General features: G+C 59.1%; 213 protein-coding genes and 1 pseudogene. 101 read left to right on the top strand and 113 right to left on the bottom strand.

Translation table 11 applies throughout. The features are described from left to right. Positions 1 to 392: 392 nt before the first annotated feature. Positions 393 to 2,543, bottom strand: coding sequence for a molybdopterin oxidoreductase family protein (locus tag B2A78_RS04655; protein ID WP_077728730.1), 2,151 nt, complete (start codon positions 2,541 to 2,543; stop codon positions 393 to 395). 39 nt (positions 2,544 to 2,582) lie between these two features. Then, the gene (locus B2A78_RS04650; RefSeq protein ID WP_077728729.1) at positions 2,583 to 3,260 is read right to left on the bottom strand and encodes a DJ-1/PfpI family protein; all 678 of its coding nucleotides are present in this window, start codon (positions 3,258 to 3,260) and stop codon (positions 2,583 to 2,585) included. Positions 3,261 to 3,374: 114 nt separating this feature from the next. Between B2A78_RS04650 and B2A78_RS04645 the strand changes: the two genes are divergently transcribed. Further along, complete coding sequence (locus tag B2A78_RS04645; RefSeq protein ID WP_077728728.1) at positions 3,375 to 3,971, top strand: TetR/AcrR family transcriptional regulator; 597 nt, start codon at positions 3,375 to 3,377, stop codon at positions 3,969 to 3,971. 291 nt (positions 3,972 to 4,262) lie between these two features. Here B2A78_RS04645 and B2A78_RS04640 read toward each other — a convergent pair whose 3' ends face one another. Continuing rightward, positions 4,263 to 6,113, bottom strand: coding sequence for an FG-GAP-like repeat-containing protein (locus B2A78_RS04640; RefSeq protein WP_077728727.1), 1,851 nt, complete (start codon positions 6,111 to 6,113; stop codon positions 4,263 to 4,265). 525 nt (positions 6,114 to 6,638) lie between these two features. Beyond that, a complete protein-coding gene (locus B2A78_RS04635; protein WP_077728726.1) occupies positions 6,639 to 8,501 on the bottom strand; it encodes an FG-GAP-like repeat-containing protein in 1,863 nt (620 codons plus the stop codon). 632 nt (positions 8,502 to 9,133) lie between these two features. Between B2A78_RS04635 and leuA the strand changes: the two genes are divergently transcribed. Beyond that, a complete protein-coding gene (gene leuA, locus B2A78_RS04630) occupies positions 9,134 to 10,849 on the top strand; it encodes a 2-isopropylmalate synthase (protein ID WP_205780671.1) in 1,716 nt (571 codons plus the stop codon). A 112-nt stretch (positions 10,850 to 10,961) separates the two neighbouring features. On the opposite strand, the gene B2A78_RS25540 is transcribed toward leuA, so the two are convergent. The 4 genes from B2A78_RS25540 to B2A78_RS04615 form a co-directional block, all read right to left on the bottom strand. Further along, a complete protein-coding gene (locus tag B2A78_RS25540; RefSeq protein WP_139841056.1) occupies positions 10,962 to 11,309 on the bottom strand; it encodes a hypothetical protein in 348 nt (115 codons plus the stop codon). A gap of 112 nt (positions 11,310 to 11,421) precedes the next feature. Next, the gene (locus B2A78_RS04625; RefSeq protein WP_077728724.1) at positions 11,422 to 11,733 is read right to left on the bottom strand and encodes a hypothetical protein; all 312 of its coding nucleotides are present in this window, start codon (positions 11,731 to 11,733) and stop codon (positions 11,422 to 11,424) included. A gap of 580 nt (positions 11,734 to 12,313) precedes the next feature. Further along, complete coding sequence (locus B2A78_RS26490) at positions 12,314 to 12,568, bottom strand: hypothetical protein (protein WP_077728723.1); 255 nt, start codon at positions 12,566 to 12,568, stop codon at positions 12,314 to 12,316. Between the two features lie 162 nt (positions 12,569 to 12,730). Then, positions 12,731 to 14,158, bottom strand: coding sequence for a hypothetical protein (locus tag B2A78_RS04615; protein ID WP_077728722.1), 1,428 nt, complete (start codon positions 14,156 to 14,158; stop codon positions 12,731 to 12,733). Positions 14,159 to 14,387: 229 nt separating this feature from the next. Here B2A78_RS04615 and B2A78_RS04610 point away from each other — a divergent pair, with 229 nt between their 5' ends. The 4 genes from B2A78_RS04610 (at position 14,388) to B2A78_RS04595 (ending at position 17,104) form a co-directional block, all read left to right on the top strand. Next, positions 14,388 to 15,188 carry a haloacid dehalogenase type II gene (locus tag B2A78_RS04610; protein ID WP_168175342.1) on the top strand — a complete coding sequence of 267 codons (801 nt, stop codon included), beginning with the start codon at positions 14,388 to 14,390 and terminating at the stop codon, positions 15,186 to 15,188. A gap of 71 nt (positions 15,189 to 15,259) precedes the next feature. After that, positions 15,260 to 15,667, top strand: a complete 408-nt coding sequence (locus B2A78_RS04605) for a GFA family protein (RefSeq protein WP_077728720.1) — start codon at positions 15,260 to 15,262, stop codon at positions 15,665 to 15,667. An 85-nt stretch (positions 15,668 to 15,752) separates the two neighbouring features. After that, complete coding sequence (locus B2A78_RS04600; RefSeq protein WP_077728719.1) at positions 15,753 to 16,148, top strand: MAPEG family protein; 396 nt, start codon at positions 15,753 to 15,755, stop codon at positions 16,146 to 16,148. A gap of 5 nt (positions 16,149 to 16,153) precedes the next feature. Further along, on the top strand, positions 16,154 to 17,104 hold the full coding sequence (locus B2A78_RS04595) for a 2-dehydropantoate 2-reductase (protein WP_077728718.1): 951 nt from the start codon (positions 16,154 to 16,156) through the stop codon (positions 17,102 to 17,104). A gap of 287 nt (positions 17,105 to 17,391) precedes the next feature. Here the strand turns inward: B2A78_RS04595 and B2A78_RS04590 are convergent, their stop codons facing one another. The 9 genes from B2A78_RS04590 to B2A78_RS04545 form a co-directional block, all read right to left on the bottom strand. After that, positions 17,392 to 18,273: an AraC family transcriptional regulator gene (locus B2A78_RS04590; protein ID WP_077728717.1), complete on the bottom strand. Its 882-nt coding sequence runs from the start codon at positions 18,271 to 18,273 to the stop codon at positions 17,392 to 17,394. 454 nt (positions 18,274 to 18,727) lie between these two features. Then, the gene (locus B2A78_RS04580; protein WP_276205327.1) at positions 18,728 to 18,973 is read right to left on the bottom strand and encodes an ATP-binding protein; all 246 of its coding nucleotides are present in this window, start codon (positions 18,971 to 18,973) and stop codon (positions 18,728 to 18,730) included. Between the two features lie 180 nt (positions 18,974 to 19,153). Beyond that, positions 19,154 to 22,852: an HsdR family type I site-specific deoxyribonuclease gene (locus B2A78_RS04575; RefSeq protein WP_077728715.1), complete on the bottom strand. Its 3,699-nt coding sequence runs from the start codon at positions 22,850 to 22,852 to the stop codon at positions 19,154 to 19,156. After that, complete coding sequence (locus B2A78_RS04570; protein WP_077728714.1) at positions 22,845 to 23,195, bottom strand: HepT-like ribonuclease domain-containing protein; 351 nt, start codon at positions 23,193 to 23,195, stop codon at positions 22,845 to 22,847. Before B2A78_RS04570 ends, B2A78_RS04575 begins: the two co-directional genes overlap by 8 nt. Continuing rightward, positions 23,192 to 23,482, bottom strand: a complete 291-nt coding sequence (locus B2A78_RS04565) for a nucleotidyltransferase domain-containing protein (protein WP_077728713.1) — start codon at positions 23,480 to 23,482, stop codon at positions 23,192 to 23,194. Before B2A78_RS04565 ends, B2A78_RS04570 begins: the two co-directional genes overlap by 4 nt. A 90-nt stretch (positions 23,483 to 23,572) precedes the next feature. Continuing rightward, the gene (locus B2A78_RS04560; protein ID WP_077728712.1) at positions 23,573 to 24,115 is read right to left on the bottom strand and encodes a transposase; all 543 of its coding nucleotides are present in this window, start codon (positions 24,113 to 24,115) and stop codon (positions 23,573 to 23,575) included. A 1-nt stretch (position 24,116) separates the two neighbouring features. Continuing rightward, entirely contained in the window at positions 24,117 to 25,310 is a 1,194-nt protein-coding gene (locus tag B2A78_RS04555) for a restriction endonuclease subunit S (RefSeq protein WP_077728711.1), read from the bottom strand. Further along, positions 25,303 to 27,000 carry a class I SAM-dependent DNA methyltransferase gene (locus tag B2A78_RS04550; protein WP_077728710.1) on the bottom strand — a complete coding sequence of 566 codons (1,698 nt, stop codon included), beginning with the start codon at positions 26,998 to 27,000 and terminating at the stop codon, positions 25,303 to 25,305. The genes B2A78_RS04555 and B2A78_RS04550 overlap by 8 nt, the downstream gene beginning before the upstream one ends. Positions 27,001 to 27,142: 142 nt before the next feature. Next, positions 27,143 to 27,550 (bottom strand): SRPBCC domain-containing protein, encoded by a 408-nt coding sequence (locus B2A78_RS04545; protein ID WP_077728709.1) that lies wholly within the window; start codon positions 27,548 to 27,550, stop codon positions 27,143 to 27,145. Positions 27,551 to 27,930: 380 nt separating this feature from the next. On the opposite strand from B2A78_RS04545, the gene B2A78_RS04540 reads away from it, so the two are divergent. After that, positions 27,931 to 28,467 (top strand): GNAT family N-acetyltransferase, encoded by a 537-nt coding sequence (locus B2A78_RS04540; RefSeq protein WP_205780667.1) that lies wholly within the window; start codon positions 27,931 to 27,933, stop codon positions 28,465 to 28,467. 393 nt (positions 28,468 to 28,860) lie between these two features. On the opposite strand, the gene B2A78_RS04535 is transcribed toward B2A78_RS04540, so the two are convergent. Both B2A78_RS04535 and B2A78_RS04530 read right to left on the bottom strand, forming a co-directional pair. Next, complete coding sequence (locus B2A78_RS04535) at positions 28,861 to 30,225, bottom strand: ATP-binding protein (RefSeq protein ID WP_205780666.1); 1,365 nt, start codon at positions 30,223 to 30,225, stop codon at positions 28,861 to 28,863. Between the two features lie 6 nt (positions 30,226 to 30,231). Next, positions 30,232 to 30,969: a response regulator gene (locus tag B2A78_RS04530; protein WP_205780665.1), complete on the bottom strand. Its 738-nt coding sequence runs from the start codon at positions 30,967 to 30,969 to the stop codon at positions 30,232 to 30,234. A 149-nt stretch (positions 30,970 to 31,118) separates the two neighbouring features. On the opposite strand from B2A78_RS04530, the gene B2A78_RS04525 reads away from it, so the two are divergent. The 5 genes from B2A78_RS04525 to B2A78_RS04505 all read left to right on the top strand — a co-directional run bounded on the left by B2A78_RS04525 (position 31,119) and on the right by B2A78_RS04505 (position 34,045). After that, positions 31,119 to 32,246, top strand: coding sequence for an isoprenylcysteine carboxylmethyltransferase family protein (locus B2A78_RS04525; RefSeq protein WP_166642692.1), 1,128 nt, complete (start codon positions 31,119 to 31,121; stop codon positions 32,244 to 32,246). A gap of 15 nt (positions 32,247 to 32,261) precedes the next feature. Beyond that, positions 32,262 to 32,675: a hypothetical protein gene (locus B2A78_RS04520; protein ID WP_077728706.1), complete on the top strand. Its 414-nt coding sequence runs from the start codon at positions 32,262 to 32,264 to the stop codon at positions 32,673 to 32,675. 103 nt (positions 32,676 to 32,778) lie between these two features. After that, complete coding sequence (locus tag B2A78_RS04515; RefSeq protein ID WP_077728705.1) at positions 32,779 to 33,216, top strand: VOC family protein; 438 nt, start codon at positions 32,779 to 32,781, stop codon at positions 33,214 to 33,216. Between the two features lie 4 nt (positions 33,217 to 33,220). Continuing rightward, on the top strand, positions 33,221 to 33,568 hold the full coding sequence (locus B2A78_RS04510; RefSeq protein ID WP_077728704.1) for a GFA family protein: 348 nt from the start codon (positions 33,221 to 33,223) through the stop codon (positions 33,566 to 33,568). 63 nt (positions 33,569 to 33,631) lie between these two features. Beyond that, positions 33,632 to 34,045 carry an SgcJ/EcaC family oxidoreductase gene (locus B2A78_RS04505; RefSeq protein WP_077728703.1) on the top strand — a complete coding sequence of 138 codons (414 nt, stop codon included), beginning with the start codon at positions 33,632 to 33,634 and terminating at the stop codon, positions 34,043 to 34,045. A 101-nt stretch (positions 34,046 to 34,146) separates the two neighbouring features. Here the strand turns inward: B2A78_RS04505 and B2A78_RS04500 are convergent, their stop codons facing one another. Both B2A78_RS04500 and B2A78_RS04495 read right to left on the bottom strand, forming a co-directional pair. Next, positions 34,147 to 34,740: an MAPEG family protein gene (locus B2A78_RS04500; RefSeq protein ID WP_077728702.1), complete on the bottom strand. Its 594-nt coding sequence runs from the start codon at positions 34,738 to 34,740 to the stop codon at positions 34,147 to 34,149. Positions 34,741 to 34,892: 152 nt separating this feature from the next. Next, on the bottom strand, positions 34,893 to 35,330 hold the full coding sequence (locus B2A78_RS04495) for a helix-turn-helix domain-containing protein (RefSeq protein ID WP_168175341.1): 438 nt from the start codon (positions 35,328 to 35,330) through the stop codon (positions 34,893 to 34,895). A gap of 97 nt (positions 35,331 to 35,427) precedes the next feature. Between B2A78_RS04495 and B2A78_RS04490 the strand changes: the two genes are divergently transcribed. The 22 genes from B2A78_RS04490 to B2A78_RS04385 all read left to right on the top strand — a co-directional run bounded on the left by B2A78_RS04490 (position 35,428) and on the right by B2A78_RS04385 (position 49,535). Then, positions 35,428 to 35,883 carry a hypothetical protein gene (locus tag B2A78_RS04490; RefSeq protein ID WP_205780664.1) on the top strand — a complete coding sequence of 152 codons (456 nt, stop codon included), beginning with the start codon at positions 35,428 to 35,430 and terminating at the stop codon, positions 35,881 to 35,883. Between the two features lie 30 nt (positions 35,884 to 35,913). Beyond that, positions 35,914 to 36,249 (top strand): TfoX/Sxy family protein, encoded by a 336-nt coding sequence (locus B2A78_RS04485; RefSeq protein WP_143735060.1) that lies wholly within the window; start codon positions 35,914 to 35,916, stop codon positions 36,247 to 36,249. 43 nt (positions 36,250 to 36,292) lie between these two features. Beyond that, positions 36,293 to 37,471 carry a methylated-DNA--[protein]-cysteine S-methyltransferase gene (locus B2A78_RS04480; protein ID WP_077728699.1) on the top strand — a complete coding sequence of 393 codons (1,179 nt, stop codon included), beginning with the start codon at positions 36,293 to 36,295 and terminating at the stop codon, positions 37,469 to 37,471. Between the two features lie 14 nt (positions 37,472 to 37,485). Then, positions 37,486 to 38,118, top strand: a complete 633-nt coding sequence (locus B2A78_RS04475; protein ID WP_205780663.1) for a glutathione S-transferase N-terminal domain-containing protein — start codon at positions 37,486 to 37,488, stop codon at positions 38,116 to 38,118. Positions 38,119 to 38,154: 36 nt separating this feature from the next. Further along, positions 38,155 to 38,718 (top strand): hypothetical protein, encoded by a 564-nt coding sequence (locus B2A78_RS04470; RefSeq protein WP_077728698.1) that lies wholly within the window; start codon positions 38,155 to 38,157, stop codon positions 38,716 to 38,718. A 281-nt stretch (positions 38,719 to 38,999) separates the two neighbouring features. Continuing rightward, on the top strand, positions 39,000 to 39,344 hold the full coding sequence (locus tag B2A78_RS04465; RefSeq protein WP_077728697.1) for a YciI family protein: 345 nt from the start codon (positions 39,000 to 39,002) through the stop codon (positions 39,342 to 39,344). A gap of 48 nt (positions 39,345 to 39,392) precedes the next feature. Beyond that, positions 39,393 to 39,773: a YciI family protein gene (locus tag B2A78_RS04460; protein ID WP_077728696.1), complete on the top strand. Its 381-nt coding sequence runs from the start codon at positions 39,393 to 39,395 to the stop codon at positions 39,771 to 39,773. A 44-nt stretch (positions 39,774 to 39,817) separates the two neighbouring features. Continuing rightward, the gene (locus tag B2A78_RS04455) at positions 39,818 to 40,498 is read left to right on the top strand and encodes a DUF899 domain-containing protein (protein ID WP_077728749.1); all 681 of its coding nucleotides are present in this window, start codon (positions 39,818 to 39,820) and stop codon (positions 40,496 to 40,498) included. Positions 40,499 to 40,566: 68 nt separating this feature from the next. Next, the gene (locus B2A78_RS04450) at positions 40,567 to 41,001 is read left to right on the top strand and encodes a nuclear transport factor 2 family protein (protein ID WP_077728695.1); all 435 of its coding nucleotides are present in this window, start codon (positions 40,567 to 40,569) and stop codon (positions 40,999 to 41,001) included. Positions 41,002 to 41,200: 199 nt separating this feature from the next. Further along, entirely contained in the window at positions 41,201 to 41,647 is a 447-nt protein-coding gene (locus B2A78_RS04445) for a nuclear transport factor 2 family protein (RefSeq protein WP_077728694.1), read from the top strand. A gap of 85 nt (positions 41,648 to 41,732) precedes the next feature. After that, positions 41,733 to 42,191: an SRPBCC family protein gene (locus tag B2A78_RS04440; protein WP_077728693.1), complete on the top strand. Its 459-nt coding sequence runs from the start codon at positions 41,733 to 41,735 to the stop codon at positions 42,189 to 42,191. A gap of 35 nt (positions 42,192 to 42,226) precedes the next feature. Then, a complete protein-coding gene (locus B2A78_RS04435; protein WP_077728692.1) occupies positions 42,227 to 42,643 on the top strand; it encodes a VOC family protein in 417 nt (138 codons plus the stop codon). An 84-nt stretch (positions 42,644 to 42,727) separates the two neighbouring features. After that, the gene (locus B2A78_RS04430) at positions 42,728 to 43,144 is read left to right on the top strand and encodes a YciI family protein (protein WP_077728691.1); all 417 of its coding nucleotides are present in this window, start codon (positions 42,728 to 42,730) and stop codon (positions 43,142 to 43,144) included. 68 nt (positions 43,145 to 43,212) lie between these two features. Next, complete coding sequence (locus tag B2A78_RS04425; protein ID WP_077728690.1) at positions 43,213 to 43,740, top strand: SRPBCC family protein; 528 nt, start codon at positions 43,213 to 43,215, stop codon at positions 43,738 to 43,740. A 70-nt stretch (positions 43,741 to 43,810) separates the two neighbouring features. Then, positions 43,811 to 44,212 (top strand): YciI family protein, encoded by a 402-nt coding sequence (locus B2A78_RS04420; protein ID WP_077728689.1) that lies wholly within the window; start codon positions 43,811 to 43,813, stop codon positions 44,210 to 44,212. A gap of 87 nt (positions 44,213 to 44,299) precedes the next feature. Then, the gene (locus B2A78_RS04415) at positions 44,300 to 44,593 is read left to right on the top strand and encodes an antibiotic biosynthesis monooxygenase (protein ID WP_077728688.1); all 294 of its coding nucleotides are present in this window, start codon (positions 44,300 to 44,302) and stop codon (positions 44,591 to 44,593) included. Positions 44,594 to 44,746: 153 nt separating this feature from the next. Continuing rightward, positions 44,747 to 45,382: a DUF2239 family protein gene (locus B2A78_RS04410; protein WP_077728687.1), complete on the top strand. Its 636-nt coding sequence runs from the start codon at positions 44,747 to 44,749 to the stop codon at positions 45,380 to 45,382. Between the two features lie 147 nt (positions 45,383 to 45,529). Then, on the top strand, positions 45,530 to 46,000 hold the full coding sequence (locus B2A78_RS04405; RefSeq protein WP_077728686.1) for a VOC family protein: 471 nt from the start codon (positions 45,530 to 45,532) through the stop codon (positions 45,998 to 46,000). A gap of 8 nt (positions 46,001 to 46,008) precedes the next feature. Next, positions 46,009 to 47,352 (top strand): RNA polymerase sigma factor, encoded by a 1,344-nt coding sequence (locus tag B2A78_RS04400; RefSeq protein ID WP_077728685.1) that lies wholly within the window; start codon positions 46,009 to 46,011, stop codon positions 47,350 to 47,352. A 308-nt stretch (positions 47,353 to 47,660) separates the two neighbouring features. Continuing rightward, a complete protein-coding gene (locus B2A78_RS04395; protein WP_240502398.1) occupies positions 47,661 to 48,089 on the top strand; it encodes a GFA family protein in 429 nt (142 codons plus the stop codon). 59 nt (positions 48,090 to 48,148) lie between these two features. Next, entirely contained in the window at positions 48,149 to 48,580 is a 432-nt protein-coding gene (locus B2A78_RS04390; RefSeq protein WP_077728684.1) for a GNAT family N-acetyltransferase, read from the top strand. Positions 48,581 to 48,839: 259 nt separating this feature from the next. Then, the gene (locus B2A78_RS04385; RefSeq protein WP_077728683.1) at positions 48,840 to 49,535 is read left to right on the top strand and encodes a hypothetical protein; all 696 of its coding nucleotides are present in this window, start codon (positions 48,840 to 48,842) and stop codon (positions 49,533 to 49,535) included. A 172-nt stretch (positions 49,536 to 49,707) separates the two neighbouring features. Here the strand turns inward: B2A78_RS04385 and B2A78_RS04380 are convergent, their stop codons facing one another. From B2A78_RS04380 to B2A78_RS04365, 4 genes are all read right to left on the bottom strand, one after another. Continuing rightward, positions 49,708 to 50,940, bottom strand: coding sequence for an HlyD family efflux transporter periplasmic adaptor subunit (locus B2A78_RS04380; RefSeq protein ID WP_077728682.1), 1,233 nt, complete (start codon positions 50,938 to 50,940; stop codon positions 49,708 to 49,710). Positions 50,941 to 51,048: 108 nt separating this feature from the next. Next, on the bottom strand, positions 51,049 to 52,548 hold the full coding sequence (locus tag B2A78_RS04375; RefSeq protein ID WP_077728681.1) for an efflux transporter outer membrane subunit: 1,500 nt from the start codon (positions 52,546 to 52,548) through the stop codon (positions 51,049 to 51,051). Then, complete coding sequence (locus B2A78_RS04370; protein ID WP_077728680.1) at positions 52,545 to 54,140, bottom strand: DHA2 family efflux MFS transporter permease subunit; 1,596 nt, start codon at positions 54,138 to 54,140, stop codon at positions 52,545 to 52,547. Before B2A78_RS04370 ends, B2A78_RS04375 begins: the two co-directional genes overlap by 4 nt. A 104-nt stretch (positions 54,141 to 54,244) precedes the next feature. Next, positions 54,245 to 55,138, bottom strand: coding sequence for a hypothetical protein (locus B2A78_RS04365; RefSeq protein WP_077728679.1), 894 nt, complete (start codon positions 55,136 to 55,138; stop codon positions 54,245 to 54,247). 538 nt (positions 55,139 to 55,676) lie between these two features. On the opposite strand from B2A78_RS04365, the gene norR reads away from it, so the two are divergent. After that, on the top strand, positions 55,677 to 57,248 hold the full coding sequence (norR, locus tag B2A78_RS04360; RefSeq protein ID WP_077728678.1) for a nitric oxide reductase transcriptional regulator NorR: 1,572 nt from the start codon (positions 55,677 to 55,679) through the stop codon (positions 57,246 to 57,248). Positions 57,249 to 57,620: 372 nt separating this feature from the next. Here norR and B2A78_RS04355 read toward each other — a convergent pair whose 3' ends face one another. Then, positions 57,621 to 58,457: a HAMP domain-containing sensor histidine kinase gene (locus B2A78_RS04355; protein WP_077728677.1), complete on the bottom strand. Its 837-nt coding sequence runs from the start codon at positions 58,455 to 58,457 to the stop codon at positions 57,621 to 57,623. Positions 58,458 to 58,693: 236 nt separating this feature from the next. Then, on the bottom strand, positions 58,694 to 58,966 hold the full coding sequence (locus B2A78_RS04350; RefSeq protein ID WP_166642682.1) for a TraR/DksA C4-type zinc finger protein: 273 nt from the start codon (positions 58,964 to 58,966) through the stop codon (positions 58,694 to 58,696). 292 nt (positions 58,967 to 59,258) lie between these two features. Between B2A78_RS04350 and B2A78_RS04345 the strand changes: the two genes are divergently transcribed. Continuing rightward, a complete protein-coding gene (locus tag B2A78_RS04345; protein WP_077728675.1) occupies positions 59,259 to 59,900 on the top strand; it encodes a hypothetical protein in 642 nt (213 codons plus the stop codon). 187 nt (positions 59,901 to 60,087) lie between these two features. Here B2A78_RS04345 and B2A78_RS04340 read toward each other — a convergent pair whose 3' ends face one another. Both B2A78_RS04340 and B2A78_RS04335 read right to left on the bottom strand, forming a co-directional pair. Continuing rightward, positions 60,088 to 60,486, bottom strand: a complete 399-nt coding sequence (locus tag B2A78_RS04340; RefSeq protein WP_077728674.1) for a hypothetical protein — start codon at positions 60,484 to 60,486, stop codon at positions 60,088 to 60,090. Positions 60,487 to 60,756: 270 nt separating this feature from the next. Beyond that, on the bottom strand, positions 60,757 to 62,352 hold the full coding sequence (locus B2A78_RS04335; protein ID WP_168175340.1) for a GGDEF domain-containing protein: 1,596 nt from the start codon (positions 62,350 to 62,352) through the stop codon (positions 60,757 to 60,759). Positions 62,353 to 62,497: 145 nt separating this feature from the next. On the opposite strand from B2A78_RS04335, the gene B2A78_RS04330 reads away from it, so the two are divergent. The 3 genes from B2A78_RS04330 to B2A78_RS04320 all read left to right on the top strand — a co-directional run bounded on the left by B2A78_RS04330 (position 62,498) and on the right by B2A78_RS04320 (position 65,343). Continuing rightward, positions 62,498 to 62,731 (top strand): hypothetical protein, encoded by a 234-nt coding sequence (locus B2A78_RS04330; RefSeq protein WP_077728672.1) that lies wholly within the window; start codon positions 62,498 to 62,500, stop codon positions 62,729 to 62,731. Positions 62,732 to 62,963: 232 nt separating this feature from the next. Then, on the top strand, positions 62,964 to 63,413 hold the full coding sequence (locus B2A78_RS04325) for an RDD family protein (protein ID WP_240502397.1): 450 nt from the start codon (positions 62,964 to 62,966) through the stop codon (positions 63,411 to 63,413). A 109-nt stretch (positions 63,414 to 63,522) separates the two neighbouring features. Next, the gene (locus B2A78_RS04320) at positions 63,523 to 65,343 is read left to right on the top strand and encodes an adenosylcobalamin-dependent ribonucleoside-diphosphate reductase (protein WP_077728671.1); all 1,821 of its coding nucleotides are present in this window, start codon (positions 63,523 to 63,525) and stop codon (positions 65,341 to 65,343) included. A 156-nt stretch (positions 65,344 to 65,499) separates the two neighbouring features. On the opposite strand, the gene B2A78_RS04315 is transcribed toward B2A78_RS04320, so the two are convergent. The 3 genes from B2A78_RS04315 to B2A78_RS04305 all read right to left on the bottom strand — a co-directional run bounded on the left by B2A78_RS04315 (position 65,500) and on the right by B2A78_RS04305 (position 68,525). Then, complete coding sequence (locus tag B2A78_RS04315) at positions 65,500 to 65,862, bottom strand: HPF/RaiA family ribosome-associated protein (RefSeq protein ID WP_077728670.1); 363 nt, start codon at positions 65,860 to 65,862, stop codon at positions 65,500 to 65,502. A 335-nt stretch (positions 65,863 to 66,197) separates the two neighbouring features. Next, positions 66,198 to 67,436, bottom strand: a complete 1,239-nt coding sequence (locus tag B2A78_RS04310; RefSeq protein WP_077728669.1) for an aminotransferase class I/II-fold pyridoxal phosphate-dependent enzyme — start codon at positions 67,434 to 67,436, stop codon at positions 66,198 to 66,200. Positions 67,437 to 67,553: 117 nt separating this feature from the next. Next, positions 67,554 to 68,525, bottom strand: a complete 972-nt coding sequence (locus B2A78_RS04305; RefSeq protein WP_077728668.1) for an L-threonine 3-dehydrogenase — start codon at positions 68,523 to 68,525, stop codon at positions 67,554 to 67,556. A gap of 217 nt (positions 68,526 to 68,742) precedes the next feature. Here B2A78_RS04305 and B2A78_RS04300 point away from each other — a divergent pair, with 217 nt between their 5' ends. Further along, complete coding sequence (locus B2A78_RS04300; protein ID WP_077728667.1) at positions 68,743 to 69,120, top strand: 4a-hydroxytetrahydrobiopterin dehydratase; 378 nt, start codon at positions 68,743 to 68,745, stop codon at positions 69,118 to 69,120. On the opposite strand, the gene hflD is transcribed toward B2A78_RS04300, so the two are convergent. Together hflD and B2A78_RS04290 are read right to left on the bottom strand one after the other, a co-directional pair. Continuing rightward, a complete protein-coding gene (hflD, locus tag B2A78_RS04295) occupies positions 69,107 to 69,736 on the bottom strand; it encodes a high frequency lysogenization protein HflD (RefSeq protein WP_077728746.1) in 630 nt (209 codons plus the stop codon). The two genes, B2A78_RS04300 and hflD, sit on opposite strands and share 14 nt — an antisense overlap. Before the next feature lie 51 nt (positions 69,737 to 69,787). Next, positions 69,788 to 70,144, bottom strand: a complete 357-nt coding sequence (locus tag B2A78_RS04290) for a nucleotide pyrophosphohydrolase (RefSeq protein ID WP_077728666.1) — start codon at positions 70,142 to 70,144, stop codon at positions 69,788 to 69,790. A gap of 153 nt (positions 70,145 to 70,297) precedes the next feature. Between B2A78_RS04290 and B2A78_RS04285 the strand changes: the two genes are divergently transcribed. Continuing rightward, positions 70,298 to 70,606 (top strand): hypothetical protein, encoded by a 309-nt coding sequence (locus tag B2A78_RS04285; RefSeq protein ID WP_077728665.1) that lies wholly within the window; start codon positions 70,298 to 70,300, stop codon positions 70,604 to 70,606. A gap of 5 nt (positions 70,607 to 70,611) precedes the next feature. Beyond that, positions 70,612 to 71,664, top strand: a complete 1,053-nt coding sequence (locus B2A78_RS04280; protein ID WP_133718759.1) for a metallophosphoesterase — start codon at positions 70,612 to 70,614, stop codon at positions 71,662 to 71,664. Here B2A78_RS04280 and B2A78_RS04275 read toward each other — a convergent pair. Genes B2A78_RS04275 through B2A78_RS25530 form a run of 4 tightly spaced genes read right to left on the bottom strand, consistent with a single transcriptional unit; the run spans position 71,661 to position 73,714 of the window. Next, a complete protein-coding gene (locus tag B2A78_RS04275; RefSeq protein ID WP_240502396.1) occupies positions 71,661 to 72,140 on the bottom strand; it encodes a CDP-archaeol synthase in 480 nt (159 codons plus the stop codon). The two genes, B2A78_RS04280 and B2A78_RS04275, sit on opposite strands and share 4 nt — an antisense overlap. A gap of 55 nt (positions 72,141 to 72,195) precedes the next feature. Beyond that, positions 72,196 to 72,861, bottom strand: coding sequence for a DUF1614 domain-containing protein (locus B2A78_RS04270; RefSeq protein WP_077728663.1), 666 nt, complete (start codon positions 72,859 to 72,861; stop codon positions 72,196 to 72,198). Positions 72,862 to 72,919: 58 nt separating this feature from the next. After that, the gene (locus B2A78_RS04265) at positions 72,920 to 73,426 is read right to left on the bottom strand and encodes an Hsp20/alpha crystallin family protein (RefSeq protein WP_077728662.1); all 507 of its coding nucleotides are present in this window, start codon (positions 73,424 to 73,426) and stop codon (positions 72,920 to 72,922) included. 33 nt (positions 73,427 to 73,459) lie between these two features. Next, the gene (locus B2A78_RS25530) at positions 73,460 to 73,714 is read right to left on the bottom strand and encodes a hypothetical protein (protein WP_139841055.1); all 255 of its coding nucleotides are present in this window, start codon (positions 73,712 to 73,714) and stop codon (positions 73,460 to 73,462) included. Positions 73,715 to 73,768: 54 nt separating this feature from the next. On the opposite strand from B2A78_RS25530, the gene B2A78_RS04260 reads away from it, so the two are divergent. Next, positions 73,769 to 75,058 (top strand): hemolysin family protein, encoded by a 1,290-nt coding sequence (locus B2A78_RS04260; RefSeq protein WP_240502395.1) that lies wholly within the window; start codon positions 73,769 to 73,771, stop codon positions 75,056 to 75,058. A gap of 50 nt (positions 75,059 to 75,108) precedes the next feature. On the opposite strand, the gene B2A78_RS04255 is transcribed toward B2A78_RS04260, so the two are convergent. Genes B2A78_RS04255 through B2A78_RS04245 form a run of 3 tightly spaced genes read right to left on the bottom strand, consistent with a single transcriptional unit; the run spans position 75,109 to position 77,279 of the window. Continuing rightward, positions 75,109 to 75,294, bottom strand: coding sequence for a hypothetical protein (locus B2A78_RS04255; protein WP_077728661.1), 186 nt, complete (start codon positions 75,292 to 75,294; stop codon positions 75,109 to 75,111). A gap of 17 nt (positions 75,295 to 75,311) precedes the next feature. Further along, on the bottom strand, positions 75,312 to 75,923 hold the full coding sequence (locus B2A78_RS04250) for an alpha-ketoglutarate-dependent dioxygenase AlkB (protein ID WP_077728744.1): 612 nt from the start codon (positions 75,921 to 75,923) through the stop codon (positions 75,312 to 75,314). A gap of 15 nt (positions 75,924 to 75,938) precedes the next feature. Beyond that, positions 75,939 to 77,279, bottom strand: a complete 1,341-nt coding sequence (locus B2A78_RS04245) for a nicotinate phosphoribosyltransferase (protein WP_077728660.1) — start codon at positions 77,277 to 77,279, stop codon at positions 75,939 to 75,941. 113 nt (positions 77,280 to 77,392) lie between these two features. Here B2A78_RS04245 and B2A78_RS25525 point away from each other — a divergent pair, with 113 nt between their 5' ends. The 3 genes from B2A78_RS25525 to B2A78_RS04235 all read left to right on the top strand — a co-directional run bounded on the left by B2A78_RS25525 (position 77,393) and on the right by B2A78_RS04235 (position 79,163). Beyond that, a complete protein-coding gene (locus tag B2A78_RS25525; protein WP_143735059.1) occupies positions 77,393 to 77,686 on the top strand; it encodes a hypothetical protein in 294 nt (97 codons plus the stop codon). Positions 77,687 to 77,695: 9 nt separating this feature from the next. Then, positions 77,696 to 77,902, top strand: coding sequence for a heavy-metal-associated domain-containing protein (locus tag B2A78_RS04240; RefSeq protein WP_077728659.1), 207 nt, complete (start codon positions 77,696 to 77,698; stop codon positions 77,900 to 77,902). A 280-nt stretch (positions 77,903 to 78,182) separates the two neighbouring features. Beyond that, positions 78,183 to 79,163: a malate dehydrogenase gene (locus tag B2A78_RS04235; RefSeq protein ID WP_077728743.1), complete on the top strand. Its 981-nt coding sequence runs from the start codon at positions 78,183 to 78,185 to the stop codon at positions 79,161 to 79,163. A 46-nt stretch (positions 79,164 to 79,209) separates the two neighbouring features. Here B2A78_RS04235 and argF read toward each other — a convergent pair whose 3' ends face one another. Beyond that, positions 79,210 to 80,109: an ornithine carbamoyltransferase gene (argF, locus tag B2A78_RS04230; RefSeq protein ID WP_077728658.1), complete on the bottom strand. Its 900-nt coding sequence runs from the start codon at positions 80,107 to 80,109 to the stop codon at positions 79,210 to 79,212. Further along, positions 80,106 to 81,293: an acetylornithine transaminase gene (locus B2A78_RS04225; RefSeq protein ID WP_077728657.1), complete on the bottom strand. Its 1,188-nt coding sequence runs from the start codon at positions 81,291 to 81,293 to the stop codon at positions 80,106 to 80,108. The genes argF and B2A78_RS04225 overlap by 4 nt, the downstream gene beginning before the upstream one ends. 307 nt (positions 81,294 to 81,600) lie before the next feature. Here B2A78_RS04225 and B2A78_RS04220 point away from each other — a divergent pair, with 307 nt between their 5' ends. After that, the gene (locus tag B2A78_RS04220; protein WP_077728656.1) at positions 81,601 to 82,140 is read left to right on the top strand and encodes a ferritin-like domain-containing protein; all 540 of its coding nucleotides are present in this window, start codon (positions 81,601 to 81,603) and stop codon (positions 82,138 to 82,140) included. Positions 82,141 to 82,206: 66 nt separating this feature from the next. On the opposite strand, the gene parE is transcribed toward B2A78_RS04220, so the two are convergent. The 9 genes from parE to alaC form a co-directional block, all read right to left on the bottom strand. Beyond that, complete coding sequence (parE, locus tag B2A78_RS04215; RefSeq protein ID WP_077728655.1) at positions 82,207 to 84,093, bottom strand: DNA topoisomerase IV subunit B; 1,887 nt, start codon at positions 84,091 to 84,093, stop codon at positions 82,207 to 82,209. A 129-nt stretch (positions 84,094 to 84,222) separates the two neighbouring features. Next, entirely contained in the window at positions 84,223 to 84,912 is a 690-nt protein-coding gene (locus B2A78_RS04210; RefSeq protein ID WP_077728654.1) for an MT-A70 family methyltransferase, read from the bottom strand. A 19-nt stretch (positions 84,913 to 84,931) separates the two neighbouring features. Beyond that, entirely contained in the window at positions 84,932 to 85,660 is a 729-nt protein-coding gene (locus tag B2A78_RS04205) for a BglII/BstYI family type II restriction endonuclease (protein WP_077728653.1), read from the bottom strand. A 111-nt stretch (positions 85,661 to 85,771) separates the two neighbouring features. Beyond that, positions 85,772 to 86,863: a threonine synthase gene (gene thrC / locus B2A78_RS04200; protein WP_077728652.1), complete on the bottom strand. Its 1,092-nt coding sequence runs from the start codon at positions 86,861 to 86,863 to the stop codon at positions 85,772 to 85,774. A gap of 34 nt (positions 86,864 to 86,897) precedes the next feature. Next, the gene (locus B2A78_RS04195) at positions 86,898 to 87,191 is read right to left on the bottom strand and encodes a type II toxin-antitoxin system RelE/ParE family toxin (protein WP_077728651.1); all 294 of its coding nucleotides are present in this window, start codon (positions 87,189 to 87,191) and stop codon (positions 86,898 to 86,900) included. Next, a complete protein-coding gene (locus tag B2A78_RS04190) occupies positions 87,188 to 87,406 on the bottom strand; it encodes an addiction module protein (protein WP_077728650.1) in 219 nt (72 codons plus the stop codon). Before B2A78_RS04190 ends, B2A78_RS04195 begins: the two co-directional genes overlap by 4 nt. Before the next feature lie 156 nt (positions 87,407 to 87,562). After that, on the bottom strand, positions 87,563 to 87,802 hold the full coding sequence (locus tag B2A78_RS25520; protein WP_139841054.1) for a hypothetical protein: 240 nt from the start codon (positions 87,800 to 87,802) through the stop codon (positions 87,563 to 87,565). 99 nt (positions 87,803 to 87,901) lie between these two features. Further along, the gene (locus B2A78_RS04185; RefSeq protein ID WP_077728649.1) at positions 87,902 to 89,212 is read right to left on the bottom strand and encodes a homoserine dehydrogenase; all 1,311 of its coding nucleotides are present in this window, start codon (positions 89,210 to 89,212) and stop codon (positions 87,902 to 87,904) included. Between the two features lie 34 nt (positions 89,213 to 89,246). After that, on the bottom strand, positions 89,247 to 90,431 hold the full coding sequence (gene alaC / locus B2A78_RS04180) for an alanine transaminase (protein WP_077728648.1): 1,185 nt from the start codon (positions 90,429 to 90,431) through the stop codon (positions 89,247 to 89,249). A gap of 178 nt (positions 90,432 to 90,609) precedes the next feature. On the opposite strand from alaC, the gene thiD reads away from it, so the two are divergent. Continuing rightward, positions 90,610 to 91,389, top strand: a complete 780-nt coding sequence (thiD, locus tag B2A78_RS04175) for a bifunctional hydroxymethylpyrimidine kinase/phosphomethylpyrimidine kinase (RefSeq protein WP_077728647.1) — start codon at positions 90,610 to 90,612, stop codon at positions 91,387 to 91,389. Between the two features lie 99 nt (positions 91,390 to 91,488). Here the strand turns inward: thiD and B2A78_RS04170 are convergent, their stop codons facing one another. The 3 genes from B2A78_RS04170 to B2A78_RS04160 all read right to left on the bottom strand — a co-directional run bounded on the left by B2A78_RS04170 (position 91,489) and on the right by B2A78_RS04160 (position 93,526). Continuing rightward, on the bottom strand, positions 91,489 to 92,247 hold the full coding sequence (locus B2A78_RS04170; RefSeq protein ID WP_077728646.1) for a BON domain-containing protein: 759 nt from the start codon (positions 92,245 to 92,247) through the stop codon (positions 91,489 to 91,491). A 59-nt stretch (positions 92,248 to 92,306) separates the two neighbouring features. Continuing rightward, the gene (locus tag B2A78_RS04165; protein ID WP_077728645.1) at positions 92,307 to 92,873 is read right to left on the bottom strand and encodes an HPF/RaiA family ribosome-associated protein; all 567 of its coding nucleotides are present in this window, start codon (positions 92,871 to 92,873) and stop codon (positions 92,307 to 92,309) included. 158 nt (positions 92,874 to 93,031) lie between these two features. Further along, positions 93,032 to 93,526, bottom strand: a complete 495-nt coding sequence (locus B2A78_RS04160; RefSeq protein WP_077728644.1) for a BCAM0308 family protein — start codon at positions 93,524 to 93,526, stop codon at positions 93,032 to 93,034. Positions 93,527 to 93,813: 287 nt separating this feature from the next. On the opposite strand from B2A78_RS04160, the gene B2A78_RS04155 reads away from it, so the two are divergent. After that, a complete protein-coding gene (locus tag B2A78_RS04155; protein WP_077728643.1) occupies positions 93,814 to 95,430 on the top strand; it encodes an NAD+ synthase in 1,617 nt (538 codons plus the stop codon). 884 nt (positions 95,431 to 96,314) lie between these two features. On the opposite strand, the gene B2A78_RS04140 is transcribed toward B2A78_RS04155, so the two are convergent. From B2A78_RS04140 to B2A78_RS04100, 8 genes are all read right to left on the bottom strand, one after another. Continuing rightward, on the bottom strand, positions 96,315 to 97,109 hold the full coding sequence (locus tag B2A78_RS04140; RefSeq protein ID WP_077728640.1) for a VPLPA-CTERM sorting domain-containing protein: 795 nt from the start codon (positions 97,107 to 97,109) through the stop codon (positions 96,315 to 96,317). A gap of 646 nt (positions 97,110 to 97,755) precedes the next feature. After that, positions 97,756 to 100,278, bottom strand: a complete 2,523-nt coding sequence (locus tag B2A78_RS04130) for a PAS domain S-box protein (protein ID WP_168175339.1) — start codon at positions 100,276 to 100,278, stop codon at positions 97,756 to 97,758. Positions 100,279 to 100,448: 170 nt separating this feature from the next. Then, positions 100,449 to 101,240 carry an iron export ABC transporter permease subunit FetB gene (fetB, locus tag B2A78_RS04125; protein ID WP_077728637.1) on the bottom strand — a complete coding sequence of 264 codons (792 nt, stop codon included), beginning with the start codon at positions 101,238 to 101,240 and terminating at the stop codon, positions 100,449 to 100,451. Further along, a complete protein-coding gene (locus B2A78_RS04120; RefSeq protein ID WP_077728636.1) occupies positions 101,227 to 101,937 on the bottom strand; it encodes an ABC transporter ATP-binding protein in 711 nt (236 codons plus the stop codon). Before B2A78_RS04120 ends, fetB begins: the two co-directional genes overlap by 14 nt. Continuing rightward, entirely contained in the window at positions 101,924 to 102,565 is a 642-nt protein-coding gene (locus B2A78_RS04115; protein ID WP_077728635.1) for an MBL fold metallo-hydrolase, read from the bottom strand. Before B2A78_RS04115 ends, B2A78_RS04120 begins: the two co-directional genes overlap by 14 nt. A 242-nt stretch (positions 102,566 to 102,807) precedes the next feature. Next, a complete protein-coding gene (oadA, locus tag B2A78_RS04110; protein ID WP_077728634.1) occupies positions 102,808 to 104,610 on the bottom strand; it encodes a sodium-extruding oxaloacetate decarboxylase subunit alpha in 1,803 nt (600 codons plus the stop codon). A gap of 7 nt (positions 104,611 to 104,617) precedes the next feature. After that, on the bottom strand, positions 104,618 to 106,036 hold the full coding sequence (locus B2A78_RS04105) for an acetyl-CoA carboxylase biotin carboxylase subunit (protein WP_077728633.1): 1,419 nt from the start codon (positions 106,034 to 106,036) through the stop codon (positions 104,618 to 104,620). 268 nt (positions 106,037 to 106,304) lie between these two features. Continuing rightward, entirely contained in the window at positions 106,305 to 107,042 is a 738-nt protein-coding gene (locus B2A78_RS04100; protein ID WP_077728632.1) for a hypothetical protein, read from the bottom strand. A gap of 743 nt (positions 107,043 to 107,785) precedes the next feature. On the opposite strand from B2A78_RS04100, the gene B2A78_RS04095 reads away from it, so the two are divergent. After that, positions 107,786 to 109,975 carry a TonB-dependent receptor gene (locus tag B2A78_RS04095; RefSeq protein WP_205780662.1) on the top strand — a complete coding sequence of 730 codons (2,190 nt, stop codon included), beginning with the start codon at positions 107,786 to 107,788 and terminating at the stop codon, positions 109,973 to 109,975. Positions 109,976 to 110,193: 218 nt separating this feature from the next. On the opposite strand, the gene B2A78_RS04090 is transcribed toward B2A78_RS04095, so the two are convergent. The 4 genes from B2A78_RS04090 to B2A78_RS04070 form a co-directional block, all read right to left on the bottom strand. Further along, on the bottom strand, positions 110,194 to 111,885 hold the full coding sequence (locus B2A78_RS04090) for an autotransporter domain-containing protein (RefSeq protein WP_168175338.1): 1,692 nt from the start codon (positions 111,883 to 111,885) through the stop codon (positions 110,194 to 110,196). Between the two features lie 275 nt (positions 111,886 to 112,160). Next, the gene (locus B2A78_RS04085; protein ID WP_077728629.1) at positions 112,161 to 112,880 is read right to left on the bottom strand and encodes a response regulator transcription factor; all 720 of its coding nucleotides are present in this window, start codon (positions 112,878 to 112,880) and stop codon (positions 112,161 to 112,163) included. Positions 112,881 to 113,119: 239 nt separating this feature from the next. Beyond that, a complete protein-coding gene (locus tag B2A78_RS04080) occupies positions 113,120 to 114,763 on the bottom strand; it encodes an ATP-binding protein (protein WP_077728628.1) in 1,644 nt (547 codons plus the stop codon). 309 nt (positions 114,764 to 115,072) lie between these two features. Continuing rightward, positions 115,073 to 115,279, bottom strand: a complete 207-nt coding sequence (locus B2A78_RS04070; RefSeq protein WP_077728626.1) for a hypothetical protein — start codon at positions 115,277 to 115,279, stop codon at positions 115,073 to 115,075. 376 nt (positions 115,280 to 115,655) lie between these two features. Between B2A78_RS04070 and B2A78_RS04065 the strand changes: the two genes are divergently transcribed. Both B2A78_RS04065 and B2A78_RS04060 read left to right on the top strand, forming a co-directional pair. Continuing rightward, positions 115,656 to 117,170 carry a CAP domain-containing protein gene (locus B2A78_RS04065; RefSeq protein ID WP_168175337.1) on the top strand — a complete coding sequence of 505 codons (1,515 nt, stop codon included), beginning with the start codon at positions 115,656 to 115,658 and terminating at the stop codon, positions 117,168 to 117,170. 521 nt (positions 117,171 to 117,691) lie between these two features. Then, on the top strand, positions 117,692 to 118,228 hold the full coding sequence (locus B2A78_RS04060) for a hypothetical protein (protein WP_143735058.1): 537 nt from the start codon (positions 117,692 to 117,694) through the stop codon (positions 118,226 to 118,228). A gap of 509 nt (positions 118,229 to 118,737) precedes the next feature. Here the strand turns inward: B2A78_RS04060 and B2A78_RS04055 are convergent. From B2A78_RS04055 to B2A78_RS04000, 10 genes are all read right to left on the bottom strand, one after another. Further along, a complete protein-coding gene (locus B2A78_RS04055; RefSeq protein ID WP_276205326.1) occupies positions 118,738 to 120,015 on the bottom strand; it encodes an RICIN domain-containing protein in 1,278 nt (425 codons plus the stop codon). A 981-nt stretch (positions 120,016 to 120,996) separates the two neighbouring features. Continuing rightward, positions 120,997 to 121,173 carry a hypothetical protein gene (locus B2A78_RS26260; protein ID WP_205780661.1) on the bottom strand — a complete coding sequence of 59 codons (177 nt, stop codon included), beginning with the start codon at positions 121,171 to 121,173 and terminating at the stop codon, positions 120,997 to 120,999. Next, positions 121,167 to 121,865, bottom strand: coding sequence for an SDR family NAD(P)-dependent oxidoreductase (locus tag B2A78_RS04040; protein ID WP_205780660.1), 699 nt, complete (start codon positions 121,863 to 121,865; stop codon positions 121,167 to 121,169). Before B2A78_RS04040 ends, B2A78_RS26260 begins: the two co-directional genes overlap by 7 nt. Positions 121,866 to 122,005: 140 nt before the next feature. Beyond that, positions 122,006 to 123,160 (bottom strand): hybrid sensor histidine kinase/response regulator, encoded by a 1,155-nt coding sequence (locus tag B2A78_RS04035; RefSeq protein ID WP_077728620.1) that lies wholly within the window; start codon positions 123,158 to 123,160, stop codon positions 122,006 to 122,008. After that, complete coding sequence (locus B2A78_RS04030) at positions 123,150 to 123,773, bottom strand: chemotaxis protein CheB (RefSeq protein ID WP_143735057.1); 624 nt, start codon at positions 123,771 to 123,773, stop codon at positions 123,150 to 123,152. The genes B2A78_RS04035 and B2A78_RS04030 overlap by 11 nt, the downstream gene beginning before the upstream one ends. An 8-nt stretch (positions 123,774 to 123,781) precedes the next feature. Beyond that, positions 123,782 to 124,600, bottom strand: coding sequence for a protein-glutamate O-methyltransferase CheR (locus B2A78_RS04025; protein WP_205780659.1), 819 nt, complete (start codon positions 124,598 to 124,600; stop codon positions 123,782 to 123,784). An 8-nt stretch (positions 124,601 to 124,608) separates the two neighbouring features. Beyond that, on the bottom strand, positions 124,609 to 127,719 hold the full coding sequence (locus tag B2A78_RS04020; protein ID WP_077728617.1) for a response regulator: 3,111 nt from the start codon (positions 127,717 to 127,719) through the stop codon (positions 124,609 to 124,611). A 237-nt stretch (positions 127,720 to 127,956) separates the two neighbouring features. Then, positions 127,957 to 128,682 (bottom strand): protein-methionine-sulfoxide reductase heme-binding subunit MsrQ, encoded by a 726-nt coding sequence (locus B2A78_RS04015; RefSeq protein ID WP_077728742.1) that lies wholly within the window; start codon positions 128,680 to 128,682, stop codon positions 127,957 to 127,959. Positions 128,683 to 129,166: 484 nt separating this feature from the next. Next, complete coding sequence (msrP, locus tag B2A78_RS04005; protein WP_077728741.1) at positions 129,167 to 130,093, bottom strand: protein-methionine-sulfoxide reductase catalytic subunit MsrP; 927 nt, start codon at positions 130,091 to 130,093, stop codon at positions 129,167 to 129,169. A 295-nt stretch (positions 130,094 to 130,388) separates the two neighbouring features. After that, the gene (locus tag B2A78_RS04000; RefSeq protein ID WP_077728615.1) at positions 130,389 to 131,213 is read right to left on the bottom strand and encodes an SDR family oxidoreductase; all 825 of its coding nucleotides are present in this window, start codon (positions 131,211 to 131,213) and stop codon (positions 130,389 to 130,391) included. Positions 131,214 to 131,849: 636 nt separating this feature from the next. Here B2A78_RS04000 and B2A78_RS03995 point away from each other — a divergent pair. Continuing rightward, the gene (locus B2A78_RS03995; RefSeq protein ID WP_077728614.1) at positions 131,850 to 132,377 is read left to right on the top strand and encodes a transposase; all 528 of its coding nucleotides are present in this window, start codon (positions 131,850 to 131,852) and stop codon (positions 132,375 to 132,377) included. Positions 132,378 to 132,505: 128 nt separating this feature from the next. Here the strand turns inward: B2A78_RS03995 and B2A78_RS03990 are convergent, their stop codons facing one another. Next, the gene (locus tag B2A78_RS03990) at positions 132,506 to 134,404 is read right to left on the bottom strand and encodes a sigma 54-interacting transcriptional regulator (RefSeq protein WP_077728740.1); all 1,899 of its coding nucleotides are present in this window, start codon (positions 134,402 to 134,404) and stop codon (positions 132,506 to 132,508) included. Positions 134,405 to 134,799: 395 nt separating this feature from the next. Here B2A78_RS03990 and B2A78_RS03985 point away from each other — a divergent pair, with 395 nt between their 5' ends. Both B2A78_RS03985 and B2A78_RS03980 read left to right on the top strand, forming a co-directional pair. After that, positions 134,800 to 135,780, top strand: coding sequence for a phage tail protein (locus B2A78_RS03985; protein ID WP_168175336.1), 981 nt, complete (start codon positions 134,800 to 134,802; stop codon positions 135,778 to 135,780). 44 nt (positions 135,781 to 135,824) lie between these two features. Further along, positions 135,825 to 137,009, top strand: coding sequence for a GGDEF domain-containing protein (locus B2A78_RS03980; protein ID WP_077728612.1), 1,185 nt, complete (start codon positions 135,825 to 135,827; stop codon positions 137,007 to 137,009). A 258-nt stretch (positions 137,010 to 137,267) separates the two neighbouring features. Here the strand turns inward: B2A78_RS03980 and B2A78_RS03975 are convergent, their stop codons facing one another. The 15 genes from B2A78_RS03975 to B2A78_RS03905 form a co-directional block, all read right to left on the bottom strand. Then, entirely contained in the window at positions 137,268 to 139,052 is a 1,785-nt protein-coding gene (locus B2A78_RS03975) for a sigma-54-dependent Fis family transcriptional regulator (RefSeq protein ID WP_077728611.1), read from the bottom strand. A 49-nt stretch (positions 139,053 to 139,101) separates the two neighbouring features. Beyond that, positions 139,102 to 141,762 (bottom strand): response regulator, encoded by a 2,661-nt coding sequence (locus B2A78_RS03970; RefSeq protein ID WP_077728610.1) that lies wholly within the window; start codon positions 141,760 to 141,762, stop codon positions 139,102 to 139,104. Continuing rightward, complete coding sequence (locus B2A78_RS03965; RefSeq protein WP_077728609.1) at positions 141,759 to 142,214, bottom strand: hypothetical protein; 456 nt, start codon at positions 142,212 to 142,214, stop codon at positions 141,759 to 141,761. Before B2A78_RS03965 ends, B2A78_RS03970 begins: the two co-directional genes overlap by 4 nt. Positions 142,215 to 142,216: 2 nt before the next feature. Then, positions 142,217 to 143,230: a hypothetical protein gene (locus tag B2A78_RS03960; protein WP_143735056.1), complete on the bottom strand. Its 1,014-nt coding sequence runs from the start codon at positions 143,228 to 143,230 to the stop codon at positions 142,217 to 142,219. A gap of 590 nt (positions 143,231 to 143,820) precedes the next feature. Beyond that, the gene (locus B2A78_RS03955) at positions 143,821 to 144,471 is read right to left on the bottom strand and encodes a hypothetical protein (RefSeq protein WP_143735055.1); all 651 of its coding nucleotides are present in this window, start codon (positions 144,469 to 144,471) and stop codon (positions 143,821 to 143,823) included. 34 nt (positions 144,472 to 144,505) lie between these two features. Continuing rightward, positions 144,506 to 145,432: a UbiA family prenyltransferase gene (locus tag B2A78_RS03950; protein WP_077728606.1), complete on the bottom strand. Its 927-nt coding sequence runs from the start codon at positions 145,430 to 145,432 to the stop codon at positions 144,506 to 144,508. A 540-nt stretch (positions 145,433 to 145,972) separates the two neighbouring features. Next, positions 145,973 to 146,812 carry a carbohydrate ABC transporter permease gene (locus B2A78_RS03945; protein WP_205780658.1) on the bottom strand — a complete coding sequence of 280 codons (840 nt, stop codon included), beginning with the start codon at positions 146,810 to 146,812 and terminating at the stop codon, positions 145,973 to 145,975. Then, positions 146,809 to 147,714, bottom strand: a complete 906-nt coding sequence (locus B2A78_RS03940; RefSeq protein ID WP_168175335.1) for a sugar ABC transporter permease — start codon at positions 147,712 to 147,714, stop codon at positions 146,809 to 146,811. Before B2A78_RS03940 ends, B2A78_RS03945 begins: the two co-directional genes overlap by 4 nt. After that, complete coding sequence (locus tag B2A78_RS03935; protein ID WP_168175334.1) at positions 147,680 to 148,954, bottom strand: ABC transporter substrate-binding protein; 1,275 nt, start codon at positions 148,952 to 148,954, stop codon at positions 147,680 to 147,682. Before B2A78_RS03935 ends, B2A78_RS03940 begins: the two co-directional genes overlap by 35 nt. Positions 148,955 to 149,094: 140 nt before the next feature. Beyond that, positions 149,095 to 149,484: a hypothetical protein gene (locus B2A78_RS03930; protein ID WP_077728604.1), complete on the bottom strand. Its 390-nt coding sequence runs from the start codon at positions 149,482 to 149,484 to the stop codon at positions 149,095 to 149,097. Between the two features lie 83 nt (positions 149,485 to 149,567). After that, the gene (locus B2A78_RS03925; RefSeq protein ID WP_077728603.1) at positions 149,568 to 151,124 is read right to left on the bottom strand and encodes an ATP-binding protein; all 1,557 of its coding nucleotides are present in this window, start codon (positions 151,122 to 151,124) and stop codon (positions 149,568 to 149,570) included. A gap of 205 nt (positions 151,125 to 151,329) precedes the next feature. Beyond that, complete coding sequence (locus tag B2A78_RS03920) at positions 151,330 to 151,608, bottom strand: c-type cytochrome (RefSeq protein ID WP_166642648.1); 279 nt, start codon at positions 151,606 to 151,608, stop codon at positions 151,330 to 151,332. 271 nt (positions 151,609 to 151,879) lie between these two features. After that, the gene (locus tag B2A78_RS03915) at positions 151,880 to 154,513 is read right to left on the bottom strand and encodes a PAS domain S-box protein (protein ID WP_077728737.1); all 2,634 of its coding nucleotides are present in this window, start codon (positions 154,511 to 154,513) and stop codon (positions 151,880 to 151,882) included. Positions 154,514 to 154,953: 440 nt separating this feature from the next. Continuing rightward, a complete protein-coding gene (locus B2A78_RS03910; protein ID WP_077728601.1) occupies positions 154,954 to 155,325 on the bottom strand; it encodes an exosortase system-associated protein, TIGR04073 family in 372 nt (123 codons plus the stop codon). Positions 155,326 to 155,474: 149 nt separating this feature from the next. Beyond that, positions 155,475 to 156,170: an SDR family oxidoreductase gene (locus B2A78_RS03905; RefSeq protein ID WP_077728600.1), complete on the bottom strand. Its 696-nt coding sequence runs from the start codon at positions 156,168 to 156,170 to the stop codon at positions 155,475 to 155,477. A 134-nt stretch (positions 156,171 to 156,304) separates the two neighbouring features. On the opposite strand from B2A78_RS03905, the gene B2A78_RS03900 reads away from it, so the two are divergent. Genes B2A78_RS03900 through B2A78_RS03885 form a run of 4 tightly spaced genes read left to right on the top strand, consistent with a single transcriptional unit; the run spans position 156,305 to position 159,403 of the window. Beyond that, positions 156,305 to 156,925, top strand: coding sequence for a DUF2076 domain-containing protein (locus B2A78_RS03900; RefSeq protein ID WP_077728599.1), 621 nt, complete (start codon positions 156,305 to 156,307; stop codon positions 156,923 to 156,925). A gap of 44 nt (positions 156,926 to 156,969) precedes the next feature. Next, the gene (locus B2A78_RS03895) at positions 156,970 to 157,323 is read left to right on the top strand and encodes a hypothetical protein (RefSeq protein ID WP_077728598.1); all 354 of its coding nucleotides are present in this window, start codon (positions 156,970 to 156,972) and stop codon (positions 157,321 to 157,323) included. After that, on the top strand, positions 157,320 to 157,925 hold the full coding sequence (locus B2A78_RS03890) for a cytochrome c (RefSeq protein ID WP_240502393.1): 606 nt from the start codon (positions 157,320 to 157,322) through the stop codon (positions 157,923 to 157,925). Before B2A78_RS03895 ends, B2A78_RS03890 begins: the two co-directional genes overlap by 4 nt. Continuing rightward, positions 157,925 to 159,403, top strand: coding sequence for a cbb3-type cytochrome c oxidase subunit I (locus B2A78_RS03885; RefSeq protein ID WP_077728596.1), 1,479 nt, complete (start codon positions 157,925 to 157,927; stop codon positions 159,401 to 159,403). Before B2A78_RS03890 ends, B2A78_RS03885 begins: the two co-directional genes overlap by 1 nt. A gap of 130 nt (positions 159,404 to 159,533) precedes the next feature. Here the strand turns inward: B2A78_RS03885 and B2A78_RS03880 are convergent, their stop codons facing one another. After that, a complete protein-coding gene (locus tag B2A78_RS03880; RefSeq protein ID WP_077728595.1) occupies positions 159,534 to 160,415 on the bottom strand; it encodes a hypothetical protein in 882 nt (293 codons plus the stop codon). A gap of 10 nt (positions 160,416 to 160,425) precedes the next feature. Between B2A78_RS03880 and B2A78_RS26830 the strand changes: the two genes are divergently transcribed. Next, positions 160,426 to 160,998, top strand: coding sequence for a hypothetical protein (locus tag B2A78_RS26830; protein ID WP_276205325.1), 573 nt, complete (start codon positions 160,426 to 160,428; stop codon positions 160,996 to 160,998). A 202-nt stretch (positions 160,999 to 161,200) separates the two neighbouring features. Here B2A78_RS26830 and mltB read toward each other — a convergent pair whose 3' ends face one another. The 3 genes from mltB to B2A78_RS03860 form a co-directional block, all read right to left on the bottom strand. Then, on the bottom strand, positions 161,201 to 162,391 hold the full coding sequence (gene mltB, locus B2A78_RS03870) for a lytic murein transglycosylase B (protein ID WP_077728593.1): 1,191 nt from the start codon (positions 162,389 to 162,391) through the stop codon (positions 161,201 to 161,203). A gap of 561 nt (positions 162,392 to 162,952) precedes the next feature. Then, a complete protein-coding gene (gene sodB, locus B2A78_RS03865) occupies positions 162,953 to 163,534 on the bottom strand; it encodes a superoxide dismutase [Fe] (protein ID WP_077728592.1) in 582 nt (193 codons plus the stop codon). A gap of 271 nt (positions 163,535 to 163,805) precedes the next feature. After that, entirely contained in the window at positions 163,806 to 164,267 is a 462-nt protein-coding gene (locus tag B2A78_RS03860) for an SgcJ/EcaC family oxidoreductase (RefSeq protein ID WP_077728591.1), read from the bottom strand. Positions 164,268 to 164,394: 127 nt separating this feature from the next. Between B2A78_RS03860 and B2A78_RS03855 the strand changes: the two genes are divergently transcribed. The 7 genes from B2A78_RS03855 (at position 164,395) to B2A78_RS03825 (ending at position 169,953) form a co-directional block, all read left to right on the top strand. Continuing rightward, a complete protein-coding gene (locus tag B2A78_RS03855; RefSeq protein ID WP_077728590.1) occupies positions 164,395 to 165,318 on the top strand; it encodes a LysR family transcriptional regulator in 924 nt (307 codons plus the stop codon). A gap of 66 nt (positions 165,319 to 165,384) precedes the next feature. Continuing rightward, complete coding sequence (locus tag B2A78_RS03850) at positions 165,385 to 165,858, top strand: CYTH domain-containing protein (RefSeq protein ID WP_077728589.1); 474 nt, start codon at positions 165,385 to 165,387, stop codon at positions 165,856 to 165,858. Between the two features lie 80 nt (positions 165,859 to 165,938). Then, entirely contained in the window at positions 165,939 to 166,496 is a 558-nt protein-coding gene (locus tag B2A78_RS03845; RefSeq protein WP_077728588.1) for an SRPBCC family protein, read from the top strand. Between the two features lie 363 nt (positions 166,497 to 166,859). Next, a complete protein-coding gene (locus B2A78_RS03840) occupies positions 166,860 to 167,039 on the top strand; it encodes a hypothetical protein (protein ID WP_077728587.1) in 180 nt (59 codons plus the stop codon). Positions 167,040 to 167,082: 43 nt separating this feature from the next. After that, on the top strand, positions 167,083 to 167,466 hold the full coding sequence (locus B2A78_RS03835) for a hypothetical protein (protein WP_240502392.1): 384 nt from the start codon (positions 167,083 to 167,085) through the stop codon (positions 167,464 to 167,466). Positions 167,467 to 167,943: 477 nt separating this feature from the next. Further along, entirely contained in the window at positions 167,944 to 169,338 is a 1,395-nt protein-coding gene (locus B2A78_RS03830; protein ID WP_205780657.1) for a sodium:solute symporter family protein, read from the top strand. Between the two features lie 9 nt (positions 169,339 to 169,347). Next, entirely contained in the window at positions 169,348 to 169,953 is a 606-nt protein-coding gene (locus B2A78_RS03825; protein WP_077728585.1) for a CPBP family intramembrane glutamic endopeptidase, read from the top strand. 91 nt (positions 169,954 to 170,044) lie between these two features. Here B2A78_RS03825 and B2A78_RS03820 read toward each other — a convergent pair whose 3' ends face one another. The 3 genes from B2A78_RS03820 to B2A78_RS03810 are packed head-to-tail and all read right to left on the bottom strand — an operon-like array spanning position 170,045 to position 173,819. Beyond that, positions 170,045 to 171,175: an XdhC/CoxI family protein gene (locus tag B2A78_RS03820; protein ID WP_077728584.1), complete on the bottom strand. Its 1,131-nt coding sequence runs from the start codon at positions 171,173 to 171,175 to the stop codon at positions 170,045 to 170,047. Between the two features lie 11 nt (positions 171,176 to 171,186). Then, positions 171,187 to 173,355, bottom strand: coding sequence for a xanthine dehydrogenase family protein molybdopterin-binding subunit (locus B2A78_RS03815; RefSeq protein WP_077728583.1), 2,169 nt, complete (start codon positions 173,353 to 173,355; stop codon positions 171,187 to 171,189). 2 nt (positions 173,356 to 173,357) lie between these two features. After that, complete coding sequence (locus B2A78_RS03810; protein WP_077728582.1) at positions 173,358 to 173,819, bottom strand: (2Fe-2S)-binding protein; 462 nt, start codon at positions 173,817 to 173,819, stop codon at positions 173,358 to 173,360. 86 nt (positions 173,820 to 173,905) lie between these two features. Here B2A78_RS03810 and B2A78_RS03805 point away from each other — a divergent pair, with 86 nt between their 5' ends. Next, on the top strand, positions 173,906 to 174,526 hold the full coding sequence (locus B2A78_RS03805; RefSeq protein WP_077728581.1) for a nucleotidyltransferase family protein: 621 nt from the start codon (positions 173,906 to 173,908) through the stop codon (positions 174,524 to 174,526). 69 nt (positions 174,527 to 174,595) lie between these two features. Here the strand turns inward: B2A78_RS03805 and greB are convergent, their stop codons facing one another. The 4 genes from greB to smrA form a co-directional block, all read right to left on the bottom strand. Further along, complete coding sequence (gene greB, locus B2A78_RS03800; RefSeq protein WP_077728580.1) at positions 174,596 to 175,102, bottom strand: transcription elongation factor GreB; 507 nt, start codon at positions 175,100 to 175,102, stop codon at positions 174,596 to 174,598. A 42-nt stretch (positions 175,103 to 175,144) separates the two neighbouring features. After that, positions 175,145 to 176,236 (bottom strand): aminoglycoside phosphotransferase family protein, encoded by a 1,092-nt coding sequence (locus B2A78_RS03795; RefSeq protein ID WP_077728579.1) that lies wholly within the window; start codon positions 176,234 to 176,236, stop codon positions 175,145 to 175,147. 176 nt (positions 176,237 to 176,412) lie between these two features. After that, positions 176,413 to 176,712 carry a GIY-YIG nuclease family protein gene (locus tag B2A78_RS03790; RefSeq protein WP_077728578.1) on the bottom strand — a complete coding sequence of 100 codons (300 nt, stop codon included), beginning with the start codon at positions 176,710 to 176,712 and terminating at the stop codon, positions 176,413 to 176,415. Between the two features lie 335 nt (positions 176,713 to 177,047). Further along, positions 177,048 to 177,644 carry a DNA endonuclease SmrA gene (smrA, locus tag B2A78_RS03785; protein ID WP_077728577.1) on the bottom strand — a complete coding sequence of 199 codons (597 nt, stop codon included), beginning with the start codon at positions 177,642 to 177,644 and terminating at the stop codon, positions 177,048 to 177,050. A 221-nt stretch (positions 177,645 to 177,865) separates the two neighbouring features. Here smrA and B2A78_RS03780 point away from each other — a divergent pair, with 221 nt between their 5' ends. The 3 genes from B2A78_RS03780 to B2A78_RS03770 all read left to right on the top strand — a co-directional run bounded on the left by B2A78_RS03780 (position 177,866) and on the right by B2A78_RS03770 (position 182,194). Further along, the gene (locus tag B2A78_RS03780; RefSeq protein WP_077728576.1) at positions 177,866 to 179,095 is read left to right on the top strand and encodes a CapA family protein; all 1,230 of its coding nucleotides are present in this window, start codon (positions 177,866 to 177,868) and stop codon (positions 179,093 to 179,095) included. A gap of 239 nt (positions 179,096 to 179,334) precedes the next feature. After that, positions 179,335 to 180,888, top strand: a complete 1,554-nt coding sequence (locus tag B2A78_RS03775) for an MBOAT family O-acyltransferase (protein ID WP_077728575.1) — start codon at positions 179,335 to 179,337, stop codon at positions 180,886 to 180,888. A gap of 16 nt (positions 180,889 to 180,904) precedes the next feature. After that, on the top strand, positions 180,905 to 182,194 hold the full coding sequence (locus tag B2A78_RS03770; RefSeq protein WP_077728574.1) for a hypothetical protein: 1,290 nt from the start codon (positions 180,905 to 180,907) through the stop codon (positions 182,192 to 182,194). A 106-nt stretch (positions 182,195 to 182,300) separates the two neighbouring features. Here B2A78_RS03770 and B2A78_RS03765 read toward each other — a convergent pair whose 3' ends face one another. Together B2A78_RS03765 and B2A78_RS03760 are read right to left on the bottom strand one after the other, a co-directional pair. Beyond that, complete coding sequence (locus B2A78_RS03765) at positions 182,301 to 183,335, bottom strand: OmpA family protein (protein ID WP_077728573.1); 1,035 nt, start codon at positions 183,333 to 183,335, stop codon at positions 182,301 to 182,303. A 15-nt stretch (positions 183,336 to 183,350) separates the two neighbouring features. After that, entirely contained in the window at positions 183,351 to 184,151 is an 801-nt protein-coding gene (locus tag B2A78_RS03760) for a MotA/TolQ/ExbB proton channel family protein (protein ID WP_077728572.1), read from the bottom strand. Between the two features lie 260 nt (positions 184,152 to 184,411). Between B2A78_RS03760 and B2A78_RS03755 the strand changes: the two genes are divergently transcribed. After that, positions 184,412 to 184,657, top strand: coding sequence for a hypothetical protein (locus B2A78_RS03755; protein WP_077728571.1), 246 nt, complete (start codon positions 184,412 to 184,414; stop codon positions 184,655 to 184,657). 8 nt (positions 184,658 to 184,665) lie between these two features. Here the strand turns inward: B2A78_RS03755 and B2A78_RS03750 are convergent, their stop codons facing one another. The 3 genes from B2A78_RS03750 to B2A78_RS03740 form a co-directional block, all read right to left on the bottom strand. Continuing rightward, positions 184,666 to 185,490, bottom strand: coding sequence for an NYN domain-containing protein (locus B2A78_RS03750; RefSeq protein ID WP_077728570.1), 825 nt, complete (start codon positions 185,488 to 185,490; stop codon positions 184,666 to 184,668). After that, complete coding sequence (truC, locus tag B2A78_RS03745) at positions 185,474 to 186,247, bottom strand: tRNA pseudouridine(65) synthase TruC (protein ID WP_077728569.1); 774 nt, start codon at positions 186,245 to 186,247, stop codon at positions 185,474 to 185,476. Before truC ends, B2A78_RS03750 begins: the two co-directional genes overlap by 17 nt. A 64-nt stretch (positions 186,248 to 186,311) precedes the next feature. Continuing rightward, positions 186,312 to 187,226 carry a D-hexose-6-phosphate mutarotase gene (locus B2A78_RS03740; RefSeq protein WP_077728568.1) on the bottom strand — a complete coding sequence of 305 codons (915 nt, stop codon included), beginning with the start codon at positions 187,224 to 187,226 and terminating at the stop codon, positions 186,312 to 186,314. 244 nt (positions 187,227 to 187,470) lie between these two features. Here B2A78_RS03740 and B2A78_RS03735 point away from each other — a divergent pair, with 244 nt between their 5' ends. From B2A78_RS03735 to B2A78_RS03720, 4 genes are all read left to right on the top strand, one after another. Beyond that, on the top strand, positions 187,471 to 187,902 hold the full coding sequence (locus tag B2A78_RS03735) for a YcgN family cysteine cluster protein (protein WP_077728567.1): 432 nt from the start codon (positions 187,471 to 187,473) through the stop codon (positions 187,900 to 187,902). Positions 187,903 to 187,930: 28 nt separating this feature from the next. Continuing rightward, entirely contained in the window at positions 187,931 to 189,142 is a 1,212-nt protein-coding gene (gene glp, locus B2A78_RS03730) for a gephyrin-like molybdotransferase Glp (RefSeq protein WP_077728566.1), read from the top strand. After that, on the top strand, positions 189,132 to 191,078 hold the full coding sequence (locus B2A78_RS03725; RefSeq protein WP_077728565.1) for a molybdopterin biosynthesis protein: 1,947 nt from the start codon (positions 189,132 to 189,134) through the stop codon (positions 191,076 to 191,078). Before glp ends, B2A78_RS03725 begins: the two co-directional genes overlap by 11 nt. Before the next feature lie 84 nt (positions 191,079 to 191,162). After that, complete coding sequence (locus tag B2A78_RS03720; protein WP_240502391.1) at positions 191,163 to 192,074, top strand: helix-turn-helix transcriptional regulator; 912 nt, start codon at positions 191,163 to 191,165, stop codon at positions 192,072 to 192,074. 326 nt (positions 192,075 to 192,400) lie between these two features. On the opposite strand, the gene B2A78_RS03715 is transcribed toward B2A78_RS03720, so the two are convergent. Continuing rightward, a complete protein-coding gene (locus B2A78_RS03715) occupies positions 192,401 to 193,030 on the bottom strand; it encodes a hypothetical protein (RefSeq protein ID WP_077728564.1) in 630 nt (209 codons plus the stop codon). Between the two features lie 563 nt (positions 193,031 to 193,593). Here B2A78_RS03715 and B2A78_RS03710 point away from each other — a divergent pair. From B2A78_RS03710 to B2A78_RS03635, 16 genes are all read left to right on the top strand, one after another. Beyond that, entirely contained in the window at positions 193,594 to 195,138 is a 1,545-nt protein-coding gene (locus B2A78_RS03710) for a porin (protein WP_077728563.1), read from the top strand. Between the two features lie 65 nt (positions 195,139 to 195,203). Next, positions 195,204 to 195,986: a molybdate ABC transporter substrate-binding protein gene (gene modA / locus B2A78_RS03705; protein WP_077728562.1), complete on the top strand. Its 783-nt coding sequence runs from the start codon at positions 195,204 to 195,206 to the stop codon at positions 195,984 to 195,986. Then, the gene (locus B2A78_RS03700; protein WP_240502390.1) at positions 195,983 to 196,219 is read left to right on the top strand and encodes a hypothetical protein; all 237 of its coding nucleotides are present in this window, start codon (positions 195,983 to 195,985) and stop codon (positions 196,217 to 196,219) included. Before modA (B2A78_RS03705) ends, B2A78_RS03700 begins: the two co-directional genes overlap by 4 nt. A gap of 100 nt (positions 196,220 to 196,319) precedes the next feature. After that, positions 196,320 to 197,084, top strand: coding sequence for a molybdate ABC transporter substrate-binding protein (modA, locus tag B2A78_RS03695; RefSeq protein WP_205780656.1), 765 nt, complete (start codon positions 196,320 to 196,322; stop codon positions 197,082 to 197,084). Next, positions 197,081 to 197,494, top strand: a complete 414-nt coding sequence (locus B2A78_RS03690) for a TOBE domain-containing protein (protein ID WP_205780655.1) — start codon at positions 197,081 to 197,083, stop codon at positions 197,492 to 197,494. Before modA (B2A78_RS03695) ends, B2A78_RS03690 begins: the two co-directional genes overlap by 4 nt. Beyond that, positions 197,484 to 198,155 (top strand): molybdate ABC transporter permease subunit, encoded by a 672-nt coding sequence (modB, locus tag B2A78_RS03685; RefSeq protein WP_077728561.1) that lies wholly within the window; start codon positions 197,484 to 197,486, stop codon positions 198,153 to 198,155. The genes B2A78_RS03690 and modB overlap by 11 nt, the downstream gene beginning before the upstream one ends. Continuing rightward, a complete protein-coding gene (locus B2A78_RS03680; RefSeq protein WP_077728560.1) occupies positions 198,155 to 199,063 on the top strand; it encodes an ATP-binding cassette domain-containing protein in 909 nt (302 codons plus the stop codon). Before modB ends, B2A78_RS03680 begins: the two co-directional genes overlap by 1 nt. 14 nt (positions 199,064 to 199,077) lie before the next feature. Beyond that, positions 199,078 to 199,890 (top strand): TOBE domain-containing protein, encoded by an 813-nt coding sequence (locus B2A78_RS03675; protein WP_168175332.1) that lies wholly within the window; start codon positions 199,078 to 199,080, stop codon positions 199,888 to 199,890. A gap of 231 nt (positions 199,891 to 200,121) precedes the next feature. After that, positions 200,122 to 200,463: a metalloregulator ArsR/SmtB family transcription factor gene (locus tag B2A78_RS03670; protein WP_077728558.1), complete on the top strand. Its 342-nt coding sequence runs from the start codon at positions 200,122 to 200,124 to the stop codon at positions 200,461 to 200,463. After that, positions 200,460 to 200,975 carry an arsenate reductase ArsC gene (locus B2A78_RS03665; protein WP_077728557.1) on the top strand — a complete coding sequence of 172 codons (516 nt, stop codon included), beginning with the start codon at positions 200,460 to 200,462 and terminating at the stop codon, positions 200,973 to 200,975. Before B2A78_RS03670 ends, B2A78_RS03665 begins: the two co-directional genes overlap by 4 nt. Positions 200,976 to 201,018: 43 nt before the next feature. Then, positions 201,019 to 201,591, top strand: coding sequence for an arsenite efflux transporter metallochaperone ArsD (gene arsD / locus B2A78_RS26970; RefSeq protein ID WP_077728556.1), 573 nt, complete (start codon positions 201,019 to 201,021; stop codon positions 201,589 to 201,591). Between the two features lie 204 nt (positions 201,592 to 201,795). Beyond that, a complete protein-coding gene (locus B2A78_RS03655; RefSeq protein WP_077728555.1) occupies positions 201,796 to 202,224 on the top strand; it encodes an ArsI/CadI family heavy metal resistance metalloenzyme in 429 nt (142 codons plus the stop codon). An 11-nt stretch (positions 202,225 to 202,235) separates the two neighbouring features. After that, entirely contained in the window at positions 202,236 to 202,727 is a 492-nt protein-coding gene (locus tag B2A78_RS03650; RefSeq protein ID WP_077728554.1) for an arsenate reductase ArsC, read from the top strand. 100 nt (positions 202,728 to 202,827) lie between these two features. After that, a complete protein-coding gene (gene arsB, locus B2A78_RS03645; protein ID WP_077728732.1) occupies positions 202,828 to 203,907 on the top strand; it encodes an ACR3 family arsenite efflux transporter in 1,080 nt (359 codons plus the stop codon). 22 nt (positions 203,908 to 203,929) lie between these two features. Then, complete coding sequence (locus tag B2A78_RS03640; RefSeq protein ID WP_077728553.1) at positions 203,930 to 204,466, top strand: aspartate carbamoyltransferase; 537 nt, start codon at positions 203,930 to 203,932, stop codon at positions 204,464 to 204,466. Between the two features lie 507 nt (positions 204,467 to 204,973). Next, on the top strand, positions 204,974 to 206,665 hold the full coding sequence (locus B2A78_RS03635; RefSeq protein WP_077728552.1) for an FAD-dependent oxidoreductase: 1,692 nt from the start codon (positions 204,974 to 204,976) through the stop codon (positions 206,663 to 206,665). Between the two features lie 327 nt (positions 206,666 to 206,992). Here the strand turns inward: B2A78_RS03635 and merR are convergent, their stop codons facing one another. Further along, positions 206,993 to 207,394 (bottom strand): Hg(II)-responsive transcriptional regulator, encoded by a 402-nt coding sequence (gene merR, locus B2A78_RS03630; protein ID WP_026611649.1) that lies wholly within the window; start codon positions 207,392 to 207,394, stop codon positions 206,993 to 206,995. Next, the gene (locus B2A78_RS03625; RefSeq protein WP_026611648.1) at positions 207,391 to 207,714 is read right to left on the bottom strand and encodes a YnfA family protein; all 324 of its coding nucleotides are present in this window, start codon (positions 207,712 to 207,714) and stop codon (positions 207,391 to 207,393) included. The genes merR and B2A78_RS03625 overlap by 4 nt, the downstream gene beginning before the upstream one ends. A 79-nt stretch (positions 207,715 to 207,793) precedes the next feature. Here B2A78_RS03625 and merP point away from each other — a divergent pair. The 4 genes and pseudogenes from merP to B2A78_RS03600 all read left to right on the top strand — a co-directional run bounded on the left by merP (position 207,794) and on the right by B2A78_RS03600 (position 210,177). Then, positions 207,794 to 208,437: pseudogene (merP, locus tag B2A78_RS26965) on the top strand (mercury resistance system periplasmic binding protein MerP). A gap of 7 nt (positions 208,438 to 208,444) precedes the next feature. Then, positions 208,445 to 208,666: a GDCCVxC domain-containing (seleno)protein gene (locus B2A78_RS03610; protein ID WP_077728551.1), complete on the top strand. Its 222-nt coding sequence runs from the start codon at positions 208,445 to 208,447 to the stop codon at positions 208,664 to 208,666. Between the two features lie 311 nt (positions 208,667 to 208,977). Next, a complete protein-coding gene (locus B2A78_RS03605) occupies positions 208,978 to 209,535 on the top strand; it encodes a hypothetical protein (protein ID WP_077728550.1) in 558 nt (185 codons plus the stop codon). Between the two features lie 201 nt (positions 209,536 to 209,736). Beyond that, positions 209,737 to 210,177 (top strand): hypothetical protein, encoded by a 441-nt coding sequence (locus B2A78_RS03600; protein ID WP_077728549.1) that lies wholly within the window; start codon positions 209,737 to 209,739, stop codon positions 210,175 to 210,177. Between the two features lie 83 nt (positions 210,178 to 210,260). On the opposite strand, the gene B2A78_RS03595 is transcribed toward B2A78_RS03600, so the two are convergent. After that, positions 210,261 to 210,776, bottom strand: coding sequence for a V4R domain-containing protein (locus tag B2A78_RS03595; protein WP_077728548.1), 516 nt, complete (start codon positions 210,774 to 210,776; stop codon positions 210,261 to 210,263). A gap of 446 nt (positions 210,777 to 211,222) precedes the next feature. Here B2A78_RS03595 and B2A78_RS03590 point away from each other — a divergent pair, with 446 nt between their 5' ends. The 5 genes from B2A78_RS03590 to B2A78_RS03570 all read left to right on the top strand — a co-directional run bounded on the left by B2A78_RS03590 (position 211,223) and on the right by B2A78_RS03570 (position 214,637). Continuing rightward, positions 211,223 to 211,585 (top strand): YceK/YidQ family lipoprotein, encoded by a 363-nt coding sequence (locus B2A78_RS03590; RefSeq protein WP_077728547.1) that lies wholly within the window; start codon positions 211,223 to 211,225, stop codon positions 211,583 to 211,585. A gap of 30 nt (positions 211,586 to 211,615) precedes the next feature. Next, the gene (locus B2A78_RS03585) at positions 211,616 to 212,593 is read left to right on the top strand and encodes a formyltransferase family protein (RefSeq protein ID WP_077728546.1); all 978 of its coding nucleotides are present in this window, start codon (positions 211,616 to 211,618) and stop codon (positions 212,591 to 212,593) included. A 312-nt stretch (positions 212,594 to 212,905) separates the two neighbouring features. Then, positions 212,906 to 213,634: a TSUP family transporter gene (locus B2A78_RS03580; protein ID WP_077728545.1), complete on the top strand. Its 729-nt coding sequence runs from the start codon at positions 212,906 to 212,908 to the stop codon at positions 213,632 to 213,634. Between the two features lie 2 nt (positions 213,635 to 213,636). Continuing rightward, positions 213,637 to 214,347, top strand: a complete 711-nt coding sequence (gene crcB / locus B2A78_RS03575) for a fluoride efflux transporter CrcB (protein ID WP_205780654.1) — start codon at positions 213,637 to 213,639, stop codon at positions 214,345 to 214,347. Next, on the top strand, positions 214,323 to 214,637 hold the full coding sequence (locus B2A78_RS03570; RefSeq protein WP_077728544.1) for a DUF190 domain-containing protein: 315 nt from the start codon (positions 214,323 to 214,325) through the stop codon (positions 214,635 to 214,637). The genes crcB and B2A78_RS03570 overlap by 25 nt, the downstream gene beginning before the upstream one ends. Positions 214,638 to 214,679 lie beyond the last annotated feature (42 nt).

Here is a 214,679-nt window from a genome sequence, read left to right as displayed (position 1 = left end):
GTCTCCGGGAACACCAAGGCGACGATTTCCGACACAAAGCCCGTCGGCAAAGGGTTACCGACCTACGACTGTAGCACCCTGTAGGTCGGGAATCCTTTCCCGACGCCACGTCCCGGCCGAGCGTCTTCGTCGGCAAAGGATTGCCGACCTACGCTCTCCCCTCCTGGAACGAATCCGTACACCGGGATGGAAAACGCTCTAAGTACATTCAGGGAAGTCTTGCGGCATAGGCAACCTGCAGGACAACCCCGCCAATCAAGCCAATCTGTCGAGATTCCGCAAATATTTGCGGAATGTACTTAGCAACAGGTCGACCATGCTCGGTCAACGACCTGCCCCGGCGGCCGTTAACGAGAATGAGCGCGTGATGATCCGGACGTGGATCCTGCTCGCTATTGGAGCCGGACATCCGCCCGCCACACCTCGACCAGATTGTCCGAGAACGTCGGCGCATGACCGAAGTTGCAGTAGGCGGCCGAACTGATCACATTGACCGAGCCGTCGCTGCGATTGCGGCTCCGCCAGTATCCGAGAGTCGCGACCACCACGCCCGGCGGAGTATCCTCGGTAACCCGCGCGTCGGCTTCGAATTCGCCGCGGTCGTTGAATACCTTCACATTATCCCCTTCGCGAATGCCGCGCGGTTCGGCGTCGGCCGGGTTGATGAGCACGAATTGCTCGCCCTGGGCGCGAATCTTGTGCTCTTCGTTCGCGTAACAGGAGTTCAAAAAGCCGTGGCTTTTGGGCGAAAGGATATTCAGCGGAAACCGTTTCGCCCGCTCGGGATCGCTCTCCGGCCGCTCGCGGCAGAGCACGTAATCGGGCAAGTCGTCGATCGGTTCCGCGCCTTGGCCGCTTTCGTACATCTGTCGGAAAACGGCGCCGACGAAATTGCCCTGCGCGGCGCCCGAGGCCTTGAACTCGCACTTTCCCGAGGGCGTCGGGAAGTTGCCCTCGGCGTGCGGCGCCGAGGTTTCCGGTTTGCCGCCTCGGATATGGGCGTAACCGCGCCGCTCCAGATAAGCCAGGTCGATGTCCCGAAGCTGCGGCGCATTCCAGTCGACGTAGTGTTCGATCATCTCGCGATCGCTGCGCGTGAACTGTTCGTCGTCGAATCCCATGACTTTTGCCAGGCGCCGGAACAGCTCGGTGTTGGGCACGGCTTCGCCCGAGGCCGGGACGGCTTTCTGGTTGAGGGTCAAATAGAGGTGGCCCCAGGACCACATGATGTCGTCCATTTCCCCCGCCATCGCGGCGGGCAGAACGATATCGGCGTAGGCGGCGGTGTCGGTGATGAAGTGCTCGCTGACCACCGTGAACAAATCCTCGCGCTTCAGGCCCTCGACGATCCTGTTGGTTTCCGGCGCCTGCGACACCGGGTTGGCGTTGTAGACCATCAGGGACTTGACCGGCGGCGCGAGCGGCATGCGCCCTGTCAGCGCGTCGCCCAGCTTCAGGATGTTGATCACGCGGGTCCCCGGCTTGATCCATTCCGGCCGGCACACCCGATCCCAGTGAATCGGAAATTCCCAGACCGGCATTTGTAGCAAGCCGCCGCCCACGTGTCGCCAGGCCCCGGTCAAGGCCGGCAGACAGCACACCGCGCGGATGGTCTGCCCGCCTCCGTGATGACGCTCCAGCGCGACGCCTATGCGAATCGCCGCGGGCTGGGTCGTGGCATATTCGCGGCTCAACTTCCGGATGTCGTCGGCGGGAATGCCGGTGATTTCGGCTGCGTACTCGGGCGTGTAGCGCGCCGCCCTCTCCTTCAGATCCTCGAATCCGATCGTGTATTGGGCGATATAGTCGCGATCCAGCAAATCTTCGGCAATGATCTGATGAATCATCGCCATGGCCAGGGCGCCGTCGGTGCCGGGCTTCGGGGCCAGATGCCAGTCGGCCTGCTTGGCGGTGCGGGATTTGTAGGCGTCGATCACCACCACCTTGGCGCCGTTTTTCTGCGCCTCGTGGACGATATGCCAGTGATGCAGGTTGGTGCTGACCGAATTGCAGGCCCAGATGATGATGTATTTCGACTGGGCGAAGCTTTCCGGATCGACGCCTCCGGTGGGGCCGACCGTGAGCAGCCAGGCGGTGGACGAACCGCTCGCGCAGAAGGTTTTTTCCAGCACGCTCGCGCCCAGCTTGTTGAAAAACGCATCGCCGACGGTCAGGCCCTGAAGAGTGCCCTGGTTGCCCAGGTAGTTGTAGGGAAGAATCGCTTCCGCGCCGTACTCGTCGATGATGGCGGTCCAGCGGGTCTTGATCTCGTCCAGCGCCTCGTCCCAGGAAATCCGCTCGAACCGGCGCGAGCCTTTCGGCCCCACGCGGCGCAAGGGATACAGCACGCGCTCCGGATTGTAGTGATGGTCGTGGAAATCCTTGAGCTTGGTGCAAAGGCCGCCCCGCGTTAGCGGATGATCGGGATTGCCGCGCACATTGACCAGCCGGTCGTTTTCGACTTCGTAGAGCATCGCGCAGGTGTCCGGGCAATCGTGCGGACACGCGCCGAATACGGTTTTCTTCTCGCTGGCAGCTGCCATTTCTTCTCCTCCGGTCAATCGTTTTTATACAAATTTCAATCAAGATGACGCATGGGAATCGTCATACTCGATGTCCGTCGCGTACACATCGTAAGCCTTGCTGTATTCCATGACCCGAGCCACCTCCGCGATGAAATCTTCGCCGTACCCGGCCCGGCACAGCAGGTGAAATCCGACTTCCATGCCCGAACTGATGCCGCCGCCGGTAACGATCCGTCCGGCGTCGACCACCCGCGCCCGGCTGATGCGGCAGGCCGGGGCCAGCTCGGCCAGGCGGTCGATGGGCACTTTGCCCGACGGGGATTGTTCCACGCGATCGGGCTCCTTGCGGTTGGTCGCCGCTTTTCCGTCCAACAGCCCCATCTTGGCGTAAATCCAGGAACCGGTGCAGACCGAAACCAGCAGGGTTCTCTCGGGCAAGCCGCGGATGAACTCGTGCAGATGCCCGTTGTTGATTTCCTGCCGCGTGCCGAAACCGCCCGGGATCAGGAAGGCGTCCATGTCGGGCCGGTCCGCAAAGGAATAGTTGGGCAGCACCGTAAAGCCGGCCTGCGCCTGCACCGGACGCAAGGACTCGGCGATAAAGAAAGCCTCCAGCTCGGGATCGAATCGCCGGGCGACCGAGAATACGCCATAGGGCGCTGCGAAGTCGACGATTTCCAGATCCTTGCAGATGTAAATGCCTAATCGGAAACCGGGTTTAAACGTGTAACTCATGGTCGTTTCCTTGTGCTGGTCGAGGAGCAATCCGCCATGTAGACAGATCTGTCTACAGCATTGATGAGACAGACCATTCTGTCAATAATCCCGTAAACGCTTTCAAAACCTCTTATGACTCAAGACGCCACGCCTCTTACGCCCTCGGCACGCGACCGCATCCTGGAAACCGCGCAACGGCTGTTCTACCAATACGGCATCCGCGCCGTGGGCGTCGATCGCATCATCGCCGAATCGGGCGTCGCCAAGATGTCGTTCTACCGCCACTTCCCGTCCAAAAAAGACCTGGTGATCGCGTTTCTCGAACGGCGCCATCGATTCTGGATGGATTGGTTTACCCGGCGCGTGCGGGAATTGGCCGAATCCCAAACTTCGCCCGGCCTCGGCATCATCGCGGATGCCCTGAAGGAATGGTTCTCGGATCCCGACTTCCGAGGCTGCGCGTTCATCAATACGGTCGCGGAACTGAGCGAGGATTCGCCGGAACAACGCCGGATCGCGGCGGATCACAAGCGGGAACTGCGGGATTTCGTCCGAACGATGATCCCGGAGCGGCCGGGACGCTCGGCAAACGACGCGGCGGAACTGGCTCTGCTGATCATCGACGGCGCCATCGTGCGCGCCCAAATGACGGGCAATGCTGAAGTGGCTGAGGAAGCGCGCACCTTGCTCGAATTTTTGGATGGGGAACCGTTCGGATCAACCGCTTAGAACCTACTCGAGCGCCCGAATCGAAGAGGCGACGGCTAGGGAGGAGACACCGCGGAAAACCAAGCGGCGACCGAGGCGTCCAAAGAGACCATTGGTCAGCCCTCCGAGTGCTGGCTTCAAGAGAAGCGCGACGATTGGCGGTATCCTGGTTCAGGCGTCCGAATGCCGTCCACCGCTATGCCGGACCGGAGGATGCAAAGTCCCTCCCTCGGTGGAAAAGGGTTAGTAGGTGCGGGATCCGTTTCCGACATAATCGATCTATCGGCCACGGCTTGTCGACCTATGGCGACATTACAGGTTACAGTTTTGCACGGTATCCCGGTTATCGGCGGCGCAACGATCGCCGTTGACATGAGAGCCGCCGTCGGCGATGTCGTTGCCACCGGCACCGTCCACGACATTCAGCATATCGTCCCCCTCTCCGCCCCGAAGGATATCGTTGCCTGAACCGCCGCTGGCCCGGTCTCGACCGGGGCCGCCCTCGAGCAGGTCATCGCCCGCGCCGCCCCAGAGGATATCGTTGTCCTCGCCGCCACTGAGCTTATCGTTACCCGTGCCCCCACGGAGCGTGTCGTTGCCGTCGCCGCCGCAGATCAGGTCATCGCCGCCGCGGCCGTCGATCACGTCGTGGCCGGCCAAGCCGACGATGACGTCGTTGCCCGGCGTTCCCCGCAAGACATCGTTGCCCGGAGTGCCGATGATCGTGGCCGGAACGCCGAAGCACGCGGGCGAAGCGGGCGCGCTGACGAAAAGCACGGCCTGGCCCTGGAAAGCATTGCCGGCCACCGTTTGGCCCAACGCCCCCACCAGGAAGTCGGGTGCGCCATCGCCGTTCACGTCACCCGTCCCGGCTACCGCAGAACCAAACTCCGCGTTCGTTTGGGGCGTCGTATGATCGAAGGTGTGAAGGAGGGTCCCATCGGCCCCGCTGAAGACAAAGGCCTGGCCTTGTTGGCTGTTGCCGGCCACGTTCTGTCCGGGCGCGCCTACCAGGAAGTCGGATTTGCCGTCGCCGTTGACATCCCCCGCGCTGGCCACGGCGTTGCCAAAGTAGGCGTCGTCCTGAGGTGTCGGGTTATCGAGGGTGTGCAGCAGAGTCCCATCCGCCCCGCTGAAGATATAGGCTTGGCCCTGGTCAGCGTGGCTGCCCACATCCTGGAAGGGCGCCCCCACCAGGAGGTCGGAAATCCCGTCGCGGTTGACATCCCCTGCCCCGGCCACGGCAAAGCCAAACCGGGCATCGCCTTGAGGCGTCGGGTCGTCAAGAGTATGGAGCAGACTCCCGTCGGCCCCGCTGAAGACGAAGACGTGGCCGTGAATCACGTTGCAGCACGTGACGCCTCCGGGCGCGCCTACCAGAAGGTCGGGTTTGCCATCGCCGTTCACATCGCCCACTCCGGCCACCGCAGAGCCAAACTCGGCGAAGGATTGGGGCATCGGGTCATCGAGGGTCAGAAGCAGACTCCCGTCGGCTCCGCTGAAGGCGAAAGCCTGGCCTTGGTTAGTACGTCCCCCCACGTATTGCCCAGGCGCTCCCACCAGGAAGTCGGGGGTATCATCGCCGTTGATATCGCTCACCCCGGTCACGGCAAAGCCGAAATAAGCGAGTTCATAGGGTATGGGCTGGTTGACGGTATGCAGCAGTCTCCCGTCCGCTCCGTTGAATATAAAGGCCTGGCCCCGATAAAGGTTTTGCGATGGCGCCCCCACCAGAAGATCGGAGCTGCCGTCGCCGTTCACATCCCCCACCCCGGCCACGGCCTGGCCGAACTCGGCATGCATTTGAGGCACGGGATCATCGAGGGTCAGGAGCACACTGCCATCGGCTCCGCTCAGAACAAACGCCTGACCTTGGTCAACATTGCCGGCCACCGGCTGTCCCCATGCCCCCACCAAGAGGTCGGGGATGCCATCGCCGTTCACGTCCCCCGCTGCGGCCACGGCCTCGCCGAACAGACCGCCTCCCGTCATGGGATTGTCGAGAGTCAGTGGTGTATACGGGGCCTCGGCGCGGGCCGAGACCAGCCAAACCCCGGCCAGCAGGCCGAGACCGTAATTCAATACCGTGGGCCGGACTCCGGCCCTGAAGGCTGCATGGAGAACCGCCGACGAGCCGGTCCTTTTTCCGTCATCGCTTTTCATACGAGTTCCCCCCTAATCGAATTGGTATAACCGAACGAAAGCCTCGGCTTTTTGGAATTCTTGCCGGGGCTCGGTGATATTGCGAAATTGATGCCACCGAGTGACAGCAGGTCGGGTCGGATGGAATCCGGATTTGGCCGTCGAGCAAAAGACGCAGGCACTTAAAGCAAGCAACTCATTGATTAACAATTAATTTTTACCGGATTCACGCACGATATGGGGCCGTGCAAGCATCGTTCTTAAAAGACTCGCTAAACGTATGGGGAAGTTTGTGGATCATCGGGTTAGCTCACACCCAGGCTCGGAATCGAGGGAAGGATGGGCCGGGAAAAGACCTTGGGTCGCCCGCCCGGTTGCCGGTTTCAAGAGAAGGGCGACGATCTGCCTGGCGTCCGAATGCCGTCCACCGCTATGCCGGACCGGAGGATGCAAAGTCCCTCCCTCGGTGGAAAAGGGTTAGTAGGTGCGGGATCCGTTTCCGACATAATCGATCTATCGGCCACGGCTTGTCGACCTATGGCGACATTACAGGTTACAGTTTTGCACGGTATCCCGGTTATCGGCGGCGCAACGATCGCCGTTGACATGAGAGCCGCCGTCGGCGATGTCGTTGCCACCGGCACCGTCCACGACATTCAGCATATCGTCCCCCTCTCCGCCCCGAAGGATATCGTTGCCTGAACCGCCGCTGGCCCGGTCTCGACCGGGGCCGCCCTCGAGCAGGTCATCGCCCGCGCCGCCCCAGAGGATATCGTTGTCCTCGCCGCCACTGAGCTTATCGTTACCCGTGCCCCCACGGAGCGTGTCGTTGCCGTCGCCGCCGCAGATCAGGTCATCGCCGCCGCGGCCGTCGATCACGTCGTGGCCGGCCAGGCCGACGATGACGTCGTTGCCCGGCGTTCCCCGCAAGACATCATTGCCCGCAGTGCCGACAATCGTCGCCGGCATGCCGAAGCACACGGGCGTCGTCGGCCGGCTGACAAAGAGCACGGCCTGACCCTGACCAGGATTGCCGTCCACGCTTTGGTTCCAGGCACCTATCAGGAGGTCGGTTTTGCCGTCGCCGTTGACATCCCCCGCGCTCGCCAGTACCTGACCGAAGTGGGCGTCATCCTTGGGCGTCGGATGGTCGAGGGTGTGCAGCAAGATGCCATCGGCCCCGCTGAAGATGAAGGCCTGCCCCTGATGTGCATTGCCGCCCACGGTTTGCCTGGGCGCTCCAACCAGGAGGTCGGATTTGCTATCGCCGTTCACATCGCCCGCGCCGGCCACGGCCGAACCGAAGTGAGCACCTTCCTGAGGCAGGGGAGTATCGAGGGTCTGAAGGAGGGTCCCATCGGCCCCGCTGAAGACAAAGGCCCGTCCCTGGTACTCGTTGCCACCCACGTCTTGCAGGTAAGCTCCCACCAGAAAGTCGGGGGTGCCATCGCCGTTCACATCGCCCGCGCCGGCCACAGCATCACCGAAGTGCGCACTTTCCTGGACTATCGGGTCATCGAGGGTGTGCAGCAGGGTGCCATCGATCCCACTCAGGACAAAGGCCCGGCCTTGGCCGCGATTGCCGGCTACAGTTTGCCCGGACGCTCCCACCAGGAGGTCGGGAACCCCGTCGCCGTTTACATCGCCCGCGCCGGCCACGGCCGAACCGAAGTGAGCACCTTCCTGAGGCAGGGGAGTATCGAGGGTCTGAAGGAGGGTCCCATCGGCCCCGCTGAAGACAAAGGCCTGGCCCTGGCCGAAATTGCCCCCCAAATCTTGCGAGGATGCCCCCACCAGGAGGTCGGGAATCCCGTCGCGGTTGACATCCCCCGCGCTGGCCACGGCATCGCCAAAGTAGGCGTCGTCCTGAGGCGTCGGGTTATCGAGGGTGTACACCAAGGCCCCATCGGCACCGCTGAAAATATAGGCTTGGCCCTGGTCAGCGTGGCTGCCCACATCCTGGAAGGGCGCCCCCACCAGGAGGTCGGGAATCCCGTCGCGGTTGACATCCCCAGCCCTAGCCATGGCTCGACCAAAATAGGCGACAGCCTGGGGTGTCGGGTTATTGAGAATGTGCAACAGACTGCCGTCGGCCCCGCTGAAGACAAAGGCCCGGCCTTGGGCATAGTTGCCATCCGCGTTTTGCCAGGACGCCCCCACCAGGAGATCGGGAATCCCATCGCGGTTGACATCCCCCGCACCGGCCACGGCGTCGCCAAAGTAGGCGTCGTTCTGGGGCGTCGGGTTATCGAAAATAAGGGGCACATAGGGAGACTCGGCGTTAGCCGACGCCAGCCAAAATCCGACCAGGACTCCGAGACCGCGCTTCAGGACCATAAGCTGGATTCGGGCACTCAAGGCCTCCCTTGAGAGCCGCCAACGGGTCGGTCCGTTTTCCACGCTTTTCATACGAGTTACTCCCTATCTCTATGGGTATCATCGAACGAAGGCCGCGGTTTTTTTTGCGTTTTTACCGGGCATCGGTGAGTGTGCGAAATTAATGCCATCCGTGGGCGGTTGGGTCGGATCAATGGAATCCGGATTTGGCCGTCAGGCGAGGAATGCGGAGTTGGATCAATGTCACATTCGGAATGAACTTCTCTGTTCGCCGGATAGTCGCACCGCACTTGTCCTTGCAACTGCTGCCTTCAAGAAGCTTGCTTCGTCACATGCAACGACTTGCGGTTCGCGGAATTCGTATTGACACCATGGCGACCGAGCTGTTAGCGTGAAGCCATGAATCGACGGCAGCCATCCATCCCTCCTCTTCTGGCTCTTACCCCGAGCCTCGGTCTGCTGCTGCCCCGCGCGGGCAAATAACTCACCTCATTTTTTCCTTCGATCGACTGAACACCCTTCACGGGATAACTGCGTCCGTACGACGCCTTTTCCTGGAGTACGACCATGAACCACCTGACGCCCGCCCTACCCCTGCTTCGACTTCAACCCGGTTGCCGGGCCTTGCGTTCGCGGCAGCCCGGCAGCCTTTCCGTCGCCGCAATGGACACTCATCGCATCCGACGAAAACCCAGGAGTCACCGATCATGTTGAAGCAGCCGAACACCAAATACCGTTCCTTTCCCAAGGTCCGACTCGCGGACCGCACCTGGCCCGACCGGGTCGTCACCCAAGCTCCCATCTGGATGAGCACCGATCTTCGCGACGGCAATCAGGCGCTGTTCGAGCCCATGAACGCCGAGCGCAAGATGCGCCTGTTCAAGAGGCTGGTGGATATAGGCTTCAAGGAAATCGAGGTCGCCTTCCCTTCCGCCTCGCAGACCGAATTCGACTTCGTCAGGACTCTGATCGAAGGCGGACACGTCCCCGCCGACGTCACCATAGAGGTGCTCACTCAGGCCCGCGAACACCTGATCCGTCGCACCATGGAATCGCTCTACGGCGCCCGCCGGGCCATCGTCCACGTCTACAACGCGACCGCCCGGCCGTTCCGGGAAGTCGTTTTCGGCATGAGCCCCGACGAAGTCATCGCGATGGCGGTTTCCAGCGTGAAGCTGGTTCGGGAACTCGCGCAGGCGCATCCGGGCACCGAATGGGTGCTCGAATACAGCCCGGAAGCCTTTACCGGCACCGAACTCGAGTTCGCCCGCGACATCTGCGACGCGGTAGTGGAGGCCTGGGGCGCGACTCCGGAGCGCAAGGTCATCATCAACCTGCCGGCGACGGTGGAGATGGCGACACCCAATGTCTACGCCGACCAGATCGAATGGATGCACCGGAATCTGGCGCGGCGCGAATGCGTCGTTCTGAGCGTCCATCCCCACAACGACCGGGGCACCGCGGTCGCCGCAGCGGAACTTGCGGTCATGGCCGGGGCCGATCGTGTCGAGGGTTGTCTGTTCGGCAACGGCGAGCGGACCGGCAACGTGGACTTGGTGACTTTGGCACTCAATCTGTACACCCAGGGCATCGATCCGGGCCTCGATTTTTCGAACATCAACGAGATCGCGCGGACCGTGGAAGACTGCATCCGCTTGCCGATCCATCCGCGCCACCCTTACGTGGGCGATCTGGTATTCACGGCCTTTTCCGGCTCGCATCAGGATGCGATCAAAAAGGGCCTGGCCCATCAGCGGCCCGATACATTCTGGGAAGTGCCTTACCTCCCCATAGACCCGGCCGATTTGGGCCGTTCCTACGACGCCATCATCCGCGTCAACAGCCAGTCGGGGAAAGGCGGCATCGCCTACCTGCTCGAGTCGGCCTATGGACTGGTGCTGCCTCGCCGGCTACAGGTCGAATTCAGCGGCATGGTGCAACGGCATGCCGACGCCACCGGCGCCGAAGTCATGCCGGACGAGCTTTGGCGAATGTTCTCCGAAGAATATCTGGGACCGGCGACGACCATCCGCTATCTCGAGCATCATCTGTTCGAGCATGGAACGGTTCAGGGAATTCGCCTGATGCTGGAAACGAACGGCCGGCGGATCACGCTGACCGGCGAAGGCAACGGTCCCATCGATGCCGTGGCTCACGCCTTCGGGGGAATGGTGCGGGTTCAATCCTATGAAGAACGTTCCATGGGACAAGGAGCCGACGCCAGAGCCGCCGCCTTCGTCGAAGTCGCGATCGACGGCATTCCCGGCATCCGCTATGGCGCCGGCATAAACGCCAACATCGTCACGGCGTCGGTGCTGGCGATCGTCAGCGCCCTGAACCGCGGCCTCAACGGCATCGAACCCGAGGCGCGGGAAGAGGTTGTCGCCATTTTGGAAAAGTCCGTGCGACAGGTCGCTTGATTCGCCGGGAAGCGGAACGAGACGAACGGCGTTTGTCGCGAGAGCGAAGTCCAGGGAGGGACTTCGTCAAAAAAAGGAAACCGGCAAACCAATCAGGACGCTGAGAAGCTCATCATATTCTGCGTGCCCGTGTTTCCGTCCATTGGAAGACTTCCATGACGGGACTGCGCTCGGCACGCCAAATTGAAAATCGGTGTACGGACCGATGCGCCATCACTGTTCTTTCAAGCACCGCCGCTTGCATCGCGGCTTGTTGCGATGCCGGATCAACCGAGCCGGACGTAATATCCAGATCTCCTTCCACTCGATCGAGCGCGCTGTCGTCCAGCCTTGACGATGCAATACCCGTTTCTTGCCGGGACGGCTTATCCAAGGCACGAAACTCGGATTGACCATAGGCACTGGTTATGGATGAGAGCACAAGCGATAACAGACCACCCCGTGTGAATGATTTTTTCATCCGGCTCTTCATGATTTTCTGATCGAGGTAAAAAAGCGGGGGAGCGCATGACCGCTCCCCCGCCTGGTTCTCCGGCCCTCATCAGCATTCGATATGAGCCCGAGGCTTCTCGTTATTTACCGCCAATGCTCTGTTGCGTGACCGACACGATAGTCTGATCGGCGCCGCCCTTACTAAAAAGGGCTAGATTGACCGCAGTTATCGTGGTTACGGCTATGTTCTGGTTAACGTTACCAGCGTTGACCTTACCACCGTTATCTTTCTTAAACGGTATCAAAGTCCCGCCTTCGACGGCAGAGAGTTGCCCTTCGGTCATCGGTTTTAAGCTGGACACCTTGCCCAACGCACGGAAGTCGTTATCGGCCATTGCAGGCCCGGCAACCATAACCGATGACAATACAGCCGCTAATGCATAAGACTTCATAATGGAACTCCTTCTCTCATGATCCAATAATTATGATGACGACGATTTGATCCCAGAGAAATCAAAGTATGCCGATTTTTCACGGAACCCTATCCAACCGGGCTCCGTAACCGAGCTGGCCCGGATTTTACGGACACTAATTCGAACTCCTTTTGCTCATCGTCCAAGTTTTCGATGGCAGCTTGATACGAGAGTTCAACGAAATTCTACGTACGCCGCTTGACGCAGCCGTTGCCCATCCGACACTCGCGGCCGTCAGCTTACTGCACGCTTTCAGCCACCTGAGGAAGCTCTGAACAGTGGATTCCGTTCATGCCCCTTCGACAGGCTCAGGAGAGCGTTCGACAAGCCTGTCCTGAGCCGAGTCGAAGGGCCTGTCCTGAGCCTGTCGAAGGACTTAGAGCGTCTTTCATCCCGGTGTACGGCTTCGTGTCGGGCGGGGAGCACGTAGGTCGGCAATCCCTTGCCGACCTACCTATCGGGCGCTCTGACACCGAATCGGAAAATGCTCTAATCAGAGCTTCCCTGACAGGCGTGACTGTAATCCGGCCGCCCCGATCGGAATAAGGCGGCCTTGGCTTTAATAGCGGAACACTGCGGGCTGGAACCGGATGCCGTCATCCGAAGCACCGACGACCGCTCGTCGCAGCGGCGCGTGCTGAAAGGCGTTGTTCGCGGCCAACGGGAAGGATTGTTCGGAGTGCCCTTCTTCGTCTACGGTCCGCACCGCTACTGGGGCAATGACCGTCTCGAGTGGTTGTGGCAGTGGCGTATCGCCGATCTTGAACCGTTTGCGCAGCTGAACGCCGATCCGCGGGTGGCGGAAACGTTTCAACGCCCGGCCATCCGCTCCGTAAGCACTGTTTGTATCGCCTGCCCAAAGCGCGATGGGAATGCCCTCCCCGATTTGGAGGAGGGCGCAAAGTGCGCCGGTCTTGCCGATAAAAGCCCGACCTTTTACGGCATGCGGCGGTTTTCACTTGGGGCCCCGGCAAATTTACGGATTGCAGTTTTGGAAGGAATTCTTCGAATTGCCCGCGCATAAGTCCCGACCGGCGCCACCGTCGATTCGATCATTGCCCGGACCGCCTAAAATGGCGTCGTTGCCCGCGTCGCCCCGAAGCGTATCGTTGCCGCCGGCACCCGAAATCGCGTCGTTTCCACCACCGCCGCCGACGATATCGTCACCCGCACCGCCACGAAGCCGGTCGTTACCCTCGCCACCACAAATCAGATCATCCCCGCCACGGCCGTCGATCGTGTCGTTGCCGCCCAAGCCGGAAATGACATCGTCGCCCGACGTGCCGCGCAACGCATCGGGGCCATCCGTTCCCTCGATCGCTCCGGCGGGTGGGGAGCCAGCGCACGGGTCCGTTGCCGAGGCTACGGCTATCCCTGACGGCTGGACAATGTGGGGATCGGTAATCGAAGTCAGCAAGACGCCGGTGCGCGCGTCATACACCTTGACATCATTGGCATAGTATTCCGAGACGTACAATTTCCCCTTGTAGGGATGCAGCGCGATCTGATCCCATCCGATCGATGCGAACGTACTGGAAACCGGAATTGAAAACAGATGCTCGGCGCCGAGTACCGCGGTAACTGCGTTATACGCAAAGACGTCGACGAGACCCTCGAAGCCGCTTCTGGCAAAGACCCGGCGTCCTGCGAAATCCACCAGGCCGGAAACGCCCTGTATACCGGATAACGGTCGTGTGTCGACCTGTTTTAGCCCGGGGATCGTGAACGACTTAATTTCAGCAGGAAAGCCATTAAGGACAAGGCCCGACGTGCCACCCGGAGCGCAAAAGACATTGTTGGGTTCATCGGAACCGAGAGACAGGCCCTCACCCGTATCCCTCAACAGGCCCGCGCCATCGATGGTGAGGCGGCGCACCCTCCTGTCCGTATACGATACGGCCAGCACCGAGCCATCGCTGCAGACTTCGATCGAACTGGTATCAGAGCCCACGAACAAGGTATGGATCTCGGTCTGGCTGGCGATGTCGACGACCGAGATCGGTTGAGGATCAATGGAATCGCACACCAGCAGGAACTTGCCGTCCGGGCTGATCGCGAGCTCCTCGCCATGATTGGAAATGGGAATCGGGTTTGGGCCTTCGGCAAGTCGGGGTGGCAACGCGGTCAAATCGATGACGAAGACCTCGCTGTTGAAATTGGTCACAAAGCCCCGAGTCTGATCCGGCGTAATAACAACGTCACCGATACTGAAACCTGGGATTGTCGTTACCGAGCCCAACACCGTATCGGTGTCGGCATCGAATACCGTAACTGATCGTGTAGCATCATCCGCTACCATGCCGAGAGTCCTCGCGAAGAGCGAGGGGGCCTGTAAGGCCAGGACAAGAATAACGCCATTGAGCACCGCCGCCGGGCCAATCCTTGTCCCGTAATCGCTATCCATACGACTTCATCCCTGCAGGTGTGATTGAAAGGCGGTCTGCAAAATCCATTGAAGAAAAGGTGCATAATCTTGGACACACTCAGGATCGGACCATTCGTATCGGATCCAAGAATTAACGTGAAGCGCCGTATGCGCATCAGTCGGTCGACACGGACCGGACCCATCCAATTTCCACCCTTCGTTCGAGGTACCAAGAACTATGAGTTCGTCCATCACCCGGAGAAAGTTTATGCTTGCCGCGTCGTCACTCGGGCCTCTCATCCTGACCAACCCACTTTACGTCTTCGCCAAGACCGGCCGTGGTGACTCGGAAGTATCTCGCCCACGCAATGAGGCAGAGCGACGACCGCGATCGGGTGACGAGCGGAAGCCTCGCATCCTGGTCTTCGACGTCAATCAGACGATGCTGGATCTGAATGCGCTTCGGCCGCAATTCGAGCATGCGTTCGGCAACGGCGCCGCGCTGGACGAGTGGTTTTCGCTTCTTTTGCAATACTCGATGGTTGTGTCCCTGACCGACGCGTACTCCGACTTCGGATCGATCGGCAAAGCGACGCTGGACATGCTGGCTGACACCAAGGGAATCAAGCTCTCCGCCGAGGACAAGAAGCGTATTCTGCAAGGCATACTGACGCTCCCGCCCCACCCGGACATGGTCGACAGTTTGGAACGCTTGCGCGCCGCGGGCTTCCGAATGGTCACGCTGACCAATTCGAGCCCAGCGGCCGTCAAGGCACAGCTGGAAAACGCCCGGCTCACCGAGTATTTCGAGGAGTCCATCTCGGTGGACTCCATACACCGTTTCAAGCCCGATTTGCAGGTCTATCGGAGCGCAGCCGAGCATCTCAGTGCCAAGCCGAACAAACTACGGCTCATCGCCGCGCATGCCTGGGACGTGTTCGGCGCGATGCAGGCGGGATGGCACGCCGCGTTTGTCGCGCGACAGGGAATCCCCCTGTTCCCGCTGGCTCAGAAACCGGATATCGTAGCCTCCGACATGAAAGGCGTGACCGACGCGCTCCTGCGGTAAGGTCTTGCTCTACGAGCAGCTGGCACCATCACCGTTGCTCCCCTACCGAACAACCCTATCGAGGACACAGAATGATTACCGGCGGCTGCCTGTGCGGCACGATCAGATATGAAATGGATAACCCGCTTCAGTTCGCGCGTAACTGCCACTGCGCCATGTGCCGAAAATCTACCGGCGCAGCCTTCGCGACCTGGGGCTATGTCGAAGTCCAAAATTTTCGGTGGGTCCAGGGGGAGGAGTTCTTGGGACACTACCCGTCGTCTCCCGAGATCACGCGAACTTTCTGCGAGGTGTGCGGTTCGAACCTGCAGTTTCTTGCCATGCGGGCTTCGGCGGCAGCTTTCGGTTTGGCATTGGGCACGGTCGACAGCGATCCCGGCTGCAAACCCATGCGTCATGTGATGGTCGGTTCCAAGGCGCCATGGTTTGACATCACCGATCATTTGCCGCAATCCATGCTGGCTGCGCCGGATGACTAATTAGCCGGCATTCCGTGCTCCGACCTAAAAAGGACATACCACAGTACGTCCGTTCTAAACCAGGCAGTTCGACGCCCTCAGGAGAATCCAGCTTCATGAACACCTATCTGGTCTTCTCGTCGTCTTATACTTTCTGCTGAGTGTTCATGTCTCCGGGCGTCAGGGGGCTAGCAAAACGCTCATCGGCATGGATGCCGATCCGTCGAGCCCCCTCAACAAGGCCATTCGCGCGCATGGCAATGCCGCGGAGTACGTGCCCCTGTTGATCGTTCTTTTTCTTTACTTCAATACCGTTGGCGCCGGCGCATGGGTCGAGTGGACGGTAGTCGCCCTCACCCTCTGCCGAGTGCTTCATGCGGCGGGCATGCTGATGTCCGCCGATCTCAACCGGCCCCATCCGCTTCGCATCATCGGAGCCTTGGGTACTTACCTCGGCGGTTTCGCCCTCGGAATCGCTCTCTTGCTTAGCACAGCATCGTGAAAGAAATGAAAATAGCCATCATCGGAATCGGCGGGGTGGGCGGGTATTACGGCGGCAAGCTGGCCCGGTTTTACGCGGCTGGAAATGATCCCGAGATCGTGTTCGTCGCCAGGGGCGAGAACTTGAGGGCGATCCAGGCTCACGGCCTTCGTCTGACTACCGAAAACGAAAGCTTTACCTCGCGGCCTCACGTGGCCACCGACGATCCGTCCGAGCTTGGGGTCTTCGATTTAGTCCTGTTTTGCGTCAAGTCCTACGATCTCGAATCCAGCGCGCATTCCCTCAAAGGCAATGTCGACGAACGGACCACGATCATCACGCTGCTCAACGGCGTCGACAACGCCGAACGCTTGAAAGCGATTCTCCCCGAAGCGCGCATTTGCAACGGTTGCGTCTACATCGGCGCCCGCCTCGCTGCCCCAGGCGTAGTCCACCAGGCCGGAGGATCGTGCAAACTGTTTTTCGGCCCGGAGAGCGCAACAGCCGGAGATTTCGAAGCGATCGAAGCGCTCCTGCGGAAAGCGGACATCAAGGCCGAGTACCGGCGGGACATCGACGCCGTGGTCTGGGAAAAATATCTGTTCGTTTCGCCTTTCGCGAGCGCGACGGCCTATTTCGACAAGACCTTCGGCGAACTCATGGACGACGACGAAAGCAAGGCGGTCCTGATCAGACTATACGAAGAACTCGAATGCGTCGCCCGGGCGAAAAACGTTCGTCTGCCGCCCGACATCCGGGAGCTCTCGCTGGGCAAAGCCGCATCGTTTCCCCATGGTGCGAAATCGTCCATGCACATGGACTTCGAAAAAGGCGGGCGGACCGAATTGGAAACGATGACGGGAGCCGTGGTCGGAATGGCGCGCCAGTACGGAATTCCCGCGCCGCTCCACGAACAGGTCTATCGCGCCTTGTCGGCGCGTGCGGAACGGTTCGTCCAGAAAAGCGAACCGGCGTGAATGCGCTTCAGCTCATAGGATGCGCTGAGGTACGACAAATCGGCAGGGCGAGGCGCAACGCGACGAGCGGGCAGGCCAGGGACGGGCTGCCCCGGACTCGCGAGCGAAGCGGGACAGCGTAGCGTGGCGAGGCCAATTTGCACGGCGGAGCCGCCCACAGGGTGCCGGATAGGGAGGTCCGGCATGAACCGCATCGATCGCGAACAATGCCTGTCCTGAGCCCAGTCGAAGGGCCTATCCTGAGCCCGGTCGAAGGGGGCTTCCCTTCGTTCAGCGCATCCTGTGAGCTAATAAATGGGCAGAAATACGTCAGTAACAGCCTCGCCTTCCGACACATCCGGAAAGAACCGGATTCGTTGCAAGAACATCGGAAAATCTCTCGGTTCTTCTCCGCTTTGCGGCAACCATTCGGAATAAAGGTATCGGATGGTATCTCGAAGGGTGTCATCGGAGCCGATGTGCCGCAACACCGCGCATCTGCCTCCGGGAATGGTTTTGCTCACTATTCGGACTTCGTTGTTGGCGAGGTCGTGAACGGTTGCTGCACATATGTCGATACGATAATCCTCAGGGGCGATTTCTGCCGGGTCGTTGTAGAGAATGTTGAATGTGGCACTAACCTTTGGCGAGAGATGATTCTGCTTTCGCCATTCGATGAATTTCCGTATTGAGTTACCGATCAGTTGTGGGTCGCCACGATGTTCAAGCGCGGCGACCTTGGTTTCATTGAAGGTGACGATTTTGACCTGCTCGCCGTTCGTTATCGATTTCATGTGATTGCTCCTTAGTTCGCTCAATCGTTGATAGGTCGCGTACCAAGGATTCCACTGAGGCTGACGCCTGAATTCGGAAGGTGACTGCCCGATGCTCTTTTTGAATGCGCGAGAGAACGACCCTGGCCCTTTGTAGCCACTGGCCAAAGCTATGTCGATGACTTGGCGGTGGCTGCGAAATGCTAGCTGATAAGAGGCTCGTTTCAAGCGACAAAGTTGAACATACTCGTATACACCGATCCCGAAGAGTTCAGAGAACTGCCGGTGGAAATGATATTTCGAGAAGGCCGCAACACCGCTGAGTATTTCCACGGAAAGGTCGTCCTCCAGGTGGTTATCAATGTATTCAAGCACCTTCTGGAACCGAGCGTGGACCTTCGCTGTGTTAGTGTTCAAAGAAACGTCTCCTTGGCGTTCAGGAGACTATCGTTCCAAGAACGAAGGGGCATAACAGATCTTGCGGAGCTAACGTTTTTGTTGACACATAATCGGGATAGGGCGATGCCTTACGGCACCGCTCCTCCCACACCACCGGGCATACGGGTCAGGTACCACGGCGGTTCGATGAATAACGGCCATCTCATGCTGCCAGCTCCGGCAGCCCCAGGTTAAGGAAGGTACGGCGCGGTAAGGCCAGCGTCAAAGTGGGCGTCTTGCTAAGCCGCCAGGGGCCATGCGCCGATTTACTGGTGTTCCAGGCTTCCCGGACGCTGACCCCGCATCTTCTCAGTTCGCGGTAACCCGCTCTTCCCCATTGCTTCCACTGATAGTAGCCGTAGGCGAACCCGGTTATCGAGCCGTTGTCGGCAAAGGATTGCCGACCTACAACATCTGTAATCGCCGATGTCAGTCAGGGGCCGGCAAAAACCGGGGACGACACCTTGGGCAAAGTCACCTTCACCAGCAAGCCGCCGCCCGGTCGGTCGGCCAGGGCAATTTCGCCGCCGTGGCGGCGCACGACCATGCGGGCGATGGCGAGCCCCAGCCCGGTGCCGCCGGTTTTGCGGCTGCGCGAGGCTTCCAGGCGGAAGAACGGGACGAAAACCCGATCCCTCATCGCGTCGGGAATTCCGGGTCCGCGGTCGCCGCTATCGATCAGTCGTAGGTCGGCAATCCTTTGCCGACAAACCCGTTGGCCCGACGGAAGTGTCGGGAAGGGATTCCCGACCTACTCGCAAGTGCCCGTTCAGCAGGTATAAAAATGCGCCAGCGGAAACCCAGCATTCCGCGGCGCCGATAAGATGGGATTCCGCGAAGTTCCGTCCCAGCCTACGGGCTAAACGCCCACGCCACCGGCGGCAATCTCATTCGCCAGCATTTCCGCCTGCTTCAGCACCGTCTCGGTTGCCAGCTTCTGCATATCCGGCGGATATCCGTACTGCCGCAATGTTCGCTTCACAATGACTTTCAGCTTCGCCTTGACGCTCTCCTTGATTGTCCAATCGATAGACGCGTTGGCTTTTACTCTTTCGAACAACACGACGGCCAGTTCGCGCAGCTTGTCTTGTTGCATCAGCTCTCTGGCGCTCTTGTTGTTGGCCACGGCGGTATAGAAAGCGTACTCATAATCGCTCATGCCCAGCGCTTCGGCCTGTTTGTCCGATTCGACGATTTCCTTGCTAACGTTAATCAGCTCCTCGATCACTTCGGCTGCCGTCAGTACCTTGGCGTGGTAGCGTTTGATGGCGTCTTCGAGCATTTCCAACAAACGCTTGCTTTCGACCAGATTCTTTTTTGCGCGCGCCCTAATTTCGTCATTGAGCAGTTTCTTCAATACTTCCAGCGCGATGTTTTTGTGCTCCTTGTTTTTTAACTCCAGCAGAAATTCTTCGGAGAGAATCGAGATATCGGGCTTTTTGATCCCCGCCGCGTCGAATACATCGATGACCTGCTCCGACACCAGCGCCTTGTCGATGACCTGCCGAACGGTGGTTTCAATCTCCCCGTCAGCACGCCCGAACCCGGTGCTGTCGAACTTCACCAAGCGTGCCTTCACCGCCTGGAAGAAGGCGACCTCATCCTTCACATCCAAGGCTTGATCGTGGGGAATGGCGATGGCGAACGCCTGAGATAAAGCCGTAACCTCATCAATGTAGCGTTTCTTTCCATCCTCCAGCCCGAGGATATATTCCTCCGCCGCCAGGATCATGGATAGCTTCCCGGATGTATCGGCCTCGAAGTAGTCTTCGTAGGCGAAACCGTCGAACATCTGAGAAACCACTTCCAATTTTTCCAGCAGGAGCTGCACCGCCTGTTCCTGGGCCAGCATGGGGTCGCCCTTGCCGCCGGCATCGGCATAAAACGACAAGGCCTGTTTAAGATCCGACGCTATGCCCAAGTAATCCACCACCAGCCCTGCCGGTTTGTCGCCGTACACGCGGTTGACCCGCGCGATGGCCTGCATCAGGTTGTGGCCCTTCATGGGCTTGTCGATATACAAGGTGTGCATGCACGGCGCGTCGAATCCCGTAAGCCACATGTCCCGCACAATGACCAGCTTTAACCCGTCATACGGATCCTTCATACGCTCGGCCAGGGCCTTGCGTTGCTGCTTGGTGGTGTGATGCTTGGCCAACTTCGGGCCGTCCGACGACGAGGCCGTCATCACCACCTTGATGACGCCCTCGGTAAGCTCATCCGAGTGCCACCGCGGCCTTAGCTTGATGATTTCGTCATAAAGCTCGACCGCAATGCGCCGCGACATGGCCACGATCATGCCCTTGCCGACGAATACTTCCTGGCGCTTTTCAAAGTGCGCCACGATATCCTGAGCCACATTCCTGATGCGCTGCGCCGCGCCGACCAAGGACTCCATCTGGGTCCACTTGGTCTTGGCCTTCTGGGTCTCGGTCAGTTCGTCCTGCTCCAGCTCTTCGTCCAGTTCAGCGATTAACTTCTTGCCTTCTTCACTGAGCGACACCTTGGCCAAACGGCTTTCGTAATAAATCTTCTTGGTGGCGCCGTCTTCCACCGCCTGGGCAATGTCGTAGACATCGATGTAATTGCCGAACACCGCCGGCGTGTTCACATCGGTCTTTTCGATGGGCGTGCCGGTAAAGCCGAGGTAAGTCGCATTGGGCAGGGCGTCGCGCAGGTACTTGGCAAAGCCATAGACGATCTTCTTGCCCGTGACGTTGCCTTGCGCGTCCTTCTCGTCCACGGTCTTGGCCTTGAAGCCGTACTGGGTGCGGTGCGCTTCGTCGGCAATCACCACCACATTGCGGCGGTCGGTCAATTGCTCGTAGACATTGCCTGCATCCGGCTGGAATTTCTGAATGGTGGTGAAGATCACCCCGCCGGAAGCGACCTTGAGCAAGTCTTTCAGTTGCTGGCGGTCTTCGACCTGTTTGGGTTCCTGCCGCAACACCTGGGTACAGGCCGCGAAGGTATCGAACAGTTGGTCATCCAGATCGTTGCGGTCGGTGATCACCACAATGGTGGGATTGTCCAGCGCCAGCACGATCTTGCCGGTGTAAAACACCATCGACAGCGACTTGCCGCTGCCCTGGGTGTGCCACACCACCCCGGCCTTACGGTCGCCCGGCGGTTGCGTCTTTACGCTCGCCATGCCGTAGCTCTCCGGCGTTTCCGCCGCTCCGGGCGTCGCTTCACTCGCCGCGCGCAAGGTGGAGGCGACGGCGGCGTTGACGGCATAGTACTGGTGGTACGCGGCCAGCTTCTTGATGGTAGTCACTGTCGTGATACCACCCTCTCTTCCGTCTCTCCCAGAGGGAGAGAGACTTTTGCTGATCTGCTCAAACACCGACTCTGGGTCGTCGAGCAGGTCTTCATTTTTGAACCGTAAAACCTTATTTCCAAGGCTCTGCAAATATTTGTCGCGCTTCTCGTCTTTTTTCTTCTGCTCAGGCTGCTCGTGAATTTCTCCGTCAAATTCAATGACGAGATTTTCGGAGTGGCAGTAGAAATCAACAGCGTAATGACCGAATTGGTGCTGTCTTCTGAATTTCAAACCCAGGAATTGCCTGTTTCGTACAAGCTCCCAGAATACATCCTCGGCTTTCGTTTGATGCTTGCGCAACTCACGAACCTGCTTTTTCAATCCGACAAAATCCATCCCACCGCGATAATGGCCGCCCTCCCCTTGGGAGAGACTGAGGGAGGGCTGTCCTTGAACGGTAGTCCGTTCGCGATAATGGCTTCCCTCCCCTTGGGAGGGATTGAGGGAGGGTTGTTTTTGAACGGTAGTCCGTTCAAAAACAATGAAATGCCGCAGCAAATCCAGCAGCGTGGCCCTGTTCAGCATGCCGTTAACCAAGGTCTCCAACTGGCTGATAAGCGGAGAGGCTTCCAGCTTGCCGTCCGCCGTTTTCCACGCCATGAAGCGGGAGAATCCCGCCGATAGCGACCCCACCTTGGCTTCCAATCCATCGGAAATCACCAGCATCCCGTTGTAGGCAAACAGGCTGGGAATCTCCGCCTTGTAGGTCTGCAACTGCTTGTACGCGGCGCCGATGGTGGCGTTTTCATCGGCGGCGTTCTTAAGTTCCATCACCACCAGCGGCAGGCCGTTGACGAACAACACCACGTCCGGACGCTTGTTCTGGTGGTTCTCGATCACCGTAAACTGATTGGCGACGATAAATTCGTTGTTGTCCGGCCTGGCGAAATCCACCAGCCACACCAGATCGCCGCGCTCATGTCCTTTGTCCTGATAGATCACCTTGATGCCTTCGGTGAGCATCCGGTGGAAAGCCTCGTTGTTGGTGATGAGTTCCGGCGAATTGAGCCGCTGGATCTGTTTGATGGCCTCTTCGCGCGCGTCGGCGGGAATGCTCGGGTTGATGCGCGCCACCGCCGTGCGCAAGCGTTCCAGCAGCAACACCTCCTCGAAGCGGTCCCGTTCCGGTGTTTCGCTGTCCGGCGCGATATCGGGGGCGTAGATATATTGATAGCCGAGCCGTTCCAGCAACTCGATGGCGAAGGTTTCGATTTCGGACTCCGAAATCCTACTCATCACGACCGCCCGATTCCTGCGCCAGCATAGCCCTGATGCAATCCTCAAGCGGTTGCAGGTGTCTTTCGATCACATTACTGATGGTCAGAGGGTCGATGGAGCCGAGGTAATTGTGTACGAGAATGTTGCGAAAGCCGCTGATCTCTCTCCACGGAATGGATGGGAAGGCGGCTTTCCGGTCGTCGGGCAGTAATTGGGTGGCTTCGGAAAGGGTCTGCAGATTTCGCAATGCGGCATCGTACAGCACCTCGTCCCGAGCAAGGTCGCCGCGCGCCTGAATACGCCGGATTTTGGCGATGGCGTCCAGGATATGCAGCGCATAAGGCTGCCACGGTTTATTCATAACTCCACAGCCTCGTTCATCACTTGCTCGCGAATGTGCCGATTGAGTTCGTGCTCCGGCACCACTTCCACCTTGCGATGCAGCAACTCCTCCAGTTCTTGTGCCAGCGGGATGCGTTGACTAAAGAGATCGTAACCGCGGGGAAGATCAACCAGAAAATCAACATCGCTGTCGGGCCGCTCCTCGCGCCGCGCCACGGAGCCAAACACCCGGATATGCCGCGCGCCATACTGCCGCGCCAGCGCCTCGATCCGATGTCTATTCCGCCGCAATTCATCCAGTAACATTCTTGTCTCCTATGCTCATGGCAATATTGGCGTGACTATACTTTTCCCATGCATGACTGCCTATGCAGCTCAATGGCGGGTTCGGTCGGGCTAAACATAGTACACATCCTCGCGCCATCTCTGCGGGTTGGATTGAATGTATTCCGCAATCTTCAAATAGGTGGAGTCATCGCGGATGATGTGTTCGTAATAATTGCGTTGCCATACCGGTGAAGAGGGCGAATTGCGCAATTGATTGATTCGTTTCGTCACCGCGGATTTATACCCGCGCACCACATCCCCGATCGTAGGGGCGCGTTGCACGCGCCCTGGCTCGTGTCCGGCATCGCAATCAGGGCGCGTGCAACGAGGGCGCGTGCAACGTGCCCCTACAACGATGATTCCGTGCATGTGATTTGGCATAACGATATATTCATCGAATAAAACATTGTGGCGCATTTTTGCCGTCGCCAATATTTCATCCGCGGCTATGACGCCCGCTTCGGACAGGTTCATTTCGCCATTGATCACCTCCCCAAACAGGGGAGTGCGGTCATGTGTGCATAGGGTGACGAAATACATTCCAGCCCGGGAATAATCGTAGCCGCGCAGGCGTATGGAACGGCGACGGTGAATGTCGGGGTTAAAGGTCATTTCATGCCTGCGCCACGCGGACTTCGCCGCTCATGAGTTTGGGCAGCAGGGTGTCGCGGAGTTTTTCGAGTTTTCGTATCTGCTTCTGATTGACCTTGATCTTGTCGAAAATTGGAGAGACAGATTCGTTAAATACCGCCAGTTTTTCTGTAGGTGGCTTGCTCGCCTGTAGTGCCTTGAAATTCGACTTAGATATTTCCTCGAACGTGGAGCCGTTCCCTGCATTCTTGATTTCATCCATGTTCACCTTGCACCAGAGATACATGAAATAGTTAGAGAGCGCCTTATCACAGACGATTGCGATATAGCCCTGGTTAATGGCAACTGGAATATCTGCAATAGCCAAATATCCAATTGGCGCACGAGACGAAAGCAGCACCGTTCCGATTGGCATCAGTCCAGAGCCGATTTGCGCCAAACCAAGCTCAGTTATTTTTCTCTCTGTGTCGAATAGAAAAACAGAATCGTGGCTCGACAAATCGCGTGGCGAAGTCCAGTGAATATCGCCATCCCAATAAGCAGGCTCTTTGGTGCTCGGCGTTGTACCACCCTTTACGGAAACAACATCGCCAAGCTCAACACCATCCCAATCCTCCTGCGCCTCTTCCACAAACCACTGGCGGAAAAGGGTTTCGGCCATGGCTTCAAGGGTTTTGTTTTGGCGGTGGAGCAGGTCGATTTTGTCGTCGAGGCTGGAGAGGACCGAGGCGATGGCTTTTTGTTCATATGGCGGTGGGAGCAACAATGGAACTCGCTGCAAAATTGCAGAATTCAAGTTTGGCATGGTCGTTCCAACTGCATGACCGCTGATCCACCCTTTGATTTCGTCCGTTGACAGATAATATGCACAAAATCTCGGATAGACCTTTTTGGATGTAAATCTAACCCTTAGACATCCCGTACCACAAAGCCAACCCGCCTGCTCATGCGTAACATAAGCACATTTCTCAACGTCGCCCCGACGACTGTAAACAATATCGTTTTCTTGTACCAAATATCTTTCAAGACGCTGCGCATCGGCTTCCTTGATGCATGCTATCCCCTCTGTTCGTATCTCAAGCCGATTGCCGATGTTTGTCGGCATAATGGACGGGATGCCGATTTCAACATAGTCTGCGGCGTGAAGCTGACTACCAAAAGGACCAGTCTGTATATCGGCTATATCGCCTAGCGTGCAATCCTCCCACTTAGCCATCAATCTTCACCTTCGCCAAATTTTCCGCAATCAATGCATTCAAGCGCGCCTCTTCTTTCAACTGCGCTTCAAACTCCGCCTTGAGCTTGGTGAAGCGTTCCTTGAAGTCGAAGTCGTCCTCCTCATCCGGAAGGCCGACGTAACGGCCCGGCGTGAGTACATAGTCCAGTTCGCGCACGCGCTCGATGGGGGCGGAGGCGCAGAAGCCCTTGATGTCTTGATAGACACCCTCACCCTGCCCTCTCCCGGAGGGAGAGGGTTCTGGATTGTGCCCTCTTTCAGAGAGCGAGGGTTCTGGGTTGTGCCGTCGCCCGGAGAGCGAGGGGTCTTTGTTGCGCCACTTGTGGTAGGTGTCGGCGATCTTCTTGATGTCTTCGCGGGAAAACTCGCGGGTGCGGCGGTTGATGAGGTGGCCGAGGTTGCGGGCGTCGATGAACAGTATCTCGTCCCTCCGGTCTCGATATCCCTCTCCCCCTCTCCCATTGGGAGAGGGGTGGCCACTAGGCCGGGGTGAGGGTTCGCCGCGCCCGCGGCGAATGAACCACAGGCAGGCTGGGATTTGGGTATTCAGGAACAGCTTGGCGGGCAGGTTGACGATGCAGTCCACCAGCCGCGCCTCCACCAGCGCCTTGCGGATCTCGCCCTCGCCGGAGGTCTTGGAGGTGAGCGAGCCCTTGGCGAGGACGAAGCCGGCCTGGCCGTTGGGGTTGAGGTGGTAGAGGAAATGCTGGATCCAGGCGTAGTTGGCGCTGCCGACCGGCGGCGCGCCGTACTGCCAGCGGCCGTCCTTGCGCAGCAGCTCGCCGCTCCAGTCGCTGTCGTTGAAGGGCGGGTTGGCGATGACGTAATCGGCCTTCAGGTCCTTGTGGGCGTCGTTGAGGAACGAGCCCTCGTTGTTCCATTTCACCTGCGAGCTGTCGATGTGGCGGATGGCGAGGTTCATCTTCGCCAGGCGCCAGGTGGTGTGGTTGCTCTCCTGGCCGAAGATGGAGATGTCGTTCACCTTGCCCTGGTGGTCTTCGACGAACTTTTCCGACTGCACGAACATGCCGCCGGAACCGCAGCAGGGGTCGAGCACCCGGCCCTTGTAGGGCTCCAGCATTTCCACCAGCAGTTCGACCACGCTGCGCGGCGTGTAGAACTGGCCGCCCTTCTTGCCTTCGGCCAGGGCGAATTCGCCGAGGAAATATTCGAACACGTGGCCGAGGATATCCGCGCTGCGCGCCTTGGCTTCGCCCAAGGCGATATTGCCGACCAGGTCGATCAACCCGCCAAGGTTGGTGGGGTCGAGGTTGCCGCGGGCGTAGACCTTGGGCAGCACGTCGCGCAGCGAGGGGTTTTCCTTTTCGATGGCGTCCATGGCGGCGTCCACCGTCTTGCCGATGTCCGGCTGCTTGGCCTTGGTGAGCAGATACGACCAGCGCGCGGTCTCCGGCACGAAGAAAACATTCTCCGCCTTGTATTCGTCCTTGTCCTCCGGGTCGGCCCCGGCGTACTCGCCCTCGCCTGCCTTGAGTTTTTCGTACAGTTCGTCGAAGGCGTCGGAGATGTACTTGAGGAAGATCAGCCCCAGCACGATGTGCTTGTACTCCGCCGCGTCGATGTTCTTGCGCAGCTTGTCCGCCGCTTTCCAGAGCTGCTTTTCGATGGGTTCTTCCTGTTTGGGTATTTGGGCGTTCTTTCTGGCCATGTTTTTTGAGTGCAAGGTCCACTTCTTGGATGGATCGGGAGGTTAACGCTCGCGTTGCCCCGCGAGCAAAAAGGGCGGGAGGCGGCCCGTTTTGCGAGTCGGTGTCGAACGGGTTGTCGGCGGCGATTGGCGCCGCGAGAAGTTACCGGCGTGCCTCGACGTGGCGAGCGAAGCTGTTCAGAATGGCCTGCCACCCGTCGCGCTGTTGTTCGACGGGATGAGTGGACTCACTATCGAACGTTACGCGTACTTTAACGCCTTTCGGGCCATCGGCGAACTCGACCTGCGCCGCGCGATCACCGAACGAGTACTCGATCAGCTTGTGTTTCACGACATTTGTATAAATTCCGGCAAAATCAAATCCCTTGCTGCCGTCCTTTGCCTCCATCCACGACGAGAAGGCGCCGCCCACGCGCAAATCCACTGTGGCAGCGGTTGTGTGCCAGTCATCGGACGCGGTATTCCACTGCTTGATCTCCTCGGGTGTCGTATAGGCACGCCAGACTTCTTCGATGGGCACGGCGACGGTGGTTTCGACGGTAATTTTCATGGCGAGTCTCCTGGTGTTGATTGCGGCTGACTAGAAATAGGCACCCCGAAATGTCGCAAAACTTTACGCTCCGGGGGTGCATAAATGGAAAAAATGCTAGCCATGCATCTGAATTGACACAAGAAACTTTTTGAAAGGCGCCCCAAAACCGAGATAAATCGCACCGGCGACTACGTCGACGAGAGGGCCGGATGTGCCTTACACGGTGGAGGCGTTGCCAATCGAGTGCGCTCGGTCGAGCTTTGGGCTTCGAGCCTCGGCCCATCCCGTGTCATGGGATTTCCGGATATCCCTTTGTTTGCGAAAGCGCCGGGCAGTGATAGCTTTTATGGGCCGCTGTCATTTCAACCCGCGGATTAATAGTTCAAAGAAGAAGCGACATGACGCCGCCGTTGCTCGGCTCAGGCCTTTGCATCCGTCCGTTCCGGGAAGACGACGGTCCAGCTTTCGTCGATGCGGCGCACGAATCCGTGCATTCCGTGGGCCGGTGGATGCCCCGGTGCCACCAGGGGTTCGACCTCGATGCGGCGCGGTCGTGGTTCGGCGAGTGCGCGGGAAATATACGTTCCGGTTCCGCCTATGATTTGGGCGTCTTCTCCACGGAAGACGGGGAATTCTACGGCGGTATCGCGATCAATCAGATCAACCGGGAGCACGGCTTCGGCAACATCGGCTATTCGATCAGGCAATCCCGGCAGGGGCAAGGCATCGCCACGCGGGCGGTTCGTCTCATCGCGGGGTTTGGGTTTTCCGAAATCCGGCTGACACGCCTCGAGATCGTGGCCATCGAAGGCAATTATCCGAACCGGCGGGGCGCCGAAAAGAGCGGCGCGACGTTCGAATGCATCGCGCGCAACCGATTGATGCTGCACGGACGGCCCCGCCGCGGTCTATTCGCTGATTCCCGGGCAGGCTGATTTGTAGACATCGTTGTCGGCAAAGGGTTGCCGACCTACTTTATCGGTTTTAGTAGGTCGGGAATCCCTTCCAATCGCAAACGGCCGTCCTGGGAAGGGTCTGGCCGGCGCTCCCGGCCAGACCGTTTGCGATTGGAGCGCCAGGACGCCCCTTCCAATCGCAAACGGGAACTTTGGGAGCACCAAAGTCCCCCTTCCAATCGCAAACGGTCGCTTTAGTCGCGACCCTTCCCGACGCTTCCGTCGGGCCAACGGGTTTGTCGGCAAAGGATTGCCGACCTACGACCGTAGCACCCTGTAGGTCGGGAATCCCTTCCCGACGCCACGTCCCGGCCGAGCGTCTTCGTCGGCAAAGGGTTGCCGACCTACAACATCTGTAATCGCCGATGTCAGTCAGAGGCCGGCAAAAACCGGGGACGACACCTTGGGCAAAGTCACCTTCACCAGCAAGCCGCCGCCCGGTCGGTCGGCCAGGGCAATTTCGCCGCCGTGGCGGCGCACGACCATGCGGGCGATGGTGAGCCCCAGCCCGGTGCCGCCGGTTTTGCGGCTGCGCGAGGCTTCCAGGCGGAAGAACGGGACGAAAACCCGATCCCTCATCGCGTCGGGAATTCCGGGTCCGCGGTCGCCGATGGTGATCTCGATGCAGTCGCCGCTATCGATCAGCACCACGTCCGCTGCTCGCCCGTAGGTCAGGGCATTGTCGATGAGGTTGGCGAAGGCGCGGCGCAGCGACACCGGGCGGCCCGAATATTTCAGATGCAAGGGGCCTTCGCAGGAAACAGGCTTTCCGGCGTCGGCGAAATCGTCGCATAGGCTTTGCAGCAGTACCGACAGATCGAGAACGGTCGGAGGTTCCGCCGCCGAATCGTCGCGGGCGAAGGACAAGCTCGCTGTCAGCATCGATTCCATCTCGTCCAGGTCGGCGGCCGCTTTCCGGCGTTGAGCGGGGTCTACTATCAATTCCGTGCGGAATCTCAGCCGGGTCAGTGCGGTTCTCACATCGTGGGAAATGGCGCCCAGCATTAAAGTACGGTCTTCGATCAGGCGGCGGATGCGGTTTTGCATGTCGTTGAAAGCCGCCGCGGCCTGGCGGATTTCGCTGGGGCCGGTCTCGCTCATGGGCGGGACATCCACATTGGCGCCGAGCCGTTGCGCGGCAAGGGCGAACCGGGCCAGTGGAGCGGTCACCTTGCGCGCGGCCCATAGCCCCAACGCCATGATGCCGAATAATGACACGCCGATTGCCAGCACCAGCCGCAAGGTCGAAAGCGCGCCGACACGCTCGGTTGCCATCGAGAACTGCACCCAGGTGCCATCCGACAGCGCCACCCAAACGTGCAGAGGGCCCGGTGCCGGCATCATCCAGTCCAATGCCGGCCGCTGCGCGCCGGCCGGATACCCGGCCTCGACCCGCTCTAGCCCGTAAGACTCCGAAAGAACGCGGACATCGCGCGCCAGATGGTGGGTCATCGCGTCTTGAGCCATGGCGGGCGGCGTTTCTCCGGGCCGCCAGGCAACCGACAGGCCCGGTTCGCTCAAGGCGGGAATCAAGGCCAGCCGGGAATCGGGGGACACCCGATTCAGCACCGAGGCGACGACGGCGGTACGGTGCAGGTTTCGGAAAGTCTCGTCCCATCCCTTGCCGTGGAACAGATCCAGCATGAAGATCGACAGGCTTGCCAACATGGTGAGAGCAAGCCCAGCGACGAGCAGCCCAACGATCCTGCCGGCGATGCTGTCGGGCCAGAGTCTCATTGGGTCTCACTTCTCGCGAAGGACACGGGGCACGAACAAATAACCGCCGCCGCGCACGGTCTTGATCAGCGTCGGGTCGTTGGGATCGGCCTCGATCTTGCGGCGCAGCCGGCTCAGCTGTACGTCGATGCTGCGGTCGTACGGGCCGGCAATGCGTCCTTTGGTCAAGTCCAGCAACTGGTCGCGGCTCAAGACGCGTTGCGGATGTTCCGCGAAGGCCGCCAAGAGATCGAACTCGCCGCTCGTCAGCGGCATCAGCACGCCCTCCGGTGAATGCAGTTCCCGCTTGGCGAGGTCGAGCCGCCAGCCGTCGAAGACCAATGTCTTGGCTCCGTCGGACGCATGGCTCGGCGCTCCACCGGTACGCCGCAGCACCGCCTTGATGCGGGCCAGGAGTTCGCGCGGGCTGAACGGCTTCACCACGTAGTCGTCGGCGCCCATTTCCAGCCCGACGATGCGGTCGGTCTCCTCGGCGAGCGCGGTGAGCATGATCACCGGCAGATTCGACGTCGCCCGCAGCCGGCGGCAGAGCGCGAGGCCGTCGTCGCCCGGCAACATCAAATCCAGCACCACCAGATCGAAGCGCGCGACATCCATGGCTCTCGCCATGGCGTGTCCATCCGCCGCCGCATCCACTCGATAACCATGCCGTGCGAGAAACCCGGACAACAATTGGCGGAGTTCGCGGTCGTCGTCTACGATCAGAATACGCGGAGACTTCGACATGGGCGGATTGTCAGACATCCTTCACAACATTCCAGAAAAACTTTGTAACTTTCGGTAACAGATGGCGCAAATGAAATCGGCCGTTACAAATCTGCCACTCGGCGAAACCGTTCCGTAACCGATCGGGATTATCGTGTTATCCAACCCGAATGGAGAGGTCCCAAGCAATGAACGCCCCGTCTCGACCCGAGAATTCCACTACCCCAAAACGGCTGCTGAAGCCGACCGCATGGATCGTTTACCTGGTCATCGGTTTCGAAATCCTGTTCATGATCAGTCCGGCCGCCCTCTATTTTTACTCCTTGTACGGGCCGGCCTTGAATGTTCTCAACCGTTGGGAAGCCACGGCCTGGCTGACCCAGTTCTTTCTGCCCCATATTTCGACGACCCGGAGTCCGGTTCTCAACGCGCTGCCCTGGATCGGCGGGGTCTTCGCAGTGATCGGAGCGGCATGGTTCCTGGCCTCGGCGGGCCAGCTCTATTGGAACAAGTTCCGCCAAAAAGGACTGGTCACGACGGGCCTGTATGCCTTCAGCCGTCACCCGCAATATACCGCGCTGGCGCTGCTTGGACTGGGCACCCTGCTGATGTGGCCGCGCTTTCTCGTCTTGATCGCATACGTGGCGATGCTGTTCATGTATCGCTATCTCGCCGCCCTGGAAGAGCGGCGCTGCGAAGCGGAGTTCGGCCAAGCCTACCGGGATTACCAAGCCCGCACCCCGCCGATTCTGCCTTTCATTCCGCATTCCGCGGATCGCGGCGGACATCCCCGGATCGGACTCGGTGCATTGGGCGCCGTCGCGAGCATCATCGCTGCCTTGCTCATCGGATTCGGTTTGCGGGAATATACGCTATCGGAAATCACGGCGGTTTACCCAAACCGCGCCGCCGTGTTGTCGCCTGCTCCGCTCAGCGAGGAGGAACTGCTCGCGGCCTATCGTACCGCACTCAAGAACTCAGAGGTTCCGCAGCTGCTGGCGCGCTTTGGCGCGGATCCGCTGGTGGTCCATGTGGTACCTCGGGATTGGCACCTGGCCGACTTGCCGATCGACCTCGAGCCGGGGCGAGGAGGCCACCACACGCCGGCGAACTTCGACAGACGTTACTACAAGATCCTGTTCAGCCAAGCGCGCATCCATGAGAAGCGCGCGGCCGGGACGGACATCGTTCGATCGGCCTATGGTGTCGATCCGTTGCTGTTGGTCGAAGTCGACATCGCCGCCGGCAAGGTTACCGCCATCGAAACGCCCCCTGCCCACGTCGTGTGGGGCGATATTCCGACCCCTTTGTTTTAATCACGGAGATTCGTTATGAGGTTGCATCGTCTTGCAAGGTTCGTTGTCACGGCTGCGCTTGCGGCTATCGCGTCCGCTTGCGCCGACAAATCCTTGGTCGGCACGGCAGGAAACGGCGACATTGCGACAGTCAAGGTGTCCGGAGCAAGACAAGACATATCGGCCTCACATCCAAGCCTGTTCGACCTCTACGTCTCGGGAGACGGCAATACCGTTCGGGTGCCTTCCGGGAGCGCCATCAGGACATTGTGGGTTAGCGGAGTCAATCACAGGATTACCGTTTTATCCGGTGCGACCGTGCAATCCATCCAGATATCCGGAGTCGGAACGTCCATACGTCTGCCCGAGAACATCCATGTCGCCGTGAGCAGCAGCGGGGTGGCTGGCCGGGTTGTCGATGACACTGATGGTACGGGGCTCGACGATTAGCCTCCGCGCATTTGGAAAGAGGGAGGGGACCGGCAAACATCACGCACGCACTGAAAAAGAACCATTTTGGACAATCTGAACCCATTTCGCGAAGGAGATAGAGATGACCGTTAAACCGATTCCCGACGGCTTTCATACCGTGACGCCTTTTGTAGTCGTGGAAGGCGTCCCCCGGCTGATCGAATTCCTCAAGACCGCATTCGGAGCCATCGAGTGCATCAGAATTCATGACGCCGAGGGGCGCGTCATGCATGCCGAGGTCAAAATCGGAGATTCGATCGTGATGATGGGCGAGGCGATGGAACGACGTCCTTGTATACCGGCACTGCTTCATCTCTATGTACCCGACACGGATGCGACCTATCGCGCGGCACTGGATGCCGGTGCGACGTCGTTCATGGCACCGGGCGATCAGTTCTGGGGCGACCGTATGGCAGGCGTCCAAGACCCGGCCGGCAACCACTGGCTGATAGCGACCCATGTGGAGGATGTCGAGCCATCCGAGATCGCCCGGCGGGCGCTGGCTTTCAAGAAGGAATGAAACGATGGTCTACCAAGGTAGCTGCCACTGTGGGCAAATCGGTTTCGAGGTCGAAGGCGATATCGAACACGTCATCGAGTGCAATTGTTCCATCTGCAGCAAACGCGGCTCGCTGCTCTGGTTCGTGCCGCGGCAGCAACTTCGCCTGTTGACACCGGAACAAAATCTCTCCACGTACACGTTCCATACCGGCCGGATCAAACACCGATTCTGCGCCCGCTGCGGAATTCATACCTTTGGCGAAGGCACCGACCCCTCGGGCCGCGCCATGGCGGCCATCAATGCCCGCTGTCTCGAAGGCATCGATTGGTCACGAGTTTCGACCAAGCACTTCGACGGGCGCAGCCTCTGACCGTGTCGTCCGGCGAGGAGCGACAGCGATCAGGCAGACCGCTTTTAAAGCAAGGAACCATTCATGACACGCGACGAGCAATCCATACGCGAACTGATAACGACCTGGCATCGCGCTACCGCATCCGGCCAGGTGTCCGAGATTCTGCCCCTCATGTCGGAAGACGTCGTTTTCCTGGTCGCAGGGCAAGCTCCGATGTGCGGCCGGCAGGCATTCGAACAAGGCTTTCGCAACGTGCTGCAAACCCACCGCCTGCATGTCGAGGGCGAGATTCGGGAGATCGAGATCTCGGAAAATTGGGCTTATTGCTGGAGCTGCCTATCGGTTACCGTGACGCCCCGAAACGGGGGGGTTCCGGTACAGCGGACCGGCGACACGCTAACCATTCTCCGCAAGGGAGCTGATGGGGCTTGGAGGGTTTTTCGCGACGCCAACCTGCTGGCCGTCGCGGCGTCCGAGAAGACCGATGATGCTTAACCCGGCGTGGCTCGGAAAACATGAACGTAAAAGAGCGGCCTTGTCCTTGTGGCGGCGCTCACTCCGGTTCGGCGCGTATTTCTACATCGTGCCCAGTTGGTTCATATGCTCTGTGCCGCAAATCGAGTCCAGATGACCGTAAGCGTGATGAACCCGGCAAAAAATGCGGCAAACCGGACCGGCACGTAATTAAAGCCGATATGGATAACCGCATGGGCATAGCGCGTTGCCACGAAAATCCAGGCCAAAGCAACCTGCACATTGTCGAACTTGCCGGTCGTCAACATGAACAAACAGACAACATAGAAAAGGACGGGGAGTTCCAGGAGGTTCATATACGCTCTGGCAGGACGTTCAATCCATTCGGCGGGCACTGGCGCAGTCGACGCATAAGTCCGGAAGTAACGCTCCGATGCCGTGCCACGGATGAATGCAAGGTTTCTGTATACGACCATCAGTACCGTCACCATGGCTGTAAGGCCGGCAAGCGCAACAACTGGCTTAATCAACATGCCGGGATTCAGGTGGACATCCGCAGTAGCGGGCGTCATCCGAATAGCCGCCACCAGCATCGCAACGAATAGTGCGACGATAATGCCGACCATAATGTATGTTCTAACCAGTGTATCCGTGGGGATTTTCTCAACTGTCCAATCAGTCTGAAGGTGTCCGTGCCGTTTGGAAGGGCTGGTCATAGTGTCTCTCCTTGCTGCGGGTCGGGATAGTTTCGGGGCGCATCGCTGCACGCTTCGAGGCGCCCCAAGCTTAAATACTTGTATTATGCAAGCGCTGTACTTTCGCACATGGCATTGCCTTTGCCAAGTGCCGGCTTGGCTCGGGAGACGGTTCAGGCCAAGTGCTCGGCTTCCCAGCGTTCCAGCTTCTCCAGAACTTTCCTGACAAATTCGTCGCGGTTCCCCTCCAACTGACCGGCGACGTCGGGCGGAATCTTGGCAGTGCCCACATGCTCATCGGACCATTTGACGATTTCGATCATGACATGGATCAGCGACTTGCCGGATGGCGTCAGGTAGTACAGCTTGCGGGTCTTGCTTTCCGGGTGCGCGACGGATTTGACCAGGCCGGCCTGAACCAGGCGGCGAAGCCGGTCGGCCAGGATATTGGTGGAAATTCCTTCGAAGGAATTGAGGAGATCTTTGTATTCGTGCAGGTTGCGGAACATCAGGTCGCGGACGATCAAGAGCGTCCATCGATCACCGATAAGGTCCAGGGCATGGGCCAGCGGACAGGGCGAGCTGTCGCTATGGCATAACAGTTTGGGCAAGACAAATCTCCAGAACAACGCTTGCGTTACGCAAGCGTTTGCAGTAGTTTCTAAAATGCTTTTGATAAACAAGTATTTTAAGCTTTGGAGGAATTCCATGACGAAAAAGTTTCTGTTGGCCGTGCTGGCTTATGTCGCCCTCTCGTTCGCCATCGGCGCCCCCTGGCACTTCATTCTGTTCAAGGATGTGTACCACGAGTTGGGCATATACAACCGTGCCGAACCGATCATCCCCCTCGGTCTACTTTCGATGTTCGTCCAGGGCGCGATCATCGCCCTGCTGTACCCGTACTTCGGCTGCGAAAAGACGCCGATTCGCTCAGGGCTGGCTTTCGGCGGCCTCATGGGCTTGTTCCTGTTCAGCGTGTCGACCTTGGCGAACGCGGCGAAAATTCAGGTCTCTTCCATCGAACTCTGGCTGACGGTTCAGAGCACCTTTCACCTGATCCAATTCGCCGCCGCGGGGGCAGCTATCGGCTGGATATACGGCAGCGACTTCAAACATGCCGGTCGATCCCAAGCTCCGGTGCGAGCCGCCGGTACCGTCCGATAATGCTGAACCGGACTTTTGGAGGAACTGATCATGGCTTGCGATCCGGGCTTGTCGCAGCGCTTGGAGGAAATGCTCGCCGAGCGTGCCGGCTTCGAGGCCAAGAACATGTTCGGCGGCATCGGCTGGCTGCTGCACGGCAACATGTGTGTCGGCATTTATCGATCATGGCTGATCGTCCGGGTGGGCGAACATACGGCCCGCCGGCTTTTCGAGGAAACCCATGTCAAACCGATGGATATCACCGGAAAGCCCATGAAAGGCTGGGCCATGATCTCCGACGAAGGGCTGGCGGAAGATCGTCAACTTCAGCATTATGTCGACTTGGCTATCGAATTCGTTACCAGCCTGCCCCCAAAAAATCCGTGATGGTGATATGAACCGTCCGCATCGATCCGGAGGACCAATCCCCATGAAGCCGTCCGACTACTGCATCTTCGACACCCCGCTCGGTCCTTGCGGAATCGCCTGGCGCAACGGCTGGACCAAAGGCGCCCCGCCGGCAGTGACTTCGTTTCAGCTTCCCGACCACACGGCGCAAGCGACGGAAGCGAGGCTCGCACGGGAATCCGGCGCGCGCCCGGCTAGCGCTCCGCCGCCCGCGATCGCGGCCATTATCGAGCGAATTCGCAGGCACTTCGAAGGAGAGGCCGAGGATTTTCGGGACATCGATGTCGACCTCGACGGCGTGGGACCCTTTGCACGGGAAGTGTATGAAGCCGCTCGTGCCATTCCGGCCGGGCGAACCATGACATACGGCGAGATCGCGGAAGCCCTGGCGCGCCCCGGTGCGGCGAGGGCCGTCGGCCAGGCTCTGGGGAAAAACCCGATCCCCCTGATCATCCCCTGCCACCGGGTACTGGCGGCCGGCGGCAAGCCCGGCGGATTTTCGGCGCCGGGCGGACTGGCGACCAAATCCCGGATGCTGGCCGCCGAAGGAGTCGCTTGGGCTCTGCCGCCGACACTCAAGTCGGCACAAGATCTCCGGCGTGCGGCGGCGCGCCTTAAAGCCCTCGATCCCCGCCTGGTCGATTGCTTGTCCCGGCCCATCGCATTCAAGCCGAATGCCGAACACTCTCCCTATGCGGCGCTGCTAAGCGCGATCGTTTACCAACAACTGACGCCCAAGGCGGCAGCCACCATCCTGAACCGGGTGAAGGGACTTTATCCGGGGACGACGATTCCGGAACCCGGCGAACTCCTGAACACCCCCGACGAGGCTTTGCGGGAGGCGGGCCTGTCGAAAGCGAAAACCGCCGCGCTGAAGGATCTGGCGGCCAAGACTCTGGACGGTACCGTACCGACGGCAAGGGCCATCGTTGCGCTGCACGACGACGAGATCGTGCAACGGCTGATCTCGATTCGAGGCGTGGGGCGGTGGACGGTGGAGATGCTGCTCATCTTCAATCTTGGCCGGACGGACGTCTTTCCGGTCGACGACTACGCGCTCCGAAAAGGTATCGCGAGAGTCTACGGGATGCCGGAAGTCCCCTCCCCCAGCCAGCTCATTTCTCTGGGGGAGCGCTGGCGGCCCTATCGCACGGTGGCCTCGCTTTACCTCTGGAATGTCGTCAATGCCGAAGTCTTTTGAACGAGAGTAAACCTATGATGGATGGCAACCGCCAAGTCACCCTGTTTCATGCCCCCAATACCCGTTCTCTCGGCACCCTAACCCTGCTCGAGGAACTCGGCGCCGATTACCGGCTGCACGTGTTTAACCTGAAAACGGGCGAGCAGCGCAAGCCCGACTATCTCGCCATCAATCCCATGGGCAAGGTACCCGCCCTGCTGCATGGCGATGCCCTGGTCACCGAGCAGGGGGCAATCTTCATCTATCTCGCCGACCTCTATCCGGAGGCGGGACTCGCGCCCGCCGTCGGCGATCCCCTGCGAGGACCTTATCTACGCTGGCTGGTGTTCTACGGTTCCTGTTTCGAACCGGCCATGGTGGACAAAGACTTGGAGCGTGAGGCCGCTCCGCGGTCGACCTCCCCGTACGGCGATTACGACACTATGTTAAAAACGCTGACCGATCAGCTCGCAAAGGGGCCTTACATTCTGGGCGAGAGGTTCACCGCCGCGGATGTGCTTTGGGGCATCGCCTTCGCCTGGAGTACAGCGTTCAAGCTCGTGCCGGAATCGCCGACGATCAAGACCTACATCGACCGCATCAATACCCGCCCAGCGGTGGCGCGAGCCAGAGCCAAGGATGCCGAGCTCGCCGCGGCTCAGGGTTAGGGCCTCTTTTCGCTTTTGTATCAAAGGGATCCATAAATGATTCGGCTTTCGTTGCAGAGGCGTGGCTTGATGCTTCTGTCGGCTGCCACCGTTCTTTTTTCTTCCGCTGCCCCTGCTCAGGAGAAAAATGAGAGCCCCAAGGAACCGGAGCTCAGTTATGAGACCTTCGACCAGCGCCCTGGCAGCGGCTGGCGCAAAATCGCCGATCAGGGAAAGTATCTGGAAGCCGCCAAGCTGATCGACCGGTACGAAAAAGAAGCCAAGGTCCTTGAGGAGTGGCAGCGCGTGAACCTGCGGTTCCATGCGGGTCAGCTCTATGCAGCGGCCGAAGAGAAAGACGAGGCGCTCGCCCGCTTTAGGGCCGCTTTGTACGAAAATGAACCGGCCGAGTCACCGATCCGGTGGAACGCTTATGTCCGGGCGACAATCGCCTTTCTGGAGCGGGACCGCGAGAAACTGGCCGAACTCCGGGAAGAGATCGCCAAAGGGCCAAGACTTCAAGATGCCGTACCGAACCTCGACGTCGTCGATCGCTTGATCACATGCTTCGACGAGCCTTATTCGGTTGCATATGGCGGAAAAACAAAAGCGTGCAAGTGACCCATCCGCGAAAGCCGACGAAAGGATTCAGCGGGCACACGCTCGCTCATGCCCAACCTTGACCTCACGAAGCGAGTATCTGTACTCGGCTTACTCGTACGTTTGATATAGGGCGGTCCGGCGGCATCGCAGCGCTCTGCGCTGAAGCCACGGTCGCTTCTCTGCGTTTTCGGAAAGCGCCGGAAAAATTTTTCCCGATTTCACGATCAAGTGTCGAATCGGCGCCTCCCCAAACGACTATCCAGCGCCTACAGCCTTTTCATCACGATATGGAGGAAGCCATGAAATACCTGTGCCTGGTTTACAGCGAGGAAGAAAAGCTGCACAGCCTCCCCGAAAGTCCGAAAGATGCCGAATGCCTGGCCTACGCCAATTCGCTCCGCGAGAGCGGGCATCTGCTTGGCGGAGAACCCCTGGAATCGGTTCAGACCGCCACGACCGTACGGGTCCGCGGCGGCAAGGTGTCGGTCACCGATGGCCCATTTGCCGAAACGAAAGAACAACTGGCCGGGTTCTACCTGATCGACGCACGGGATCTCAACGAGGCTATCCAGATCGCCGCGAAGATCCCGCCGGCGCGCGTGGGCAGCATCGAGGTGCGTCCGATCCGGGAGTTGAAGCCGTAGGACGAATACGGTCCATCCCGCCCGTGACATTCAACAAAAGAGAAAGCCATGAAATATCTGTGTCTGGCGTACGAAGCGGAAGAAAAACTTAACGCTTTGTCCGCAAGCGAGTGGGATGCCCTGCGGCGCGAGACGCTCGCCTATGTCGAGGAGCTTCGCGAAAGCGGCCACCTGATCGTCACTCACGCCCTCAAGAGCGTTCGAACCGCCGCGACGGTACGGGTTCGGAGCGGCGGACTATCGGTGACGGACGGTCCTTTCGCCGAAACCAAGGAGCAACTGGGCGGTTTCTTTCTGATCGAAGCCGCCGATCTGAACGAGGCGGTCCGGATCGCATCGAGGTGGCCGTCGGCGCGCCTTGGCAGCATCGAGGTCCGCCCCATCGAGCCAGTGCTGAACGTGGAAAGCCGCTACGGCGGAGCCCCGTGACGCTGCCCGACGCGAATACCATGCGATCGCAGAGAGAGGTCACCATGAATCACCCTATTTATCTACCGAAAATCGTATCCAAGGCCGAGTGGCTCGCCGCACGCGAGGAACTGCTCATCAAGGAAAAAGAACTCACCCGGGCGCGTGACGCGCTGAATGCCGAACGCCGCCGGCTGCCGATGGTGAAGATCGACAAGGCTTATGTCTTCGAAGGTCCGGACGGCCAGTTGAATCTGCCCGATTTGTTCGAGGGCCGCCGCCAGCTCATCGTCTACCATTTCATGTTCGACCCAAATCGGGACGAGGGTTGCGTCGGCTGTTCATGGGTGGTCGACAGCATGGGCCACCCCGCCCATCTTCACGCCCGCGACACCTCGAGGGTCCTCGTCTCCCGCGCGCCGCTGGCCAAGATCGAGCCGTTCAGGAAACGCATGGGCTGGGACGTGCCCTGGTATTCCTCTTTCGGAAGCGACTTCAACCGGGACTTCGGCGTCACCACCGAGCAGGGCGAAACGTTCGGCGTGAGCGTCTTCCTCCGCGAGGGAGGAAACATCTTTCAAACCTACTTCACGGCCGGACGTGGCGCCGAGTACCTCGGCAGTCATTGGAGCTACCTCGACTTGACACCCTTCGGCCGGCAGGAGGATTGGGAAGACTCTCCGGACGGATGGCCGCAAACTCCACCGTATGGATGGTGGCGCCACCATGACAAATACGCTGGGTGAAAGGGAGCTCATGTACCCCCCACTTCGGTGAAGCCCGACTCAACCCATCCATCTACGGGAGAAAAGCCATGAAAACTGAAACGACCGAAACCGAGATCCGAAACCTGGTGAACAGCTGGCTGAAAGCCGTGCTGGACGGAAACATGGACGCAATCGTTTCCCACTACGCCCCGGACATCCTCGCATTCGATGCCGTATCGCAATTGCAATTCAGGGGCGTGGACGCGTACCGAAAGCACTGGGAAGCCTGCCTTGCCCTGTGTCCCGGCCCGATGGTTTTCGAGATTCACGACCCGGAAATCTCGGCAGGCGATGACGCGGCCTTCTGCCACGCCCTCATCCGGTGCGGGGGAGCCGGAGACAACGGCGAGGAAAAAGCCGGATGGATGCGCATGACCGCCTGCTACCGCAGGCTGAACGGACAATGGAAGATCGTGCACGAGCATTTTTCGGCGCCCTTCGATATCGAGAGCGGCCGCGCCTTGCTCGACCTCACGCCGTAACACAGCCATGAGAAAACTGCTCCGGTCGACGGTAACGTCCCTGGACCGCTCCATGGCCGGGCCTAACGGGTGCTGGACTGGCATGCCGAGGGAGAGGACTTCGGTGATGTCGATTTCGAGGTTCTTCATTCGACCACCTAGCGGCAGTTGGGCGTTTTCCATCTGTTCGCCGAAAACCAACCGATAAGGATCCACCACCATGGCAACCGAAACCATCCAAGCCTACGACGAAGCCCAGATTAGACAACTCATCGCCGATCAGATGGATGCCGTCTGCGCCAAGGACGTGGGCCGAATCATGTCCCGCTACGCGCCTGATGTCGTTTTCTACGATTGCAAACCGCCGTTCCAAACCAAAGGCGCAGAGGACTACCGCCGTATTTGGGAAGAGTGCTTGCCGTGCTTCCCGGACTCTTTCGCCATGGAAACGCGGGACCTCGACATCTTCGTAAGCGGAGACCTGGCGCTCGCCCACTGGCTGTTCCGCTTCACCGGGGAAGAAACGGACCATCCGGCAATGCAAACCTGGATGCGGCTCACGGCCGGCTATGAGCGGAAAAAGGGCAGCTGGCGGATCGTGCACGAGCATTGCTCCCTCCCCTTCGATCCGCCTACCGGCAAAGCCGTATTCACGCTCGACCTTTAGCCCGATCCCATGACGACAGCCGCCCCGTTCGATCTTGGATGACGACTGTTTTTTTCATCAATCGATAAGAGGAGAAAAAATCCATATGACCGATTCCACCCCGACAAGCGCTGCCGACCGTGAAATTGTCAGCTCGCGAGTGTTCGATGTACCGCGCGAGCGCTTGTTGAAGGCGTGGCGCGATCCCGCCCAATTGGCCGCGTGGTGGGGGCCGAAGGGTTTTACCAACACTTTTCACGAATTCGACCTGCGGCCGGGCGGCGTCTGGCGTTTTGTCATGCACGGTCCCGACGGGGTCGATTATCCGAACGAGAGCGTCTTTCTCGAGGTCGTCGAGCCCGAGCGCATTGTGTTCCAGCATGTGTCAGGTCCGCGATTTCAGATGACGGTCACCTTCACGGAGGAGGCCGGAGGAACCCGGCTCGAATGGCGGATGCTCTTCGAAAGCGCCGCGGAATGCGACAAGGTCCGGGCGGTGTGCGTCGAAGCGAACGAACAGAATTTCGACCGCCTTCAGGCACAACTGGCGAAGCTGACCCCGTAGGCGTCTTAATACCTCAACCGAGAAAAGGAGATACCATGCATATCCAACCCTATTTGTTCTTCGAAGGCCGCTGCGAGGAGGCGCTCGATTTCTACCGCCGCGCGCTCGGCGCCGAAGTAATGATGCTGATGCGTTTCAAGGAAAGCCCTGAGCCCCATCAGTGCCCGCTCCCGCCCGGAGCCGAGGAAAAAGTCATGCATTCGAGCTTCCGTATCGGCGAGAGTACGGTGCATGCTTCCGACGGTTTCTGCCAGGGGCAGCCGAACTTCCAGGGCATTTCGCTATCGCTCTCGGCGCCGAACGAAGCGGAGGCCGATCGCCTGTTCGCCGCGCTGGCCGAAGGCGGACAGGTGCAGATGCCGTTGGGCAAAACCTTCTTTTCGCCGTGCTTCGGCATGGTCATCGACCGCTTCGGCGTGGCGTGGATGATCATCGTAGAGAGTGCGGAATAGAGCCAACCCAGGAGCTCGGCTTCCGCCGGTCCAGGCCGTCCGGAAGCCGAGCTCCTTAATCGAAACTGAACAGGACAAACGCCCATGCGATTCATGATCATCGTCAAAGCCACCAAAGACTCCGAGGCGGGCGTCATGCCGACCGAGGACCTCATTGCCGAGATGGCGGCATACCACGAGGAACTGGCAAAAGCCGGCACACTGATCGATGGCTCCGGGCTCCAGCCGAGCGCGAAGGGTTGGCGCATCGAGTACTCCGGCGAGAAGCGTTCGGTGGTGGACGGACCCTTTGCCGAAACCAAGGAGTTGATCGCCGGCTACACCATTATCCGGGTGAAATCCAAGGAAGAGGCGTTTGAATGGACCAAGCGCTTCCCTAATCCAGCCGGTGACGGCAGGGAAGGCGAGATTGAGGTCCGCCAGTTGTTCGAGCTGGACGACTTCGAACCGGGTGAGGCGATCGAACGCTGTCGCAAACTCGGGATCGGTACGGAGAACTAGCCGCGTATCGTCTCCCGCCGGGTCCCTGACAGTCCCTTCTTGCGTCCGACACCGCACTGGAAAAATCTATGTTCAAGAACATTGCCGTCGTAGCTACCCTTCTGATCGCCGCGGTCCTCATCTATGCCGCGACCAGACCCAACACTTTCCGCGTCCAGCGCTCGACCAGCATCAACGCGCCGCCGGAAAAAATCTTCATGCTTATTAATAACTTGCGCAAGATGAACGAGTGGTCGCCGTTCGAAAAAAAGGACCCGGCGATGAAACGGACTTATACCGGCGCGGCCGACGGCAAGGGCGCGGCGTACGAATGGGACGGCAACACGGATATCGGCCAGGGACGCCTCGAGATCACGGAGTCGTTTCCCCCCTCCAAGATCACCATGAAACTCGACTTCATCAAGCCTTTCGAAGCCCACAACATCGTCGAGTTCACGCTAGAACCGCAGGGCGACGTCACCCGGACCACCTGGTCCATGCAAGGCCCCAGCCCTTACATTTCAAAACTCATAGGACTCTTCATCAGCATGGACAAGATGATCGGCAAGGACTTCGAGGCCGGCCTCGCCAGCTTGAAAGCCATCGCGGAAAAGTAAATGTTGCGCAGAGCCGCCGTCCCGGTCGGCTCGTCGACGCGGCGGAGTAAGTCTTGAATAGGAAAACGTGATGAAGTACCTGTGTTTGATTTGTGCCGAAACGGTGATGGAGCAAATGCCCGAAGCCGATGCGGAGAAGCACCTGGAAGAGTACCGCGAGTTTACCGACGGTATCCGGAAAAGCGGCCACTTCGTCGGGTGCAATCGGCTGCTTCCGCCCGCTGCCGCGACCACGATCCGGGTGCGGAACGGCAAAGTCTCGGCGACCGATGGACCCTACGCGGAAACCAAGGAGCAGCTCGGCGGTTACTACGTCATCGAAGCCAAGGATATTGATGAGGCGATCGAGGTCGCCTCGAGGATTCCCGCGGCCAAGATCGGATGCGTCGAGATACGGCCCATCGCGGAGGATTCCAAGACGCTGAGCGCGCTTGGCTTTGTCGGGCTGACCACAGGAGACGGTACGGCGTGACGGACTCCCGCCAAGTTCGGCGCCGGTACCACGCCCCTAACGTCGATGCGCGGTGTGCGAGTTTCGTTGTATAGACAACATCAGAGGATGATCACGGTCATTTGGGATACTTGGCTGAAACCCGGTACGGAACGAGAAGGGCTCCGGCTGACGCGCCAAGTGTGGTCGGACATGCGAAGCTTCGACGGTTACATCTCGCATCAGATTTTCATCGATCAGGATGATCCGGGACATATCATCGCTCTCGCCAACTGGCGAAATCGGGCGGATGCGGACGCCGTCCGGGAAAAATACAAGGACTCCGAGATGATCCGCCAGTTCACCCCGCTCCTCGCCCGCCCCCGGGAACGATGGACGACTTGCGAAGATCACGCGTCGTGAACAAAGCCGCCCCTGTACCAGACCGGCAACCGAGCTTGGATTGTCGGGCGGTCCAAGGCGAACACCCGTAAGCACGACTTTTACCCGTGTAATATTGACATTAGTTTTTACCCGGATAAAATTGACTTCGTTATTTTCAAACGAGGTCGCCTTATGAACACTAATCCACAACCGACATGGATCGCGTTTGCAGGAGCCAAACGCATCGCGCTGGGTCCGCCCCGTGACGTGGCCGCGAAGGTGAAGTCTTTCGTCGATACGGATAGCCAAGACATCGTCTTGATCTTCGACGCCGTCACCAGCGCGCCCGTAGAGCTGGACCTCCGCGGCTCCGTGTCCGCGGTTCTCGATCGGCTGTCGCACGCGCAGGGCAACCAGACCGAGCCGGTCGCGGACACCTCGGCGAGCGCACCGCGAACCGCCGGACGACCGAAGCTCGGTGTCACGGCCCGCGAAGTCACCTTGCTGCCCAGGCATTGGGAGTGGCTGACCTCCCAGCCCGGAGGCGCCTCCGTGGCGTTGCGAAAGCTCGTCGAACAGGCCATGCGCGCGAACAGACAGGACGATCAAGTCCGTCAGGCGCGAGAAGCCGCGTATCGATTCATGAATGCGATGGCCGGAAACGAGCCCGGCTTCGAAGAAGCCATACGGGCCTTGTTTGCCGGCGATCAAGACCGATTACATCAGGCTGTCGCGAAGTGGCCCGCCGACGTACGACAACATACGCTCACCTTGACGGAAACGGCTGCCGTTACGCGTCCCAAGCCTGAGACGGCGCCGGCGGATTGAGTTCGCCCGGCGTCGGCTCGCCACTTTCTAGGCGCGAGATATCCATCAAGCGATATAACAGGCGCTTGGAAACCGATGCCAGCGGTTCGCACGGAGCGCTGGGTCGCCCATGTCGTGAGTGATCTTTTACTTGGAAGGAGCAAGGAGATGACGGTTAAAGCGATCCCCGACGGATACCACAGCGTGACACCGTACCTGGGCATCAAGGGTGCGGCCGAGGCCATCGAATTTTACAAACGGGCATTCGGCGCTGTGGAGCTTTTTCGTCTGGTGGCGCCCGGCGGCGAAATCGGACACGCCGAGATCAGAATCGGCGACTCGACCGTCATGCTGGCCGATTCGTGCGAAGCGAGTCCGTTACGCAGCCCGCAAGCGCTGGGCGGCTCGTCGGTCGGTCTTCATGTGTACGTGGAAGACGTGGATACTCTGTTCGCCCGCGCCGTCGACGCCGGAGCGAAAGCCGTCAGGCCGGTGCAAGACCAATTTTACGGCGACCGCACCGGCACGCTGGAAGATCCTTTCGGGCACGTCTGGTTTCTCGCGACCCGCAAGGAAGAGCTTACCCCAGAGGAAATCAATAGGCGTGCCGAGGCAATGTTCAAGCAAAGCGACGCCTAGAGCGACAGATGTCGTCGTCAAACGAGAACGCTGCTGAACGGGTGCGCGTGACGGTAGACGCCATCTACCGTTCCGATTCGCGCCGCGTGTTCGCTACCCTGGTGCGTTTGCTCGGCGACTTCGATCTCGCCGAAGAAGCGCTGCACGATGCCTTTCGGGCGGCGCTGGAGCAATGGCCGCAGGAAGGCATGCCAGCCAATCCGCGGGCTTGGCTGGTATCCACCGGCCGCTTCAAGGCCATCGACAACCTGCGCCGGCGTGCACGGTTCGTCGACTTGCCGCCGGATGCCGCCGAACGGCTCGGCACCGATGATTCGGAGGGACGGGACCCCGCGGATATCGGGAACGGCGGGGCATCGCTGATGGCGCTCGCCGAACGGGTAGCGGACGGGCTCGGCGATCCGGCGGCATGGGACGACGAGAGCGTCGAAGACGACCGGCTGCGGCTGATTTTCACCTGCTGCCATCCTGCCTTGTCGCCGGACGCGCAGGTCGCGCTCACGCTGCGCGAGGTGTGCGGCCTCACCACCGAAGAAATTGCTCGCGCTTTCCTCACCGCCCCGTCCACACTGGCTCAACGTATCGTGCGCGCCAAGGCGAAAATCCGCGACGCCCGCATTCCCTATCAGGTGCCGACACGCGAAGATCTGCCGGAGCGCTTGGACGCCGTGCTGCGTGTTGTTTATCTGGTGTTCAACGAGGGCTACTCCGCCTCGCTGGGCGGCTCGCTGACAAGACACGATCTCTCGGAGGAAGCGATCCGTCTCGGGCGGTTGCTGATCGAACTGCTGCCCGAACCCGAAGCGCAGGGGCTCCTGGCGCTGATGCTGCTGCACGAATCGCGCCGTGCCGCGCGCACCTCGCCCGGCGGCGAACTGATACTGCTGGACGAGCAGGACCGCGCGCTTTGGAACCGGGACCAGATTGCGCAAGGGCTGGCGCTGGTGGAACGGGCGCTGTCGTCGCGACGGTTCGGCCCGTACACGCTGCAGGCGGCGATCGCGGCCGTGCATGCCGAAGCGCCGAGCGCCGGCGAGACCGACTGGGCGCAGATCGTCGGGCTATATAACGTGCTGTTGCGAATCGAGCCGTCGCCGGTGGTGGAACTGAACCGCGCCGTGGCGGTGGCGATGTACGACGGGCCCGAGGCAGGCCTCACGCTCGTGGACGGCATTCTCGCCCGAGGCGATTTAGAGGACTACCACCTGGCGCATGCGGCTCGCGCCGACCTGTGCCGCCGGCTGGAACGAACGGCGGAAGCCCGCGCCGCTTACGAGCGGGCGCTTAGCCTGACACGGCAGGAACCGGAGCGGCGGTTTCTCGAACGGCGGCTGAACGAGCTTTTGGATTGAAACGGCCGGTACTTATGGAAGAACATCGCGAGTTGCGTAGGAATCGGAAAGAGCCCCTGGCCGTGCCATCATTCGCGTCCTCGATAGCCTCGCTAGGCTTCAATCGCCCCGAGCATTATCATGTTCCTCCGGATCGTTATTAATCAGGCCCGTAAATACCCTCCTGGTATTTCGGGCCGCCGCCCAGGCCGGTACACGCCCGGCCTGGGCTCACGCGGCTTGTCGCCGCGCCGGGGCATCCCTGCCCCGGATTAACCCGGCCTATATTTATAGGCTGGGTTAATAACACATGCCGCTTACAGTCGGTCATGACGGTCCGCAATATCGGCATTCTTTTTCATGAGACGGAAACCATGCTCTACCGCGGTAGTTGCCATTGCGAAGCGGTCCAATTCGAGGTCGAGGCCCCCGAGCGCGTTGTCTGCCAGGACTGCAATTGCTCGATTTGCTCCAAGTCCGGCTTCCTGCACCTCATCGTCCCCAAATCGCAATTCAGGCTGATAAAGGGTGAGGAGAACCTCGTTGTCTACACCTTCAACACTGGCGTCGCCAAGCACCTGTTCTGCAAGACCTGCGGCATAAAGCCCTTCTATATCCCTAGATCGAACCCGGACGGCTACGACGTGAACGTCCGCTGCCTGAGTCCGAAGCCCAAGGAACTGGTCATCGAGCCCTTCGACGGCCAAAACTGGGAATCCCATGCGCACGCGCTGGCGCATCTCAGCCGGGAAGCTTGATCGTCCGCGCCGGTAATGCCGAACGAAGCCGGAGCCGATTCTCCTCTGGGAGGCTGCTCATGAAGGTGCGCCCCGCGGCATCCTCGGATTGTGAACGGCTGATCCGCCTTTTCCGGCAACTGGGCTACGTTATCGACGTCGGCGAACTTCGGGCGAGACTCCTCGCCTATGACGGATCGGATTCTGATCTGGCGCTGGTGGGCGAAATCGGCGCGGAGGTGGTCGGAACGATCGTTCTGCACGTCGTTAGTCCGCTCCACGAAATCGAAAAATGGGGACGCATTTCCGCTCTCGTGGTCGACCAAAGCATGCGACGACGAGGCATAGGCGCCGAATTGCTGCGCGCAGCGGACGACTTCTTCATCGGGCGGGGATGCACCCGGGTCGAGTTGACCAGCAGCGACCTGCGCACAGACGCCCACCGCTTCTACATGGCGAACGGGTACGAAAACCGGTCGAAACACTTCGTAAAACATTATCCGAACGCCTGACCGGCGAGCCGCCCTAACGGGCATGAGCGTTTTTCGGCTCACGACGATGCTTCCGTTGGCGGACTCCATGTCTCTCGATCCCGCAAAAGCTCCGTCCCGCGCGGCAATATTCGGGATCAAGTCGGGCCGAGCGAGCCGATTCCGCCGCCTTCTACATTGTTAAATGACATTGAAGGCATCAGAGGCCGAATGCAGACTTCCGCAGTTACCGATGATCTCGGGATTGTGCACGACTCATGTCGAACAAGGAGGAAAGGGCATGCCAGCTTTCATCTTCAGCTCAACGCTTTGCCAATATCTACGGGTCTTACTGCCGCTAGCTTCCGCCTTGGCGGCCGAATCTGCCGAGGCGACGGTTTTTACCGTAGGCGGAAGCGGCGATAAAAGCACGGCTTGCACTCTGGCCGATGCCATTACGGCGGCGATATTCAATACCCGGACCGGCGGCTGTCCCGCGGGCTCCGAAGACGACACCATCGAACTCACCGGCGACGTCGTCCTGACGGAAGCATTGCCCGTGGTGGCGAGCGACTGCCGTTACTACCCGGATCCCTGTGTTCAAACGCGCATAACGATAGACGGCAACGGCCATTCGATTACACTCTCGGACGCCCCGAATACGCCCGTCTTCGATCTGCTATCGCTCCGTGTGGCATGCGGCGATGGCTTTTATTCGGTACCGCCCAGCGTCATGCTGTACAACGTAACGCTTCAACAGGGCAAAACCGGAATTTCTCCGATAAGCGATACCACGGGCTTGGAGTGTCCGCCAATGCTGGTTCTCACGAATACTCGCGTTTTCGGTAATCGCGGAGACGGCATTTCGGCGCGTTTTGCATCGATGCAGATCGCGAACAGCCCGATCGCCGACGATGGCGGCCGGGGCATCAAGGGCCATGGCGGCGGCATTGACCCCACCCGCCTTCGCGCCACCCTCGGTGAGCGGCACCGTTGAAACGGCCTGGAACACCATGAGTTACCGCTCCGATTATCCTGGAAACGGCAGTTGGGCGTGCTCGAGTGCACGTAGCGGCTTCACCCAAGCGGTGAAATCGGTAGGAGGGACGACGGTCAGAATCCATGAGGCGTTTCTACTCCATCCAAGCGGTCAACTGCCGTTTCTAGGATTATCTCCGCCGAGGCGGGGTTTGCGTGGCATGAAGCGGTGCGCCGGACCGGCTGCAGGAAGACTCCAAGGAATCGTCTTGCGGCACCACGTTGGCCGTGATGATTTCCTGCGCCCTGAGTTCCGCGGAGGCAAGCTCGTCTCTGAAAATATCGGTTTCATACGCCGGAGCGGTAACTTCCGCTAGCGAGGTGTCCAGCGGCCGGCCGGGTTCATCGATGTGGATGGACGTCACCGTGGACAATCCGGGGCGGATGGGCCGTTTCAGGATCTCGTCCTTGCGCAGGGCGATGCGCACCGGCACCCGCTGGACGATGTGGATGAAATTGCCGGTCGCATTGTCCGGCGGCAACAGGGCGAACACGCTGCCGGTGCCGGGCACCAGGCCTTCGACCGTGCCGTGATAGACACGGCGCCGTCCGTACAGATCGACGATCACCTCGGCCGACTGGCCGGGCCGCACTTTGCGCAGCTCGGTCTCCCGGAGGTTCGCCTCCACCCAGAGATGGTCCAGCGGCACCACCATGAGCAGCGGATCTCCGGGATGGACCCGATCCCCGACCTGAGCTTTGCGTTTCGCCACATAACCCGAAACGGGCGCCCGGATGCGCTGTCGGACGAAATCGAGGTAAGCGTTGACGAAGCGGTGCTTGGCGGCCTCCACTTCGGGGTGTTCGGTGCGACTGGTTCCCCCGACCCGCGCCTCGATGGACTGGAGTTCCGCGCCGACCTCCCGCAGTTCCGCTTCGAGGGCCGTCATCTGATCCTCGGCGTTTTGCAGGACTTGCTCCGAAACCGAACCGCTGGGAAACGCCTGACGGAAGCGAATGACGTCGTGGCGCACCCGTGCGAGCTGGGCCGAGCGCGCGTCCAGTTTCTGGCAGAGTTGCTGGCGCGTCGCGAACAGCGCGCCGATCCCGCGCACGGTCCGCCCCAGGTCACCCTCGCTTTGTCCCAGGGCGGCATGGGCGCGGTGTTCGTCGAGCCGGACCAGCAGGTCGCCCTTGTTCACGAACTGGGTTTCCTCGGCCAGGACCTGGGTGACGATGCCGGTCGCATCCGCTTCGACCGGAATCAGATTGCCGGCGACGAAGGCATTGTCGGTCTCGACCCGGAAACGGCCATGCACCCACCAGTAGATGGCCGCGGCCAGAGCGCACGCGAGCACGGCCAGCGCCACCAGCAAAAGACGACGGTTGCGCCGCGCGCGGATCGCCTTCGGATGAATCTTCATAGATGCCTGTTCGAGTTTTTGGAATTATTTTGAATCGAGTGGAAGAGACTGTCTTTGGGCTCGACAGAATAGCGCCTAGGCTTGGTCCATGTTTCGGCAGGAGCCCTCTCAATCTGAAATCGGTCGGAGGCGGGTGTCGTCGAGACCGTTGGCGTATCCGCCGCCCAATGCCTCGATAAGATCGGTCATGGCAACGAGCTGATCGGTTTCCAGGGTCTTGAGAGTGAATTCCTGATCCAGAACGGAATGCCGGCGCGCCAGCATCGTCCGGCGATCGTCCAGGCCGCTGCGAAGCCGCTCTTGAGCCAGATCGAGGGCTTCCCGCTGCGAAGCCAGCAGGCGGTTGTGCGCTTCGACGATGGCCCGGGTGTCGCGCCAACTGCTGAGACTGTCGGCGACTTCCTGCACCGCTTGCAGCAGGGTCTTGTTGTAGAGCTCCACGGCTTCGTCGTATTCCGCCCTTTGCACCGACAGCTGGCCGCGCAGCCGCCCGCCTTCGAAGATGGGGAGCCTGAGGCCAGGCGCGACGCCATAGGCGAAGCTGTTACCCGAAAAAAGGATATTGGCGAGGGAGCTCGCACCCTTGGTCATGCGAAGGGCGTTCAAGCCGACGAACGCGGTCAAATCGACCGTCGGGTAAAAACTGGCTCTGGCTACCTTGATCCGTTGCGCCGCCGCCTCGGCCCGGTGCAGTGCGGCAGCGAGGTCCGGACGGTGGGCGAGCAGTTCCAGCGGAAGCTTTGTGGGCAGCGGAATTTTTTCGGGCAGCGTCACGCTGCGATTAAACAGGTGCTGTGTCGCATCAGGACCGCGGCCGATCAAGCGGGCAAGCAAGTTCCGCTGCAAGTCCAGGTAGTCGCGGGTAATGGCTCGGCGCTTGCCGGTCGCTTCCAGCTCGGATTCGGCCTGTTTGACCGGATCCGCGGAGTCCAGCCCCAGCTCGTAACGCGTTTCGGCCAGTTGGAGCAAATTACGCCGCAATTCCACCATGTCATCAGCGAGATCGAGCTGCTGCCGCAGCGCGACCCCTCGGAAGTAACACCTCGCTATCGCGGCGGTCAATTGCAGCCTGACTTCGGCCTGTTCCGCGTCTTCGGCTGCCGCTTCGCCCAGAGCCGCCTCCAATGCCGCCCGATTTTTTCCCCAGAAATCGAATTCGTAGCGGAGGCTCAAGGGATTGATCAACGCCGAGACGGTATGCGCTCCCCTAAGGGCGACATTGAAGCTGTACTCGGAAAACCGCGCCGTTGCGACCTCCGCCTCCGCATCCAGGAACGGCAGCAGTCTCGCCCCCTCCACGCGGGCAAAGCCTTCCGCCTCGCGCAGCCGGGCGGCAGCCACCTTGAGACCTGGGTTATCCTTGAGCGCCATGTCCATCAGGTGGTTCAGCTCGGAGCTGCCGAACTGCCGCCACCAGCTCTCCTGTGGCCACGAATTCCGTACCCCCAGAAGCTCACCGTCGCGGGCTTCGGACAGTTTCTGGGTAATGCCCGGGGCGTCGGCAAATTCGGCACGCTGCCCGCCGGACGGAATCCAGGCGCAGCCTGCGATCAGAAACAGGACGCTAAGACCAGCAATCAGGCGACGATAGGCAGATCGGCGATTCATGGTTGCTCCATCAGTTCCTCGGCCTTGGTTTCCCTCAGGTCCTCCGCCGGACTCGGACGCAGCGGCCTGTGAGTGGGATGGGCCAGCCACACCAGCCCGGCCAGCCCGAGAAAGAGATATCCCGCCATCAAGAAGGCATCGTTGACCGCCAGAATGGCGGCCTGCTGTCTGATGAGGGCCAGAAGCTTGCCCTGTACGATGCCGGGATCGAGGCCGGCAGTCTCCAGACGCGACGAGAGCCGCGGCAGCAAGTCCAGCGACGGAAACCGGCGCCCCCCGAATTGATCGGCCAGATGAAGCTGATGAAAGGGGCTGCGCCGAAACAGCATGACGCCCTGCAAGGTAATGCCGAGCGCACCCGCGGCGATTCTCAGCGCTGCTGCCTCTTCCGCGGCGCGCATCATTTGGCTCGGCGTCAGCCCGTGAAGGGCGATGGCGGTCAGCGGCGTGAAGAACGAACCCAGAAAAAAGCCGAGGAGCAGCATGGGCCAAACGATCTGATCGAACGATCCCGGATCGTCGAAGAGCCCGATCCAGGACAGGGTGAACGCCAAGCCCAGCAGGTTGAGGCAGGCGAACACCCGCGCATCGACGCCCTTGATAAGCTCGTGCATGACGGCGATCGCCGGCGCCGCCAAAAAGATCATCACCAGGAACAAGAGGCCGGCAAGAAATGACGAGTATCCCAGCAGCAATTGGAGCTGGACGATGAACAGCGACAGCAGTCCCTGGATCGCCAAGAAACCTAGGACAAGGCAAATGATGCCAATCGTGAAGTTGCGATGGGTAAACAGCCGGATGTCCATCGCAGGGTGCCGCTCTCCCAGTTCCCAGATGACGAAACAAGGCAGCGCTACGACAACGGCGATCAGTACGCCGCGCAGAAAGGGCGAATCGAACCAGTCGAAATCGTTGCCCATATTCAGAATGGTTTGCACGCCGCCGAAGATCAGAGCCAACAGGATAAAGCCGGCGAAATCGAAACGGGTGTAGCGCCGCTGGAATCCCCGCCCATAAAGTAATGAACCGGTTACGCCGGCAATGGCCAGGGCGACGGGGATGTTGAGATAAAACAGATAACGCCACCCGATTTCGTCGGCCAGCCAGCCGCCGATGGGAAATCCGATCGTAAACGGCATCAGGGTGAACAACCCCCATATCCCAAGCCCCACCGATTTGAGCCGAGCGGGATACTCTTTCAGCAACAGGGCTTGTCCGATTGGCAGCGTAACGCCGCCGGCAAAGCCGAGAACGATGCGCGCCGGCAGGAACAGCCGCAAAGTTTCGCTGATGGCGCAGAAATAAGAGGCCGCTGCATAGATCACAAAGGCCGTAGCGAACAAGCGGTAATCGCCGAAACGCCCGGACAGCCAGCGGGCGATGGGAAACGCCAAGGCCAGGGCGATCATGAAATCGGTCTGGGCCCAGGTGCCGAGGCTCGGCGATACTCCTCCCAGGTCGCCCGCGACATGCGGCATCAGCGCGATATAAGAGCCGGCGTTGAAAAGCACGACCATGTGCCCCAAGCCGAGCGCGATGTTGAACAGAGTGAAGCGCCAGCCGCGAAGGCGTCTGGGGAAGAAAACGGTCACCTAATCGACGCCTTGACCGCAGTCAGCCGGGCGGCGCAGCGGCCATCCGCCGGCGCCGCCTTTTCCAGAGGGCAGGCGATGAGCATGAAGCGCAGCCGCCCTTGTCATTCGGAGCGGCTGCTCGCCATAGCCGCCGAAGCGGCTTCGATGCTCTGCTGATCGGACCGGGCTTGCCGCGGCGCCGGCAGCCCCAAGTCGGCCAAGCCGCGGCGAACGAGCTTCGCGCCGACATCGGTCACGAGCTGCTTGAACTTTTCCGCTTCGTGGTCGAGAAGATTGGGTGCCGCTCCGGCCACCGGATACGCATCGGCATCGGCTCTTCCGATGACTTGCCCGGTGGCGGGGTCAATCAGCTTGACCAGCACCTGCAAGGGCGTCTGCGACTCGAAAATCCTGTAGGTCCCGATTCCCACCTCCAGCACGGCATCCACCCGCTCTTTGGCGTGGGACCGATAATCGACGGACGAGGTGTCGCCGTTGTACCACTGCCGGATGGCGTTATGCCAGTAGGCGAGATTTGCGGTGCGGTTGCCGGGGGCGATCGGCAACGGGTAGTACTGCTCGGCGGAAACGGCTTTGAATCCCCCGGCGGTCAACATCTCGGCCGCTTCCCGCGCCAACACCAGCGTGGGGGCCCAGTTCTCCGCCAGCGAGGCGACCGGAGCCAGCTCAGGATTGTCTGCCACGGACGCGATTCGCGGGAGAGACGGTTCCGGCACGATATCATTGTGGCTTACCAGTCCGGCGATCAGTACTCCGCCGGGATTCCGGTAAATCTTCCTTTCCAGAAACAGATCGTAAGGAACGGTATCGTTTTGCCGATAAATGGGCAGCCGGGATTCGATGAGGTCCGGCATCACTTCGAGGGGCGGCGGTTCCACCGGAATCACGAGGATCGACTGCAAGCTGCCCGACCGGTCGGCAGGCGGCTTGATCGGAGGAGCGAGACAAGCGTTCAGTGCAACCAGCAAAAACAGCAACAAGCTATAACGTTTCATATTTGGGAGGTACCCCAGTCCCATGGAATCCAGTGCGAGATAAAGAACCCGGACATCGCTTCGAACAAGCTATTCGTCGCTTTCCGACGTAGACATGTCCGATGCGCCGGGCACCCGTGCCCCATCCTTAGCAACCCTAATGCCACAACGCAGGTGATTGAATTCAAAAAACATTTCAAAGAAACACCGGCCAATGTCGTCATAATGACATCGACTCGACAACAAACAACAACCCGGCCTGACCTTCAACCCTCCAACAAAGCTTCGAATCCATTAATCAGGCCCGTAAATACCCTTCTGGTATTTCGGGCCGCCGCCCAGGCCCGGCACACGCCCGGCCTGGGCTTACGCGGCTTGTCGCCGCGCCTGGGCATCCCTGCCCCGGATTAACCCGGCCTAATTTAGAGGCAGGGTTAATAACCGTGCATTCGGAAATAACGCGCCAATTGCCACAAGAACTCATTGCTGTCACTATGACAGCACTGTGGTTAATTCGACTACGCCTCTATGGGAATGTTCGACTACGAACCTTTGAAATATGAACGAACGCTCGAAGATAAGAACGACCGAGAGCGCGATTCGCGAAGCGGTCTTGAGCCTGACGGCGAATCTTTCGATGAAAGAGCGCCTCGAGGGATTTCTCGAAATTTTCGCCAAAGTCACGGGAAATCACGCTTGCGCCCTGTTGCGCTTCCAAGACGGGGTACTCGTGCCCGTGGCGACGCGGGGCCTTTCGCCCGAGGTCATGGGACGCCAATTCGCCCCGGAGCAACATCCCCGGCTGGCGGCGATCCTCGGTTCGAGAACACCGATCCGATTCGAGGCCGACGACCCTAGGCCCGATCCTTACGATTCGCTATTGCTGAATGATGCCGGAGGCCGATTGCCCGTCCATTCCTGTATCGGCTGTAGCCTTTATAACGAGAACACCCTGCTCGGAGTGCTCTCGGCGGATGCGTTAAAACCCGGCGTATTCGACGGCATAGACGACCACATATTCCAGACCTTTGCCGCCATCGCGACGGTGGCGCTGCGTCACGAATCCTTTATCAGTGCGCTCGAAAGATTGGCTAGACACCGCGAACTGGTGACCAGCGAACTGGTCAACGAGGCCCTACAGCGCCGCGGGCAGATACTCGGCGACAGCCCCGCGCTGCAGGAACTGAGGCGCAACATCGGTATCGTTGCCCGATCCGATCTGACGGTCCTGGTGATGGGAGAAACGGGGGTCGGCAAGGAGGTGGTCGCTCGCGTCATACACGCGCAATCGCTGCGGGCCGACCAACCCCTGGTGTACGTGAACTGTGCCGCGCTGCCGGAGTCCTTGGCCGAAAGCGAACTGTTCGGACATGTCCGCGGCGCGTTCACCGGCGCCCACACCGATCGGGCCGGCAAATTCGAGTTGGCGGAGGGAGGCACTTTGTTTCTGGACGAAGTCGGCGAACTGCCCCTGGCTATCCAAGCGAAGCTGCTGCGTGCCCTGCAATTCGGCGAGATCCAGCGGCTCGGCTCGGACAAGAGCCACCGGGCCGACGTCCGCATCATCGCCGCAACCAATCGTCAGCTCGACGAAGAGGTGAAGGCGGGGCGGTTCCGAGCCGACCTCTATCATCGGCTCAGCGTGTACCCTTTGAACGTACCGCCGCTGCGGGAACGGCTCACGGATATTGCGCCGCTGGCCGGATATTTCCTGGATCAGGCGCGGACGCGCCTTGGTCTGGACCGTGCCAACCTGGCGCCCGCGACCATCGAAGCCCTGAGGGCCTATTCATGGCCCGGCAACGTACGGGAACTCGAGCACGTCGTTCTCCGCGCCGCTCTGCGCGCCTCGGCGGACCGCGGGCGTTCATTGACCTTGCAACCCGAAGATTTGGACATCGGCTCTGAAATCCACTGGAGCGTGGATGCCAAGACCGGCTTGGCGTTCGGAACGAACCCGATATCGCTTGCACGCGCGGTGGACGATTTTCAGCGACAGTTGATCCTCAAGACGCTGGACGAATGTCGTTTCAATTGGTCGGAAACGGCTCGCCGCCTGGGACTGGACCGGGGCAATCTGCATCGCCTTGCCAGGCGCCTCGGACTAAAGCCGATCAGCCGCATGGCTTGACGCCGCGGCATTTCTTACAGCCGTTTCCGTTGGCGCGTATGGATTGATTGCAGGCGCCTTATTCCAAATCGCTTTCCGAGGAATTCATTCTTGTAGGATGGGTAGAGCGAAGCGAAACCCATCGAGCGACCTTGAATCGATGGGTTACGCGGAGCCTGTCCTGAGCTTGTCGAAGGGCCTGTCCCGAGCGGAGCCGAGGGGCCCGTCCTGAGCCTGTCGAAGGGCTAACCCACCCTACGATGAGTGTTCACTCGAATGCCGAATGGAATTATGAGTGGGAGCGGGCTTTAACCCGCGATCGAACGACGAAAAAAGCCGGACAACGTCCGGCTTGAGCTTAGGAAAGCAACCATAGCCTCAGGCGGTTGATCACTACGTTGCCAAAAAGTTTAGCCGGGACCAGGTCGCCGGAGAATCGTGAGGATCGCGACCGGAAATAAGGCCTTGTTCGCCTCGGAGCGGCAGCCACACGACGAACTCGGTGCCGCGTCCTTCGCCCTCGCTGGAAACCTCCACTTTCCCGCCATGCATTTCGATCAAGCGTCGCACCACGGAAAGCCCTATCCCCAGGCCGCCTTGCGTGCGGTCCAATGTCCTCGGCCCTTGAGTAAACAGATCGAAAATGTGGGACAAAAGCTCGGGAGGTATGCCGATTCCCTCGTCCTTGACGTGCACGGCCGCTTGGCCCGATTCGATCTCCACCGAGAGCCAAATCCGCCCCTCCTCGTTACTGTATTTTGCGGCATTGTTGAGAATATTGGCCAAGGCTTGGGTAAGGCGCACCTCATCACCGTCCAGATCGAGATCGAGCGGCCCCGATTCGACGATGAGCTTGAGCCGACGGGCCTTGATCAGCGGCAAATTGACTTCGATGGCCCGAACGATTATCGCAGCGAGATTGAGCGGGGCCGGGCGAAGCGTAATCGTCCCTCGGGTAATCCTGGATACGTCGAGCAAGTCGTCGATCATTCGGGACAACTGAGCCGCCTGGCGGTCCACCACCTCCCGTGCCCACTCCGCCCTTGGCTCTTGCAAGTCCAAGCGGCGCAACACTTCGACCGCGTTACGGATGGATGCCAACGGATTGCGCAATTCATGAGCCAGCATCGCGAGAAATTCGTCTTTTCGCGACTGAACCGAAATGGCGTCTTCGGCGGATATCGAATCGTCAATGTCCATGAGCTGGACGCTACAATCGGATGGCAACATAACACTCGGTCCATTTTGGTCCTTGAAAACATCTTTGCCGTATCGCGTGGATACCAAGCGACCCGGCAAATTACATTGCTGCTCTGGATGCGCGAGAGCCTTGCAGAGCAGCACGAATAAATCGGCGAAACCAACCGTATCGCGAGCAAACGGTAGACTCGATCAGGTCTCGTACCGGTTTTCGCAAAAGCGGCGGGCAATTACGCCGAACAGATGCTGGACCAAAGTGCGAGACCTCACTTATCCCGGTCATCGAAATTCGGATATAACCGAGCCTCGTTCTGCTGCTCGCGGTCGTACTCCAGTTGGCAATCGATGCAGCGTACCGCGCGGGGATTGGCCGCAAGGCGCTCCAAAGGAATAGGAGCCTCGCAATCGAGACAAACCACCAGCCCCCGTTCGGGGTCGGTAATTTGTTGTTCGTTCTCGGCCAATGACGCCTTCAGGCGTTGCAACGCTTCGGCTCGCGTACATTCTTCAACGATCTGAGCAATATCGATATAGTCCATGTCGGCAGCCTCCTTAGCATGAGGGAAATTTCCGCCTGGAACCGTATCAGCAAGGCACATCAGGCGACCTAACCCCTTCGAGAAAGTCGCCGCTTATTCAGTTCCCGCTACCGTATTGGTACTTAATGGTGTCGAGTAAGTCGAGCCGACGGTATAGGTTTGTACACCTATGGAAGCATACTTATGTTATGCCGCGAATTGATGCGGGTATCTTCTTGTACGCACAATTTGGTAGCTGATCGGGACTCCGAACGAGACACGAGCGACGGAAACCATCTCAAGGAAGAACCCTATGAAAACCCTCAGCATTGCCGCTGCCGCCGCAGCGGTTTCGATTTTGTCGGGCGTCGTCGCCGCTAAGCCGGCCGTTCCGTCGAGCATCTCGTTCGGTGCAAAGTATCCGACATCCTTTGACGTTGACTCGCATTTTTCCTTCACGGAAACCGACCGCTGCATCGTCAGACAAAGGACATTCGAACAGGGGGAGCCGGTGATAAAGGCCGTTTCGGAATGTGAAAAGCCGATCATTATGGTCTTCTGCATTCTTACGGTGGAGGACGGCTGGTCTTGCTGTTCAAATGCCGAATATCCCGGTCAACCGCTGATGGGCCGCGGTGACTATCATGCCCTCGGCAGCCGCGATCTGGTTGAATCGGAACCTCGTAACAGTTTTGCTGTCGGTTGCGTACCGACCAAGGTCGGCCCTGCCCTACGAACCTTGAATCCGCTAAGCCTGGGGTCCGTCCCGGACGATCCATGCTATTTAGCGATACACGGACTCGATCAAGCCTTGCTTCAAACTCCACAAGGCGACCCGCATGAAATCTTGAAGACGCTCGGCTTTACCGCAATGGCCCGGCCGCTTCGGTCATTCACGCAATCGGCAAAACCGTTCGCCTATCTCCGTAAGACCATGCTTGGCAAGACGGGATAGCCAATGCTCCGCTTGAAATGAGGGTGCCGCCGAAAGCGACACCCGATGCGACCCGAGGAAAGATCACCTTCTGAGCGGCCGTGAGCCGTTGAAAGCGGCAGGGATAGTTGCGGCGCCCCCGAAGGAATCGGCAATAGCGTCTTCGAGGTGGAAATGACAATGCGCCAGTCCGCATTTACGCAGCCGGCTATTCGGCTGGTTCGTTCTGCTCGAACTTCGAAAACTCATCCGGATCCAATTGGCCATCCTGATTCCTGTCCATTTCGCGCCAACGTTCCATTAACTTGCTGTCGGAGCGACCTTCGCTTTCGGAAATCAGGCCGTCGCGGTTCTCGTCCAGCTTTTTGAAACGCTCGCTCTTGATTTCCCGTTCGACCTCGACCTGATGCTTGGTCGCCGGTATGTCCTTTTCGATCTGCTGGCCGGACGGGCGCTGGGCCGGCGGCTCGGCCGGCTGGTTGGTAATGTCCAGGGATCTTTCAGTCGCTTCATCCGGGTTGGGAGTTCCCGGAACTCGCTGTTGCTCAGCCGCTGCCCAGGATGAACCCAGCAATGCGAGCACGGTGATGATGATTGATGTTTTCATGACAGACCTCCGTATCCACAATGAATATTCAATGCTTTAAAGCAGTAATCGGAGGATTTCCGCTCCTAATGATTAGGACCCGCTTGTCCCTGCGCGGTTCTGAAACGAAGTCGCCGGTATAAATCGCGATAGCTGAATGGACCCCAAAAAACGCCGGAGCCGGACGCAAACGAGCTCAATGCGCCGCGCCGGGGACGCGGCGATCAGTCTTTCGTTCTGACGCCGCTCCGGAAGTACTTGTGACGGGATGCGTTGGAAAAGCAGTGATCGTCACCACGACGCCGGATGACAATCCAGAGATTTGAGTACAAGGGTGGGACTCTGTTGGCTCTTGCCGACGGCCTTGTCCCGATACATGGCTTGATCGGCTGCCCTCAGCAATTCGGCGGTGGTCGAGCCGTCTTCAGGATAGACGGCGATGCCCACGCTAGCGCCTAAGACCGGCATCAACTTATTGGTTCCATTGACGTCCACGGACGGTTGGAAAAACGCTTTCTTGATTTTCCTGGCCACGGATTCCGCACCGGAACGGTCTCCGATATTCTGCAGAAGCACTACGAATTCGTCTCCTCCCAATCGGCCTACGGTATCCGTTTCCCGAACGGAATGCTGAAAAATGCGGGCGGCGCGTTGCAAGACCTTGTCCCCGGTCTGATGCCCGTAATAGTCGTTGACCTGTTTAAATCCGTCCAAATCGAGGTAAAGCACGGCCACCTTCCGCCTCGACCGGTGAGCTTCGGCCAGCGATTGATCCAACCGATCCATGAATAACTGACGATTGGGCAGTCCGGTCAACGGATCGAAATTGGCCAACAAAAATAGCCTGTTGCCCTCCTCGAGTTTACGTTTTTCATAGCGGTCATAGATTCTGGCAACACTGAAAAACATGAGGAGACATGCCAAGGATCCCACAAAAATCAGGTTCAGCCGGTTCCAATCAAGATTCGCCCACCCCAATTGTTGTTCGATTTCGAGAGATAAGTGTTTCTCCGGCTCTCCGAAAGAGCTGCGAAAAAGCAGCTTGGGAAACAAGCTGGATTCGAGGGGCGTTGCCGGCGAAGCCTGCTTATGAATCAACTTGTCACCCGGATTTGCTCCAGCGTGCACCGACTCGAACAGGGTGAGCGCCAACGCAACGGAATCGGAAGGGAGATGGAAAAGAGCCTTCACCCTGCATATCACTACGGCGAAACTTACGCCGCCTGTTAAACTTACCGGCTCCACGAGCGCATAACCCCAATCGCCGTTATTGAGCAGGAACGAGCGACTGGCGGCAATTTCTCCGGACCTCAGAGCGCGCTGAAAGGCGTTTCCGAGTACCGATACCAAATCGACATCGGTCTCCGACAAGGGTCGCGTCTCATCGGCGTCCGGCGCAATGGAATTCGGAGCATACAAGAACGGTTTGCCCACAGCCGCGACTCGAATCAGGCGATTCCTACGATCGGAAAAAAGATGTACCGAAGAAGCGACACCCTCATGAAGCCTTAAGGCAACGAATTCTTCCAAAGTCTCCTTGTCGAACTTCGGAACGGTGCCCATGAAGTAGATGCCGGCATCCTGGTCCGAGATCAGGCGCGCGTAGGTAGTGATCTTCTCCTGATTTATGGGCTCCTCGGTCTTGAGGAATGCCGCCAGTCCATGTGTCGCATCAACATAGCGACGCGTCTGCGAAACCAATTGCGTTTGAATCAGGGCGGACGTCTCGGAAAACCGCTGGGTTTCCCGCTGAATGTCGAGAAAAACGGCGAACGCCAATCCCGCAGCGGCGATCAATATCCAGCATATCGTCAACAAGGCGTAGAAGGAAAACCGCTTGACGATCAGTTCGATTATCCCCTTTTGCAACAACGCCGCGGCCTGCATAGCCTTTATGCTACTATTCGCTGCCGGCTGCCCGACTTCAAGGATTCCCGGATTGCCACCGGAATGGCGATCCAGCTCGAAGGGGATGTACGATTCTGCATCTCTACGAATCCATGATTGCAAAAGATTTTGGAAGAGGAGATACATGTTTAAACCCAGACTCGACGTATTCCTTGCTTGCCCGATTCATACCAGCGCTCTCATCGCGAACTTTTTGGTTCTGCTGTTCTTGCCCCTGGTACGCCCACCGATCACCCTGTCCATGCTGCTAGTCGCGCTACTGGTCTACCTCTCGATGTTCTTTGGCGCCAAATCGGCGGCTAACGAAACCCAGAGACTCTTGTCGTTGAGTAACGACGATAAACCAAGCGTTCACTGAACGGTCATCCTGCTATCTCGCCGGTCGAAACTGTTCGACGTTCAGCTTACATGCGGACGGCGCGAGATAATGTGATTTAGTACCAACTTCCGGAAAAACCGCTCGTTAATGATTAATGCAAAAACCATGCACAAGCCAAATGTTTCGAGCGCCGCAGTTGATGTTTCATCCGCTGCGACGAACTCCGCATAAGGCGGGGACGCGCGTCGAAGACTCCGATTGAGTCGCCTTTGTGACTCCGAAGCACAACTCACCCGGCTTGCTGCGCCGCCTGGCGGCGCTCGTTTACGACATGGTCGTGCTGGTTGCGGTACTCTTCGCCGCAACGGTCCTCCTGCTGCCGCTTCATCACGGAGAAGCCTTTCAACCGAACCACGGGCTGTATAGCGCATATCTATTGACGGTCAGCTTCGCGTTTGTCGGGTGGTTCTGGACCCATGGCGGACAAACTCTCGGAATGCGTTCCTGGAAAATTCGCCTGTGCACGACAGCCGACACTTCCATCTCCTGGGGCCAGGCTTCGATTCGCTTCTTCTGCGGCTTGATATCCTTCGGCTGCCTAGGCCTCGGCTATCTCTGGGTTTTGTTCGATTCGCAAGGCCGTAGCTGGCACGATCTCGCGTCCCGGAGCAAAATCGTTTGGCAAGATTTAGAGCCTTCAGAGAAAACAGGGATGAATTAAGCGTCTAAGGCAAGAACAATGTCGGATGTCGCGGCGAAATCGGGCATCCAGCTTGCCCCCGCCGCTCATCCCGGCACAACGATCTCGCAAAACGCAGCGGAGATGTCTCATGCAGGACCGCGCCGATGTATTCGAAAACCCCGTGTCACGGGAGGTCTGGAATTGGAAATACCGTCTCACGGACGAAGCGAGCCGCGACTTTGGCGTAAGGGATACCTGGCGGCGTGTAGCGCGAGCCCTGGCCAGCGCGGAGCCCGAAAATTCCGCCCATTGGGAACGCGTTTTTTTTGAAGCCTTGGAAGACTTCCGGTTCTTGCCGGGCGGGCGAATTCTGGCCGGAGCCGGCAGCCGACACGATGTCACGCTGTTCAACTGTTTCGTAATGGGCACTATTGAAGATTCCATGGAAGGCATCTTCTCGGCGCTCAAGGAAGCGGCGCTCACCATGCAGCAAGGAGGCGGCATCGGTTACGACTTTTCCACCCTGCGCCCGTCCGGCATCCCCGCCCACCGATGCGGTGGCGTCGCCTCCGGCCCGGTATCTTTTATGCGCATTTGGGACAGCATGTGCGCCACGATTCTTTCGACCGGTGCCCGACGTGGTGCCATGATGGGTACATTGCGCTGCGATCATCCGGACATCGAAACCTTTGTCGGTGCCAAACGAACCCTCGGCGAGCTACGGAACTTCAATCTTTCCGTACTGATCACGGATGATTTCATGGACGCGCTGAAGCATGATCGGGATTGGCCGCTGGTATTTCCCGTCAATCCCGAGGGAACCCCTGCCGGTACAGGACAGATCGTTCTGAGACGCTGGTCCCATACCGACACCCCTGTTCCCTGCCGTATCGTTCGAGTGATCAGAGCCCGCGACCTGTGGAATGCCATCATGCGGTCCACCTATGAACATGCCGAACCGGGCGTTCTGTTCATCGACCGCATCAATCGGGAAAACAATCTTTGGTATTGCGAACACATATCGGCCACCAATCCTTGCGGCGAAATCCCCTTGCCCCCTTACGGCGCTTGTGATTTGGGCTCCATCAATCTCACCCGCTTCGTATCGCGGCCGTTCGAGGATCACGCCGCTCTGGATTTCGCGGGCATCGAACGGATTACCGCCGTGGCTGTGCGCATGCTGGACAACGTCATCAATGTCAGCCGGTTTCCCTTGCCGCAACAGCGGAATGAAGCGCTCGATAAACGGCGTATCGGTCTGGGAATTACCGGGCTGGCGGACGCCCTGATAATGTTGGGTGTGCGCTACGACGACGAACAGGCGTGTCAGCTTGCCGACAAAATCATGCGAACCGTGTGTCTCGCGGCATATCGGACGTCGATCGAACTGGCGAGCGAAAAGGGTTCTTTCCCCTGTTTGGATCGCGACAAATACCTACAGAGTCCATTTGTTCGGGCCTTGCCGCGCACCATCAGAAAAGGCATTTCCGGACACGGCATTCGGAACAGCCATCTGCTGGCGGTCGCGCCCACCGGCTCCATTAGTCTGCTCGCGAACAACGTGTCCAACGGGCTCGAACCGGCATTTGCCGAGCGCTATCAACGACGCGTCCTAACTCCCGAAGGTCTTCAGAACTACGACATCGAAAACTATGCGGTCCGGTTGTGGAAGCTCGAATGTTCGAAGCACACGCTGCCGCCGGCTTTTGTCACCACCTTCGAATTGTCGCCGCTCGCACATTTACGTATGCAGGTCGCAATCCAACGTTCGGTGGACAACGCCATTTCGAAAACGGTCTACCTGCCCGAGAACTTTCCTTTCTCCGATATGGAGTCACTGTACCGCCAGGCCTACGACATGGGACTAAAGGGTTGTACCACTTATCGGCCCAATCCCATTACCGGAGTCGTAATCAGCCCGACGGAGCCCATGACGGATTCCGCTATCTGCTGCGAACAGAACGATTAGCCCGTGACGCCGCCGGCACATGTCGCTCTGTCACGACACTCGGATATAAAACAGGCGCGGAACTGAGAAAAGGGTTTTGGCGGGAACCGGGACACCGGCGGGGCGTAAGAAGCAATTAAATCTCGTTACGCCCCGGACCGTCGTGTGGTTAAACGATTAGAGGGCGGTGGACGAAATTTTATGGTTCTTGATTTCGCCACGCTGCATGCGGACGTGCTCCTCGAGCTGACGCTTTGCGGCATCGAACGCGTCGCGTAACGCGACGTACACATCCTCATGTGCCTGCTTGTCGTGATGGTCGCGGCTGACCACGATCTGCTTCTGAGGAACGCTCAAATCGATTCTGACTTTATAGAGATTACCCTGGTGCTGATGATGATGCTCCGCCTCGACGGCGACTCTACAGCTGATGATGTGATCACAGAATTGCTCCAGTTTTGCGGCTTTCTCCCGAATGCGGGTTTCAACGGCGTCGGAATGAGGAATGCCTCGAAACGTAATCTCTAGTGGTACTTGCATAGGTCTTTCCCATTAAGTGTCAAGTCTGTAAGTAGTCCAAAAAGTCTCCACCGAAGCCCTGGTCCAGCGCATGCTGTCCGGCTCGTCCAAATTTCCGGCTTCTGCTTGGTGGTTCGGTCCATTGGTTGTTGTGTTGTGACCCTGTAAGGCTTGGGTCGATGGGGCCGAATATGCGCTCAGCCCCTTATTTCCGTGCCGCTCCGGGCACATGATATACAACCCGAAGTCGCCCTGTCGACTTGCGCCCCGCCGCATATTCACGCGAAAGCTTATTCATAAGACTCGTGCGCTCGAAAACGGTTGCCGGCCGATTTGCCACGGGAACCGGTGTTCGATTACGAGGCGTTCGTTCGCCTGAACTCGCGCAGCGCCGTCAAGACCTCGTCTAGGTCCGCTTCGGTATGATCCGCGGAAACCTGAAACCGGATTTCTTCGTCGCCGCGGGGCACTACCGGATAAACGATCCCGGTCGCCAGAATGCCCCGCTCGCGCAGATGAAGGACCATGCTTCGGGTCCTTTCGGTATCCCTGAGCATCAAAGGGACGACCGGATGCGCGCCGGGAAGCGTCTCGAATCCCGAATCCGTTTGACCTTGCCGGAACTTGGCCGTCAAGTCTCGCAGCCGCGCGAGCCGCTGCTGCCCCTCGGAACCGCTCACGATTTCCACGGCTCTCGCGCCGGCGGCCGCTTCGCCCGGCGTGATCGGGTTCGAATAGATGTAGAGCGGAGCTTTTTCGCGCAAAAAATCGACCAGCAGCGAACTGCCGACGACATACCCCCCGTTGACGCCGAAAGCCTTTCCCAAGGTACCGATCAAAATATCCGCCGGCCCGCACTCCGCATACTCCTCGGTGCCTCGGCCGGTTTGCCCGAAAGCGCCGACGCCATGGGAGTCGTCGACTACGACGAACACCCCTTCGGCAAATTTTTCATCATAGGTCTCGGCCAGCGCCATCAGTTCCCTTAGTGGAGCATGATCGCCCCGCATGCTGAAGATGCCGTCGGTCACGATGATTCCCCGCCGGCACGACTCGGCCGCCTGCCGTAAAAACGTCTCGGCCTGATCGAGGTTCAAATGCTCGTAAACGAACTTCTCCTTCGGCCGGGCCAGGCGGATCGCATTGATGATGCAGTTGTGGTTCAACTCGTCGCTGATGACCGCGGTTTCGGGGCTGATCAGACTCGGCAAAACGCCCATCACCGCCGCGTAAGCCGAGCTGAACAGCATTGCCGCCTGGCGGCCGTGGAACTCGGCCAGACGCTGTTCCAGCCGCACATGCGGCTCGTAGGTGCCGCTGATGAAGCGCACGGCTCCGGGACCCGCACCGTAATTCCGGACGCCTTCCTCCTCCGCCCTCATCACGTCCGCGTGATGCGCGAGCCCAAGATAGCCGTTGGAGTTCATGCGGAGAAACGGACGGTCTCCCTCTCCTTTCAGCAGATAACGGATGCCGTGCCCGTCCCGCGGCGGCAGAACGCCGGTAATGATCGTTTCCCGGCTCTTGCGCACGCCGGACCGGTCCAGCTGCGCCAGCTCTTGCTTCAACAAAGCCTCCATTCGGTCCATGGCCATAGTTCACCTCGTCGCTCAAGAATTGATTCCGGAAACGGCAATCGGACGCGAATCAAAGCCGGGATAGCCGGGCTCCATGGAGCTTTTCCAATCCGTTCAGGCAGTCCGCTGCCGTCCCTATGCAGATACACCCTGCAATTTGGCGCGAATCTTTTCGAGCATGTCGTTCGTCATACGCGTTATGTCGTAATGTGGCGTCCAGCCCCACTCCGTCCGTGCCGCGCTGTCGTCCAGGGATTGGGGCCAGGAGTCGGCAATCGCCTGACGCACCGGGTCCACCTCATAGTCGATCACAAATTCCGGAATATGTTTCCGAATCTCGGCAGCCAATTCGCCAGGGGTAAAACTCATGGCGGTCACATTGAATGCATTGCGGTGCTTCAGCCCGGCAGCGTCGGCTTCCATCAGCGTCATCATGGCTCGGACGGCATCGGGCATGTACATCATGTCGAGACGCGTGTCGGCCCGGAGAAAACAGGTGTAATGACGATAGCGGATCGCTTGGTAGAAGATTTCCACCGCGTAATCGGTGGTTCCGCCGCCGGGCGGAGTCCGATAGGAAATGATCCCCGGCAGGCGCAGGCCTCGGGTATCGACGCCGAACCGGCGAAAATAGTAGTCGCAGAGCAATTCGCCGGTAAGCTTGGTGATGCCGTAGATCGTCGTCGGACGCTGGATGGTGTCTTGAGGCGTGTCTTCGCGCGGCGTGGTCGGTCCGAAAGCGCCGATCGAACTCGGAAAGAATACGGCGCATCGGTACTGGCGGGCGACTTCCAGCATGCGATACAAACCGCCCATATTGACGTTCCAGGCCACCTGAGGCCGATCTTCGGCTACGGCGGAAAGAAGTGCCGCCAGATGATAAATGGTCTCGATCCGGTAATGGCGCACCACGTCCTGAATCTGGCGCAACTGGGTACAGTCGAGATGCTCGAACAGGCTATCGCTTTCGCCCGCGCCGGCGGGGGGCATGCGAATATCGGCCGCCACCACGAGGCCGTCTCCGTATCGGGTCCGCAACGCCGGAATCAGCTCCGAACCGATTTGGCCGAGCGCGCCGGTCACCAAAATTCGACCTTGTGTACCCATCGTATTCTCCTTCCCCTCGCGGAGCTCCGGATCAGCAGAAAGCCAGCGGTTTCCGAGAGATCGATAGGCCAAGGTTAAATCTCGCCGATGACCGGGTCAATGCAACGGGGATGACGGCGCTGATGCTACTGTTCAGAACCCGTATGAGCCTTGACAATAGGTTTCGGGAACCACAAGCTGGGTCACTGGTCAGCACTCGTGCCCGGAGGTATTCACCATGACCAAAAAAGAAGAAAAGGCCTATTCCCAGGAAGAAATCGAAGAGCGCCTGAAGCAGGAGCTTCCGTATTGGTATTACGAGAACGGCTGGATACGCCGAAAATTCCGAACCCACAGCTGGAAAGCCACCCTGATGGTGGTGAATACGGTCGGACATCTCGCGGAGGCCGCCTGGCATCATCCCGATCTGACCGTGTCTTATGCGTTCGTCATCGTCAAGCTGATGACTCACACGGCAAAAGGCGTAACGGACAAGGATTTCGCTCTGGCGAAAAAGATCGAGGAGGTCGTGCAATGGCAGCCTGGCGCGGAAACCGGCGGCATCCTGGAAGGCACACCGGACGATCCGCGCTTCAGGTATCTCAAGTACGACTGAGCGACTCGAGCAACTGCTGCGCTTCCTTTTGCAGCTTCGGACGAAGGAACAGCAGTTTCCATCGGCTGCCGCCGCACTTTCGCCACAGCACCACCGAGCGGATACCGGCCAGCAAGAGCGCACGGATTCTGTTGCCATTCTCCGGATCGGACAGATACATCTGCTCGCCCGCCACCATCACCCGCGGCTTCAGTTGGCTGACGGTCTGATGATAGGTTTCGGCAAGCGTTGCGACCACCTCCTCGTCCAGAACACCCCGCTCTTCGGCAATGGCGGCGGCTTTTTCCATGCCTGTACGAATGGCTTCGAGCATGCGGGGCTGCTTCATCAGCTTGCGTTCGAGAAAAATAAGCGTCGAAGCGTAGCGCGCCTGCTCCGGATCCACGACATCGGGACCACCCAACTGTTTTTCGATCTGCCTGAGCCCCGTCATAACGCAGTGGAGACCGCCGTAAACATCCACCACGTCCCCCGAGTCGATCTTGAGCACGCTGCCGATGCTGGCCGCCATGTCCTCGCGATCGGCCGTTCCCCGCTTGGCGATGTGCTGCACGAGGTAAACCGCCTGGGACAGGCCGGCCAAAGCGATCACTTGATTGCGTAAAGTTTTTGTCATCACAGACTGCAACGAATGGCGAAAAATGACAGACCCATTCTCCGCGAGGGATTATTGGTCGCGCCGATTGTATTTCACCGCGTTTCCCTTGGCCAATTCGACAGGATACTTTTCAGCGTTCTTCAGCATCTTTTCCTGCACGGCCTCCTCCAAATCGATACTCATGAGGTCGGCCAGCCGCAGCAGATAAATCAGAACGTCGGCGATCTCCTCCCGCACTGCGCGATAATCTTCGGGATTTTCGGCCAGACGATGCGATTCATCATCCTTAAGCCATTGAAAACGCTCCAGCAGTTCCGCCGCCTCCACGGAAAGCGCAATCGCGAGATTTTTCGGACTGTGGAATTGGTCCCAGTCTCTGTCACGGGCAAACTCTCGTAGAGCCTGTTGTATCGCTGCAATGTTCATGGAAAGCTCTGTTAGCGTATTTTTTTATTGAGGCGGATTAAGCGAAAATAGTTAACACGAATATGGCAAGAGAATGAATACAACAAGCTCTGGACGAACTCCGTGTGATTTCGTTCAATGTTTGTAAACAATCGCTCGTGAAGGTGTAAAAAAATGGAAAGTCTTATTCAGAACCTGCAACGCACGATTCGCGCCTTGGAAACCCTGAGCGAAAAAAAGCTGCCCGAAGCCGATCAGGTGGACGAACTGCTTGATCAACTGTTTCAGCAGAAAATCGACCTTGTCAATATCACCATCAGCAGCTCGTCACCGGTCTACCAGCAGGCGGTTCAGGCCATGAACCAAGCGGCGGCTCGGGTCGAAAGAGCCGTCAAGGAGCCGTCCCGCATAGGCGATGCCGTTCCGGTCGTGTACGATGCGGTGGGCAAGCTGGCCAAGCTTTTGAATCATGTGATGCCTTGACGCGAATGCAGCCCACGCCACCGGGCCAGCGCTTTCCCTTTCCGCCGCTGAAGGCGGCCGGAGACGCGGCGCTCGCGTCAGAATCCATTCCCCTCGGCCACCTCCGTTGTCCGCCCATCGATTCAGAGACCTATCGAAGGTTGGAAAGGCGGGTAGGGCGCTGCCACCTCAACCAAAGACTGGGCATAGAGCATGATTTCGAGGCTCGCGTGTTCGGCCAGGGACGCACTTTATTCCATATCGAAAATTGGTATTCCGTTCATGGCTTGATGCGCCATATCCTGCGACTCTTGTGGCTGCACAACCGAGGCCGCGAAAATGCCCGAACCATCCAAATCCGTCATAACGAGATCAAGCTCGAACGGCTCCCGCGGGCGTTCGACGGTTTTACTCTGCTGCACATTACCGATCTTCATCTGGACATCTCGGAGGATATTCCCGACACGCTCATCGACGCCGTAAACCGGGTCGATGGCTACGACATCTGCGTTCTGACCGGCGATTTTCGTGCACAAACCTATGGTCCGTACGAACCGACGCTGACGGCCATGCAAAAGGTTCGTCCGTTTCTGAAGGGGCCGGTCTACGGCGTCCTGGGCAATCATGACACCATCCGCATGTCGCCTGGGCTGGAAAACCTGGGAATCCACATGCTGTTGAACGAGTCTATCGCCCTAACTCGCGGCGATGCGACCATCTATCTCGCCGGCATCGACGACCCTCACTACTACCGCGCCGACAACATCGAGAAAGCCACCGATCAAATTCCACAGGAGTCGGTTTCCATTCTGCTTTCGCACTCGCCGGAGATGTATCGGCACGCGGCCTATGCCAATTTCGACGTGATGCTGAGCGGCCACACGCACGGCGGCCAGATTTGCCTGCCCGGAGGCATTCCCATCATTCTCAACGCAAACGCCCCTAGAGCGTTCTGCAACGGACCATGGCGTTACCACTCCTTGCAGGGTTACACATCAGCCGGCAGCGGTGTCAGCATCGTGGATGTGCGTTTGAACTGCCCGCCCGAGATAACCCTGCATCAGTTGCGCTCGACCTAGTAGGGCTGCTCGCGTATCCGGAGCTGGAAAAGGATACGCGAGACCACGAGTTCCAGGAATGTAAAGCCGGCGACGAGACCGGCCACATGGATAAGCTCCAAACCCAGCTCGACACGCACGGCAAGTAAAGGGAACAAAGACTCCGGAATTTGATCCAGTCCTAATGCCATGCCACTGGCCGGAACACCAAGACGCCTCTTGATGAAGCTGGAAAAGAGATCGCCCAGCATCGCCGTGGCGCCGATGCAAAGACCCAGCTCGAAGGGAAATCCTACCCCCGCGGCGGCCAGTCCGGTAGCCGGAATCGCAGCAATGAACCCTCTCCAGGTCTTGGACGAGCCAAACAGCGGCCGCCGGTCGACGAAATGCGCGCCGCCGTCTATAGGCCATGCCAAACGCTCGCCCAGTCCCTTGTTGATCAGTATGGGAACGCCGTTAGCGGCCATTAGCAGGAATAGAAGTTTAAGAGTCAGCATTGTCACCGTAATCGGCCGCCCAAAACCGGTACCGCAATTCGAGAATGTCGCCGCTTCAGCTCAAGAGCACTGCCACCAGGCCGGTTATGAAAATGCCGTCGAAAGTGCCGGCGCCTCCGATGGATGCAATCGGAGCCGCCATTCGGCGAATATCCTTCAGGCGCAAGAGATCGGCACCGATCAAGACCCCCAACGATCCCGAGATATAGGCGAGAGGAGCCCGATATTCCTCTCCCAGGAAAATGGCGGCCAGAGCCGCCGCGAGCGGAGCGACCAAGACCGGCATGCCGATGCCGACGCCCGGAATGGGCCGGCTCATGAAGTAGCTGACCGAAGCGACAAAAGCCGTAGCCGCAATAATTTGCAAAGGCGGAACACTGTAGCTGTTGACCAGGTACAGCGAGAACAGCACCGGCACCAAACAGCCGCCCACGTTTACCGCGACTTGAGTGCGGCCGGTAAAAGGCACCGGCGGCCGGCGCAGCAAGCCGTATCCTATTCTTTCAATCGGCGGTGGCGCGGCGGATACCCGCAGCGTAAACAAAGGCAGATTGATGGCGCTGCCGAGCAAGGAGGTAATCAACAGCGTCAGCGCCGATTCCGGATTCAAACCGAGTTTCTGGAAAGTTAGGGTAATCAGCCCCAGCTTGATACTGAAGATAATCCACAGCAGCAAGCCCAAAAAGAACAAAAAGTAGAGAGGTGAAAACGGTGATCGCATCAGCGCTGGTCCAGCCCATAAAAAAGGCCGTGGGGCATGTCCCACGGCCCCTCATGGGTTATTCGACTTTAATGCTTTTACGCTTGGAGGTGGCCACCTTGGGAATGGTCAACTCGAGCACGCCATCTTTGAAATTCGCCTTGACCTTATCCCCTTCCACCGGGCAAGGCAGGCGGATGGTCCGCTGAAATTCGCCCCGACTCAGCTCGCGCCGGTAGAACTGGCCTTTTTCCTCCTCTTCCTCGCGTCGGGTCGTGGCTCGAATGCTGAGTGTATTGTCCTGCAGCGAGACATCGAGGTTTTCCTTGCTGACCCCCGGCAACTCCGCACGGACCAGCAACTCCGGTTCGCGGTCGATCACATCCACTCTAGGCACGCGCCCGCCGAAGACGGACTCTCTTTCCGGCCAGCCCCGCCCCCAAAAGAACGGTTGCATCCAGTTGCGCCGCACCTCGTCGAACCATTGCTCGATCTCGTCCAAGGGGCTTAGGAATTGCCCCGCTTGCGGCTGCGTCACTTCTTTGCCGGTGGACTTTTTGGTCTGACTCTCTTGCTTGTCGGTCATGGCATTTCCTCCTTTATAAACGCAAACTTGGATTCACATATCAGGCACGCTGGAGAGAACAAAGCCGGACATGCCTGTTTCTGAAATAAGACCGTTAACGACATTTTTCAACGGCTTTGCGACGAGCTGCTGCCTTCCATAGGTCGTGCAACATTCGACAACAACCCATGTCAAAGTGTTGCAAGAGAAAGCCGTATCGGCAACATGGCGTGGGGTTCGCAAGATGTCTCCTTCGGTTTTCTTTTCCCCTTCTTCAACTGTCGGCGCTTCAAAACACCATTTTTGCATCGCCCTTTCTTATTCGCTACTCTAGCTTACCGGATAAACAACCGCTATCTTTTGATGGAAATTCTCATATTGGTCTTTCTTTTTCTGTTGAATGGCGTATTCGCCATGTCGGAAATGGCCATAGTCTCCGCCCGGAAAATCCGCCTGCAACAGTCCGCCCAAGAAGGCCATTTCGGCGCTAAAGCCGCCCTCCAGTTAGCCAACGAACCTTCTCATTTCCTTTCCACGATTCAGGTCGGCATCACCTTGATCGGGATTCTCATGGGCGCTTTCGGTGAAGCCGCCATTTCCGGCGAACTAGCCGAATATCTCGAACAGTTTCCGGAAATTGCGCCTTACAGCCGCGGTCTATCGCTGGCCGTGGTGGTCATCGGGATTACTTACTTTTCTCTGATCATCGGCGAGCTGGTTCCGAAGCGGCTAGCGCTGCAAAAGCCGGAGAAAATCGCCATGGTTATCGCCCGGCCGATGAATTTCATTTCGCTGGTGGCGTATCCTCTGGTCAAGATTCTGAGCCTATCGACCGACTTCATTCTGCGGCTGTTTAGAGCGCGACAGCCCGAGGAGCCGCTGATCACCGAAAAGGAAATCAGGATCATGATCGATCAGGGCACCGCAGCCGGCGTGTTCGATAAATCCGAACAGGAGATGGTTTCGAACGTCCTGCGCCTGGATGTGCTTCGCGTCGGGGCGATCATGACGCCTCGGATGGATATCTATTACCTGGACATCAAGGATTCATTCGAGGAAAACCGCCGAAAGATCATCGACAGCCCCTATTCGAGAATCCCCGTCTGCAAAGACGGGCTCGACAACGTCATAGGATTCGTCCAGGCCAAGGATCTGCTGACCAAAGCCCTCCTCGGCGATTCCATCGACCTGGGCCGACTGATCAAAACGCCACGCTACGTGCCGAAATCCCTCAATCCCATGCAACTGTTGGAGGAGTTCAAGCGCTCGAAAACGCCCATGGCTTTAGTCGTGGACGAATACGGCGAAGTCGCCGGACTGGTCACGCTCAAGGATGTGATGGAAGCCATCGTGGGCGACATTCCTATGGCTGAAGGGGAAGAAGAACCGGAAGCCATTCAGCGAAACGACGGTTCCTGGCTTTTGGACGGAATGCTGAGCACCGCGAAATTCAAGCAGATCTTCGACTTGGAGGAACTACCCGACGAGGCTACGGGCAATTTCCATACGATAGGCGGCTTCGTCATGCTGCAGCTCGGTCACGTTCCGCGCGCGGCCGATCATTTCGAATGGAATCACCTTCGTTTCGAAGTGGTCGACATGGACAAGAATCGAGTGGACAAGCTGTTGGTTTCGCCGATCGATTTCGGCTAATAAGGCTTGAGACGACGGAGAAACTCGACGTAGCCCTAAACTTGGCTTGATCAGCGTGACTCGTTCTTCGTGATGCCGCAGCGTTCGCACCGATAAACGGTAATCAGCTTGCCCTGCTTGACGTCAAAGGGCTTTTCCCGCACCACTATCCATTTGTGAAAACCGCTCCGGCACAATGTCTTGCCGGCGTGCTTTTCCGAGGCCTTCGGCCGCCGGAAATTAACGACATCGCCCATGGATCGAACTCCTCAACTCAGGAAAAAATGGTTCTGAAAGTCAAATTAATGCGTTCGGTCTTAGGCTCCCGCGCTTTCGGCACGGAATGCCGCCACCCATGCTGCAAACGCCCGCCCATGAGCAGCAGACTGCCGTGGGTCAAGACGATTTCCAAGGTTTCTCCGGTCTTGTTGTGGCGAAGCCTGAACAGCCGTTCGGCGCCAAAACTCAAAGAGGCGATGAACGGGTTCGATCCGAGCTCTTTCTCCTTGTCGGCATGCCAGCCCATCGAGTCCCGGCCGTCTCGATAGAGATTGCCGAGCACGCTGTTGAACCGCCGCCCGCAAAACCTTTCAACGCGGTCCTTCAGCATCGACAAGGTTTCGTTCCAAGGCAGCGGTTCATGGCTCACGCCGGAGTAGCGGTAAGCCGCGCCCGCGTCCCCGTACCAGCACACCAACCGCGGTACCCTCACCCGCCTGCCGAAAACCGTGATGTCTTCTTCCTGCCAAGCCAAATCCCGCCGCAAAAGGATATGAAGCGCATCCGCTTCCGGGCGAGAAACGAAATCTTCGACGAAATACAATTCGCCGTCCCGAGGCGCGAGATTAACCGTGGGCCATTGGGCCGGTGAGCCTGGCTGACGCAAACCGAACAACCCCGTTCAAAGACCAGCGCTATCCATCCGTTCCACCAAACGCTGCAGACCACCGGAAATCAGAACGGTGTACACGGCGCTCTCTTCGATGGCTTTCAGGGCGGGCGGCAATTGCTGCAATTGTCCCCGTAGCCGCTCCCGCATGACAGCGAGCGTCTCCTGTGCACCGACGCGCTTGCCTTTGGTCATTACCTGGCGAAGCAGCGGTTCGCCTTCGATCTGAGACTCGCTTTCCTCGGCCATCACATCGTGCAGCATGTGGCCTTCATCGTCGTAACGGCGGTACACCTGCTTGCGCCCAGGCCAATTCTCCTTGCCTTTCGATCGCTTGCGTCTGGGACGCCCCGCATATTCCTGCAACTTGTAAGCGCAGTTCAAGTACGGCATATCCTGGGATGTCGTCAAACGCGTTCCGACTCCGAATCCATCGATAGGAGCGCCTGCCTCGAGCATCCTCAGGAGTTCGTGCTCGTCCAGATCGCCGCTGGCGAAAATGCTGCACTCCGTGAGCCCGCCCTCATCCAGAATCGACCGTACCCCCTTAGCCAGTTCCGCCATATCGCCGCTGTCTAAACGCACCCCTTTTATGGGGATGTTTCTTTCGGCCAGCCTGGGAGCCAAAGCAACCACTTTTCGGGCGGCTTCCAGCGTGTCGTAGGTATCGATCAGAAGCAGCACGTTGCCCGGCAAGCTTTCCGCAAACCGCTCGAATGCTTCGACCTCGTCGTCATGCGCCATGATGTAGGAATGGGCCATGGTGCCGTAAACCGGAATGTCGAATAATTTTCCGGCCAGAACATTCGACGTGCCGTCGAAACCGGCCAGATAAGCGGCGCGGGCGGCCATCAGACCGGCCTCGGCGCCGTGGGCGCGGCGCAGTCCGAAATCCACCAAAAGCTTTCCCGGCGCGGCGAGCGCCGATCTAGCCGCTTTCGAAGCGATCATGGTCTGGAGCTGAACGATATTGATCAAACGGGTCTCGATGATCTGGGCCTCGGCAATCGGCGCCGTTACCCGAACGATCGGCTCGTTCTGAAAAAAGACCGTTCCTTCCGGGATGGCATAAACATCCCCGGTGAAGCGAAGCTTGGACAAATGGTCGATAAACTCGGGCGTAAAGTAATCCAAAGTACCGAGCCACTCGCACTCCTCGTCGGAAAACTCGAAGTCTTCCAGGAATTCGACAAGCTGTTCCAGCCCGGCGGCAATCAGAAAATTTCGGTTCGGCGGAATCTTCCGTACGAACAGTTCGAAGGTCGCGGTGCCGGACATGCCCTCCCGATGATAGGCCTGCAGCATGGTAAGCTGATAAAGATCGGTAAGGAGCGCGGCGTGTTGTGTTTTCATGCTGTAATCCGGTCCTGCGATATCAGACGGGCGTTCGAGACAAAGTCGGCGATTATTAACGGCCCTTAAAAACTACGCGGAATTTTTTGGCTGTTCGGAGTCACAAATAAATAATGTCTAGCGATATCGAATCATCGGGCGATCGGACATCGGCTGTCAAACGGACTATTGCTTCAAATGCCGTTCGAGCCGGTATTGAATGTCTGGTTCGCTCCAACGCCAAGACTTATAATTCTTGGGCGTCCGGACATGGCATCAAGTTCAAAGCCTGCTTCAGAAGCGGCATTGCCCTGTTTGAACTTCGGCGCAATCCACCGGCTTTTAGTTCAGACGATGTCGCACTGGCGAGATCACAATCGCGGCTGGCCCGCGAGTCCGTGTCGAAAATCACAGATTTCACAGATTGAGTATGACCAATGGCTAAAATTGTCTTGAAGGTAACGGGCATGAAGTGCGGCGGCTGCGAAAATCAGGTCCAGGACGCCGTTAAATCCTGTGTCGGCGTTTCATCAGCCAAGGCTTCCCACACGGCCAGCACGGTCGAAATCGATTACGACGAAACAAGAACCGACCTGGCCTCGGTTAAGCAGGCAATCACCGAAAAAGGCTTCACGGTCGGCTGAAAGTTCCGTCACGCGAGCTTTTGCGCCAGGCGGTACTTTCCTCCGTTAGGATGAGCAATCCGTTCGGCTTTGCAGGGACCGTAGCCGCGTCCACAAATCCAGCACACGATAGGAAAAATGTTTGCCGACTCATAATGGTATTCGGAGCAGTGCCGATGGATAGAATGGAATGGCGAATCGCGCCGTATCCCTGTCTAATGTCTGAGAGGTTTTCAAGCAGGGAGATGCTTATCGGCCTTCGTGCCGCGGCTCGATGCTCAACTATAAAAAGGGTATTCACATGAAAACGCCTGCGCATATCGCCGTTACGGGAGCGGCGGGGCAAATTAGTTATGCATTGCTGTTTCGGCTGATTGCAGGGGACTTGCTGGGCGACGATCAACCCATCGTATTGCATTTGCTCGAGATTCCGGAGGCCATCGTCGGATTGGACGGCGTAAGGATGGAACTCATCGATTGCGCCCCGCCCTTACTCCACGATGTGATCGTATCCGATGATCCTTATGTGGCGTTCGAAAATGCCGATCTCGCCTTCTTGATCGGCGCGAAACCGCGGGGGCCCGGCATGGAGCGCAAGGATCTCTTGAGGGTGAATGCGGACATCTTCGCCATCCAGGGCCGGGCGCTCAATGCCGCCGCCAAACGCAGCGTCAAAACGCTGGTGGTCGGCAATCCCGCCAACACCAATGCCTTGATCACCCAGCACAATGCCCCCGATCTTCCGCCGGAAAATTTTTCCGCCATGACCCGGCTCGACCACAATCGGGCGGTAAGCCAGTTAGCCCTGCATTGCGGTTGCTCGGTGAGCGATATTCGGAAAGTGATCATCTGGGGCAATCATTCGACCACGCAGTACCCGGACTTGCATCATGCACTGGTTCAGGGAAAGCCGGCGCTCGACAGGGTCGAATGGGATTGGTACGAAAAGGAGTTCATTCCGACCGTACAGAACCGCGGCGCGGTGGTGATTCAAACACGCGGAAAATCGAGTGCCGCTTCCGCCGCCAACGCAGCGCTAGACCATATGCGGAATTGGCTGTTCGGCACGCCGACTGGGGACTGGACCAGTATGACTATCCTCAGCGACGGCAGTTACGGTATCGCACCGGGCCTCATGTTTTCCTACCCGGTCGAAATTGGGGACGCACAGTACCGGATCGTACAAAATTTGGAAACCGGCGAGTTCAGCCGGGAGAAACTCAAGATAACCGAAGCCGAGCTGTTGGCCGAACGCGAAGCGGTGCGGCATCTCCTCCGTTGAACGCGGGCGGCGGCGCAGTGTCGGCCGCCGCGTCCCGGATAAAAAGTCAGTTTTTTACCAGCAGCAATTCCAGCAACGCCTTTTGCGAATGCAAGCGGTTCTCGGCCTCGTCCCAGACCACGCTTTGCGGGCCTTCCAGCACTTCGGCGCTGACCTCCTCGCCGCGATGGGCCGGGAGACAATGCATGAATAGCGCCTCCGAAGCCGCCAGTTCCATCAGAGTCGAATCGACTTGGTAGCCTTGGAAGGCATTCCTGCGCTGCGCCTGTTCGGATTCCTGCCCCATGCTTGCCCAAACATCCGTCACCACCAAATCCGCTCCGCGCGCTGCGTCCGACGGATCGCTCAGCAGTTCCACGCGATCGCCGGCCCATTCGATCAATGCCGATTCCGGCTCGTAACCTGCGGGGCAAGCAATCCGGAGCTTGAAATCGAGCAATCCTGCCGCGTGAATATAGGTCTGGCACATATTGTTGCCGTCGCCGATCCAGGCCACCGTCTTGCCGGCAATGTCGCCGCGGTGCTCGAAATAGGTCTGCATGTCGGCGAGCAGCTGACACGGATGGAATCTATCCGTGAGACCGTTGATGACCGGCACCCGCGAATAGGCCGCGAAAGTTTCCACCGTTTCGTGGGCATGGGTACGCAGCATGACCCCATCGACCATGCGCGAAACGACGCGGGCGGAGTCTTCGATGGGTTCGCCCCGTCCCAACTGGGTATCCCGCGGCGACAGAAAGATCGCGGCACCGCCGAACTGCACCATGCCGACCTCGAACGACAATCGGGTGCGGGTGGAGGACTTCTCGAACATCATCCCGAGCACTTTGTTTCTCAGCGGCTCGTATGGGCTCTTCATGTGCTTGAGCTCGATGGCCCGTCGGATGAGCGCGCGGAACTCCTCGCTGCTCAAATCCAAAAGAGTAATCAAATGACGTGGTTTCATACGCGTTCTCCGACCCCATGGGCCGTGTAGTCGGCGACCAGAGCAGAGATCCCTTCGATTAACAGCTTCTCTTCATCGTCGTTCAAAACGAACGGCGGCAACAAGCGTATCGTTCGGTCCGCCGTAACATTGATCAAAAACCCGCGGCTCAGCGCCTGAGCGACCAGATCGATGCAAGGGGTATCGAGCTCGATGCCGATCATCAGCCCTTTCCCGCGGATATCCACGACACGAGGATTGCCGGCCAGCTTGTCGCGAATCCCGATCAACAAACGCTCGCCGAGTTCTCCCGCACGCTCCACCAAGCGGTTTTCGGAGATCGTCCGCAATACGGCCAGTGCGGCGCTACATGCCAGGGGATTGCCGCCGAAGGTGGACGCGTGCTTGCCGGCGGTCAACATGTCCGCCGCAATTCCTCTGGCGAGGCAGGCACCGATCGGTACGCCGTTGCCCAAGGCTTTGGCCAGGGTCATGACATCGGGCATGATGCCGTGGTGCTGGAAGGCGAACCATTTGCCGGTCCGGCCGATACCGGTCTGGACCTCGTCCAGCATCAAGAGCCAACCGCGCTGATCGCAGATGCGGCGAAGGCCGGGCAGGAAATCGTCAGCCGGAACGCGTACGCCGCCCTCGCCCTGCACCGGTTCCACCAGGACCGCCACGACATTGGGGTTGGCCACGGCCTCGACAGCCGCGACGCTGCCGTACGGCACTCGCACGAAGCCTTCGACCAGGGGTTCGAAACCCTCCTGCACCTTGGGATTGCCGGTGGCGCTCAAGGTCGCGAGCGTGCGGCCGTGAAAGCTGCCCTCCATGACGATCACGGCGGGCCGATCGATGCCGCGATGATGCCCGTAACGGCGGGCGATCTTGATGGCCGCCTCGTTCGCCTCGGCGCCGGAATTGCAGAAAAAGGCGTTATCCAGTCCGCTCAGGCGGCACAGTTCGCCGGCGAGCTCTTCTTGCAGCTCGATGCGGTAAATGTTCGAAGTGTGCAGCAATTTGCCCGCCTGTTCGCAGATCGCACGGGAAACGGCTGGATGGGCATGACCCAGGCTGCATACTGCCACCCCTGAAATGGCGTCCAGATAGCGCTTGCCCTCCGTGTCCCAAAGCCATGCACCCTCGCCCCGGTCGAACGTTACCGGCAACCGGGCATAAGTCGGCATTACCTGACTGGTCATCACTCGTCTTCCCCAAAATAAAAAGGCAGTCGCAAGACTGCCCCAAAAAGAAGGGAAACATTATAGTGAAAAAATACTTAGGTACAAGCACTTGGAGGCTTGAAGGCCGGATACCGGCAACGACTCGGCAGCTTGGCGCCGGTTACCCGAAGTTCTCGGCTTTTTGCAGGATGATCCCTCAATTCCGGCGTCATCTCTTCGATACTGGCTCGACTTTTTTGCAGGATCAGCTGTCTTAACGAATAGCGGGTCAAGACCTGCCAAGCGTCGACAGCAAGATGTCCATCACCAGTAAGGAGATTCGGCTATGGGAGATCGACCGTTTTTGACCGACGTCAAAACGTTAAGAGAACGCGCAAGGCAGCACATCGAGCAGGGCGCGGTGACTCCGGGATACAAGGCCGACCGAGAGGTTGTGATCCGACTGCTCAACGAAGCACTGGCCACGGAAATCGTATGCGTGCTCCGTTACAAGCGCCACTATTTCATGGCGACCGGCATCAATGCGCAAAGCGTCGCCCAAGAGTTCCTGGAGCACGCCAACGAGGAACAGATGCACGCGGACAGCATTGCCCAACGCATCGTGCAGTTGGGTGGAGAGCCCGATTTGGCGCCGGAAGGATTGCAATCGAAAAGCCATTCCGAATACGTGGAGGGCGAGTCGCTGATCGATATGATCAAGGAGGATCTGATAGCCGAGCGTATCGCGATCGACAGCTACCGAGAGATCATCGAGTATCTCGGGAATAACGATCCCACCACCCGCAACCTTATGGAAGGCGTCCTGGCCAAAGAAGAGGAACATGCCGAGGATCTGGTCAGCCTCTTACAGGAGCTCGGACAGTAAACCGATGAGTGTCGGCAGGAATTAACGCGCGGCGGATCATCAAACCCTGACTGTTCGAAAATAGGCTCAGACTTCCGCCAGATTGCCCTTTTCCTCGAGCCAAACCTTGCGATCGGCGGCGCGCTTCTTGGCCAGGAGCATATCCAGGCGCTCGTCGGTCGCTTGCTGCTCTTCCAGGGTCAGCTGAACCAGCCGCCGGGTGTCGGGATTCATCGTGGTTTCGCGGAGCTGCGACGGATTCATCTCGCCCAAGCCTTTGAAGCGCTGGACGTTAATCTTGCCCCTGATCTTTTCCGCCTCGATCCGGTCGAGCACGCCCTTTTTTTCCGCTTCGTCCAGGGCGTAATAAACGTTCTTGCCCACGTCGATCCGGTACAAGGGCGGCATGGCGACGAAGACGTGGCCAGCCGAAACTAAAGGTCGGAAATGACGGACGAACAGCGCGCACAGCAAGGTTGCGATGTGGTTGCCGTCGGAATCGGCGTCCGCCAGCACGCAGATCTTGCCGTAACGCAGCCCGCTCAGATCGGCGGAACCCGGCTCTACGCCGATCGCCACGCTGATGTCGTGCACCTCCTGAGACGCGAGCACGCCGCCGGAATCCACTTCCCAGGTATTGAGAATCTTGCCGCGCAAGGGCATCACCGCCTGGTATTCCTTGTCCCGCGCCTGTTTCGCGGAACCGCCGGCGGAATCGCCCTCCACCAGGAACAACTCGGTCAGCTGCATGTCCTGGGAACTGCAATCGGCGAGTTTGCCAGGAAGAGCAGGCCCCGCCGTGATTTTCTTGCGGGTCACTTGGCGGCTGGCCTTGAGCCGCTTTTGGGCGCTCTCGATCACCAGTTCGGCAATGCGCTCGCCGATGGCGGGATGCTGGTTGAGCCACAGGCTGAACGCATCCTTAACCACCCCGGACACGAACGCCGCGCATTCGCGGGAACTGAGCCGTTCCTTGGTCTGGCCGGAAAACTGAGGCTCCTGCATCTTGACCGAAAGCACGTAATGGCAGCGCTCCCAGACGTCTTCCGGCGCGATCTTGATGCCGCGCGGCAGAAGATTACGGAATTCGCAGAATTCCCGCACCGCCTCGGTCAGTCCGGTGCGGAGTCCGTTGACGTGGGTACCGCCCTGGGGCGTCGGCACCAGATTAACGTAGCTCTCCGTGACCGGTTCGCCTGCCTCGGGCGTCCAGAGCACCGCCCAGTCGGCGGCCTCCTGATGGCCTTCGAGATTGCCGACGAAGGGTTCTTCCGGGACGCACTCGTTCGATCCGATGCGGTCCAGCAGATACTGTGGAAGTCCGTTCTCGTAGTGCCATACTTCCTCTTCGTTGGCCTGTTCGTCCTTGAGAGTGATTTTGAGCCCCGGACACAGCACCGCCTTGGCGCGAAGCAAGGCTTTCAGGCGCGGAACGGCGATGCGCGGCGTATCGAAATAGCGGGCTTCGGGCCAGAACCGGACCGTGCTGCCGGAATCGCGCTTGGCGGTAGTTCCGATTTCGCGCAGCTCGGAGGTTTTTTCACCTTGGGCGAAACTCATCGCATAGATTTTCCCGCCCCGGCGCACTTCGACTTCGAGCCGGTCGGACAATGCATTCACGACCGAAACGCCGACCCCGTGCAGTCCCCCGGAGAAGCGGTAATTCTTGTTCGAAAACTTTCCGCCCGCGTGCAGCTTGGTCAGGATCACCTCCACCCCGGATACGCCGAGTTCCGGGTGAATATCCACCGGCATGCCGCGGCCGTCGTCCCGGACCTCCACCCCGCCGTCAGCCAGCAGCCGCACTTCGATGGATTTCGCATAACCCGCCAAGGCTTCGTCGACGCTGTTGTCGACCACTTCCTGGACCAGGTGATTCGGGCGCGCGGTATCGGTGTACATGCCCGGCCGCTTGCGCACCGGGTCTAGTCCCGAGAGAACTTCAATGGATGAGGCGTCGTAGATTTCGTTCATGGGGAATGGAGTGATCGGCGAAGCCGGAGAATATAATCGACGATGGAAGGCTCAGTGTTCGTTCAAAAACGTTCCAATTACTTACTGTTTGCCTCTTGAAATTGACCAGATCGCGGGAATTCCAGCCCATCAATTCCTGTTGCCGTAACCCTTGGGAGTTTCGAATAGGCGCAGTTGAGGGTCGTCGTGGCCTTTCCGCCGGGCGACACCGTAAAACGAGTTCTCCTCGACGTCTTCGTTACCCCACTGCGTCCATCCACTGCGTGGGAACCGAGCGAAAAGCTCCAGATAGGGGCCGGGAGAACAAGACTCGATCAAATCGTAGATTTCGTCGGGCTTTCGCGAGTGCTCACGTTTTCGCGTGGCAAATAAGTTGACTTGCGTCCGCCCCGGCGGCAGCGTTCGCATACTCCCCCGGACGCCGAACAAAACCAATTCCGTGACGTTTCGGAAGTAAAAGCCGACGCCACGTCCATCCGGCCCCCCATCCTTACGGATTTTGTACCACACCAGGTTCGACTTATAGGTAAAGCCCCAAGACTCCATTACTCTTAAGCCTTCCTGGAGTAATGCGTTTGGCACCCAGAGATAAAGATGAGATTTTGCGGCGGCCAGCTTCGAAACAGGAAGTTCAAGTATTTCCTTAAGCTCCATAGTAGGGTATCGAAGTAAGCGTTTATGCTCCGGCGCCATCTTTCCGGTTCGGTTTTGAAACTGCCAAGGCGGATCAGCGAGTATGGTCGAATATTGTCCGCCGATCTTGGTCATCAAATCTTCGGATGGATTCGGTTCCGCGATGTTATAGATTTTTGCGACCATAGGTGTTTCCCATCTTAATTCAAATCACCAAAACTTCTTTCGGAATTCCGATCAGCAACAAGGGGCAGGGATTACCCACGCCACGCCGAACGCGATCCTCCAGCTTGCGCCAATGAGTTGTTGCTTCTCCGAACTTATCAGACACAAATGCATGTGCCCAACCCTCTTCAAACGAACCTTTCTTCTTTGTCATATGGTTAATGATTCTAAGCTGGCGCGGTGTCGGTGTGTAATACGGCGTCAACTCGGCTAGCCCCTGGATGGCATGTTTCCGCGCAAATTCCGTGACGACCTCTCGGAGGGATTCTTGGAGCGTGGAGCCACGGGTAATGATGGCACCAACCGAGATAACGCCATCGGCATGTAGCCGCTTGAAGTTTTCCAAGTCCCGATCAAAAAACGGATCCTTGTTGTTCCATTCGATTTCTAGCGCGAACGTACCGTTTGAGAAACGTTTAACGTGGTCAATCTCGTGGGAAACCGATTCTTTTTCCTCGCCGTCCACAATCTTTTTGATTTCAAAGTTATGTTTCCGCCAGCCGTAGTCGTTAGCCAGCGCCCGCCGCATCCTCTGAGTGAGTTCACCTTCTCCTCCGCCGCCGCGAATCAATTCCACAACAGGTATTTCAACGTCCAGAAGGACCTTTTCGAGCTCGGTGACTCCATCAGCCATATCGTGCATCAGAATAGCTTCCGCGTGATGCAGCGTGAGGACTTGGAAACCCTTCGCCCGCAGCTTTTCGAACATTTCGAATCCCCCCAATCGCTCTCCCGTAGCAAACCCGCGGACATCGCCGGTCCTGAAAAGATAATGGCCGACATTATTCGAATAGCGGTGACCGGAGCCACCATCGACTCGTTAAATCACCTCCAAAATCGCCCGCTTCACCGAATCCAAAGTTGCATCTACCGTCACCGGCTTGGCCGTGCACTGGGAGATGGCCGTGTCGGGGTCCTTGAGGCCGTTGCCGGTGAGGGTGCAGACGATGGTGCTGCCCTCGGGAATGCGGCCGGACTTGATGTCGTGCAGCGCGCCTGCCAGGGAAGTGGCCGAGGCCGGTTCGCAGAAGATGCCTTCCTTTTCCGCCAAAAGTCTCTGCGCCGCCAGGATTTCCTCGTCGGTAAAAGGCGCGAACCAGCCGTCCGATTCCTTCTGCGCTCGCCAGGCGCCGTCCCACGACTGCGGATGACCGATGCGAATGGCGGTAGCAACGGTTTCGGGATGGTCCACGAACTCGCCGCTGACGAAGGGCGCGGCGCCCGCGGCCTGATAGCCGCACATGATTGGCCGTTTGTCGGTGACCGGCGTATGGGTTTCGGTCCCGAGGGCGTATTCGCTGTAACCCTTCCAATAAGCCGTAATGTTCCCCGCATTGCCCACCGGCAGACAGTGATAATCCGGAGCGCGGCCGAGGACGTCGACGATTTCGAAAGCGGCCGTCTTTTGCCCTTCGATACGGTACGGATTGATCGAGTTGACGATGGTCACCGGCGCATGGTCCGCGATCTCCTTGACCAACTGCATTCCGGCATCGAAATTGCCGTTAATCTGGATGATCTTCGCACCATAGATCATGGCTTGGGCCAGCTTGCCCATGGCGATCTTGCCCTCCGGGATCAGCACGAAAGCGGTGATGCCGGCACGCGCGGCATAGGCGGCGGCCGCTGCCGAGGTGTTGCCGGTGGACGCGCAGATGATGGCGTGGCTGCCCTCATGCACGGCCTGGGTCACGGCCATGGTCATGCCGCGGTCCTTGAACGAGCCGGTAGGATTCAAGCCTTCGAACTTGACGTAAATATCCACATCCTTGCCGATCAGCGTCGGGATGTTGACCAACTGGATCAGCGGCGTGTTGCCCTCGCACAGGCTGATGGGCCGGGTGTCCGGGGTTACCGGCAGGCGGTCGCGGTATTTTTCGATAAGACCGGTATAGCGGGTCGAATATGCCATGATGAGTCTCTAAGCGATTTGTTTAAAAACTTGATTATTTTGCTCGATCGCACCAGTAACCGGGCTCGCGATGCAGGTGGGCAATAGCCACAATCAGGATTTCGTGGTCCAAGAGCTGATAAATTATGCCGTAGGGAAAACGCTTCGTCCGATAACGCCGGGTGTTTTCGCTGAAGCAGTGCCAAGCATGAGGAAACCGTTTGACATTCTCGATGGCTTCGCGAATTTCCGACAAAAACTGAATACCTAAGCCGGGCAGTTGCGATTCATAGTATTCCACGGCTTCGTCCAATTCCTTCTGTGCCGGAGCGAGAAACCGGACATTCATTTAACGGAATACTTCGCCATCACATCTTCCATCGAGACGGATTCCATTTTTCCGGAGCGATAGTCTTCCAGACGCCTTTCTGCCTCTTCGGCCCACAATTTATCGATGGCCTCATCCGGCTGGTCAAGACTATTTAAGACTTGTTCGATCAACTCGATTCGTTCGCCGGGGGGCAGAGCCAATGCCTGCTTGATTAAATCGTTTGTCGCTGACATATCATTTTCCTCTGGCGCCGTTGCGATATCGCCTGTCATAGATAGAGAAGCATCACGAAGTTCATAGTTCGTCGATCTGAGGCGAGCAAGAGTATCTTCCGCAATGTTCAGTTTCCCTCGCCTAAATTAGGCTGACATATGCTGCACCACCCCCTCCTACGAGATTTCGGAAAGAAACAGTTCCTTCAATTCTTTAGTCAAAGATGACTGAACGTTATTTGGTGGCCCGTAAAAATGCTGCTTCTCGGCATCTAAATCAAAATTAGCTGGCGGTTTGCCACCGCGTCGCTCATCCCAACGCTGCCCATAATCATCCCACCCGTACAAATACGCCCATCCTCTTTCATCGTGCGGACATGGATTACCTTCATGTGGCTTCTCGAAAATCTCAAACATCTTGTGTTTCCGTCCGAGGAGATATGCCTCTCGAATTTCCCATTGGGTCGGGTTGCGTTTATATCGGAGTGCCATTGGGTAATACCTCGAATTGGAATGTTACCCCAGTGTTTCCAACCGAATCCGCTTCACCGGTCCGCTGATGGCGGACAGCGCTTCGATCTCCCGGACGGCGTCGTTCAGCTTCCGCTCCTGGACTTTCTGCGTCAGCATGATGACGGGCAGATGGCGTTCGCCTTCCGGCGGTTCCTTCTGGATAACGGCCTCAATGCTGATATTGTGATTGGCCAGAATGCGCGTCACGTCGGCCAGAACGCCCGGCTTGTCCTCGGCGCTGAGGCGGAGATAGTAGGCCGTTTCGATATCCTCGATCGGCAAAATGGGAATGTCGGAAATCGCCTCGGGCTGAAAGGCCAGATGCGGCACCCGGTTCTCGGGATCGGAGGTCAATGTGCGCACCACGTCGATGATGTCCGCCACGACCGACGAGGCCGTGGGCTCGGCCCCGGCGCCCGCGCCGTAGAACAGGGTCGGGCCCACGGCGTCACCCTTGACCAGAACGGCGTTCATGACGCCGTTGACGTTGGCGATCAAGCGCCGCTCGGGAATCAAGGTGGGATGCACCCGCAGCTCGATGCCTTTTTCGGCGCGACGGGCGATACCGAGCAGTTTGATGCGATATCCCAAGGCTTCCGCATAGGCCACATCGAGGGCCGTGATGCTGCTGATGCCTTCGGTCCAGACCTTCTCGAACTGGAGAGGAATGCCGAAGGCGATGGAGGCCAGGATCGTCAGCTTGTGAGCGGCATCGATGCCTTCCACGTCGAAGGTCGGATCGGACTCGGCATAGCCCAGCGCTTGGGCTTCCTTAAGCACATCCTGAAAATCCCGCCCCTTTTCGCGCATCTCGGTCAGGATGAAATTGCAGGTGCCGTTGATGATCCCGGCCAGCCACTCCACCTTGTTGCCCGAAAGCCCTTCCCGCACCGCCTTGATGATGGGAATGCCGCCGGCCACGGCCGCTTCGAAAGCCACCATCAGCCCTTTTTCGCTGGCCTTGGCGAAGATCTCGTTGCCGTGGAGGGCGATGAGCATCTTGTTGGCGGTGACCACGTGCTTGCCGGCGTCCAGCGCCCGCATTACCAGATCTTTCGCTGGGTCGAGACCGCCGATCAGTTCCACGACGATGTCCACCTCGGGATCGGTAACGACTTCGTACGGGTCCGTGGTCAATCGGATGCCGGCAGTGTCGCAAATCCGGGAACGGTTGAGGTCTCGAGCCGCCACGACGCTAATGTGGATTTCCCGGCCGGCTCGGCGCGTAATTTCGCCGGCGTTCCGCTTGAGGACCTTGACCGTGCCGCCCCCGACCGTGCCCAAACCGAGCAAACCGATATTTACGGGTTTCAAGACGCTCTCCTGTGTAGCAACAAAAATGCCGAAATTATACCGAGTTATCCTTGCGCATCATATGTCGTATTCCTCGGATCGCCTGGCGGGTGCGGTGTTCGTTCTCGATCAGGCTGAAACGGACATGATCGTCCCCGTACTCGCCGAAACCGACGCCGGGAGACACCGCCACCTGGGCTTCCAGCAGCAGTTTCTTGGCGAACTCGAGGGAACCCAGATGCCGGTACTGCTCCGGAATGGGCACCCAAACGAACATGGTGCCTTTGGGCTTTTGGACCGTCCAGCCGATGTTGTCCAGGCCTGCGCACAACACGTCGCGGCGTACGCGGTAGGTTTCCCGGATCTCGGCGACGCAGTCCTGAGGACCCTCCAGGGCGGCGATCGCGGCCACCTGGATCGGCGTGAACGTGCCGTAGTCGAGATAGGACTTGATGCGCCCCAAAGCCGCGACCAGTTCGCGGTTGCCGCACATGAAGCCCACCCGCCAGCCGGGCATGTTGTAGCTCTTGGAGAGCGTGAAGAACTCGACGGCGATGTCGGTGGCTCCGGGCACCTGCAGGATGGAAGGCGCGGCATATCCGTCGAACACCAGGTCCGCGTAGGCGATGTCGTGCACGACCCAGATTTTGTATTCCCGAGCCAGTTCGACGACCTTTTCGAAGAACTCCAGTTCCACGCATTGGGTGGTCGGATTGCCGGGGAAGTTCAGAATCAGCATCTTGGGCTTGGGCCACGAGGTCTTGATGGCTTTTTCCAATTCATCGAAGAAATCCACGCCCGGCACCAGCGGCACGTGGCGCACATCAGCCCCCGCCAAAACGCAGCCGTAAGGATGGATGGGATAAGCCGGATTCGGCACCAGCACTGCATCGCCCGGCCCCAGGGTGGCGAACATCAGATGGGCCAGGCCCTCTTTAGAACCGATGGTGACGATCGCCTGGGAGTCGGGATCGAGATCCACGCCGAAACGGCGCCGATACCATCCGCAGATGGCTTTGCGAAGACGGGGAATGCCTTTGGAAACGGAATACCGGTGGGCGGTTCCTTTCTGCGCCACCTCTACCAGTTTGTCGACGATATGCTGTGGCGTGGGCCGGTCGGGATTACCCATGCCGAAGTCGATGATATCGACACCCTGGGCGCGCTCCTTGGCCTTGAGTTCGTTAACGATATTGAAAACGTAGGGGGGCAGGCGCTTGATACGTTGAAATTCTTCCATCCAGGACTCTTTGCGTAGGGGGTATTTTTTTAAGCGGAATGCGTAGGCGCGTGGCCAAACAACTTAAAGTACCGATGCGCTTTTAGACTGTCAACGGCGCTTTGGGCCTGACAGGCTAGCCGAATGCGGCCAGCCGTGGGAAACTGCGCCTGCATCGCGATCTAACTTTACGCCATCCATGAAACCCCAGCTCCCCGTTGTCTTGTGCTTGTCGGGACACGACCCCACCGGCGGCGCCGGCATTCAGGCCGATATCGAGACCGTTTCCCGATTCGGCTGTTATCCCTGTTCGGTGGTGACTGCTTTAACCGTTCAAGACACGCATAACGTCCGCAAGATCTTGCCGCAAAGGTCCGGGGAACTTCTGGAGCAAGCGCGCACGGTGCTTCTGGATCTGCCCGTCGACGCCGTCAAAATCGGTCTTCTGGGAAGCGTCGACATCGTTTATGCAGTAGACGAGCTACTCAAGATCGCTGGCAGCATTCCGGTCGTTTTGGACCCGATTCTGGCGGCGGGAGGCGGAACAAACCTGGCAAACGAGGCGCTGATCGAAGCGCTAATAGAGACGCTGATTCCACGAGCGACGGTGCTGACGCCGAATTCGCCCGAGGCCAGAAAATTGACGGGAATGGAGGATCTGGACGATTGCGCCGACGCGCTGCTAGCACTCGGTTGCCCGAATGTCTTGCTGACGGGGACCCATGAAGGGGATGACGAAGTCATCAATCGCCTTTACCGCAGCTCCGGCAAGACAACTTACCGTTGGCCGCGCTTGCCGGGAAGCTATCACGGCTCGGGCTGCACCCTGGCATCCGCCGTCGCCGCCTTGCTAGCCCGAGGCCGGGACATCGAGTCCGCTGCGTCGGAGGCTCAGGATTTTACTTGGCAAGCTTTGAATAACGGATTTCGGCTGGGCGGCGGACAACTGCTCCCCAATCGGCGTTATTCCGCGCCGTGAGGAGAGTCGTTTCGCACTGCGTTACTCAGTAGGTCGGGAATCCTTTCCCGACGTTAACAGCACGCTTGTCGGCAAGGGATTGCCGACTTACGACTTTAATCACCCCGCGACTTGAATGCGGTCTACCACATCGTGCACGCCGGGGACGTACCACGCGTCGAGCACCGCCAGGCGCCTCTCTTCATCGCTGGCGAGATATCCTTCCAGCGTTACCGTTCCCTGCTCGGCCGTGATATGGATCTGCGGCTGATGAACCAGAGGGTCTTTTTCGAGCACCATGAGCACGGCATCTGCCAGCTCGCCGTCGGTTTCCTGCTCGGGAGGGACGACGTGCAGCAAGTTGACGACCGATTCGCAGCCGGCCGCCCACCACGCGAGCACCTCTGCGAAGCGGCGATGAGACAGGCTGAGCACGGTGCCCGACAACGTGACGGTTCCATCCTGCACCTCGATCTCGATGCGCTGCTCGCCCCAATCGCCTTCGCTGCGATCGGGCCACTCGCTGCGACCGACACGAATCGTGTCGAGCCGGTCGCTTTCGCGCACATAGAGGCCGCATTCCCGGAAAACCGGCTCCTGCTGCAATAGGTTAATGATCTCGTCGCGCAACCCGCCCTCCCTCTCGGAGGGAGGCACGGCGACACGCAATCGATCCACGACCGGTGAATTGTCCGCATGGCGATACGCAGCGGCGTGCGCAATCCGTTTTGCCGCGATGTCGCCGACCATACCCTCCAAGACTATGGCACCGTCCTCGACATCGACACGGATTGGATAGTCGTGCAGATTGACCCGGGTGTCATGTTCCAGGTCGGCCAATATGGCCTTGATTCGATCAGCATGCGGATTGGTCGGCATATCGCCCTCCTTAACTCCGAATTGCGCGGGCGCTGTTCGATGAAACAGACGAATCTTTCCTAACCCACAACATGGTGTTTTCCCTCCACGGCCACCGAACTCGCCTGAGGCCCCTGCTCGCCCATTTCTTCAACGAAACGGACGGTATCGCCGATGCCCAATTTGTCGAAATCGCCTTGCACCACGCTGTTCCGATGGAAATAAATCAGGCGCCCGTCCGGTGTCTCGATCATCCCATAATCGCCCTCCGGGTTGATTTGGGCAATGCTTCCATGCGGCATAACCTCGTGGGCCTTGATGTCCTGCCGAACGCGCCGGGCGTAATCCTCCAATTGCCGGCGGGCGGCGTCGAAGGCATCGCGGATCGCCACGTAAGCATCCTCGTGCGCATGATCTTTGCCGGGATCGCGGCTGACCACCAGTTCATCGCCCGGCACGGTGATATCGATTCTGACATGGTAGGTATTGCCTTGCCGGTGGTGGCGATGAAGTGCTTCGACCATCACCCGGCAGGACATGATATGCTCGAAAAACTGATCCAGTTTCTCGGCGCGGTCGTGAACGGCTTTTTCCATCGCCTCGGATGGCTCCATATTTCGAAAAGAAATTTGTAACGGCAGTTGCATGCTCTCGCTCCTCAATCCGATCCAGAACTGTAGTTATCCACAGATTCGGCGGAAAAGCATGACGTAAAAGCCCGTACCCCTTGCGCCTCCATGAGGCAGCCCGGAAACCGCCGGTCGGCGATACTTCGCCACACCGACAATCGCGGATCGCGGGGACCTCAACGTGACCAATTCACCCGAAGGAGATACTCCTCCTCCTGATAGGAAAAATCGAGATCGCCCTTGTAGGCGTGCTGGACGGCTTGCCCGGCCGCCCTGGCGAGTTGGGGATTGGTGAATGTCACCAGCATGCCGCCGTTCTGTTCCTCGACGGCCATGATGCGTTTCAGCGGGTGTTCGGCCTTCTCCCTTTCCTCCACATTACGGATGAGATGCAGAATCTCATCTTTGTGTTGAGCCAAAAACTCGCCCGCCAAAGTCAGAAATCCGGCCGGACATTTATCGTGGATACGATGACAGGCGGGACAAAGCGACTCGTTCGCGCCAGCAGGCGCGTCCGACCATTGCCACCGGCCGTCGTGATAAACCGCTCGGCATTCCGGACAAACCGTAGGTTCCGGCAATTTTTGCCGTATTTTATAGGTGTCGTGCTCATGCTCACGGATCAGACGATCTTGGCGATCTCCGTGGTATAGGTTGGGTGGTTGAGTCATGACAGAATCTCCCTGCTTGGGTATGTCGCCCGCAAACCTGATGCGAAGTATTTCTTCCCACGCTTGAAATCGACGGCGAATCATCGGGCCATTCGGCTTAGATTACAGATTGAAGAATATGCCTCTCGAACGGGCGCAGCAATACTCGATCGGACACGAGTGCGGCATTTAAATTCACAGATCCTATATTTCACGGGCGAAGGCCACGGACATCGTTTTTGCTCGTTCCCGCCGCGATTTCAGGCGAAAATAGCCGCACTACCTTAGACATTTGAATCGCTACAATCGTGAACCTTCGTATCGCTATCGCTCAACTCGACTTTCTGGTCGGCGACCTTCGAGGCAATGCAAGCCGCGTGCTGCACACCGCCAGCGAGGCCCGCGACCGGCTCCGCGCTCATGCCGTGGTTTTCCCCGAACTGGCCCTGGCGGGCTATCCGCCCGAAGACCTGATCCTGCGCCGCGATTTCATGGCGCAGGCCGAGCGCATCCTCGAAGAAATAGCGGGGCAAGTGCACGGCATCGACGTCATCGTGGGTTTTCCGGAGAACCGAACCGGGATGCCTTACAACAGCGCCGCCGTGCTGCGGGACGGCAAGATTCACGCGATCTACCGCAAGCATGCCCTGCCCAATTACGGTGTGTTCGACGAGAAACGTTATTTTCTGCCCGGATCCGAACCCTGCGTGTTCGACTTACAGGGTGTGCCGGTGGGGATTACCATTTGCGAGGATCTTTGGTTGCCCGGTGCGGTGGAGCAAGCCGCGCAAGCCGGCGCCAAGCTGATCCTGAACATCAATGCTTCGCCCTATCACGCCAATAAAATCAAGGAACGAGAGGCAGTCGCCCGCGAGCGCATCGCAGTGACCGATGTCCCTCTGGTTTATGTCAACTTGATCGGCGGGCAGGACGAACTGGTCTTCGACGGCGCGTCATTCGTGATGAACCGGGAAGGAACCGTGACCTTCCGCGCGCCGGAGTTTGAGGAAGCGCTGTTACCCGTCGACTTTGCCTGCGGAGACACGGTGGAGCCGATTGCCGACGGCGTTACCGAACCGTTGACCGAGATCGAAAGCATCTACAAGGCTCTCGTTACCGGCATCCGCGATTATGTCGGCAAAAACCGTTTCCAAGGCGCGGTGCTCGGATTGTCCGGCGGCATCGACTCGGCCTTGACCTTGGCTCTCGCCACGGACGCTTTGGGAGCCAATAAAGTCGAAAGCGTTTTGATGCCGTCGCGTTACACCGCGGCGATGAGCATCGAGGATGCCCGCTTGGAAGCCGAGGCCCTGGGCTGCCGCTATCACATCATTCCCATCGAACCGGCCTTCGATGCCTTTCTCGGTATGCTCGAGGAGAGCTTTGCCGGCTTGCCGCCCGACACTACCGAGGAAAACATCCAGGCGCGTTGCCGGGGCGTCATTCTCATGGCGTTTTCCAACAAGAAAAGGAAAATCCTCCTCACGACCGGCAACAAAAGCGAAATGAGCGTGGGCTACGCCACGCTGTACGGCGATATGGCCGGCGGATTCGCGCCGTTGAAGGATGTCCCCAAGCTTTTGGTGTACCGCTTGGCGGAATACCGCAACAGCCTCTCGCCGGTCATTCCGCAACGGGTAATCGAGCGTCCGCCCTCCGCCGAACTCAAGCCCGACCAAAGGGACGAGGACTCGCTGCCGCCCTATTCGATTTTGGATCCGATCCTCGAAATGTACGTGGAGCACGACAAATCGGTGGACGAAATCATCGCCGCCGGATTTCCCGAGCACGAAGTCAAGCGGGTGGCGAAGATGGTGGACAGCAACGAATACAAGCGTCGCCAGGCCCCGCCCGGCGTCAAGATCACGCGCCGCGCCTTCGGCCGGGATCGGCGGTATCCGATCACATGCGGATATGGGCGATAGGGAAACAATCGGACGAACGACAGTTACGACCCGAACGACATTTTCGATTGTGCTAAGGCAAAAAAAGAAGGCAGAACAAAGTGCTTGGGGGGGGATGGGGGTGTTCTGCCTTCTGGGGAAGTCTTACAGCGGTCCGGCTTACGGCCCGCTTACCACTTACGGTCGGAGGAAAACTCTCGAACGCTTGCTATCGGCTGACATCGCTGATGTTTTCTTCGGTCCGGAACATTTCCTTGCGCCTATGCCCGGCACGAAGATCCGCCTTGCGTCCTTATAAGTCACCTCCGCGAAAATCACTTAGTCAACACGTCTCAATCGGTGCCGTCGTCTCATTCGCGAACCTGGGCTTCTCCCGCCTTCGTCGTTCGCAATCACTCCTCGACAGGCGAAAAAAAAGAAACATCCCTATTTCAACTCGCATCCCATCGATCGACTCCTTTCCACTAGGGCGGATATCACCGTTCCATGACCGCCATTCCAATCAGATTCGGAACATTCCGACTCCGTTCAGAAGGTTCCGAATCACTCACGTCGGACGGAACATCCAATTCCGTCGGGACCACCCTGTCCCTGGCGACATCCTCACTCCTTTCGCCACATCCTAACTTCCTAGCGGAAACTCCTGTCTCCGGCTCGATGCCGTGTCGTGGTTTTCACCTCCGACGACGGTTGCTCTCGAGTGGTTGCTATTAAACCGTGGTTAACTTTCACCGAGAATACGGATGAATTCGTACGTGATTTCGCACAAAGAGGAAGTTCACTTTCGAAAAGCCACGGCACAACCGATTCGGAAGCCGGTGGATTCCGGCAAAGTGCGCTGCCGCCAGAAAGGCGTCCGCCGCGATATGGCGGCAGCGCGGTTCAAGTGGGCGAATCACTTTGGGTTACGCCGAAGCGGTTCCTAAATGACGTCGACCAATCATGATCAGGCCGGACAAAGCAGACCCCAGTAGCCAGACCGAGGCTGGCACCGGAATCGGCGCGACAGCGCCGCCTGGACTTACGTCAATCCTCAAGCTGCCGAAGTCTTTCTCGATCCAGGCAAAACCGTCCGCAGGCGCATAAGCCGCAAGAATGTCTTTTATCGTCAGCTCGATTTCGACAGCGTCAGCGGCCACAGAGTTACTGGCAGTCAAGTCCCAAGGGCCTCCGTTGGTGCCGTCGTCAGCTCCGAACGCGGAGAATGTCTCGGCCTGTGTATCGCCGATGGATTGATGGGTTTCCGGATCTACAATCCGCAGAGATGAGAAAGCCGATACCCAGGAGCCGTCTCCGGTTACTTGATAAACGCCATTCTGACTCCAGCTCACGTCGGTAATCGTCTGATCAGGTATAACCGGTTTAACCGTGGCTCTGATTGTGAATCCGGCAATTTCGGTATCGACCTGACCAATACCATTGCCATTGCCATTGCCATTGCCATTGCCATTGCCATTGCCGTTGTCGGCCTGACCAGCACCGACAGATAGCGCGTCGAATGTCAACGGGCCAGGATTGAAGTTAAGACTGACGCCGGTGTCGTCCCGAACGACTTCCGGGTCTCCAAGTGCGCCTAGATCACCCTCCACCAGCGTGAAGTCGATGATATCGCTCGTCCACGTCTGTGCATGGGCAGGCGCCCACGCCAATCCCAGCGACAGCACGGCAGCTGGCGGGATGAATGTCTTTAGCTTAAACATAGTGCCTCCAACACTTTTTTCCCTAAACGCCACCCGATTTGTAAAGCGGACCGCAACGTTTCCGTTACGCCGCCAAACCGGATAACAGCCACTTTCCCTTGGCAACTCTGGACGCCTCGTGTCCGGTAGGAGGGTGACTACCCACCATGACGGCACCGTGGCTTGCCACTCAAGCTCCGAAGGCTATCGACATCATCGCTCAATCCTTTCTCGGCCGAGAGCGAGGAGAGTCGCGCCCGCGGCTATGCGTCACAGAGCAGCTAGGTTGTTGACACAAATCGGCAGGAACCGACTGTGATCCACAAAAAAACGGGCCCTCTTGCCCATAGCGAAGAGAACCCGCTTTCTCAGGATAACGCCCCACCAGAGGTGGGTTTCGCAATCGAAACGACCGGCTGGACCGAATCGATTGCCAACGAAAATCATGATCGCCGAGCTCCGCTTGTTGGCATGCATTTCCGGAATTACCCCTTTTCGGAACTGTCCCACTAACGTTCATGAACGGACCGGTAAGCAGCCAAATAAGCGAATCCAAGAAATTACATTTAAACGCCTATACCCCCTCTCCGAAAATACGCGCAAACTCGTAAGTATCTTGTCACGAGACCGTCACATTATCGAAAAACAAGCAGCCGTCCGCCGAGCCTCAGTCGGGCCTCAGCGTCGCCAGCAACGCGCTCAAAATTTCAGGGTCGACCGGTTTCACCAAGTGATGATCGAAACCCGCGGCCTTCGAACGGGCGCGATCGTCTGCCTGGCCGTAGCCCGTAACGGCGATCATCAGCGCCTTTTGCAATCCCGGTAACCCTCGCATTTGCTTCGCGACTTCATAACCGTCCATTCCCGGCAATCCGATATCGAGCAGCACTGCCTCCGGCTGGAACTCCGCGGCGACCGCGAGAGCGCCAGGGCCATCGAAGGCGGTACGCACGTCGTGTCCGTCCAGGCTAAGCAGCAATGCCATGCTTTCCGCGGAATCGACGTTATCGTCGACCACCAGAACCCGAACGCCAGCCAAACTCGATGCGGATTCGCCGCCTGCCGACCCCGAACCTTCATGAGTCGGCGCAGCCGCCATCCGCGGCAAATGCACAATGAACTCGGCACCGCTGCCGGACCCCGCGCTTTGTGCTAACACTCTCCCCCCGTGCATTTCTATCAGCCGCCGCACCAGTGCCAGCCCGAGCCCAAGCCCGCCCTGGGAACGATCGAGCGAACGGCTACCCTGGGTAAACAACTCGAATATATTCGGCAAAAGTTCGACGGGAATTCCCATGCCATTGTCGCGCACCCGTATCAACACTTCGTCCGCAGAGCTTTCGATGATCAGATCGATACACCCGCCGGCATCCGTGTACTTGGCCGCGTTATTCAGAAGATTGGCGATCACCTGCACAAGCCGCGTCAGATCGCCCTCGACTTGCACCGGCTCCTGCGGCAAGTCAACAGTCAGCTTGTGCCGGCGGGACTTGATCAACGGCAGGCTGGTTTCGACCGCCCGATCGATTACGGTCGAGATTTCGACCGCCGTCTTTTTCAACACGATGGTACCGCGGGTAATGCGGGAAATATCCAGCAGATCGTCGAGCAAACGGCTCATCTGGACCACCTGCCGGCCGATCACTTCACGCGTCCATTTCAGCTCGGGGTCGGTCAGCCCCAATTGGCGCAACACCTGCACGGCATTCCGGATCGGCGCCAGCGGATTCCGTAGTTCATGGGCCAGCATGGCGACGAACTCGTCCTTCAAGCGGTCGGCCTCGCGCAAGGCCTGTTCCGCCTTTCGGTGATCGGTCACGTCGATTGCCATGGAGGCAAGGAATGGCCTTCGATCGGGCAAACGCATGGGAGCCGACCCATAAAACAGCCAGCGCCGCGGCTCGCCTTTCTTGGTCCACACCGTAATCTCCTCGGGCTCCGCAATCGAGCCTTCGGTAAACCGCCGCTGTGTTTCCGCCAGAATGCTGTCCACCGCTTCCTCGGGAATCCGTCGCCCCTTCAGAAACCAGGCTCGCGCATCGGGAATGTCCTCATGGGTCCACCCCGTCAATTCGGTGACCGCACAACTGATTTCGAGGATCTGGCCGTCCATGGCGTGGACGAAAATCGGGATCGGCGCCTGTTCGACCACCCGGCGGAAACGCTCTTCGCTCTCGCGAAGAGCTTCTTCGGCCTGCATGCGTTCGGTTATATCGCGCACGATACCCAGTATTGCCGGACGCCGATTGAAATGTATGCGGCGCGCGCAAAGTTCGACGCAGATGCGTCGTCCGTCCCGGTGCAGGAACGCCGCCTCGCGACGCCAGGGAGACTCAAGTCCCTCGGAGCCGCTCTGTATGAATAGTTCGCTCCACGATTCGAAATCTTCGGACGCGATCACCGATCGAAACGACAAGCCGATACAGTCCTCGCCCGTATAACCCAGCAAGGCCGACAACGCGGGATTCGCGAAGACGAAACGGCCGTCGTGAGCCACGAATACGCCGTCATCGAGAGAATCGAGCAGCGTCTTGTATTTCGCCTCGCTTTCCGATAGCGCCTGGGCGGCCTCCCGGCGCACGTTTCTGAGCTCGATATGGGTCGCTACACAGGCCAGTAGCTGGCGCGCGGAGAGGGGCTTGATCAGATAATCGTCCACGCCGGCGTTCAATTCTTCGCTACAGGTTTTTTCCTCCGAGCGCGCCGCGGTCAGAATCACCGGGATGTGGTGAATCTTGGCGTTGCCCTTCAATGCGTGCAAAAGCACGGGACCGTCACGCTGCAGGGTCCTGAGGTCGGCCAACACCAGGTCGGGAGGATCACTCAGAACGGCATCAAGCGCTGCCGTGCCGTTGGTTACGACCAGGACCTCGTAGCGATCGCCCAAAAATCGCTGGAAATAACTGCGCATCTCGGCGCTGCCCTCGACGATGAGCAGACGGGCATGCCGCTTGTGCCGTCCGCCCCTCCGGACAACTGTGGGCACCGAAACGCTGTCCGTGCTTTGCTGGCGAAAACTAGACTTCGGGACTATGGCAGCAGCGCTATTGTTGGATAAGCGCCGCGAAGTGCTGAATGAATCGCGGGAGGGCGGGGTAGGATTGTTCTTACGAAACACCCGGAGGTGGTCGCTGAAGCCCTTGCCCGCAGCGGCCGATCTTCCTGCGGCAATTTGGTCATCCTTCTCCATGCTGGTCATCCTGTCGTGTTTATGAGCTGGCGAACCATACTCGAAACCATAAATTCTACCCGAAACGGTGTCCATTCCAAGGGTTCCGAGCATGCATAATCCTCTTATTCGATTGCTTTTACCGCAATTCGGCTGAGCGAATCAAGCCTCCCCAAAAATCGAGCCGCTTGTTAGCCATCCTCGGCGATATCCGACTTCAACACGTCGAATTCATCGAACGCGATATTCAGACTAAGTGCCAAGTTGAGAATGCTGGCAAGGGTGGTGCTGGCAAAGATGCACAGCATGATGGCAATCTGATATTTCACCGCCAGCCACGGTTCGCTGCCGCCCAGGATCTGGCCGGTCATCATGCCGGGCAGCGATACCAGCCCCAAAGTCGCCATGCTGGCCAGGGTCGGGTTGATCGCCGCTTTGACGGCTTCGCGAAAATAGGGCCGTACCGCCTCCCAGCGGGTGGCGCCGAGCAGCAGATAAGTCTGGTACTCGTTTTCGTTTTTCTTGAGTGCGGTATAGAAGCGCTCCAGTCCGATGACATTTCCCTGCAGGCAATTGCCGAGAATCATGCCTGCGAGGGGAACCAGATAGCGCGCGTCGTAATAGAGCGGCGGCCGTATCACCAAAAACAACAAATACGCCGTGGAAAACAGGACGCTGGCGGTCACCGCCGCGAAAGTGGCGGCGAAGAAGTAACGCCGCTTCAAGCCGGCGCGCTTCAGAATCGACCAATCGGCTACTACCAGCATCACCAGAACCCAAAGGCCGTTCAGCCAGGGATTATTGAGCGTGAACAATGTCTTCAGATAAACGCCCACCAAGGCCAATTGAAGGCTCATGCGGAGGATGCCGGTCGCGATCGCCCCGCTCAAGCCCAGTCCGATCAGTCCGAGCAGCAGCCACGGCAACAGCACGACGCCGTAAAGCACCGTCATTTGCGGCAGGGCGATATCAAGCGTTTCCATCGCGACGCGTACGGATCAGGCGCCCGCCGTCCAGTTCCAAAACCACATCGCAGCGCGTGTCCCAGTCGGGATCATGGGCCACGGAGAGCACGGTGAAACCGGGATCGCCGAATACGTCCAGCACCGTCCGCTTGCTTTCGGCATCCAGGGCGCTGGTCACCTCGTCCAGGAGATAGAGATTTTTCCCCAGCAACAAGGCACGCGCGATGGCGATGCGCTGCTTTTCGCCGCCTGAAACGCGGCGGCATTCCTGCTCCAGAATATCCGGGGACAGGTGAAGACGCGCCAGCGCATCGATCAACCGACGCTCGGACGGTTTATTTTCCCGATGCGTCTCGAATTGAAACGGCAACATCAAGGCTTCGCGTACCGTTTCGGCGCCGAGGATCGGCTCTTGCCCGATATAGGCTGCGCGGCGCCGGATGATTCGCACGGCCGACGGATCGAGCGGCTCATCGTCGAACAGAATTCTTCCCCCGGCCAGCGGATAAAGTCCCAACAAGGTCTTGAGCACCGTGCTCTTGCCCGAGCCCGATCTGCCGCGGAGCACGGCCTTTTCACCCGCGCCCAGCGTGAAGCTGAGATCGGTCAGGATCGGCTTGCCGCGTACCGATACCGAGACCCGGTCGAAGCGGATCAGCGTTGCGTTCGCCGTCCGGCCATCGACCGGTTCATGTACCCGGTTACCGGGCGGCATCGCCCACGAACGGATTGGTGCCGCGCTCGTCGCCGAAGGTGGACGCGGGACCGTGGCCCGGAATGAAAACGATATCGTCGCCCAAGGGAAAAAGCCGCTCGCGGATGGACCGCACCAGCGTGCCGTAATCGCCCCCGGGAAAGTCTGTCCGCCCGATGGAGCCTTTGAACAGCACATCCCCGACAATGGCGAGACGTTCGCCGGAGTGGAAAAAGACCACGTGGCCGGGCGTATGACCGGGGCAATGTATCACTTCGAGGGTTTGATGCCCGAACTCCACCGTATCGCCGTCCTCCAGCCAGCGGTCGGGGGTGAAGGTGGCTGCCGGCGGAAAACCGAACATCTCGCATTGCTTCGGCAAAAGATCGATCCAGAACCGGTCTTCCTTCTGCGGGCCTTCGATCGGAATTCCGAGCTGCCCGGCCAAAGCCGCCGTGCCGCCCACATGGTCCACATGGGCGTGAGTGAGCAAAATCTTGACCAGCGTCACGCCGGCATCTTCGACCGTCTTGAGGATTCGATCGAGATCGCCGCCCGGATCGACCACGGCGCCTTCCATGGTTTCCTCGCACCAGAGGAGCGAGCAGTTTTGCTGAAATGCCGTGACGGGGATGACAGTTGCTTTCATGTCGAAGTCGGGAATTTGAGTTCAAGGGAAGATGATACCGGAAGAAAGCAAACGTACGGACCTGTCATCAGGCGAGAACGGTCGCCGTCCTTCGCCCAGGTTCAGAGTCGTAGGTCGGCGATCCTTTGCCGACGTGCCGGATTTGCCGGGAAAGGGTCGCCGATCTCCAAACTTCGGCCGGGTTCGGCCCCCTGTGTCGGCAAAGGATTGCCGACCTACAAGTTGTCGACGAATCCGTAAGGCTAAGGCTCGATCTCCATCAAGACCTCGTTGGGATTCACCCGGTCGCCTTTCTTGACGTGAATCGCGGCGACCGTGCCGCCGACGGGGGCCTGGATTTCCGCTTCCATCTTCATCGCCTCGGTGACCAGAACGCCCTGCCCCGCGCTCACCTTGTCCCCCGGCTGCACCAGGATATCGACGATATTGCCCGGCATCGCGGTCACCACATCGCCCGGTTTGCCCGGCACGGGACGCCCGCTTGGCGTGACGCTCCGCCGGTAGCCGCTCAGCACCTCGAGATCCACTTCCTGAGGCACGCCGTCCAAGGTGATGTAGAACCTCCGGTGGTGCGGATCGTTGAAATTGGCGCCGGTGATGTGGACATCGTATGCCTCGCCGTGAACGAACACCTTGAACTCGGTGGGCACGTCGCCGCGCTCCGCCGGCTGGGACGGCGCCTCCGGCGGAGCCAAAGGCTCCGGCTGGAGCCGGCCTTCGCGCCGCTCCTGAAGGAATTTCCGGGCGACCTCCGGAAACATCGCATAGATCATCAGATCGGTTTCGCTCTCCGCCAGATCGCCGATCTCCGCGCGCAAGTTGTCCAGTTCCGGCGGCAGAAGGTCCGCGGGGCGGCATTCGACCGGTTGCTCGCGGCCGATGGCGCGGCGCTGGAGGTCCGGATCGACCGGTGCCGGCGGGCGGCCGTAACCGCCCTGGAGATAACGTTTGACCTCGTTGGTAATGGACTTGTAGCGCTCGCCGGTGACCACGTTCAGCACCGCCTGAGTGCCGACGATTTGCGAGGTCGGTGTCACCAGGGGCGGATAGCCGAGGTCGCGGCGCACCCGCGGGATTTCGTCGAAAACGTCGAGGATGCGGTCGAGCGCGCCCTGCTCCTCCAACTGCTTGGCGAGGTTCGACATCATCCCGCCCGGCACCTGGTTGATCTGAACGCGGGTATCGACGCCGGTGAATTCGCTCTCGAACCGGCGGTATTTTTTTCGGATCTCGGCGAAATAGGCGGCGATGTCCTGCAACAGTTCCAGATCCAGGCCGGTGTCGTGGCGGGTGCCGCGCAAGGCGACCACCATACTCTCTGTCGGAGGATGGCTGGTGCCGCCGGCGAAGGACGAAATGGCCGTGTCGATGTGGGTGCAGCCGTGCTCAACCGCCTTGAGTTCGCACATTTCGGCCAGCCCTGAGGTGGCGTGGGAATGGAGATGCAGCGGCACGCTCAGGCTGGCCGAGAGCGCCGAAACCAGCTCCGCCGTGGCCATGGGCGTCAGGAGTCCCGCCATGTCCTTGATGGCGATGCTGTCGGCGCCCATCCGGACCAGGGCCTGGGCCTGCTCCACATAAAGGTCGACGGTGTGGACCGGGCTCAGGGTATAACAGATGGCGGCCTGGGCGTGCTTGCCCGCCTCCTTCACCGCCCGGATGGCGGTCTCCAGATTGCGGAGGTCGTTGAGCGCGTCGAAGATGCGGAATACGTCGATGCCTTCCTTCGCCGCAAGCCGGACGAACTCCCGCACCACGTCGTCGGAATAATGCCGGTAGCCCAAAAGATTCTGACCGCGCAGCAGCATCTGCAAGCGGGTATGGGGCAAGGCGCGGCGGAGCTTCTTCAGCCGTTCCCACGGATCTTCCTTCAAAAACCGCATGCAGGCGTCGAAGGTGGCGCCGCCCCAGACTTCCAGCGACCAATAGCCGACCCGGTCCAGCTTGTCGCAGATGGGCAGCATGTCCTCGGTGCGAAGGCGCGTCGCGATCAAGGACTGATGGGCGTCGCGCAATACGGTGTCGGTGATGTAGACCTTGCTCATGATGGTTTCAAAGCCCCACGTGGGCGGCGATGGCGGCCGCGACGGCCAAAGCCGCGTCGTCGTGGCTGCGTTTCAGTGAATAATTCAGGAGTTCGGGATGATCCTGCAGAAATCCGGTGTCGAAGCGCCCGGCGATGAAATCGGGATGATCGAGGATTTCCCGGTAGAACGGCATCGTAGTCCTCACCCCGCTGATGGCCATATCGCCGAGCACCCGACGGCCGCGGGCCAGCACTTCAGTCCAGGTGCGGCCGCGCACGATGACCTTGGCGCACAGCGAATCGTAATAGGGTGGGATTTCGTAACCGGTATAAATGGCGGTGTCGATGCGGACGCCGGGACCGCCGGGCGCGTAATAACGCGTGATGCGGCCGTAGCTCGGCAGAAAATCGTTTTTCGGGTCTTCGGCGTTGACTCGGAATTGCATGGCATAGCCGGCGACCTTCACGTCTTCCTGGCGGAAAGGCAAAGGTTCGCCGCTGGCGATGCGGATTTGCTTCTGCACGATATCGAAACCGGTGATTTCCTCGGTAATGGTGTGCTCCACCTGCACTCGCGTGTTCATCTCCATGAAATAAAATTCGCCCTGCTCTGTGAGCAAAAATTCCACCGTCCCGGCGTTCCGGTAATTCGCGGCGCGGGCGGCGCGCACCCCGAGCTGGCCCACGTACTCCCGCTGTTCCGGCGTGAGCTGGGGCGAGGGCGCGATTTCGATGAGCTTCTGATTGCGGCGCTGAATCGAGCAGTCGCGCTCGTACAGATGGACCACGTTGCCGTGGTGATCGCCCAGCACCTGCACCTCGATATGGCGGGGCCGCTCGATGCACTTTTCCAGAAACACTTCGGCGTTGCCGAACGCCTTGGTGGCCTCGGAAATGACCCTTTCGTAATTCTGGCGGAGCTCTTGGGGCGTATCGCAGCGCCGGATGCCGCGCCCGCCGCCGCCCGAAGTCGCCTTGAGCATGACCGGATAACCGATGCGTTCGGCTTCCTTCAGCGCCCGATCGAGACTGTCGACGTTGCCCTCGCTGCCCGACGTTACCGGCACGCCGGCGCGGATCATGGTCTCGCGGGCCACGGTTTTGTCGCCCATGCGCCGGATGGTGTCGGCGTCCGGACCGATGAAAACAATGCCGCGCGCCGCGCAGGCGGCGGCCAGTTCCGGGTTTTCCGACAGAAAGCCGTAGCCCGGATGCACGGCGTCGCAGCCGGTTTCCACGGCCAGGTTGACGATGCGGTGGGGATTCAGATAGCCGGCCAGTTCTTCCGAACCGATGCAGTAGGCTTCGTCCGCTTTTTTCACGTGGAGCGCGAAACGGTCGGCCTCGGAAAAAATGGCCACCGAGCGAATATCCATTTCGGCGCAGGCGCGAATGATGCGCACCGCGATTTCGCCGCGGTTGGCGATGAGAATTTTCCGAATCATGTGGTTTCTCGTAGATCGGAACCGATTTATCCGAATGGAGAAATCCTATTCTACAGAAACCGAATGCCAAGACCAGCTGGGCAATGCCTTGTTTTTATTATGGAAATCATAAGAATTTCGAATGCACGAGCGGGGAAGAAGATTTCCGAGACTCGTTCGAGCGGATACGGAAAACCATCGCCCCGCACCGCAAGCCGACCACCGCCGTCGATTCAGCCAACATTCCTTAAAGTGCCATCCGGCCGTATCGGGAGAGAATCGGCCGGCATCATTTGCATGGTCGGTTGCCGCCGCCCGGATCGCCCATGAGCAGGTACAGCACCCGGTCGTCGCCGCGGCGGCCGGCGCTGTAGTCCGCCAGAGCGGTCTCCAATTCCCCGTTGGGTCCCGCCGAAACGAGCCGTGCATTGCCCGGCAGCCACACATCACCGCTGTCGCCGCAGACGCCGTTGCGGTTCAGATCGTCGCAGGGGATCTGGAGCAGGATCGGATTTCTGCAATAGCGCTCGGCGTCCGAATTCGTGCATTCGGGCGCATGGCGTCCGAATCCGTCGAGAACGCCCGTGTCGCCGTTGGCCAAACCGTTGATGAAACGGCCGCTGTCGCAGCTCGCGTCGGAGAAGCTGCAATGGGCCTTGCGGACGTCGATCCGTACGCCATCGGTCAGGTACGGGCCGCGCCAGCCGCGCCCGCTCGCAGGATCGAAGGTCCGAAGATGCGGCGGCAATGACGCCGGGTCGAACAGGTCGCGGATCGAGCGCGGGATCTCGCCGACGTCGGCACGGTATCCCCCAAGGCCGGCCCGTCCGCCCAGAATCGCCGTGCGGATGGCGCCCAGGCTGGCGTCGGTGACAGCGCATTCGGCCGCGAAATCGTCGCCGCGCACGAGCGACATCACCACGCCTATCGATACCGAGACGATGACCAGTACGGCCGCGCGCTCGGCCAGAGTCATCCGGCGGCGCGCCTTGAAAAAGCGGTGTAGCGGTTGGTTCGACGCGATCATGTGCGGTTTACTTGGTTGGTCGGATCAGCACCGGCGAGACTTTGATAACAGAAAGCGTGCCATTGGTTTAAACGATTGATTTGCCGCACTCGGTTTGATGAGCACGGCGAGTTCGGTTCGTGCGCCCTGGACAAAACGCCCGGTGGCACACGGGAAATAGCACAGAGCACCGGGGCGAATGGCGCACATCTCGCGCGCAGGGTACGAAAGTAGATCGGAAATCGCTTTCAAACGCAAACGGCTGCCGCCGTCGCAACGCTTCCGGGTACTACGGTTTCGTCGGCAAATGATACCAATCTGCGACAGCTGACTCGCGTCTATATTTTTTCGGCGCAGGAACCCGCCATGAAGGCTGCTTTCCAACCCATGCAGAACACCCCTGCTGCGACAAACGCTTCAGCGCTTCGTCAACGCTCTGGCGAATCGCCGACCGACCGCGGTATTTGCCACATCCGCCCCCGTGCCGGCCGCAAGATTTGGTTCTGGGCTGCATCGCCTTAGCCGTAACTCGTGGCGGAAATTCAAGCATCTACCAAATCTTGCCTTCCTTAAGTCGCCAAAAGTGAGCGATATCCCTCACAAAAGCGAGGCATTTACCACACACTACAGCGCCAAAATTGGGGAAATAATCCTTAAACATTTGATAATACGATAATGTTTTAATGTGGTGCAGTCTTTGCCATAACGCTCCGCGTCGGCGCCCGCCGTCCGATTCTCTTGTGTGTACTTAGATGAGGTTATGCGTGAAAAAGACTGTGTTTAACGAACGATTGACGAAGGCGCTGACCGGCGCCCTGTCATTTTCCTGCGCGATCTCGGCATTCGCCGCCGACAAGACGGAAAGCCAAAGCGGCGATGCCGTGCGACTCGAAAAAATTCTCGTGACCGAATCGTGGACACCGAATTTCAAGTCGCTGAACACCAGCGAACTGACCGGCAAGACCATAGCCAGGAAGCAGTCTTACACCAGCGATACCGCTGCGCTTTTCGACGACGTGCCGGGATTCAGCCGCTATGGTTCGGGCGGATTATCCAGTCTCCCGGTGATTCACGGCCTCAACGACGACCGGGTCAAGGTACAGATCAACGGCATGTCAATCACCTCCGCCTGTGCCAACCACATGAATCCGCCCCTGTCCTATATCGATTTGCGCAACGTGGAACAGGCGACGGTCGTGGCGGGCATCACGCCGGTCAGTCTCGGCGGCGACAGCCTCGGCGGAACCATCATCCTCGATTCCATCACTCCCCGTTTCGCCACGGCCGAGGAAGGGGCGATATTCGGGGGCAGTATTTCCTCGTTCTATCGCACCAACGGCGAAGCCTTCGGCGGCAGCGTGACGCTCAACGCGGCGGGCGAGCACATGGCCTTGTCCTATACCGGTTCCCACACCGAGAGCGACAACTACAAGGCGGGCGGCGGCTTCGAGGTCAAATCCAGCCAGTACGAGGCCCAGAACCACTCGATGACCCTGGCGCTCGGCAACGACGATCATCTGCTCGTCGTCAACGCCGGGCAGCAGAACATTCCGCGCCAGGGCTTTCCCAATGCCCGCATGGACATGGTCGACAACGACAGCACCTTCGGCAATGTCCGGTACAAGGGGAAATTCGGCTGGGGCGATCTGGAAACCCGGTTTTACTACGAGCACACCGAGCACGAGATGAACTTCCTGGAGGACAAACGACCCGGCGACATGCCCATGAAGACGAAAGGCAACAATCTCGGCTACCAGATCAAGGCGGAAATACCGCTATCGGATCGGGATACCCTGCGCATCGGCAACGAATATCATCGCAACGAACTGGACGACTGGTGGCCGCCGGTCGCCGGCAGCATGATGATGGAACCCGACATCTTCTGGAACGTCCGCAACGGCGAACGCGACCGCATCGGCACATTTGCCGAATGGGACGCGCGCTGGAGCGAGGAATGGAGTTCGCTGCTCGGACTGCGCCACGATCACGTGAGCATGAATGCCGACACCGTGCAGCCTTACTCCTCGACGTCGATGATGCAGCGCGCCGACCAGCGGGCGGCCGGCACCTTCAACGCCAGAAGCCGCGACCGTACCGACGACAACTTCGACGTGACCGCCCTGGTGCGCTACACGCCGAACGACACCAGCCATTTCGAAGCGGGCTACGCGCGCAAGAATCGCTCCCCTAACCTTTATGAACGTTATGCCTGGGGTTTGGGCAGCATGGCCATGTACATGAACGGCTGGTTCGGCGACGGCAACGGCTATGTCGGCGACCCGGATCTGGAGCCGGAAGTAGCGCATACCATAAGCGCCACGTTCGGTTGGCATGACGCGCAGCAACAGGAATGGGACGTCAGGATCACGCCTTATTACACCTATGTCGAAGATTACATCGACGCGGACCGCTGTCCGGTGACCGCCGGCACGCCGTGCACGGCGGCCAATCTGGCGGCGACCGACGGCTTCGTGTTCCTCAAGTTCGCCAACCATGACGCTCAACTCTACGGCGTCGATTTCTCCGGCAAGGCGCTCCTGGGCGACACCCGATTCGGGCGCTTTACCGGCCGGGGCGTGCTGGGTTATGTCCGCGGCGAAAATCTGGATACCGGCGACAACCTCTATCACATGATGCCGGTCAACGGCAAACTGACCGTCGACCACCAATGGGGCGGCTGGAACAACGCCGTCGAACTCCAATTGGTGGCGTCCAAAACCGATGTGGCGGACGTCAGGAACGAACTCAAGACGGGCGGCTACGCTTTGGTCAACCTGCGCACCGGCTACGAATGGAAGCATGTCCGCATCGACGCCGGCCTCGACAACCTGCTCGACAAGAACTACGACTTGCCTCTGGGCGGCGCCTATCTCGGTGCGCGCCCGTTTGTCTATGGCACCGCCCTGCCCGGCATGGGGCGCTCGGCTTACGTGGGGGTGACCCTGACGTTCTGACGAGCGCGTCCCGGAGCGGCTTCCAAGGCCGGCGGAATTTCGTGCGATGCCTTGAGCGTTTTTCACCACAGTATAGCGGGGTGAAACGGGAACTCGGCACGCACACCCCCGGAATGCAGGCCAAAATAAGCTGGTAGGTCGGCCATCCTTTGCCGACAATGATGTCGGGAAGGGATTCCCGACCTACTGGGCGGCGCTACGCCAGACCGAACAATGTCCTAAAACGAAATTCTGACGCCGGCCTCGACGATATGACTGGACACGGCCTGCTGGCCTAACCGGGTTTCATAGCGCAGAAAAGCGGCGTTGCCGCCGGGCAAGGTGGCGGCCAATGATCCGCCCAGATTGAAATAATCGCGGTCCGGAGCCGAGTTGGAGATGGAGAAGCTGCCGGTGCCGGCGGCCGCGTCCGCGAAACGGACGCGGAGGTCGCGCGAACCGTTCTGGTACTGGTGTTCCCACTCGAAGCGAATCGACGGCGTCAGCACCGCCCAAGGCAGGCTGAACGACCGGCCGATCTGCGCGCCCAGATCCGTGGTCAGGGAATGATCGTCCTGGCTGCCGAAGGCCAGGCCCAGGCCACCGCCGCCTTTTTCCTGGTAGGCGTCGATCTGGAGCTTGGCATACTCCATGCGGAGGTACGGGTTCAGGTTCCATTCGCTGATCGCGAAATCCTTGCCGAGACTGACGGCGAAGCCGTACTGATTGCCTTCCGGATTGCTGCGCGCCCGCGACGAGAATCCGGTATAGCGGATATTGCGCTTCATGTCGTAATCGTGGCGAGTGAAATTTCCTATCCAGTCCACGTAGAAATCCGCCGGCAGGTAATAGCTGCCGTAGAAGGAGCCGTGGTAGGAATCGGTGTCCATCGCGCCGGAATCCTGGCTGAAGACGGCGGAGGTACCGTCATAGCCGAACGCGAGGCCCAGGATCAGCTGATCGGTCAGCCGGTAATCGGCACCCAGGGTAAGGCCGCCGGTCGTGAACCGGTAGCCCCGCTCCTCGCCGGTAGAGTCCCTGTCGCCGCCGTTGAACCGGCCCTGCACGAAAAACCCGAAGGGACTGTCCCGCAACGGATCGTCCGGTCCGTCGCCTGCCGCACCGCCCGACTCCTTCCCGAGCGCACGCGCGAGCTGGGCGTAAGAAATGTTTCGGCCGTCGATATTCATGGCCAGGTCGAGACCGCCGCCGCCGTGCCGCAGCATGGTCAAACGCTGCTTCAGGTTGGCCATGCGCCCGGTGCCTATGCGCAGCGGCATGCTGGTTTGGGAAGCCACCTGCTCGGGGGTGATCTGGCTCAAGGCGGCGATCTTCTCGGCGTCGGTCAATCCGGAGCCCAACAGATCCGAACAGCGCAGCGCCAGTTCGCCGGTGGCTCCGTCACAGGCCCCTACCAGGGCATTGGCCACGGAGCGCTGGTTTTCGGTGAGTCCGGGAAGCTCGCTGAGCGGCGTTGGGGTCGGTGCCGGAGTGGGCGTGGTTGGCACAGGCGTGATGGTGATGGTGACGGAACTGGTCGGAAACTGGGCTGCGGCGCAGGGGCCTTCCGACGAACTGTCGTTACAAGTCAAGCTGAGTGTGAATGTCCGCTCGGAAGCCAGACTCGGGTTGTTCGCGATGGGAATCGTGATGGTCTGGGTTTGCGTCAATGGTCCTTGTTCGCGATCGAAGCTCGTCTGCCCGCTCACCCCGGTATAGTCCGCCGGAGCCGTCGCGGTACCGTCGATCGTTATCCAGGTTACATCAAGAGTACCGAATACGTCAGTCTCACTCGGACCTCGCGAATAGGTGAGCGTGATGTCCACCGACCCGGCGTCCGCGGGCACCGAAGGCGCCGTTGGACTGACCGTGACGGTATCGGCCAGTGCCAGGTGTTGGTATCCGCCCAGGGCAATCGCGAGCGCCGCCATCGGCCATCGTAAAGGGGTGATGAAAAAAAGAAGGAACCGTGTAAAACATGATTCTTCCCCACGGGAGCCCCCACCCCGATATTCGCCTGCGGACAGGCCATGGATAACCCTATTCATGAGATGCACCTGGTGATGAGTTCGAACAATCGATTTGCCCGAATTATTTATTGTTCGTAATCCGCCGCCCCCGGAAGCCCACTTCGGGCATGCAGATAATACCGCAACGGATCGGCGTGGGCGCACATGAGTGTGCTTCAGCGTCCCCTGCGCTTTACTCAGGCCTCTGCGCCCCCCTGGGCGATCGCGTCCGATTCCTGCGAGGCGTCCAGCTTGTAGCCGTAACCCCGAACCGTCTTGAGAAGCTTATGGTCGTAATTCTCATCGATCTTGCGCCGCAACTGGCGGACGTACACGTCGACCACATTGGTCATGGGATCGGCGCTGTAACCCCAAACCTGCTCCAGAATCCGCGTTCGGCTCAAAACCTTACCGGGAGCCTTCATGAAACTCTCGAGCAGCGCGAACTCCTTGGGCGTCAGATCGATCACCTGATTGCCGCGCCGAACCTCATGGGTCTCCTGGTTCAGCACCAGATCGGCGATGCGGAGTTCCCTGGCCTCGCTCTTGATCCCTACTCCGCGCCGCCGCATCAGCGCTTCGATGCGTGCGAGCAATTCTTCGAACGAGAAGGGCTTGGTCATATAGTCGTCCGCTCCGGAGCGGAGACCGGTCACCTTGTCCTGCACCGTATCCATGGCCGTCAGCATGAGTATGGGCGTGTCGACGTGATCGGCGCGCAGGCGCTCGCACACTTCGAGACCGGTAAGATCGGGCAGCTTTCGATCCAGGATGATCAACCGATAGGCCGCCGTGTTTCCCAGCGCGATGCCGTCCCGTCCGGTACGGGCGACATCCACCGCATACCCCTCGGCCTTCAACCCTCGTCTGACGAATTCGACGATACGCTCGTCGTCTTCCACCAGCAGAATATCCAAGGTCTTGTTACCTCTCCCAAAAAAAGCGTTTTATTAGACATTTTGCGCATTCCGTTGGAGCAGGCTCTAGCCCGCGATCCCGAACGGCTGCCCATCGCGGGCTAGGTAGGATGGGCAAAGCGTAGCGTGCCCATCGAAACGTCTTCGTCGGCAAAGGATTGCCGACCTACTAGCCTCGGGCGCTACATCGCGACGAAATCAGCTCTAAAGCCCGTTCCCACAAAACGCCGGCCTTCGAGCTATGCGGCCGATTCTCGGACGTAGTCGAAATCGTCGGCGCTCGCATCGACAGCGCTGTCTTTCAAATCAACTTGCGGCAATGTTACTGCAAATGTCGTTCCCGCTTCTTCGCTGCTGTCCGCCGAAATCTCCCCGCCATGCGCGGCCACGATGGCTTTTGCGACCGGAAGCCCGAGGCCGGTGCCGTCGTCGCTGGAACGGCGGGCATTCGTGCTGCGGTAGTAACGGTCGAAGATCATCTTGAGGTCCTGGGCGGGAATGCCTATGCCGTGATCGATGACGCGCAAGAGCGCTTCCGTTCCGTCGCCCTCCAGATCGATGATGATCCGGCCGCCGGCATGCGAATATCGGCAGGCATTGTCCCCGAGAACGAAAATGATCTGTCGAAGCCGCTGTTTGTCGCCGCGGACCCACACCGGCGTATCCGTTACGTTCAGCGTCACCTCGATCGATTTCTCCTGCGCCAGCACACGTATATCCTCGGCCGCATTGACGACCAGTTCGACGAGATCGAGGGTTTCCCACTCGAACTGTAGGTTCGCGGTTTCGGCCCTGGCGAGGAACAACAGATCGTTGACCAGCTTACCCAATTGCAGCGACAGTTCGAGAATGCGCTGCAAGGATTCCTTGTACTCCTCGGCATCCTTGTTCCTCCCCCGAAGCGTCACTTCGGCCTCGCCGCGGATCACCGTAATCGGGGTGCGCAGTTCGTGACTGATATCGGCGAAGAACTGCCTCCGCGCATGATCCATGCGTTGCAGCTCGCCGTTGAGGTGGTTCAGCTCGAGCGTCCGCTCCGCCACCTTTTGTTCCAGCACAGTGCGCGCCTCGCCGAGCTTCCGCTGCTGGACTTCCAGCTCTTGCGCCATTTGATTGAAGTGCTTGGCGAGATAACCGAATTCGTCCCGGCTATCTATGGGAATGCGATAAGGGAGATTGCCGGCCGCGATTTCGTCGGTGCCTCGCATCAGGGCCTCGATCGGCCTTCGGATGCTTCTGAAAAGCATGGCGCCCGCGGCGATGCTGAAAACCACCGAGACGATGGCCGTGCTGATGGAAATCCAGCTGGAAAGCCCGATCAGCCCCATCAATCGCTCTCTCGCCACCAGGGCCCGCTCACGCTCGCGATTGATCGCATCATCGATCAGCGGGTCGAATTTGCGGTCGATGTCTTCCTCCAGAACTTCCGACAGCAGCAATAACGCCGCTTCGCGCCGACCCTCCTGCCGCAGGCGGTCGACCTGGTCGAACCGATTCATGCCGGCTTCGAGCGAGGCGCTCAGACGGGCGATGCTGTCCAGTTCGCTCTGACGGGTCTGCCAGACCTCGATATCGCTGGCGGCGTCCAGGTCGGTTGCCGCGGCTTTCCGCAGGCGTTCGACCGCATCGTGCAGACGCTGGCGGGACATCTCGACATCAGCCGCCGTGCCTTGCTGATCGACCAGGAGCAGATCCATGCGTTGCTTAAAATAGCGATAAGCTTCCCGGTAGAGCTGCTGATAGCGGTCGAACGCCTCGTAAGCCGACTGGCTGCGGGACGAATACAGGGCGATTTTGTGAGACCCCCAGTACAGCGTAAAGCCGAGCACGAAGACAAAACACAGAGAGATGGCGACAACCATCGCCAATCTGATACGCAACATGAGCTATCCCACCGAAGGATGAGGCCGATCGAATCCGGATTTCGTTTCGCCCGTTTTCATCAGCCAATAAGCGACAACAGCCGTTTTATTTGTCGGGGGATAGTAATACGAAAAGCGCCGAATGCCGAATTCGGGCGCATTTGTCGGAAAAGAATTGCCGACCAGCGAATGGATTCCTTTCCACAATACAAGTGCAGAATTCCGCCTCGTGTTCGAGGCTTATTCCTGTGGCAGTTCCTTGAATTTGTCGAGGGGCTTGTAATCCGGGGTCGCCACCAGCCCGGAGCTGGTGGCCGATGATGCTGTCCTTCACAGCCTCGAGATTGCCGCCGGCGACACCGGAATTCCGGGCCAGGTCGCGCAAACGAGGGTGAGGAGATCGAATTCCGGCAGGAGGTCCGCGTCGGCGGAACCGGGCGAGGGAATCCAGTAGGCCAGCCGGGCGTCGGCGCCATGGGCGCTGTCCGCCATTTCGACCGATGGCCCGACCACCTTGTCGATCAGCGCCAGCAGCAATAGGATGGGCTGAGCTTGCGAAGCCCATCGATCGCGAACGATGCCTGTCCTGAGCCCGGTCGAAGGGCCTGTCCTGAGCGAGTCGAAGGGCGCTTCCCGATGGTCAGCGCATCCTATGGACCTGCGCCCTGCCGGGGTCGTTCAGTGAAACGAAAAGAGCCGAAGCCGAACAATAAACCTTGACCCGGAAACGTGATTGACATTTCGCTCGACCCAGCGATATCGTCTTTTTGAAGAAAAACGACGTTTCAAGTTTCTATTCGCCTCTACTGACGGGATGCCGCGGCGATATACTGCGGCCAACCGGCACCCCATGCCTGGGGCGATAGCTGTTCTAAGTCTCGCGGGCTTCCGCACTCCCAAGGAAGGGAAAACCATGAAAATACTGTCTCCGACTGGCACGATGGCGCTCATCCTCCTTTGCGCAACCGTTATGAGTGCCGTAGTAACTCCCGCCAGAGCGCAACCACTGGCAGGTAAGGATACATGTGGCGCCGATGTGAATACCCCTCCATCCACCATCGACCTTGCAACTCAAGGTCACCGAATACGTAATGCCATCCTTTGCCTTATTAATGCCGAACGCACCAGCCGCGGGCTGGCGGCGTTGTCCGCGAACTCAAAATTGGCGAGCGCCGCCGATGGACACGTGCAACGGGCCGTGACCCTGAAATGGTGGGGTGAGAGCGATCCGCACGTCGACCCGCAGGTTGATGTCGTACCGGGGACCAATCCTCCAATTCCACTGGGACGCAACGAAGCGATCGCGGCACGCATAAACCGCGCGGGATACTGTCCGGAAGGCGCTACCTTCGTGAGCGAGATCGCCAAAGATGGCGCGGGCACCAACGTGACCGAATGTCCGCCTGGCGCCTGCTCGACGCCACTCTTTGCCGTCCACTGGTGGATGAATATAAGCACGGCCGGTCACAGGGAGGCAATTCTAAATCCGGCGATCAAGGAGATTGGCGTCGGCGTCCGTGGGGACGTGGCGAATAAGGATCCGGCGCAGAACGCGCAGAGTGAAAAAGGGGCCTATGTCGTGAATTTCGGAGCGTGTCCCTACATAGTGCAGCCTCCACCTCCACCCCCGCCTGACGGGCAAACGAGAGTTGAAGTTACCTTTACAAAAATGCACGTCAATGACTGCCCGGAAGCTGGCATATGCGATTGGAAACTTACCTGTCGACTTGGTAACCAGCAGGAAACAGAATTCTTTACCATGGTGGAGATCAATACCGGTAAAGATAGAGACATTAAACGCATGCTAGCTCAGGATGGAGTTCTGCCGGTTTCTGTTACATGTACAGTTAAGGAGCGCGATGGTCCGTTCCTTTTCTTCGATGACCCCGTATGGGAACACGTCGGCACTAGCACTGCTTCTATTCAGGTATCTGGAAAACATGACATTCGGATAAATCAAAATAGCGATGAAGGCGATGTCACGGTGCATTTGGATGTGAAACAGCTCGGCTCGACAGCGGGTGGTTTGACACAGCAACCCTCCCCGCCGCCAGTTCCAATAGGCTGTCATATCCCAGAGGGTAGCGCTCCGACCTGTGGCTATATGAGCATTGTATGCAATGCCCCATTACCCATGGCCGATGAGATGGTTGTTATGGCAGGTAGCGGTTTTACAACAGAGGTGTATCGAGTCGTCTCTGACATTGGCCTCATCAACGCCGAGTATGGGGGCGAAGGAAATGCCGTGCTGGCAGTATGTGCGAAAAACAGCAGAGGGATGAGTTGCGGTGAGGGTTTCTTTGCCACGCTGGGACCTACAATCTGTCCCTATTCGCCGCCACCCCCAACCTGTCCGCACGGACAGTTTATATGCCCTGCCCACGGCGGAGTCTGCAAACCGATCACCGACTGCCCCCCTCTTTTATAACATTCACAGGGGGTACACACGACGGGCAACGCTTTTCGCTCTTTTCGGTTACACAGGAGCGGAACCGGCTGAGCTCGGACGAAGATCGGCGGCGCGAAAGCACCGGAGGCCTTGAAGAGAAGATTGACCGAGGAAACCGATCCTGACGTCAAGGCGACCATTTCCAAGGCACTTCCCTGAAGCCACAAAACCAGCCATCGAGAGCATAGGGAAAGGGGCCAAGCTCGATTAATGGCAGTGATGCCTAAACTCGGCGCTGGAGAGGGACGCCGCAAAAAACGCGCGTCCCACAGCTTGAGTCGTCAGCCATAACGAGCAAAACGGGTCAGCCCGCGTAGGGCGCATTAGCATTAGCGTAATGCGCCGAATACAATACCTCCTGCGGCGGAATACGCGAGTACGCTATTCCGCTCTACAGTCCTTAGGCTGGCCGCCTCGCGCGGCATCCGGTTACTTACATCGTTAGCCATCATTGACTCGTGATCGAACCTGTCCAGTCCTGCGTTTACTGTGGTGTCGCCGTGAGCGTCACAGCCGATCACGTCCCACCCAAGGCCTTCTTCCCACGGCCGCGGCCCAGCAACCTGAAAACAGTGCCCGCTTGCTTTGCCTGCAACAACGCAGCGGGCCGCGACGAAGAGTACTTCTTGGCAGCACTTATGTTCTCGGACGCGGGCGTAACGGAACCGGGAAAGAAACTTTGGAACCAGAAGCTCCAGCGCATGTACGCAAAGAACTTGGGCCTTCGTAGACATATCGGTAGCGCCCTTCAAGCTGTACAACTCACAACGCCTGCGGGCATTCATTTGGGTCGTCGGATGGCGCTCAGCATTCAAGAACCACGCCTCGAAGCTGTAGCCACCAAGATTGTGCGAGGACTGCACTTCCTCGAAACAGGCTCAGCCGCCCCAGCCGACTGGGACGTCATGTGCCTCTTCGTCCGAGAACGTCGTCATGTGGAGGCGGTCGCCCAGTACAACCATATGCTGATCCCGGCGCGCATTCGTGGCCACAGATCTTTCAGTATCGTCGCGGAGCTGTCCCTGGTCAGCCGTTGAAGTCGATGTGGCTTCTGTGGTTCTGGCGCACCCATATCTTCTGGATCACAACCCAGCCAGGTTCTTCGGATGCATCGAATGACGGCTAACCCTCCCGTCGAGCGGATGGCTTCTGGCAAACTGGCGCTCATGTCGAAAGTTGGACGTCATAATGAGGACCGTAGGCTGAGTTGTAGCGATAGCGAAAACCCAGCGAATCCACGTGTCAAAGAGCTGGGTTTCGTTCCTCAACCCAGCCTACGGCACTCCCCGCCGAGGAGCGGGCAAGCTGCACGGCATGTCCGACCTGTTTGCTACCTGCTGAGCCTCAAGGCCTGCACCGCATCCATAGCTTTAGAAGACTGCAATCAACGCAATTTCAGGATCAGATTAGTTGCCACTATCCGGCGGATTGGGCTGGACCGATAGAGCCGGACGTTACCATGGGGGAGCGAGATTAAACTTACAGGGCAACACGGCTACCCGCTGTACGAGGGCTAATTGTCCCGTCATTAGCCCTCTGTTACGCCTTATTGAAGCAGGTTCTGAAGATCCCTGACAGCCTCACCATAGCGCGTATTGTGACCTTTAACTATCGCCTTCGCCAGCAGGTCTAAGTCAACGTCTGCCATTCTACGTGGCGAGGAAGCGCCCGGCGCATGCTCATAGTTAAAGACAATCACGTCTATAAACACCGGTCGCCGGAGCTGCTTGCCTCCAAGCATCTTAATCAGCGCTCCGGTAATTGCGGGATAAGGTGTAAAGCTGGGGTTGCTAAGCCAATCCCTTAGATCCGCTTCCGGGACGCTGAAATCGACCCCAGCCAAGCGCAATGCATGCATAGCGTCGATTTTTATGGGTACTGCCTGCAGCTGCTCTGCAGATAATGGTTGTTGGATAACGCCCAGCGGTTCGATAGTGAAGTTTATTGTGACCTTGCCTTCAGAATTATCCATTTGCATTGTTCCTGGCCCCGCCGCGCCAAAAGTCCTGGTCACGGTACCTACAACTTCCCAAACATCGGGATCAAAAATGCCGCGATCGAACTCGCGGACCTGGCAAGTGACAGTCACGGGCAGTCCGCTCTCGTGGATAAGTGTGCGGTTTACGTCGATAGTCCCACCTGTATCCTTCTCCACCATTCCCACTAACTCTGTATCCGCCTCATTGCCAATGCCACAGTGAAGCTTCCAATCACAGGCGCCGCCTTCGCGACAGTCATCGATCTTCATATTGTTGACGGTGACGTGGACCTTGCGCGTGACTATGCCTTCGGATGGGAAGGGCATACCTTCTTGCCGCAGACTCCACTGCTGCACATTTAGACCCTCACACTTCGAGAGCATCATCTCAAAGAAGAATTCGAAAGTAGGTAAACAAAATCCGCCGCCTCCCACTTCTGGAAATTCGCAGCCGGGGTCAACGACTGCAACGTCTAAACCCCAGCCCGTCGGCGGCTTGCCAACGCGCGTAGCGTGGGTCAGGCATTTATTGGGGTCCACTCCGACAGGCCGTAAGCGGCTATCAAACGGGAAAGCCCATTTCTGTGCTGCGTTGTCATTGCAGACGCTTACAGAGACGCCCATGCCGGTTCGAACAGGGCCATTCAAATCGAAACACAACTGCGGAGCCGAGCGGTGCATCACAAGACGCGACGTGCCGGGGTCGAACCGAAAATCCTGCGCAGCAGAGCTGTTGCAATCCATCAACGATAACAATCCTCCCTGAATCGATCCCTCAACGCACTTACCCGGAAAGGCCGGGGAGGTGATCGGCTCAGCCCAGGCAACCCGCGCGCCGACCGTCATTATCGCGCTGAGTAGCGACATCGCTATGGATCGACTCAACATCGGCAAATTGTGTCGCGATAGATTGATTTCGACTGCGAGACACCGAGTCGTGCTTGTCCTAGATACTTTGTGCACCATAACAACCTCCCCTGTCCACTGTTGAGTTCCCATGATGGGCGTGAGCGGTATTAGGTGTCAACGGCGCCGCACGCCCGCCTGCCAGGCACTTCTCCCCGCCTGGAAGGAAAAACGGGTCAGGCTTTGGCTTTTTGATATTTAGCGTGGCGGATACGGTCACTTACGGAAAGCGTAGCGCTCCCGATTGGGGGAATCGAAACTGGGCGATCCGCAGGGGCGAGTTAAAAGAAGGCTTTGAGGACCAGCGAGAGGACCCCGGCCAGCAGTACGCCCATCATCCACTTGAGCACGGCCAAATCAGTGCGAATGGGGGCCAGGGCGGTTTCCAGATCGGTCTTGGTAACCGATTGGGTGTGGGTGTCGGCGGTTATAGTGGTCCTTCAACTCAAGAGATGTCTGACCTGAGAAATATTCCTGCCGGACTTGCGGCGGCTGCGCGAGAGTAGCCTCGGAACCGAAATGGCGTCAATGCCGCGCTTTACTTTCCCACGATGGCATATACCGCCGACCGGCTCAGGCCGTACCGGGCCATCAGCTCTTTCACATTCCGCCCGTTCCATTCGGTCAGGATGCGGGCGTTTCCTTCCTCCCGCGTGAGCGGTGCCTCGGCCGGCTTGTGGGTCAGGCTCGATTCGAGGGCTGCGGCGATGATCTCGGTGCGCGATGTTCCTTGGACGACAGTATGGGCTACTCCGGGATGTAGCAGTTTCCGGCCGGCGGCGGTTCTTCCGGGCTCCCCTCTCCTTCTTCGAGCGCTTCGAACACGGGTCGACGGCCAGCCGGTGCCGGAATGCGACTGACCGGCGCTACCGAACTCCGCCCTCAAAGGGGTGAGGAGCTAAAACACGAGCGGGCATCGCGCTACTTCGGTTCCATCGGCACCATCCGCGAAACCGCCGCATCCCAGATCCGGTCCGGCATCAAGCCGTGCAGCAGGGACATCAGCTTGGAAGGCGCGCCGACGTGATAGCGGGTGTCCGGCTTCGGGCTTGTCGCCGCCTCGACGATGACCTCGGCAACCTCCCGGGCCGTCAGCACCCCCGTCCTGCCGAACCTGAGCATTTCCCGCGTGGTCTCGGCAAGGTTCTGTTTGAACACTCGGTAGGGACTGTCCGCTCCCGTGTCGGGAATGGTGCTGATCGCCGCTTCGGCGAACCGGGTCGCGACGGGTCCTGGCTGGACGTCCACCACATCGATGCCGAAGGTGCTCGCTCCATGCGCAGGGTTTCGTTGATCGCCTCCACCGCGTGTTTTGTCGCATGGTAGAAACCGGCACCCGGCTGGGTGATTTCGCCGGCGACGGAGCTGACATTGATGATGCGGCCCCTGCCCGCGCGGCGCATTCCCGGCAGTACCAGCTGGCACATACGGACGAGGCCGAAAACATTGACCTCGAATTGCCGCCGCACGGCATCCATGGGCACCTCTTCGACAGGCCCGTACTGCCCGTATCCCGCATTGTTCACCAGTACATCGAGGCGTCCGTGAGCGCTCTCGACGGTTTTTACGGCATTTTGCATCGAAGCTTCGTCGGTCACGTCGAGCTGAACCGTGTCGCAGCCCTTCGCTTTCAACTCCTCTATATCGGCGACCCGGCGCGCGGTCGCGACGGTCATGAATCCGGCCGCCTTAAGAGCCAGGGCGGCCGCCCGCCCGATGCCCGAGGACGTGCCGGTTATCAAGGCGACGGATTGATTTTCCGAGGCGGGATCGATTGGTGTATCGGCCATGACGCGTTCCTCCTGGCTAACCCGAAACAACAAAAGGTTTCGAGATTAGACAGAATTGATCTTCGGGCTTCTCTCGGATTTCGTCGAAACCTTCGCCGCGATGGTCGGACGGTCGTCGTCGTGAACCGCTCCACAGCGCCTCAAGCCAGCACCGGCAGCCACACCGAGAACTCGCTCCCCTTCCCCGGTCCTTCGCTGTAGGCCTCGATTCGCCCCTGGTGCAACTCCACCAGATTCTTGACGATGGCCAGACCTAGCCCCAGCCCGCCCTGAGCGCGATCGAGGGTTCTCTCGGACTGAGTGAAGATATCGAAAACATGGGATAACAGCGATTCCGCCATGCCTTCCCCGTTATCCTTTACTCGGATTAGAGCTTCTTCGCGCTCCCGAGTCACAGTCAGCCAAATGGTCCCTCCCGTGGGCGTGTATTTGGCGGCGTTGTTCAGCAGATTGGAGATCAGTTGCGCCAGACGCGCTCCGTCCCCCATGAGCCGAATGGGAACATTCGGGACCGAAACGATCAATTCGTGCTGACGCGACTGAATCAAGGGCCGGGTGCTTTCCAAGGCCTGATCGACTACCGCTGCGAGCTCGATCGGTTCCTTCCGGATGGTGATCTTGCCCTGCTCGATCCGAGAGATATCGAGGAGATCCTCTACCAGGCGAGCCAAATGCCCGGTCTGACGGTCGATAACCTGCTGAACCGTTTGAAGCTTCGGATCCGATACGTTCATTTTTTTCATGATTTGCGCGGCATTCTTGATCGGCGCCAGCGGATTCCGAAGTTCATGGCCGAGCATGGCCAGGAATTCGTTCTTGCGCCTGTCGGCTGCCTTCAGCGCATTCTCGATCCGCTGCCGTTCGGCGAGCGCAACTTCCAGCTCGCGCACGCGTTTCGCCAGTTCCTGCTTCTGCCGGTAGAGCTGCATGAAGACGGCGACTTTGCTCGACAGGATGTGCGGGTCCAGCGGCTTGAACAGGAAGTCCACGGCCCCCGAGTCGTAACCCTTGAATACGCGGGCATGGTCGTGAATGCCGGCGGTGACGAAAATGATGGGGACCTCGCGGGTGCGCTCGGTTCCTCGCATCAATTCGGCCAGCTCGAACCCGTCCATTCCCGGCATCTGCACGTCGACGAGCGCCAGCGCCACCTCGTGCACGAGCAGAAGATCCAATGCCTCCTCGCCGGAACGCGCGCATAGCAGATCGGCCTCATGCCCGCTTAAAAGGCCCGCCAGCGCCACGAGATTCTCCTCGCGATCATCGACCAACAGGATTTTCGGTTTAGCGGTCATGATTTTCCTTACGCTCGGTTGCTTCACCGCACCCCGCCGACCGGAGCAGATATGCGCGAATGCCCGCGGCCGGCAGCACGCGGGCATGCTTGCACAGGGCAATGGCGGCGTTCGGCATGACCGGAATCGAGGCGTCTTCCGGAGCCTGGACGATGGCGAGCCCGCCTGCGTCCTCGATGGCCTTGAGACCGCTCGCACCGTCGGCATTGGCGCCGGAGAGCAGGACTCCGATCAGCCGCGCGCCGAAGACATCGGCCGCGGATTCGAACAGAACATCGATGGAGGGTAAACTGAAATTTACCGGCTCGTCTACCGAGAAGGCGAAGACCACTCCCTGATCGATCAGCAGGTGGTAGTCGGCCGGAGCAACATAGATCATCGAACCTGAGACCGGTTCCTTGTCCAGTGGTTCCCGTACCGGGCGGCCGGCCTTGGCCGCGACAACTTCGGGCAGCACGCTGGGCTTGTGCCGCGGCAAATGCAGAACGATAACGATGGGTACGGTGAAGTCGTCGGGCAAATCGGCGAGCAGAGTCGAGAGCGCTTCCAGCGCCCCGGCGGAACCGCCCACCACGATCGCCTCCGCTGTGGCCGGCATCGTCCATGATTCCATATTGTGTTTCATTCCTTCTGATAGATTCTTTCGGCGCCCGCGAACTCGCTGAATTCCGCAGCGTGATCCGAGAACCGCAGCGTCTCCTTGGCCCCCAGGGCCAAAAATCCCTTCCGGGACAACGAATCCCGAAACAGCCCTATCGCCCGGTCCTGCAACGCGCGGTCGAAGTAGATGAGGACGTTGCGGCAGGTGACGAGCTGAACCTCGGCGAAAACATTGTCGGTCGCGAGGCTGTGGTCGGAAAACAAGATGTTCTTGCGCAGAGCTTTGTCGAACACGGCCGAACCGTAGGCCGCGGTGTAATAATCGGAGAGCGACGTACGTCCGCCCGCAGCCTGGTAGGCTTCGCTGAACCCCGCAATCCGATCCAGATCGTAGATGCCCGCCTTGGCCTTCCGCAGCGCTTCCGGATTGATGTCCGTCGCATAAATCAGGCTTCGGTCGAGCAGTTCCTCCTCTTTCAGCAAGATGGCGAGGGAATAAACCTCTTCGCCGGTGCTGCAACCCGCGACCCAAATCTTCAGGGACGGATAAGTTTGCAGAAAAGGGACCACTTTTTCGCGCAGCGCCAGATAAAACGCGGGATCGCGAAACATCTCGCTCACTATGATGGTGAGAAACGACAAAAGCTCCGGAAAGACGCCGGGCTCATGCAGGATTCGCTCCTGGAGCCCCGACAGCGATCGACAGCCGAACCGCTGCATCGCCTGGGAAAGCCGGCGCTTCAGCGATGCCGGCGAATAATGGCGAAAGTCATAGTGAAACCTGAGGTAAATCGCCTCGAGGATTAACTTGAGCTCCGTGTCGAAAGTGTCGTCGTGCAAAGCATCCTCTACTTGGGGATCCAGACCTTGATGAGCGAAATCAGCTTATCGATATCGATGGGCTTCGCGATGTAATCGTTGGCGCCCGCTTGAAGGCATATCGCGCGGTCGTCGGGCATCGCCTTTGCGGTGAGCGCGATGATCGGGAGATTCTTCCATTCCGGGCGCTTGCGGATCTCCCGCGTTGCGGTGAGGCCGTCCATCTCGGGCATCATGATGTCCATGAGAACCAGATCGACCGCGGCATCGGGCTCCTGCGCGGAACGCTCGAGGACCTCGAGCGCTTCCCTGCCGTTGCGGGCGATGCGCACCTTGGCGCCTTTCGGCTCGAGCACGCTGGAAATCGCGAAGATATTGCGCACGTCGTCCTCGACCACCAGGATGTTGCGGCCTTCGAGCGCTTCCTCGCGGTTGCGCAGCTCGCGCAGAATCTCCTGATGCTCTCGGGGAAGCTGGGCCTCCACCTGGTGGAGAAAGAGCGTCACCTCGTCCAGCAAGCGCTCGGGCGATCGCGCGCCCTTGACGATGATGGTGCTGGCATAGCGGCGCAGCCGGCTCTCCTCCTCCCGCGTCAGCGTCCGTCCGGTGTAAACGATGACGGGCGGGAACGAGAAGGCCTCGCCGGAAGCCATTTTGTCGAGCAGTTCGTAACCCGAGATGTCCGGCAGGCTGAGGTCGAGCACCACGCAGTCGAAGGTCGAGTCCTTCAGCTGGCTCAGCGCCTCGCTGCCGGTCCCGACCGAAACGACCTCGACCCCCTCGGTGCGGAGGAGCCTCTCTATGCTCTCGCGCTGAACCACGACGTCCTCGACCACCAAAACGCGGCGGACGTTCTGTTCCAGCTTCCGCTCCAGCTTGCGGAAAGCGCTCACCAGCTGCTCGCGCATGACCGGCTTGAGCGCGTACCCGACCGCGCCCATTTCGAGGGCTTGCTGGGTATAGTCGGAAATCGAGATGACGTGCACCGGGATATGGCGGGTCGCGGCATGGCCCTTGAGGCTCTCGAGCACGCTGAGCCCCGAATGGTCCGGAAGGTGGATATCGAGAATGATCGCGCTGGGCAGGAATTGCTCCGCGAGCGCGAGGCCCTCGCCGGCACTCGCCGCGATCAGGCACTGGAAACGCATTTCGTGCGCGAGATCGCGCAAGATGCCGGCAAACGCCCGGTCGTCCTCGATGATCAGAATGCTCCGATCGCCCGGCGCGAGACGCTCGCGGTCGTCCTGCGCCGGCTCTCCGGTCGGGTCCGCGGAGACTCTTTCCACGCTCGGGGCGGAACGCTCGGCCGCCGGACGGGCCTTATTCAGGAAAATCACCTCCGCTTCGGGAGGCCGCTCCTCGCCGGTTTGCTGTGCGAACTCGGTAGGCAGAACGAGCGTAAAGGTGCTTCCTTTACCGGGAACGCTCTCCACCGAGATTTCGCCGCCCAATCGGTGTGCGAGTTCCCTTGAAATCGTCAAACCCAACCCGGTGCCCCCGTGCCGTCGCTGGGTACTCCCGTCGGCTTGGCGGAATGCCTCGAATATGGCGTCCTGGTGCTCGGGCGGAATGCCGATACCGGTGTCGCGGACGGCAAAGCCGATCCGGTCCGGTCCGACTTGCTCCACGCGCAGGCCGACCTCGCCCGCCTCGGTGAACTTGCAGGCGTTCGAGAGCAGGTTTCTCAGAATCTGCTGGAGACGGAGCGGATCGCTAGTGATCACCCTTGCCGTCCCGGGCTCTATGCGAGCTTCGAATGCGAGCTTCTTCTGCGAAGCCACCGGTTGAAAGCTTCGCTGGAGCGTCTCTACCAAGGTCTCGAGTTGAACCGGCTCCGGCCGTATCTCCATGCGGCCCGCCTCGATCCTGGAGAGATCGAGAATATCGTTGATCAGGTCGAGCAGGTCGTTGCCCGACGTGTAGATGATCGATGCGTACTTGACCTGCTCCGGGGTCAGATTGCGGTCCCTGTTGTCGGCGAGGAGCTTGGCCAGAATGAGCGCGCTGTTGAGCGGGGTGCGCAGCTCATGGCTCATGTTCGCCAGGAATTCCGACTTGTATTGGTTGGCTCGGGCGAGATCCTCCGAGCGCTTCATCAGTTCCGCCTGAGCTCGCGACAGCTCGTCGCGCTGTTCCTCGAGCCGGACGTTGATCTCGGTCAGCTCCTCGTTCTGCGCTTCCAGGCGCGCCTCCGACTCGGACAGCGCCTTGCTCTGGCTCTCGAGTTCCTCGTTGGCCACCTTCAGCTCCTCCTTTTGCCTCTGCAGTTCGTCGGCCTGCCGCTGCGTTTTCCGGAGGAGGTCCTCGAGCCGGGTGCGGTACAGGGTTGAGCGAATCGCGCTGGCCACCGACTCGGCCATCGTGCCGAGGATATCCATGTCCGAGATGCCCACCGGCTGGATGAAACCGAGCTCGACCACCGCCTTGACCTTGCCGTCGATGATCGCCGGCATCACCACGAGGTGCCTGGGACCGGCTCCCCCGAGCGCCGACGAAACCCGGAGATACCCGTCGGGCAGTTTATCGAAGCGCAAGACCCGCTGGTCCTTGACCGCCTGGCCGGCCAGCCCTTCACCCGGCGCGATGCGTTCGGGACAGGCCGAATCCGCTCCGACGGCGTACGTCGCCATGCGACGAAACTCGCCGCCGTCCCGCTCGGCCGCGTAGAGAACGCCGACCGGCACATCGAGGTACTCGCAGAGAAAGCGCAGAATATTGTCGCAGAGGACCGGCAGTGTCTGCTCTCCCTGCATGCGGATGCCCAAGTCCCGCTGACCGGAACGAATCCAATCATCCTCCCTGAGCCTGAGTTTTATAAAGATACTCTGTCGGGCGATCACCGCCACCACCCAGATCGCCAGCGTGCCGAGGGTTCTGTTCAACCACGGTATGGTCGGCAAGGGATCTATGGAAGGCGGGGAGAGAAATCGGCCGGCGACGATCAAGACCGTTGCGACGACGGCTATGACGATCGGCATCCGCGGACGCCAAACATAGAGGCTGAAAGCGAGCGGGAGAAAGTAGACGGCCCATGCAGCGATGCCGAGCGGAGTCATGATATCGGTCACGAAGCCGAACGCGACGCCGAGCACGATGGCGGCATCGGCCACCGGGGTGCGCTGCTTCTCGAACCGTATCATCGCGCGGCTCGCGGCTTTCGAGAAACGACGCGCTGAATCTTGCCGATGGCGAACATGGAAATTTCGAGCGACACGGTAGTGTTTCCGGAGAAGAATGGGAAATTTGATCGGTGTGACACCTTTCTGCCGAAAGGGTGCGTTTCAGCTAAGACGCTGTCAAGCGAAGAAAAATCCAAAATTCGGATGAAGAAGCCGAAAACGAAGGGATTCGGCTATCCGAACGGACGAGAGGCAGGTCTACGGCGTAGTCTCGGAATGGGCTTTTCCGTCCAAGACCGATAGGCCCGGCGGATGCCGACTCGAACTCGGTCCGTCGATATTCGATGACTTCCGCTTCTCCTCCGATCGAGCCCCGGAAACTTGTTTCCGGACCGCGTCCATCATCCGAAAACCGAGCAACAAGGCCAAGATCGCGGCATCGATCGCGGGCCTCGAGATATCTTTCTTGACCAGCCACCAGAAATGAACGACTCCGAGAATGGCGATCAGATAAACCAATCGGTGCAGCACTCGCCAGCGCTTCCCGCCGAGACGGCGGATCATCCCGTCGGTCGAGGTGACGGCGAGGGGAACGAGCAGAAGCAAGGCGGTGAATCCCACGGTGATGTACGGCCGCTTGGCGATGTCCTTGACGATGCCGGCCCAATCGAAGAACTGGTCCAGAACCAGGTAGGTGAGGAAATGAAGGCATCCGTAGAAAAAAGCGAACAGCCCCAGCATCCGCCGGAAACGCCCCGGCCAGGACCACCCGAAAAACCGCCGGAGCGGCGTCACCGCCAAGGTGACCAGCAGCAGGGTCAAGGTCCAGTACCCCGTGGTCCGGGTGATTTTCTCGATCGGATTCGCCCCCAACTGATCGAGCACGCCGTCGGCGATCAGCTTGAACAGGGGGATCGATAAGATCAGGAAGAGTCCTCGCTTGAGGGCGGCTATCGTCTTGGGATGGGGATTTCGAATATTCATGACCATAAATTTGATAAGCCTTTGTCGGCGGGGGATAAGACGAAGCGCAATCCCAAACCGCCTTTATCTTGTCCGTCATTCCAATCGCAAACGGCGTCTTCGGGAAGGGCGTGGCCGGCGCTCCCGGGCAGGCCGTTTGCGATTGGAAGGGTCATCCCAGCGCTCCTGGGATGACCGTTTGCGATTGGAGCGCCGAAGCCCCCCTTCCCGACACCACGTCCCAGCCGAGCGTCTTCGTCGGCAAAGGATTGCCGACCTACGAATGCTTGAATCAATTCACCCGAGCCGAAGGCGCCAACGACGTCCGCCAAGCCTGTTTTGCCGTACGAGCGAGATAAAAACGCTCTAGTTCTTCCAACAGCAAACGGTCGCTTTAGTCGCACCTCATCCCTGGACACTGGACCCCGGCAATCCCTGCCGGGGTGACGACTTGTGTCATATCCATGCCCTTTGGGAGAAAGTCGCCCAGAGCGATCAAGCTGCCCTAAAAAAACTTACGCAAATCCATCCCCGCATATAACTGCGCCACCTGATCGCCATAACCGTTGAAAGGCAAGGTGGGACGCTTGAAGAATTCGCCGATGCGGCGTTCCTTGGCCTGGCTCCAGCGGGGGTGGTCGACCTCCGGATTCACGTTGGCGTAAAAGCCGTATTCCCTCGCGCCCGCCTTCATCCAGGTGGAGACCGGCTGCTTTTCCACGAAGCGGATGCGCACGATGGACTTGGCACTCTTGAAGCCATACTTCCAGGGCACCACCAGCCGTATCGGCGCGCCGTTCTGGTTGGGCAGGACCTCACCGTAAAGCCCCACCGCAAGGAGGGTCAAGGGGTGCATGGCCTCGTCCATGCGCAGCCCCTCGACATACGGCCAGTCCAGCACTGCCGAGCGCTGGCCGGGCATCTGCGCGGGGTCCAGCAAGGTCGTGAACTCCACGAATTTGGCGTTGCCGGTGGGTTCCACGCGCCTGATCAGTTCCGCCAGGGGAAAGCCCACCCAGGGCACCACCATGGACCAGGCTTCGACGCAGCGCAGCCGGTAGACGCGCTCTTCCAGCGGGGCCAGTTTCAGCAGCTCGTCGATATCGTAAGTCTTGGGCTTGCGGACTTCGCCCTCCACCGCCACCGTCCAGGGACGGGTTTTCAGGCTCCCGGCCAGTTTCGCGGGGGACTCCTTGTCGGTGCCGAATTCGTAGAAATTGTTGTAGCGGGTGATGTCCTCGTAAGGCGTTGTCTTGTCCGGGAGCACGTAATCGCTCTTTCGGACGTCGGGCAGCTTCTCACCGGCGGCGAGACCCGGCGGCAGTAGAGCCAGGGCCGAGGCTCCGGCCGCGAGTTGCAGGAACCGCCGCCGGCCGTAAAACAGCTCGCGCGGGGTGATTTCCGAGGGCCTGATATCGGAGGGTTTCTTGATCAGCATCGCGATTGACCTCTTGAACGGAATGGGCCTGAAAAAGCGCGTCCAAGCGTTTTTCGAGCTCCGGGATTATTTGATGAGAGCGGACGTTGACCTCGTAATCCAGCTCGCGCGTAACGGTTCATGTTTCCCCTCCCGATTCGGTCCGCGATTTCGTAGGGCGGGTTAGGCGCACACCGGAACCGGCTGACCACCGATCACTACGCTTCGCGTGCGCCGTAACCCGCCAAAGCAGAGCTACGTTCGGGGGCTTTCCAGGGAAAGCCGCATCAAAAGTCATCATATGTAACTGTCAGCCTCCGTCCTCGAAACCGGGGTACAGCGTCATGCCGCCGTCCACGTACAGGGTGGCGCCGGTAATATAGTCCGACTCGTCGGACGCCAGCCAGACCGCCGCCTTGGCGATGTCGCGGGTGTGTCCGACCCGTCCGTAGGGAATCAGCTCCAGCAGCCTGGCTTCCCGTTCCGGAGTCATCCAGGAGTCGTAGTTGATGCAGGTCTTGATGGCGCCCGGCGAAATACCGTTGACCCGGATCTTGTGGACCGCCAGTTCCTGAGCCAGGGTTTTCATCAGCATCGCGACGCCCCCTTTGGAGGCCGCGTAGTTGACGTGGCCGGCCCAGGGAATCACATCATGCACCGAGGACATGCAGATGATCTTGCCGGCCGAAACCGAGAGCTCCGGATTCACGCCCCGGCGGATAAACTCTCGCGCCGCCTCCCTCGCGCACAGAAACTGCCCGGTCAGGTTGACGCGGATCACCGTTTCCCAGTCGTCCAGGCTCATTTCTGTCAAGGGCGCGTCCCTCTGCAAGCCGGCGTTGTTCACCAGGATGTCCACGCCCCCGAAAGCTTCCAGAGCGGCGCCGAACATCGCCCGCACCTGTTCCTCGCGGCTCACGTCGGCCTCGACCGCGACGGCTTCGCCGCCGTTATCTCGGATGCGTTGCACCAGTGCCTCGGCCTTGTCCGGTTCGGTCACATAATCCACCACCACCCTGGCTCCGGCTTCGGCCAAACCCTCGACTATGGCCGCTCCGATGCCCGTGTTGCCGCCGGTGACGATGGCGCGCTGGCCTTCCAGCAGGCGCTTTTTCGTGTTCGCAGTCGAATTCATGGTTTTTCTCCCTATCAACGAACGTCTAGCTATTCGACAGCGTTACGGAGCATCAGTCGCGGCGCGGCTCAGCGGAATAACGGCACCTAAAGTGGAAGAAACGACAGATGCGGAATTTTTCATGATCCTTAATAAAGGGTTTAAAAGTGCTTTCCGCGCGACATCGACTCGCGACATGTTTTTATAGCAACCCTCGCGCCATCGATAGCTCAGGACAAAAAAGGGTTAAATAACAAACTGTTATCGATGCCATGCGAGCAATGGCGAGAAACTGGCGAGCATTGGGGCCACTAATAGTTGCGGGCGGCCGCGGGTATTTGTGGGAGGGAGGTTGTAAGGCAATGCCATTTAGTGAAGATGGCTGACGTCACCCCGGCAAGGAAGGGTGGCTTCGGTGCTCCAATCGCAAACGGCCTGGCCGGGAGCGCCGGCCACGCCCTTCCCGAAGACACCGTTTGCGATTGGAATGCCGGGGTCCAGAAGCCATGGACGGCAGAAGCCTGTCACATCCGTGTGCTCTGGATTCAATGCTGGCTTGGCCTGTCCTGCCCGGCACCCTTCGGCCAGTTTCGTAGGGCGGGTTAGCGCAGCGTAACCCGCCTTTCGCGAAACCGAGACATCGGCCACGCTTTCCCTATGCCCAACTACATCCGCGCCCATGTCCCCGGCGGTTCATACTTCTTTACCGTAGCGTTGCTGGAACGTCGCCGTCGCTTGCTGACCGACAACATCGACGCGTTACGCGAAGCCTTTCGCACCGTGCGAACTCAACGCCCGTTCCGGATCGAGGCCATCGTCATACTCCCCGATCATTTACATTGCCTTTGGACCTTGCCGCCGGACGATGTGGATTTTTCGACTCGCTGGCGCTTGATCAAATCGGCTTTCGCGCGCGCCATAGCGCCGGGGGAACGGCTATCGACCCGAAGGGAGATGAAACGCGAACGCGGCGTCTGGCAGCGGCGGTTTTGGGAACATGCCATTCGGGATCAAAGCGATTTCGACGCCCATCTCGACTACATCCATTACAACCCGGTCAAGCACGGCTGGGTACCGCGCGCCGCCGATTGGCCGCATTCGAGCTTTCACCGATTCGTTCGGTTGGGGCAGTATTCCTTGGAATGGGCGGCGCCGGTCGACATTCGGGCTTGGGATTTGGAATAAGGATCGAGTCTCGGAAGGCGGGTTACGCGAGTACGCTAACCCGCCCTACAAAACTTTATGTTTACTTATGTTCAGGAAAGCCACAAGGACGGGTTAGCGCAGCGTAACCCGCCTTCCGTACCCCCCGCTCAAACCTGCTTCGGCCGCCTTATCCCCAGCTTTTGCATCCGATAACGGAGCGTGCTGGGCGTAAGGCCCAATTTCGCGGCGGCGCCGATCCTGCCTTCGATGATCCAGCGTGACTCCTCCAGGATCTTCAGCAGATGGCCGCGCTCGACGGCCTCCAGCAGCAGTTCCGAAGCTTCCGTCTGCGGCGGGTCTGGAGAGGAATCGTCCAGCTTGAGGTCGATGTCGACCAGCGGCGTTTTCGCGAGCACGGCTGCCCGCTCGATGATGTTTTGCAGTTCCCGGACGTTGCCGGGCCAGGTATAGCGTTCCAGCGTCCGCAACGATTCCGGTGCGACGCCGACAAGAGGCTTGCCGAGCTTGCGGGCGAATTGGCGGAGGAAATGATCGGCGAGGATGGCGATGTCCTCGCGCCGCTCCCGGAGCGGCGGTACCCGCAGGGGAAACACGTCCAGCCGGTAGTAAAGGTCGACGCGGAATTCGCCGGCTTTGACCGCGTCCGCCAGATTGCGGTTGGTGGCGGCGATGACCCGGACGTCGACCCGGATCGTCTGTCCGCCGCCGACCCGCTCGAACTCCCGTTCCTGAAGCACCCGAAGCAATTTGGCCTGGGCCGGCAGACTCAGCTCGCCAACCTCGTCCAGGAACAGCGTGCCCCGGTCGGCCATTTCGAACCGCCCCTTGCGCTGCGCGGTCGCGCCGGTGAACGCGCCTTTCTCGTGGCCGAACAGCTCGCTTTCGATCAATTCGGCGGGCAAGGCGGCGCAATTGAGCTTGACCAGAAGCCGATCCTTGCGCGGGCTGAGATTGTGGATGGCATGGGCGATCCGCTCCTTGCCGGTGCCGGTTTCGCCTATGATGAGCACCGTAGAATCGGTGCCGGCCACCTGTTCGACATCGGAAAACAGGCTGCGCATCGCCGGCGATCCGCCGATCATTTCCTCGAAGCGGTACGGCGCGCTGATTTCTTCTTGCAGAAAAACGTTTTCGGTTTGCAGGCGATGGAGTTCCGCTTCGATCTTCCGGCGCTCGTCGACGTCCCGAAGTATGAAGGTGTAGTACCGCTTGCCGCCCAGTTCCAGGGGGGACAGGGTGGCCTCGATGGGAAACTCCTCCCGATTGGCGCGCAACGCGGTCAATCCCTCCGGCGCCCACACCGGTTGCGGCTTCGCGCTCTTTCCCGTGCTCTCCCGAAGATGGCGTTCCAGGAGGTTCCGGAAACCCTTGGACAGGAAACGGTCGAACGGCTGGCCCTGCGCCCAGCTCTTCGAGCATCCGAAAATCCGCTCGGCGGCGTTGTTGAACAAAGTGATGCGGCGGCTCTCATCGATGGTGACGATGGCGTCCATGGCCGAGGCCAGGATGGAACCCAGCCGCTCCTCGCTGCGCCTGAGCAGTTCTTCCGCCCGCATGCGCTCCAGCTCCGCCCCGGCCCGTGCGGCGAAGATTCTTAACACGGAAAGCTCGGACGGGTCTCCGCTCATGGGTTTGACGTCGATCAGGGCCAGATGGCCCATCACCTCGCCCGCCCTGTCCGCGAGCGGAATCGCGAGATAACTCTCGGCGCCGATGGCGGCCAGTTCCTCCCGGTGAGACGGAAAAAGATCCTGGACGCCCGCCTTGTAAAGGCGCATTTCTCCGGCCAAGACCGCTTCGCAGGGCGTGCCCGGCAGATCGTATTCGAAGTTTTCGAGAAACTCGCCGTCGGCCCAGAAAGCGAGCGTCCCGACGCGGGTTTTCACCTCCGTAAACTCGGCCACGAACGCGTACTTGACGTCCAGGGCCTCGGCCAGATGGCGCACCAGCGAGCGCATGAAATCGTCGCCGGTGACCGCGGCGGTACCTTCCGCGATGATCCTGAGGAGTTGATCGATATGCAGGTCGGTAGAGGTTCTGGACATGGATGGGAGCTGTTCGGCCTCCAGCCCGGTTTGGTTGAAATCACGTTTTCCAGAATACGCGGAATCTTCGTCCGAGCAAAAGCCTTCCAAGCCTGACCGTACATACCGGATCGAGAAGGCCCGGACGAACTTACGAGATAGCGTGCATTGACGACATTTCGTAAAACACGTCGACGAACTCCTGCCGGACCCGAACTGAAACGTCATCCATTTCAATTACTTGCACACGCAGACCTTATTGGCATCGCTCTTGCGCCTAGTCTGCCGACCGCGCATCGACACGCCAGTTCGAGGGGCAGACCAAAACGTCAGAACGTGGAGACGGTCGTCCCACCGAGAGGTGTCTGTCGTTAAGCGGACTAGCAGTTCATAAACACCGAAAAGGGACAATGACAATGAACATTCAAACGCAACGCGCATTCTTTATGCACGCCCTTAGCCTACTGGGCATGCTGGCGGCACTGTTCTCTCCGCTGCGGGCCACGGCGGCGGCATCTTACTCGCCAGGCATCTATGTCTTCGAATTGAACGGCAAGCCAGTCGCTTATCTCTCTTCGTTCGAAGGGAGCGAAGCCAGCGGACAGGTCATCTCGCAACCCGCCGGGCCGGCTCAGTTTCCGAACAAAGTCCTGGGAGAAACCCGGTACAAGGATTGGACGGTAAAGCTGGACGTGGCTCCGGAAGGCGAGTTGCTCAACTGGGTCCAGGCCAGTCTGCATTCGAACTTCTATGCCGCTCATGCGGGGATCGTCATCCTCGATCTCCACGGAAACGAAATGCGGCGAGCCACCTTATTCAATGCCGTGATTTCGGAGATAAGCATTCCGGCGCTGGACAAGACCTCGCGGGAGAAGCTGCAACTCACGCTCAAGCTACGACCCTCGTATGTCAAATGGCAAAAAGGCGGAGCGCGCTATGCGGGACTGGAGCGCGCCGTCAATCAGTCAAGAATGCTGAAGTCCAACTTCCGGTTGGAAATCGATGGGCTGGATATGTCCAGAGCCATCGGCGTCGGTGCTTTGACCGTCAAGAGAAAGCTCCAGGAGAGAGGCGAGTTTCGCGAGTATGAGTACGATTTTGCCGGCCGGGAAGTGTCGAACCTGAGCGTTGCCATGCCGGAAGCGGCTTCGGGCGGACTGATCGAGTGGCACCAGGACTTCGTCCTGAGCGGCAACTCGTCCGATGCGAAGGAACGCAAAGGAAGCATCACCTTGCTCGCTCCGGACCTGAGAACTCCCCTTCTGACCATCGGTCTCGACCATCTCGGCATCTATTCCCTCGATTACGGTCTTGGCGGGTCGGGCGGCGACTCGCGCCCGACGTTCAAGGCCGGGCTTTATGTCGAGGGGATTTCGTTCGACGGCGCAAAGCCCTGATCAACCGACGCCGCTCCGCCCTACCGAGCAGAAAGGAAAAAGAAATGATCGAATGTCGATATCTTGGCGATCCGGCGGTGGTCGAGGCCTTCGGGTTCATCGCAAGCAAACCGGCCCAACCCGCTTTCGCTTCCCGTTCCGAACCGGTCTTGGGGATCGAGGAACCGTTGCGGAGACCTGCCGGATCTATGGAGCACGAGCCGACTCGCGGAGTTCCCGATGGACCATCCCGGAATCCGGCCGGAACGGCGGACGAGCTTGAAACGCGTGCTCGCCTCCGGAAGACCGCGGGATTCGCGCACGCACATTGCAGGAACGAGTACGAAAGCTTCTTCGAATTCGGCTTGCCCGGAATGGTGATTCTCAGTCCTGCCCAAGGATGGGTGAAGGTCAATCGGGCGTTTCGCGAAATGCTCGGCTACTCCGAGGAAATGCTGAACGGCACGAGCTGGGTGGAAATCACCCATATCGACGACTTGGCCGAGGACTTCGCCCATTTCGAACGTCTCTGGAACGGGGAAATCGATGCCGTCCGCTTCAAGAAACGGTTCGTCCACAGCAACGGACAGCTCATTTATACCGACACCTCGGTGCGAGCCTTGCGGAACCCGCAGGGCGGCCTGCAGCGCTTCCTGGTTACGGTCTCGGACATCACGCAAGAGGTGGAACGCCGGCAGAGCCTGGAACGCCTGGCTTATTACGATTATCTGACCCAATTGCCCAATCGCGCCCTGTTCGCGGACAGGCTTCGCATGAGCAGAACCCAGCGCTCCAAGCGCCAGTTCGCTGTTTGCTATCTCGATCTCGACGACTTCAAGCTCATCAACGACACCTTCGGGCACGAAACCGGCGATCGACTGCTGGTGGAAGTCGCAAGGCGGCTCCGCGAGGAACTGCGCGAAGGCGATACCGTGGCCCGGCTGGGCGGCGATGAATTCGCCCTGCTGCTGAACGACATCGGCGGCCCGGCGGATTGCCGCGAAACCGTGGCCCGCATCTTCGCCGCGCTGGCGAAGCCTTTCCCCGTTGTCGACGATGTCGTTCCAATTTCCGCGAGCATCGGGGTGACCCTGTTCGCCGGAGCGGGGGATGACGACGACGGTCTGCTGCGGCAGGCCGATCAAGCGCTTTACCTCGCCAAGCGGGCGGGCCGGAATCAATGCTGGCTGTTCGACGGCGATTCGGCGGAGCCGCTCCATGCTTCCGGCGAAAGGATGAGGAGGGAGTGAGTGAGGCAATGCTCTTAGAGCTGCTGCCGGATTGGTTTACGGCCCGCTCCCACACTAAGCGAGTAGGTCGGGAATCCCTTCCCGACAAAGGCCCTTACCAAGCCAACGTGTCGGCAAAACATTGCCGACCTACGACCACAATGATTTTGGCCTGCATCAGTGTTGTAGGTCGGGAATCCCTTCCCGACAAAGGTTCTTACCAAGCCAACGTGTCGGCAAAGGATTGCCGACCTACGACCACAATGATTTTGGCCTGCATCAGGCCGTGGTCGAGTGCCGCGTGATGCCGAGCCGTTCCATCCGGGAACGGAGCGTGGTCGAAGGCATGCCCAGGATCACGGCCGCGCCCTTTTCGCCGCTGATCCGCCAGCTTGTGGCCTCCAGCACCTTGAGGATATGCGCCCGTTCCACTTCTTCCAGGGTGGCGAAGCCACCGTTCCGCGTTTCCGCGGCGGGACGCTGAATACAGTCGATGGGCGCCAGTTCGCCGCCTTCGGACAGAATCACGGCTCTTTCGATCACGTGCTGCAGCTCGCGGATGTTGCCGGGCCAGGGATAGGCGCAAAGCGCCGACAGTATCGGCTGCGGCACGGTCTCGATCCGCTTGCCGAGCAGGGTGGCGTACTTTTGGACGAAATGCCGGACCAGCAAGGGAATATCGTCCGCCCTTTCCCGAAGCGGGGGCAGATGGATGGGAAACACGTTGAGCCGGTAATAAAGATCCGCCCGAAACTGGTTCTCGCGGGACATCCGGCCGAGATCGCGGTTGGTGGCCGCGATGACGCGGACGTTGACCTTGATCGTCTGGGTGCCGCCCACCCGCTCGAATTCGCCCTCCTGCAATACCCGCAGCAGCTTGGCCTGAAGATCCAGGGGCAATTCCCCGATTTCGTCCAGGAACAGGGTGCCCCCGTCGGCCAGTTCGAAGCGCCCCTGCTTGCGCGACAGGGCTCCTGTAAAGGCCCCTTTCTCATGGCCGAACAACTCGCTCTCCGCAAGATTGGCCGGAATGGCCGCACAGTTCAGTTTGACCAGCACATTGGCTTTGCGGCTGCTGAGATTGTGGATCGCACGGGCGATGAGCTCCTTGCCGGTGCCGGTTTCGCCGGTGACCAGCACCGTGGAATCGGTCTCGGCCACCTGGTTGATGAGCGTCACAACCTGCTTCAGCGCCGCCGACCCGCCGATCAGTTCGTCCAGATTGTGGGCGGCCTTGATTTCTTCTTCCAGGTAAAGCTTGATGCCCTTGAGCTGCCGGCATTCCGCCTCCGCTTGCATGCGCCGCTGCCGCTCGCCGGAGTCGCGCAGAATCACGGTGAAAAGCTTTTCGTCGCCGGCTTCCACCCGCGATATCGAACCTTCGATCGGCACCTCCGCGCCGTCGCCCCGCAGAATGCCGACGCCTTCCGGCAGCCAGATCGCCTGGTCCGACGAGTGGTCCATGCAGTGGCCAAGATGCTCCTTGAGCGCGGGCGTCAGGAATCGCTCCAGGACTCCCCCCACCGCTTCGCTCTCCCGGCATTTCAACAGTTTTTCGGCCGCAGCATTGAAAAGGACGATCCGGCCTTCCGCATCCACCGTGATGATGGCGTCGAGCGCATAGGTCACGATCCGGGAAAGCCGTTCCCGGCTGGCCTGCAGCTCGCTTCGGAGCCGCGCCAGCGTCAAATGGGTATTGACCCGCGCCAGGACCTCCTCGTGCTGAAAGGGCTTGGTGATGTAATCGACGGCTCCGAGCCGCAAGCCTTGCAGCTTGTCGGCGGTATCGTCGAGGGCGGTCATGAAGAGTACCGGGATGGATTCCGTCTTCGGAGATTCCTTGAGCTTGGCACAGACGGCGAATCCGCTCATGCCCGGCATGAGCACATCGAGCAGGATGAGATCGGGAACCACGCGCTCGGCCTGGAGGATGGCGCCGGCCCCGCTTTCCGCGATCGATACCTCGTATTGCGCCTCCGTCAGCAAATCGTACAACTCGGCGAGGTTCACCGGATTGTCGTCCACCATGAGAACCAGGGGTTTTCGTTCCGTGTTGCGGGTCATATCCGACAATTCCAACAGTTAAACGACAGGGCTGTAAGCATTTCGAGCCTCAGGCCGGCGGGTCCGGCTCGTCCAGGAACCGCTTCAAGGCGGGGAGCAGCCGGCCCATTTCGGATTTCAATACCTGAAAATCCGCCTTCGCATTCCCGAACTCGGCGGTGCGGCCGGCATTCTCGAGCCGTTGGGCGATCTCCGACACGGTGGCTGCGCAAAAACTCGCCGCCGAGCTCTTGAGCGTATGAGCGGCCCTCTCCAGGGTGGGTCCGTCGGCGCTTTCGATGGCCGCCTCGCATTGGTCCAGCAGATCATCGGATTGTCCGATGAAGATTTCGGCCATACTGCGCAGCAGAGGCCGCCGGTTGCGGACCCGGGCCAAGGCTTCGGAGAGATCGAACGGGGGTTGGTCGGACGACATGGCGGATGCCCTTTGAGTGTCGGAAGATGCCGGCTCCTCGTTCCAGCGTTCGACGGCCGCCAGCAATTCCGCCTCGCGTATGGGTTTGGATACATAAGCGTCCATGCCGGCCGCGAGGCAACGTTCCTTGTCGCCTTTGAGCGCGTGAGCCGTCATCGCCACGATGTAGGCATGGCGGCGGGTGTCCCGTTCCCGCTCCCGAATCGCGGCCGTAGCCTGCAAGCCGTCCATCACCGGCATTTGCACGTCCATCAGCACCGCGTCGAAGGATTCCCGCTCGAGCAAGCGCAAGGCTTCCTCGCCGTTGCCCGCCATCAGCACGGAATGCCCGCGGTCTTCCAGCAAGGCCTGCACCAGCCTCTGGTTGACCGGATTGTCCTCGGCCACCAGGATGCGCAGCCCGCGCTGCACGGCACGGAACGGCGATGCCGGCAACACTTCGGGCGTAACGGGCGTGGCTTCCGACTCGTCCAGGGCAGCCTGGATCGCCTCCATCAGCTCCGAATACTTGACCGGCTTTCGAAGGAAACGCGAAATGCCCAAGCGGCGGGAAAGTTCGAAGTCGCCGCCGCGGTCCGCCGAGGACAGCAGCATGATGGTGGTCAGGGCCGTGCTGGGCGTCGCCTTGATGTGGGCGGCCACCTCGAAACCGTCCATCTCGGGCATCATGGCGTCCAGCAGGATCAACCGGAACGGCGCCCCTTGCTCGGTGGCCCGCTGGATCTCGTGCAGCGCGGCCTTGCCGGAATCGGCCTGCACCGGGCTCATGCCCCACTGCGTCAGCATCTCCATGAAAATGTAGCGGTTGACCGGATGATCATCCACCACCAGGACTTTGACCCCGTGCAGATCGAAGGACCTTTGCCGGGGGCCCGGCGCCGTTTCCGACGGTACTTTTAACGGAACCGTGAAATAAAAGGTGCTGCCGCGGCCTACTTCGCTTTCGAGGCCCATGTCCCCCCGCATCAGATTCACCAGGCGCGAGGAAATCGCCAATCCCAGCCCGGTTCCGCCGAACATGCGCGTGGAAGAGGCATCCGCCTGGGTAAACGCGTCGAAGATCACCGTTTGCTTGTCCGCTGGGATTCCGACGCCGGTATCGCTCACCGAGAAGCGGGGACAGATGCTGTCGGCACAGCGGTCGCATCCGGACTCGACCCGCACCACGATCTCGCCCTGCGGCGTGAACTTGATGGCATTGCTCACCAGATTGATGAGAATCTGCCGCAAACGGCCGACGTCTCCGGAAACGATGTCGGGTATCTGGGGATCGATGAGATAAGTCAGCTCCAGGCCTTTGGCATGGGCCTGAGGCGCCAGCAGCTTCAGTGTGTCGCCCACGGCGTCGCGCAAATCGAACTGGATGCACTCGAGCTCCAGCTTTCGTGCCTCGATCTTCGAAAAATCGAGTATGTCGTTCAGCAGGCGCAGCAGGGATTCGGCGGATGAACTGGCCATGGTGAGATAGTCTTTCTGCTGCGGCGTGAGTTCGGTGCGCAAGGCCAGTTCCAGCATGCCGATGACGCCGTTCATGGGCGTGCGGATTTCATGGCTCATGTTGGCCAGGAATTCGCTTTTCGTCAGCGCCGCCTGAAGGGCCGCGTCGCGCGCATGAATGAGGCCCTGCCGCATCCGTTCGAGATTCTCCGCCAAGGCGGCCACTTCGGCGATTCCGGAACGGGTGCCGAACTCGGTGCCGTGGTCGCCGGCCGTGATCTGATCCGCCTCCCGCCGAAGAATTTCCAGCGGCCGAACCAGGCGCCTTCCCAACAAGGCCACGACGATCAGGGTCAGGCCCAGATAGGACGCCACCAGATAAATGCCGCGGCGGTAAAGGGACATGAGTTCCTGCCGGACCGGGATTTCGTCGTAACCCAGACGCAAGACCGGCTGTCCGCCGGCATCGCCTTCGGTCAAAGGCACCGCGATGAAATAAATGCCGTCCTCATGCTGTCCGAAGAAGAAATCCTCGTTGAAAGGTTCTTGTGTGGCCAGCGGGATATTGGGCGGTATTATCCGGTCGCCCATCTGCACCTCGGCAAAAATCAGCCGGCCGTTCAACAGAAACTCGCCCATGAGCGCCGCGATTTCCGCCGTATCCCCCGTCGTCAGCCGAGAACCGATCAAATTGCCGAAAAGCAATGCATCCGAGCGCACCTGATTGACGAATTGCCGCTCGACACCAGGCTTTGCGATCAAATAAACCCCGAACAGCAAAAGGGGCACCAGCATGATATGAACGCCTACGATGGACAGCAGCAGGCGCCCGTTGAAGCTATGGAAGAAACGTTTCAATCGGCAGACCCCGCCCAAAGAGTGTTGATAGGTTTCAGCCCTCTGTACTGATCCAAATCCTTGGCCCACATGAACGTCACCGAATCCGGATGTTCCAGCAAGGCGGCGTTCAGCGTCTGTCTATCGTGAAAAGCCTGGGGCCTCTGGCCGCCGAGGCGGAATACGATCGCCAGGACCTGTTTCTCGTAGGCGTCGGAGGACATGAAGGTAACCTTCTGCAAAAATACTTCGAACAGCAGGGACTCGCTGACATTCAGCAGAGGTTTGATGGTCTTGCCGTTCTTCTCGACCGGTACGCCTAGATAAAGCTTCCGGGTCTCCTGCAGCGAAAGCTTGGGAATGTTCGACTGGGAACTTGCGGCGAGAACGAGTTCGCGCAAGCCGTCGGCCTCAATGGCCAGCGCGCTGGACGCGAGCGATAACAACAGGATCAGGAACGACAGCTTGGACATGGCTAGGGAAACACCGCGCTCCATTGGAGCCCCACCTGCCCGAAGGCGTCATCCCTCGTGTGCTCGCGCGAAAGCTCGAGTTTCAGAGCCATCTTGTAGGGCAGTTCGTAGCGTACGCCGCCCATGTATCGATCACGCACGAAGTTTCGAAAATGATCGAAGTACAAGTCGCCGTTATCGTTGAACGTGCCTTCAATCCGGCTGTACAAGGTCAGATCGTCGGCCACCCGCCATTCCGCCTGCCCGTAGAGGTTCAGCACGTCGGATTCGGGTTCCGAAGCGCCGCCCGTGAAATCGTTATGGATGTAAAAGGCCTCGCCCAGGAAACCGAGATTCTCCGATCGCCAATTGGCAAAGACGCCCGCCACGATCTGATTGATTCGGTCCACGCCGATCTGGCGGCCGGATATTTCGGTATAGCTGAAGGAAAAACCGATCTCGTCGGAACCGAAGCTGACCGGCTGATATCCGAGGCGCAAAGTCACGGCCGGGAGCCGCGTACCTTCCGGGTCCAGAACGTCGAACGCGTCCAGCCGCTTCTTCTCGAGGTCCGGACCCACTCCGGCATTCAGAACGTAATAGAGACTGGAATCCCCGAGTTCCCGAACCCCTTCGACGTAAAGCCCGGTGACATGCATCGGCAGCGGGCCGCCGGACGTTTCGTAAGTCATCACACCGGGACGGGTGATGCTGGTCATCATGTAAGCCCCGTGATGAAAATGGATGTTCCAGTAGCCGATGGGATTGTGAAAGCGGCCCACCCAAAACGTGGTGTCCTGCCAGCGCCAGCCGAGCTGCAACCTCTGAACCTCCTGCGCGGAGCGGTCCACCAGCCACTCCAGCAGGAAGCGGAACCGGCCTTGATCCAAGCCGTAGAAGAGATTCAGCCCCGGATTGATCCAATAGTTCTTCAGGCTGGAACCGTCTTGAAGATCGAAGCGATGGAGACTGGTGAGCTCGGGAAAGAGCAGCAGATCGCCGGGAAAGGCATCGGCAGAGACTATCTGCGGAGCCAAAACGCCGGATAGCACCCCGGCAAGAATCACTCGCCGAGAGCAAGCGTTGCCGTCAAAAGCTGAAAGAAAAGCTTTCCGAAAGAGTGTTCTGGTCCGACTCCGGATGCTGTGACGAACTGCCATCAGTGCCGTATTGCCTTTTAATTGTTCTTTTCCGACTGCGCGCCCGTGAAGGCAAGCCATGGACCTGCTACTCCGGACGTTTTCCCCCTAACAGTCTAAGAAGCCGTCTTCAAACTACTGCGGGCCAGGCTAACGGCCGTTTCGTCCGCGGGTCCCGCGGCTTCGGGTCGCCCTTTCGCGCCTTGTCCTGACATCGCTCGTGACGTTTGAAGACCGCTTCTTGCAGCAACCGGCCGTCACATGGACAAACACGGAAACGGGCGGTTGACCCGCCCGATTTTTGACCGCTCGACTTGGACCACTTGACAGTGGCAAAAGCGATAACTTTTCTTATCAACTGTATATGGTCGTATACACGGACACCCAAGGTCAATGATCGGCGGAATCCATATCCAAACAACTGCTTCCTGAAAGCTGCGCCGGAAAAACCGGGTCGATAAGACCTAACCCGTTCCACTCTACGAAGCTTAAACCCGCGCCCAGGGATTAATCCCCTCCGAACGGCACTGCCTAACCAACAAGAAAAGGTATATCGCGTCGAACACGATGAATCCCGCATACAAAAACGGCAGGAGAATCGACTCGGGGGTTTGGACATACTGCGCGGGAATCAGAACAATCGAACCGAACATCCGCGTCAGGACGATATAGACCGATTGGCCGCGCGTGCTTCCGCGGCGGGCCAACAGATACAGGTAGGTTATGGAAATCAGCAGCTGATCTCCCCATCCCGTGTAGTTCCCATGAAAGTCCTTGAATTCCAGGGTAATGGCGATAACCCCGAAAAACGCCGTCACCAGCCCCAGGGCGAAAGCCGGGACAAACGAATGCTTTGGAAACACAGCAGGAAATTCTTCCCGCCCGAACCGCAGATATTGATAGACGATGGCCAGATCGATGAAAAACCAAGCGATATTCGCGTAATTCACCGGCGGGATATCCGGATAAACGAAGCCGAAAATGAATTCGTAGGAGACGTTCACGCACATCGGCGCGAACGGCATGCCATACGTTCGATCCTTGAAGCCGCGGCGGATGATGAGGATATAGGCGGCAATCCATAGGGTCATCGATGCCGTGGCTGAAATCTGGAAAGTGAGTTCTTGTTGTGGCGTCATGGCTGGGTACCTTTGGAAGTGTCGGAGCCGTCGTTCACAGGCCTAGGGCCAATCCGCCCAAGACCAGGGGCAGCCACAGGAGGAATTCGGCATCCATCGCCGCATCGCCGGGATTGCCGTCGGCGGCTACCAGCTTTTGGCCATGATCGACGATTGCCCGGACATAGAGGTGAACCGGCGCCAATGCCAACATCCAGGCCGGAATCCACTGCAGATGGACGGACACTGCCAATACCATGAGCGCAATGCCGTTCACCGCTTGAATAAGCTTGCTCGTCCTCGCCACGCCCAGCAGCAGGGGCAGGGTCTTGACGCCTTCCACCCGATCACGCGCCAGATCTTTGAAGTCGCAAAAGACGGTATTCACGAAGTCGGAAAGCATCATGTAAACGAAGAAAAACACGGTTTGGCGCAAATCCTGAGCATCGACGAAGCGGGAAGCATAGAGCATCAAAAAGCCCCAGAAGAATGCCGTGTAAAAGGCCTTGATGCCTGGAATGTCTTTCAGTCGCCGATAGGGTGGAAGTTCGCCGGCCAGTGTCCCGAACAGTGAGGTTCCGTACAGAGCCACCGCCAAAGGAAAGCAGAGGAGCAATAAAAACGCCTCCAGGCCGGAGAAAACCAAGGCTATGCCCGCGGCGGCTACGAATGCGGCCAAGCCGAAGGCGGTAAACAGCGATTTTCTCGAAAGGGTCTTGGTGCGCGTCGACTCCAGGTCTCCATCCAGCCTGCCGACATCGGCGAGATGATCGATCAAATAACTGGAATACACACAGAGAAATGCGGACGAGACGAGAGGCAGCGAAATCTCGCCGGTATGGGCCAGGGACACCACCGACGTGACGCTGGCCGCGCCGAACGGCAGAACGAGGCCGAGATTGGCGGTATTTTCAAGAAACCTTCGGAAGCTGAACAACGGCTCCGGGTTCTCGGCAAATTTGGAGACTTGGTAAATCGACATAAATCCTCCCGAGTATTTTCATTTTTCGAAACGCCTGGCGTGTTGGGCTCGATGTGATCCGCGTGACCGCGAGCCCGGTGCCGAATACAAGGGAGGAATCATGCCAGCACGAATATTGTTCTATTTTTCAGTTATTTATCTGACATATACGGCTCTGGAAAGAAACCGGCACCGTTTGCCCAGCCGAACGGCATTTCCGGAAAAATGCCGTATCTCATTAAAAATCAAGGATTGTTAATGTGTTGGCCTCGACCAACACCCTGTTGGGGTTATTGCACGGTAAAAGTCGGAGGACCGTCTTTCCGGGTCTCGGCATTCCAGATTCCGATGACATGCGGATCGATTTGTTCGCCTGCCCGCCTACCGCGCATCCGAATCTCTAGCGCGTTTTTCACCGCAGTTTAGCGGTGAGAATCGGGAACTTGGTAGGTCGGCAATCCTTTGCCGACAAAGCCCCTCACCGCCCCAATGTGTCGGCAACGGATTGCCGACCTACTGCACCTTCGGGGCGCTACGCCAAACCAGAAAACGCTCTAGTGTTCACCCTTTCAATCCACTCGTGGCGATGCCCTGAATGAAAAGGCGCTGGAAGACCAGGAATATCAGCAGTGTCGGAAAGGCGATGAGCACGGCGCCCGCCATCAGCATGGTCCATTCGACCCTGAATTCGTAGCGGAACATGGCGAGGCCGACCGGGAGGGTGAACCGGTCGCTGGTGGTGGTCACGACCAGCGGCCACAGGAATTCGTTCCAATTGCTCTGGAAGGTATAGATGCCCAGCGCCGCCAGCGCGGGCCGGGACGCCGGCAGTACCACCCGCCAAAACACTTGGAATCGGTTGCAGCCGTCGATGCGGGCCGCCTCTTCCAACTGCCGCGGAATGGACTCGAAAAACTGCTTCATCAGGAAAATGCCGACCACCTGAACCATGGCCGGCGCGACCAGCGCGGTATAGGTATTGACCAGACCCAGGGCATTCAAGAGCATGAATTTGGGCACCAGGGTTACATGAGCGGGCACCATCAGCGTCGCCAGCAACAGGGCGAATAGGACGTTCCGCCCCGGAAAGCTCAAACGGGCGAAGGCGTAGCCCGCGAGGGCGTCGAAGAAAAGGTTCGCCAGCGTCACCGCCAGCGCGACGCCGCCGCTGTTGAGCAGCCACCGGGCGAACGGAATTTCGGTCCAGAGCCGCCGATAATTCTGCAAGGTGAACTCGTCAGGAATGAGCTCGATCGGCCAACTGAAAACATCTCCCGGCGGTTGAAACGAGATGGACAGGGACCAAATAAAGGGGAGCGTGAAAATGCCGGTGGCCGCAAGCAAGAGCGCAAGGACGGCCGACCTCCGGATTGCGTTTCGAATGGTCCGAGATCTGTTCACGGCGCTTCCGGACGGACGATCTTCCGCTGTACGCGGGTGACGAACAGAATGATCGCGAACAGTATCACGGCCGCCGCCGCCGCATAGCCGAAACGGAAATACCGAAACGCGCTGTTATAAATGAAATAGCTGAGCGTGGTGGTGGCGTTGACCGGCCCGCCCGCGCTCATCATGTAGATTTGATCGAACACCTGAAAGCTGCCGATGATCCCGAGGGTCACCACGAAAAACAGCGTGGGCTTGAGGCCCGGCACCGTGATGTGCCGGAAGCGCGCCCAGGGACTCGCGCCGTCGATCCGGGCGGCTTCATAGAGCGAAGCCGGGATACTCTGTAGCCCGGCCAGAAACGCCACCATGAAATACCCCGAGGTCGACCATACGTTGAGCGCCATGATTGCGCCGAGCGCATATTTGGGCGATCCGATCCAGTCCGGCCCGACGATTCCGAACTGCGACAGGACGTAATTGAGCAAACCCGGCTTCGAGTAGATCCACAGAAAGATGATGGACGTCACTACCGAGGAAGTGATGGCCGGGATGTAAAACGCCGCGCGAAAAAATCCACGGGCCGGAATGTTCTGGTTGACGGCGAGCGCCAGCAACAAGGCCAAGAGAGTCTGGGCCGGCACCACGCCCAGAACATAGACCGTGGTGTTGCGCAGAGCGGCGAAAAACAGCTCGTCGCCCGTCAATTCGACGAAATTCGCGACACCGAGGAAATGCTGTTCGGGCCGAAAAAGATTCCAGTCGAAAAATGCGACGACGAAGATGAAAATCAGGGGGCCGAACACGAACAGCGAAAGAACGACGAGTCCCGGCGACAGAAAGAAAAATGCGGCCCAAGCCTCGCGATGCCGCTCGGGCATGTCAGCGGGGCGGCCCGGACCGGTTTTGCGCCTCATGGCCTCGGACATCGGCGTGAAACCGCCCTCCCCGTTCCACCCGGCGCTTCAAATCGTCCAGCGTCGGTTGAACGGCTGCGCCGGTGAGAAAGATGGCTTGCAGCGCGCTCTGAGTTTCGTCCAGGACTCGCTGATTCACCCGGAATTGCCAGATCCTCGCATGGTCTAGGCTTTGCAGAAAAACCCGCTTCAAGGGATCGCGCTCGATCTTCGATTCCAGCGCAATCGAGCGCCGGGCCGGCAGGCCGACATCGGATTTGACCCAGATGCGCCCGCCTTCGCGGCCGGTGAGATAACGAAGCAGCTGCCATGCTCGATCCGGGTTTCGGGTCCGCTTGGGGACGGCATAACCGGCCACGAACGCGACCGAAGCCGCCTTCTTTCCGGCGGGCAGCAAAGCCGTCCGATATGGGGTGCCTGCATGGGTCTCGTTCAGGAAATTCGCCGCCCAGAGTCCCGAGATCGCCATGGCGACGCGGCGGCGGCCGAAAGCGTCCATGTTCCAGGCCGCTCCGACATCGGAAGGCATGACGGCGATGCCGTCGGTCTTCATCCGCTGAAGGAAACCCAGCGCTTCCGCGAAGGCGGGTTCGCCGAAAGCGGCGCGGCCTTGCGCGTCGAGATATTCGCCCCGGTTCTGCCAGACGAAGGGCAGCGAATATTCGAGGTCCTCGGCATGGCTGTATCCGTACTGGTCGACGCTGCCGTCGCCGTCGGTATCGCGGGTGAGCCGCCGGGCGTACTCGGCGAATTCTTCCCAAGTCCTCGGAGGTTCCGCGAGCCCGGCTTCGTCGAACATCGCCGGGTTGAAATAAAGCGCCAGGGTCGAATAATCCTTGGGCAATCCGTACAACGCGCCGTTGGAACGAAACGCATCGAGCAGCATCGGCTCGAAGTCGTCCGGAAAAAAGCCGGGGTCACGGACAAGGAAACCGTCGAGCGGCAGCAAAACGTCATACTCGACCAGCAGCGGAATCCAGAAAGCCTCGATCATCACCACATCCGGCGCGGTCCCGGTGGCTAGCATGAGCAGCAGCTTGTCCATGTAATTGGCCGTGATCGGCTCGTACCGGACCGGAAGGCCGGGATGCCGTTGCTCGAAAGTGTCGATGAACGTCCGCGTCAGATTTTCTTCGATCGGCGATGCGATCCAGCCGGTCAGACGGATCGAATCGGAATCCGGCCGCCCGCAGCCGAAGAGAAATGCCGCGATGAATACAAGAGTCGCTCGTAAAGGCATGATGCGGCTCATCGACTCGACCCACCTCCCTTGCGAGTTGCAACATGGCCAGCACCCACATAGCTCTCTGACACAAGAATTCCGACAGCCGATAAATTTACGACCGCCGCCTGAATGTGAAGTTTTTGCCCGGAGAAAAACTAATCGGCCCGGTCGGCCTGGGTAATCACCATGATCGGCCAATAGGTGTCGGTCGGATAACAATGCCAGAGCTGGGATTCTTCCACGAATTTGGCGAAGAGATTTCTTTCCGCATAAAGCGCCCCGTCGGCGACCCAAAAGCGAACAAACGGCCCGAACGATTCCGACGGATCGCCGGCAATATCCTCGAAATGGATCGATGCGCTATCCAGACAATCGTAGCGCGTGAAGTGCCGCTCCTGAACTTCCCAGAAATGGTTCCGGTATCTCGCCACGACGGATTTTTCCGGTCCTTGCCGGATGAAATTACCACCGACCCGGAATAAAGGCGCTGGGCCAAGCGTTATGGCGTATCCCGGGTCACTGCTTTCGAATACGAGTCGAATCATGCTCCTGCTCCCGAATGGACTTTACTTATAGGCATCCGAGGCTGGACAAAGTTGTCGCCGTACTTGCCGGCCCGCCGTGACAGTCAACCCGAAAGGCTTTCGGATTTGTTCACGGCTTCCCTAAACAGCGAATCGGTCTCGAGAGCCGGCGCTAAAGCCGGTAGATATACGATAAATTCGCTTCCCCTGCCGGGACCTTCGCTTTTGGCTTCGACCCAGCCGCCATGCAATTCGACGATTTTCTGCACGATGGTCAGGCCCAGCCCCAGGCCTCCTTGCGCGCGGTCCAAGGTGCGTTCGGCTTGCGTGAAAAGCTTGAAGAGCTTGGGCAACAAGTTTTTCGGAATACCTTCGCCGGTGTCGCGCACCGAAATAATCGCTTCGCCGTTTTTCCGAGCGGCCGTCACCCAGATCGTCCCGCCATCCGGCGTATACTTCGCGGCGTTGTTGAGCAGATTGCCCACGACTTGCGCCAGGCGTATGGCATCCCCGTCCAGCCGCAGAGGGGCCTCGGGCAGCGTGAGCTTGAGTTCGTGATGGCGGGCCTCGATCAGCGGGCGGGCGGTTTCGAGCGCCAGCTCGATCACTTTATCCACTTCGACCGTAGTCTTATGCAAGGTGATTTTGCCCTGGACGATGCGGGAAACATCGAGAAGATCGTCCACCAAGTGCGCCAGTTGGTTGACTTGCCGGTCGATGACGTCGCTCGCCCAGGCTAGCTTGGGATGGGGCAGACCGACCTTCTTCATCACCTTTACGGCGTTTCGAATCGGCGCCAAGGGATTCCGGAGCTCGTGCCCCAACATGGCCAGAAATTCGTCCTTGCGGCGGTCCGACTCGCGCAGCGCTTCTTCCGCTTGCTTGCGCTCCGTGATGTCCAGGAAGGCCCCGATACATTGGCGGACCGTCCCATCGGCATCCCGCGAAAAAACCGCATCGCGCGACAAGCACCATATCCAACGGCCGTCCGCGGTCTTGAAGCGGTATTCGATTTCCGAAACGTCGCCATCCGCGATGCGCGTAAGATTCTCCAGATGGGCGACGACTCGCGCCTGGTCGTCCGGGTGAAACAAGGCGAAAAACGCCGGCCCGGGCAGGGCCTTGAGATCATCGAGCGTATAGCCGGTGAGCCTCGTATACTGGGCGTTGATGAAGGTATCGGTACCGGTCTTTATGTCGTAGATGTAAAGACCGTTCAGGGAAGACATCAGCACCTTGCGGGCAAAGGTTTCGCCATCCTTCAGCTTTTGCTCGGTCTCCCAATGGTCGACGATTTCTCTCTTCAGCTCCTTCTCGCGATCGATCACCGCTTCGCGCGCCCGGGCCTCCGATTTTTTCAAGCGATCGAGCACCAGGCTGAGCAGCATTCCGACGCTGAACAGCAGGAGCAAACGCAGTCTTTCGGCGGTTTCAGCGATATCCAGCGAATAACTGGGCTCGACCAAGAAGTACATGCCGACAAAAGTACTCAGGGCAGTGGCAAGAAGCCCCGGACCGAGCCCCCCGCGCCAAGCCGCCGGCAGTACCGCAACCAAAAACAGCAGCAGCGGCGGAGATCCGGCGAAAACCGGATTGAAAAACGCCAGAATGAGCGATACGGCCAAGGTGCCGAGTACCGCTATGACGTAGCTGTTCAACAAAAACCGTTTGATTTGAGTGCGCTCCCTGTTGAAAGCACTCCTTGCCGGTAAGTAGAGTTACCTAAATTGACGAACCTCGATAAGACCCCAAAGTTAAAGTAGAAGTTTCATCACTCGGGCCGATTTGCCCCCTTCTGACCGAAGTAATTGCACCGTTCCCGAAAATCCCGGCGGCGAGGTCGGCATTGCGCCACCCATTCGGCAGCTAATCGCCGCTCGCAATCTGCCTGATCATGTAATGGACCGCATCTCGAACGGCGTCGTCGCTTAAATCGGAATGGGCGCCTTTTTCCGGCATGCCCAAAAAACCTTTGGTCGCATGATCCGTCAGCAGCGACGGCAATTCCAGGGTCCGCGATTCCCAGGCTTCGGAATCGTCCAGCATGGGGGCCCCGTCTCGGCCGGAATCATGGCACTCGGCACAGAAGGCGCTATACACATACTTGCCGCGGGCGTAATCCGAGGGGCGGGATGCCGTCTGCATAGACGTTTTCGTCTCGGATTCCGCGCAGCTTGCCAAGATCAGGGCGAAAAAGACGACAGTAATCGGGCGTTTTAATACCATGCGCATAAGAAATCAACCAAGGTAAGGCTAAGTTAAGAAAGCTCTGAACAAATCCGCGCGCCGAGCATAACGCGCCTGTCGGGGAACGGCTCCGCCTGATCGCGACCTACGAGAGCCACATCGCTACAACGAAAAGGCCAGCATCCCTTGGAGCCGGGCGAACCGGACGCACCAAGCGAAGTTTGCCCGCTCAGCGAACCTGTAAATTCACCATGGTGATGTCGTCCGCGAACTCGTTCTCCCCGCTGAAGGTCCGCAGCTCGCTCATCAGTTTTCGAATGGTCGCTTCCGGCGATTCCGAGCGGTCGGCGGCGAAGATGTTGCACAATCGCGAAATGCCGAAGAATTCTCCCTGTTCGTTCTGCGCCTCGATCACGCCGTCGGTGTAGAGCAGCAATCGGTCGCCCGCCTCCAGAATGAGGCTTTTTTCCTCGAAAAACACGTCCCGCTTGACGCCGAGGATCAGTCCTTCCGCGTCCAGTTCGCTAACGGTCCAATCCCGCTGCCTCCGCAACAAGGCGCGGTTGTGTCCGGCGTTGGCATAGCGCAGCAGGCGTTCTCCGAGATCGTATTTCAGATAGAACATCGTGATGAAAAGCTCGGCCGCACTCAAATCCTCGTAAAGGAGATGGTTGAGTGCCCGCAACACCTCGGCGGCGCTCTGCGGAGCCGGATTGTCCGGCGTCCTTCGGGTCTCGGCTTTCAAGGTGCTGCGCATTTCGGTCATGATGAGAGCGGCACCGACGCTATGGCCCGATACGTCGGCCACGACGATATCGGCATTTCCATCGTAATGGAAGTAATCGAAATAATCGCCGCCGACGTGGCTCGCCGGGACGCAGACCCCGGCGATCTCGGCCATCGGAAGCCGCAGCGGTCTTTTCGGCAGCAGCGAGAGCTGAATGTGCTTGGCGATTTCGAGTTCGTGCCGTTCCTCTTCCGCCCGCCGGCGCTCGGTCACATCGGTCTGAATGCCGATGTAGTGGGTGACGACACCCTGTCCATCCCGCACCGGCGACAGCAGCAGCTCATTCCAGAAGGGAGTTCCGTTCTTCCGGTAATTTCGCAACACGACCTCGCAACTGGTTCCTTGCCTCAATGCTTGGCGAATCGTCTCTTTAGCGGCTTCTTCGGTTTCCGGACCCTGCAATATCTTGAGGTTTCGTCCCAGCAACTCCTCGCGCGAATAGCCGGTAATCCGGCTCAACGCCGGGTTGACGTAAATATTCGGGTAATGCGGCTGCCGGGCGTCGGCGATCACGATACCGACACTCGCCGCTTCGATGGCTCGCTCGCGCAAGCGCAGGGTATCCTCGGCTCGCTTGCGCGCCGTAATATCCAGATCCATGCCGCGCCATTTGACGACCTGGCCCTCGTCGTCGAATATCGGGGCGCCGGTGGATTCGGTGAAAACCTCGTGTCCGTCCCGGTGGCGGTAATGATTGATGAGCCTGTAAAAACCCTCGTGAACGCGCTCGGTCGGCGGCAAGGTCTCGGCCCAGTGTTGCCGATCCTCGGGAGTCAGGAGATCCAGGTAGCGCTTGCCGATGATTTCTTCGGGCTTCAAGCCGAGGATGGTATAGACCGAGCCGCTGCTGTAAACGTAACGGCCTTCCGGGTCCTGCTCCCACAACCACTCGCCGACCATCTCCGCGACTTGCCGAAAGCGCTCTTCGCTCTCCTGCAACGCTTCCTTGGCGCGCTTCTGCTCGGTGATGTCCCGCTGGGTCGCGAGATAACGGGTGACCTTGCCGGAAGCATCGCGGATCGGGGTGATCGTTTCGAGCGCCCAATACAGTTCGCCCGATTTTTTCCGGTCTTGAATCTCTCCCTGCCACTCTTTGCCGGCCCGAATCGTTTCCCACAGCCGCCGGTAAACCCCCTGCGGCGTCTGGCCCGACTGCAACAGCCGCGGGTTCAGACCGATGACTTCGTCGGCGCTGTATCCGGTCAGGCGGCAAAAGGCCCGGTTCACAAAGGTGATGCGACCTTCGAGATCGGCAATCATGATCGCGTTCGGGCTTTGCTCCACCGCACCGGACAGAATCGACAGGTATTCCTCGTTCTTTTTTCGCCGAGTCAAATCGTGGGTGATGCCGACGAATAAGCGGCGATTCCCTTGCCGAAGCTCGCCGATGGAGAGATACATCGGGAAAACGCTGCCGTCCTTGCGCTGACCGGCGACTTCGCGGCCGGTACCGATAATCTTCTTGATGCCGGTCTTGCGGTAATTGGCGAGATAGCCGTCGTGCTCTTCGTGATAAGGCGACGGCATGAGCCGGTTGACGTTCTCCCCGATCAGTTCCTCCCGTTTGTATCCGAACAATCGCTCGGCGGCCGGGTTGAGCAATTGAATAATCCCGACATCGTTAATGACGATGACGCCGTCGCTGATGGTGTCGAGTATCGCCCTGAGATTGGACTCCGTATCGAATACGCCGTCGCGCTTCTCGCACGGACCGATGCAGGTCAGGTGAAGAAGGTTCAGACGAACGCCGTCTTCCTTTAGAGGCGTGAGTCTATACCGGGCACCAAATACCGTTCCGTCCTTGCGGCGGAACCGAGTCTCATTGGTATTGAAGAAACGTTCCTGCGCAACCGTCGTAGGCTTGCGATCCCAGCGGAGCGGCGTTGATTCCGCCGGCACTTCCAGTTCCGAAAACACGGATCGTCCCCGAAGCTCTTCTTCGGAATAGCCGAACAACTCCACCGCTGCCCGATTCATGAAAACAACGTTGCCTGCCTCGTCGAGCATGCACACCGCGTCGTCGAAGCCGTCCAGCAAGGTTCGGGTAAACCGGTCTATCGACTTGAATCCGGACATCCCATCCGGAAACATCGATGCTGGATTGCTCTTTTTTTCCTTTGGCATATACCAACCTATTCAGACAAAACCATCTGTCCGTCCTGGATCTGAAATATAGCTAGCGATCAAATGACGCCAATCAGTGAATTCCCGCGTTCCATGTTGTCGGCGGCGATTTCGATGATTCAGAAAACCGCTCGAATTCCAGGCTGATAAGATAATTAGACCGGTCAACGCGGCTGATTGTGCTTTACCTACTTGGACCTATTATGACCGGTATGATTTCGAATCGAGAATTATCAATGACGGGATCGACTCCGCCTTAAATCGGCCGGAGACAACGCTGGGGACGGACATGAGGGCTGGGGTGAGTCGGCGCTCCATGCCGGGAGAACCTCGGTCACCCCTTCTTGCTTCGAGAAAGGCGGACCTTGACCAACGGTCCGCCGCGCTCCGACTTAATCTTTCAACTGAAAGACGGGACCATACTGCGTTTCGACGCCGAAGTCTTGCCACACGAAGGTAGGTTTCGTGATCGGTTGCGTAGGCAAGGGAAAGGTAATGACATCGACGAGGCCGGACGCGATACGGCCTAGAGTGTGCAACCCGCCTTTCAGAAACCCGCCGGAGAGTCCAAAAATGACGTTGGTTTCGTTCGTGGTATTGATCATGTTCTTGGGGAACTCGACCCATCCCATGGCCAGATTGCTCAGCCCCGAACCCAATTTCATGCCCACGTCATGACCGTAATTGTCCGAAGCCATCGACGCGGACGACATGACCAGCGCCGCCGTCGCCGAAAGGAAAATGGTTCTTATTGATCTCGACATGAGTGGCCCCTTGCTGGCAAACAGTGATTTTCACGACCATAGCAACGAGAAAGTTCTTTCACCTCGAAGCTTCGCTTCGATCTTCCCGTGTTCCATGAAGCGTAGGCAAAGGTCCGTGTTTTTTCAAATGACACGCTTGCCGTCTTTCTTCACCAGGGAAGTTCGCGTCCGCGAAAATCCAGGAACCGCCCCGAGTCGCGGAGAGCGAAACCTTCGATCGTCCGCCGCATGCCTGCGACGCTTTCGGCCGGCGACGTCGGCGCGTTTGAACCGCCCATGTCGGTCTTCACCCAGCCGGGATGCAAAATCATCACACCTACCCCGCGGGGCTTGAGATCGATCGCAAGGCTCTTCATGGCGGCATTCAGCGCGGCCTTACTGGTGCGGTACATGATTGCGCCGCCGCTCGAGTTATCGGCCATGCTGCCCATGAGGCTGGTTATGGCGACCACCAACTTGCGCTCACTGCGCGAAACATGGGGAAGAAACGCCTCGGTCATCTTGACCGGCGCCTCCGCATTGATCTTCAGAACCCGCGCCCAAAGCTCGTAATCGAGCGCCCCAAGGACATTCCGGCCGGAGTCGCCGTAGATTCCGGCGTTATTGATCAACACGTCGATCGTTTCGGACGCCTGGGCGTGCGCCAGCGCATCGATCTGATCGAAATTTCCGAGGTCCAACTGATGGATGGAAACCGACGGATGATGGATGGCCAAACCCTGCAAATCCGACGCTTGCTCGGGACGGCGGCAACACGCCAGAACTTTCCAGCCCGCATCAGCGTATTGCCTGCAAAATTCGAGACCGATGCCACGATTGGAACCGGTTACCAGTGCAGTAGCCATGCTGATTTCTCCTTTAGAACCATTTCATTGATTGCCCTGGCGCACGACAGCGGCGCCGTCCGTCAGACCTTGTAAAATGTTTGACAAATCCTTAACTTCAGCATCATTCAACATATTCCGACGCGGAGACCCTGATGCACACCGAAGAACGACGTCTGCTGACCAATTTCCTCGACCAGCTCAAGCAAATTAAAGTATCCAGCAAAGATCCGGAAGCCGACACTCTCATCAATCAGGCCACGGCACAACAACCCGATGCCGTTTATCTGCTCGTACAGAAAGCGCTGTTGCAGGAAAGAGCGCTGAATGCCGCCAAGGCCCAAATCGAGCAACTGCAAAATCAGATCAATCAATTGCAGGTTAAAAGCTCCCAAGCGAGCGGTTTTCTGGGTGCGGACCCTTGGGGCACATCCCCCAACCGGCCAGCGTCCATGCCGCCTGCCGGTGGACCGCCGGCATCGCCCCATGCTACGAATATGGCCGGACAAAGCTCCGCCATGAGTTTCTTAGGTACGGCGGCAGCGACTGCGGCCGGAATCGCGGGCGGCGCGTTTCTGTTCCACGGCATCGAAAACCTTTTGCACCACGGTTCCGGCGGCGGATTCCTCGATTCGGCATCGACTTCTCCTGAAAACGTCGAAAACATCACCATCAACGAGTACTACAACGCTGACGAACCGGCTTCCGATTCCGGCTTCGACGACTCCGGCGATGGATTCGACGAATATGACGACGATGAATCGTTGGACGTGTAGCGCTCCCGGTTGAACGCACACAAGCGGACATCCTTGCACCGCCGATGATCGAACCGGTCGCGCTCGACGATTTCTTCGTTAACGTCTTCTCGGCCGCTACGATCATCCTCGCTGGCGCCTCTTATGCCGCGCTTTTAGCCTGGGGCAAGCTGACGCGCCGTCCCGGATTCTTGATTTTGGCCTATGTCAGCTACGGCGTTCTGGCCGTCTCGGTTTGGCTGTTGGCGGAAACATCCCATTTCGAAGGCTTTTGGCGCATCATCGCCGGCCTCATGCTGATCGGCTACTTCGCCGCGCCTCAGGCGATCTGGCGGCTATGCACGGTCACTCATGCCGGCGAACACTCCGAACACGATCGTCCGATCATCAACCAACAACAAGAGGGGGAACAATCGTGAACACCACGCCTCTATGGGCATCCGAAACGTTTTGGAAGAAAACCGCCATCTGGGTGACGGCGGTTTCGTTTCTGCTGCTGATCGTCCTGACCTTCGACTCGATGGCCAAGGTGTCGGCCGGCAGCACCGCGCGCGTACCCGCCTACAGCGTCATCAACAAGAAGATCGATTACCGTCTCAACGCCAAGCTGAACCGCTACGTACCGGTTGTCGAAAGCGATGCGCCTCTGTTCGGCAAGACCTTGAGCGACGAAGAGGCGGAAAAGCTCGTGACCCTCGGCAAGAAGACCTTTCAGGCGAAGAACTGCATCAACTGCCATACGATTCTGGGGAACGGCGCCTACTACGCGCCCGACCTGACCAAGTCCTGGCTGGATCCGAATTGGGTGGACGAAACCAACCGCGAGACGCTGATGCTGGCTTTCCTCCAGGACCCGGCCGGCAACGCCAGGTCGTACGGCACCGGGCGCAGGATGCCCGACCTCGGCATCACCGAAGACGAGGCCAGGGGACTGATCGCTTTTCTCAAATGGACCGCGGCCATCGACACCAACGGCTTTCCTCATAACTTCAAGACCCTATACGCACAGGAGAACCAATAATGAGCGTCGGAGTCCTTGACAGTCGAAATCTCAATGGCGGACAAAAGCTCGCGGTGAAATATTTTATTGTCGCGATGGTTCTTTTCGTGGCGCAAATCCTGTTCGGCCTGCTCGCCGCCGTTCAGTTCCTCGCTCCCGGCTTTCTGTTCGAAACCCTGGATTTCAGCGTGAACCGCATGCTCCACATCAACGCGATGATCGTGTGGATGCTGTACGGGTTCATCGGGGCCGTCTACTGGTTTCTCGAAGAAGAGAGCGGAGTCGAGATCGTCGGGCTCAAGCTCGGGGAGATCGCCTTCTGGGTGCTGACGGCCGCGGTCGGCGTCGTCGTGCTGGTGTATCTGTTCCTGCAAATCGGCGCGGGCGACGATACCACCCGGTGGCTGATCAACGAAGGGCGCGAATACATCGAGGCACCTCGGTGGGCGGATATCGGCATCGTCGCCGTCATGCTGGTGTTCTTCTACAACGTCGCGGGCACCTTTTCCAAGGGCCGCTGGTCCGGCGTCTCCGGCGTGCTCACACTCGATCTGGTCGCCCTGGTCGGTCTCTATCTGGCGGGGATGTTCTACACCACCAACGTGACCGTGGATCACTATTGGTGGTGGTGGGTGGTCCATCTCTGGGTGGAAGCGACCTGGGAGGTGCTGGTCGGCTGCATCATGGCCTGGAGCCTGATGAAGCTCCTGGGCGCCCGGCGCAAGATCGTCCAGACCTGGCTGTACATCGAGGTGGCGCTGATGTTCGGTTCGGGCATCCTGGGGCTGGGCCATCACTATTTCTGGATCGGCACCCCCGAGTACTGGTTCCCCATCGGCGGCTTCTTCTCCGCCCTGGAGCCGATTCCGCTGGTCGCCATGGTGGTGCACTCCATCTATGACGCCGGCGTCCACAAGTTCAAGAGCACCAATCATCCCGCGCTGGGCTGGGTGATCGCGCACACTTTCGGCAACTTCTTCGGCGCCGGCGTCTGGGGCTTCATGCACACCCTGCCGCAAATCAATCTCTACACCCACGGCACTCAATGGACGGCTTCCCACGGCCATTTGTCGTTCTTCGGGGCTTACGCCACGATCAATATCGCCTTCTTCTATCTCGCGGTACAACAGTGGCGCGGCAATGTGTGGATGGGCGCCAATCTCGCCGACAACGGCTGGAAGTGGAAATGGTCGATGGTCCTCTTGAATCTCGGCGTGGTCGGCATGACCGTGGCCCTGCTCATCGCCGGCTACGAGCAATCGTTCATCGAACGTGCTATCGAAGGCTCGACCTGGAGCGGTTATTTCGCCGCCCAGACCCACCCCTGGTTCACGCAGGCCATGTTTTGGCGGCTGATTTTCGGAATCGTCACCGCCGTCGGCCTGGTTCTGCTGATCTGGGATCTGGCGACCATCGGCGCTCGCGAAACCCGGCCCGCGCTGGTCATCGAACGGCCCGAAGAGCCGGGAATCAAGGCGGCTGTTGTGGAAACGGCGTAATTCCCGAGGGCATTCAAATGAACGTTCGCTGTAGGGCGGGTTAGCCCTTCGACGAAGCTCAGGACAGGCTCCGCGTAACCCGCCGGTGTGGGGTTCTTCGGTGGGTTACGGCCTTCCGGCCTAACCCGCCCTACGAGGCCCGCGAGACCGCCCGCTCGATCAAAGCCGCATCGGCCTCGCCGAACCCGCCGTCGATGAGACGCAGCATCGCTTTCTCGGCGGCCGGCGAAAACGCCCAGCAACGGCTCAGGGTTTGCAGCAGTTCGGCTAACTCGTCCCCGGCTGCGGACGACAGCGTTTCATGCGGCGCCTTCCCTTCCCGGCGCAAGATGCACTCGATCAGAATCGCGCCCAGGAAGCGCAGGCTGTGAATCACGTGGGTATTCATGTCGCTGATCAGGTAATCGAACTTCTCCGCAAAAACCTTATCGCCCAGATAGGGACTGAATAAACCCTGCCGAACCGTCTCCCGAAGCAACCCGAAAAATTTCCTCTGTCCGTCGTGGACATTGGGGTCGTGGAAGAACTTGAAGGCATGTTCGAGGTCGTGCACGAAAAAAGCGAAACCGTTCGGCTTCTTGAGAACCGGCCGCAAGAGCCGCGGATAATCGGCCACGACCGTGACCGGCCGCCGGCCCGTCGCCTGCATCTCAAGGACTTCTCCGGGCGGCGGAATCCGCTCGGTCAGCAGTAGGGGCCATTCGCCGCGCAACCACGCCGAGAGCGCCACCGAAGCATTCGGGATAAGACCGAAAAAGTGATAACGCTCGATCCGATCGACCAGCACCCGCTCCAATTCGCTTCCGGCCGATCGGTCGAAATCCGCCAGCCAGCTTGATGCGTCCGGTCTCGGATCGCTCTTGACCCTGCGCGAAGCAAAACGCGGTCCGTGCAATGCAATCAGCCAGGTAAAGAAATACAGCGCCGCATAGGCGGCATCGCTCAAGTTCCCGGAACGCCAACGTGCGGTCAGTTCGGGAATTCGGGCCAATCGGTCGGAGAAATTCTGCACTCGCGGTCTCGTGATATGCCAATTTGATCTTATTGTCGGCCAGACGCCTTTTTCGGCAAAGGATTGTCAACCCACGCTTCTTGGATCAGCTCAGGGGAGAGCCGTAGCGAGGCGAAAAACATATCGAAATGTCCGTGCTGAGTTTTCTGCCAAAAAGAGTAAGAAACATGGAAAAACGAAAACAACTAAAACTAAGACATATCATGCCCTGGTGCCTGGTAGCCCTGTTCGGCCGGGCCGAAGCGGCAAGGAAGGAAAAACCGCTTCCTCGCCCGCGATATCGCTCGCCGCCGCGACATCGAAGAAAGTCGCGCTGCGGCTCGTGGGGCTGCACTCCACCAACGGCACCTTCGCCATCAAGGACAGCGCCGGAAACCTCAAGTCTTTCACGATCTATGTCCAGGACGGCCGCGCCCTGCCGACCCCGAAAACCGTCACCAGCGTAGACATCTCTCCCGGTCAGCGCTTCGACGTGTTGACGACACTCCCCACCACCAGCGGAACCTGGTATCCGCAAGTCACTTACAAACGGCTGCGGGACAATTCTCCCTATGCCACCGTCTACGGGAAGATAACGTTTTAACAAATCTTCCTTCTCCGATTTATTCCAAATCGCTTTCAATAAGGAGCTCATTTTTGTAGGGTGGGTTAGGCCGTGAGGCCGTAACCCACCGAGCGACCTCGAATCGGTGGGTTACGCTGCGCTAACCCACCCTACGATTAAAGTTCTGGGGGAAACCGAGAGCCAATCGTCCGGGTCGTTGAGCCGAGAAACGCGCTATCCGTTACTGCAATAAAGCCACACTCTCGAAATAACGGCGCTTGATCGCCTGGGCGAGCTGATGCACGGCCATGGCGTAGTGGGTGCTGTGGTTGTAGCGGGTGATCACGTAGAAGTTTTGGTGACCAAGCCAGTATTCGTCGCCGGAGTCGGCGCTGAGGCGGAGCAAGCGCACCGTGGAATCGCGGCCTAAGGCGGCGACGGGTTGAATGCCGTAGCTCGTCAAAGCGGCCAGGGAATAGCGGGTATCGAACCCCGATTCGAGATTTCTGGCCATGGCGCTGCCCCGGGCGGCGGTCACCACCGGTTCGCCCGGCCGCCAGCCGTGGGCTGCGAAATAATTGGCGATGCTGCCGATTGCATCTACCGGATTCCACAAATCGCGGTGACCATCACCGTCGAAATCCACCGCCCATTGCAGAAAACTGCTGGGCATGAATTGGCCCAGACCCATCGCGCCGGCATAAGAGCCTACCGGATAGAACGGATCGACCCGTTCGTCCCGTGCCATCAACAGGAACTTTTCCAGTTCGGTCTTGAAATAGTCTCCCCGGCGCGGGTAATCGAACGATAACGTGGTCAGCGCATCGATCACCCGATGGTTGCCCACATTGGCGCCGTAAATCGTCTCCACTCCCATGATCCCGAGAATGTACTCGGGCGGCACGCCGTACAGCGCGCCGGCACGCTCCAACGCCGAAGCATGACGGCGCCAGAAGGCGGCCCCGCTGGAGATGTGCTTCTCGGTAAGAAACTTGGAGCGGTAGCGCGACCAGGCTCCGGGGCGCGGCTGTCCAACCGCATCGGCCTGTTTACCCAGGTAATCGAGCGTCCACTGTTTACGCTTGGCTTGCGAAAACACGCCGCTCAGATACTCGCGGGAAAATCCGTGCCGGCTGACCATGTATTCGATGAACTGTTGAAGCGCCGGGTAGCCGGCGTAATCCCCGGTGATCCGGAATGCCCGGTAATGACTGCCTCCGGATGAACTGCGGATCGAAGGGTAGGATGATTCGGGCCTACGCCGCGCAGCCGCGGAGGCTTGTGCGGACGAGTTCCGGGATAGCCGGGTCGGAGGAGAGACATTGGCCTTACCGATTTTTTTCGGCGACTTCGCGGGCGGCCGGCTAGCACAGCCGGCTACCAGAAGTGCCGCCAATAGCAATAGGACCAAGGGTTTCAGCTTTACGGTCATGGGCGTTTCGGAACGGGGAGGAGCACGGGTTGGAGGCTACATATCACACGTAGGATTACCTATTTGTCAACGGCCATGCACAAACAGTCTCTCGGCTTATTCTTGGCCGTGCTCCTCCCCGGCCGCCGAAGCGCAGCTTTCGCCGCTCGGAAACAAGGAAGCTCTGATTAAGTTTTTCGATGGGCTCAGGACAGGCTTGTCGAATGCTCTCGTGAGCCTGTCGAAGGGACATGAACGGAATTCACTTATTCAGAGCTTCCTTAACTGTAGACGTTTGCGCTCTTCCCTCCGGGTGGATTGCGCTGGCCACTGCGCTCCCTGATTAGGCGACAAAAAAGCCGTTAATCGAAAACGATTAACGGCCTCGTAAAATGATTTGGATCGACGAACTGCCGATCCGTTATTTATTATTAACCCGGCCTATAAATATAGGCCGGGTTAATCCGGGGCAGGGATGCCCCGGCGCGGCGACAAGCCGCGTGAGCCCAGGCCGGGCGTGTACCGGGCCTGGGCGGCGGCCCGAAATACCAGGAGGGTATTTACGGGCCTGATTAATAATACCTAAACGCCGAAATTCTTCTCGACGAAATCCCAGTTGACCAGGTTCCAGAATGACTCGACGTATTTCGGACGGGCGTTGCGATAGTCGATGTAGTAGGCATGCTCCCAAACGTCGCAGGTGAGCAGCGGCGTTTGATTGCTCGTCATTGGGTTGCCGGCGTTGCTGGTGCTGACGATCGCGAGACTGCCGTCTGCGTTCTTCACCAGCCAAGCCCAGCCCGAACCGAATGTGCCGATGGCGCACTTGGTGAATTCTTCTTTGAACTTTTCGAACGAGCCGAACGATTGATTGATCGCGCCGGCCAATGCTCCGGCGGGTTCTCCGCCGCCGTTAGGTTTCAGGCAATTCCAATAGAACGTGTGATTCCAGACTTGAGCGGCGTTGTTGAAAATACCGCCCGAGGATTTCTTGATGATGTCTTCCAGGGACAGATTCTCGAATTCGGTCCCGCCGATCAGGTTATTGAGGTTGGTGACATACGTCTGATGATGTTTACCGTAATGGTATTCGAGAGTTTCTGCAGAGATATGCGGCTCCAACGCATTCTTGGCATAAGGTAACGGGGGAAGTTCATGAGTCATCAGATTCTCCTTTTGTCTATTGATAAAATCAGCACACCCAATCGTGTCGACGGGTGAAATTCCAACTTAAATAGTAGGGAATATAGTCTAACATCCGAAAGGCAACGCAAAAAGCATGTGAAGCATCGATCGACATGTCCGTCCTCTTTTCCTTTGACAAAAAAAAGAGCTTCCCATGAAGCTCTTTTTCGGAATACCTGATTCTCAGGTCGATTTCGGACCATCGCTGTTTTTACCTCTCAACAGGTGGATTGGCCATTCTCTTTAGACTTTAAATCTTGTGGTTACCGGTCCATTGCTGGACTTGCGCCTTCCAGCTTCCGTCCGCTTGACGTTTCAATACACTGTAAAGTACCCCGTCGTAGCGATACTTCATCACTTGCGACGGACCTTGCAGCGTCTTGATGTCGGACAACTTCGTCGTTGCGACGATGGTATCGTCCTTCTCGCCGCGCACATCGACGACATCCATCGCATAAACGCCTTTCTGAATCAGTGTTTGCCAAAACGCGCGGATTTCGCCGACACTTTTCGATACTGAACCGTTAGGCTGTACCAGCATTGCATTATCGGCATACAAAGACAGAATCTCGTCGACTTTGCCTTTGGCGAAAGCCGCATTCCACTTTGCAATACTGGACTCCGCAATTTGTCTAACATCTTCGGCTGCCTGGGACGCTCCCGTTCCCGAGGCGGCGATTAATGCGACTATCAGTCCTAAGCTACGTCTCATGTGACCACCTCCTGAGGCTAAAACTTTTTGCCCACGACTGTAGACTATAGAGCAACAAAGTTGGTTTACAATATCTAATAACCTTTACGAATTGTTTCCATAATTAAAACTATTAACTCGGATCACCATGGATAAATTGACTAGCATGTTGGTATTCACCAAGGTCGCGAAAGCCGGGAGTTTCGCTTCGGCTGCCAAAGAACTCGGACTGTCCCGAGCCATGGCGACCAAGCACGTGATGCAACTGGAAAACGGCCTCGGAATCAGGCTGTTGAACCGCACGACCCGAAATCTCAGCCTCACCGAGGTTGGAATGGTTTATCTGGAACGCTGCCTGCAGATTCTCGACGAAATGGAAGAAATGGAAATCGCCGTCACCCGGTTGCAAACGGAACCCCGCGGAACTCTCAAGGTGAATGCGACGCCGTTCTTCGGCGCGTACCATTTGGCACCGGCGATAGCCGCCTACATGGAGGCGTTTCCGGAGGTGAACGTCGAGCTGGTGCTGCAGGCGGGCTATATCGATTTGATCGAGGAAGGATTCGACCTTGCGATTCATCTCGACGAAATGCGCGATTCCAGTCTGATCGCCCGCAAGCTGGGCAGCTCTCAGCGTATCGTTTGCGGCTCGCCCCAGTACTTCAATAAGCACGGAATACCCAAGACGCCGGACGATCTCCGTAAGCACAACTGCTTGACCAACTCCAGCTTGCCGCCGCGCGACCAATGGCAGTTCAGCATACCCGGCGGCGAAACCACCGTGGTCAAGGTCACCGGCAACATGGAAGCAAATGTCGCAGATGCCTTGCGCATGGCCGCGATCAACGGTCTGGGCTTGGTGTTGCTGCCGACTTATATGGTCGGCCAGGACATCCGCAAAGGCAGACTGAACCCGGTGCTCACCGATTACGTACCGGCGCCCTTGGAGATTCATGCGGTTTACCCGCATCGCAAGCACTTGTCGGCCAAAGTTAGAACCTTCGTCGATTTCTTGAGCGAACGGTTTCATCCGAAACCCTACTGGGAAGACTGGGCGGATGCACAGGAATAAGCGCTGCATTCGGATCGCGGCTCTCGACCGAGACCGCATCACCTTCTTCCACGGCAGATATCGACGATGGCGCTTGAAATCGAACGTAAATTTTTGGTCCTAAACGACAGTTGGCGCAATTCGGTCAGGGATTCCGCCTATTTTCGTCAGGGGTATCTCAATAACGAAATCCATTGCTCGGTCCGGGTGAGGGTTTGCGGCGACCGGGCCTGGCTCAACATCAAGAGCGTTACCATAGGTACCCAGCGGCAGGAGTTCGAATACGAAATTCCGGCAAACGACGCTCACACCATGTTGAGCACCTTGAGCCGCAGGCCCCTAATCGAAAAAACCCGGTACTTCGTCGACGTGGGGCCCCATACATGGGAAATCGACGTTTTCGAGGGCGACAACACCGGCCTCGTGGTCGCGGAAATCGAACTGGGAAATCCGGACGAAACGTTCGAGAAACCCGGCTGGTTGGGTGAAGAAGTGACTTACGATCCGCGTTATTACAACACGAGTTTGTCGACGAACCCCTATAATAGCTGGCAAGATTAAGTCCAGCGGAGGAGCGTTCCTCCGTCGTTCTTCCGGACTCTCAACGGAAATTTGGCTTCCTGGCCGCCGGGGTCGGCAATATGACGACTTTTTTCTTCATCGTGCTGCTATTCGCCGTCTTGATCTTGGCGGCGACGTTCGTCGGGAGAAAATTGCCGAAAACCCATGTGGCCGCCAGCCGGATCCGCCTTAGCGCCCCGCCGAATAAGGTTTGGGACATCATCAATGATTTCGAATCTTACGCGACGTGGCGGCCGGGATTGCACCGTACCGAGCGCGGTCCCGATATCGACGGGCTGCCCAGCTGGTACGAAATCTGTTCCCAGCATAGCCGAGTACATTTTCGAGTAGTCGAACGTAAACTGCCTTCACGCCTCGTCACCAAAATCGTCGGCGACGACCTTCCCTTGAGCGGTACTTGGATTTACGAACTCGAAGAAGACGGCGACGGTACCGTTTTGACCATCACCGAGCAGGAAAACATCCATAATCCGCTGCTTCGATTCTTCGACCGTTTTGTAATCTGTTATTACGGCGTCATGGATGTCTATCTGATTGCCCTGGCGATTAAGCTAGGCGACTCGGCCAGACCGCAACACCTCAGCCTCAAAATCGACGATTCGAGCATGACCGCCTGATCCGTCGGCGTAAAGACGCGCCACGTGATTCGGAGACGGCTGTCGTGAGCGGATATCGATCACGCCGGCGACCTCATCGCTCGCCCAAAATAATCGAAGCGCCCTAGTTGACAGGACTTACAAGCCGGGCATAAAGTATTGACCCGATACCAAAAGCAGCGGCCGGGCGTTCCCGCATGCCCTGCTGCAGCCTGAAAAGTATCGATAGGGCCCCGTTTCCCGGGTTCCAAAACGGGCTTCTTCGTATTCTAAACGCAGAAACCGCAATGACCTTATACCTTTTATCGGCATCTGCGGCAACTCTGGCTCCTAACAACCCCTGGCCATTGAAGGCCAGCTTATAACCGGATTAGGGTGAAAAAAATGAATGTCGAGAACCAAGCAGTAAAGAAAGATTATTTCTGGATTTATGTCGCTCTCGCAACGATCGCGCTGGTCGGCGTCATCGCGATGGTGAAGTTGAGTGAAAACGACAAATACGACCCGATTCGCCAGCAACTGTCCGAAGAGGCGGCCCAAATGAATATCCGAGTTTTGAACTAATCGTCGCCTCGTATTACGAGACCACCATCAAGAGGTCACCTTCATGAGAACAAGAGCGTTAAGTTCCAAATTACTTTGCGTGTTGGCCGCCGTCTTCTTTTCCTGCGGCACGGCGTTTGCGGCCGAATATATAGAGCGAACCCTCATGGGAAATACGATACCGGCGCAAAAATGTGCCGCAAAGGACGAAGCCTCGCAAAAAGCTACCGATAAGTACACCATCGACAAATTCACAAGACGGTTCTGCGAAACGCAAGGCTACGGATGGTATGTTTCCGAAGCTAAAGACCAAGGGAAGCTGGTTTGCGAGGAATGCAGCGGCGATGCCTCCGGAGCAGGTAAATACAGATGCCACGTGGAGGATATCGTCGTAGCCTGTAAGCGCCTCAAACCGGGCTCGGTAGGGCTGTTTCCCGGAGAAGGTTAAAAAAGGTTAAAACCGATCGCCCCCGCTGAACTCGGCAGTCAGGCGAAAGCTGCCATCGGTTCAGCGGTTTCCGGCGATATGCCGCAATAATATCGCCAATATCGCCTGACGTTTGCCTTTACCCCCTCGTCGACGGCGATGACAAACACCTAGAATACTCGGGCAAAGGCTTCAAGCCGAGTTCCCAAGCCCATGCCCAAGCCCCTGGTCTGCCAGACAAAGCAAACTCTCCTTCTAACAAAAGCGAGACGAGAATGGCGCCAGGCGCGATCAACCGACCTGTTCGACGAACGTCCGACAACGGTTCGGCGCGTATCAGCCTAGAATTGACCGCTTTCCAGGGCGGATATTCTTCCATCACATCAACCCTTTACGCGTATTCGACGCATCACAGCGCAAGTTTTAATCTGTGGTGCCATTTTCCGTTAGAATTACGCGCCCATCGCCTCACCAATTTGCCTTAGTGTGCTGCCGCCCATGAATATCGTGCTGCTCGGCATCGTCGCCTACATCCTGGTCCAGCTGCTGATCGGCATGCTGGTGTCCAGACATATATCCAGCGAGGACGATTATCTTTTAGCCGGCCGTAGGCTTGGGCTTAAGCTAGGCACTTTCACGGTTTTCGCCACCTGGTTCGGGGCGGAAACCTGCATCGGGGCCGCCGGATCGATCTACCAGTCAGGACTTTCCGGCGGGTCTGCCGATCCTTTCGGCTATGCCGCTTGTCTCCTTCTGATGGGACTCTTTTTCGCGGTGCCCCTTTGGCGCAGAAAACTCACGACTTTGGCGGATTTGTTCCGAATCCGTTATTCCCCCAAAGTCGAGCGGCTGGCGGTGCTCATGCTCGCCCCGACGTCCATCATGTGGGCCGCGGCACAGATTCGTGCGTTCGGACAAGTCATTTCGGCCTCTTCCGATTTCGAGGTCGAAATCGCCATCACGATAGCGGCGACGGTGGTCATTATTTATACGGTTTACGGCGGTTTGTTCGCCGATGTCATCACCGACCTGATCCAGGGCATCGCGCTCATCGTCGGCCTTGCCGTTCTTTTTTACGCCGTAACCAAGGCCAACGGCGGCTTAGCAGAAAGTTTCGGTGCGATCGAGCCATCTCGACTCAGGCTGTTCGGCGGCGGCGAGAAACCACTGCTGGAAGTGATTGAAACTTGGGCGATACCGATCACCGGCTCATTGTTCGCTCAGGAGCTGTGCGCACGCATCCTGGCGAGCCGCTCCCATCATGTCGCCCGAGCGAGCTGTCTGGCGGGAGGCGGACTGTATCTGCTGGCCGGATCGATTCCGGTCTTTATCGGACTGCTCGGCGTTCACCTGCTGCCGGAACTCGAAAATCCGGAGCAGATCCTGCCGAGACTCGCGCAAGAGCACCTCTCCACTTTTGCCTACGTGCTGTTCGCCGGAGCCCTGATTTCCGCGATTCTCTCGACCGTGGACAGCGCCCTCCTCGCCGCCTCGGCTCTGGTTTCCCATAACCTCGTGATCCCTTTGGCGGGAAACGTATCCGAATCCGGCAAGGTCCGCATTGCCCGCACCGGCGTGTTGATCTTCGGTATCGTGGCCTATGTGTTGGCGCTCTACGCCGAAGGCGTGTATGCGCTTGTGGAAGAGGCGTCAGCCTTCGGCGGCGCACCGATTTTCGTCGTCATCCTGCTCGGCTTGTTCACTCGCATCGGCCAAGCCAAAAGCGCTGCCGCAGCGCTGGTCGTCGGCATGACCGTGTGGCTGATCGGCAGTTATGCGCTGGAGCTGGCGACCCCTTATCTGGCATCTCTGGCGGCCAGCTTAATAGCCTATCTTTCCGTGGCCGTTTGGGAAAATCGTACCTTGAATACGGCTGCTGAAGCCTCCACATGATGTGAAACCATGTTAGACCAACAACCCCCCACTCGATATAACCAATTCCTGAAGATCGCCACCTGGTTCGAAGGCGGCCTGATTCTCCTTGCCTACGTGATAGGCTGGGCGGTTTCGATCAATCCGTTGGCGCATATCGGATTCAGCCCGATGGCCTTGGTTTGGGGCATCGTGGGCACATTGCCCCTCTATTTGCTGTTTGCCCTGTCCTATAACCTGCCTTGGAGCGGCATGCGTGCGGTAAAGAACTTCTTGGTAGAAAAACTAGGGCCTTTTCTGAGCCGCTATCGCTGGCAAGAATTGCTGTACCTGGGCTTTTTGGCCGGCATTTCCGAAGAAATCCTGTTTCGCGGCCTGCTTCAGCCCTGGTTCGAACAAAACTGGGGATGGATAGGCGGCATCGCCTTCAGCAACTTGGTATTTGCCCTGGTGCATTGGGTCACGCCTCTTTATGCACTGCTTGCCGGACTTACCGGCGTTTATCTCGGGATCGCGCTCGATTTCGGCGGCGAACGCAATCTGGTCATCCCCATTCTCATCCATGCCATCTACGACTTCCTGGCTTTCATCGCCGTGGCACAGACCTACCGTCGGGAAAAAAGCCGGTCGTTCTGATCCGCTGGTTACTCGGGCCTATGTGTCGGCAAAGAATTGCCGACCTACGTCTGGCCGAGAATTCCCGCGCCGGCGTATCGCGGAAAGCGCACTAGGCCCGGCTATCGTGTATCGGCGCTTCGCGGTACTTGAGGGGTGCCCCCGAACGGTCGGACGAGACGGCCAGGATTTCGGCGATGATGGACAAGGCTACCTGTTCCGGCGTTTCCGCGCCGATGTCCAGGCCGACGGGACCGTGGAGGCGACCTAGTCGAGCTTCATCTAAGCTCAAACCGTCTTGGGCCAATTCTTCGAGCATCTTTTGAGTGCGCTTACGCGGACCGAGCATGCCGATATAAGACACTGGCGAATGCAACAAATGGGCGAGAATGGCCCGGTCGTGATGATAATTGTGATTCATTACCACCGCCGCGCCGGCTCCTTCGAGCGAAATCTCGTTCGCCACGGCGTCGGCCCGGCACAAACGCACCTCGTCCGCCATCGGAAAGCGCTCCCGTGCGGCATACGCGGGGCGGCCATCGACTACCGTGACATCCCAGCCTAGCCGTTTGGCCAGATCCGCCAAGGGAATCGCGTCATGGCCGGCACCGAAGATGATCAAAGCCAACGGCGGCCGGATCGCTTCGACGAAAATCTCGAGCTCGCCCGAACCGCTGCCGTAAGTTTTTAGTTCCGATCGGCCGCTGCTCAACACCATCCGTGCATCGTCGACGATTCGCTCGGCATACGGGCTTTGTCCAAGTTCTCCGCCGATGGCGTTATCCGCGCCGATCCATAGACGCTCACCCGATCGGTGACGAAGATCGCCTCCGCAGCCGACGACCACGGCCACCGCTAGCGATCGGCGTGATCCGAGACTATTTTCGACGGCCTGAAGATAGGCAGGAATCTCCCCTTGCAACAGCGGCTCGACCAGGACGCGGATCACGCCGTTGCAACCCAGCGCCAGCCCAAACACCAAATCCGCATCGGAGGTATGGTCGTAAGTAACAATGGCCGGCCGACCGGCCGCGGCAATGTCTTCGGAGCGGGCGCAGATATCGGCTTCCAGGCAGCCGCCGCTGATGCCGCCGACCATCGAGCCGTCTTCCAGAATCAGCAGGCGCGCGCCGGCACGCCGATAGGTGGAGCCTCTAGCTTCGATCACCGTTGCGAGGGCGCGCGGCTTCGTGCCGTCCTTGAGTGCGGACAGGATGTCCTGCAATTCCTTGCTTTGCGACATGGTGATTTCCCTTAAGCGGTTTTGAGATCGTGCTTGGACAAAGGCAGCGAGCGGACGCGTTTGCCCGTCGCGGCGAACAGTGCATTGGCAACGGCCGGCGCCAGCGGCGGCACCCCGGGTTCGCCCACGCCGGACGGCGGCTCCCGGCTAGGTACGATGTGCACCTCGACCGCCGGCATCTCGTCGATCCGCAAGATCGGATAGTCGGTGAAATTGCTCTGCTCCACTTCGCCCTTGTTCAGAGTGATTTCCCCGTAGAGCGCCGCGGAAAGCGCCCAGACGATGCCGCTTTCCATTTGCGCCGCGATGGTGTCCGGGTTGACCACTTGGCCGCAATCGATGACACAGACGACCCGATGCACTCTGGGTTGTCCGCCCTCCACCGAAACCTCGGCGACTTGCGCCACATAGCTGCCGAACGAGGAATGCACGGCGATGCCGCGCCCGCGGCCTTTCGCGAGGGCCGAGCCCCAGCCGGCTTTCTTCGCCGCCAGTTCGAGGACGCCCCGATGCCGGGGATGCTTCGTCAGCAGTTCATACCGCAACCGGTACGGGTCCTTGCCGACGGCATGCGCGACTTCGTCGATGAAGCTTTCGACCACGAATGCGGTATGCGAATGACCCACCGAACGCCACCACAGCACCGGAATGTCGAGCTTGGGACTGTGCAGATCGACGCGGATGTTCGGAATCGCATAGGGCAGATCGGCCGCTCCTTCGACGGATGACACATCGACTCCGTCCCGCACCATTGCACCTTCGAACGGCGTCCCGATGGCGATGGATTGGCCGACGATGGTATGGGTCCAGGCGACCAGCCTGCCTTTCGCATCGAGGCCTGCGGTCAGCCGGTCGTGGAAGGCCGGGCGATAGTAGCCGCCCTTGATGTCGTCCTCGCGGGTCCAAACCACCTTGACCGGTTTCTTCACCGCCTTCGCGACGTGTACGGCCTCGCTGACGAAATCGGACTGCGGGTTTCCCCGCCGACCGAAACCGCCCCCGAGGAAAGTGGTGTGAAGCTCGACCTGTTCCGGCTTGAGCCCTGCGATGGTAGCCGCCCGGTTGCGGTCGGCTGTCTGGAACTGGGTGCCGGTCCAAATCTCGCAGCGGTCCTCGCGAAGATCCACCGTGCAGTTCAAGGGCTCCATGGGAGCGTGGGCCAGATAAGGCACTTCGTACTCGGCGCTGAACGGTTTGGCGATTTTGGCGAGAATGCCGGTTGCATCGCCTCTTTCCTTGGCCGGAAGCCCCGACATCCTGGCCAATCGGGCGAAATCCTCGCGAAGCTTCGCGGAAGAGAGATCGGCATTCGCCCCGCGATCCCACACGATCTCCAGAGCATCGCGTCCCTTCTTGGCCGACCAGAAATCCTTAGCCACCACGGCGATACCGGACGGAACCTGAACCACGTCCACCACGCCGGCAACGGCTTTGGACTTGGCGGCATCGAAGCTCTTCACTTCGGCGCCGAACACCGGCGGCCGCGCAATCAGGGCGGTCAACAGCCCCGGCAACTGCACGTCCATCCCGAATTGGGCCGTGCCGTTGGTCTTGGCCGGCGTATCGAGACGGCGGGTCGGCTTGCCGATCAGCTTGAACTGCTTGGGATCTTTAAGTTTAACTTGGGCCGGCATCGGCAGCTCGGCGGCCTTGGCGCTCAATGCACCGTAGGACAGGCGCCGCCGGGTCGGCGTATGGATGACATAGCCGTTCTCGGCACGACAGGAGTCCGGCTTGACCTTCCAGGTATCGGCGGCGGCCTGAATCAAAAGCGTCCGCCCGGCCGCACCCACCTTGCGGAGCTGCTCCCAGGAGGTCGCGACGCTCGTGCTGCCGCCCGTAGCCTGTATGTTCCAGACGGTATGGTTGTAAACCGGCGCAACCGGAGCGGCTTCGACCCTGACCTTGCTCCAGTAGGCCTCCAGCTCGTCGGCCACCAGCATCGCGAGGGAGGTGTAAACGCCCTGTCCCATTTCGGACTTGTTGATCAGGATCGTGACGGTTTCATCCTCGCCGATGCGGATGAAGGCATTGGGCGGATAAGTTTTGGCCGGATCTTCCGCCGCCATGGCGAACTTCATGGTGCGCGGCAGATAAAAGGCAATGACCAGGCTGCCTCCGAGCGCCGCGGACGATTTGAGGAATTGCCGGCGTCCCGGATTGGCGGGTTCGATGCTCATGGCTAAGCTCCTTTTGCCATATCCGCGGCCCGGCGTATCGCCTTGCGGATGCGTTGATAGGTTCCGCAGCGGCACAACATGCCGGACATCGCAGTGTCGATATCGGCATCGCCGGGATTGGGATTTTTTGCGAGCAGCGCAGCGGCCGCCATGATCTGGCCCGACTGGCAGTAGCCGCATTGCGGCACGTCCACTTCGATCCAGGCTTTCTGTACCGGATGATCGCCCTGTGCGGACAAGCCTTCGATGGTCGTCACCTGTTTGCCGCCCACGCTGGACACCGGGGTGATGCAGGCGCGAGCCTGTTCGCCGTCGACATGTACGGTACACGCGCCGCACACGGCCACGCCGCAGCCGTACTTGGTGCCGGTGAGCCCGAGATGATCCCGCAGAACCCAGAGCAAGGGGGTGTCTCCGGAAACGTCCACTTGATAACTTTTGCCGTTGACGTTCAGCGCGATCATGTGTTCCCTCCTCTGGCTATAATGGAAACCGCACTGGACATGCGGTTTAAGATGTCTATTCGGCAAAATGCCCGAGGCGCCCAACGATGTCAACCAACCCGAACCAGCCGGAAATCGGCCTGGTGCTGCTTGCCGCAGGAGGCTCCCGGCGTCTCGGCAAGCCCAAACAGCTGCTGCACCATCGCGGAGAAAGCCTCCTGCGCCGGGCGGCGAAGTCGGCCCTGGCCTCACGATGCTCGAAAATCGCAGTCATTCTTGGCGCTGACGCCGAGGCATGCGCCCACGAACTCGAAGAGCTTCAGCTGCTGACCGTTATCAATCCGGAATGGGAAGAAGGCATCGGCAGCTCGATCCGGATGGGAGTGACGGCGCTCAACAGCGCGGCGCCGGAGCTGGACGCGGTGCTTCTGGCTTTGTGCGATCAGGCTTTGATCGATTACCGCCATTTGAACGGCCTGGTCGAGGCTTTCTGCACATCCCGCCCGACTGTGGTCGCCTCCCGGTATGGCGATGCCTTCGGCGCACCGGCGGTGTTTCACCGTTCGCTTTTCGGCGATTTGGCTGGTCTTGCGGGCGATGAAGGCGCAAAGAAAATCATCGTGCGGCATCTTCGATCCACCCTATTCGTCGACTTGCCGGAAGCCGGCATTGATGTCGATACGGTCGAGGATTACGCACGCCTGACAGGTTCGCCGAGAAGCGGCTGAACGTTGCGCGCGCCTTGAACAGCGGACGGCGGCGAGTTGGAACGCCGGCGCAATCGGGCCCGAACGACTTCAGGACCTCTCCGGCTTGTAACCGATGTCCACGATCACGCATCGCAGCGGTCCCGTGGGCGCATTGACGATCACTTCGTCGTCGATGGCTTTCTTGAGCAGGGCTCTAGCCATGGGCGAATCGACGCTGATCCAGCCTTTCTGCGGATCGAATTCGTCGGGACCCACGATACGATACGTGGATTCCTCGCCATCGGCGTTCTCGAGTGTGACCCAGGCACCGAAAAAGACGCGCTCCCGGTCCGAGGGCAATTGGGCGACGACTTTAAGCTCCGGCAGCCGTTTCTGCAGGTAGCGGATGCGCCGGTCGATCTCTCTTAGTTCTTTTTTCCGGTAGATGTATTCGGCATTCTCCGACCGGTCACCTTCGGCGGCAGCGGCCGAAAGATGCTTGGTCACATCGGCGCGGCGCTCCCAAAGCCCCTTGAGTTCGGCCCGAAGCTTCTCCGCGCCTTCCGCAGTGATGTAAGGTGAGGATTTGGAGGATGGAGGCCGCCAGCGCGCCATGTCGATATACAGTGACTCTTTTTGTTTTGGCGGAGAAGTATATCAAGGCCGCTCGTCGATCACGTTCCGGATGAATTTTTCCTGTGCCTCGACGCTTTCCGCCAAACGGAACTGGACCAGAGCCCGCTGCAAGTTCTGCCCCGGCTGCTCGACCTTGAAATAGCGGTCGCCTTCCAAGTGGTCGGTCAGGAAACGTAAACCGAGCTCCAAGGGAAGCAGCCGAATCGCGTCGTACAAATAGTAGCGCTCGATGTCCGTCAAAAAAGCCCCGGTTTCGGCGAAATAAGTCCGGAGAATGGCACGGCAGACGTCGAGATCGAACGTCACTTTCGCGGAATCGTCCGCCGCTTCGCCCGATCGATTGCAGCAGGAGCGGAGGCAATCCCCCAAGTCGTAATGAACGAGTCCCGGCTTCACCGTGTCGAGATCGATCAGACTGGCGGCGCGTCCGCTCTGCGCGTCGAACAGCACGTTATTGAGCTTGGGATCGCCGTGGATGACTCTGAGGGGTAGCTTGGCCTCTTCCAGAACGGCAAAAACAGAGCGGCGGGCGTTCACGAAATCCAGGGCGAAACGAAGCTCCGCATTTTCCGAGGCCCCTACGCCATTGGCGACGACTCGATCGAAACGGGCGAGGTACCGGGGTGCGATGTGAAATCCAGGCAAGGTGTCGTGCAGCAAACAGGCATCGAGATCGCTGGTCAAGGCATGGAACCGACCCAGGGCATAACCCACATTTTCCGCCTGGGCGGAATCCTGCAAGGTGTTTTGGCTCCGTGTATCCGGAATGAAGCTGAGGGCGCGCCAAAAGTCGCCCTCATCGTCGACCCAGAAGCTTAAGCCGGCGCGGGTGGGCCGAATTTCGGGAAATCTCAGATCGCGGACGGCGTCGGTGCCGGCTTGACGTTCCGTAATATGGCTCAACAGAACCCGCAGGTTCTCCATGATCAACCGGGGCTCCGGGAAAACCCGACGGTTGATGCGTTGAAGAACGAATCGCCCCCCGCCAGGCGGTTCGGCGACAACCAGAAAAGTATCGTTGATCAGCCCTTCGCCCAAAGGCTCGACGCTCAGATGGCCGTCTTCGTCCACGAAATGGCGAGCAATGCGGTTTCCGATTTCGCTCAAGTCCATGATCGTTCGAACTTCTCCAAATGGCAAACGGTCCATTCCGCGGGCGCCTATGCTCTGCTCTGATCGTTATACACAAATACTCGCGAGACTCGAATCACGCCCTCAGACTCGTCATTCCGGCAGGGATGCCGGAATCTAGGGCCAGGGATGGTAGTTGGCCAGTCACCAAAAACTTCTCACGAACTGGCAGTCAAATTCGTCCACAAATCCCGCCACTCCGGATTACTCTGCTCGATTAAGCCCAGCTTTGCAACGCGGGGCCATCTCTTGATTTGCTTTTCCCGCAAGATGGCGCTTTCCATCTGCTCGTGGAGTTCGTACCAAACCAGATGGTGAACCTCGTATCGCTTCGTAAATCCCTCGATAAATCCATTTCGATGTTGGAAAACCCGTTTGATCAAATCCGAGGTCACTCCAACATAGAGTGTCCCGTTCCGCCGACGGGTGAGAATGTACACACAAGGTTGTTTATCCATATAGGGACAACTGTTGTTTATCGAGAGAGGTTCACGAGTTCATCGATAAATTTGTGGAGATCGGGGAGCTACCCTCCTTGGCACTGGATTCCGGCATCCCTGCCGGAATGACGGATTCGGAGGCATTATTCGAATCACGCAGACACTTGCGTATAAAGCTGAGAGCTCCGCTTGGGCGCTATGCCCGAGAAGCTCCGGCTTCTCGCAGCCGCATGCGAATCGAGACGCAGGAGCGTCTCGAAATAGGTTCCCAAAAGGGAGTTTGGGAACCAGCGTAAAACGGGATGCGGAAGTAGTAGATCGGGAATCCCTTCTCGACGCATCTGCTGCGACGGTCAGGGTACGGGTTTGCCCGAGGACAGCCCCAGGCGTTCGCGGGTCTTCTCCTTCTGTTTCTCGCTCTTGCGGAGCAGCAGATACACCGCGCCGGCGCCGCCGTGCCACTTCTGCGCGCTGTGAAAAGCCATAATCTCCGGAAACATCGGCAGCCAACGCGTCAGATAGCTCTTCAGCAAGGGCTTCTGCTCCTTGTTACCGCGCCCCTTGCCGTGGCTGATCAGAGCCGATCGCACGTCGTGGCGCACGCAGTCGCGGATGAATCGATAGACTTCGTGGCGCGCCTGCTCCACCGTCAGACCGTGTAAGTCCAACATCGCTTCGATCGTGTAGCCGCCCTGCTGCAGCTTGCGAAAGACGCCGTTTTGAATGCCGTCGCGCTTGAAACTGATGATGGCCTCGGGATGAACGAATTCGACGAACGCCGTCGGAAGCTGGTTTTCATCGAAGGCAGTACCGCGCTGGGCCGATTCGCGCCTGTAAAGCTGGCCGGGCGTGGGCGCCTCGCGATGGGTCAGAATGGCTCGGCCGGATTGATCGATGGGCCGGACATCGGCCATTTCTTGCTGAAATAATTTTAGGTCGTCGTCGGTCATATCTTTTACCTCGATCTAATGTCGAGTTCGTGCGACGGGTTTGACGATCGTTGTCATGATCGATGTTCGTTTCGATCCGAACTCGGTCCGCGCCGACGGGCAGCAGCCGTCGAAAGGCTTACGCCTAGAGCATAACAAACTTTACCGGTAGACACGGAAGATTCCCGATGCTATCGGCTGAAACCAAAGCCGGATTATGTCGACGGAAAACGGGATGATCTATGAACCGCAGTCGCCGAAAGTTTCTCTTACGCTACGGCATTGCCGGCCTGGGCCTGCTCGCCGCCCGCGAACCGTTTCGACAACTCTACGGGAAAGAGGTTTCTCCCATGGAACAGACTCCCCACAGAACCAAGCTTTTTTTGTGCGGCGACGTGATGACCGGCCGGGGCATAGACCAGATCCTGCCGCAGCCCAGCGATCCCCAGCTCTACGAGCCCTATGTCAGGAACGCCAAGATTTACGTCAAGCTGGCGGAACGGCTCAATGGCCCCATCTCTCAACCCGCCGATTTCTCCTACGTTTGGGGCGATGCCCTCGCCGAACTCGAGCGTGCCGGACCGGATGTTCGCGTGATCAACCTCGAGACGGCGATCACTGCCAGCGACGAGTACTGGCCCGACAAAGGCATCAACTACCGGATGCATCCGGCCAACACCCCCTGCCTCACCGCTGCCCGGATCGATTGCTGCGTACTGGCCAACAATCATGTGCTCGACTGGGGCTATCAAGGGCTGGCCGACACTTTGGACACCTTGAAACAAGCCTCGCTGAAAACCGCGGGTGCCGGCCGAAACAGCCGGGAAGCGGAAGCCCCGGCGGTACTGAATCTGGCCGGCAAGGGGCGTGTCCTGGTTTTCGGCTTCGGCTGCGATTCGAGCGGAATCCCGCCCGAATGGGCAGCGGCGGACGACAAGCCCGGCGTGAATTGGCTGCCGGATTTGTCGTTCGAAACCGCGCATCGGCTTGCCGATCGAATAAGACACATCAAACAGGAGCGGGATATCGTCGTGGCATCCATACACTGGGGAGGCAATTGGGGCTACGCGATTCCCGACGAGCAGCGACGTTTCGCGCATGCATTGATCGACGAAGCCGGCGTCGACGTGATCCACGGCCATTCGTCCCACCATCCCAAGGCCGTGGAGGTTTACCGGGACAAGCTCATCCTCTACGGCTGCGGCGATTTCATCAACGATTACGAGGGCATCGAAGGCTACGAATCCTTCCGGGGCGATTTGGCGCTGATGTATTTCCCGACCGTGAATCCCGCCGACGGAACACTGTCGGATCTCGAAATGGTCCCGCTGCACATGAGGCAGTTTCGCTTGAACCGACCTTCCGCGGATGACTTCCGCTGGATTCGGGACCGGCTCGACCGGGAAACCGACAAGTTCGGCGAAGCCGTGGAAACGCTCGATGAGCGGCGTTTGGTCCTGCGCTGGCGCTGATCGAGTAGTTTGAATCCGACTTCTCAATCGCATTGCCGCTAAGGTAACAGGCGTCGGTGCGGCGTCGCGCGCCGCACGAATCGAATCGCGGGAAAAACGTGGGCGACCATGCGTCATGGCTTCGCCTAAAATTGTTATGGCCGTTCGGATCGCCCGCTCTTTTCGGAACCTAGGATATTTATATATAGGCCATGTAAGATACGTCGCCGTAAGCGCGCATCGGAAAACAAATAGAAGAAATGTTATTCAACTCGGTCGAATTCCTGTTTTTCTTTCTACCCGTCCTGCTGTTCGCTTTTTTCCGATTGGGGCGCCACAGTCGGCGACTCGCCGCCCTTTGGCTGACCGCCGGATCCCTGCTCTTCTATGGCTGGTGGAACCCGGCATATCTCGGCCTTCTGCTCGCCTCCATCGTTTTCAACTATCTGGTCGGCTACGCGATCGCACGCGGCAACGACATCGGCTCCATCCGCCGCAAGCGGTTTCTAACACTAGGGATAACGGTGGATCTCGCGTTGCTCGGGTACTACAAGTACGCGAATTTTTTCATCGATAGCGTCAATGCCGTCTTCGGCACTAGCCATGGCATTGCTGAAATCGTCCTACCTCTCGGCATTTCGTTTTTCACCTTCACCCAGATTGCCTTCCTCGTGGATGCCGCTCGCGGCGAAGCCAAGGAATTCGATTTCGTCCACTATAGTTTGTTCGTGACTTATTTCCCGCATCTGATCGCTGGTCCGGTATTGCATCATAAGGAAATGATGCCCCAGTTCGGCCAGGCATCGACGTATCGTTTCAGCCACGAGCACCTGACGGTCGGGCTGACGGTTTTTGCCATGGGCTTGTTCAAGAAAGTCGGCCTGGCCGATGGTGTCGCTCCCTATGTCTCGGCGGTATTCGACGCCGCCGAGAGAGGGGAGGTTCTCGGCCTCTTTCAAGCCTGGGGCGGTACGTTGGCGTACAGCTTACAGCTCTATTTCGATTTCTCGGGTTACTCCGATATGGCGATCGGGCTCTCATATATGATCGGCGTACGTCTGCCGATCAATTTCAATTCGCCCTATAAAGCGGTCAACATCGCCGACTTCTGGCGCCGCTGGCACATGACTCTGTCTCGGTTCCTGCGCGACTATCTCTACATTCCATTGGGCGGCAACAGAAAGGGACCGGTCCGCCGCTATGTCAATCTGATGACCACTATGTTACTGGGCGGACTTTGGCACGGCGCGGGCTGGACATTCGTCTTGTGGGGCGGTCTGCACGGCCTGTATCTGATTATTCATCAAGTTTGGCAGGCGCTCCGCGCTCGCTTGGGCCACGATCCCGCCCGCACCTCGATCGGCGGACGCATCCTGGGCGTGACCCTGACATTCCTGGCCGTTCTGTTGGGCTGGGTTTTCTTTCGTGCGCCGACTGTAGCCGGCGCGCTGTCTATTCTGCGCAGCATGGCCGGGTTGAACGGCGTCACTCTACCGGACGCCGTTGCGTTGCGCATTGGCCCGGTGGCGGCATGGCTCGGTGAATTGGGAATAGTGTTCACGCCCGGTGGAGGCCACGAGTTCCTCATGAATTTCGTTTGGCTCGCCGTACTCCTGCCAATCGTATTCCTGGCGCCCAATACCCAGCAGATCATGCAGCGTTTCAGGCCGTTTTTGGACTATCACTCGAAGGCCGACGGTTCGCGCCTCGCTTGGTCGGCCGAATGGAGATGGGCGCTGGCGATGGCTTTTGTGCTGGCCTCCGGCTTATTGTCGCTGACCCGACCGAGCGAATTTCTTTATTTCCAGTTCTGAAAGTCTCGAACCGTTCATGAAGCGCTACCTCCAGTTTTGGCTGATCTTGACCGGGACGATGTTGTTGGCGGTGGCGGCATGCAACCTCGTGGCGGACCCCTATGGCTTGTTCCGATTGGTGGACGAACCTGGATTCAACCGCATTAAGCCCAGTGCAGGCGCTCATGGAACCATGGCCAAGGCTTACCAGGTCTTGCGTGTGCAGCCACGTGGCTTGATTCTCGGCAATTCGCGCGCGGAAGTCGGCTTCGATCCCGAATACGAGGCTTGGCCGGCGGACTCGCGTCCCGTATTCAATCTGGCTTTGCCGGGCACCGGTACCGAGACCACCGTACGCTTTCTGCAACACGTTCTAGCCAATGACAATGCCGGCTCCAAAGTCGTACCCAAGGTAGTCGTTTGGGGTATCGACTTCATGGACTTTCTAATCGACGCCCGTACATCGCGCCGCATCGCCGTGACGAGCAAGGAAGGAAACCGCCTTCTGACCAACCTCGATGGCTCCCCGAATCCCACGCGAGCGCTACAGCAGGCACGTGATTATCTCGAGTCTACGCTTACGCTGGGCGCCTTCATCGACGCGATAGAGACGCTTGGCCACCAAGGAGATCCGTATGCGGTAGATTTGACTCCGCTGGGGTTCAACCCCATGCGCGACTACCTCAAGATTACAGCCGACGAGGGGTACTGGGCGGTATTCAGGCAACGAGATCTGGAGAACGTCAAGGCGTACCTGCGCCGCCCAAAAGACATTTTCGATGCCGACGGACATTCGTCACCTCGGCTGGACGATCTAAGACGGGTCCTTAGCCTGTGCCGACAACACGGCATCGCTCTACATCTGATCATTTACCCTTATCACTCTCATCTGATGGAAATCATCCGTATTACCGGGCATTGGCCGGCTTTCGAAGACTGGAAACGAGCGATTACGCATATCGTCGGGACGGAAGCAGGCAGGCGCGGCGAGCCGCCCGTTTTGCTTTGGGATTTCAGTGGGTTCGATGAACTGACCACGGAAGCCGTCCCCGGCAAGAATGACCGGCAAGCTAGGATGCACTGGTATTGGGAAGCAGGACACTTCAAACGAGAACTGGGCAATCTGATTTTGGATCGCATATTCACGCTCGCGGACGCCGGCGATCAATTCGGCACATTACTCCGGCCGGAAAATGTGGAGGCGCAAATTGCCTTGCTACGGATGCAGGAAGCGGAATACCGCAAAAGCCACCCACGGGATGTGGCGGAACTGGAGAGTATCGCCGAACAGATCAAATCCCGGCGACGAGACCTTAGAAATCATTAATGCTCCGGAAGTCCTCAGCCCTTCGTCGCGCCGGCAGCTAACCGGCGCTGGCGCGAGGCGGCTGCGGACCCGACGCCGTGTAAAACCAGGATTGAATCCGCCCCGCTCAGGTCCTCACGCCGCCTCCGCGCGGGAGGAACATCACGATGGAGACGCGCCGGTTTCTTGCCCTGCCCTCCGGCGTATCGTTGGCCTCACGCGGCTGGGTGTCGGCCAGGCCGACGGCACGCAAGCGCTCGGGCGAAATGCCGTGTGCGATCAAATAGCGGGTGACGGTGCTGGCCCGAGCTGTCGACAGCTCCCAATTGGACCGGAACTTCGCCGTGGCGATGGGACGGTCGTCGGTATGCCCCTCGACCTCGATCGTGCCGCCTTGAGCACCAAGCACGCTGGCCAGACGGTCCAGCACGCTCGCACCTTCGGGTTTAAGCTCGGCGCTGGCCGGGTCGAACAATATCGCGTCGTTAATCTCCAGGCGAACTTCCCCGCTGGCCGCCGAAATCTCGACCGAACCGCCGAGATCCGCGTCCGAGAACGCTTTGTCGAGGGATGCTGCCGCATTTAGCGCCATGTCGCCGGCTTCGGCTATCCAGCCTTTTTCGGGAACCGCCGCGACCGGCTTGCTGGAAGGTCCGGCCACGTTTGACGTTTCCTCGGCCTTTTGCGCCGGAGGAACTGCCTCGACAATCGCATCCTTATATTCGGGCTCGCGTCGGGATAACGCGGATACAGTCCTCGCCGCATCCGGATAAGCGGGGTAAACCTTGATCTCGGCTTCCGCTATAGGGTTCCTATCCTGGGCCGTCCGGACAGGCGGAGACGCTGGGGCCCGGTTCGTCGAAATGGTCTTCGATGCCTTGATGACCGCGGGAGAAACCGGAATCGAAGCCGCAACTTGTGTCGATTGCGTCGCTGTTTCGGGATGGGCGGTTTTCGCCTCCACCGTCAGCGCCTTTTGATAGGCGAACAGGAATACGAAAAACGAAAACAGCAAGGTCATCACGTCGAGATAGCTCAACAGCCAGCCGCCCTGCTCGGACGGCCGTTCGGCCCCCGCCGCTCGCCAAGGATCGGTGGTGGCGTCCCGCCGAGTCTCCGGACGCCGGAACTGGGTCATCGCCGATGCGTGATTCGATGACATTCGGACAACCCGCCGCTACGATTTGGCCACGCTGAGCGGGAGCGAATCGATCGGTTCGCTCGCCTCCGGGTGGTCAAAGAAGGCCTGCCAATAATCCCGGAACATCGCCGCATGACACCGGTCATGCAACATGAGCACCGATTCCATCTGCACGTATGCCCAAGCCAGGTTCTCGTTGGCGCGCCGTTCCAAGCGCGTTGCCAGGGGTTTCAACACCAGATTGGCCAATACCAGCCCGTACACCGTGGTCAACATGGCGAAGCCCATGGACTCTCCGATCTGCTCCATGCGATTCGCGTCCAAACCGTACATCATCCCGATGAGGCCGAGCAGCGTTCCCAGCATGCCGAAGGCAGGCGCGAAAGCGCCCATGGTCCGGACGATCTGGATTTCGGCCTGATCGCGCTCTCGCTGCGCGCCGATTTTCCACTGGAGCATGCGCGTCAGGTCGGCCTGCGGCGTGCGATTGATCACCAGCTCCGCGCCGGTTCGAAGCAGAGATTCCTGCAGCCGCCGGGCCGCCTGCTCGGCCGCGCGGACACTGCCGCGGCGATGCGCTTCCACGAGGTGCAAGAACACTTCCAAGTCTTCGCTGTCCATCGACGCCTTATTTGTTAGCTTGCTCCGCAGCCGGCGCAACAAATCGGTCACGCCGCGAAACGAATGGGCAAGCACCGTGGCGGCGAACGTTCCGACGACTACCAGAAAAAGGCCCGAAAGATTGAAATACCGACCCGACGGGTCGGCCCACAAGAGAAGAACGAACAGGCCGAACAACCCCGACCCGATCAATACTTTTACGATAACGGCTTTCATGACGCTCCCGCTCGATTTTGGTTGTATCGGAAGCGTTTATGCAGGTTCCGTTCCTATCGGATATTCATTTTTAAATCAATAACATGATGAAATTTTCCGCCATTTCGTCGGATTTTTGACGCGCCAAAGAGGCGGCGGCTTGCCGGAACCGGCAATAGTTGCCGGCGACTTGATGACAGGATCGATTTGCAGCCTTACTCGACATTCGTAGTGAACGAAGCGCCGCCCGTCAAAGTCGAATCGCGTAAGGTGGCCGAAAAATGGAAACAGACGAATCAACCGCTCAAATCATCCCGTTTCCCGACCCGAAACGGTGGCCGGCGATTGCCCGAATTTATATCGATTACCTGACGCTGGGCGATCCCCGCGCGGCGTTTTTCTATCTGGAATACCAGTTGACCGCGATGAGCCTGCGGGAAATTCCGACCGCGCTCAAAAGCGAAATCGAACGCGAGTACAAAAGACGCGGCTTTCGGGGCCCGGTGTATTTCGGCAAGCCGTGGTAAATTCCGGGCTAGTCCTCTCGGGCCAGGCCCTTGATGATGTAACCTCCTGATTTTTCATCGTATTCCAACTTTAACAGCTTCCGCTCCTGGGCTTCTTCCAGCAGTTTTCCGAAGGTGCGGAAACCGTGATAGCTTTCGTTGAAACCGGGTTTTCGCCGTTTCAGCGCCTGCTTGACCATGGACCCCCACACCTTTTCTTCTTCCCCGCGCTCTTCCAGAAGATCCTCGACCGTCTCGAGCACCCAATCGACCGCTTGTTGCTTCTTGTCTTCCTCGGCTTTCTTTTCGCCTTCCGGGCCCGGCTGGCGCGCCGTCTTGGCGGGCGCGCGCCTGGCCTTCGGCCTCGGCTTCGCGGCCTCGCGCACCAAATCGTCGTAAAAGATGAATTCGTCGCAATTGGCGATCAGCAAATCGGAGGTGGATTTCTTCACCCCGACGCCGATCACGACCTTGTTGTTCTCCCGCAGTTTGCTGACCAGGGGTGAAAAATCGGAGTCGCCGCTGATGATCACGAAGGTGTCGACGTGCGACTTGGTGTAGCACAGGTCTAGCGCATCGACGACCATGCGGATGTCGGCGGAATTCTTGCCCGATTGGCGCACGTGCGGAATTTCGATCAGCTCGAAGGCCGCCTCGTGCATGCCACCCTTGAATTCCTTGTAGCGGTCCCAGTCGCAATAGGCCTTCTTGACCACGATATTGCCCTTGAGAAGCAGCCGCTCCAGCACTTTCTGGACGTCGAAGGCAGCGTATTTGGCGTCGCGCACGCCGAGGGCTATGTTCTCGAAGTCGCAGAACAAGGCCATGATTTGAGTCTTAGGTGTGTGGGTCATAGATTGGTTTATGTAAATGGCCGGATTCGGGGACCTTGTTCAAAACGTCGGCCCAGCCGAGATTGTCCACGATGCGCCGAAAAGAATCATCCAGGGGCGCTTCCAAACGGAGCCTCTCGCCCGTATCGGGATGAGTGAATGCCAGACCGGTCGCGCACAGCAGCAATCGATGGCAGCCGAAATGACTCCTGAAAAAATTGTTGTGGCGCCCGTCGCCATGGCTGGTATCGCCTACAACCGGGTGAAAAATATGCTTCATGTGGCGCCGGATCTGGTGTTTCCGCCCGGTTTTGGGTGAAATCCGCAGCAGCGAGTAGCGGGCCGTCGGGTAACGGCCCACCGCGAGCGGGAGTTCCACGAGCCCCAGCCGGCGGTAGCACGTTACCGCCGGCTGAGCCGGTTTGTCCCGTTGCGCATTGGCGTCGGTGATCCGGTCTAGCTGTTCTTCCAGCGCATAATCGATAATGCCGGTTTCGTCCGCATAGCCGCGGACTACGGCGAGATAGGTCTTGTCGACGCCGCCGCCGGAGAATAATTCCGTCATCCGCCGGGCGGTATCCGCGTCGAGCGCGAACACCAGTATGCCCGAGGTCGGCTTGTCCAGGCGATGGACCGGATACACCCGGCGGCCGAGCCGGTCGCGAACGATCTGCATGGCGTACCGGGTTTCGTGGCGATCGATCGCGCTCCGGTGGACGAGCAGGCCGGCGGGTTTGTTCACCGCCACGAGAGAGTCGTCTTGATAGAGGATTTCCATGCTTCGGCCGAGTCGCCTTAAAGGCCGCGGTTCACAAAGCGCGACACAAGGTCTGCCAAAGCGCTCAACGCAACGGCTCCGCCGTATAGCGCACCCGGAGACGGTGCGTCCCGCCCGGCTCGATCGTCACCACATCGTCCGCCGCGTTGGCGCTTTCCACGCACACCATGCGGAGATAACCGTCCTCGTCGAAATCGCCCAGCGCCTCGGCCCTCTCGGCCCAAGGATTCCACACCACCGTGGAGCGGCTGCCCCGGTTGGCGATGCGGATGCGGCGATTCAAGCCCGGATCCTCGATCACGCAATCAGCCGTGGATTCGAGATAAATCCGGTCGGTTTCCCCGGAAAAGCTCACGGGGCCCGACTGCTGTTTGCGTCGTCCCTCGTCCGTTTTGTCGATATAGGAACAGCCATCGAGGCCGTGTATCGAGATCCGACGAATGTCGCTGACCTGAAAATATGTGTGCAGAGCCTCGCCGATAGTGATCGGCGCAGGCCCGTCGTTATGCGTCACCAGTTCCATCTCCAGCGCCGTGCCTATGGTCATATAGAGTTCCAGCGGTGTCGAATGCGGCCATAGTGCGTAGGTCTCGTCGCTCCGGATGAGGCGAAAACCCAAGCGATTCGAACCGTCCTCCAGCGCCAGCACTTCGATCACTTCCCACGGCTGGGTGCGCGCGAAACCGTGAGCGGGAAAAGAGGATTCGCCGGGATGCGGCCCGAACCAAGGCCAACAGACCGGCACGCCGCCGCGGATCGATTCGCCCGGCCCGAACTTCGCCTTCGGCGACAGCCAAATGACCAGTTCCTCCTGATGCGGCGCCCAACTCATCAAATGAGCTCCCTGCAAGGCGATGCTCGCCATGGCGAGACCGTTGCTGATCTCCACCACACCCTGCCCGTTCGGACCTTCCTTGAAAACAACCTCGCCGGTGATGCCAAAGCGCTGGTCTAAGACGGAAATATCGTTCGGGTCCATAAATCCTCCTGTCAGGGTTGGGGTTGATTAAAGAGACTTAGCCATTAGACAAGTCGACGAGTTGGTGCGATGGGCGCCGGCTCACCGGGGGCAAACTTTATTGCAAAAGCGTGTCGCTGTTGCAACAGATGTCACATTTTTTCGCGAAGAATGGGGAGATGTAGGATGGGCAAAGGCCGACAAAAGGCTGTGCCTTTCAAGCTAAAATGAGCCTTCCGAATCAACCCACCCCATCGCCGACCCCATGAAAACACCCTTCTGGCGCGAAAAATCACTGGCCGAAATGAGCGAACAGGAATGGGAATCGCTGTGCGACGGATGCGGAAAATGCTGTCTGCACAAGATCGAGGACGAAGACACCGGCGAATTGTTCTTCACCAGCGTGGCGTGCCGGCTGCTCGACATCGGGGCTTGCCGCTGTACTCATTACCAAGAGCGCACGGTCTTGGTTCCGGAATGTCTGGACCTGCGCGCCGGCTTCACGCAATACCATTGGCTTCCGTCCACCTGCGCCTACCGGCTGCTGGCGGAAGGCAAAGACCTGCCTGCTTGGCATCACCTGGTTTGCGGCGACCGCGAAGCCGTGCACGACGCCGGGGTTTCCATACGCCGCTATGCAATACCGGAAGCCGAAGTAGAGTCCGTGGAAGATCACGTGATCGAATGGATGGATTGAAACCGGATTCCTCATCGGATCGTCACCCGTGAAAACGTTCACCCGCTACGAATCCGTCGACGAGGTGCTGCGCTGGCTGGACCGGCAGGTTTCCGCGTTGCCGCCGGAATCGGTCGCGGTGTCCGAAGCCTGCGGGCGCGTTCTCGCCGAAACGGTGCAGTCGCCCATCGATGTGCCCCCATTCGACCGCGCCGCCATAGACGGTTATGCCGTACGCGGATTCGAAACCATCGGTGCGAGCGCCTACAGCCCGGTGATGCTGAAATTGGACGATACAGCAGTCGCCCTACAACCCGGAACGGCAGCGAGAGTCGTGGCAGGCGCGCCACTGCCGGACGGCGCGGATACGATCGTTCCGTTCCCGCTCGCCGAGGAGGCCGGCGGTTTCGTGAATATCGCGGCGGCGGTTGTGCCGGGCGAACACATCGTCCGCCGAGGCAAGGACATCGCCTGCGGCAGCCCGCTGCTGCCCGAAGGCAGGCTTTTGCGCGCCCAGGATCTGGCCTTGTTGGCCGCCTGCGGATTGGATCGGATAATCGTCGTTCGACGACCCAGGATAAGGCTCGTGACCACCGGCGACGATTTGGCGGTTCCGGAACAGCCTCGCAGTGGTCATCAGCATTTCGAGGCCGGCTCGTCGATGTTGAAAGCGCTCGTGGCGCGGGACGGGGGCGAAGTCGCAGCTTGGATGCATGTAACCGACGATGCGATCGGGGAGGCGTTGCGCACGGATGAAATCGACGCGGTGCTGATCGCGGGAAGCAGCGGCGAAGGCTGGAACGACCGTGCCGCCGAAGCGCTGGAAACGGCCGGAGAGCTGGCCTGGCACGGCATCGCCCTGGAGCCGGGGCGCTCGACCGGCATCGGACGGATCGGAAACACCTTGGTGCTTCTTCTGCCGGGAGAACCGGTGGCCAGCTTCTGCGCCTATGATCTTTTCGCGGGCCGCGCCATACGGCGCCTGGGCGACCGAAGCACGGCCTGGCCTTATCCGGCACGGCGGGTCGTCTTGACCAAGAAAATCAGCTCGGAACTCGGCAGCACCGACTATTGCCGGGTACGGCTGACGCCGAACGGCGCCGAACCCGTCGCCGTGGGCGGCAATACCCGCCTCTCGGCCCTTGCCGCTGCCGACGGATTTCTGCTGGTGCCCGAGGATTGCGAAGGCTATCCGGCGGGCGCCGAAGTGACCGTATACCTTTATGACTCCCTCGATTCGGAACCAAACCATGTCCGATAACGACGACCTGCGGCGCGCGGCCCGCCAGGAGCAATTTCTGGACGTCATCGACCGCACAGAAGCGGCGGCGCGGTTTCATGCCCATCTCCGGCTGGAGCCGTCCGGCCGTGAAACCGTTCCGCTCGCCGATGCCTTGGGCCGGGTGCTGGCGCGCACCGTGAGCGCGCCCGTGGACGTGCCGGCCTTCGATCGCGCCAGCGTGGACGGCTTCGCGGTCCGGTCCGGGGATACTTACGGCGCGAGCGACGAAGTTCCGGCGGCGTTGTCCCTGAACCCGGAGGTGCTCGCGCCCGGCGTCGAACCGTCGATGGCCGTCACGGCCGGGACCGCCACCCCCATCGCGACAGGCGGCATGCTGCCGAGGGGCGCCGATGCGGTGGTGATGATCGAGCACACCGAATTGCTGGAAGATCGCCAGCCGCTCCGCATCGAAATCCGCAAACCCGCCCTGCCCGGCCAGTTCGTCGCTTTCGCCGGCACCGACGTCGCCAAAGGCGAAACCGTGATGCGCGCCGGGCAATGGCTCACGTCGCGGGAGCTCGGGGTGTTGGCCGCCATCGGTCTGGACCAGGTGGACGTTTATCTCCGCCCGCGCGTCGCAATCATCTCCACCGGCAACGAAATCGTTCCGCCCGGCGAGCCGCTGCGCCCCGGCAAGGTCTACGACTCCAACGGCACGATACTCGCGGCGGCCGTGCGCGAACTCGGCGGCGAACCGGTGAGCCTCGGCGTGGTGCCGGATGACGAGTCGGCACTCGATAGCGCGTTGAGGCGGGGCTTGGAATGCGACATGGTGCTGCTCTCGGGCGGCACTTCGAAAGGCGCGGGCGACCTGTCCTACCGCGCCGTCAGCGCCTTGAAGAACCCCGGCATCGTGGCGCACGGGGTGGCGCTCAAACCCGGCAAGCCGATTTGCCTGGCCGTGACCGACGGCAAGCCTGTGGTGGTGCTGCCCGGCTTTCCCACCTCGGCGATCTTCAACTTCCACGAGTTCGTCGCTCCGGTATTGAGGCGCCTGGCGGGACTGCCCGCCGCGAGAACACGGTCGGTCGAAGCCACGCTGCCCATGCGGGTTACATCGGAGCGGGGACGCACCGAATACCTTTTGGTCAGCCTGATGCCGACCGACGACGGACTCGCGGCCTACCCAATGGGAAAAGGCTCCGGCGCGGTGACCGCTTTCAGCTTCGCGGACGGGTTCATCGCCATCGACCAGCGCACCGAACAGGTTCCGGCGGGCAGCGCAGTCTCGGTGCAACTGCTCGGCCAGGCGCTGGAACCCGCCGAACTGGTGTTCGTGGGCAGCCAGTGCGCGGGGCTGGATTATCTGTTGACGCTATTGCAGCAGCGGGCCTTAAGCGTCAAAGCCTTCTACGTCGGCAGCATGGGCGGCGCGGCGGCGGCCAAGCGGGGCGAATGCGACATCGCCGGGGTGCATCTCATGAACCCCGCGACCGGCGAATACAACCGCCACCTGCTGACGGCGGAACTCGAACTCGTCCCTGGCTACCGCCGCATGCAGGGCATCGTGTTCCGCAAGGACGACCCGCGGTTTGCCGGAAAACCGCTCGAAGCGGCGCTGGCCGCTGCGCGCGAGGATGCGAGCTGCCTCATGATCAACCGCAATGCCGGCAGCGGAACCCGCATCCTGATCGACCGCTTGCTCGAAGGCGGGCAGCCGCCCGGCTACCCCGTGCAACCCAAGTCGCACAACGCGGTGGCCGCCGCCGTGGCGCAAAGCCGCGCCGACTGGGGCGTCGCCATCGAAACGGTCGCCGCCCAATACGGTCTCGGGTTCATACCCGTTCAGGACGAACATTACGATTTTCTGGTGCCGAAAAGCCATTTGGAAAAACCCGGTGTTCGCCGTTTTCGGGAGTTTCTCGGGGATGATCGGGTGAGGCAGGCGCTAGTCGATATGGGCTTTCGTTTATAGCCATAGCCCTTGGGTTACAATCCCTTTGGTTTATGCAGGTACAGTCCTGAATTTCTTACTCCAAGAAACGATTGAGACCCAATCATGGTAAAGGACGAATCGGATACGCAGAACATGATGACGGTTCCGGAAGTCGCGCGTTATCTGCGTCTCAAAGAACGCAAGATTTACGATCTGCTTGCCCAGAAACGCATTCCCTGCACTCGGGTCACGGGCAAGTGGCTGTTCCCGAAGGAGCAGATCGACATCTGGCTCAAGCAGAACAGCGAGTTCCAGGTACAGCCGGGCGCGGAAGTCCGCCCGCTGCCGCAGGTGGTGGTCGGCAGTCACGATCCGCTACTGGAATGGGCACTGGGAGAAACCGGTTACCCCTTGGCCATGCAGATGAACGGCAGCACCGAGGGTTTGGAGCGGTTCGCCGCCGACGAAGGGGTGCTGTGCGGCATTCACCTGCTCGACCCGGCAAGCGACGAATACAACTTGCCGGCGGTCAAGGAACATCTGAAAGGCGCGGAAATCGTGGTTCTGCACTGGGCCTGGCGGGAGCAGGGACTGGTGCTCCCGGCCGGCAATCCGCTCGGCATCCGTGCCCTCTCCGATTTGGCCCGGACCCGCGCGCGGATCATCGAAAGACAGGAAGGCGCCGGCAGCCGTCTGCTCTTCCGGCACTTGCTCAAGCAGTCGGGGCTTTCGATCGAGAGTTTGAATCTCCTGCCCCAGCCGGCCCGCGGCCACGTCGACATCGGGCTTGCGGTCTGCAGCGGCCAGGCGGACGCCGGCATCGCGGTGCAGTCCGTGGCCCGGCAAATGAAACTGGAATTCCTGCCTCTGGCGCGGGAACGCTTCGACCTCGTCATCCGCCGGCGCGATTATTTCGAGCCGCCGTTCCAAACCCTGCTGAAATTCACCCGCGCCCCGGAATTCGCGGAAAAGGCCCAAAGCCTAGGCGGCTACGATATCGGGGCGCTGGGCGAAGTGCTGTACAACAGCCCGTGAACTGGCGGCTATCGCCCTATCCTGCGTAGCATGTTGCTCGTTTCCCGAGTCGTTCTACGGCTTCGGTCATTCGACAAAAAATCTAGCGAATGTCGGGAAGGGATTCGCGGCCTACAGGGTGCACGGTCGTAGGTCGGCAATCCCTTGCCGACGAAGACGCTCGGTAGGACCGTAACGTCGGGAAAGGATTCCCGACCTACAGGGTGCTCAGTCGTAGGTCGGCAATCCTTTGCCGACGAATCCGTTGGCCGGACGGCGGCGCCGGGAAAGAATTTCCGAGCCGCGGGCCCACGATCCGGAAAATTCGCGGATCGAATACGCCGCCATTATTCACACATACTCTTCATTTGAGCGAGCGATTGCGCCATCTGCTGCTCGCAGGTTTGGCGGGCCGCTCCCGTCGCGCCGGCGCACGCAATCTTCGGGTCCATCTGGAACATCTGCGCTTTCATCGCCTTGCAGGCTTCGCTGTTCTTGTCGAAGCTGATGGCCGGCTGCCCGCCGTTTCCCTTGCAGGGCCCTTCGTAGGTGTAGCGTGATGTCATGGCGAAAGAGCCTTCTGGGCTCTTCCCGGCGGCTTCGATCAAGAACGAACGCGGCCCCTCACGGGTTATGGTGCTGCGGTAGACGCCGCTTTCGCACGTGGCCTCGTAAACGGCGCGATTATCCTTGTTTTCGAGGATCTTGCCGCGGCATGTGCTCGGCCCCTGCTGCTGCTCACTCTTCTTGGCCATGTCCATGATGCTGTCCATGCACATCGACATGCTTTTGGGCATGGCGCTCACAGCCTCTCCGTCGCCTTCGCCGCCGTCGAACTTGAGAATCTCCATGCGCCATTGGCCTTTCTGGGCCGGCGCATCGCGAAATACTTTGGGCACTTCTTCCGCCGAGGCGGCGGATGCGCCGCCCGCAATCACCAGAATCCCCACCACACCGAACTTGCCGATCTTGTTCACAGACATCTCCAATTAGGGGTAATACTCAGGACACCGGCAGGCAACGGTGCCCGTTCCGGCGCCATGGAAGCTTAGCCGAGTTCTCGCCCGACTGCCGTGATCCGCCGATCGCTTTTGTTGGAAAACCGACATTCTTCCTGTTCGAAACCTGACATTCCTTTCGCCACCATAGCTATCCGACGCTCGCCGGCCGAACTACTTGTATCGATATTTATTAACGTATATAACGAAGCACAAACCGAACGATTAAGCCCAAGCGAAAACGCGTTTCCGCCGAATATTCAACAGCATAGGCACTAGGCCTCCGGCAGTTGCGGGACGCCAGCCGTTGCCGACCAATTCCCTCTCGTCGAGATGTTCGCCCCATTATTGGCCCTGTTTTTGCTCGATTATCGTTATAACTTTAAATAAATAACGAATTAACGTTCAAAGGGTTTTTCGGCTACGCAATGACGTGGACCGGAAGGGGGGAAACACCAATCAAAGAACCAGCCATCGCGATCGGAGACGGCTTGCAATGAGGCGTCGCAGCTTAACGGCCAAACAAATTGGGGAAACTTCTCATGACTATAAGAAAAAAAACAGCGCTCGCCGTCGCTTGTCACGGCTTACTCTTTAGCTCGCCTCACGGCGTGTCTGCGGCGACCATGGAAGAACGCATGCAGGCGATGGAACGGCGCCTCGTGGAAATGGAAACCCGCCTGGAACAATCGGAGAATGAAAACACGCAGCTTCGTAAACAAATCGCCGCAAAAACGCAGGAAACGAATCCGAAAAATCTCCCCGTTGCCACATCTGACGGCGAGGTAAAAGCGCTGAACGACAAAGTCGCCACGCTCGAGAAAAAAATCGAGCAGGATCGCAAGGTGACGGCGGAAGCGGCAAAGAATGCGCCCAAGGTCGAGATCGGCAACAAGGGCCTGGTCGTCAAATCCGCCGACGAGAACTATCGCCTGAGCCTCCGCGCCTATGCCCAGGCCGACGGCAATTTTTTCATGGACGATTCGACGGGCGATGCGATTCCGGACAAGTTTTCCATCCGCCGCGCCCGTCTGACCATCGACGGCACCTTCTTCAAATGGGCGGATTTCCGTTTCTCGCCGGATTTCGGCCAAGGCAATCTGCGCCTGTTCGACGCCTTCGCCGATTTGCACTATTTTCCGTACGCCAGCCTGATGGCGGGTAAATTCAGACCGCCCATCAACGGCCTGGAACGTCAGCAAGGCGCGCCCAATATCGCGTTCGTCGAGCGAGCACTGACCCAGAACCTCACGCCGGCACGCGATATCGGCGTGATGCTGCACGGCCAGATCGCCTATCCCGGCTATAAAACGCAGTACACGATCTTGCCGGTGTTCAAGGAGTTCTTCGGCTATGAACTCGGCGTCTTCAACGGCGCCCGCGACGGGGGTAACGTAGACAGCGAGAAGGACGACAACAAGGAGTTCGCCGGCCGTCTCATTTCGCATCCTTTCATGCACAGCGGCATCCCGGCTTTGGAAGGCCTGGGTATCAATCTTGCTGGCAGTTGGGGGCAACCGAGAGGACACAGCTTGAACCGGCTGACCTCGGCCGGACAGCAGGCTTTCCTGAATTACAACCCGAACGTCACCGCTTTCGGAGACGCCTACCGCATCACGCCCGGGGCTTATTGGTACTGGGGGTCGTTCGGGCTGCTGACCGAGTACGTGATTTCATCCCAGCGCCTCGCCGACGGTACGAGAACCCGAACCGCGCGCCAGGACAACACCGCCTGGCAAGTGCAGACCTCGTATGTGCTGACCGGCGAAAGGAACTCGTTCTTCGGGATCAAGCCGGCCCGAAACTTCGATCCCTTCGCCGGCACCTGGGGCGCTTTCCAGATCGCCGCACGATGGGGCGAGTTGGACGTGGACGACGACACCTTCAAGTTCAACGGCGTCTTCGCCAATCCGTCCACCTCGGCCAGCAAGGCCACCGAGTGGGCGCTGGGCCTGAACTGGTATCTCAACCCCAATATCAAGTTGATGGCCGATTACGCCCAGACCTATTTCGACGGCGGCGCCGCGCGAGGCCGGGACCGTCCGACCGAAAAAGCCTTCCTGACCCGGTTTCAGTATCAGTTCTGATACAAGAGCCGAAAACCCGGATTTCTCGAAAAACCCGATCTGTTCAAACTGTGGAGAACTCAGCCATGCATTGCTTCTTATTGATCTTTTTGCTCCATCTGATAACCATAGGCCACACCGCTCAGGGCGCCGAGACAGGCAAGCTCACCATCGCCGCCGCGGCGGATCTCAAGTATGCAATGGACGAAATCGTGACATCCTTCAAAGACCGCCACCCGGAAGCGACGGTGGATCTCGTCACCGGTTCGTCCGGCAAGTTTTACGAACAAATCGTGCACGAAGCGCCTTTCGACATCTTCTTTTCGGCCGACATCAAGTTTCCGGAAAAGCTTAAAGAGCAGGGGCTGACGGCTTCCGAGGTCAGGATGTACGCCCGCGGCCGCATCGTGCTGTGGAGTGCACGGACCGACGCCAGCAAGATGACACTAAAGAACTTGGACAGTCCCCAAATCACCAGGATCGCCATCGCCAATCCCAAGCATGCCCCCTACGGCATGCGTGCGGAGGAGGCACTGAAGAAAGCCGGTCTGTGGTCGAAAGTGGAAAAGAAATTGGTGTTCGGCGAAAACGTGGCGCAGACCGCCCAGTTCGCCGAGACCGGCGCCGCCGATGTCGGCATCATCGCCCTGTCGCTGGCCGTGAGTCCCGCGCTGAAGGAGAAAGGCGGGTATTCGCTGGTTCCGGAGAATCTGCATTCCCCTCTGGATCAGGCCTACGTCGTCGTCAAGCGGGCCGAGAACAATCCATTGGCCGAGACGTTCGCCGAATTCGTCGCCGCCGAACCGGCGCGGGCGATCTTCCGTCGCTACGGCTTTGTTCTGCCGGGCGAAACGGCGCCCGCGCCTTGAACCGGCACGCCGATCCGAATTTCCCATTGCCCGTGACGACGCGGCGCGGGGTATCCGCCTTCGGCGGCGGGGCGCTAATCGTTACCCTGGGCGGCCTGATCGGACTGGGAGGCGCGGAATTCCGCTTGCCGCTGCTCATCGGGACATTTCAATTCCCGGCCCTGGAAGCGGTCATCGTCAACAAGTTCGTCAGTCTGGCGTTGTCGGTGATCAAGATGTGGCGCGCTGGATAATCGCCATGTTCTCGCTTACCGTCGCGATGTTCGGCGGACACGGCGCTACCGAATCGGCTATCGGTGAACGTGTTTTTGTTTGACGATATTCAAAGGTCCTATGATGAAACACCCGTTCTTCGTACTTTCCATTTGCCTTTTGGCCACAGCGCCGCCGCTCGCGGCGCGGGACACTCTGACGGTGGCCGCCGCGGCGGGCATTCAGGCCAACTTTCCGGAACTGAAACAGGCTTTCGAGCAGGAATCCGGCATCGAGATCGAGCCGGTGTTCACGTCCTCGGGCAAGATCGCCGCCCAGGTCGAACAGGGCGCGCCCTTCGATGTCTTCGTTTCGGCGGATGTCAGTTATCCCGAGCATCTGTACAAATCCGGTTTGGCCGTCACGCCGCCCAGGGTCTACGTCTACGGGGCGCTGGTGGCGTGGACCCTCGGCGACATCGCCTTCGACAAGGGCTTGACCGCGGTGCTCAAGGCGCCTGGCATCCGCAAAATCGCTCTCGCCAATCCGAAGGGCGCGCCTTATGGCCGGGCGGCCATGGAGGCTCTGCGCCACTATCGGTTGCTGCCCGCTCTCCAAGAGAAAATCGTTTACGGCGAGACCGTTCCCCATGTCAACCAGTTCGTGCTGTCACAGGCGGCCGAGATCGGCTTGACCGCGAAGTCCACGGTGTTAACGGCGGCGCTGAAGGACCGGGGACACTGGATGGAAATTCCCGAGGAAGCCTATCGACCCATCGCCCAGGCCGCCGTCATTCTGAAGCACGGGGAGGAACATCGGCCCGCGGCGGCGAAACGCTTTTTCGACTTCCTGTTTTCTCGGACTGCACGGGACATCTTCGCCCGGCAAGGGTATCGGCTGCCGTGAACCGATTGCCGGGAATCATCGTTGCCGTCGCCAGCGAAGGGGATATTTCGCTGGTCGATGTCGCCGTGGGAGAAAACACGCTGACCGCGATGCTGGTGGAAACGGCGGAATCCGCTCCCTATCTCGAAGCGGGCAACGCCGTATCGGTCCTGTTCAAGGAAACGGAAGTTTCGCTCGGCAAAGACTTGAGCGGTCGCCTGAGCCTGCGCAACCGGCTACAGGGCGAAATCGCCGACATCCGCAAGGGCAAGCTATTGGCCGAGGTGACGCTCGATTGCGGAGGCCACCGCCTGGTGTCCGTTATCACTCGCCGGGCCGCCGAGCGGCTGGAATTGGCCGTGGGCGATCGCGTCGAGGCCTTGGTCAAGGCCAACGAGGTCATGCTGGGGGAACGCGCCGATGGCCTATGATTGGCAACCCCTGATCCTCACTCTGAAGCTCGCCACGGTCACGACGGCGATATTGTTCCTCATCGGCGTGCCCCTGGCTTACTGGCTGGCTTTCGGCCGCTTTCGCCTGAAGGCGGCGGTGGAAGCCCTGGTCGCCATGCCCTTGGTCTTGCCGCCCTCGGTGCTCGGCTTTTATCTGCTCCTGGCTTTCAGCCCCAAAAACGCCTTCGGCCGTTTTCTGGACGAGACCTTCGGGCTGCGGCTCGTGTTCAGTTTCGAAGGACTGGTCGTCGCGTCCGTATTGTTCAGCCTGCCGTTCATGGTCCACCCGGTGCAGTCGGGTTTTCAGAACCTGCCGCGCAGCCTCACGGAGGCGGCCTACACGCTCGGCTTGTCGCGCTGGAAAACCCTGACGCGGATTCTGCTGCCCAACATCAAGCCCTCCCTGCTTGCCGGAGCCGTGATCAGTTTCGCCCATACCATCGGCGAATTCGGCGTGGTGCTGATGATGGGCGGCAGCATTCCGGGCGTGACCCGAGTGGCTTCCATAGCCATTTACGATGAGGTGGAATCGCTCAACTACGATGCGGCCAATTTTTATGCGTTCGTCTTGTTCGCCCTGAGCTTCTCCATACTGCTTGCGGTATTTTTCATCAACAAACGCGCATTGGGACCCCATTGATGCTGGAACTATCGCTGCGAAAAAACCTGCACACCGCGGAAGGGAACGTGACCCTGGACATCGAGCTCGAAGCCGAGACCGGACAGTTTCTCACCTTGTTCGGACGGTCGGGCGTCGGAAAAACCACTTGCCTTCGCTGCATCGCCGGGCTGACCGAGCCCGATCACGGCAGAATCGCCGTAGGCGGCGAGATCTGGTTCGACCGGACCAAGGGCATCGACATCCCGCCCCAGAAGCGCCGAGTCGGTTTCGTATTCCAGGACTATGCCCTTTTTCCGAATCTGAGCGTGCGCGAGAATCTCCGCATCGCGCTGGGGGATCCCAAGGACGAACGCTATCTGGACGAACTCCTGGAGCTGATGGACATACGGGAACTGGAGCGGCGCCTCCCGACCACCCTGTCCGGGGGACAACAACAGCGGGTGGCGCTGGCCCGCGCCTTGGCCCGGAGACCCCGGCTCTTGCTGCTGGACGAGCCGCTTTCCGCCCTGGACGGTGAAACCCGCCAACGCCTTCAAAACGAAATTCTGCGGATACAGCGGCATTTCAGGATGACCACCCTGATGGTCAGCCACGACCTCGGCGAAGTTTACAGGCTGTCCGATCGGGTCATCGTCATCGAGGGCGGCCGAACGGTCGCCCGCGGACGCCCCGCCGAGGTTTTCAGCAATCGCCGGATCAGCGGAAAATTTCAGTTCACCGGCGAAGTGCTCGCGGTCGAGCCCAACGACGTCGTGTTCACGCTCTCGATCCTGATCGGCAACCGGGTGGTGCAAGTGATCGCCACGGCACAGGAAATGCAGGACATCCAAGTCGGCGACACGGTCATGCTGGTTTCCAAAGCCTTCAATCCGCTCGTGATGAAAGTGGATCGGAATCCCGGCCGCCTCTCCCCATCCCGTTCATGAAGAGCCAACAATCGATGACGAATCCGAATCACAAGATCGATCCGCCCGCCTTGGTCGAGGGCGAACTCCGACTGATCGGCGGCCTCAACGAACGTCTCTTTCGATTGCTCGCCGCCATCGGAAAAACGGGTTCCATCAACCGGGCAGCAAAAGATGTGGGCCTAAGTTACAAAGGCGCCTGGGAAATGGTGGAGCGGGCCAACAACCTGTCGCCGGAGCTTCTGGTTTCCACCGCCGTGGGCGGCCGCCACGGAGGGGGCACCAAGCTCACCGCCGTCGGCCGGGAGTTATTGGCGCTTTTTACCGGATTACAGGAAGAACACCGCCGCTTCCTGGATGCGAAAAACCGGCAACTGGCGGACAACCCGAACCTCATTTTCTTATTCAGGAGATTGAACGTGAAAGCAAGCGCGCGCAACCAGCTCTTCGGCAAAGTGACCGACATCCGTACCGGCGCGGTCACCGTGGAAGTATGCATAGGACTCAAGGGCGGAGAAACGATCGTGTCGGCCATCACCAAGGAATCGGCGGAATCGCTGGGCGTCAGGAACGGCGACGACGCGATGGCGCTGATCAAGGCCCCGCTGGTCATGATCGTCAAGGATTTCGGCGGATACCGCCTATCGGCGCGCAATCAGTTGAAAGGGACGGTCAAGCGCATTCAAAAGGGCGCGGTGAATTCCGAAGTGGTGATCGAACTGGCGGGCGGCGATTCGATCGCCGCCACCATCACCAACGAGAGCGTGGACTCGATGGGGCTGCGCGAGGGCGATGCGGCCCATGCCGTGTTCAAGGCCGGGTCGGTCATACTGGGAGTCGCGGACTGAGCCCGCGTAGGCCGGGATAAGCTTGTCCTGAGCCGAGACGAACGGCTCGATCCGGCCTAGTTCTTTTTCTACGGGTTCCCAAGCTTTCGGGCTTGGGAACCCGGTCTTGCAAGCTCTTGCTTGCTGTCGTTCGGGAAGCGGGGGCTTCCAGGGTAGCGTTCCCAATCCGGAGATTGGGGACGAGAGAAAATTCCGCTTGCAATTATTTTATATTTCTATAATCTTTGAACCATGGAAATCAAATCAGTCGTCACCGCCCTCGCAGCGCTCGCCCAGGAATCCCGCCTGGCCATCTTCCGCCTGTTGGTGCAAACCGGGCCGGAAGGCTTGTCCGCCGGGAAGATCAGCGAGACGCTGGGCATTCCGCCCTCTTCGCTCTCCTTCCACATGAAGGAACTCGCCCACGCCGATCTCGTTTCGTCCCGGCAGGAAAGCCGCTACGTCATCTATTCGGCCAATTTCCGGACCATGAACGAGCTGCTCGGCTTTCTGACCGAAAACTGCTGCAGCGGCAAGCCCTGCAAGCCGACCGCCACATCCGATTGCGCCGGCATCGAGGAAACCCAGGCATGACCGACAAAACCTTTACCGTACTTTTCCTGTGCACCGGCAACTCGGCGCGCAGCATCATGGCGGAAGCCTTATTGAACCAAATTGGCCAGGGCCGTTTCCGCGCCTTCAGCGCGGGCAGCCACCCGGCGGGAACGGTCAACCCGTTTGCCCTGGAAAGGCTGGCAAAAAAAGGAATTCCCGCCACTGGCGCACGGAGCAAACACTGGAACGAATTCGCGCAAGCCGACGCGCCGGATTTGGATTTCGGCATCACCGTTTGCGATAACGCAGCGGGCGAAGTTTGCCCGGCCTGGCCCGGACAGCCGATCACGGCCCATTGGGGCGTGCCCGATCCCGCGGCGGTCACCGGTTCCGATGACGAAAAGCGCCTGGCTTTCGCGAAAGCCTTCGCCGTTCTTCATCGGCGCGTCACCTTGTTCGCGAGCCTTAATCCCGCGAGTTTGGAACGGCTCGCGCTGGAGCAAAAAGTCCGCGAGATCGGACGTGTCGATATACCGCAACATGGCGAATAGCCTTTTCACTTCCCACCTCATCACTTGCATAAGAGGAAATCCCATGAAAAAGCTCGAAATCTACGATCCCGCTCTATGCTGCGGCACGGGCGTGTGCGGGGTTGAGGTCGACCCCGTTCTCGCGCAATTCGCCGCCGATGTGCAGTGGCTGTCGGAACAAGGCGTCGAGGTCGCCCGCCATAACCTTTCCCAGGCCCCGCAAGCGTTCGCGGCGAACCCGGTTGTGAAGGCCTCGCTGGAGAAGGAAGGTAACGAATGCCTGCCTCTGCTTCTGGTGGACGGCCAAATCGGCAGCAAGGGCAGATATCCGGCCCGAGCGGAACTGGCGTCTCTGGCAGGACTGAACATCGAAACGCCTGCGCCCAGCATTTATACGGACGCCGTCGCCGAACTCGTAGCGATCGGCACCGCGATTGCCGCCAACTGCGAGCCCTGTTTCAAATATCACTTTCAGCAGGCGAAGAAGCTGGGGGTCTCGCGCGATGACATGATGCGCGCCGTGAAAACCGCCCAGAGCGTGAAGGAGACCCCCGCAAGGGCGATGCTGCAACTGGCCCATCGTTTTCTCGAAGGAGACCCGGTCGAACACCCGGTTGTGCAGAGTTGCTGCGGCTAAGGTGCCGCGATCGACGACTGTGCGGTTCTTCGAACTGCTCCCGCGCTCCTGTTCTCATCGGCAAGGGCGACGCGGGCAAGACTATCCTCGCCGTCGGTGCAACAACGGGCACTGGCCGAGATGTCGGCAGAGCCGCCGTTACGTGAAGTTGAAACCGCAAGATTGATGTCCGCGAAACCTGAGTAACCTATCGGAGCATTTGCCATGAAAAGATTCCATGTCCATATCGCCGTCGACGATCTCGAAAAGAACATCCGTTTCTACAGCGCCTTGTTCCAGACCGAGCCCAGCGTCCTGAAAGACGACTACGCCAAGTGGATGCTGGACGATCCCCGCATCAACTTCGCCATTTCCGCGCGGGGAAGCCGGCTCGGCCTGGATCACCTGGGGCTCCAGGTCGAATCCGGCGAGGAGCTGGAAGATGTCAACCGCGGCCTGAGCGACGCCGCCCTGCCGGTCGAGGCGCAAAAACAAGCCGCCTGCTGCTACGCCCAGTCCGACAAATACTGGACCGTCGATCCCCAAGGTATCGCCTGGGAGGCCTTTCACTCGCTGAGCAGCATACCGACCTTCGGCAAAGACACGGCCATACAGATCAAATCCGCCTCGAGCTGCTGCAGCCCTTCAAAATAAGGAATCCATCCGTGAACCCGCGTCCGCTCAACATTCTCGTACTCTGCACCGGCAATTCCTGCCGCAGCATCCTGGGCGAAGCCCTGATCAACCGGCTGGGCGCGGGACGTTTTCGCGCTTTCAGCGCCGGCAGCCATCCGACCGGCCGGGTCAACCCGAACGCCCTGGCGACGCTGGCCCGCCACGGACTCCCGACCGAAGGCTATGCCAGCAAGTCTTGGGACGCACTCGAAGACACGCCGATCGACATCCTGATCACGGTCTGCGATTCGGCGGCGGGGGAAGCCTGCCCGGTTTACCTGGGATCGGCCGTTCGCGGGCACTGGGGCTTGCCGGACCCGGCCCACGTCACCGGCAGTCCCGAGACCATCGAAGCCGCTTTCGAAGCGACCTACACGGCCCTCGAAAAACGTATCCGCCGACTGCTGGCGCTGCCGGTGGAAAGGATCTCCCGGTCGGAACTGGCCGAGGCGCTCAACCGCATCGGAACGGAAACTCTTTGACCCGCTTGCGAAAGCTACCGCCATGAACAAACAGAAATTCCGAAATACAACCCGAAGCGTCCGTCCCTCTGATCGCGGGCCGGGCGAAAAAGCCAAAGGCATGAGCCTGTTCGACCGCTATCTGACGGTCTGGGTATTCCTCTGCATCGTCGCCGGCATAGGGCTGGGGCATCTTTTCCCCGCAGCGTTCCAAACCGTGGGACGGCTGGAAATGGCGAAGATCAATTTGCCGGTTGCGGTGCTGATCTGGCTGATGATCATCCCCATGCTGGTCAAGGTGGACCTCAAGGCGCTGAAAGGAGTCGTGAAGCACTGGCGCGGGGTGGGCGTGACCCTGTTCGTCAACTGGGGCGTGAAACCGTTTTCCATGGCGCTCCTGGGCTGGCTTTTCATTGGTCAGTTGTTCCGGCCCTGGCTGCCGGCGGATCAGATCGATTCCTACATCGCCGGGCTGATCCTCCTGGCCGCAGCGCCGTGCACGGCCATGGTGTTCGTCTGGAGTCATTTGTCGCGCGGCGAGCCCCATTACACCCTGTCCCAGGTGGCGCTCAACGACATCATCATGATTTTCGCCTTCGCGCCCATCGTCGGCTTGCTGTTGGGGCTGTCGGCGATCACCGTGCCCTGGGACACGCTGCTCCTGTCGGTGCTGCTGTACATCGTCGTACCCCTGATCCTGGCCAACCTCTTGCGTATGGCGGTTCTGCGCCACGGGGACGGATACGCCCGTCTGGACCGGCTGCTGAAAGTACTGCACCCTGTCTCGCTGACGGCGCTATTGGCCACCCTGGTGCTGCTGTTCGGTTTCCAGGGCGAGCAGATCCTGACTCAACCGATTGTGATCCTGCTCCTGGCCGTACCCATCCTGATCCAGGTGTTTTTCAACTCGGGACTGGCTTATCTGCTGAACCGGGCCGTACGCTCGCCCCATTGCGTGGCGGGTCCTTCGGCGCTGATCGGCGCCAGCAACTTCTTCGAGCTGGCCGTGGCCACCGCCATCGCCCTGTTCGGCTTCGAATCCGGCGCGGCACTCGCAACAGTGGTCGGCGTCTTGATCGAAGTGCCGGTGATGCTGCTCGCCGTCGGCGTGGTCAACCGCAGCCGCGCCTGGTACGAACGCCGCACGGGCGTGCCGGGCTACGAAGAATGCTGTCCGGCGCATCTGAAAACCGGGCATTGACGAATTGACTGGAGATCGTGTCATGCAAGGCCGTAATCGAAGACTTTGGGCATTTGCCGGGATCGTTCTCGCTCTTGGATTACCCACAGTGGTGCCGGCACAGACGGCAAGTCCGGAACGCGTGGAGGAAATCTCGAAACGCGGGGCCGAGGTCATGCCCTTCGACCTCAAGCAAACCCAGCACGTTTTTACCAAGACCGAAACGGGAGGGGTGCAGCAAGTCGTTGTCCGGGACCCGGCCAATGCCGGGCAGATCAAACTCATCCGGCAGCACCTGACGAAGATTTCCGAGGAATTCGCCCGCGGCGATTTTTCCGATCCTGCTCGCATCCATGGTGAAAACATGCCGGGCCTCGCCGAGCTGAAAAACGCCCAACCGGGAACATTGCACGTGGAATACCGCGAACTCCCGAATGGAGCGGAGATCGTTTATTCATCCGGCGATCCCGCTCTGATCGCCGCCGTACACCGATGGTTCGACGCCCAGCTCGCCGAGCACGGCTCGGATGCCATGCCGGGACATCCTCACGGCACCATGCATCCCATGCATGATAACTAGCGGGATTGCTGGGATTCCTTCGTCATCCCAGCCTACTTTCGATACATGGCATTTGTAGGTCGGCAATCCTTTGCCGACGATGCCATGCGCCGCCCTGGGATGTTCGGCAAGGCCTCCTGACCTCATTGGCACCCCCTGTTCGCAGCATTCGTAGGTCGGCAATCCTTTGCCGACAACTACGCTCGCCAGCCTGCTACGTCGCGAAAGGATCCCCGACCTACTTGGCGGCACAGGTTGGTATGTCGGCAACCCCTTGCCGACGATTCCATGTGCCGACTCCTTGTGTTCGGCAAGGATTACTGACCTACTTGGTGACGCCAGTTCGTAGGTCGAGCGCCGGAACTGGCTATCGCCTTGCTCTGGCCTACCCAGCCACGCGTCACTATCTCGGACCAAGGGTGTTCTAACGGTGTTGCCGCCCCGTCGCGAGCGCTACAATCGGCCGTCCTGGCTCGGATATTAGCCCGTGAATACCTAACGCAACTCGCTGACTGGAGATTCGATCTCATGAATGCCACGAAAAAACGCATCCTCATCGTCGGCGGCGTGGCCGGCGGCGCCACTTGCGCGGCTCGGGCGCGCCGGCTGTGCGAAACCTGCGAGATCCTCGTGTTCGAACGCGGACCGCATGTATCCTTCGCCAACTGCGGCCTGCCTTATTTCGTGGGCGACGTGATCGAATCGGAAGCCAAACTGCTGGTGGCCAGTCCCGAAGTATTCAAGAACCGATTCAACATCGCCGTGCATACGGAAACCGAGGTCACCCGTATCGATAGGCAAGCCAAAACGATCGAGGTGCGCGATCTCAAGACGGGCGCGACGCGGCAAGAATCTTATGACGCGCTGGTCCTCGCGACCGGCGCCAAGCCCGTCCGTCCGCCTCTGCCCGGCATCGACCTGCCCGGCATCCACGTGTTGCGCAATATTCCGGACAGCCGGAAGATCAAGGCAGCAACGGCCAGGGCCTCCCGCGCGCTGATCGTGGGCGGCGGATTCATAGGCCTCGAAATGGCCGAGAATCTGGTCGGACTGGGGCTCGAGGTCACCTTGCTGGAACTGGCCGACCAGGTGTTGCCGCCGCTAGGCCCTGAAATGGCGGCCTATGCCGCCGAACGGCTGAAATCCCGCGGCGTCAGCCTCAGACTGGGCGAAGGCGTCGCGGCCTTCGACCAGCACCCGGAGCGCGGTTTGAACGTGCTTACATCCAAGGGCGACACGATCTCCGCCGATCTGGTCGTCCTCGGCATCGGCGTGCGCCCGGAGTCGGGACTCGCGGCCGACGCTGGCTTGGAACTCGGGGCCCTCGGCGGCATTCGCGTCGACGAATACATGCGTACCAGCGACCCCGCCATCTGGGCCGTGGGCGACGTGGTCGAAGTGAAAAATCGGGTCACCGGGGAATGGCAGCTCGTTCCCTTGGCCGGTCCCGCCAACCGGCAGGGGCGCGTCGCGGCCACCGCCATTCTTCACCATTTCTCGTGCGGGGACGACGAGACGCCGCCGCCCCTGGCTTTCGATGGCGTTCTCGGAACCGCCGTGTGCGAAGTATTCGGACTCACCATCGCCTGTACCGGCGCCAACGAAAAGCTGCTTAGGCGAGCCGGCATGAATTACCAAAAGATCTACCTGCATCCCGGCCACCATGCGAGCTATTTTCCGGGCGCCAAGCCAATCCACATGAAACTGCTGTTCTCCGAGGCCGACGGCAGGATTCTAGGCGCGCAAGCCGTGGGCGAGCTCGATGTGGCGCGGCGCATCGATGTCATCGCCACGGCCATGATGCAGAGAGCTTCGGTATTCGACCTGGAGGAACTGGAGCTTTGCTACGCTCCCCAGTTCGGCGCCGCCAAGGACCCCGTCAACCTGGCCGGCATGATCGCCGCCAACCATCTGCGCGGGGATTTCCCCCTGGCGAATTGGGACGAATTGGCGAACACCACGGCCCTGCTGGTGGACGTTCGAAGCGAAACGGAATTTGCCGGCGGCCACATCCCGAACGCACGAAACCTGCCGCTCGAGACCCTGCGCGACCGGCTTCACGAATTGCCCCGCGACCGGGACATCTGGCTGATCTGCGGCGTCGGACAACGCGCTTATTACGCCTTCCGGCTATTGGCGCAGAACGGTTTTCAGGTCAAGGTGCTTTCCGGTGGGATGCAGACTTATCAGGCCCGGATACGGGCCGGTAATCGATGGTAGTTGAGCACAGCCGTCCGCAAAGGCCAACCAGGGTCTCTTTTCAAATCGTAAGCATTCGATGAGAGCCCCGTATAGGCGCTTCATTGGCTTTTGGGTATCGCGGGGCCTGGGCGTGCAAAGTCATCCGCGTTTATCCGCCACTGGCAGCTTCTGACAACTTGGCGGACGGAGTTGGCGAAGAGGCCGCCGTATTTCGGCACCTCGGCGATGATTTCGGCCTGAAAATCCGTCAGGCCTGCCGGCGTTCGCGGGCGAGCAGCGAGGCGCGATTCTTGGTATTTGTTATCGATGGCCCGGGCAAGGCAAGCAGCGGTTCGGAGCGATCTCCTAATTCTGCGCCAGGGACCGGATGATCGGACAAGGGGTTTGTCCCGCTCCTTCATCGCATTGATGCACGAGTTCTTTCAGGACATCGCGCATGGCGCTCAAATCAGCGAGCTTACGCTCGATCAGGGCTAGCTTACGCACGGCCAGTTCCCGCGTTTCAGAGCAGGCGCAGGCTTCATCGAGCCGAAGCAATACGGCGATTTCTTCCAGAGTGAATCCCAGCGCCTGCGCCCGCTTGATGAACCGGATCCGTTCGACCGCAGTCACGGGGTAGCGACGCGCTCCGTCCAGCGGTTTGTCGGGCTGATCCAACAACCCTCTCCGCTGATAATAGCGGACGGTTTCCACGTTCACTCCGGCTTGCTTGGCCAGGCGTCCAATGGTGAATGTCGGCGCCTTCATGATCGCGGCCCCCACAGGATGATGGCCGCCCCCACCAGACAAACAGTCGCCCCGATGATGTCCCAATGATCGGGCCGATGGCCTTCGACCCACCAAAGCCACGCCAGCGAAGCGGCGATGTACACGCCGCCATAGACCGCATAGGCCCGGCCCGCCGCCTCGACTTCGACTCGGGTCAACAACCAGGCGAACAGGCATAGGCTGACGATGCCGGCATTGAGCCACGGCCAAGGCTTGCCCAACCTCCAGACACTCCAGAAAGCAAAGCAGCCAGCGATTTCGAAGAAGGCAGCCAGGGTAAAAAACAGAGAAGTGGTCATCTCGTCAAAAAACCGCTTGATTCCGTACCATGGTACGGCATTTAGACTCAAGCCAACACTACCGGTTTGGAGATGCAAAATGTCCTCACTGAACGCAAAAAGCTCGCTGATGATTGGCGCGATGGCCGCAATCGGCGCCTCGCTGTGTTGTCTCGGACCCTTGCTCCTGCTCTCCTTGGGCATCGGCGGCGCCTGGATCAGCGGCTTAACCGCCTTGCAGCCTTTCCGCCCCCTTTTTGTGGCGGCTGCGCTGCTGTTCATCGCTCTGGCATTCCGCAAGCTTTACCTCACACCTCAGGTCTGCGAACCCACCTCAGCCTGCCGCGCCGCCTCGATCATCAAGCAACAGCGTCTGACCTTCTGGGTAGTCAGCTTGTTATCGCTCGGGCTCATGGCCGGACCATGGATCGCACCACTTTTCTACTGACTGAATAGGAGGACACAACGATGCGCCAGATCATCACGCTCGCGATCGCGTGGCTGCCACTGGTAACGTTTTCCGGGGAACCACACACCGTCGTGCTCGATGTGCAAAACATGAGTTGTGCGGTCTGCCCGATTACCGTCAGCAAGGCGTTGGAACAGGTACCGGGCGTAACAGACGCCAAAATCGATTTCGACCGGAAAACAGCTACGGTCACTTACGATCCGGATCGGACCAGCCCGGCCGCACTTACCAAGGCGACTACGGACGCCGGCTACCCATCGACTCTTCACCCCTAGGACGACCATGAGCACAGTCATTCTCGAATCCCTTCTCACATGTCCCGCATGCGGTTTTGCTAGGCTGGAAACCATGCCGACGGATGCTTGCCAGTTCTATTACGAATGCACCAACTGCAAGACGCTGCTGCGTCCCGAAGCCGGGGATTGCTGCGTGTTCTGTTCCTACGGATCGGTAAAATGCCCGCCGGTACAGGAACACCGCAAGCATGGGGGATGTTGCGGCTGAACGCACATTTCGAGGGTCGTCATGCGGAGACTAAGAGCCTATCCCGGTAGGTCCTCGAAACCCTTCGATAAGCTCAGGACGAACGACGTACCGGGATAGGCTCTAAGCCAGGCTGACATATCAAGGAGCCCGAGACGGTTGCGGCTGCAACTTTCCTAGTATTGACTACCCGACATCCGGAGCGCACGCTCAGCGTTCTGCGAGTTAGCCCTCGGCGAATACTGTGGAAACGGGATTGCCAGTACCCAAGCGGGAGCCTTGGGAACCAGCAAACCAGCCCGCGGTGCCGATATGCGTTTTGGAGAAAAATAATGAACATATCGAACACGCTAATGCTATCCATCGCCTTGGCCGTTTGCGGTTTCGGCACGACGGCGGCAGACGAAGGAAAGGACGAGTCTGGAAAGGGAAACGACAGACATTACCTGGAGAACGACTGGAAGGAAAAACAATCACGGGAAGGCGGGAAGGACCGGCAGAAGGGAACGGACGGGTATTACTCGGAAAAGGAATGGAAGGAGAAACAACATCGGGGCTACAGGAAAGATTGGAGGGATGATAGGCATGACCCTTACTTCCACGAACACGGCTACACCCGCCTCGATATCCCGCCGGGGCATTATCCCCCTCCGGGCGAATGCCGTATCTGGTATCCGGGCCGACCTGCCGGGCACCAGCCTCCTCCCGGCCAGTGCCATCGGTTGCGCGCCAAGGTTCCGCCGGGCGCCTGGCTCATCCGGCATCCGAGGGATAGGGCCGACCACGTCCACGTGATCGTCTATGACGACTATCACCCCGGCACCATCCGGGTCATTGGGGAGTTCGATATCGGTACGGGCATATTCGTGGACCTCGTCGTGGATAGATGAAGCCCGAAAGGGTATTTCAGCGGACCGGCCGCAACGTCGCTAGACTCCGCTTGCGTGCGTCCGCCGAACATCAGTGCCGGAATGTTGAAAAACCCTTGGATCGAAAACTCAGCCTATGCACATTCAACGGATTAATCGTGCCAAAATGCTCGAAGCGATTTTTTTTACTTCGTCGGATAGCAATTCAATCGAGGAGCAAGCGTGGCGTTTCTGATCGGAGCGGTTCTGGCCATTGTGATCGGCCTGTCGGCGACCTTGTTCGGCCTGGATCGTGATCGTGCGTTTTATCCCACGGTGATGATCGTCATCGCGTCGTACTATGTCCTCTTTGCGGTCGTGGGCGGTTCCATGAACGCATTGATTATTGAGCTCATCGTTGCCGCGGTGTTTTTGGGCGCCTCTATCGCCGGATTCAAGTACACGTTGTGGCTTATCGTTGCCGCCCTGCTCGCACACGGCATCTTTGATTTCGTCCATGGCCGGTTCATCGCAAACCCGGGCGTGCCGGCCTGGTGGCCTGCCTTCTGCCTCACGTATGACGTCGCTGCCGCGGCTTACCTCGGATGGCTGCTCACGCGTAAGCGAGTTCGGGCCGATGCCATCCCAGGAAGCGCATCGAAGCGCATCGCAAATTTCAAATAACTAGGTTTTTGATCCGCCGACCCGGCAGCTTATCGGGCTGGCGAGTCAATCGACAGGGCGCTCGGGATAGAACTCTTGACCGGCTATTTGATCTCGCCGAGGAGTTCGAGATCAAAACCACAGGTACGGTCGCCCAATCCGCCGATGCAGCTTACCTCCACGGCTTGCGTGCGTCTTCGCGTTACGTGCTCCACGACCCCGGCGATCAGCCCTCCCTCAAAATGGCAGAGTGTACGCCCCACGGGTTGGAGACCGCTGCACGTGACGCATTCGTAGACATCGACATGAATCTTGTCCTCGGTCAGCAAGGGGACTTCGATGATTCCGATCTTGAGGGCCGCGCAGAGCCCGAGAAAGTCTTCGAGCTTGCCGATTCCAAGACCCATGCCCAGTTTTTTGCCGGCGTAATAGGCCATCGCCGAGGCACCCCTGCCGAGGATATCTTCGATCGCCACCAGTCTCAGCAGTCTGAAGAGCGCCACACCGGCATCATCCCCGAGGCTGGGACGCACGATGTTCAAGGCGTTGGCAATATCGACCGTGGGGTACCCGGCTTCAAGCACTTTCGCCGAGCCGGTAAATGGGGTTGTCGAATGCATGAATGATGGTCCTCTTCTACTTGATCGTTGCGTCAGAAGTGCAATAAAAACCGTAGAGACATAAGGCTCATTTACCCTCGCCCTGTGTCATGATCGGCCGCCCGGCGCCCCCGACCTCAGTGGTTTAGCTCAAGCATAGATGAAAATGCGAAATGCAAGGTCTAACGCCGTCCAGCCAGGAGAACACCCTATTGACGAAATTTGACATCAAGAGCTAGTTTGACCTAGCTTCATGATGCTGATGCTCGAGCCGATGGCGGTGCCAGCGGGCCTCGCCTGACAGACAACCGGATTGAGATGTTCGTCCGCCGGGAGACCGCCTTCATTTCGGAAGCCTCTACCGCCCCTCTCTTTGCTTCTCCAGGATCGGATGATTCGTCAATCCGTTCCCGAAAGCTCGGCTTCCATATAACCGTGACACCTCTATTCGTTTATAAGGAAACGCGATGAAAGTTGACGTTGGAAAATGGGCCGTTATTGTTCTTGTGATAGCCCTGGCCGCCGGTTGCTCGAGCATACGGGCGAGGACCGAGATACTCGAAAACGAGTGGGCGGTTTACCCCGGCGTTCGGCAAGACGCGAAAGAGATCGGCGAAATTTTCGGCGGCGAGCGTTCGGCATCCGCATGGCTCAACGGACTGGTGGCATCCGTCCTTATTTTCGATCTGCCTTTTTCGGCCGTCTTCGATACGTTTGTGCTTCCATACGACTGGCATCGCGTTCGCAACCCGAGCGCTTCCGAAGAAACCCGCGACTCGTCGACAGAATCACCGGCTCCCGAATCCGGGGAAATCGAAGAAGCGCGTTGATCTGAAATTCATGTTGTAAGGGATCTACTCATGATGACCGCATCTTGCATGGGAAGCTACGGAATGGCACCCGTGAGCGAGCAATATCGCTTGAATATTGCCCTGGTGGCCGAGGAAGGTGCGGGGCTCCGCGCCTTGAAGGCGCTAGACGAAAGCGGACACCGGGTTGCGATGGTGCTCACGTCGCCTCCGGACACGCGCAAATCGGCCTTGTGGTCGTACGCCGAAAGGCGCGGACATTGTCTCTTGCCCGCCTCGGCCGTCAAGGACGCCGCTCTCGCCGACATTTTCCGCAAAGAGAATGTGGACCTCCTGCTCAACGTCCACTCGCTGCACGTCGTGAATGGCTCGATCCTGGAGGCCCCCCGGATCGGCGCGTTCAACGTGCACCCGGGCCCCCTGCCCCGTTATGCCGGTCTCTACGCGCTGGGCTGGGCCATCCTCCGCAGCGAACACCGGTACGGCGTCACCGTTCATCGCATGTTCGCCGGCATCGATACCGGACCCATCGCCTATCAGACGCTCTTCGACCTGACCGAAAGCGACACCGCATTTTCGGTGGGCCTGCGCTGCGTGGAAGAGGGTCTCTCTCTCCTCTCCACTCTGGTCGCCGCGGCCGCCCTCGACCCGGCCTCCATTCCCCACATCGAGCAAGACCTCACAATGCGCGAATACTTCGGCAGGGTAATCCCCGAGGGCGGCACACTGTCTTGGGATCGCCCCGCCGCCGACGTCGACCGCTTCGTCCGCGCCTTTTGCTATTTCCCCTTCCCGTCTCCGTGGGGAGCACCGAAGACGCGGGCCGGCACTCGGGAGATCGGGATCGTGAAAACCTCGCCCACCGGAGAGCCGAGCTCTGCGCCGCCGGGGACGATCGAGACGATGCCCGGAGGTGAAGTGTGGGCCGCGTGCGCGGACGCGTGGCTTCGGCTCGAGGTGATCACGGTCGACGGCCGGCGCGTCCCGCCGGCCACGGCGCTCTCCGCCGGCGATCGCCTGGGCGCCTGACGCCGGGGACGGCGAGGCTGTGCCCGTGAATTCCGATGCGCGCCCGGCGGCTTCGGTGCGGCGCCGGGGCCGACGTGACCCGATCGAATGGCGAGCGGCTTCGCGACACGGGATTCGAGCTGACAAAGAGCCCGCCCGACGCACCCGTTCCGATACCTTCTGTAGCCTGAAGGTTTACAATGGCGCGCCATAAAAACATTACGGGGCGAACGGCAGCTTGGGGAAAGCCTATGACATCCGGGCTTCCCTGACTGCGCGAAGCCCGGTTTAACGAGTGGCGGAAGCCAACGAGATCAAGCCTAGGGGGAATTCATGTCGGTCGACATTCTGCTGACCGTGGTCGCCACGGCCACCGTGCAGTCCATTTTCGGCGCAGGCGTCTTGCTGTTCGGCACGCCGATCCTGTTGCTGCTCGGTTACGAATTCGTGGACGTGCTTATCGTGCTGCTGCCGATTTCGATCGCCATCAATCTGTTGCAGATCGCGAAGCACCATGCCCACATCGATTTTACCTTTTACCGGAACGTGCTGTTTCTGACGCTGCCGCCCATCGCGCTCTTTCTGTTCCTGGTGACTCATACCCGGATCAACATCGGCGTGTTGATCGGATCGTTTCTGCTGCTCATCGCCTTGAAGGAATATTCGCCGACCGTGACCCGCGCCATCGACGCCCTGATGAAGTACGAAAAGGCTTACTTCGCGACCATGGGCGTTATACACGGGCTCAGCAATCTGGGCGGCTCGCTCCTCACGGCGCTGGTGCACCACAAGGACTATGCAAAGGATGTGGCCCGCGTCACCGTTGCGGCTTCCTACGCCACCTTTGCCGTGGCGCAAATCCTCACCTTGTGGCTGTTCAGCCGGTCGCAGATCGATGTGCCTTTTGCCGAAAATGCAATCTATCTGGTAGTCGGCGCTCTGGTTTTTCTGCTGACCGACGAAATGCTTTACACGCACATCGAGCAAGCCAGGTACCGCCGCATCTTCGCGGGTTTTCTGGCCATCGCCGGAATAGTGTTGATGATTCGAGCTTTGAGTTAGATATGATGAGCCAACTCTTCGCCATCGCCTTGGGCGGATCGCTCGGAGCCGTGACGCGTTACCTGGTCGCCACCGGCATCTACGCCTGGCTGGGTCGAGGCTTTCCTCACGGCACCCTGTTCGTGAACGTATCGGGCTCGTTTCTGATGGGATTCCTCACCGAACTGATGCTGCAACGATTTTCGCTGGCCGTCGAATACCGGGCGGCGATTCTGGTAGGGTTCCTGGGCGCCTACACGACCTTCTCGACCTTTGCCATCGAAACCTTGTACCTGTTCGAAGAAGGCAATCTCGCCAAAGCCGGATTGAATATTTTCTTGAGCGCCGTGTTGTGTCTCGCGGCAGTCTGGATCGGACTGGTACTGGGCCGGCAGATATTTGCCTCCGATCTCTATCCCTGGCTCGGGCACGGGTTTCCGTACGGCGGCCTGGCGCTCGCCCTGACGATCGCCTTTACCCTGGCCGCAGCGGCCGAATTCGTTTTTCTTTACTTCGATCTGTCTACCCTGTACCGGGCGATTGTCTTGATCAGTCTGCTCGGTGTGATGACCCTGGCGGCGACCTTGTGGCTCGCATTCCAATTGCCCGAAATTCGGGCGGAGTTTCAGGGTCTATTGAGCATCTTCGCCGTGAATGCCCTGCTCGGCGTTACGGCGGTCTGGTTGGGCACACTCACGGGAAACTGGTTATGGCACATCAGCAAGTCACCATAGCGCGGATTTATCTTAGGGAAGGCGAACATATCCTGTCCAAGCTCATGAAGTTCCTGCACGAAGAGGAACGGGTGGCCGGCGTCACCGTACTGCGGGGCATGACAGGATTCAGTCGAAACGGAAAAATCCGTACGGCCTCACTGGTCGACCTGTCCCTGGATTTGCCCCTAGTGATCGAGTTTTACGACGAACCGGATAGGGTGGAAACCGTGATCCAGGAACTGCTGCGGCGGATGGATTTATCCCATGTGGTCACATGGTCCGGAGTCCGCCACATGAAAGAGGAATAATCGGCCACTTCGGTCATCGAGCATATTGGCGATCGGCGACTT

The organism is Methylocaldum sp. 14B, from assembly GCF_002005105.1.
Lineage (GTDB): Bacteria > Pseudomonadota > Gammaproteobacteria > Methylococcales > Methylococcaceae > Methylocaldum.
Note: the sequence above shows the minus strand (reverse complement) of the source record. Positions and strands in the feature narration are given on the sequence as shown.

Coding starts and splice junctions, on each gene's coding strand:
- B2A78_RS04655 (WP_077728730.1), bottom strand. CDS start 2,543: ATGGCAGCTGCCAGCGAGAAGAAAACCGTATTCGGCGCGTGTCCGCAC.
- B2A78_RS04650 (WP_077728729.1), bottom strand. CDS start 3,260: ATGAGTTACACGTTTAAACCCGGTTTCCGATTAGGCATTTACATCTGC.
- B2A78_RS04645 (WP_077728728.1), top strand. CDS start 3,375: ATGACTCAAGACGCCACGCCTCTTACGCCCTCGGCACGCGACCGCATC.
- B2A78_RS04640 (WP_077728727.1), bottom strand. CDS start 6,113: ATGAAAAGCGATGACGGAAAAAGGACCGGCTCGTCGGCGGTTCTCCAT.
- B2A78_RS04635 (WP_077728726.1), bottom strand. CDS start 8,501: ATGAAAAGCGTGGAAAACGGACCGACCCGTTGGCGGCTCTCAAGGGAG.
- B2A78_RS25540 (WP_139841056.1), bottom strand. CDS start 11,309: ATGAAAAAATCATTCACACGGGGTGGTCTGTTATCGCTTGTGCTCTCA.
- B2A78_RS04625 (WP_077728724.1), bottom strand. CDS start 11,733: ATGAAGTCTTATGCATTAGCGGCTGTATTGTCATCGGTTATGGTTGCC.
- B2A78_RS04615 (WP_077728722.1), bottom strand. CDS start 14,158: ATGGATAGCGATTACGGGACAAGGATTGGCCCGGCGGCGGTGCTCAAT.
- B2A78_RS04610 (WP_168175342.1), top strand. CDS start 14,388: ATGCTTGCCGCGTCGTCACTCGGGCCTCTCATCCTGACCAACCCACTT.
- B2A78_RS04605 (WP_077728720.1), top strand. CDS start 15,260: ATGATTACCGGCGGCTGCCTGTGCGGCACGATCAGATATGAAATGGAT.
- B2A78_RS04595 (WP_077728718.1), top strand. CDS start 16,154: ATGAAAATAGCCATCATCGGAATCGGCGGGGTGGGCGGGTATTACGGC.
- B2A78_RS04575 (WP_077728715.1), bottom strand. CDS start 22,852: ATGAGTAGGATTTCGGAGTCCGAAATCGAAACCTTCGCCATCGAGTTG.
- B2A78_RS04570 (WP_077728714.1), bottom strand. CDS start 23,195: ATGAATAAACCGTGGCAGCCTTATGCGCTGCATATCCTGGACGCCATC.
- B2A78_RS04565 (WP_077728713.1), bottom strand. CDS start 23,482: ATGTTACTGGATGAATTGCGGCGGAATAGACATCGGATCGAGGCGCTG.
- B2A78_RS04560 (WP_077728712.1), bottom strand. CDS start 24,115: ATGACCTTTAACCCCGACATTCACCGTCGCCGTTCCATACGCCTGCGC.
- B2A78_RS04555 (WP_077728711.1), bottom strand. CDS start 25,310: ATGGCTAAGTGGGAGGATTGCACGCTAGGCGATATAGCCGATATACAG.
- B2A78_RS04550 (WP_077728710.1), bottom strand. CDS start 27,000: ATGGCCAGAAAGAACGCCCAAATACCCAAACAGGAAGAACCCATCGAA.
- B2A78_RS04545 (WP_077728709.1), bottom strand. CDS start 27,550: ATGAAAATTACCGTCGAAACCACCGTCGCCGTGCCCATCGAAGAAGTC.
- B2A78_RS04540 (WP_205780667.1), top strand. CDS start 27,931: ATGACGCCGCCGTTGCTCGGCTCAGGCCTTTGCATCCGTCCGTTCCGG.
- B2A78_RS04535 (WP_205780666.1), bottom strand. CDS start 30,225: ATGAGACTCTGGCCCGACAGCATCGCCGGCAGGATCGTTGGGCTGCTC.
- B2A78_RS04530 (WP_205780665.1), bottom strand. CDS start 30,969: ATGTCTGACAATCCGCCCATGTCGAAGTCTCCGCGTATTCTGATCGTA.
- B2A78_RS04525 (WP_166642692.1), top strand. CDS start 31,119: ATGAACGCCCCGTCTCGACCCGAGAATTCCACTACCCCAAAACGGCTG.
- B2A78_RS04520 (WP_077728706.1), top strand. CDS start 32,262: ATGAGGTTGCATCGTCTTGCAAGGTTCGTTGTCACGGCTGCGCTTGCG.
- B2A78_RS04515 (WP_077728705.1), top strand. CDS start 32,779: ATGACCGTTAAACCGATTCCCGACGGCTTTCATACCGTGACGCCTTTT.
- B2A78_RS04510 (WP_077728704.1), top strand. CDS start 33,221: ATGGTCTACCAAGGTAGCTGCCACTGTGGGCAAATCGGTTTCGAGGTC.
- B2A78_RS04505 (WP_077728703.1), top strand. CDS start 33,632: ATGACACGCGACGAGCAATCCATACGCGAACTGATAACGACCTGGCAT.
- B2A78_RS04500 (WP_077728702.1), bottom strand. CDS start 34,740: ATGACCAGCCCTTCCAAACGGCACGGACACCTTCAGACTGATTGGACA.
- B2A78_RS04490 (WP_205780664.1), top strand. CDS start 35,428: ATGACGAAAAAGTTTCTGTTGGCCGTGCTGGCTTATGTCGCCCTCTCG.
- B2A78_RS04485 (WP_143735060.1), top strand. CDS start 35,914: ATGGCTTGCGATCCGGGCTTGTCGCAGCGCTTGGAGGAAATGCTCGCC.
- B2A78_RS04480 (WP_077728699.1), top strand. CDS start 36,293: ATGAAGCCGTCCGACTACTGCATCTTCGACACCCCGCTCGGTCCTTGC.
- B2A78_RS04475 (WP_205780663.1), top strand. CDS start 37,486: ATGATGGATGGCAACCGCCAAGTCACCCTGTTTCATGCCCCCAATACC.
- B2A78_RS04470 (WP_077728698.1), top strand. CDS start 38,155: ATGATTCGGCTTTCGTTGCAGAGGCGTGGCTTGATGCTTCTGTCGGCT.
- B2A78_RS04465 (WP_077728697.1), top strand. CDS start 39,000: ATGAAATACCTGTGCCTGGTTTACAGCGAGGAAGAAAAGCTGCACAGC.
- B2A78_RS04460 (WP_077728696.1), top strand. CDS start 39,393: ATGAAATATCTGTGTCTGGCGTACGAAGCGGAAGAAAAACTTAACGCT.
- B2A78_RS04455 (WP_077728749.1), top strand. CDS start 39,818: ATGAATCACCCTATTTATCTACCGAAAATCGTATCCAAGGCCGAGTGG.
- B2A78_RS04450 (WP_077728695.1), top strand. CDS start 40,567: ATGAAAACTGAAACGACCGAAACCGAGATCCGAAACCTGGTGAACAGC.
- B2A78_RS04445 (WP_077728694.1), top strand. CDS start 41,201: ATGGCAACCGAAACCATCCAAGCCTACGACGAAGCCCAGATTAGACAA.
- B2A78_RS04440 (WP_077728693.1), top strand. CDS start 41,733: ATGACCGATTCCACCCCGACAAGCGCTGCCGACCGTGAAATTGTCAGC.
- B2A78_RS04435 (WP_077728692.1), top strand. CDS start 42,227: ATGCATATCCAACCCTATTTGTTCTTCGAAGGCCGCTGCGAGGAGGCG.
- B2A78_RS04430 (WP_077728691.1), top strand. CDS start 42,728: ATGCGATTCATGATCATCGTCAAAGCCACCAAAGACTCCGAGGCGGGC.
- B2A78_RS04425 (WP_077728690.1), top strand. CDS start 43,213: ATGTTCAAGAACATTGCCGTCGTAGCTACCCTTCTGATCGCCGCGGTC.
- B2A78_RS04420 (WP_077728689.1), top strand. CDS start 43,811: ATGAAGTACCTGTGTTTGATTTGTGCCGAAACGGTGATGGAGCAAATG.
- B2A78_RS04415 (WP_077728688.1), top strand. CDS start 44,300: ATGATCACGGTCATTTGGGATACTTGGCTGAAACCCGGTACGGAACGA.
- B2A78_RS04410 (WP_077728687.1), top strand. CDS start 44,747: ATGAACACTAATCCACAACCGACATGGATCGCGTTTGCAGGAGCCAAA.
- B2A78_RS04405 (WP_077728686.1), top strand. CDS start 45,530: ATGACGGTTAAAGCGATCCCCGACGGATACCACAGCGTGACACCGTAC.
- B2A78_RS04400 (WP_077728685.1), top strand. CDS start 46,009: ATGTCGTCGTCAAACGAGAACGCTGCTGAACGGGTGCGCGTGACGGTA.
- B2A78_RS04395 (WP_240502398.1), top strand. CDS start 47,661: ATGACGGTCCGCAATATCGGCATTCTTTTTCATGAGACGGAAACCATG.
- B2A78_RS04390 (WP_077728684.1), top strand. CDS start 48,149: ATGAAGGTGCGCCCCGCGGCATCCTCGGATTGTGAACGGCTGATCCGC.
- B2A78_RS04385 (WP_077728683.1), top strand. CDS start 48,840: ATGCCAGCTTTCATCTTCAGCTCAACGCTTTGCCAATATCTACGGGTC.
- B2A78_RS04380 (WP_077728682.1), bottom strand. CDS start 50,940: ATGAAGATTCATCCGAAGGCGATCCGCGCGCGGCGCAACCGTCGTCTT.
- B2A78_RS04375 (WP_077728681.1), bottom strand. CDS start 52,548: ATGAATCGCCGATCTGCCTATCGTCGCCTGATTGCTGGTCTTAGCGTC.
- B2A78_RS04365 (WP_077728679.1), bottom strand. CDS start 55,138: ATGAAACGTTATAGCTTGTTGCTGTTTTTGCTGGTTGCACTGAACGCT.
- norR (WP_077728678.1), top strand. CDS start 55,677: ATGAACGAACGCTCGAAGATAAGAACGACCGAGAGCGCGATTCGCGAA.
- B2A78_RS04355 (WP_077728677.1), bottom strand. CDS start 58,457: ATGTTGCCATCCGATTGTAGCGTCCAGCTCATGGACATTGACGATTCG.
- B2A78_RS04350 (WP_166642682.1), bottom strand. CDS start 58,966: ATGGACTATATCGATATTGCTCAGATCGTTGAAGAATGTACGCGAGCC.
- B2A78_RS04345 (WP_077728675.1), top strand. CDS start 59,259: ATGAAAACCCTCAGCATTGCCGCTGCCGCCGCAGCGGTTTCGATTTTG.
- B2A78_RS04340 (WP_077728674.1), bottom strand. CDS start 60,486: ATGAAAACATCAATCATCATCACCGTGCTCGCATTGCTGGGTTCATCC.
- B2A78_RS04335 (WP_168175340.1), bottom strand. CDS start 62,352: ATGCAGGCCGCGGCGTTGTTGCAAAAGGGGATAATCGAACTGATCGTC.
- B2A78_RS04330 (WP_077728672.1), top strand. CDS start 62,498: ATGTTTAAACCCAGACTCGACGTATTCCTTGCTTGCCCGATTCATACC.
- B2A78_RS04320 (WP_077728671.1), top strand. CDS start 63,523: ATGCAGGACCGCGCCGATGTATTCGAAAACCCCGTGTCACGGGAGGTC.
- B2A78_RS04315 (WP_077728670.1), bottom strand. CDS start 65,862: ATGCAAGTACCACTAGAGATTACGTTTCGAGGCATTCCTCATTCCGAC.
- B2A78_RS04310 (WP_077728669.1), bottom strand. CDS start 67,436: ATGGCCATGGACCGAATGGAGGCTTTGTTGAAGCAAGAGCTGGCGCAG.
- B2A78_RS04305 (WP_077728668.1), bottom strand. CDS start 68,525: ATGGGTACACAAGGTCGAATTTTGGTGACCGGCGCGCTCGGCCAAATC.
- B2A78_RS04300 (WP_077728667.1), top strand. CDS start 68,743: ATGACCAAAAAAGAAGAAAAGGCCTATTCCCAGGAAGAAATCGAAGAG.
- hflD (WP_077728746.1), bottom strand. CDS start 69,736: ATGACAAAAACTTTACGCAATCAAGTGATCGCTTTGGCCGGCCTGTCC.
- B2A78_RS04290 (WP_077728666.1), bottom strand. CDS start 70,144: ATGAACATTGCAGCGATACAACAGGCTCTACGAGAGTTTGCCCGTGAC.
- B2A78_RS04285 (WP_077728665.1), top strand. CDS start 70,298: ATGGAAAGTCTTATTCAGAACCTGCAACGCACGATTCGCGCCTTGGAA.
- B2A78_RS04280 (WP_133718759.1), top strand. CDS start 70,612: ATGCAGCCCACGCCACCGGGCCAGCGCTTTCCCTTTCCGCCGCTGAAG.
- B2A78_RS04275 (WP_240502396.1), bottom strand. CDS start 72,140: ATGCTGACTCTTAAACTTCTATTCCTGCTAATGGCCGCTAACGGCGTT.
- B2A78_RS04270 (WP_077728663.1), bottom strand. CDS start 72,861: ATGCGATCACCGTTTTCACCTCTCTACTTTTTGTTCTTTTTGGGCTTG.
- B2A78_RS04265 (WP_077728662.1), bottom strand. CDS start 73,426: ATGACCGACAAGCAAGAGAGTCAGACCAAAAAGTCCACCGGCAAAGAA.
- B2A78_RS25530 (WP_139841055.1), bottom strand. CDS start 73,714: ATGCAAAAATGGTGTTTTGAAGCGCCGACAGTTGAAGAAGGGGAAAAG.
- B2A78_RS04260 (WP_240502395.1), top strand. CDS start 73,769: ATGGAAATTCTCATATTGGTCTTTCTTTTTCTGTTGAATGGCGTATTC.
- B2A78_RS04255 (WP_077728661.1), bottom strand. CDS start 75,294: ATGGGCGATGTCGTTAATTTCCGGCGGCCGAAGGCCTCGGAAAAGCAC.
- B2A78_RS04245 (WP_077728660.1), bottom strand. CDS start 77,279: ATGAAAACACAACACGCCGCGCTCCTTACCGATCTTTATCAGCTTACC.
- B2A78_RS25525 (WP_143735059.1), top strand. CDS start 77,393: ATGTCTAGCGATATCGAATCATCGGGCGATCGGACATCGGCTGTCAAA.
- B2A78_RS04240 (WP_077728659.1), top strand. CDS start 77,696: ATGGCTAAAATTGTCTTGAAGGTAACGGGCATGAAGTGCGGCGGCTGC.
- B2A78_RS04235 (WP_077728743.1), top strand. CDS start 78,183: ATGAAAACGCCTGCGCATATCGCCGTTACGGGAGCGGCGGGGCAAATT.
- argF (WP_077728658.1), bottom strand. CDS start 80,109: ATGAAACCACGTCATTTGATTACTCTTTTGGATTTGAGCAGCGAGGAG.
- B2A78_RS04225 (WP_077728657.1), bottom strand. CDS start 81,293: ATGACCAGTCAGGTAATGCCGACTTATGCCCGGTTGCCGGTAACGTTC.
- B2A78_RS04220 (WP_077728656.1), top strand. CDS start 81,601: ATGGGAGATCGACCGTTTTTGACCGACGTCAAAACGTTAAGAGAACGC.
- parE (WP_077728655.1), bottom strand. CDS start 84,093: ATGAACGAAATCTACGACGCCTCATCCATTGAAGTTCTCTCGGGACTA.
- B2A78_RS04210 (WP_077728654.1), bottom strand. CDS start 84,912: ATGGTCGCAAAAATCTATAACATCGCGGAACCGAATCCATCCGAAGAT.
- B2A78_RS04205 (WP_077728653.1), bottom strand. CDS start 85,660: ATGTTCGAAAAGCTGCGGGCGAAGGGTTTCCAAGTCCTCACGCTGCAT.
- thrC (WP_077728652.1), bottom strand. CDS start 86,863: ATGGCATATTCGACCCGCTATACCGGTCTTATCGAAAAATACCGCGAC.
- B2A78_RS04195 (WP_077728651.1), bottom strand. CDS start 87,191: ATGAATGTCCGGTTTCTCGCTCCGGCACAGAAGGAATTGGACGAAGCC.
- B2A78_RS04190 (WP_077728650.1), bottom strand. CDS start 87,406: ATGTCAGCGACAAACGATTTAATCAAGCAGGCATTGGCTCTGCCCCCC.
- B2A78_RS25520 (WP_139841054.1), bottom strand. CDS start 87,802: ATGTTTGAGATTTTCGAGAAGCCACATGAAGGTAATCCATGTCCGCAC.
- alaC (WP_077728648.1), bottom strand. CDS start 90,431: ATGGAAGAATTTCAACGTATCAAGCGCCTGCCCCCCTACGTTTTCAAT.
- thiD (WP_077728647.1), top strand. CDS start 90,610: ATGAAACCCCAGCTCCCCGTTGTCTTGTGCTTGTCGGGACACGACCCC.
- B2A78_RS04170 (WP_077728646.1), bottom strand. CDS start 92,247: ATGCCGACCAATCCGCATGCTGATCGAATCAAGGCCATATTGGCCGAC.
- B2A78_RS04165 (WP_077728645.1), bottom strand. CDS start 92,873: ATGCAACTGCCGTTACAAATTTCTTTTCGAAATATGGAGCCATCCGAG.
- B2A78_RS04160 (WP_077728644.1), bottom strand. CDS start 93,526: ATGACTCAACCACCCAACCTATACCACGGAGATCGCCAAGATCGTCTG.
- B2A78_RS04140 (WP_077728640.1), bottom strand. CDS start 97,109: ATGTTTAAGCTAAAGACATTCATCCCGCCAGCTGCCGTGCTGTCGCTG.
- B2A78_RS04130 (WP_168175339.1), bottom strand. CDS start 100,278: ATGGAGAAGGATGACCAAATTGCCGCAGGAAGATCGGCCGCTGCGGGC.
- fetB (WP_077728637.1), bottom strand. CDS start 101,240: ATGGAAACGCTTGATATCGCCCTGCCGCAAATGACGGTGCTTTACGGC.
- B2A78_RS04120 (WP_077728636.1), bottom strand. CDS start 101,937: ATGCCGCCCGGTAACCGGGTACATGAACCGGTCGATGGCCGGACGGCG.
- B2A78_RS04115 (WP_077728635.1), bottom strand. CDS start 102,565: ATGAAAGCAACTGTCATCCCCGTCACGGCATTTCAGCAAAACTGCTCG.
- oadA (WP_077728634.1), bottom strand. CDS start 104,610: ATGAGCAAGGTCTACATCACCGACACCGTATTGCGCGACGCCCATCAG.
- B2A78_RS04105 (WP_077728633.1), bottom strand. CDS start 106,036: ATGATTCGGAAAATTCTCATCGCCAACCGCGGCGAAATCGCGGTGCGC.
- B2A78_RS04100 (WP_077728632.1), bottom strand. CDS start 107,042: ATGATCGCGTCGAACCAACCGCTACACCGCTTTTTCAAGGCGCGCCGC.
- B2A78_RS04090 (WP_168175338.1), bottom strand. CDS start 111,885: ATGGCGGCGCTCGCGATTGCCCTGGGCGGATACCAACACCTGGCACTG.
- B2A78_RS04080 (WP_077728628.1), bottom strand. CDS start 114,763: ATGTTGCGTATCAGATTGGCGATGGTTGTCGCCATCTCTCTGTGTTTT.
- B2A78_RS04065 (WP_168175337.1), top strand. CDS start 115,656: ATGAAAATACTGTCTCCGACTGGCACGATGGCGCTCATCCTCCTTTGC.
- B2A78_RS04055 (WP_276205326.1), bottom strand. CDS start 120,015: ATGACGGTCGGCGCGCGGGTTGCCTGGGCTGAGCCGATCACCTCCCCG.
- B2A78_RS04040 (WP_205780660.1), bottom strand. CDS start 121,865: ATGGCCGATACACCAATCGATCCCGCCTCGGAAAATCAATCCGTCGCC.
- B2A78_RS04035 (WP_077728620.1), bottom strand. CDS start 123,160: ATGACCGCTAAACCGAAAATCCTGTTGGTCGATGATCGCGAGGAGAAT.
- B2A78_RS04030 (WP_143735057.1), bottom strand. CDS start 123,773: ATGGAATCATGGACGATGCCGGCCACAGCGGAGGCGATCGTGGTGGGC.
- B2A78_RS04020 (WP_077728617.1), bottom strand. CDS start 127,719: ATGATACGGTTCGAGAAGCAGCGCACCCCGGTGGCCGATGCCGCCATC.
- B2A78_RS04015 (WP_077728742.1), bottom strand. CDS start 128,682: ATGAATATTCGAAATCCCCATCCCAAGACGATAGCCGCCCTCAAGCGA.
- B2A78_RS04000 (WP_077728615.1), bottom strand. CDS start 131,213: ATGAATTCGACTGCGAACACGAAAAAGCGCCTGCTGGAAGGCCAGCGC.
- B2A78_RS03995 (WP_077728614.1), top strand. CDS start 131,850: ATGCCCAACTACATCCGCGCCCATGTCCCCGGCGGTTCATACTTCTTT.
- B2A78_RS03990 (WP_077728740.1), bottom strand. CDS start 134,404: ATGTCCAGAACCTCTACCGACCTGCATATCGATCAACTCCTCAGGATC.
- B2A78_RS03985 (WP_168175336.1), top strand. CDS start 134,800: ATGAACATTCAAACGCAACGCGCATTCTTTATGCACGCCCTTAGCCTA.
- B2A78_RS03980 (WP_077728612.1), top strand. CDS start 135,825: ATGATCGAATGTCGATATCTTGGCGATCCGGCGGTGGTCGAGGCCTTC.
- B2A78_RS03975 (WP_077728611.1), bottom strand. CDS start 139,052: ATGACCCGCAACACGGAACGAAAACCCCTGGTTCTCATGGTGGACGAC.
- B2A78_RS03965 (WP_077728609.1), bottom strand. CDS start 142,214: ATGTCCAAGCTGTCGTTCCTGATCCTGTTGTTATCGCTCGCGTCCAGC.
- B2A78_RS03955 (WP_143735055.1), bottom strand. CDS start 144,471: ATGACGCCACAACAAGAACTCACTTTCCAGATTTCAGCCACGGCATCG.
- B2A78_RS03950 (WP_077728606.1), bottom strand. CDS start 145,432: ATGTCGATTTACCAAGTCTCCAAATTTGCCGAGAACCCGGAGCCGTTG.
- B2A78_RS03940 (WP_168175335.1), bottom strand. CDS start 147,714: ATGAGGCGCAAAACCGGTCCGGGCCGCCCCGCTGACATGCCCGAGCGG.
- B2A78_RS03935 (WP_168175334.1), bottom strand. CDS start 148,954: ATGCCTTTACGAGCGACTCTTGTATTCATCGCGGCATTTCTCTTCGGC.
- B2A78_RS03930 (WP_077728604.1), bottom strand. CDS start 149,484: ATGATTCGACTCGTATTCGAAAGCAGTGACCCGGGATACGCCATAACG.
- B2A78_RS03920 (WP_166642648.1), bottom strand. CDS start 151,608: ATGCAGACGGCATCCCGCCCCTCGGATTACGCCCGCGGCAAGTATGTG.
- B2A78_RS03915 (WP_077728737.1), bottom strand. CDS start 154,513: ATGTCCGGATTCAAGTCGATAGACCGGTTTACCCGAACCTTGCTGGAC.
- B2A78_RS03910 (WP_077728601.1), bottom strand. CDS start 155,325: ATGTCGAGATCAATAAGAACCATTTTCCTTTCGGCGACGGCGGCGCTG.
- B2A78_RS03905 (WP_077728600.1), bottom strand. CDS start 156,170: ATGGCTACTGCACTGGTAACCGGTTCCAATCGTGGCATCGGTCTCGAA.
- B2A78_RS03900 (WP_077728599.1), top strand. CDS start 156,305: ATGCACACCGAAGAACGACGTCTGCTGACCAATTTCCTCGACCAGCTC.
- B2A78_RS03895 (WP_077728598.1), top strand. CDS start 156,970: ATGATCGAACCGGTCGCGCTCGACGATTTCTTCGTTAACGTCTTCTCG.
- B2A78_RS03885 (WP_077728596.1), top strand. CDS start 157,925: ATGAGCGTCGGAGTCCTTGACAGTCGAAATCTCAATGGCGGACAAAAG.
- mltB (WP_077728593.1), bottom strand. CDS start 162,391: ATGACCGTAAAGCTGAAACCCTTGGTCCTATTGCTATTGGCGGCACTT.
- sodB (WP_077728592.1), bottom strand. CDS start 163,534: ATGACTCATGAACTTCCCCCGTTACCTTATGCCAAGAATGCGTTGGAG.
- B2A78_RS03860 (WP_077728591.1), bottom strand. CDS start 164,267: ATGAGACGTAGCTTAGGACTGATAGTCGCATTAATCGCCGCCTCGGGA.
- B2A78_RS03855 (WP_077728590.1), top strand. CDS start 164,395: ATGGATAAATTGACTAGCATGTTGGTATTCACCAAGGTCGCGAAAGCC.
- B2A78_RS03850 (WP_077728589.1), top strand. CDS start 165,385: ATGGCGCTTGAAATCGAACGTAAATTTTTGGTCCTAAACGACAGTTGG.
- B2A78_RS03845 (WP_077728588.1), top strand. CDS start 165,939: ATGACGACTTTTTTCTTCATCGTGCTGCTATTCGCCGTCTTGATCTTG.
- B2A78_RS03840 (WP_077728587.1), top strand. CDS start 166,860: ATGAATGTCGAGAACCAAGCAGTAAAGAAAGATTATTTCTGGATTTAT.
- B2A78_RS03835 (WP_240502392.1), top strand. CDS start 167,083: ATGAGAACAAGAGCGTTAAGTTCCAAATTACTTTGCGTGTTGGCCGCC.
- B2A78_RS03830 (WP_205780657.1), top strand. CDS start 167,944: ATGAATATCGTGCTGCTCGGCATCGTCGCCTACATCCTGGTCCAGCTG.
- B2A78_RS03825 (WP_077728585.1), top strand. CDS start 169,348: ATGTTAGACCAACAACCCCCCACTCGATATAACCAATTCCTGAAGATC.
- B2A78_RS03820 (WP_077728584.1), bottom strand. CDS start 171,175: ATGTCGCAAAGCAAGGAATTGCAGGACATCCTGTCCGCACTCAAGGAC.
- B2A78_RS03815 (WP_077728583.1), bottom strand. CDS start 173,355: ATGAGCATCGAACCCGCCAATCCGGGACGCCGGCAATTCCTCAAATCG.
- B2A78_RS03810 (WP_077728582.1), bottom strand. CDS start 173,819: ATGATCGCGCTGAACGTCAACGGCAAAAGTTATCAAGTGGACGTTTCC.
- B2A78_RS03805 (WP_077728581.1), top strand. CDS start 173,906: ATGTCAACCAACCCGAACCAGCCGGAAATCGGCCTGGTGCTGCTTGCC.
- greB (WP_077728580.1), bottom strand. CDS start 175,102: ATGGCGCGCTGGCGGCCTCCATCCTCCAAATCCTCACCTTACATCACT.
- B2A78_RS03795 (WP_077728579.1), bottom strand. CDS start 176,236: ATGGACTTGAGCGAAATCGGAAACCGCATTGCTCGCCATTTCGTGGAC.
- B2A78_RS03790 (WP_077728578.1), bottom strand. CDS start 176,712: ATGGATAAACAACCTTGTGTGTACATTCTCACCCGTCGGCGGAACGGG.
- smrA (WP_077728577.1), bottom strand. CDS start 177,644: ATGACCGACGACGACCTAAAATTATTTCAGCAAGAAATGGCCGATGTC.
- B2A78_RS03780 (WP_077728576.1), top strand. CDS start 177,866: ATGAACCGCAGTCGCCGAAAGTTTCTCTTACGCTACGGCATTGCCGGC.
- B2A78_RS03775 (WP_077728575.1), top strand. CDS start 179,335: ATGTTATTCAACTCGGTCGAATTCCTGTTTTTCTTTCTACCCGTCCTG.
- B2A78_RS03770 (WP_077728574.1), top strand. CDS start 180,905: ATGAAGCGCTACCTCCAGTTTTGGCTGATCTTGACCGGGACGATGTTG.
- B2A78_RS03765 (WP_077728573.1), bottom strand. CDS start 183,335: ATGTCATCGAATCACGCATCGGCGATGACCCAGTTCCGGCGTCCGGAG.
- B2A78_RS03760 (WP_077728572.1), bottom strand. CDS start 184,151: ATGAAAGCCGTTATCGTAAAAGTATTGATCGGGTCGGGGTTGTTCGGC.
- B2A78_RS03755 (WP_077728571.1), top strand. CDS start 184,412: ATGGAAACAGACGAATCAACCGCTCAAATCATCCCGTTTCCCGACCCG.
- B2A78_RS03750 (WP_077728570.1), bottom strand. CDS start 185,490: ATGACCCACACACCTAAGACTCAAATCATGGCCTTGTTCTGCGACTTC.
- truC (WP_077728569.1), bottom strand. CDS start 186,247: ATGGAAATCCTCTATCAAGACGACTCTCTCGTGGCGGTGAACAAACCC.
- B2A78_RS03740 (WP_077728568.1), bottom strand. CDS start 187,226: ATGGACCCGAACGATATTTCCGTCTTAGACCAGCGCTTTGGCATCACC.
- B2A78_RS03735 (WP_077728567.1), top strand. CDS start 187,471: ATGAAAACACCCTTCTGGCGCGAAAAATCACTGGCCGAAATGAGCGAA.
- B2A78_RS03725 (WP_077728565.1), top strand. CDS start 189,132: ATGTCCGATAACGACGACCTGCGGCGCGCGGCCCGCCAGGAGCAATTT.
- B2A78_RS03720 (WP_240502391.1), top strand. CDS start 191,163: ATGGTAAAGGACGAATCGGATACGCAGAACATGATGACGGTTCCGGAA.
- B2A78_RS03710 (WP_077728563.1), top strand. CDS start 193,594: ATGACTATAAGAAAAAAAACAGCGCTCGCCGTCGCTTGTCACGGCTTA.
- modA (WP_077728562.1), top strand. CDS start 195,204: ATGCATTGCTTCTTATTGATCTTTTTGCTCCATCTGATAACCATAGGC.
- modA (WP_205780656.1), top strand. CDS start 196,320: ATGATGAAACACCCGTTCTTCGTACTTTCCATTTGCCTTTTGGCCACA.
- modB (WP_077728561.1), top strand. CDS start 197,484: ATGGCCTATGATTGGCAACCCCTGATCCTCACTCTGAAGCTCGCCACG.
- B2A78_RS03680 (WP_077728560.1), top strand. CDS start 198,155: ATGCTGGAACTATCGCTGCGAAAAAACCTGCACACCGCGGAAGGGAAC.
- B2A78_RS03675 (WP_168175332.1), top strand. CDS start 199,078: ATGACGAATCCGAATCACAAGATCGATCCGCCCGCCTTGGTCGAGGGC.
- B2A78_RS03670 (WP_077728558.1), top strand. CDS start 200,122: ATGGAAATCAAATCAGTCGTCACCGCCCTCGCAGCGCTCGCCCAGGAA.
- B2A78_RS03665 (WP_077728557.1), top strand. CDS start 200,460: ATGACCGACAAAACCTTTACCGTACTTTTCCTGTGCACCGGCAACTCG.
- arsD (WP_077728556.1), top strand. CDS start 201,019: ATGAAAAAGCTCGAAATCTACGATCCCGCTCTATGCTGCGGCACGGGC.
- B2A78_RS03655 (WP_077728555.1), top strand. CDS start 201,796: ATGAAAAGATTCCATGTCCATATCGCCGTCGACGATCTCGAAAAGAAC.
- arsB (WP_077728732.1), top strand. CDS start 202,828: ATGAGCCTGTTCGACCGCTATCTGACGGTCTGGGTATTCCTCTGCATC.
- B2A78_RS03640 (WP_077728553.1), top strand. CDS start 203,930: ATGCAAGGCCGTAATCGAAGACTTTGGGCATTTGCCGGGATCGTTCTC.
- B2A78_RS03635 (WP_077728552.1), top strand. CDS start 204,974: ATGAATGCCACGAAAAAACGCATCCTCATCGTCGGCGGCGTGGCCGGC.
- merR (WP_026611649.1), bottom strand. CDS start 207,394: ATGAAGGCGCCGACATTCACCATTGGACGCCTGGCCAAGCAAGCCGGA.
- B2A78_RS03625 (WP_026611648.1), bottom strand. CDS start 207,714: ATGACCACTTCTCTGTTTTTTACCCTGGCTGCCTTCTTCGAAATCGCT.
- B2A78_RS03610 (WP_077728551.1), top strand. CDS start 208,445: ATGAGCACAGTCATTCTCGAATCCCTTCTCACATGTCCCGCATGCGGT.
- B2A78_RS03605 (WP_077728550.1), top strand. CDS start 208,978: ATGAACATATCGAACACGCTAATGCTATCCATCGCCTTGGCCGTTTGC.
- B2A78_RS03595 (WP_077728548.1), bottom strand. CDS start 210,776: ATGCATTCGACAACCCCATTTACCGGCTCGGCGAAAGTGCTTGAAGCC.
- B2A78_RS03590 (WP_077728547.1), top strand. CDS start 211,223: ATGAAAGTTGACGTTGGAAAATGGGCCGTTATTGTTCTTGTGATAGCC.
- B2A78_RS03585 (WP_077728546.1), top strand. CDS start 211,616: ATGATGACCGCATCTTGCATGGGAAGCTACGGAATGGCACCCGTGAGC.
- B2A78_RS03580 (WP_077728545.1), top strand. CDS start 212,906: ATGTCGGTCGACATTCTGCTGACCGTGGTCGCCACGGCCACCGTGCAG.
- crcB (WP_205780654.1), top strand. CDS start 213,637: ATGATGAGCCAACTCTTCGCCATCGCCTTGGGCGGATCGCTCGGAGCC.
- B2A78_RS03570 (WP_077728544.1), top strand. CDS start 214,323: ATGGCACATCAGCAAGTCACCATAGCGCGGATTTATCTTAGGGAAGGC.